Source organism: Sorangium sp. So ce1335, from assembly GCF_051521615.1.
Lineage (GTDB): Bacteria > Myxococcota_A > Polyangia > Polyangiales > Polyangiaceae > Sorangium.
In genome coordinates this window covers 2,129,557-2,360,242 of sequence record NZ_CP150363.1, presented here as the reverse complement: position 1 = coordinate 2,360,242, position 230,686 = coordinate 2,129,557, and the positions used below count along the sequence as shown (strand labels likewise).

Sequence of the window (230,686 nt, the reverse complement as noted above, 5' to 3'; positions counted from 1 at the left end):
CCGCGACCGCCACGCGGACGCCGGTGAACGAGCCGGGCCCCACGTCGCAGCCGAGGGCTCCCAGGGCCGCGGCCGGCACGCCTGCGGCGGCGAGCACCTCGTCGATGGCCCCGAAGATCCGCTCGGCGTGCCCGTGCAGATCGGCGTAGGTCGTCGCCGCGAGCAGGCGCGCGCCTGCGTTCGGCGCCGACGCGAGGTGGGGGGCGGCGTGGTCGGGGGAGGAGGGAGCGCCGCCCGGGGGCGCGGCGGTCCGGGCGGGGACGTCCAGGTCCGGGGCGTCGAGGAGCGCCGCGCTGCCGCGCGGGGTCGAGGTCGAGAGGGCGAGGAGCTTCAAGGCGCGCTCGGGAACGTTGCAGCCGCGGTGCTGTCTGGCAGAACGACGGGCCACGGGCAACGAGCTTCAGCGAAATGAAGGGGCCGCGGCCCTTCCGGGGCCCGAGGGCGGAGGCGAGCGGATGCGCGATCAACGAGCGATGCTGCCGGCGCTCCTCGCCTCGGCGCTCGTCCACCTGGGCGCGTGGGGGGCCGCGGGGATGTCGCGGGGAGACGCCGCCCCGCCTCCCGCCGCGCCGGCGGAGGAGCGCGAGCCCATCGACATCTGGACCGGGACCACGGCCGCGCTGCCAGGCAGCGGCGGCCCCTCGCGCCCGGTCGACGATCGCAGCACGCCGGACGGCGTCCCGACGGCGCGCGCTCCGGCACCTGCCGCCCAGCCGCCAGCGGCCGCGGCCGCGGAGCGTCGCGTGGAGGCCGGCGGCGAGCCGGCGCTGGCAGCCACCGCCGCGCCGCATGCGGCCACCGCCGCGCCGCATGCGGCCACCGCCGCGCCGCACGCGGCCACCGCCGCGCCGCACGCGGCCACCGCCGCGCCGCGCCGCCAGGCGGCGCCTCGGCCCAGCGCGGCGCCTCCGGCCAGAGAAGAACGCGGGGAGCGCGCCGGATCGTCGGACCGCTCCGCCGCCGCGCGGACGAACGCTGGCGCTGGCGAGGGCGCCCAGGGCGACTTCGGGGCGGCCGGCAGCAGCGCGGTGCGCAGCCTCGGGCGCGCCTTCACGAGGGCCATTCCGCCGGCGTGCCAGGCGGATCCGATCTGGGCGACGCTGCCGCTGGGCAGCGCCGGCAAGGCGCGCATCGTGATCGACATCGACGATGCAGGGCACATCGCGTCGTGGCGCCCGGAGGGGGAAGAGCCCATCGCGCGGCACCTCGGCAACCTGGCGAAGCGGACGATCGCGCTGCTCGGGAGCGGGACATTCGCGGTGGCGCGCGGGGCCGTGACGGCGGGGAAGCAGACCCTGGAGGTCAGCGCCGTCGTCCGCGCCGGGGCGGAGGACGGGGAGACGGGCGCACCGGCAGATCTGGCGTGGCGCTTCGAGGGCAGCCGCGGCAAGGCGTCGTTCGCCCAGCCCGGCGGCCGCCTCGTGGAGGTCGTCGTCCAGGTGGTGCGCACGGAAGTAGGGCGAAGCGCGCCGCCCGGCTGAATCCCGGCGCGCCACCTCATCCAGGCGGGCCGTCGTGCCCCCGCACGCGGCGCGGTCGCGGGCCCGGCGCTCCTTGCGGTATCGCCTCGAGGCTCTACGTCCGGCGCGTGGGACGGCTCTGCGCTGCCGCATGGGCGTGTGTCGGGTTCCTCGGGGCCGCACCGCTCGCTGCCTGCGGCGACCGGGCGGCCGCGCTCTCACCGCCTGCAGCGCCGATCCGCGAGGCGAGCGCGCCGTGCTCGATCCTCCGCGCCGACGCGCCGCCCGCGCCGCCGGCCGCGGCATCCACGATGACACCTCCCGCGCTGTTCGACCGGGTGCGGCCCGTGGTGGTGACGGTCGCCACGCTGCGCGCGTCCTCGCTGGCGGACGGGCGCGCGACCCCGAGGTTCCCGTTCGGCGGCGGCGCGCCGCGGGTGGAGCGGGCGATCGGATCAGGGGTCGTGATCGCCGCGGAGGGGCTCGTGCTGACGAGCGATCACGTGGTCGGCGACGCGCTCGAGATCGAGGTGCAGCTCTCGGACGAGCGCGTCTTCAAGGCGAGCGTGATCGGGCGGGATCCGACGCTCGACGTCGCGCTGCTGAAGCTGATCGGGGCCGAGCCGCTGAGCGTCGCGGCGCTCGGATCGAGCGCACAGGTCCAGCCAGGAGACGATGTCATCGTCGTCGGCAACCCGTTCGGCCTCGGGCCGACGGTGACCCGGGGCATCATCAGCGCGACGTCGAGGCCCATGGGCGCGGGGCGGCTCGACGGCTTCCTCCAGACCGACGCCGCCATCAACCCGGGAAACAGCGGCGGACCGCTCTTCAACGCGGCGGGACAGGTGATCGGCATCGCGACGGCGATCCACACCGACGGCCGCGGCATCAGCTTCGCCCTCCCGATCGACGAGGTCGTGGAGATCCTCCCCGAGCTGCGGGCGACGGGCCGCGTGGACCGAGGGCGCATCGGGATCAGCTTCCAGGAGGTGACCTCGCCGCTCGCGCGGGTGCTCCGGCTGCCAGGGCGGATGGGGGCGCTGATCACGGAGGTCGAGCCGGAGAGCCCCGGGTCGCGTCTGGGCTTCAAGCCCGGCGACGTGATCACGTCGCTCGAGGGGCGCCGCGTCGAGCACGCGCGCGAGCTCGCGCGCGCGCTCCGTCGCTCGAAGCCCGGCGACGAGGTGAAGCTCACCTACAAGCGCGGCGGCGCGGACCTACGCGCCACCGTGAAGCTCGAGCGTGCGGCAGGGAGCGAACCTCCGAGGCCGCTCCTGCGGGACGAGCCCGCGGACACGGACGCCCGACAGCCGCTCGGCGTGGCGTCGAGCGACGCGCCGGAAGGAGCGCGGATCGAGTCGGTCACGCCGCAGAGCCCGGCGGCGGGCCACCTCGAGGTGGGCGACGTGGTGCTCGAGCTGAACGGCGTGCCCGTGCGCGGCGGCGCCGATCTGACCGAGCGCCTGCGCGCCGCGGGGCGCGAGGATCTGCTGCTCCGGGTGCGGCGCCACGGGCTGGCCCGGTACGTCGCTGTCCCGGCGCGTTGAGCGAGCGCCGCTCCCGCGCGCTCGGCGCCGCGCGCGGAGCGCGGGCTACATGCCCGCGATGGACGCTGCTACGTTACGCCGCATGGGAGCTTCGGCAGGCGCGACGTGCCCGATTTGCCGCAAGTCGGCGGGGCCCAGGCCCGAGAACCCGGCCTTTCCGTTCTGCTCGCCGCAGTGCAAGCTGGTGGACCTCGGCCGCTGGCTCGAGGGCAGCTACCGGGTGCCTGGCCCACCCGTCTCCTCGTCAGAGGATGCCGAGCCCCTGGAATCGAGGGGACGGGTGGACGGGCTCGACGGGAAACCCCAGGAAGAGGACGAATGATCGCTCGCCCCGCGCTTTGCCTCCTCACGGTCCTCACGGCAGCCACAACGGCATCCATCGCCGCCGCGCAGCAGGGCCAGCCCGCCCCCGGGACGCCGCCCTACGGCGCCGCTCCGCCCCCCGGCGCCGCGCCCGCCCAGCCGAACCCCTACGATCCGTCGATGCAGGCCGGAGGGCTGGCGCCGCCTCCCCCGATGACGCTCGAGCCGGAGCCCGTCCCGCCGGACGGCGGCACGGAGCGGCGCCTCGAGGAAGCGAAGGAAGAGGACTCGGGGCGCGGGCTCGAGCTCGTCTGGTTGAACTTCGAGGGGGGTTACGAGAACGTCGGCCTCCAGACGTTCAACATCGACGAGGACGAGCTCACGGCCGGGTTCATCTCGAGCGCGGCGAACGGCGGGGTCGTCGGGGCCGGGGTCGGCGTCCGGCTCCTCTACTTCACGCTGGGCGCGCGCGGGCGGGTCGGGTTCTTCAAGGACTGGCAGCTCTTCAGCGCGGGCGGCGAGGTCGGCATGCACCTGCCGCTCGGCAGGCTCGATCCGCACGTCGACCTCGGCTTCGGCTACGCGGGCCTCGGCAGCTTCAAGAGCGCGGTGCGCGGCGCGGCCGACGCCATCGCGATCCGCGGCTTCTATGGGAGGATCTCCGGCGGGCTCGATGTGTACCTGTCGCCGGTCTTCTCGATCGGCGCGAACGCGAGCTGGGAGCTCCTGGCGCTGACAAGGCCGGGGCTCACCTCCGCGCAGATCGATCGCATCCGGAGCGAAGCCGCCACCACGCCCCAGCAGGCCAAGGCCGATCTGCTCGCGGCCGAGGGCTCCAGCGTCGGCTCGGCGCTCGCCCTGACCGCGGTCGCCGGGCTCCACTTCTAGCGGCCCCAGAGCGAGCCTCGCCGCCCTGCCCCTCCGCCCATGACCGCCGCCGACGCGCTCATCTGGATCGCCACCATCGCCGCGCCGCTCGGCGGTCTGGCCGCGCTCCTCCTCGGGACGCGGCGGCTCTACGGCAGGCGCCGGTTCGTGGTGGCGACCGCGCTGCTCGGCGCGATCGCGTTCGCGCCAGCGCTGCTGCTCGAGGGCTTCCTCCAGCGCTGGCAAGGGCTCGACAAGGCCGCCGGCACGCTCGACGCCGTCACGCTCATCTACCTCTTCGTGGTCGTGGCGCCGCTGGAGCAGGGGCTCAAGGTGGCGGCGGTCGCGCCGATCGCCAGGCTGCGCGCCGTGGACGAGCCGTTCGATGGGCTCGTCTACGCCGCTGCCGCGGCGCTCGGGTTCGTGTCGGCCCACAACGCCGTGTTCCTGTGGGGGCGGCCCCTGTCGTCGATCGACGTCGTGCGGGCGCTGCTCGCCGTGCCGGCGCACCTCTTCTTCGCCTCCCTCTGGGGGTATGCGCTCGGCCGCGAGCGCAAGCGACCGCTGGGAGGCCGTCGCTTCAACGCGGCGTGGCTCGCCGCGATGCTGCTCAACGGCGCCTACGATTACATCGTCTTCGCGTGTCGCCCGGTCGCGCTCTTCATCGCGGCGCCGATGCTCCTCGGGATCGGCTTCGTGACGTTCCTGGCCGCGCGCGATCTGCTCCGCCGGAGCGCGTCTCCCCACAGCTCGCAGCGAAAGGAGCGCCGCTTCCTCCCCCACCTCGCGCCGCCGTCGCTCGGCACGATGCGCGAGGCGCTGAGGCGCACCGAGCGGCCGCTGATGCTGAGCTGGATCGCCTTCGGCGCGCTCGTCACGGTCGGGGTGATGACCACGACGCTCGCCCTCGGGGTCGCGCTCGGCCACCGCTTCGGCGTCGACTTCGCGGCGGTCGATCGGGGCGACGCCTCGACCGCGGCGGCGGCGCCGCTCCTGCTGCTCGTCGCGGCGGCGATCGCGGCCTTCCCCTTCGCCGGCTACCTCGTCGCCCGGGCCTCCTCGACGGGCAGCGTCCTGGAGCCTGCCGCCTCCGCGGCGCTCGCCATCCTGGGCTCGCTGGTGCTGCTCGGCCTGGCCGCGCCCGTGGCCGTCGTGTTCGCGACCGCGCTCGCCCCCGTCGCCTTCAGCCTCGCGTGCGCGGGGGCCTGGATCGGCACGACGCGCTGAGCGTCGGCACGACGCGCTGAGCGTCGGCACGACGCGCTGAGCGTCGGCACGACGCGCTGAGCGTCGGCACGACGCGCTGAGCGTCCGTCGTTACGCTATCTCCGACGTCACGGCGGGCTCCGCGTACCGTTCGTACCGTTGGTAACGTTACGCGGTCGCCGCCTTCGCGGCGGGCTGGTGCTTCGCGACCTCGTCCTGGAACCTGCGGAGCAGCTCCTGCGCCGCGGGCGAGAGGTTCCGGGGCACCTCGACCTGGACGATCACCTGGAGCGCGCCGCGACCGCGGCCATCGATGCGGGGCGCGCCCTTGCCCTTGACCGAGATCACCTCGCCGGGCTGCACGCCCGCCGGGATCTCGACGTCGACCGCCGTATCGTCCGGCAGGTCGATCTTCACCGTGCTGCCGAGCGCCGCGTCGACGAAGGAGATGGGCACCCGCGTGATGAGGTCGAGGCCGTCGCGCTCGAAGCGCTCGTCCGCGGCCAGATCGACGTCGACGTACAGGTCGCCGGGCGGCGCGCCCTGGGCGCCCGGCATCCCCTGGCCGGGCACCCGCAGCCGCTGGCCTCCGTCGATGCCGGCCGGGAAGTTGACGACGACCTTCCGCGTCTTCTCGACGGCGCCGAACCCCTTGCAGGTGCCGCACGGCGTCTTGATGACCGAGCCCTCACCCGAGCACTCGGGGCAGGTCTGGGTGAACATCACGAAGCCGCGCGAGGTCGAGACCTGACCGGCGCCGCCGCACGTGCCGCACGGCTTGCGCTTGGTCCCCGGCTTCGCGCCCGTGCCGGAGCACTCGTCGCACGCGACGGGCGTGCGAAGGACGACCTCCCGCTTGCAGCCGAGCAGGGCATCGCGCAGCGAAAGCCGCTGCTGAACCCGGATGTCCTGGCCGCGCGCCGGGCCGCGCCGCCGGCGCTGCCCGCCGCCGAAGCCGCCGAAGAACTCGGAGAAGATGTCCTGGAAGTGGGAGAAGATGTCGCTGTCGGCCCCGGCGCCCATCCCCTCCAGACCGGCGTGGCCGAACTGATCGTACCGGCGGCGCTTCTCCTCGTCGGAGAGGACCTGGTACGCCTCGGTGGCCTCCTTGAAGCGAGACTCCGCCGACGCATCACCCGGGTTTCGGTCCGGGTGGTACTTCAACGCAGCCTGACGATAGGCCTTGCGAATGTCGTCAGGCGTCGCGTCTCGCGCGAGGCCAAGAACTTCGTAGAAGTCGCGCTTTTCACTCATGAAAGGTGGACCGCCGCGTCGATCCTGCCCGACAGGGGGCATAGGCGCCGGCTGACCATAAGTCCTCGCCCGCGCCTGTCAACGCGCAATACAGCGTGAACGTCCAGGATGGGCCGTGGCGCGCGAGATCTTCCGTGAAGACCGCGACGCTGCTACTGGCCCCGGCGCTGGAACGCGGGCGTGTCCCAGTCGGAGTCGAGCGGCGGGACGAAGGTCGCGCGATCGCGCGGGCCGCCGCCCGCCGCCTGCACCTGCGGCGCGGGCCGGCGGGTGGTCGGGTACGCGACCTCTTCAGGACGGTGCGGCTGGCGCTGCGTCATGGGAGGAGGAACGCTCGTGGCGGAGCGCGCCGACATCGGGCCGGCCGCGGCGGCGAGCGACGCGCCGATCGAGTGCGCGGTCGCGCGGGGCTGCGCGGCGCTCGCGAGCTGCTGGGGGACCTCGGCGACGAGGTGGTCGAAGCCGGTCGCGATGACCGTGACCTTGATCATCTCGCCCATGTTCTCGTCGATGGTCGCGCCGAAGATGATGTTCGCGTCCTCGTGCGCCTGCTCCTGCACGAGCGTCGCGGCCTCCTCGATCTCGCGCATCCGCATGTCGGGGCCGCCGACGATGTTGATGAGCACGCCCGTCGCCCCCTCGACCGAGATGTCGTCGAGCAGCGGCGAGCTGACGGCCATCTCGGCGGCGAGGCGGGCGCGGCCCTGGCCCTTCGCGCAGCCAGTGCCCATGAGCGCGCGGCCCATGTTGGACATGACCGTCTTCACGTCCGCGAAGTCGACGTTCACGATGCCGTTCTGCGTGATGAGATCGCTGATGCCCTTGATCGCCTGGTAGAGCACCTCGTCCGCCTTGCGGAACGCCTCGACGAACGAGAGGTCCTCGTCGCCCAGCGTGAGGAGCTTCTGGTTCGGGATCGTGATGAGCGTGTCGACGTGCTCCGCGAGCATCGCCAGGCCGAGCTCGGCGCGGCGCGAGCGCTGCTTGCCCTCGAAGAAGAACGGCTTCGTCACGACGCCGACGGTGAGGCAGCCCTCCTCGCGCGCGAGCTGCGCGATGACCGGCGCCGCGCCGGTGCCGGTGCCGCCGCCCATCCCCGCGGTGACGAACACCATGTCCGCGCCCTGGATGCACTCCTTCACGCGGGTCACGTCCTCGAGCGCCGCCTTGCGCCCCTTCTCGGGATCGGCGCCTGCGCCGAGGCCGCGCGTGACGCTCGCCCCGATGTGGAGCTTGGTCGGCGCGAGGCTCGATCCGAGCGCCTGAGCGTCCGTGTTGACGACGATGAACTCCACGCCCTCGAGGCCGAAGTTGATCATCGTGTTGACTGCATTGCCGCCAGAACCGCCACAACCGATGACCTTGATCCGGGCGTCGTACCCGGTGTGTTCGTCGGCAAACTCGATGGAGAAACTCATGAACTCCTCCCGGGGGATGTACAGCTAGCCGCTCGGCCCGGCGCCGACCCCCGCGAAGGTCTGGCGGCACGGAACCCTGATGCGCGAGGACGTCCTCGCTCCGGACGGTGCTCAGAGGGGCGCCTCTTCCCCTGTGAACGCCGATTTTCAAACCCTCTTGACTTCGCCTGCAAGAGGGATCGCCGGTGCGTTCTTCGACCCTCTCAAACCCAGTTCTCTAACAACTTTCTCTTGCTACGTCATGCCTAGAATGCTGCTCGGAGCCAGTTCCAGAACCTCCCGCTCGACCTCTTTTCAATCGGCATTTCTTCGACGACTTCTCGGCGCGACTCGCGCTCGCGGATTTTTTCGCGGCGGCTCTCGCCGCGCCCGGCGTGGCCGACGTCGAGCGCCACCGGCGTGAGCGCGCGCGCCTGCGCGAGCGCGTTGGCGCCGTACTGAACGAGGCCAACGCCGGTCGCGTACTGCGGGCCCGCCACGAGCTGCGTGATGCCGCGCACGCCGACGGGCACGCCGAGGCGCACCGGCATCCCGAGGATCTCCTCGGCGAAATCTGTCATGCCCTCCATGAGGACGCCGCCGCCGGTGAGCACCGCGCCTGCCGAGAGCTGCTCCAGCATCCCGGTGTCCTCGATCCGCTTGCGGATGACCGCGAAGATCTCCTCGACGCGCGGCTCGATGATGTCCGACAGGACGCGGCGCGCCGCCTTGCGCGGCATGTGCCCGCCGACGCCGGGGACCTCGATCTCCTCCTCGTCGCCGACCATGCGGCCGAGGGCGCAGCCGGCGTTGCGCTTCAGGCGCTCGGCCTCGCCCATCGGCGTGCGCAGCCCGGCGGCGATGTCCGCGGTCACGTTGTTGCCGCCCGCCGGGATCACGCTGGCGTGCGCGATGCCGCCGTCGACGTAAAGGAGCAGATCGGTCGTGCCGCCGCCGATGTCGATGATCGCGACGCCGATCTCCTTCTCGTCCTCGGACAGCACCGCCTCGGCGCTGGCGAGCGGCTCGAGCACCACGTCGGCCACGGTGAGGCCGCAGCGCTCCGCGCAGCGGACGACGTTCTGGACGCACGAGGTCGCGGCGGTGATCAGGTTCACCTTCACGCCGAGCCGGACGCCGCTCATGCCGACGGGGTCGCGGATGCCGTCCTGGTTGTCGACCGTGAACTCGCGCGGCAGGACGTGGAGGATCTGGCGGTCGGCGTCGACCGGGATCGCCCGCGCGCCCTCGAGGACGCGCTCGACGTCGACGCGCGTGACCTCGCCGCCCGAGACCGCGGCGACGCCGTCCGACTGCTGGCAGCGGATGTGGCTGCCGGCGACGCCGGCGTAGACGGTGCGGATCTCGACGCCCGCCATCGTCTGCGCGGCCTCGATCGCCTCGGCGATGGATCGGACCGTCCAGTCGATGTTGCTCACCACGCCCTTCCTCAGGCCGCGGCACGGGACGTTGCCTACCCCGAGGATGGTGATCCCATCCGCGTCGATCTCGCCCACGACCGCCGAGACCTTGGTCGTCCCGATGTCCAGGCCGACGACGATCTCAGAAGTCTCCATCCGGCTCTTCATTGCGTGCACCACCTCATGCGGGGACGAGCCCCCTGCGCGTGTCTCGCGGGCACGACGCTGCCATGAGCCAGCGGAGCCGGCCAAGTTTTGCTCGGTGAACGCCGGCGACGGTGACGAGCGCGGCGGCGGTCATTTCATCCTCACCACGACGCGCTCGGGGTGCGCGTCGTTGTCCAGGAAGATCACCGACGCGCTCGCCTTCCGCTGCGCGAGCTCGGTGAGCACACGCGACGCCTGGCCGACCTTGTCGCGGTAAGGCGGCTGCCCGAGGTGGAGCGCGATGCCCTCCTTCCCGATCGTGACGACGACCGAGCTGTCTCGCTCGATGTGGAGCTCCTGGATCGGGTAGCGGCGGGCGATGCCGGCGCGCATCATGTCCTCGACGACGTCGAGCAAGCGCCGGACCGCGATGACGACGCCGGCGCGGTCGCGCGCCACCTGCTCGCCGGTGATGCCCGTGACGATGGGGAGGTCGACCGGGTCGTCCTCGGCGAGCTCCTTGAAGAGCTCGCCGTCGCGGGTCGCGAGGTAGAGATCGCCGCCGATCGCGACGAGGGCCTGCGCCTCGCGCTCGACGACGCTGACGTGGACCGTCGAGGGGAGCTTGCGGGTAACCGTCGCCGTCTCGATCCATGGATCGGTGGCGATCGAGGCGCTGGCGAGCTCGAGATCGAGCGTGAAGATGTTCTTGCCCACCTCGATGCCGCCGGAGCTCGCCACCTGCTCGGCCGAGCGGCGCTGGACGCCGTCGACGAGCACCGTGCGGACGGCGAAGCGCGGGCTCGACACGATGTAGCGGCGCGCGCCCCACGCGACCGCGGTCGAGGCGACGATCACGACGGCGGCGCCGGCGAGGAGCTGCAGCGCGCGGAAATGACGCGACAGCGGGCGCGCGGGGCGCGCCTGCCCGGGCGAGCCGGCCTTCGGCGGGCGCGGGGGGCGCACCGAGACGCTCGTCGCGGGCGGGGCCGGCGACTCGTGCGGCGTCGTCGCGCGGACGCGCTCGTTCCTCGGCGGCGCCGGCGCCGGGGCCACGGGCTCCGGCTTCGCGCCGCGCGCGGGCGCCGCCCGGCCGGGCGGCGGCGCGGAGGGCGACGTCGCGCGGCGGCGGTTCGGCGGCGGCGGGGCGCTGGGACGCTCGGTCATGCGCTGCGCTCCTCGGACGGCAGCCCCTTCGCCTCGAGCCGCGCCTTGAGGTCCCGCACGCACGCGTTCACGTCGCCCGCGCCGAGCGCGATGACAACGTCGCCCGGGCGGACGATCTGCTCGAGGGCCTCCGGGAGGTCGGCCTTGTCCGCGACGAAGCGCGCGTCGTGGTGGCCGTGCTCGCGGATCGACTGGACGAGGCGCTCGGCGGTGACGCCGGGGATCGGCGGCTCCCCCGCGGCGTAGATGTCCGTCACGAGCAGCACATCGGCCTGGTTGAAGGCGCGCGTGAACTCGTCGAAGAGGTCGCGCGTGCGGGTGTGGCGGTGCGGCTGGAAGGCCACGACGACGCGGTGGTCCTCGCCGGGGAACGCGCGCCTCGCCGCGTCGATGGTGGCGCGGATCTCGGCCGGGTGATGGCCGTAGTCGTCGACGAGCGTGATGCCGCCGATCGAGCCCACGATGGTGAAACGGCGCGCGACGCCGCCGAACGTGGCCAGCGCCTGCTTCGTGACGTCGAGCGGCACCTCGAGCTCGTCCGCCACCGCGATCGTGGCGAGGCAGTTCAGGACGTTGTGCGCGCCGGGCATCTTCACCGTGAAGCCGCCGAGCGGCTCGCCCCGGCGGTATGCGTTGAAGCTCGTCTCGAGGCCGCGGAACTGGATGCCGCGCGCGGAGTAGTCCGACTGCGGCGAGACGCCGTACGTCACGTGGCGGCGCGGGATACGCGGGAGCAGGTCCTGGACGTGCGGGTGGTCGAGGCAGAGCACCGCGAGCCCGTAGAACGGGACGCGCGCGGCGAACTCGACGAAGGCGTCCTTGATGCGCTCGTGCGTGCCGTAGTGATCGAGGTGCTCGGGGTCGATGTTGGTGACCACCGCGATCGTCGGCGTGAGCCGCAGGAACGATCCGTCGCTCTCGTCGGCCTCGGCGACGAGCAGATCGCCGGCGCCGAGCCGGGCGTTCGTGCCCAGGGCCGCCATCTTGCCGCCGACGACGACGGTGGGATCGAGCCCGGCGGCCCGCAGGACCGTGGCGACCAGCGAGGTCGTCGTGGTCTTGCCGTGCGAGCCCGCGATCGCGACGCCGTACTTCACGCGCATCAGCTCGGCGAGCATCTCCGCGCGCCCGATCGCCGGGATCCCGAGCGCGCGCGCCTCGGTGAGCTCGGGGTTGTCGGGCCGGATGGCGCTCGAGTAGACGACGACGTCCACGCCGCGGACGTTCTCGGCGCGGTGGCCGATGTCGATGCGGACGCCGAGCGACGTGAGCCGCCGCGTCGTCGAGCTCTCCTTGAGGTCCGAGCCGGAGACCTCGAACTCGAGCGAGCGCAGGATCTCGGCGAGGCCGCTCATCCCGACGCCCCCGACACCGACGAAGTGGACGTGGCGAACGCGACCGCGGAACATCAGCCTGCCTCCTCCCAGCCAAGGGCAGCGCCGGGCGTGGCGGCCCCTCTCCTCGCGGCGCCGCGCGGCGCCTCCTCTGCTGCGCGCTGCGCGCGACCGCCACCGATGGGGAAGCGCAGCGCGCGGTGGCGCGGAGCGCGCGCGAGCTCGAGCAGGTCGGCGGCGACGCGCGCCGCGGCGTCCGGCGTGCCGAAGGCCGCCGCGGCGTCCGCCATGCGGGCGCGGAGCGCGGGGGCGGCCGCGAGCCGGGCGAGCTCGCCCGCGAGGCGCGCCTCGGTGGCGTCGGCCTGCGCGATGGCCACCGCGGCGGAGGCCCGCTCGAGGGACTGCGCGTTCTTCATCTGATGATCGTCGGCCGCGAACGGGTACGGGATCAGGATGGAGGGGCGGCCCACGGCGCAGAGCTCGGCGAGCGTCGACGCGCCCGCGCGGGCGATCACCACGTCGGCCGCGGCGAGCGCCTCCGCGACGTCGTCGATGAACGGCACGACGCGCGCGCGGTCGGAGAGGCCGAGCTCGGCGTAGAGCGATCGCACGGAGGCCTCGCGGTCCCTGCCCGTCTGGTGCACCACCTCGATATCGAGGCCCCGACCGCGGCCCTGCGCGATGGCGCGAGGGACGACGTCGTTCAGCGCGAGCGCGCCCTGGCTGCCGCCGAGCACGAGCAGGCTGAGCCTGCCCTCGCGCGGGGCGTACGGCGCCCGGGCGAACGCGCGCCGGAGCGGGACGCCGAAGAGGCGCACGGTGCTCGGGCGCAGCGCGCGCGCCGCCTCCGGGAAGGCGATGTACGCGCGGTCGACGAGGGGCGAGAGGAGCCGGTTCGAGAGCCCGAGGACGCTGTTCGGCTCCAGGATCGCGACCGGGACGCCGAGCGAGCGCGCCGCGAGCGACACGGGGCCGCCGGCGTAGCCGCCGAGCGAGAGCACCACGCGGGCGTCGAGCCGCTCGACGAGCCGCCGCGCTTCCGGAAGGACGCGGCCCGCGCGGGCAGCGCCGCGCACGAAGCCGGAGAGCCCGCCGCCGCGGAGCGGCAGGACGTGGAGCAGCTCGAGCTCGTCGCCGCGCTCGCCCATCACGCGGACCTCGATGCCGCGCGCGGTGCCGACGTAGACGACGCGCGCTTCTTCGTCGCGCGCAGCGGCGCGGACGGCGTCGCCCACCGCGATCATCGGGAACACATGGCCGCCGGTGCCACCTCCGGCGATCAGCACGGTGATCATGCGCTGCCCTCCTCGGCCGACGCGGCCACCAGGGCCGACGCGCTCGGCGCGTGCGGGACGGGCGACGCGCGCCCCTCGCCCCTCGGATCGGGCGCGATCACGGTCCGCGATCGGCTGATGCTCAGCAGGATGCCGGCGGCCGCGGCGTTCACGAGCAGCGACGAGCCGCCGTAGCTGAGGAACGGCAGCGTGAGGCCCTTCGTGGGGAGGATTGCCATCGCGACCGCGAGGTTCGTCATCGCCTGCACGCCGAAGAGCGTCGCGATGCCGAACGCCATGAAGCTGCCATAGTCGTCCGCGGCCTCGAGGGCGATCTTCACGCCGCGCGAGACCATGACGAGGTACGCCGCGCAGAGGCCCACGATGCCGACGAAGCCGAGCTCCTCGCCCACGATCGCGGAGATGAAGTCGGTGTGCGCCTCCGGCAGGTAGAGCACCTGCAGCCCCCGCCCGAGGCCCAGGCCGAAGACCCCGCCGGAGCCGAAGCTCATGACCGACTGGAACGGCTGGTACGCGAGATCGGCGCGGTTGTTGTCCATGTCGATCCACGCGAGGTAGCGCGCGTAGCGGTAGCCGCTGAAGCGCACGAGCGCGGCGCCGGCGAGCGCCAGCAGCATGGAGAACGCGGCGATGTACGGGACGCGCGCGCCCGCGACGAACAGCAGCGTGAAGGTCAGGAACAGCAGCACGACCGCGCTGCCGAAGTCGGGCTGCTTGAGGCAGAGGAGCATCAGCAGCCCGACCACGATGAGGTGCGGGAGGAAGCCGACCGAGAACGACTTGATGCGATCGGCCTTCTTGGAGAGCGAGTAGGCGAGCCAGAGCACGATGCCGAGCTTCGCCATCTCGGCCGGCTGCACGTGGACCGGGCCGATCGCGATCCACCGGTAGGCGTTGCCCGCCTTGTGGCCGAGGCCCGCCACGCAGGCGACGAGCATCCCGGTCACGGCGATGAGCACCGGGTACGTGAGGGCCTTGAGCCGCCGGTAATCGATGCGGCTCGTGATCCACATGGTCGCGATCGAGAGGACGGCGTAGATGGCCTGGCGCTTGAGGAAGAACTGGGCGTCCTTGTAGCGGACCGTCGCCTCGACCGCGCTCGCGCTGTAGACCATCACCACGCCGAAGCCGATGAGCGCCGTGACGACGGCCGCGAGGAGGGCGTCGACGGGGCCCGAGGGGCTCGATCGCACCTTCCAGAACGCCTCGGCCGCCGCCGCGACGCCGCTCGGCTCGGCCTTTTCCTGCTCCGGGGGACCGATGTGCCGGTTCCTGGGCGCATCGGCGCCCGCGCCGAACGTGCCGCGCCACGACATCACGACGCCACCTCCCCGGCGGAGCCGCCGGTCGATCCCTCAAGCGCGCGGACCGCGCGGACGAAGGCGTCGCCGCGGTCCTTGTAGTCGCGGAACATGTCGAAGCTGGAGCACGCGGGGCTGAGCAGCACCGCGTCGCCCGGCCGCGCGAGCGATCGCGCCGCGAGCACCGCCTCGTCCATCGAGCTCGCCCGCGCGACCGGCAGGACGCCGCTCGCCGCGGCGGCGATGCGATCCGCGGCCTCGCCGAGGACGACGAGCGCGCGCCCCCGGTCGCGCAGCGCGGCGACGAGCGGCGCGTAGTCGCCGAGCTTGTCACGTCCGCCCGCGATGAGGACGGCCTTCTCCTCGCGCAAGCCGGAGAGCGCCGCGACGGAGGCGCCGACGTTGGTCCCCTTGGAGTCGTCGTAGTAGCGCACGCCGTCGACGTCTGCGACGAGCGCCGTCCGGTGCGGGAGCCCCTCGAAGCGCGCGAGCGCCTCCGCGATCGCGCCGGCAGGCGCGCCCATCGCGGCCGCGAGCGCGACGGAGGCGCAGGCGTTCGCGAGGTTGTGCGCCCCCGCGAGCCGGACGCGCGCGAGCGGGTAGCTCGCGCCCGCGACGCGATCGACGATCGCGTCGCCCGCCACGGCCACGTCGGCGCGGGCGTCGCTCGCGCTGAACGTCACGACGCGGGCGCGCCCCCGCGCCGCCTGCCGCGCCACGAGCTCGTCGCCGAGCGGGACGACCGCGACGTCCTCCGGCGTCATGCGCGCGAACGGGTTGCCCTTGGCGTCCGCGTACGCCGCGAAGCTCGGGTAGCGATCGAGGTGATCGTCCGTGATGTTCAGCAGCGCGTGCGCGCGGGCGTGCAGCGTCGGGACGCGCTCCGCCTGGAAGCTCGAGATCTCCAGCACGAGGACGTCCCACGCCTCGCCGACGACCTCGGCGAGCGGCGTCCCGAAGTTGCCGCCGACGAAGGTGCGCAGGCCGGCGCGCTCGAGCATCGCGCCCGTGAGCGCCGTGGTGGTGCTCTTGCCGTTGGTGCCGCCGACGAGCACGATCGGCGCCGACACGAAGCGCGACGCGAGCTCGAGCTCGCCGATCACCTCGCGCCCGGACCGCTCGACGGCCTCGAGCGCGGGGAACGACGGCACGCCCGGCGAGACGACGACGAGGTCGGCGCGCTCGAACAGCGCCGGATCGTGCCCGCCCGGCGCGAGCGCGGCGCCGTCCGCCTCGAGCGCCGCGGCCGCGGCGGAGAACCGCTCGCGCGGGGCGCCGTCGTTCGCGATGACGCGCGCGCCGCGCTCCATCAGGAGGCGCGCGGCCGCGACACCGCTCCGGCCGAGACCGACGACGATCACTGTTCGTCCGCGGACGTCCATCATGCCCTCAGCGCAGCTTCATCGACGCCAGCGAGACCAGCGCCAGGAGGATGGAGATGATCCAGAAGCGAACGATGATCTTGGGCTCCGCCCACCCCTTCTTCTCGTAGTGGTGGTGGATCGGCGCCATCAAGAAGACGCGCTTGCCGGTGAGCTTGAACGAGAGGACCTGCGTGATGACGCTGACCGTCTCGATGAAGAAGATCCCCCCGAGGATGATCGACAGGAGCTCGTTCTTGGTGAAGACGGCGAGCATCCCCAGCCCGCCCCCGAGGGCGAGCGACCCGACGTCCCCCATGAAGACCTGCGCGGGGTACGTGTTGTACCAGAGGAAGCCGATCCCGGCGCCGATGACCGAGCCGCAGTACACCGAGAGCTCCCCGGCGGACGCGATGGCCGGGATGTCGAGGTACGTCGCGAGCGAGAAGTTCGCGATGGACGCGCCGACGATGTACGCGAGGATGAGGTACGTCCCCGCGTTGATGATCACCGGGCCGATCGCGAGGCCGTCGAGGCCGTCGGTGAGGTTCACGGCGTTCGACGTCGCGACGACGACGAAGACGGCGAACGGGACGTAGACGTAGAGCGGCAGCTCGATCGGGTACTTCGAGAACGCGACGAACGGGATCGCGAGCCGCGTCCTGATGTCCGCCCAGTCCGGCGGGAGCTTCGAGGCGATCAGGAACGTGTAACAGACGGCCGCGCCGCCGATGAGCACCTGGCCGATGAGCTTGTAGCGGCCCGGCAGGCCGCCGCTGTTCCGCCGCTTGATCTTGAGGAAGTCGTCCAGGTAGCCGATGACGCCGTAGCCCGCGGTGACCGCCGTCGTCGCGAGGACGAAGGGGTTCCTGAGATCGGCCCACAGCACGGTGGGGAGCAGCAGCGAGAGCAGGATGAGGGCGCCGCCCATCGTCGGCGTGCCCGCCTTGATCTTGTGCGTCTCGGGCCCCTCGGCGCGGACCACCTGCCCGATCTGCTTGCGCCGGAGCTCGCGGATGAACCACGGCGCGAGCAAGAACGTCAGCACCATGGCGGTGATCGTCGCCATGATCGTGCGGAACGGGATGTAACGAAGGACGTTGAGCCAGCTCAGCCAGCCGTAGTGGAACTTGAGCGGGTAGAAGAGCTCGTAGATCACGCCGCACCTCCGTGCGACTGCCGCGCGGCCAGGGATCGGGCGCGGCGGGCGGCGAGCGCGCGGCGCGCCTCGTCGCGGTCGTCGAACGGCAGCGTGACGCCGCCGATGATCTGGTACGGCTCGTGGCCCTTGCCGGCGATGAGGACGAGGTCCCCCGGCTCGGCCTCGAGCACCGCGCGCTCGATCGCGCGCGCCCGATCGAGCTCGACGACGACGCGCGCGCGCCCGGCGGCGAGGCCCGGCAGGATGGCGTCGGCGATCGCGCGCGGGTCCTCGCTCCGCGGGTTGTCGTTGGTCACGAAGGCGACGTCGGCGGCGCGGCCGACCGCCTCGCCCATCTGCGGTCGCTTCAGCGGATCGCGATCGCCGCCGCACCCGAAGACGCAGAGGATGCGCCCCTCGCTCAGAGCGCGGACGCTCGCGAGCACGCGCGCGAGGGCGTCCGGCGTGTGCGCGTAGTCGACGAGCACGATCACGTCGTCCGCGCCCGGCGTGTCGCAGCGCTCCAGGCGACCCGCGACCTGGATCGGCGACGAGAGCGCCGCGGCGGCGTCCTCGACGTCGAACCCGAGCAGGTGCGCCACGGCGAGCGCGGCGAGCAGGTTCGACGCGTTGTGCGCGCCGAGCAGGTGAGAGCGGATGACGACCTCGCCTGCGGGGGTGCGGGCGCGGAGGAAGATGCCGCCCGCCGTGTGCGCGAGCTCCACGGGCGCGATCTCCGCCCTGTCCGGGCTGGCGCCCACCTCCGTCGAGTAGCGCGCGAGCGTCGCCGCGGCCGGGCGCGAGAGCCCGCCCGGCGCGATCATCTCGACGAGCCTTCGCCCGAAGGGATCGTCGACGTTGATGACGGCGGCGCCGGGGCCGAGGTCCACGAACAGGCGCGCCTTCGCCGCCGCGTACGCCTCCATCGTGCCGTGGTAGTCGAGGTGATCCTGCGTGAGGTTCGTGAAGACGGCGATCCGGAAGCGGATCGCGTCCGCGCGCTTCGCCGCGAGCGCGATCGACGACACCTCCATGACGAGGTGCGTCGCGCCGCGATCGACCATCGCCGCGGCGACGCGCGCGAGCTCGTCCGCCTCGGGGCTCGTGTGCGACGCGGGGACGTCGAGGTCGCCGAAGCGGTAGCCGAGCGTCCCGACGATCCCGGTCCGCCCGCCGCACCGGTCGACGCAGGCCTGGACGAGGTGGGCGGTCGTCGTCTTGCCGTTCGTGCCGGTGATGCCGACGACCTCGAGCGTGAACGTCGGGTGCCCGTAGACCACCGCCGCGGCCTGGGCGAGCGCGAGCGGCACGTCGGGCACCTCGACGCGGGCGGCGCCGAGCGTGTCGGCCGCGCTCCCGCGGCCGAGGATGACCGCCCGCGCGCCGCGCGCGACCGCCTCGGGGATGAACCGCTCGCCGTGCGCGCGCGCGCCCGCCCGCGCGACGAAGATGTCCCCCGGCGCCACCTTGCGCGAGTCGAGGTGCACGCCCGTCACGAGCAGGTCCGCGGCCTCCGCCGGCGAGAGCGCGGCGCCCGGGATCTCGCGCAGCACGTCGCCGAGGCGGAGCGCGAGCTCGGTCTCGGCAAAGGCGGCCTCTCTGTGGTCGCGCTCTGTCATGTGGGGGGCTCGAAGATGAGCTTCAGGGGCGATCCTTTGGGCAGCACGGTCCCCGGCGGGGGCTCCTGGCGCGTGAGCCTCCCCGTGCCCTCGACGCTCGGATCGAGCCCGAGCGCCGCGGCGCTCTTCACCGCCTCGCGCTGCGGCAGGCCGGTGAGATCGGGGACGCGCAGCTCCCCCGTCTTCAGCGGCGCGGACGGCGTGACCACCGCGGTCGAGATCGGCGCCACCGCGGCCCGCGCCTCGCTCAGCACCTGGTAGGTGTTCGCCGCGATGTCCTCGCCCGACTGCTCGGCGATCTCCGACAGCTTCATCGGCACGCTCCCGCGCGGGGTAACGCCCAGGTAGCGCAGCGCCATCTCGCCGACCCGCCGGAAGATCGGCGCCGCGACGGAGCCGCCGGCGTACGTGCCGCCCATCGGCTCGTCGAGCACCACCGCGATCACGAGCCGCGGCTTCTCTGCCGGGACGAACCCGACGAACGACGCCACGTAGTGGGTGTCCGTGTACTTGCCCGTCGCGGGATCGATCTTCTGCGCCGTGGCCGTCTTGCCCGCCACGCGGAACCCCGGGATGGCCGCCTCGACGCCGGTCCCGTCCCCCTCGGTCACCGCGACGAGCATCTCCGACATCATCTTGGCGATGTGCGCGGGCACCGCGTCGCGGCGCACCCGCGGGGAGGGCTCCGACAGCGTGACGCCCGTCCCGTCGGTGATCCGCTTGATCAGGATGGGCTCGAGCAGCCGCCCGCGGTTGGCGACCGCCGCCGTGGCCATCGCGAGCTGCAGCGTGGTCACGCTGATCCCCTGGCCGAACGACGCCGCCGCCGTCTCGACCTGGACCCAGGGGCGGCCGCGCGGCCTGAGCACGCCCACCGACTCGCCCGGCAGCGGCACGCCGGTGAGGTCGCCGAAGCCGAACCGGCGGAAGCCCTCGTAGAGCCGCTGCTCGCCGAGCCCGAGCGCGATCTTCGCCGTGCCGATGTTCGACGACTGGCCGAGGATCTGCGGGATCGTCAGCCACTTGTGCACGTGCGTGTCGTGGATCACGACGTTGTCGATCGCCATGTTCCCCTCCTCGCAGTAGATGGTCGCGCTCGGGGAGACGCTCTTCGCCGCGAGCGCGCTCGCGATGGCGAACACCTTCATCGTGGAGCCGGGCTCGAAGCGATCGACGACGCAGCGGTTGCGCCGGGACCCGGGGTCGCTCTGCGAGTAGTCGTTCGGGTTGAACCCCGGCGCGCTCGCCATGGCGAGGATCTCGCCGTTCTCTGGATCGACGACGACGATCGATCCGCCGAGCGCCTCGTACGTCTTCATCGCCGCCTCGAGCTCGCGCTCGGCGGTGAACTGGATGCCCTTGTCGATCGTCAGGTGGACGTTGTGCCCGGCGAGCGCCTGCTCGTCCTCGATCCCCTCGGAGAAGATGAGCCGGCCCGATCGATCGCGCAGCCCGCGCACCTCGGACGCGTTGCCGCGGAGCTCGTGCTCGAGGCTGAGCTCGACCCCCTCCTTGCCCTCGCCGTCCGTCGCGACGAAGCCGAGCAGCGGGCCGGCGAGCTCGCGGTTCGGGTAGAAGCGGCGCCCCTCGCCCTCGATCACGAGCCCGCGCACCGGGTAGCGCTGCCGCCGGTCCGAGAGCGCGCGGATGTTCTCGACCTCCTGCTCGGAGATGCGGCGCTTGAGCCACGCGAAGCGGCGCCGCCGGCCGAGCTTCTCCGCGACGTCCTCGACGGGCAGCGACAGCGCCTGCGCGATGCGCTCGGCGTACTGCTGGATCTGCGTCGGGATGTACTTCTCCTCGATGCCCCGGAGCATCTCGACCGCGTCCACCGAGACGCTGGGCACCTCCACGCTCTCCGCGAGCGGCGCGCCGTTCCGGTCGTAGATGGTGCCGCGCTTCGGCGTGATGTGGAGCCGCCGCTGGCGCTGCCGCTCCGCGAGATCGTACCAGGCGTCGCCGTCCTCGACCTCGATGCGGTACGCGCCGGACACGACGCCGCCGAGGCCGAGCGCCATGAGGCCGCAGAGCAGCCCCATGCGGATGCGGATCCACCGCGCGCGCCGGGGGTCGAGGTTCTTCATTCCCGCTGCCCTCCGCCCGGCGACGCGCTGCCCGCCTCTCCGCTCGCCGGATCGCGCAGGCCCGAGGGCGGCGTGTAGCCCCGCACCGGGATGACCCGCTCGGGCGGCGGCGGCGTCATGCCGAGCAGCGTGCGGGCGACCATCTCCACGCGCTGCGGCGTCTCGTAGCTGGCCGCCTCGAGCGAGAGCACCCGCTTGACCTCGCGCAGCCGCGCCTGCTCGGCGCGCGCCCGCCCCAGCCGGTAGCCGAGATCGACCGTGCGCCCGCGCAGGGCGAGGTGCACGACGAACGCCGCCACCGACGCGGCCACCGCGAGCGTCCAGAGCACGAGGAACGGGCGCTGCGTCACGCGTGCGTCTCCGGGCGGCCGACGCGCCGCGCGGCGCGGAGCTTCGCGCTGCGGGCCCGCGGGTTGCCTTCGATCTCGTCGTCGCCCGCGGTCACCGGCTTCTTCGTGAGCGGCTCCCAGACGTCCGGCTCGCGCAGCGCGCGCTTGACGATGCGGTCCTCGAGCGAGTGGAACGCGATGACGGCGAGCACGCCGCCGGGCGCGATGATCCGCGGCGCGGCCGCGAGCAGCGCCTCGAGCTCGTCGAGCTCTCCGTTCACGGCGATGCGCAGCGCCTGGAACGTGCGCGTCGCCGGATCGACGCCGCCGATGCGCGCCGGCCCCACGGCGCGCACGACGGCGCGCCGCAGGTCGAGCGTCGTCTCGAGCTCGCCGCTCTCGGCCGCCTGCTTGATGCAGCGGGCGACCCTGCGGCTGCGGCGCTCCTCGCCGTAGCGGTAGATGAGGTCCGCGAGCTCCTCGTCGCTGAGCCGCTCGATGAGCTCGAGCGCCGTCTCGCCGCGGCTCGGGTCCATCCGCATGTCGAGCGGCCCCTCGGCGCGGAAGCTCATCCCGCGGGCCGGGTCGTCGAGCTGCATCGAGCTCACGCCGATGTCGGCAACGAGGCCGTCCACGTGCGCGACGCCGAGGGCCGCGAGGTGCCGCTCGATCTCGGAGAACTCGCCGTGAACGTAGGTCACCCGCTCCCCCATCCGGGCGAGCCGGGCGCGCGCGATGGCGAGGGCGCGCTCGTCGCGGTCGATCCCGATGACGCGGGTGCCGGGCGTCTCGAGGATCGTCTCGGCGTGGCCGCCGGCGCCGAGGGTGGCGTCGACGTAGATGCCCTCGCTGACCGGCGAGATCGCGGCGAGCACCTCGCGGGCGAGGACGGTGACGTGCGGCTCGCCGCGCGGGCGGGGCGGCGGAGGGGGAAGGTGCATGGGGACTACATTGACAACGTTCATAGGCGGAACTGCTCCGCGATTGCGGTCTTGAAGCTCTGGAGCTCGACCTCGCTCATCTGCTGAGCGGCCTTCCACCGCTCCTTCGCCCAGAGCTCGATCGTCTGTCCCATCCCCGCCCACAGCACGTCCTTGGTGAGGCTTGCGTGCTCGCGGAGCGACGGCGGGATGAGGATCCGGCCCTGCTTGTCGAGGTCGCACTCGACGGCCGCGGACAGGTAGCGGCGCCGGAACGCGACCACGTTGGAATCAAATTGCGGCAATGCTGCAATTTTGGCCTCCAGCTCCTCCCAGGCCTTCATCGGGTAGGCATGTAGGCAAGGGTCGAAGAGGGCGGGGGTGATGACCATGCGCAGGTCGTTCGCGGCCGCGAGCACGTCGCGAAAGCGCGAAGGGAGGCTCGTGCGCCCCTTCGCGTCGATCGCGTGCTCGAAGTGACCGCGAAACATCGTGCTCATCGACGACCCCAGCTCCGGCTGGCCTGTCCCGCCGAGGGCCTGGTGACGCGTTGCTGCCTAGGCCGCACACCGCGTCGTGACATTCTCTGCCACTTCTTCCCACGAAGCTCCGCCACGCTACGGAGGCAGGCGCCGAGTGTCAACAGATTGGGAGATTTCTGGACCCCAGCGGCCACCCATGTAGGACATTCACCCTCATTAACCTACCAGCAAAAACTGCAACAATTACCGTAAGATGACGATTCGCCGGGGGTCGTGGGAGGAAGTGGGGAGCGGCTCCAAGGTGGTGCGAGGCACGTCTGGCCGAGTCCTGGCAAGGCGGAAATGAAGCAAGACGGATCGCCGCCACGGGCACAGCCTTTCGCGCCCCGGATGGCGGGCAAACCGGACGGACTCAGCGGGTCAAGTCCGGGGGAGGTCCGTGGGGAAGCGGGCGTGGTGGAGCGTGGGGAGGCCCGACGCGGCGGCCTGCACGGGGAGGTCCGGCCAGGGGGCTTGCCGGTGGGGGACAGTGGGGAGACCCGACGCCCCGGCGGCCCGCGCGGGGAGGTCCGGCCCGCGCCATGCCGGTGGGGGACAGTGGGGAGACCCGACGCCCCGGCGGCCCGCGCGGGGAGGTCCGGCCCGGGGGCCTGCCGGTGGGGGAGAGTGGGGAGGCCCGGCGCCCCGACGGTCAGCCGTGGGGGGCCACGTTGGCCTGGACCCACTCCACGATGCTCTTCAGGGTGGTCCCGGGCGTGAAGACGCCCTTCACGCCGGCATTCTGGAGGCGCGCGATGTCCTCGTCCGGGATGATGCCCCCGCCGAACACGACGATGTCCTCGGCGCCGTGCCTGCGGAGGGCTTCGATGACGGCGGGGAAGAGGGTGTTGTGCGCTCCGGACATGATCGACAGCCCCACGGCGTCGACGTCCTCCTGCACCGCGGCGGAGGCGATCATGTCCGGCGTCTGATGTAGGCCCGTGTAGACGACCTCGAAGCCCGCATCGCGGAGGGCCCGGGCGACCACCTTGGCGCCGCGGTCGTGGCCGTCCAGGCCGGGCTTCGCCACGAGGATTCGGACTTTGCGCTCTGCCATGATCGCGTCGATTACCGCCTGACAGGGCAGGCGTAAAGCGCAGCGCCCCGGCGGTGCGGCTCCCCTCCCCTGCGTCCGCTCCACCGGGGACGCGGGGAGCGCGTCCTCACTGGGCGGCGAACACGAACGGGATGTTCACCGGCGTGGGGCCCGACGACGGCGGGAACCGCCAGGACTTGATCCGGGAGGCGATGCAGCTCGACAGGCCAGGGTAATCCTTCTCCGACCCGGCGGCCGAGACCGACTGGACGGCGCCCGAGGCGCCGATGACCACCGAGGCCGAGACGCGGGCGGTGCTGGCCGCGTTGCGGTCGCGCGCATCGAGGGCTGGCATCCAGCAGTGGCGCCGGACGCTGGGCCGGTTCGCCTCGACGACGCCGGAGATCTCCCCCTGAGAGAGCTGACTCAGGCCGGCGCTGCCCTGGTTGCCCGGCCCCGACGAGGGGCCGGGGACGCCGGCGCCGAACCCGGACCGGTCGAACGGCGCAGGGCTCGACGAGGCGACCGGCTTCTCGGGCTGGGGGCGCGGGGTCGCGGCGCCGCCCGGCTTGCCCGGCGAGGCGACCTCGGGCTTGGCCGACGCGGTCTCGGCCGGCGGAGGCGCGTCCGGCTCGACGCTCGGCGGCGGCGGAGGGGCCGCGGTCGGCAGGTCGGCCGGCTGGAGCTGCGGGACGGTCACAACCTGGACCGGCGGCTGCGGCTTGGGAGAGAGGAGGACGTACGCGGAGACGCCGCCGAACGCCGCGGCCATGGCGATGAAGGCGTAGGCGAGCGGGCTCATGCCCGACCGCCGCCTCGGCGCGACCGTCTCCACCAAGCTGCCGGGCGTGGCCACCAGAGGTGCGGGCTCCGCAGGAGCGAGCGCGCCCCCCGGCCCTGTCACCGGCGGCGAGCCGCCCGCACCCAGGCCACCCGCCGCGCCGGAGGGCAGCCCCCCTACCCCCAGACCGGCCACAGGCGCGCGCGCGGACGGCGAGCCGCCAGGCGCCAGGCCGCCCGCGGCCGGGCCGGCGCTGGCCGGGACGGGCGCCGCCAGCTCGGGCTGCGCCGCGGAGGCGATCGGGCCCGCCGGCGAGGTCGAGAACGGATCGGCGAGCACCGCGATCGGCGCTGCGGCGTGGGGCGCCGCGGTGCCCCCCGGGGCGCCCGGCCGCGCCGCCGGAGCGCTCTCCGCCGGCGTGGCCGGCGCGACCCGCCCGGCGGACGTCGCCGGCGATGTCGATGCGGCAGGCGTCCCCGCCGCCGTGAAGGCGGCGACCGAGCCGGCGACCGCCGGGGGCAGGTCGTTCACGCCGGGAGGCTCGGGCTCGCGCGCCGCCGGGCGCGCAGGGGTGGCCCCGGCCAGCGGAGGGACCCTCGCCGACGAGGGGACCCTCGTCGAGGGCGGGACCTGCGCCTGACCGACGGAGAAGCCCGTGCTGCTGGTGCGGCGCGCGGGCGTCGACACGCGCGTCGACTGGGCCTGGGTGACGATCTCGAGCAGCTCCGGGAAGTTCTTGAGCGGCAGCCACTCGTCGAACCCCTCGCGCCAGACGAGCGACTCGCCGTCCACGGCGCCCGCCAGCGCCTTCTCGCGAATGACGGAGAGCCGCACCGGGCCGAGCGGGACGCCGCCGACCCCGACGTACCAGTCCTCGCTGCTCGACGTGGCGCGCACGGTCGGCGCCTTCCCGAGCGGCCGGTCATCGGACAAGGTCCGCTTGAACGCGCCGGCCACCCCGGCCGGCGGCGGCGTGGGCTCCGCTCCCCTCGCGGCGGGCGCGGCAGGGGCAGCAGGCCTCGCGGGCGCCGGCTGGGCGGGGCGTACCTCGAACGGCGCCTGCGGCGCGGTCGCGGCGCGTGAGCTCGACGGCGTCGTCGCGGTCGCCGCGGGCCGCGCGACCGGGGCGGGCACGGCGCGCGGGGCGACCGGTGGTCGAGGCGCGCCCCCGGGGCGCGGGAGGGACTGCGATCCTGGCCGGGGCGGCGACGGCGCGGCGCCCTGGGCCAGCGCCGTCGCCGGCCTCGCGGGGCCGGCGGCCGACGCGCCGGTCCCGACGGCCGGCGCCTCCTCGCTCGAGGGGGCGAGGTGGGCGTCGTCGACCGCCGCGCGCGGCGGCTCGACGGGGAGCGCCTGCGCGACGGAGCTCTCGGTGACGCTCGCGCTGACCTGAATCAGGTGCCCGCATCGCCGGCACTGCATCCGTACCGACTTGCCGGCGACCTTCTCGTCGCCGATCTGGTACTTGGCCTTGCAGTTATCGCAGATGAATTTCATCCAGGAACGCGCCTGCGGGTTGGAATCCGCGCAGTCTACGACAGCTTGACCCCAAACGACATGGGGTAGGCGCGTCAGAGCAACCCGAGCAGGTGCTCCTTGATGGATTGCCGCGTCGGGTCATCGGGCGCGACGCCGAGCGCGCGCTCCCACGTCTCGATCGCTTTGTTGCGGAACCCGGCCTTCTGGTACAGCACGGCTAGGTTTTTCAAGGCCGGGAAGTGCTTGCCGTTGATGTGCAGGGCGGTCTCCAGCTCCTGGATCGCGTCGTAGAGCTGTCCCTGCTTGCCGTAGAGAAGACCGAGGTGGAAGTGCAGCCGGTACGCGAGCGGATCGATCGCGGTGCCCTCGCGCAGGTGCCGCACGGCCTTGTCGAAATCACCCGCGCGGTACGCCGCGATCCCCGCGGCGAGGAGGCGTTCCGCCTCGGCCGAGATCCGGTCCTGATCGCCGCGGATCGAGCGCGCCTGGAGCGCGTTCTCCACGGCGGCGACGACGTCCGCGACGCGGAAGGGCTTCTCGATGTAGGCCTCGACGCCGTAGCTCGACTTGAGGTCCTCGGCGAACCGCCACCCGCGGTACACGGCCGAGATCATGATGATCGGAATGTGGCCGTAGCGCTGCGTGCCCTTCATGCGGCGGGCGATGTCGAAGCCGTGCACCTCCGGCAGCATGGCGTCGAGGATCATCACGTCGGGCGGATGCTCCTTGACCATGCGCAGGGCGAGGAGCCCGCGGTCGGCCTCCTCGACGCGGTACCCGCGCTCCTCGAAGATGCGGCGGAGCAGCTTCCGGATCTCCGGCTCGTCGTCGACGACGAGGATCGTCGTCTGATCGCCCTGCGGCGCCTTGCCTGAGGCGGGGAGCCCTTCGACGACGGACAGATCGCGGTCGGCGGTGCCGAAGTCGGTGTCCGTGAGCTCGTCGGCCGCCGCCGCCCTCCGCATGGCGTCGTCGACGACGAGCGGCGGGCCCGCCGAGGACATGCGCGCCGGCGACGGGGCCGCCGCGGGCGGGCTCGGCTCGTCGGAGAGATCGGCGAACGAGATCTCCGCGTCGTCGCGCGGGCGCTCCGGCGCGGGTCGCGCCGGCGGGGCGGCGCTCGGGGCGGGCGGAGCAGGCGCGGCAGGCGCCTGGGCCACCGTCGACGGAGGCACGGCGGACGGAGGCCGGCGCGCGGGTTGCGCAGCGGCGGGCGCCGGCGCGGGCGGCGCCTCGGTCGCCGACGAGGCGGCGGCGCCGAGCCCGGCCCGCTTCAGCACCTCGGGCGGGCACTTCGCGCCGACGTAGAACGGCTCGCCCTGCTCCTTCATGTCGTAGGCGGCCGCGATCGTCCGCACGAGGGGGCCCGCGAGCGCGATGTACGGGAAGACGCGCTTGCCGGTCACGAACTCGAGCTCGTCGATCACCTTCTTGTCGGCCGGCGCGGCCATGGCAACGAGGATGCGGTCCTCGCGCACGAGCACGGGCAAGAGCTTGTGCTTCGCGGCGATCTCGCGGGGCAGGATCGAGAGGTCGCTCAGCTTGATGCAGACCTGGTTGAGGTCGATGCCAGGAACGCCGCTCTGCTCGGAGAGGGCCTTCAGCGCAGCGACCTCGGAGACGGTGCCGCTCTCGATGAGGTTCGTGGCGAGGGGGACCCCCTTCGCGCGCGCCTCGAGGAGGGCCTGTTCGAGCTGGGGCTGGGTGACCGCCCGTTGCTGCAGGAGGATGCGTCCGAGCGGCTTCTTGTTGGCGTCTTGCGTCATTCCGCGGGCCGAGTCCGAAGGCTAACGGACGAGGAATGCGCGGGCAAGCACGCGCCGTGGCGACGATGTAGGGTCACTCGCTCGCGTCGGGCGCGGCGAGCCACGCGCGGGCGAACGCCGCGTACCGCCCCTCGGCGATGGCCGCGCGCGCCTCGCGCATGAGGCGGCCGTACAGGTGGAGGTTGTGCTCCGTGAACAGGCGCAGCACGAGGATCTCGCCCGCCATGTAGAGGTGCCTCAGGTACGCGCGGCTGTAGCCCCCCGCGCAGGTCGGGCAGGTGCACGTCGGGTCGAGCGGCGACCGGTCGTCCTTGTAGCGCGCCTGCTTGATGACGATCTTCCCGCGCTGCGTGAGCGCCTGCCCGTTGCGGGCGTTCCGGGTGGGGAGCACGCAGTCGAACATGTCGACGCCGGCGCCGATCGCGTGGACGAGGTCGAGCGGCGTGCCCACGCCCATGAGGTAGCGGGGGCGCGCCGGGTCGAGGCGCGGCGCGATCTGCGCGACGACCTCGTGCATCATCGCGATCGGCTCGCCCACGGAGAAGCCGCCCAGGGCGAGCCCGTCGAACGGCATGGCGCCGAGCTCGTCGGCGTGCGCCGTGCGCAGGGCGACCGAGGTGCCGCCCTGCACGATGCCGAAGAGCGCCTGGGTGGGGCGCTTGGCGGCGAGGCAGCGCTTGCCCCAGCGCGTCGTCAGGCGGCACGCCTCCTCGACCTCCGGGAGCGGCGCGCCGCCGGGGGGGCACACGTCGAGCTGCATCGCGATGTCGGCCCCGAGCAGCCCCTGCACCTCCATCGCGACCTCGGGCGTGAGCGCCTTGCGCGCGCCGTCGAGGTGCGACCGGAACACGAAGCCGTCCTCGACGAGCGTGCGCCGCTCGGCGAGCGAGAAGGCCTGGAAGCCCCCGGAGTCCGTGAGCATCGCGTGCGGCCACCGCGAGAACGCGTGCAGGCCGCCGAGCTGCGCGACGAGCTCGGGCCCCGGGCGGAGCCACAGGTGGTACGTGTTGCCGAGGACGATCCTCGCGCCGGTCGCGGCCACCTCGGCGGGGGTCAGCGTCTTCACGCTGCCCTGGGTGCCGACCGGCATGAACGTCGGCGTCGGGACCTCGCCGTGCGGCGTGACGAGCACGCCCGTGCGGGCATGACCGTCCCGCGCGAGCTCGGAGAACGAGAAACCAGGCGTACGGCTCATGGCGCGCTCGCCCCGCGGATCAGCATGGCATCACCGTACGAATAGAATCGGTAGCCGGCGTCGATCGCCGCGCGGTACGCGAGCAGCGTGCGCTCGCGTCCGGCGAAGGCGAACACCAGCGCGAGCAGCGTGGAGCGCGGCAGGTGGAAATTCGTCAGCAGCGCGTCGACGACGCGGAACCGGTAGCCGGGCTGGATCAGGAGGCGCGTCTCCCCGGACTGCGCGCGCACGAGGCCGGCGCGCGCAGGGTCGGCGGCGGTCTCGAGCGCGCGCACCACGGTGGTGCCGACCGCGACGATCGGCGCGCCGCGGTCGCGGGCCCGCGCGACCGCGGCCGCGGTCGCCTCGGGGACCGAGTAGACCTCGGCGTGCATCGGGTGCGCATCGAGGTCGTCGACCGTGACCGGCTGGAACGTGCCGAGCCCGACGTGGAGCGTGACGCTCGCGATCTCGACCCCGTTCGCGCGGAGCCGCTCGACCAGGGCGGGCGAGAGGTGGAGGCCCGCCGTGGGCGCGGCGACGGCGCCCGGGACGCGCGCGAAGATGGTCTGGTACCGCTCCCGGTCCGACGCGTCGTCGCCGCGACCGAGATACGGAGGGAGCGGGATGTGCCCGTACGCGTCGATCGCTGCGGCGACGGACAGCCCTGCGGGCGAGGAGAGCCGCACCGTGAGCACGCCGTCCTCCGCGCGCTCCAGGACCTCGGCGACGAGCGCCCCGTCGCGCTCCAGATCGAGCACGGCGCCCGGGCGGATCGGCTTCGACGCGCGGCCCATCGCCCGCCAGCGCTCGGGGCGCGCCGCGCCCTCGGGCGGAGGGCCGGCGAGGTCGTCCCCGCCGGCCGGCGCCTCGTCCAGCCGGTGCAGCAGGAAGAGCTCCACCTGCCCGCCCGTGCCGCGCTTCTTGCCGAACAGGCGCGCGGGGACGACCCTCGTGTCGTTGACGACGACGAGCGCGCCGCGCTCGATGTACCGGTCGAGCTCGCGGATCGCGGCGTGCGCGACCTCGCCGGCGCCGCGATCGACGAGGAGGAGCCTCGCGCCGTCCCGCTCCTCGGGGGGACGCGACGCGATGAGCGCTTCAGGGAGTTCGTAGTCGAGCAGCTCGCAGCGCACGCCGCGCTACTAGCACGACGCGGGCGTGAGCACGCTCGTCTTGGCGCGCAGGAAACGACAGATCTCGCCCACCTTGTAAGGCTTGGGGACGAAGGCCACGGCGCCGCAGTCGGCGCGCTCGACCTGGCGCGCGGAGAGGTGATACGGGCTGGAAAGCACGACCCGCACCCTCGGGAAGGCCTGCCGGATGTGCCGGGCCAGCTCGAGGCCGTTCAGGTCCGGCATCATCAGGTCGATCATCGCGACGTCGATCGGAGACGAGCCGAGGATGCGCAGCGCGTCCTGGAACGATGCGGCGAACGCGACCTCGAACCCCTCGACGCTCAGCCCAGCCGAAAGAGCGCGACGCTGGGAATTCTCATCGTCCACGATCAGCATGCGGGCCATTAAGCGTCCTCCTGCGGCGTGCGCCGCCATCTATTACGCCTACCTGGTTAGCAATCACCGGGCCAAGTTACCGAATCCTCGGCTTGCGGTTTCCGACGCCGGAGTGAAACAGATGAACACAGTCTACATCAGGCGCCGCATTGCACTAAGGCAAAACCCGACACCCGTCCATTGCAAGGGTGCAATTCATCGTGGGGTAGCTGCCCTGAATTGCGGCTGAGTCAGGTGGTTTGCTCTGTCCGGCCGTGCGTGCCGGATGAACCCGGTCGATGGTTCGTTGCTGAGCCTGGTGGGCAGCAAGGTGCTCGTCCGATGGAGCACCGGACCGCTGAGCATGCTCCTTCGCGCTTGCTGTACCCGGCGGGTACGCGCCGTCGAGGTGGGCTGACGGGCACGCCAGGCTGCCCGGCGGGGACGTCCGCCGGGCGGAGCAGGCTGCCCGGTGAGCGGAGAGCCGGCTCAGCCCGGCGGGTACGTGATCGCCAGGCGGGTCATCTTGCGCCACAGGGTCGTCGCGCTGATCCCGAGCACCTCGGCGGCGCGCTCCCGGCTGCCGTCGCACTCGCGCAGGGCGACCTCGATGGCCTGGCGCTCGGCGCAGTCGACGACATCCGCGAGCAGCCGGCTGCCGCCCTCGGGCGGCCGCTTCGGCTGGACCGCGGCGGGCAGCACGTCGTCGACGCTGATGACGCCGCCGCCCGAGAGGGCCACCGCCTGCTCCACCATGTTCTCGAGCTCGCGGATGTTCCCCGGGAAGTCGTACTGCGTCAGCGCCTCGACGACGCCGTCGCCGGCGCGGGCGCGGCAGGCCATCTTGCGGTTGTACTTCTCCAGGAAGAACTCCCAGAGGATCGGGACGTCCTCGCGCCGCGAGCGCAGCGGCGGGAGCACGAAGCGCGCGACGTTCAGCCGGTAGTAGAGGTCCTGGCGGAAGCGCTTCTCCGCGACCGCGGTCAGGAGCTCCTGGTTCGTCGCGGCGATGATGCGCACGTCGACGCGGATCGGCTTGTTCTCGCCGACCCGGCGGATCTCGTTCTCCTGGATCGCCCGGAGGAGCTTCGCCTGGAAGGTGAGCGGGGTCTCGGCGATCTCGTCGAAGAAGAACGTGCCGCCGTCGGCCTCCTCGAACAGCCCCTTCCGCGCCGAGATCGCGCCCGTGAACGAGCCGCGCGCGTGGCCGAACAGCTCGCTCTCGAGGAGCGTCTCGCTGATCGCGGCGCAGTTCACCGGCACGAACGGGCGGTCCGCGCGCTTGCTGTTGGCGTGGATGGCCTTGGCGACCAGCTCCTTGCCGGTGCCGCTCTCGCCCGTGATGAGCACCGTCGCGTCGGTGGGGGCGACCTTCACGATGCGGCCCAGCACCTCGCGGACCGCCTGCGAGCGGCCGACGATGTTCTCGAACCGGTAGCGCTCCTTGAACTCGCTGGCGAGGAGCTGCACCTCCCCGGTGAGCTTGCGGTTCTGGATCGCGCGCTCCACCTTCACGAGGAGCTCCTGCTCCGAGAACGGCTTCTGGATGTAGTCGAAGGCGCCGAGGCGCATCGCCTCGACCGCGCTCTCGATGGTGCCGTACGCGGTCATCACGATGACCTCGGTGTTCGCGTTCGACTCCTTCACCGCGCGCAGCACGCCGATGCCGTCGAAGCCGCCCATCCGCAGGTCGGTGAGCACGACGTCGTACGCGCCCTTGGCGCCCAGGTCGGCCCCCTGGCTGCCGTCCGCCGCTTCATCGACCTCGTACCCGGCGCCACGCAGCATCATCGCGAGCGTGGTCCGCATGTTCCGCTGGTCATCGACGACAAGAATCTTCGACATGGATTTCCCCCGCCGCCCTCACCCCCGGGTGGAATCCCCCGGGTGGAGTGAGAGCGGCGCGACGATCACGACCGACGCGCGCCGAGCTGGCGCAACACCGCGCGAGCGCGGTCGTCCGCGGCGTCTTGGACATGCGTCCAGCGTATCGTACGTCAACCACAGCCCCCGCCGCCAGGAGGCACGCGGCGCGTGCGGCCGGAGCGAGGGCGAGCCCTACCCTGCCCTACTCGCGGATCTGCTGGGACAGGTAGGCTGTCTCTCCAAGCTTCTCGATCAGCCCGATTTGCGTCTCGAGCCAGTCGATGTGGTCCTCCTCGGACTCGAGGATCCTGGCCAGCAGCTCCTCGGTCGTGCGATCTCCCTTGTCGCGGCAGAGGGCGATCGCCGTGTTGAGCCGCTTGACCGCGTGGTACTCGAGCTCGAGGTCACTCTTGAGCTGCTCCGGCACGGTCTGTCCGATGTGGAGCGTGTCCAGGCGCTGGAGGTTCGGCAGCCCTTCGAGGAAGAGGATGCGATCGATGATCGCGTCGGCGTGCTTCATCTCGTCGATCGACTCGGCGCGGCTGTGCGCGGCGAGGGTGACGAACCCCCAGTTCTCGCACATCTTCGCGTGCAGGAAGTACTGGTTGATCGCGACGAGCTCTCCCGCGAGCACCTCGTTCAACGCGTCGACGATATCTTTCGCACCCTTCATCGCACCCTCTCGCGCTCGTGCCTCTCGTGCTCGCCTCGCCTCTCGGGGGCAAGGGGACGCCGGCTGGAGCGCCGGCGCCCAGGTCAAATGCGCGAGGTCGACGGAGGTGTGCAAGAAATTTCGAAGGAAACGCGCGCCGACACCGGCTGCCTCACCGAGGAAACCGGGGCGATACGGGGCAACCGGCGGAGAATCAGGCCGCGCTGGAGACCGGCGCCATCGTCAGGCGGCGCGGCGGGGGAGCGGCCTCACCATCGCCGACGAGCTTGGCGATGGTCGGCTGGCAGGAGCCGCACCGCGTGCCGGCGCCCGTGCACTCCATCACCTCCGAAACGGAGCAGGCCCCCTCGTTCATCGCTTCGCGAATCTCTCGGTCACAGACGCCCATGCAAAGGCAGACGTACATGCAGACCCCCGGCTACGTTGACGGCTAGGATTGATATTGAACATAGCTTTCAATATCGGCGCGTCAAGCACGAACGTCGTGCGGACGGATCACCAGGCCGCCTCGTGGTCAGGGCCGCGCTCGGATCGAGCGCGCGGGCGGCGGGAGAGCCGGGCCGGAGGCGCGGGCAGCGGGAGAGCCGGGCCGGAGGCGCGGGCGGCGGGAGAGCCGGGCTGGAGGCGTGGGCCGCGGGAGCGTCGGCGGCGTCACATCGTGAGGCCGCCGTCGACGTCGATGCAGCGGCCGTTGAAGTACTCGCACTCGATCACGAAGCGCACGGCCTGCCAGATGTCCTCGGGCACGCCGATGCGGCCGACGGGGATCATCGCGACCAGGGCGTCGCGGGCCTTCTGGTTCATGCCCTGGGTCATGGGCGTCTCGATCATCCCGGGCGCGACGGCGCCGACCCGGATGCCGAACGGCGCGAACTCGAGGGCCCAGGTCTTCGTGTTCGCCGCGAGCGCGCTCTTCGCGGCGGTGTAGTTCGACTGGCCGCGGTTGCCGTGGCGCGCGATGGAGCTGATGTTGACGACGACGCCCTTCTGCTCGGTCTCGACCATCCTGGCGACGACCTCGCGGACCATGAGCGTGGCGCCCGTCAGGTTGACGTCGATGACCGCCTGCCACTGCGCGGCGCTCAGCTTGACGACCGCCCCCGTCTGGCGGTCCTTCTTGACGAGCAGGCCGTCGCGCAGGATGCCGGCGTTGTTCACGAGGCCGTTCAGGCCGCCCATCGCCTCGTGCGCGAAGCGGACGAACGCCTCGACCTCCGCCTCCACCGCCACGTTGAGCGGACGCGCGTGGACCTTCCCGGGGAGCCCCCGGCTGGCCTCGACGAGCGACGCGAGCCCCTCCTCGTTCACGTCGCCGGCGGCGACCTGGCCCCCGAGCTCCGCGAGCCGCAGCGCAACGTGGCGACCCAGCCCCTGGGCGGCGCCTGTGACGACAATCCTCGTGTCCTCGAGTCGCATGATCGCATTCCTCCAGGGATCGCTCCCGACCGCTGTCTCGACGGCGCCGTCTACCACGAGGCAGCGCGGCGGCGGGAGGCGTTGCGGGGCGCGGAGATCCGCGCCGCCGCGGCGAGACGCTTGCGCCGGTGCGCAGCGATGTTATTCAGCGCCCATGAGGTCGATCGCGCTCGCCGTCGCCGTGTGCGCCGGCACCCTGACGCTCGCGCCGGCCTGCAACCGCGCGCCCCCAGTCCCCGAAGCCTCGGATCCGACGGGCAAGGATCTCGTCGTCGGCGCGGTGGTCGCGGCCGCCGAGAAGAACGGAGGGATCCGGCTCTACAAGATCGTCGAGGTGGAGGACCTGCCCCCGCCGTTCGGACGCGACCTGCACATGATCGCCTACGATCCCAAGGTGCAGACCTTCCAGGAAGCCGCGGAGCTCCGCCGCAAGGGGGAGATGGCCGTCGCGAAGGACCACATGACGGTCCGCCTGGTGAACTTCCTGCCGCGCGACCACCGGGTGATCAGCACCGAGCCGGTCAGCGACGAGGAGCGGGCCCCCTACCTCCGCTCGGTCCAGAGCCGGCAGCGCTGACCGCCCCGGGACGTGGGCGCGGGCGGCGCTCTCAGCGCGCCGCGCGGAGCCGCTCGCCCAGCCGCTCGATGGCCTGGCTGTGCAGCCGGCTCGCCCAGCTCTTGCTGATCCCGAGATCCTGCGCGATGTGGTCGAACCGCTCGCCGTCGAAGTAGTGGCGCTCGACGAGGGTGCGCTCGCGCTCGGGGAGATCTCGGACGGCGTCGCGCACGGCCTGCGCGAGCTCGGCGCGCGAGGCAGACTCCTCGGGGGTCTCCGCTGCGTCGGGGACCGCGGCGACGTCGCCGTGAGCCGAGACCAGCCCGAGCGCCATCGCGGCCGCGTGCCCGGCCAGGAGGCCGCTGAGCCGCGCGGCGTAGGCCTCCTGCGTGGCAGGCGCGTCGGCGTCGTCGTCCGCGCCGCGCCCCTCCGCGAACCGCGCTGACGCGGCGAGCGCGCTCGCGCGCGCGGCCGCGGAGCGCCAGCGCGTCTCCCGCCGGATGCCGTCGAAGATCGCCCACCGGATCTTCCGCTTGGCGTACGCCTCGAACGTCGACCGGCTCGGGTCGTACGTCCGCGCCACCTCGATCAGCGCCGGGTGCCCGAGCGCGACGAGGTCCTCGACCGGGATGCGGCGACCCAGGCGGCGCGCGATGCGCTTCGCGACCAGGTGGAGAAGGTGCAGCCCCTCGGCGACCAGCCGGTCTTCCGGAGCGCGCATCGCTATCCCGCCTTGGCGCGCCCCGCGGCGCCGAGCACCCCGAACGCCCGCTCGCCGCTCTCGTCGACCTCGCGCGGGTGCGCTCGCCGGAGCAGGCGGCTCGCCTCCTCGTCGTGCAGCAAGACCTCCGCGAGCTGCTCGCGCATCCACGCGACCTCGTGCGCCGGCAGGCGGCCCACGTAAGGCGCCACGGCGGCGTCGACCTGAGCGGCGATCCAGGGGTCATCGAGGAGCGAGGCGTCCATGGCTGACGGCCATTATATCTGCGCCGGGCGCGCCGTCATCCGGCGCGCATCCGGGCATGCGCCGGGCTGCGGGGGCGTCAGCTGGCCGGCGGCGACCCGTTGAGGCACGCCTCGAACGCCTTCACGGTCCGCGCGTCGAACGCGCACTTGAGCGACCTCGGATCGACGTGCTTGCCGACGTTCTGCTCGCACATCTGCGAGTACTGCTCGCCCAGCTTGGCCGCGACAGCGTCGATCCTCTTCTCGGTCTCGCCGCGCTGCTCCGCCGTGAGCTTGGCGCTCAGCGCCGCGACCTGCTCCGTGCGCGTGAGCACCGTGAGCTGCTTGCCGAGCTCCACGCAGTCGCCGCGCATGAGCGCATAGTCGTCGGGCACGGAGTCGTCGCGCCGCGGCGCCGCGGGCGTCGCCTCGGCGGGCTCCGCTGCCGGCGCCTCGGCGGGAACGGCGGCCTCGGGCGCGGGCTCCGCGCGCGGCGCGGGCTCCTCCACCGGCGCGGGCTCGGGCTGCTCGGCAGGCGGCGGCGGAGCGCCGGCGCACCCGAGCAGCAACATCGATACAGGACCCGTGATCAAGACAAGAGCTCTCCCCATGTGACGAGAATTGATCGGTTGGCGCCGCGCGTCCATGCCGCGCCGGACGCGCTCGGCGCTGTGAAGCCGTGCTGTGAAGCTGTGAAGAGGAGCGAACGTCGCCTGCTCTCCGGCTCGGTGGGCTCGGATTGCCTCGGAGATGCACGGACCGCCTTGGCAGGCTCCGTGCCTCCGTGCAGGGCAAACGGGGGCGGCAGGCCGGGCGTGCCGGCGAAGTCGCCTGTCCGCGCGGAGGCCGGCGCATGCGGTCGCTCTGGATTGTTCTCGTCCTGGTGCTCGGCTCGGCGCTGCTGCTTCAGGTGGTGGCGGCGCTCGATAGCCGCATTCCCTACGCGCGTTTTCGCTCGCTCGCGGAGAGCGGAGAGCTCGCCGAGGTCGAGATCCGGGGCGACGTGTACGTCGGGCGGACGGCGCCCGGCCCGAGCGCGCAGGCGCAGCGGAGCTACCGCACGGGGCGCATCGAGCAGACCGAGAAGGATCTGCTCGCCGGCCTCGACCGGCGCGGGATCCCGTACACGCGCGTCGCGGACGAGCGAGGGCTCTTGCGGCACCTCTGGCTGGTGCTGCCGCTCGCCGGCCTGGTCGCGCTGATCCACCTCGCGTCGCGCCGGACGACGGCGACGGGGAACGTCCCGACCGCCGCGACGACGTTCGGCAAGAACAGGGCGCGGCTCTACGAGGAGCGAGGGTCGACGGCGACGTTCCGCGACGTCGCGGGCAGCGCCGAGGCGAAGGCCGAGCTCGGCGAGGTCGTCGACTTCCTCAAGGCGCCCGAGCGCTACGAGAAGCTCGGCGGCCGGATGCCGAGGGGGGTGCTGCTCGTGGGCCCGCCCGGTACGGGCAAGACGTTGCTCGCGCGGGCGATCGCGGGAGAGGCGAGCGTCCCCTTCTTCAGCGCGTGCGGGTCGGAGTTCGTGGAGATGTTCGTCGGCGTCGGCGCCGCGCGCGTCCGCGATCTCTTCGCCCAGGCGCGCGAGCGGGGGCCGTGCATCGTGTTCATCGACGAGCTCGACGCCGTCGGCAAGGCCCGGGGGCTGGGCGGCTCGGTCGGCGGCCACGACGAGCGCGAGCAGACGCTGAATCAGCTCCTGACCGAGATGGACGGGTTCGACCCGCGCGCCGCCATGATCGTGATCGCCGCGACGAACCGCCCCGAGATCCTCGACCCGGCGCTGCTCAGGGCGGGGCGGTTCGACCGCCGGGTGCACGTCGACAGGCCCGATCTGGCCGAGCGGCGGGAGATCCTCGCGGTGCACGCGTGCAAGGTGGTCCTCGATCAAGACGTGGATCTCGACGCCATGGCGTCGCAGACCGCCGGGCTCGTCGGGGCCGATCTCGCGAACATCGTCAACGAGGCGGCGCTGCTCGCGGCGCGGCGCCGGGCGGGCGCGGTGGGGCAGCGCGACCTGGAGGCCGCGATCGAGCGCGGGATCGCGGGGCTCGAGCGGCGCGGGAGGCGGCTCGGGGCCCGCGAGAAGCGCGTGGTCGCCTACCACGAGGTGGGGCACGCGCTGGCGGCCACGCTGCTGCCCACGCAGGACCCGGTGCACAAGGTGTCCGTCGTGCCGCGCGGGCCGGGGGCGCTCGGGTACACGATGCAGCAGCCGCGCGAGGACCGTTACCTGTGGAGCCGGCAGGAGATCCTCGACCGCCTTGTCGTGCTGCTCGGGGGGCGCGTCGCCGAGGAAGAGGCCGTCGGGGACGTGTCGACCGGCGCGCAGGACGATCTGATGAACGCGACGGAGCTCGCGCGGCGCATGGTGCGCGAGCTCGGGATGGGCCACGGGGTGGGGCTCTCGGCGCTGGATCCGCGCCGGCCGATGTCGTTCCTCGACGAGGCGCGGGGCTCGCCGGCCGGCGGGGGGGCGCGGGAGTGCAGCGACGCGACGGCGCGCGAGGTCGACGCGGAGGTCGCGCGGATCCTCGCGGACGCGGAGGCGCGGGCGCGGGCGATGATCCACGCGCGCCGCGCGACGCTCGAGCGCATCGCCGCCCGGCTGTACGAGGTGGAGACGCTGAGCGGCGACGAGCTCAGGGCGATGATGGCGACCGGCGAGGCGTAGCGCGGGCGGACGCCTGGTCCATGCTCCGCGGGGCCACGCTCCGCAGGGAGCGAGTCAGTCGACGCTCAGCAGGGAGCGGGACAGATCGAAGCCCGCGCCGTCGTGGTGGTAGACCACGCGGAGCACGCGCCCGCGGAGGAGCTCCCGCGGCACCGCCCCCATCGCCCGGCTGTCGAGCGAGGCGGCGCGGTTGTCGCCCATCACGAAGAGGTGGTCCGCCGGCACGACGACCGGACCGAACGCGGCGAGGTCGGGCTCGCCCGCGGCGTGAGCGACCCCGCCGAGGACCTCCACCCGCGTGCCGTCCTCGCGCTGCTCGATCGGCTGCGCCGCGCCGTCGACGTACAGCACGCCTGCCCGGAGCATCACCGTCTGGCCGGGGAGCGCGATCACCCGCTTGACGAGGAGGGTGGGACCGCCGCGCGGATCCGCGAAGAGGACAACGTCGCCGGCGCGGGGCCCGCTGCGCTCGAGCACGTAGCCATCCAGCAGCGGGACGCGGAGCCCGTAGGCGCTCTTGTCGACGAGGATGCGGTCGCCCGGGGCGATCGTCGGCCACATCGAGCCGGTGGGCACATGGTACTGATCCGCGAGCGTCGAGCGGCCCAGCGTGAGGATCGCGAGCACCGCGACGACCTTGAGGAGGCTCCGCGCGAGCGGGGCGACCGTCCGGTAGGCGCGCCGCGCGAACGCGCGCTCGGATCGGGGGATGAAAAGATCAGCCTCGTCGGGCTGGAGGCACGCTGTCGCGACCTCCGCCGCGGGCGGGGGGGAGCCGGGATCGCTCATCGGCGGCGGGGCTAGCATCCGCGCTCGGGACAGGCCAGCTTCGCCGCATGCACCGCTGTACTTCATCGACTGCACCATTCTCCCAGGCCCTGGGCCGCCTCACACTCTGCGGATCGATCTCGCTTCATCCGGTATCGACAGGGGCCGCGATGCACCTCGCCGGCTACCGGGCGCTGGGGATCGATTTTACCTATATCCCGTTTGCGGTGACCGATGTTGAAGGCGCGACGCGCGGGATGCGGGCGCTCGGAATCCGCGGCCTGGGTGTGTCGATGCCCTACAAGCAGGCGGTAATTCCACTGCTCGACGAGATCGACCCCGTGGCCGCGCGGATCGGCGCGGTCAACACGATCGTCAACGACGGAGGGCGCCTCCGGGGCTACAACACGGACTGGATCGGCGCGGTGCGGGCGCTCGAGGAGGTGACGCAGCTCCGGGGCGCGCGGGTGCTGCTGCTCGGCGCCGGCGGCGCGGCGCGCGCTGTCGCGTTCGGGCTCGCGGAGCGGGGCGCGGCCGTCACGGTCGCCAACCGCGACGTCGAGAAGGCGCGACAGCTCGCCGCGGCGGTCGGCGGGACGGCGGTGCCCCTCGACGGCGCGGCGCTCTCGCGCGACCACGGCATCCTCGTGAACGCCACGTCGCGCGGCATGGCCGAGGTCGCCCCGCGGAGCCCCGTCCCCGAGGAGGCGTTGCGGGAAGATCTGCTGGTCATGGACATCGTGTACAAGCCGATGATCACCGAGCTCGTGGAGTCGGCGCGGCGGCGCGGGGCGACCGCCGTCCATGGCGGGAGGATGCTCCTGCACCAGGCGGCGGAGCAGTTCCGGCTGTACACGGGGCGGGAGCCGCCGCTCGACGCCATGGACGAGGCGCTGCGCGCTCAGCTCGGCTGAAGCGCGCCGCCTGCGGGCCGGCGCCGCGCTGTCGAGCCATCCACCGTCGGCCGGACGGCGCGCGGAGATCTCGGCTGTACGCCGCGCGCCGCCGCCTCCGGAGCAATGGCGAACGGCGAGCGCCACGCGTAGGCTTCCGCCGATGATCTCGTTCGAGATACGCGCAGCCGTGACCGGCGACGAGGAGCAGCTCCTCGATGTCGCGCGCCACCTGAACTCGGTGAACCTGCCGAACAACCGTGACGCAATCCACGAGATCGTCGCCGAGAGCCACAGGAGCTTCAGCGGGGCGATCCAGGACCCGCGCCTCCGCCAGTACGTCTTCGTGCTCGTCGACCTGACGAAGGGCGGCAAAGGGAAGATCATCGGGACGTCGATGATCATCGCGCAGCTCGGGCGGCGCGGCGTGCCGTACATCTACTTCGACGTGCTCGACGAGGAGAGGTACTCGGCCACGATCGACAAGCACTTCCATCACACCGTGCTGCGCATCGGCTATTCGTACAACGGCCCCACCGAGATCGGCGGACTCGTGCTCATGCCGGACTACCGGCAAGGGCCCGAGCGGCTCGGCACGATGATCTCCTATGTTCGCTTCCTCTACATGGCGGCGCGCCCCGAGCTCTTCCAGGAAGAGATCCTCGCCGAGCTGATGCCCCCGCTCGAGCCGGACGGGACAAGCCACCTCTGGGAGGCGCTCGGGCGCAAGTTCATCGACATGAGCTATGCCGAGGCAGACCTCCTCTCCAAGAAGAACAAGGAGTTCATCAGGGGCCTCTTCCCGGAGGGGACCATCTACGCCACGCTGCTGCCCGAGGACGCGCAGCGCGTGATCGGAAAGGTGGGCGCGCAGACCCGAGGGGTGGAGAAGCTCCTGCGCCGCATCGGCTTCCGCTACGCCCACAGGGTCGATCCGTTCGACGGAGGGCCGCACTTCACCGCCCGCATGGACGAGATCTCGCTCGTGAGCGATACGCGGCGGGCAAAGGCGGGCCGCCCGTTCGCGCCGGGGCCGTCCGACCCGAAGGGCATCGTCGCGCTCGAGCGCCCCGACGCCCCCTACTTCCGCGCGGTCACCGCGAGCTTCCGCGACGAGGGACCGCGCGGCCTCGCGATCGCCGAGGACGCCTGGGAGCACCTCGGTATCCAGCCGCTCGCGCCGATCTGGGTCCTGCCCATGCCGTGACCTGGGTCGGTACGCCCGCGCGCTGCGCCCCGAACGCGCAGGTCCAGCGGCTCAGGCCGCCTTGCTTTGTTACGATTCTGTTGCTACAGAATTAACAGAAGGTTTCGCAGGGGGTTCGAACGGCGATGGCCCTGGGACTTGACCTCGATTTCAGGCGCTTGCCCGCGCTGGAGCGAAGGGAGCTCCGGGCCGGAGCGGCGAAGCAGGACGAGCGCGGCGCGGAGGGCGCGGGCGCGACGGTGACGGAGGGCGCGGCGAGCGCGGAGCCCGCGCTGTCGGAGCGGGAGCGGCGGATCGCCGCCGCGCTCGCCGAGGCGGCCATGCCGCCCGGGCGCTTCCTCGAGGGCGCGGGCGAGGCGACCGCCGGCCGCCTGGCGGGCTGGCTCCCGTCGATCCCGCCGCACCTCGCGCAGGGGCTGCGCGCGGCGCTGTGGGCCATGGAGCTCGCCCCGGTGGCGACGCGGCTCAGGCCGCTGTCGGCGCTGCCGCTCGAGGAGCGGATCGAGGTGCTCCGCGGCTTCGAGCAGAGCCGCGCGCGGCCGCTGCGCTCGCTGCTCCGGGCGGTGCTCACGCCGCTGCGGTTCCTCCACTACGACCGGCCCGAGATGTTCCAGCACGTCGGCTGCCGCTACGAGCTGCCCACGGTCCGCAACGAGGAGCCCCGCTGGCTCGCCCAGGTGACGAACGGCCGAGAGGTCGAGGAGGACCTGGAGATCGAGTGCGAGGTGGTCGTGGTCGGCACCGGGGCCGGCGGGGCGGCCGCCGCGTACGAGCTCGCGTCGCGGGGGCACGCGGTGCTGCTGCTCGAGGAGGGCGACTACCACCGCCGCGCGAGCTTCACCGGGCGGCCCGCGCGCGCGTACAGGGACATGTACCGCGATCACGGGCTCGACATGGCGCTCGGGAACGTGGGGATCCCGGTGTTCGCCGGGCGCGCCGTCGGGGGGAGCACGGTGATCAACTCCGGCACCTGCTACCGGGCGCCGGAGAGCACCTTCGCCTCGTGGCGCGACGGCATGGGGCTGCCCGCGGAGTTCTCGTCCGAGGGGCTCGCGCCTTACTACGAGCGGGTCGAGCGCATGCTCCAGGTCACCCCGGCCAACCCGCTGCACCTCGGGGCGATCGGGTCGATCGTCCAGCGCGGCGCGGAGCGGCTCGGGCTACGGCACGGGCCGCTCCAGCGGAACGCGCCGGACTGCGACGGCCAGGGGATCTGCTGCTTCGGCTGCCCCACGGGGGCGAAGCGCTCGACCGACGTGAGCTACGTGCCCGAGGCGCTGAAGCGCGGCGCGCAGCTCATCACGGCGGCGCGCGTGAGGACGATCGACGTCGTGGCAGGGCGCGCGCGGGGGGTGACGGCGGTCCTCGGCGGCGACACGCGGGCCGGGACCGCCGGCGGCCGGGCCAGGCAGGGGCGCCGGCGGCCGCGGCTCACGGTGAGGGCGGAGGCCGTCGTCGTGGCGGGGGGCGCGCTCATGACGCCGCTGCTCCTGCGCCGGAGCGGCGCCTGTCTGGCGAGCGGCATGCTCGGGAAGAACCTGTCGATCCACCCGGCCTCGAAGGTGATGGCGCTCTTCGACGACCGGATCGATCAGTGGCGGGGCATCCCGCAGGGCTACCAGATCGACCACTTCGCCGACGAGGGGCTGATGTTCGAGGGGGGCTCGCTCCCGTTCGACGTCGCCGCGCTCGCGATCCCCTGGACGGGGCGCCGCTACACGGAGCTGATGGAGCAGTATCCCTACCTCGCGACGTTCGGGTTCATGATCAAGGACACGAGCCGCGGCGAGGTGAGGCCGGGGATCGGCGGCACGCCGCTCGTGCTCTACACGATGAACCAGGACGACGTCGCGAAGATGCAGCGCGGGATCGAGCTGCTCTGCGAGGTGTTCCTGGCCGCGGGGGCGCGGCGGGTGCTGCCGCTCGTCGCCGGCTGCGACGAGGTGAACGGCCCGGGGGACCTGGAGCGGCTGAGGGCGCGGCCGATCAAGGCGGGGGACCTCGACATCGCCGCGTTCCACCCGCTCGGGACGTGCCGCATCGGGGTGGACCCGCGCTCGTCGTGCCTCGGGCCGGACCACCAGGCGCACGACGTCGCCGGGCTCTACGTGTGCGACGGGAGCGCGATGCCCTCGTCGCTCGGCGTGAACCCGCAGATGACGATCATGGCGATGTCGCTGCGCGCAGCAGAGCTGCTGAGCGAGCGGCTATCCCGCTGAGCCGGCGCGGTACCCGACGGCCGCGGCGCGCTCGCTGCCGATGCGGTCGCTCTCGATCGCCCCGTCGCGCATGGTCACGACGCGCGGCATCGACTCGGCGAAGCTGAGGTTGTGCGTCACCACGACGACCGTGGTGCCGTGTTTGCGGTTCATCTCGAAGAAGAGCTGGTGGATCGAGTCGCTCGTCGCGGTGTCGAGGTTCCCGGTCGGCTCGTCGGCGAGGAGGAGCTTCGGCGACAGGACGAGCGCGCGCGCGAGGGCCACCCGCTGCTGCTCGCCGCCGGACAGCTCGCCCGGCCGGTGCGTGGCGCGCTCGGCGAGGCCGACCTCGGCGAGGAGCGAGCGCGCGAGCGGCTCCATCTCGCGGCGGGTCTTCCCCTGGATGAGGCCCGGCATCATCACGTTCTCGATCGCGTTGAACTCGGGGAGCAGGTGGTGGAACTGGAAGACGAAGCCGATCGTCCTGTTCCGGATCGCCGCCAGCCGCGAGCTCGGGAGGCCGGTGAGCTCGTCGTTGCCGAGGCGGATGCGGCCGCTCGTCGGGAGATCCAGCGTGCCGATGCAGTGGAGGAACGTGCTCTTGCCGGCGCCGGAGGGGCCCACGAACGCCACGACCTCGCCCTGGTTGATGACGATGTCGATGCCGCAGAGCACGTGGAGCTCGCGCCCCATGTGGACGAACGTCTTGCGGAGATTCTCGACGACGACGAGCGGAGTGGACATGGGATTGATTACTCGTAGCGGAGCCCGTCGACCGGAGAGAGCTTCGAGGCGGCGCGGGCCGGGTAGAGGGTGGCGATGGTGCAGATGATCAGCGCCGCCACCGCGACCATCGCATAGTCGGAGCCGTTCACGTTCACGGGCAGCCGGTCGATGTAATAGACGTCCGGATCGAGCCGGACGCCGAACCAGGACAGGCCCGTGCAGCACGCGAGCGCGGTGCCGACGCCGAAGACCGTGCCGATGGCGCCGATGATGACGCCCTCGAGCATGAACACCCGCATCACCGCGCCGTCCGACGCGCCGAGCGCCTTCAGGATCGCGATCTCCTTGCCCTTCTCCGTCACCATGAGGAGCAGCGTGCAGACGATGCAGAAGCTCGCGACGGCGATGGCGATGGACAGGATGATGAACGTCGCGATCTTCTCGAGCTTGAGCGCGCTGAAGAGGTTCCTGTTCATCTCCATCCAGTCGCGGACGCGGAGCGCCGGGGGCGGCTTGCTGCCCTCGGGCAGATCGTCCGCCGACGGGGCGCTCGCGGCGACCGCGGCCTCGACGGCCGGGCGGACCTCCTGCACGCGCTCGGGATCCGGGACCCGGATGTCGATGTGCGTGATCTTGTCCTCGAGGCTGAAGAACTTCTGCGCCTCCTCCATCAGCACGTACGCGTGCGTGACGTCGTACTCGTACATGCCGCTGTAGAAGATCGCCGCGACGCGGAACTTGCGGGAGCGCGGCATCACGCCGGTGGGGCCGAGCTCGCCCATGGGCGAGAGGAGCGTGACCTCGTCCCCGACGAGCACGTGGAGCGACTTCGCGAGCTCGCGGCCGATGATGACGCCCGGGTACACGCGGGTCTGCTGCTTGAGGTAGTCGCGCACGGACGGGTCGACGTCCGTCGGCTGGCGGAAATCAGGGCCCTTGAAGTACGGCTCGCCGCCCGGGCCGCGGCCGATGATCTCCTCGGAGGGCAGGCTCGTCAGCTTCTCGGGATCGCGCAGGTACTCGAACTTGCCGACCTCGATGTTGTTCACGAGGTCGATGACCTGGCTGATCGTGTCGGGGTCGATGCCGCGCACGAGCGCGCCGGCCGTGTTCGAGGCGCTGGAGCCCATGGCCTCGCCCGCGGCGACGGGCGTCGCGGCGCCGCCGCGCGCCGCGAGGGCGACGCGGACCTGCGTGAGCGTGTCCTCCCAGTCGCCGAAGCCGCCGGGGCGGGTCGCGTCGATGACGATGTGCGCGTTGTTCCCAAGGATCTTGCGCTTCAGGTCGGCGCCGAAGCCGCCCATGATGCTCGTGACCGAGCAGAGCGCGCACGAGCTGACCGCCACGCCGGCCATCGAGAGCACCGAGATGACCGTGAGGAAGCCGCTCTTCGTGGCGCGCACGTGCCGGGCGCCCACGTAGGAGACGAAGCTCCGCCGCTCCAGGGCGTCGAGGACGACCGGGAGCAGCGCCGCGAGCGAGATCAGCAGGAAGATGACCCCGGTGCCGAGCGCGCCGAAGCGGATGAGCTCGTGCCGGAGGACGAACGGCGTGGAGCCGCGCGTCACCGGGAGGCGGGCTGCCATCGTCGAGAGGACGCCGAACGAGGCGCCGAGCAGGCCGCCGAACCACCAGAACATCGCGCGCGGCAGGCTCGTCTTCATGCGACGGACGCCGCGGATGACGAGCAGCACGCTCACCACGGCCACCGCGACGAGGAAGGCGATGTAGACGGGCTTAGGTATCGGCGGCACTCGCTTCGGGCCTCAGGAGGGGGAACAGGATGACGTCGCGGATGGACGTCGCGCCGGTGAGGAGCATCGTCAGGCGATCGATCCCCATGCCGAAGCCCGCCGTCGGCGGGAGGCCGTGCTCCAGGGCGCGGACGTAGTCGGCGTCGTAATCCATCGTCTCCTCCTCGCCCCGCGACTTCTTGGCGACCTGCGCGCGGAAGCGCGCGTCCTGGTCCTCGGGGTCGTTGAGCTCGCTGAACGCGTTGCAGAGCTCGCGGCCGTCGATGAAGAGCTCGAAGCGGTCGACGAGCGAGGGATCGCTGTCCTTCTTGCGCGCGAGCGGGGAGACCTCGAAGGGGTAGTCGATGATGAAGACGGGGACGCTCTTGTCGCCCGCCTCGGTGCGGTAGTCCCTCGTGAGGAACGGCTCGACGACGTACTCGTACGCGCAGAAGACGAGCTCGCCGGGCGACTCGCACTTCTTCGCGCCCGCGCGGAAGTTCGCCCAGTCGATCTCGCGCCCGCTCGCCTTCGCGGCCCTCGCCCACTCCTTGATCGGGGCGTCGTCGGCGGCGACGCGCTGCGGGACGTCGGCCGGGAGGCCCGACCTCTCGAGGGCGCGGGCGATCCCCTCCGCCATGGGGACGCGCGCGAAGCGATCGAGCGAGAACGTGCGCTGCGCGGCCCAGGCCGCGTGCTCGGCCGGGAGCCGCTCGGCGAGGCGGGCGTCGACGTGGCGGAGCATCGCCTCGGTCGCGTCCATCAGGGTCTCGTACGTCGCGTACGCCTGATAATACTCGAGCATCGTGAACTCGGGGTTGTGCCGCGTCGACAGCCCCTCGTTCCGGTAACAGCGCGCGATCTCGTAGACGCGCTCGAAGCCGCCGACCACGAGCCGCTTCAGGAAGAGCTCGGGCGCGATGCGCATGAAGAGCTCGAGGTCGAGCGCGTTGTGGTGGGTCTTGAACGGCTTCGCCGCCGCGCCGCCGACGAGCGTGTGCATCGTCGGCGTCTCGACCTCGAGGAAGCCGCGCGCGTCGAGGAACTCGCGGAGCGCGGCGACGATCGCGGTGCGGGCGCGGAAGACCCCCGCGACGTGCGGGTTGGCCACGAGGTCGACGTACCGCATGCGGTAGCGCGACTCGACGTCCTTGAAGCTCGTCTTCGTCGGCAGCGGGCGGTAGGCCTTCGTGAGCAGCCGGAGGCGCCCTGCGCGGATCGAGAGCTCGCCCTTCTGCGTCGCCATCGCGACGCCGTGGGCCTCGACGAAGTCGCCGAGATCGACGTCCTCGAGCCGCTCGAAGTCGGCGAGGCTCCCCTGCTCGCAGTAGAGCTGGAGCTCGCCGGTGCGGTCGCGCAGCCGGACGAAGGTGACGCCGCCGAACGAGCGCACGAACAGGACCCGGCCCGCGACGCGGAACGGGATCGGCTCGACGCGCGCCGGATCGTAGCGGTCCGCGGCCGGCGCGGCGGCACGTTCGGGCGCGGCGCCCTCGGGCCTCGGCTCGGCGGCGGCCCGCGCGCCGTCGAAGCGGGCGCGGACGGCCGCGAGATCGGTGAGCGGCTCGCCCGTCGTGACGTCGTTGGCAAACGGGTTCTCGCCACGCGCGCGGAGGCGCGCCGCCTTCGCCTTGCGGGTGGCGATCAGCGTCTCCTCGGCGCGGGCCGCCTCGGCGGCCTCCTTCAGGAGCCGCTCGGCTTTCCTGTCGTTCGGCTTGTCTTTCTGCTGGCTCACGAGAGGTCGTCCTCCGCGACGGCGCCGCCCTTCCGGAGCGAGCCGCCCGCCGCGGCGAGCAGGTAGGCCTCGATGAAGCGATCGAGATCGCCGTCGAGGACGGCGTCCACGTCGGTGGCCTCGGTGGAGGTGCGGACGTCCTTCACGAGCCGGTAGGGCGCGAGGACGTAGTTCCTGATCTGGCTGCCGAAGTTGATGGCGCTCTTCGCGGCGTTGTAGGCCTGGACCTCGGCCTCGCGCTTCTGGAGCTCCATCTCGTACAGCTTCGCCTTGAGGACCTTCATCGCCATCGCGCGGTTCTGGTGCTGGCTGCGCTCGGCGCGGCACACGATGTTGAGGCCGGTCGGGATGTGCCGCAGGCGAACGGCGGTCTCCACCTTGTTCACGTTCTGCCCGCCCTTGCCGCCGGCGCGCATCGTCGTGATCTCGATGTCCTTCTCGTTCACCTGGATGTTGATCTCGTCGTCGCTGTCCGGGGTGACCTCGACGGCGGCGAACGCGGTCTGGCGCGTGTGATCGGCGTTGAACGGGCTCATCCGCACGAGGCGGTGGACGCCGGCCTCGGAGCGGAGATAGCCGTAGGCGGCGTCGCCGGTCACCGTGAAGGTGACGGCATCGATGCCGGCCTCGTCGCCGTCCTGGTAGTCGATGATCTCCGTCTTGTAGCCCCGGCGCTCGCAGAAGCGCAGGTACATCCGGAGGAGCATGGACGCCCAGTCCTTCGCGTCGGTGCCGCCGGCGCCCGGGTGGATGCTGACGATGGCGTTGCCGCGGTCGGCGGGGCCGGACAGCATGCGATCGAGCTCGGCCTTGCGAAGGCGCGCGGCGATGGCGTCGGCCTGGGCGTCGGCGTCGGCGATGACGCCCTCGTCGCCCTCGGCGGCACCGAGCTCGAGGTACTCCGCGAGATCCTCGATCTCGCGACCGAGCTTCTGCGCCAGATCGAGCTTCACCTCGACCTGGGCGCGCTTGCGGAGGACGGCTTGGGCTTTTTCCTGATCGTTCCAGAACCCCGACGACAGCGTCGTCTGGGTCAGGTCCTGAAGCATCCGTTCAAGCTTGGGGACGTCAAAGATGCCCCCTTAGCGCCTCAAAGCGCCGTTTGATGTCCAGGACTTTCTCGCGGGTCTCGGAGAGCATGGGCGGGGATCTATTCGATCCGGGCGGCGATCGCCAGGAGAGACCGCGGCGCGATCACGGGCCGCGGCGGCCCCCGCCAGGGGCGCCGGCGAGGCGCTCCGCGACGCGGCGCGCGGGGCGGCCGGCCGGGCGCTGTTCGCTCCCGCGCGCGTGCCCGCACGCGGGAGCGCGGCGGTGTGTCGCGGATGACGCGGCACCGCCGATTCCTGGAGCCCCGGCCCCCTCACGGCCGCAGGGCACCGCGAGACGGCGCGCGCTCCGCGCTGCGCGGCACCGGGACAGGGCACCTCACGCAGGCGCCGGCGCAGGGGCCGTTCTCCGGAAAACGCGGCGGACCCCCGGCCAGGGCCGCGACGCTCGCCACGCCCGGAGCGGGCTCCGGACTGCGTCCCTGATGGTCTCGATGGAGATGGCCGGCGGCGACGCCGGGGTGCTCAGCGCGCCGTCGAGGTAGCGGCCCAGGAGCTCGGTCAGGGCGACGGCGGTGATCGCATTGGAGAAGATGCCAGCCACCGGGACGAGGCCGAGGGTGAAATTGGCGAAGAGCCGCACGGCCGCTCCGCCCCAGATGATCTTGCTCACCGGGAGCCACGGGACCTGGAGGAGCGACACCCCCCGGTGCCGCGCCAGCGACACGGAGAGGTGGTAATGAATGGGAACCACGATCAACTCGTCTGCGCCGGGAATGGGCTGCGTGACGAAGCTCGTCACTGCGGCCACGGCAGAACACTTGTTGATCATCCGGCGGCTCTTCGGATCCATCGGCCAACTATACGGCGCGGAGCGAGCGGCCGGGAGCGGGGACGAGCCCGCCGACGCGAGGCGCGACGCCCCGGATCCAGGACAGATCGCGCTTGCCCGGGACGAAGCACGGGAGTCTCCGCGCAGGTCGATGTCGTCCGGGATCTGCCGGCTTTCATGAGAGAAGGACCGCGGGAGAACGCCCGAGGAGCGGTGTTGCGAATCGGCGGCTCGATCCCACGGAGGAGACAGAAAACACCGCTGCTGTCGTCGCGCCCCGTGTCCTGTGCAGGCGGCCTCTCCAGGCCACCCTGGTGGCTACGGATCGAGCCCTTCCCTGCACGCGGCCCTGAGCTCGTCGAGCGCGGCGACGATCGACGCCCGCTCGCTCCGCCATGCAGGCGACGCGTCCTCGGCGTCGCGCCGGCGGAGGTGCTCGCGGGCCTCGTCCCAGAGCGGGCGGGGCGGCTCCTGCGCGGGCACGCGCCGGCGCACGGCGTCCGCGAGGCGGAGCACGCGCTCGACCCGGGACAGCGCCTCGTCGAGCGGCACCTCGCCCGCCTTGCAGCGCCGGAGCAGGCCGCACTCGTAGCTGCTGCACACGGAGAAGCGCGTCTCGTAGACGGTGCACCTGCGGTCGAGGTGGCAGGGGCACGGCAGCCGGAAGGCGTCGTGGTACTGATTGCAGGCGAGCGGCAGGCGCAGCTTCTCGGCGAGCGGGAGCTCGTGCTCCTCGAGCGGCGCGATGTCGAAGAGAAGCCCGGTGCAGCAGAGGCCGCACGCGGTGCAGAGGTCCGAGCCGCTCGGCCGCGCCTCGGGGGCGTCGCTCGCTTGAGGAGAGCTCACCCGCCTCGATTTGCACGCGCAGCCCCCGGCGTCGAGCCGCCAGGGCGGCCGGGCGCGGCGCGGCGCGCCGGTGACCGAGGCGCGCGGCGGCGCGGGGCGCCGCTCAGGGCGCGGCGTCGCCCGCGCCGTCGTCGAGGACGATCTCGCGCAGATGATCGAGCCCGACCGACCCTGAGCCGATCACCTTGGCGTGAAATGCCTTCAGGTCGAAGGCCTCCCCTTGCCGGCGCCGCAGCTCCTCGCGAAGCTCCAGGACGACCCGCTCGCCGACCTTGTAGCAGATCGCCTGCCCGGGCCATCCGAGGTAGCGCGTCGCCTCGCTATGCGCGTGCTCCAGCGTGAGGAAAGCCCGGCGGTGGAGGTACTCGACCGCGCTCTCGTAGCGCCACGGCTCCCCGGCGTGGAGCGGGGCGTGCGCGGGGATCGACAGCCCGAGGTGCATGCCGATGTCGAGCACGACGCGGTAGGCGCGCGTCAGCTTGCCCGTGAGCATCCCGAGCACGTAGTCAGGGCGCTCGAAATAACCGAGCTCGTACATCAGCTGCTCGGCGTAGAGCGCCCACCCCTCCGCGTAACCGGAGTTCGTCACGAGGAAGCGGTGGAGCCGGCTCAGCCGATCATCGAGGTACACCTGGAGCCCGCACTGCAGGTGATGGCCGGGAAAGCCCTCGTGGTACGCGGTGGTGATCTCCTCGTAGAGCGGGAACATCCGCTTCGAGCCCGGCGCATACCAGATGGTGCCGGGCCGCTTGAAGCCGTCGCTCGGGGGCACGTAGTACGCGCCGAGCGCGCCGCCCGGCGGGGCCAGCTTCACGTCGATGTGGCGGATGGGCGCGGGGATGTCGAAGTGGACGCCGTCGAGCTCTGCGAGCGCCTTCCGCTGGCGCTCGGACATGATGCGGAGGAACGCGCCGGCGTCCGGCGCGCAGCGGGCGGGGTCGGTCTCGAGCACCTGGATCACCTCGGGCAGCGACGCCCCAGGGAGGATCTCGGCGGCGAGGCGGGCCATCCGCGCCTCGATGGCGTGCACCTCGGACCACCCCCAGGCGTAGGTCTCGATCGGGTCGATGCTCATGCCGAGGAAGCGGCGCGCGGACCGCAGGTAGCGCTCCTCCCCCACCGCGTCCTCGTCGCGGGCGCTCGGCAGGTACGTCTGCTCCAGGTAGCCGGCGAACGCGCCGAACGCGGCGCGCGCCCGCTCGGCCCCGGCGGCGAGGCGCGCGCGGCCGGCGCCCGTGGCGAGCCCGGACGCCTCGTAGGCGGCCGGCAGCGTGAGGAAGAACGACGCCTCGCCCGCCTGGAAGCGCGCCTGCTCGATGACCGCGCGCACCTGGCGGCGCGCGGCGACCTGCCCCGTCCGGCGCCCCTCCTCGAGCGAAGCGCGGTAGCTCTCGCAGGCCTGCGAGAGGCCTTCGAGGCGCGACACGACGGCCTCCCAGCCGGCGGCGGTCTGGAGGTCCATCAGGTCGAAGACCATCCGGAGGTGCTGGAACGGCGACTCGATGTTGTTGAGGTCGCGCAGGTGCTCGCCGTGGCGGAAATCGTCGAGCCGCTCGTCCAGGTGATCGGCCATCACACGGCGTGCGAGGCGCCCCCACTGCGCCTCCGGACCGCGCGGGGGCGGCAGCGCCCGCAGCCGCTCCTGGAAGGACGCGACCGTGGAGGCCCAGGACGCGGCGCCGCTCGGGCTCCAGTCGTTCCAGGCGCCGTCGTCGCACGGCAGGCCGGCCAGGGTGGCATGGGCAGGGCACTGGGCGGCGAAGGCTTCGACGAATTCGTCGCTGAGGGCGAAGATCGGATCGCGCGCGTCGAGGTTCTGGCTCACCGCGACAGCATATGCGGACGCGCTTCAATTTTCTCCGGCGCGCGAGACGATCCGGCGGGTCTTCGTTACGCTTCGTGGTGGGCGACCGCCCCTGAGCGGCACCCCAGGGAGCGACATGAATCACCGCAGCCTGCCAGGCGAGCTCCATGACGACGACCGGCGCCCCTGCGCCGCTCCTCCCTCGCGCCCCCCGCCCCCGCGACGGCCCGGATGGCCGCGCCTCTCCTGCCTCGTCGCCGCGGCGGCGCTCGCGGCGCTCGGCTGCGGCGCGGGCGCCTCCGGCCAGCCGGCGGCCTCGGCACCGCAGCCCGCCGTGATGACGCCCGCCCAGATCGCGGCGCGCGCCACGCCGGCCGTCGTCACCATCCGCGGCGACGGATCGCTCGGGGCGGGCTTCCTCGTCCGCGAGGACGGCTGGATCGCGACGAATTTCCACGTCATCGCCGGGATGCCGGACCTCAAGGTCGTCCTCTGGGACCAGAGCGAGCACCCGGTGCTCGAGGTGCTCGCGTTCGACGAGGAGCGCGACCTCGCGATCGTCCGGATCCACGCGCCGCGGAAGCTCCCGCTGCTGCCGCTCGGCGACAGCCGCGCGGTCCGCCCGGGCGATCCGGTCGTCGCGATCGGCCATCCGCTCGGCCTCGCCGACACCGTGTCGAACGGCCTCGTGAGCGCCGTCCGCGTCGTCGACCCCGCGCTGACGCTGCTCCAGATCTCCGCGCCGATCGCGCCGGGCTCCTCGGGCGGGCCGCTGTTCAACGAGCGCGGCGAGGTGATCGGCGTCGCAGCGGCGGTCGCGACGCAGGGGCAGAACCTCAACTTCGGCGTCCCCGCGGACTACCTGAAGAAGCTGCTCGTGCGCCCCGATCCCGTCCCGCTCTCGACGTTCGCGGCCGAGACGGCCGAGGAGGAGCAGGCGCTCCCGGCGGTCAAGCGATCGGTGCCGCACCACGCGCTGTCGCTGCTCCGCGGCTGCACGGAGGGCGACCTGCTCGTGCTGGCGCGGACGATGGACGGCGCGATCCAGGTCGGCTCGCCCCTCTACAACGAGGGGGATTTCGCGTCCTGCTATCACATCTACGAGGGCGCCGCGCTCGACATGGAGCGCCGGCTCGGCCGCGCGTGCCGGGGCCCGAAGCGGGCGCTCGCCGAGGGGCGCCGCAAGGCGGCCGGGCTCGACGACAACGCCGCCCAGGCCTGGGCGATGCGCGACGCCTTCGACGGTCTGCTGGATGTGATCCTGCGCAAGGTCCACGGCGACGCGGAGTGAGCCGCGCCGCGGCCGCTCCGGGGCCGGGCGCGGCGCGCCGCGGCCCTCGGAGCGCGGACGGTGGACGTGATCAGTCGACGTGAGCCTGGGCCGGCCGGCCCCCGTCGTGCGCGAGCGCGACGCGCGCCGCGGCGCCGTGGGGCTCCGGCGCGGCGGGCCCCTCGCCGGGCGGAGCAGCGCCGCCCGCCCCGCGAGGATCCCCCTGGTCGTCGCTGCCCCGCATGAAGGGCAGGACCCGCTTCAGCCACGACGAGATGTCGTCGAAGAGCGAGTAGGCGACCGGGGTCGCGAGCAGCGTCAGGAGCAGCGCCATCGTCTGCCCGCCGATGATCACGAACCCGGTCGCGCGGTTCGTCCCCGAGCCCGCGCCGCTCGAGGCGACGAGCGGGATCATGCCGGCCACGAACGCGAGCGTGGTCATCAGGATCGGCCGGAGCCTGTCGCGGTTCGCCTCGAGGATGGCCTGCGCCCGCGGCAGGCCGTGCTCGCGCAGCTTGATGGTGTGGTCGATCTGGAGGATCGAGTTCTTCTTCACGACGCCGAACAGCACGACGATGCCGAGCAGCGAGAAGATGTTGAGCGACTGCCGGAAGATGATGACCGCCAGGAACGCGAACGGCACCGTCAGCGGCAGCGACAGGAGGATGGTGATCGGGTGCAGCCACGACTCGAACTGCGCGGCGAGCACCAGGTACATGAAGACGAGCGAGAGCAGGAGGGCGACGAGGAAGCTCTTCATCATCTTGACGAGCTCCTTCGACGCGCCGACCGGCCCGGCGGAGTAGCCGGACGCGAGGTTCATCTCCGCCACGGCCTTGTCGAGCTCCTGGACGACGGTCTGCTGCGAGTAGCCCGCCTCGAGGTTGGCCATGAGCATGACCTGCCGCTGCCGGTTGTACCGCTCGATGCGCGACGGGCCCGTCCCCTCGGTGAACGTCACCACGTTGTCGAGCGTGACCGCGCCGAGCTTGGTCGAGGGCACCGTGATCTTCGCGAGGCCCTCCTTGTCGGACCGGAAGCTCGGCAGCGCGCGCGCGCGCACCTCGTACTGCTCGCCGCCCTCGTTGTAGGTCGACACCTTGTACCCGCCGACGAGCAGGCGCAGGGTGCTCGCCACGTCGCCGACCTGCACGCCGAGATCGGCGGCCTTCTTGCGGTCGATGATCACCCGGATCTCCGGCTTGCCGACGAGCAGCGACGTGTCCGGATCGACGACGCCCGGGATCGCCTTGAGCCTCTGCAGCAGCACGTCGGAGTACTGCCCGATCTTCTGGAGGTCGGGGCCCTGGACCTGGTAGGCGATCTGGAAGCTCTGGCCGCCCGAGAACGCGGGCACGGGGCCGATGTTCGCGCGGAGCTTCTCCGCGTCGAACTTCGGCTGGAGCTCGCGCCGGGCGCGGTCGATGAGGTCCTGCTGCGACAGGTCGCGCTCGCCCGCGGGCAGGAGCTTCACGTAGATGTTGGCGAGGTTCGGCGTCATCTGCGGGTCGTCGCCGATCGTCGTCAGCGTGTAGCTCACGCCAGGGATCTTCTCGATGTCCGCCGCGATCCGCGTGGCGACGACGCGGGTGCCGTCGAGGCTCACGCCCTCGGGCGCGCGGAGGCTGACCTGGAACTGCGACTCGTCCTCGATCGGGAGGAAGTTGAACTTCGCGATGCCGCCCAGCACCGGGATCGAGACGAGCGCCAGGACCGACGCGAGCACGATCACCCAGCGGTGCGCCATCGACCAGCGGAGGAGCGCCATGTAGCCGCGCTCGATCGGCCCGTAGAAGCGCGACTCCTTGGAGCTGTGGCCGGCGTGCTTGTCCGGCTTCTTCAGCCACCGCGCCGACAGCATCGGCGTGAGGGTGAAGCTCACGATCAGCGAGACAAGGATCGAGAACGCCATCGTGAGGCCGAACGAGTTCAGGAAGCGGCCGACGATGCCGCTCATGAACGCGACCGGGACGAACACCGCGACCAGCGAGAGCGTCGTCGCGAGCACCGCGGGGCCGATCTCCCGCGTGCCCTGGAGCGCAGCCTCCCACGGGCTCACGCCCTTCTCCTCGATCCAGCGGTAGCAGTTCTCGAGGACGACGATCGCGTCGTCGATCACGATGCCGACCGCCAGCGTCAGCGCGAGGAGCGTGATCCCGTTGAGCGTGAAGCCAGCCACCTTCATCAGCGCGAAGGTGGAGATGATGCTCGTGGGGATGGCGATCGCGGAGATCATCGTGCTGCGGGCGTTCGCGAGGAACAGGGCGACGATGATGGCGGCGAGCAGCGCGCCGAGCACGAGGTGCTCCTTCACGGCGTTGACCGAGTTCTTGATGAACTCCGACTGGTCGCGCGCGATGACGATCTCGTAGCCCGCCGGGAGGCGCTTCTCGACCTCGCTGATGCGCGCCTTGAGCCCGTCGATGACCTCCACGGTGTTCGTCCCGCTCTGCTTGCGGATGCTGAGGAGCACGGCGGGGTCGAGGCCGCGGAAGCCCGCCGACTCCGGCTCTGCCATGCCGTCCTGGACCTCCGCGACGTCGCCGAGCCGGACGGAGTAGCCGTCGCGGTTCGCGAGCACGATGTCCGCCATCTGCTCGACCGACTGCACGCGGCCGCGCGTCCGCAGCGTGAGCGCCCTGCCGCCCTGCTCGATGCGGCCGGCCGGGATCTCGACGTTCTGGGTCGCCAGCGCCTGCGCGACGACGCCCCCCGTCAGCGCGTACTTCTCGAGCTTCTCCGGATCGATCCAGATGTTGATCTGGCGGCTCCGGCCGCCGATGACGAGCACCTGGCCGACACCGGGGAGCGACTCCAGCTCGCGCCGCAGCGTCTTGTCGGCGAACTCGGTCACCTCGCGGACGTCCGCCTTCGGGGACGAGACAGCGAGCGTGAGGATCGGGGCGGCGTCCGGATCCAGCTTGCCGACGATCGGCGGCTCGATGCCCTCCGGGAGCTCGGCCAGGATGCTATCGACCTTGTCCCGGACCTCCTGCGCGGCCACGTCGACGTCCTTCTCGAGCTGGAAGGAGATCATGACCTGGCTCAGGCCCTCGACCGAGACAGACCGCAGCTCGTCGATGCCGCTGATGGTGTTGACCGCGGACTCGAGCTTGTCGGAGATCTCCGTCTCCACCTCCTCGGGCGCCGCGCCGGGGAGGACCGTCGTCACGACGATGAACGGGAACTCCACCTTGGGGAACCGGTCCACGCCGAGGCCGAAGTAGGAGAACGCCCCGAGCACCGTGAGCAGCAGGACGATCACCGAGGCGAACACCGGCCTACGGATGCAGATTGCCGCGAGCCATTGCATGGTCGCTACCTTTCCTCAGTAATGAGACGCCGGTGCTCGGCTCACTGCGCCGGAGCGACCTCGATGCCGTCCGCGAGCTGGTCCACCTTGTCGATCGCGACCTCTTCGCCCTCGGTGAGCGGGCCGATGACCTCGACGAGGCCGTCGACCTTGCGGCCCGTCTTGACCAGCCGCTCGGTCACGCGATCGCCCGACCGCACGAACACGCGCGCGCTCGTGCCGGAGGAGCCGATCGCCGCCTCGGGCACGAGGATCGCCGTTTTTGACTCGCCGGTCAGCGCGAGCTGGCCCTGCGCGAAGAGCCCGGGGCGGAGCTTGCCCTCGCTGTTGTCGAACTCGGCCTCGACGGGGAGCGTGCGCGACGACTCCTTGAGGCTCGCGCCGATCCGCTTCACGACGCCCGGGAACCGGACGTTGGGGAAGGCGGCGACCGAGATGCTGACGGGCTTGCCGATCTCGATCTGCGCGATGTCCGCCTCGGGCACGTCGATGCGGAGCCGCAGCGGGTTGTCGCGGACCACGACCGCGACCACGCGGCCCGGGCCCGCGAACTCGCCGACGCTGATCCGCTTCTCGGAGACGGCGCCGTCGAACGGCGCCCGCACCGTCGTGTCGGCGACGGACTTCGAGGCGAGCCCCGCCTGCGCCTGCGCGGACGACAGCGCCGCGACCGTCGCGCGGATGCCGTTGACCGCGGCTTCGTACTGCGCGGCCGCGTTCTGGGCCTGCGTGCGCGCCGCGTCCCAGGTCGACTGGGCGACGGCGCCCTGGTCGTAGAGCTGCTTCACCCGCTCGGCCTCGGCCTTCGCGAGCTCCATGCTCTGCTTCGCGGCGCGGACCTCGGGCACCTGGTCGGGGTCGATCCCCTTCGGCGACGCCCCCTCGGGCAGCGCCAGCTTGGCGCGGGCCTGCGCGACGGCGGCGGAGGCCGCCTGCGACTGGAGCGCGGCGTTGCGCGCGTCGAGCACGACGAGCGGGTCGCCCTTCTTGACCCGCGAGCCAACGTCGACCCCGACGCTCAGCACCAGGCCGGCCACCTGCGTGGCTACCTCGCTCGTCTCGTCGGCGACGAGCGTGCCGCTGATGTCGAGCGTCTGCGCGAGCGGGCGCGCGACGACCTTGCCGAAGCGCACGGCGGGCTTCTCGCGCGGCGCCGCGGTGTCGCGCGCCGGCGACGGCGGCGTGCCCGCGTCGGAGCGGCTGCAGGCGGTCAACGCGGGCGCCGCGAGGGCCGCGAGGAGCGCCGCGAGGAGCGCGGCGCGGGTGTGATTCGAGGCGGCGCTACGAGCGCCGAAGGCCGATCGAGCGACACGGCGCTCGGGTCCGCAAGGAGGATGTGTCATGGGGAGTCCGCCCGGTTTCTTGCCAGCGCCTGCCGGTGCGGTCCAGGAGCAAAGCCGGCGGGCACCACAGTAGGGTCCTGACCCGCCGGTCATCAAGGGGGTGATCCGGGCCTTGTCTACGTCCGCCTCGCACTTCGTGCTCGAGAAAAACGTGCTGCGCGACGATGTCAGGGTTGCACAAGGGCGCGGCCGGCAATGAAATGCAAAGAAACGCAAAGGTGAATGGCCGGTCATCTTCCGGAAAGATGGCGCCGGAAAGGTCGAGAAACGTAGCCGGGGGCCGGCGGACGCATTGCTCGCGCCCGACACGGATTCGACGAGCGCAGCGCTTCGGGCGCGCGATCGGCCGCTGCGACGAGAATACCGTCGTAGAATAATTCAACCCGGGTGGAATCACGGCGCCGGGTAGAGAGGGTCGCGACGAGGCCGCGGGAGGTCCCGGGGTGAGGTGACGCGACGGAGCGCGACTCAGCGCCATGGATCGAAGGCGTCGCGCAGCGCGGGGCCCGAGAGCTCGGCGAGGAACGGGTCGAGCGCGCAGACGGCATCGAGCCAGGCGACGTCGGCGGCCGTCGCCGAGGGTTGCAGGGCGAGGTCCGCGAGCCGGCGGGCGCGGGCCGCGTGGGCGCTGGCGCGCGCCTCTGCATAGGAGACCATCTCGCCCGCGGACATCATGAACGCCCAGTCGCTCGATTGAAGGAGGAGGAGCTCGCGGATCGCCTGCTCCAGCGCGCGGCCGGGCAGGCCTCCGGCGTCGCGGCGATACGAGAGCGCGTGCAGCACGGCGCGCTCGGCGTGGTGGACGTGTCGCCAGAGGCGCGCCGCGCTCGGGCCGGTCCAGTACGCGCCGAACCCGCCCTCGCCCCAGGTCGAGGCGGCAGGCGCGACGACCTCGGCGGGCGGGTGGCGCTCGAGGTAGGCGCCGAGCGCGATCGGGACGGCATGCGCCGAGGCCGCGAGGCCGCGCAGGGCGTGCTCGAGGAACTCGGGGCCCTCCAGCCACCAGTGGCCGAAGAGCTCTGCGTCGTACGGGGCGACGAGGATGGGCGGGGCCGGCGCGCTGCGGACCGACGCGAGCGCGGCCTCGCGGCGGGCCACGAACTCCGCGGCGTGCGCGCGCGCCTGCGCGGACGCGCGGGCCGGGTCGTAGGGCGCCTTGTCGGGGCCGGGCCCGGTCACGCGGTGGAGCTTGAGGCCGGTCATGAGCCGGACGCCGTCGGGGCCGATCTCGCCGTCGAGCTCGCGCTCGGGCAGGTCGAGCCCGACGTCGCGGTAGAACTCGCGGTAGTCGGGGTGGCCCGGGTAGCCGGCGTCGCGCGACCAGACCTCGCGGGCGCTGTCGCGGTCGCGACCGAAGCACGCGACGCCCGCCGGCGAGAGGACGGGGACGGCGGCGCCGGCGGACGCGGGCGGCGCGGCGAGCGCGAGGGCGTGGGCGTCGAGGACGGTGAAGCGGACACCCGCCGCGGCGAGGTCGGCGTCGACGGGCGGCGCGTAGGCGCACTCGGGAAGCCAGAAGCCGCGGGGCTCGGGCGCGCCGGTGAAGGCCGCGAACGCGCGGCGGCCGAGCCGGAGCTGCGCGCGGATCGACGCCGGCGTCGGGAGCAGGCCGGGCAGGTAGGCGTGCGTCGCGGCCGTGGTGAGGAGCTCGATGCGGCCGGCCCGTGCATGGCGGACCAGGGCGCCCGGGACGTCGCCGCCCAGCGCCGCCCAGGCGCTCGCCGCGTCGGCGAGCCGCGCGCGGTAGAACGCGACGGCGGGCGCGAAGCCGCTCCCGGCGAGGCGAGCCTCGACCCGGGCGGCGAGCGCGGTCAGCCGGCGGAGGTGATCCTCGAACCGGCGCAGGAGCAGCGCGTCGCGCAGCATCGCGAGGAGCGGCGGCGAGACGGAGAGGGTCAGCGGGGCGACGACGCGATCGGCGGCGAGGCGATCGAGGACCCCGAGCAGGGGGAGGTAGCACTCCCAGAGCGCCTCGAAGAGCCAGCGCTCCTCCAGCGAGCGGGCGTGCTCGGGGTGGCGCACATACGGCAGGTGGGCGTGGAGGACGAGGGCGACGTGGCCCGGCATGGAGCGCTGGGCGGCTCAGCCTTGCCTGAGCTGCGCCCCGAGGTCCTCGCCGAGGCGCGCCGCCTCGCGCAGGTCGCCGGGCCACGCGGCGCGCCGCTCTCCCCTGCGCAGCCGGGAGCCGTCGGGCTCGGCGAGAAACGCCCGCAGCCAGAGCGCGCCGCCGTCGCGCACCGCGTAGGCGGCCACGGGGGTGCGGCAGCTCCCTTCCACGGCGGCCATCACGGCGCGCTCCGCGGTGACGCAGGTCGTCGTCTCGCGGTCCTCGAGCGCCCCGAGGACGTCGCGCACGCGCCCGTCCTCCGTGCGGCACTCGATGCCGAGCGCCCCCTGGCCGATCGCGGGCAGCGAGACCTCGGGCGACAGCACCTCCGTGGCGCGGTCCGCGATGCCGAGGCGCTTCAGGCCGGCGAGCGCCAGCACCACCGCGTCGAACGCGCCGTCGGTCACCTTGCGCAGCCGGGTGTCGACGTTGCCGCGGACCGGCTCGATCTGGAGGTCCGGACGCGCCTCGCGCAGCGCGACAGCGCGGCGGAGGCTCGACGTCCCGACGCGGGCGCCCGCCGGCAGCTCGGCGAGCGGGGCGCCGCTCCGGGTGACGATCACGTCGCGCGGATCCTCCCGGGCGGGGATGCACGCGAGGCACAGCGCCGGGGCGATCTCGGCGGGGACGTCCTTGATCGAGTGGACCGCGAAGTCGGCGCGCCCGTCGAGCAGCGCCTCCTCGAGCTCCTTGATGAACAGGCCTTTACCGCCGATGTCCTGGAGCGAGCGGTCCTGGGTCCTGTCGCCCGAGGTCACCACCTCGAGCTCGCGGAGGGCGAGGCCAGGCACCGCCGCCTCGAGGGAACGGGCGAAGGCGCGGGACTGGGCGAGGGCGAGCGCCGAGCGGCGCGTGGCGAGGGTGAGCTCCATGTCGGTCACGCTCCTTTTAACCCAGCCGCGCGCACCGCCGCGGCCGGATTCGCGACGGCCAGGACGCCGGCCTCGGCGGGCTGGGGTCGCGCGCTGGGCTGCCGGGCATGGTGGCCGCTTTCCTCCGAGACGTGGGGCCGCGGCCCGTCTGCGGCGTGGGGGCGCGGACCGGCCTGCCGGAGCGCGGCGTCGACGCCGCGGTCGCCGGAGGCGGGCGGCTCGGCCCCGCGGGCGGACAGCGGCGTGCGCCGGTCGTCCGCGTCGTCGCGAAGCTCGCCCTCGGCGAGCGCCCGGGCGGCGCCGCTGTCGACCGGCGCGTCGTCGATGTCGAACAGCTCCCGGAGCGAGTCGACGTGCTCGCCGACCCGCGGATCGGAGGCCATCGCGCGGAGGCGGGTGGTGGGCACGTGGAGCAGCTTGTTCGTGGCGGCGTCGACCATGAGCGCGAGCGCCTGGCGCTCGGCCGGGCCGAGGTGCCGGAGCTTGCCGGAGAGGCTGCGCTCGACCTCGGCCGCGAGGATGGAGCGCGTGCGCGCCCGCAGGCCCACGATCGTGGGCGTCAGGGCGCGCTCGAGCGTCCACGCCTCGAAGGCCTGCGCCTCGTCCACGACGATCGCCTCGGCCCGCGCCGCCTCGGCGGCGCGCCCCTCGACGGACTGCGCCACGATCTGCGAGAGGTCGTCGACGTCGTAGAGGTAGACGTTGTCGAGCTTGTTGACGGCCGGGTCGATGTCGCGCGGGACGGCGATGTCGATGAGGAACAGGCTCCTGCCCTTCCTCGCCTTGCGGGCCCGGCGGACGAGATCGAGCGTGACGACGTAGCTCGGGCTCGAGGTCGACGAGACGACGATGTCGGCCTCGACGACGGCGCGCTCGAGATCGGACCAGGGGCGGGGCTCGCCGCCGACCTCGCGGGCGAGCGCGGCGGCGCGCTCCGGGCTGCGGTTGACGACGACGAGGCGGGCGCCGGCGCGGACGAGGAGCTTCGAGGCGGCCTCGGCCATCTCGCCGGCGCCGATGAGCAGCGCCGTGTGGCCGGCGAGATCGGTGAAGATCTGGCGGGCGAGATCGATGGCGACGCTGGAGACCGAGACCTGGCCGGCGCCGATCGCCGTCTCGGTGCGCACGCGCTTGCCGACCTTGATCGCCCGGTGCGCCGCGCGGCCGAGCCGGGCGCCGAGGGTCTTCGCCCCGCGGGCGATCTCGATGGCCTCCTTCATCTGCCCGAGGATCTGCGGCTCGCCGACGACCATGGAGTCGAGCGAGGCGGCGACGCGGAAGAGGTGGACGACGGCGTCGGGGCCGACCCGGCCGGCGAGGTGGCCGCGGACGGCGTCCCCGCCGATGCCGACGAGGACCGAGACGGCGGCGCGCAGCGCCTCGCTCTCCAGCGAGCGCTCGTCGTCGGGCGCGGACGGCGGGCTCCCGGGGCGGACGAGGCCCGGCGCCGGCTGCCGCGGGGAGGCGTAGACCTCGACGCGGTTGCAGGTGGAGAGCACGAGCGCCTCCGCGATGGCCGGGTGGGCGGTGAGGCGCGCGAGCACCTCGGGGAGCTGGCTCCGCCCGATCGCGAGCCGCTCGCGCACCTCGATGGGCGCGGTCTTGTGGGAGAGGCCGACGAAGATCACCTGCCCCTAGCCTCCGAGCCCCGCGGCGGGGCGGACGAGATAGATGACGAGCACCGCCGCGGCGCAGGCGAGCCCCGCGATGGTGCCGTACGCCGCGCGCCGGCCGCGCCAGCCCGCGGCGGCGCGCAGGAGCAGCACGAGCGCGATGAGGAGCCAGGTGGCGTAGCCGAAGACGACGCGCATCACCTCCTCGGGGTGGCCCATCTCGAGCTGGTGCGCCCAGTAGGTGCCCGTGACGATGCCGAGCGTCAGCAAGGGGAAGCCGGCGATCAGGAAGCGGTGGACGGCGCGGTCGAGGGTGTCGAGCGGCGGGAGGCTGCCGAGGCGCTCGACGTGCCGCTTCTTCTTGAGCCGCTTGTCCTGGACGAGGTAGAGCGCGGCGGCGGCGCCGGCGAGCAGGAAGAGGGCGATGCCGAGCAGGTTCGCCATCACGTGCGCCGCGATGAACAGCGGGCTGAGCTTCGGCTCGGGGTGCGGCTTCCCGAGGAAGAAGGTGCCGAGCAGGAAGGCGAGCCCGAGCGGGCCGATGAGCAGCCCGAGCGCGTCGATGCGGAAGCGGCGGCGGGCGACGAGGTAGACGGCGATCGCGAGGAGGGACGCGACCGAGAGCATGAAGTGAACGGAGTGGACCGGGCAGACGCGCGCGACGAAGCTGGCGAACGTGACGTAGGTGGCGTGCCCGAGGGCGCCGAGGCCGAGCAGCAGGGGCGCGTGCCGCGAGGGAAGCGCGGCCGCGGCGCTCGGCCGCGCGGCGGGGTCGTGGTGGTGCGCCGCCGCGCCGAGCCCCGGGAGATCGGACACGGAGGGGAGCCGCGCGCGGCTGCGGGCGACGTCGAGGAAGAAGAGGGCGCTCGCCGCGCCGTAGAACAGCAGGGCGAGCACAAAGCTGATCCCGGAGAGGACCTCGGGCATGGCCCCCGTTATAGCCTGCCTCACCGGGGAGAGCCCGCCGGCCGCAGAGGCGAGGGCGTACTCTCGTAAGAACGGGCCCGACAGGGCGGAAGAGCCGGGCCGGGCGCCCCGGAGCTTGCACCGGCGGCGCGTCATTCCACCCACGCGGCCGCCGGCAGGGGCCGCCGGAGCGGCGCGACGCGGCGCCGCTACATGTCGCTCGACAGGAACGCGGCGAGGAGCTCCTCGTCGGTGGTCAGGCTGCTGTTGGCCGCGGCCGCCGCCGGCGCCGCCTTGCGGTGCTCGGCGAAGGTGCCAACCGGCGCGCCGATGAAGCCCGGGATCACGTCGTAGGCGTTGTCGCCGATGATCATGGAGCCCTCGAGGATCTCCGCGCCGAGCTCCCGGAGGAACGCGCGCGTCTTGACCCTGCCGAGCACCTCGTGGATGTCCGCCGAGCCGGTCACCTCGCGGAGCACCCGGATGGCCTCGATGATCTTGTAGCGGCGCCCCTCGGTCTTGATCAGAAGCTCGTCGTTGTTCAGATCGACGCGGTCGCTCGCGATCCAGTCGTCGAGCGCGGCCTGCGGAAAGAACACGCGGTTCTTCATCGCGCCCAGTCTACTCAAAAACCGGCCCGAGCGGTGGGGCCGCGACGCCGGCGACGGCGGGCGAGCAGGGAACGGAGGAATCGGGGAACCGTGGCAGGCGCGCGTCAGGCCGCCGGGGGCACCCTGGGCGGAGGCACGGAGTCCCGCGGCAGGCCGCGGAGGCGCGCCGGCAGGTGCCAGAGCGACTCGAAGATCCCGAGCAGCACGTAGAAGCCGAGCAGCCACACGAGCACGAACGCCGGCTGGAGCTGCGTCGAGATCACCGCGCTCGACCCGATCGCGAACGCGACGAAGAGCACCGTCCGCACGTTGAGGCGGAGATCCTTGAACGAGCGGAACCGGATGGTCGAGACCATCAGCAGCGACAGGAGCGTCGTGGTCGCGAGGATCGCCGACGCGTAGCGCTCGCCGCCGATCGCGCCGGCGGCGGCGTGGTTCGCGACGACGATCGAGACAAGGATCCCCGCCGCGCCCGGGATAGGCAGGCCGACGATGTACTTCGAGGGCTTCGTGGGCTTGCCGGCCTCGCCCATCGAGAGGACGTTGAAGCGGGCCAGCCTGACCGCGCCGCACGCCGTGAAGAAGAACGACACGAGCAGCCCCGCGAGGTCGAAGCGGTGCAGCGTCCACTGGTACACGAGGATCGACGGCGCCACGCCGAACGACACGATGTCAGCCAGCGAGTCGATCTGCAGGCCGAAGGCGCTCTGGGTCTTCGTCATCCGCGCGACGCGCCCGTCGAGCGTGTCGAAGAACATCGCGAAGACGATCAGCAGCGCGGCGCGGTAGAAATCGTCCTCCGACTGCGCGGTCGCCGAGCGACGGATCGAGTCGAAGCCGCAGAATATGGACGAGAGCGTGATCAGGTTCGGAAGCAGGAACAGCGTCTTCCTGAGCTCGAACCGCCGTCGCTTCCGGATCATGCCGCCTCCCTTTCAGGCCGGCCAGGCTATCGCCGTGGGGACCACGAACGCAAGCGCCGAGGCGCAGACGGAGGCCGTTAAAAGCTTACCGCGAGATCGGATCCGGGAGCGTTTCATCGCACCATCTGCTGCATTTCATTCGTCACGTCGAACATCGCGTCGAACCGCCCGGCGAGGCGCGCACTGCACCGATCGCCGGGTGTCCCATCCTCGGCTCGACCGCTCACCGGCCCCATCGTCGCCAGCCGCTCAGCGGTCGGGACGCGCGGTGCCAGGCTCGTTCCATACCGCCTCCGGCACCTTGGCGCCCGGGTCGAAGCGGCACGTCATCGGGCGCACCTCGACGGACGCGCCGCTCGCCCCGGACGAGCCCGCCGCGGCCCGGAACAGCCACGAGCGCGCGAGATCGCCCGGGACAATCGCCGACAGAGGAGCTCGGCCGATCGATCGCGCCTCCCAGCCCGCGACACACGGGGCGGCGGGCGTGCCGTGGAGCACCATGGCCGCGGTCAGGAGCACCATCGCCTCGGGCGCGCCGGAGGTGCCGGCCGCGTCGGTGACCAGGACGGGGTGGCGCGTACCCGGGAACAGCGCCTCGCTCCCGAGAAAGAGCGGCGCCTCGTGGCGCGCGGTCGCGGCGCGCTCGGCGGCCGAGCAGGCGCGCGGCGCGTCGCCGAGGTCGAGCGGCGTGGGCAGCGGCTGCGCCGGGCCGAGCGTTCCATCCCCGCGGAAGGACTGGAAGATCGCCCACGCCGTCGCGTGCCGGGGATCGGCGACGAGCGTCGTCACGCCGATCGCTTTGCCGGCGTAGGTCCAGTCGGTGTGCACGATGCGGTCGCGCCCCGGCGGGGGCGCGACCGTCACCGCGTCGATCGCCCACGGGGCGCCGGGGTCCGGCGGGGCCGCCGCGCCGGAGGGCGCCGGGGCGGGGCGGTGCGCGAGCAGCATCGCGGTCACCGGGCCGCTCGACGCCGGCCGGACCATGCCCACGCCGACGGGCTGGCCGTCCGCGAGGACGGCGTCGCCGCGCACGTCGAGGCTGCCGCGGACGCCCGACGCGGGCCAGGTCGGGTACTCGAAGCGCTGGAGCCTGCCGGAGGGCTCGTAGAAGAACGTGAGCGCCGAGTGCGCGCTGCCGGAGTGAGGGCGGAGGAAGAGCCCGTGCAGCGAGACGGACAGGAGCGCGGGGTCGAAGTGGTCCTCGGGCGCCGGCGCGCGGCGCGCGGCCGCGCCGGGCTGGGGGCGCGCTCCCGACGGTGGCTGTCGCGCCGCGTCCGGGACGACCTTCACGTCGCCGAGCTCGAACGGGCCGGCGTCGGGGATCACGCCGCGACCGGAGGTGCCATCCATCCAGTTCTCCCAGGCGATCTCGACGTTGCGCATCGGCGTGCCCGGCTTCGCCGCGCCGCCGGGGAGCCGCACGCGGGCGACGGCGTAGCCCTCCATCTGCGTCGTGACGTTCGTCGCGACCCGCGCTCTCCCGGGCCCCGGCGGCACCGCGGGCAAGAGCGAGCGCGTGACGATGCGCGCCTCGCCGGCGCCCGACTCGGGGAGGATCGCGGAGACGACGTCGACGGCGCCGCTCGGCGCGTGGGTGAGCAGCGACCAGACCGACCGGCCGCGCAGCAGCTCGTCGGCGTCGGGCAGGCCGAGGCCGCTCGAGTCGACGTTGTCGATGCGCGTCCACTTCGACGACGGCAGCGTCTCGCAGACGATGGGCGTGCGCACGGCGGGCTGCGCGCGCGGCCCGAGGTCCGGCGCGCGCGGCGGCGCGCCCTCGGCCTGGCCGCCCCAGCCGACGCGGGTCGCGACGTCGCCGAAGAGGCAGCCGCTCGCGCCGCACGTCGTCGCGACCGGGGTCTGCGCGAGCTCGCGCGAGAGCGCCGGCATCTCCGGGAGCTCCGACCAGCTCACGCCGCCGTCGAGCGACTCCCAGAGCACCGCGACGTCCTCCGCGCCGGCGCGCGGCGCGCGCGAGGCGAGCGCGACGACGCGCCGGCCGAAGCCGGCGAGCGCCGCGCTCTCCGCCGGCGGGGCCGCCACCGTGAGCACCCGGCCGTCCTCGTCGGCGGTGAGGTACGTGAGCGCGCCGCGATCCGAGAGCAGGAGGCCGACGGCGCCGTCGTCCGCGGGGCGCAGCGCGCTCTCCTCGACGATCTCGAGCCCCTCGGACGACGGGCCGTCGCCCTCGGCTTCCTCATCCTCGGCGTCCTCGGCCGGGGGCGCCGGCGCCGCGGCGGTCGCGTCGAGCGAGCGCGGCGCGAACGTCTCGCCGCCGTCGTGCGAGACGAACAGCGCGAGGCGCTCGTCCTTGCCGCGGTAGCCGAGGAAATACGCGGAGCGCCCGTCCGCCGAGAACGCGGGCAGCGCGGCGGGGGCGCTCAGCGTGGGGGCCGCCGCGAGGGCGACCGCCGCGCGGGCGTCGGGCCGGGCGCCGTCGTGCGTCAGGAGCAGCGGCGCTGTCGGCTTGCAGCCGTCGGCGCCGTCGACCGGCTTGCAGGCGCCGGTCAGGAGCGCCGCGCCCTCGGGCGCCACCGCGACGGCGACCTGGTCGATGTCCGACGTCTCCAGCGTGGCCGCGGGCGACCACGTCGCGCCGCCGTCCTCGCTGCGGAGCACCCGCGCGAGGATGCGATCGCCGTCCGGCTCGGAGCACACGGCGACGATCCGTCGACCGTTCGCGCCGTTCGCGCCGAGCTTGATGCTGCCGCATTCGCCCGTGCCCGGGAAGGGCGCCTCCTTGAGCGGGCCCTCGATGGGGCCGGTCGCGAGGCGCCACGGCGCGCCGGCGTCGTCCGGCCGGACCGCCTCCACATAGCGATCGCCTGTCATCGCCGCCCGCCCGAACCACACGGCGGCGGCGGACGGGGCGCGCGGGGCCGAGACGGCGAGCTCGAGGTCGGCCCGCGGGAGCGCCGCCGCGCTGCGCGAGAACGCGGGCGCGCGCCGCGGATCCCAGGTCGCCGACGCGAGGAGGCCCTCGGCGAGGAGCTCGCCGCCGAGGACGCCGACCCGCGAGAGGCCCATGGCCGGCAGCGGCGCGCGCGACCAGGTCGCGCCGCCGTCCTCGCTCGCGAACAGCGCCTCGGGCAGCGCGAGCGCGAGCGCCTTGCCGCCCTCGGCCATCGCGACGCCGAACGCGCGCGGCGGCACGGAGCCACCCTGCCCCGCGGCGCCGTCGAGCGCGACCGGCTTCCAGCCGAGATCCTCGCGCCACCGGAGCACGCCGCCGCCCCGGGTCACCCCGAGCAGCGCGCCGCCGGCGCCCGCGACCTGCGCGAGCGGCTCGGGCGGCGTGAGCGTGCGCGTGAGCTGGCCGAGCGGCGAGGAGGCCTCGTAGATCGCCCCGCTCTCGCCGACGAACATCCACGAGGCCGGCGAGCGCCGCACGATCGCGGTGAGCTCCTCCGGCGCGGGCGAGGCGCTCACCCTGCCCTGGCCGGCGCAACGCGCGGACGGCGAGGCGGCGGGAGCGTCCGCGGGCGCCTCGGGATCGGGCGTCACCGTCCAGCGCTGGCCGCCCGGGGCCACGACGACGCAGCCGGCGCCCGCGGGGGCCCACGCGACCGCGGCGTCGGGCGCCGCGGGGTGGTAGCTCCAGCGCGCCGGCGAGGTGTAGGCGGCGCCCGCGATGTCCGCCGGCGGGACGGCGGGCTCGGCGGGGCGGGGCGGCTGGGCCGGGGCGCCGGAGCAGCCGGCGAGCGCGCACGCCGACGCGAGGGCGACCGGCGCGCGGGTCCGCGACGGCGGCGAGGTCATTCGACCCAGCGGGCCACGAACAGGTTGGTCTCGCCCGGCTTCTCGCCGTGCCGGTTCGAGGCGAAGACGACGTGCTCGCCGGTCGGCGAGAACATCGGGAAGCTGTCGAAGCCCTCGTAGAAGGTGACGCGCTCGACGGGCGGCGCGCCGTCCGCCGACGGGGGCGCCTCGGGGTCGACAAGGTAGATGTCGAAGTTCGGCATGCCGCGCGCGCCCTGCGGGGTGCTGAAATCCGAGGCGAAGACGAGGCGCCGCGAGTCCGGCAGGAAGTAGGGCGCGAAGTTGGCGCGGCCGTTCCTCGTCACCGCGCGCGCGTTCTGCCCGTCGGCGTCCGCGACGAAGATCTCGAGCGCGCTCGGGCGCACGAGCCCCTTGGCGAGCAGCGCGCGGTAGTCGTCGAGCGCGGCGCCGGTCGGACGGCTCGCCCGCCACACGAGCTTTGTACCGTCAGGGGAGAAAAACGCGCCACCGTCGTAACCGGGCGTGTTCGTGATGCGCCGGACGTCGGAGCCGTCGAGCTTCGCCGTGTACAGCTCGAGGTCCCCGTCGCGCGTGCTCGTGAACACCATGCGCGAGCCGTCGAACGCGACGGTGGCCTCGGCGTCGTAGCCCTTGCCCTGGATGAGGGGGCGGAGATCCGAGCCGTCGAGCTTCGCTGTGTAGATGTCGAACTCGTCGAGCGGCCACACGTAACCCTGCGAATGGTCGGGCTTCGGCGGGCACGCCTCGCCGGCGGCGTGGGTGGAGGCGAACAGGACGCGCGCGTCGGCCGGGGCAGCGGGCGCGGGGAAGAGGAAATAGCCGCAGGTCGTCTTGCCCTGGCCGTTCGAGACCCGGCGGACGTCGCCGCTCTCCAGGTCGATGACGTACTGCTGGTCGCACTTGTTGCCGTCGCGGGTCGACTGGAACACGAGCTTCCTGCCGTCGGGCGACCAGTACGCCTCGGCGTTCTCGCCGCCGAACGTGAGCTGCCGGAGGTCGGCGAGGTGCTTCTCGCGCGGATCGGCGGCGACGCTCTTGCCGGCGCGGACGCGGAACGGGAGCCACTCGGGCTTCGCGGTGGTCGTCGCCTCGGGGATCTGACCGAGGGGCTCCTTCGGCCGGGGTTCCGGCGAGGCGCAGGCGGCGAGCAGCAGGCAGGCGAGGGCGGCGGTCGGCCTTCGGTTCATGGCGGCGCGACTCTAGTACGAAAGCGCCGGGACGTCGCGCGCGCAGCTACGGGCGGGAGATCACTGGCGGAAGATCGTCACCGTCGTCGGAATCGTACGGCCACCGCCGCGGCAGTTGGGAAAGATGCCGTCCGACGTCGGCTTGCCGCAGAGGTCATCGCAGTCACCGAGGACGTCGATGATACAGCCCGACGCTTCGACGCCCGTGCCCCCGCAAACGCGGCTGATGAGCGTCGACCCGGGCGACCTGCACGCGAACCGGAGCGGCTCCGGGGCGAAGAGATCGCCGAAATAAGCCCCCTCCCGGTGAGGGAAGCTCTCCTGCTCCGCGGTATCCGCGTCCAGGGCCTTGTTCTTGCCGCGCATCGAGATGGGGAGGCTCTCCCCGAGGTAGTTGACCCTGGCCAGCATGCAGGCCGACACCCATCCCTGGCAGTGGGCGTTGCAGTGCCCATGCGCGCGGCCCCACTCGGGCGCGAGGCCGATGTCCCCGTCGAACACGTGGGTCTCGCCGTCGAGCGACACCTGCACGGACTGACCCGCCGGGAGCGCGCAGCCCGCCACGTAGGTCAAGAACTCGCGCGCCAGGGGATCGCGCAGGGCGCTCATGACATCGCTGCTGCGCGCGATTCCCTCGTTCGTCAGCGGGCCGCCCGTGAACGCCTCGGTCGCGAGCCGGTCTGTCGTGAGCGCGTTGGCCGTCAGCGCATCATGCGTGAACGCGTTCCGCGTGAACAGCTCTCGCGCCGCCGCGTCGACGTGCTCCTCCAGAGGCTCGGCGTCGCCGACACAGGCCGGCAAACAGACGCTGAGCAGGCCCAGGATCGAGATGGCCAGTCCGATACGATTTCGCATAGCCCCCTCAACACGAATGAAACACGCATCAGGAGTTCCCTCAATGCCTTTCAGGCAGTATCTGAAAAATTCCGTATCTGCGATGACGTCGTGAGGACGGCGCAAGAACGGTCGGACAGGCGAGCGCGTGGGGCGCGCGCGGACTCAGGGAGAGCCGCAGGCAGGGAATCCTACGTACGGTGAATCACCGTGTCACGGTGATGCGCTATCGCCGAGCCACCTCGCTGCCAGCGCGAGCGTCTCGCCGTTGTCGAGCGAGGAGAGGAAGTGATCCCGGTAACGAGGATTCGAGATCTGGTCGGCGCGCGCGAGCACGCTGCGCCGCGCCTTGTCGATCGCGGCGAGCGCCTCGGCCTGCCGGCCGCTCGCGAAGAGGGCCTCGGCCCGGACGAGCCGGATCAGCGACTCGCCCTCCTCGACGGCGCCGAGCGACTCCACGAGGGAGAGCGCCTCGCCGGAGAGCGCGAGCGCCTCGTCGGTGCGGCCCTTCCGGAGCAGCACGCGCGCGGAGAGCGCCCACGCCGCGGCGCGCAGCGGCGGCGCGCTCTGCAGGAGCTCCGCCGCGGCGCAGGCCTCGGCCTCGGCGGCGGCGAGATCCCCGCCGAGCAGCGCCGCCCTGGCCAGGTAGGCGCGGGCGACCCCCTCGGCCCTCGGATCGCCAAGCCGCTGGAACGTCGCGATCGCCTCGGCCTCGACCCGCCGCGCCTCGTCGAGATCGCCGCGGGCGATCATCACGTTGCCCAGGTTGCTGCGGGCGTACGCGGCGAGGTCGGTGAGCTCCATCTGCTCCGCCGCGCGCAGCGCCGAGCGGAGGGCGGCCTCGGCCCCCTCGTTGTCGCCGAGCTCCATGGTGATGGCGCCCAGGTTCACCCGCAGCGAGCAGGCGTTGCGCCGGTCGCCGCTCCGCTCGAACACCGCGAGCGCCGCCTCGATGCCCTCGAGGCAGGCGCCGGGATCGCCGGAGGTCATCGCGCGGATGGCGCGCGCCTCGCAAAGCCGGGCGAGCACCTCGACGTCGAGCGGCCGACCCTCCGCCTCGCTGCGCTCGAGCGCCGCGATGATGCCGTCCGCCGCGGCGTAGCGGCCGCCGAAGACGAGCCAGTGGGCCCCCTCGACGAGGCAGATGTCCCTCCCGGTCAGCGCGCCGCCCCGGGGCGACGCGCCGCGCGCGGTCGTCACCCAGGACTCGACGCGGTCGAGGGCCCCTTGCTTGCCGGCGGCCGTGATCACCTGGGTGATCGCGGCGTACCAGGACGGAGAGCCGGGCTCGAACAGCGCGGCCGCCTCGAGCGCGCGCTGCTCGGCAGCCGCGAAATCGCCGCGCCAGACGCGGGCCTCGGCCTCGACGAGGAGCAGGCCGCCCGCCTCGGCGCCGGCGGCGCCGCACGCGAGGCCGCGCCCGGCGTGGCCGATCGCGGCGAGGAGGTCGTTGCCGCGCAGGGCCTGCTCCGCCGCGCGCCTGTACCACGCCGCCGCCCGCCCCGGCTCGGCGCCGCGCTCGAAGTGCTCCGCGAGCTCCGCCGCGTCGCCCTTCCCCTCCCCTTCGAGCCACTCGCCCGCCAGCCGGTGGCCGAGCTGCCGGTCGTAGTCGGTGAGCGCCCCGTACGCCGCCTCCCGCACGAGCCCGTGCCGGAAGCTGTGCTCGGACTCGTCGGCGCCCGCCTCGCTCGGCGGGGCCTGCTCGATCGCCGCGCCAGCGCACGACGGCGGCGCCTCGGGGGCCGCGCCGTCGCCGGCCGCGCGCGCCGGCGACGGCGCGAAGAGGCCGGCGCCGCGCGCGCCGCCCCGGCCGGGCTGGCGCCTCGGGACGATGACCTCGCGCTCGACGAGCTCGGCCAGCCGATCGGCCACCTCGGCGTCCGCGCCGCCGAGCAGCGCGGCGACGCCGCGCGGGCGGAAGCTCTGGCCGAAGACGCTCGCCGCGCGGAGGACGCGCCGCGCGTCGGGGTCGAGCGCCTCGAGCCGCGCCTGCACCATCGCGAGCACCGTCTCCGGCAGCGCGGAGCCCCGGCCCACGGCGACGGCGCGGATCTGCTCCTCCAGGAAGAAGGCGTTGCCGTCGGCGCGCTCGACCAGCGTGGCGACGACCTCATCGGGGACGGCGCTGCCGAGCGCCTGGCGCACGAGCCGCTCGCTCGCGCGGCGCGAGAGCCCCGTGAGCTCGACCTCCTGCACGCCGCGGCCGGCCCACAGCTTGGGGAACATCTCGCGCACCTCGGGCCGGCCGAGCGCCAGCACCATGAACGGCGCGTCGCGCAGGTTGCGGAGGGCGCTGTTGATCATGGCGACCGTGGGCAGGTCGCCCCAGTGCAGGTCCTCGAGGACGAGCAGCACCGGCTGCGCGGCGCACTCGGCGCGCAGGAACTCCTCCCAGACGAGGTGGAGCTGGTCGCCCATGAGCATGGAGCTCCGGCGCGCGGCCCGGAGCGCCTCGCTGGCCTCGTCCGGGAACGGCGCCCCGACGATCTCGCCGAGGAAGGGCGCCATGCGCTCGCCGTCCTCGCCGTGACGGGCGAGGCGCTCGCGGATCCTGCGCTGCACCGCCGCGGCGGGCGCGCCGTCGGCGACGCCGAGCGCGCGCCGGAGCACCTGCGCCAGCAGGCCGAAGGCGGCGCCGGCGCTCATCGGGTCGCCCCGCGCGATCCAGACCTCCATCGGCTCGCCGCGCGCGCGAAGGCGCCGGAGCAGCTCGTTCCGCAGGCGCGACTTGCCCATGCCGGCGGGCGCCGTGACGAGCACCGCGGACGGCGTCTGCTCCTCGATGCACTGGACGAACGTCGCCTCGAGGAGCGACAGCTCGCGGTCGCGGCCGACGCACGGCACGGGCCTGCCGAGCAGGCGCGGCACGGCCTCGAGGTCGTCGCGCTCGCCGCGCAGCAGGTGGCCGGCCGGGTCCGCGCCGACGTCGAACCGCGCGCCGAGCAGGCCGGCCGTGACCTCGTCGATGCGGACGACGCCGGGCCGCGCCGCGTCGCCGGCGAGGAGCGCGGCGGCCTGGTCGATGAGCTTGCCGATGGGCGAGCGGGCGGAGATCTCGGTGCGCCCCGAGACCAGCGCGACGGGCGCGCCGCCGAGCAGCACCTGCATGGCCAGCGCGCAGCGCGCGCCGCGGGCGGCGAGGTCGGTCGGCGCGACGGCGCCGGACAGGACGACGACGGGCGAGCGCGACTCGATGATCTCGAGGCGGCCCTGGTGGCGCTCGGCCAGGGCGCTGAGCGCGCGCACCCGGAGCGCGTCCTCGCCCTCGGACCGGGTCGCGTCGCTGTCCAGCGCGCCGTCACGGGCGACGAGGAGGCAGATCATCCGGCGCTCGCCGGTCGTGAGCTCGGGGGTCGGGCCGCCGAGGGGCAGCGGCACGCGCCGCGAGCCGGGCGCGAGATCGCCGAGGGACGAGAGCTCGGCGGCCACGGCCGCGCCGTCGCGGGGGCGGTCGCGCGGGGCCTTGGCGAGCATGCGGAAGATGAGGTCGTCGACGGCGGCTGGGATCTCGCCGCGGAGCTCCCGGAGCCGCGGGGGCTCCTCGAGGAGGACCTTCACGAGCACGGAGAGGCTGTCGCTGCCGACGAACGGGGGCCGGCCGGTGAGGCAGCGGTAGAGGACGCAGCCGAGGGCGAAGACGTCGGCGCGGGCGTCGATGGCGACCTCGCCGCGCGCCTGCTCGGGGGCCATGTAGCCGGGGGTGCCGAGCATGACGCCGGGCATGGTGAGCTCCTGCCCGGCCCCGGCGACGTGCGCGACGCCGAAGTCGAGGAGGGTGACCTCCTCGACGGAGCCGCCGACGAGCAGGAGGTTGCTCGGCTTGAGGTCGCGGTGGACGATGCCGAGCCGGTGGAGGGCGCCGAGGGTGGACGCGACGCGCACGCCGAGCGCGAGGCTCTCGGGCACGGTGAGCGGCTCGCGGAGGAGGCGCTCGGCGAGGGTCTCGCCGGCGAGCCACTGCATGGCGAGGTAGGGGTCGCCGCCCTCGGTCGTGCCGTGGGCGACGTACCCGACGACCCCGGGGTGACGGAGCGCGGCGAGCGCCTGGGCCTCCCGGAAGAAGCGGTGCGTCTCCTGGGGGCCCCTGCGCTCGAGGACCTTCAGCGCGACGAGCTCCCCGCTGAGCCGGTCGCGCGCGCGGAAGATCTGCGCCATGCCGCCGGCGCTGGCGTGCCCCTCGATCTCGAAGCGGTTGCCGACGACGTCCCCTGCAAGCATCAGCAGCCCCCCTGCGCCGGCCCCGGGCGCCGCGTCGCTCGCCTGTGCAGTGCGTCCGACGAGCCCATCGGAGTGGCCCAGGATAGCCAGAACCCGGAGCTTTCCAGACAGCAAATGTTGTTGTGAGCGGGGCAACCTCGACTGGTTCTGTCGAACGTCTGTCGGAGGAAATACGCGGCGATAGAGTATGTTCACGGTCCTTCCAAAGCGGGATCGCGGGCAAGAAGGGATCGGGGATTGGCCCGGCCGGGACGGCGGATGGCGCCTGCCGAGCTCACCCGCCCGGCGGCCGCGCCGCCCCGATCGCGCCATCGGCCGAGCCCCCGCCCCCGCTCCGCGTGGCCCGCCGCGCACCGTCGATCTACCCTACCCCGGTGCGTTCCCACGTTCTGGCCGGCTGCCTCGCGGTCCTGATCCCCGCGGCCGCGACGCTCGCGCTCCCGCACGCCGAGGCCGCGGATTTCGATCCATCCGGCCGCAACAAGCGGCCGCGGCCCAAGGCCCCCAAGCCCGGCGGGGGCAAGCCGGGCCCCGCCGCCAGGCCGCAGCCAGGACCGCGGCCCCAGCCCGGACCGCGGCCCCAGCCCGCCGCCGAGCCGCAGGCCAAGCCCGACGCGGCCGAGGCCGGCGACGGCAAGCGGAACGGCCCGTCGAACGACGCGCTGATCGCCCGCTACACGGCCATCGTCATGAGCCAGCCGAGCGCGCCGTTCCCGCTCCAGCGCCTCGCCCAGCTCTACCGCGAGCGCGACGGGAACCTGAAGAAGCTCGTCGAGGAGTTCGAGCGCCGCGCGGCGCAGCCCGGCGCCGACGCCTGGGCCTCGAAGGTCGTGCTCGCCGGCATCTACAAGCAGGACGGGCGCCACGACGACGCCATCAAGACGTACGAGGCCGCCATCGCCGACAGGCCCCAGGACCCGGCGGCCATCATGGCGCTCGCCCAGCTCGAGGCCGACCGCGGCGACAAGGCCCGCGCCCGCGCGCACTACGAGAAGGCGCTGCCGCTGCTCAAGGTCCCCGCGGACGTCGAGCAGACCCGGCGCACGCTGCTCGCGCTCTGCCTCGACCTCTCGGACTTCCAGGGGGCCAAGGCGCAGCACGACGCGCTCGTGAAGAACGCGCAGGGCTCGCTCTTCGTGAAGGCGGAGCTCGGGCGCGAGCTCGCCGCGCGCGGGCACCACGCGCGCGCCGAGGCCGAGTTCCGCGAGCTCGTGAGGTCCGCGGCCGGCGACAACCGCGCGCTCGCGCCGGCGCTCCGCGACCTCGGGCAGTCGCTCGCCAGGCAGAAGAAGATGGACGAGGCCATGGCCGTGCTGAAGCGGGCGCTCGCCGTCGCCGGCGGCGCCGCGGGCGTGCGGGCCGAGATCCTGCTCATCATGACCGACGCGTTCCGCGCCGAGGGGAAGCTCGCGGAGCTCATCGCGATCCTCGAGGCCGAGCGGGGGCAGGACTTCCAGCGGCTCGCGACCCTCGGCGCGCTGTACGAGGAGACCGGCGACGTCGAGAAGGCGATCGCGATCTACAGAAAGGCGCTCGCGCTCGACGGGAAGCACATCGACACGCGGCTCCGGCTCGTGCACCTGCTCCAGACCGCCGGCGAGCTCGACACGGCGATCCGCGAGTACGAGCTCCTGATCAAGGCGGCCCCGAGCAACGCGGACTTCGTGTTCGAGCTGTGCGAGACGCTCATCCAGCGGGGCGACCGGCCCAAGGCGCTCGCCCTGCTCACCCAGCTCGAGGGCCGCGTCGCGAACGAGCCCGAGACGCTCGCCGCCGTCGCCGACTTCTACGAGCGCGTCGAGGAGAAGGACCGGGCCCTGCGCGTGCTCCAGCGGCTCGCGGCGACCGGGGGCGGCGACCCGAGCCACCTCGTCGACCTGGGCGACAGGTACTTCCAGGCGGGCGACAAGAAGAAGGCGCTGGAGACCTGGGCGCGCATCAAGCAGGTCGTGCCGAGCCGGGCACGCGCCGCGGCAACGCTCGGCGAGGTGTACCTCGACCACGACATGGTGCCCGAGGCGCTCGCCGCGCTCCGGGAGGCCGCGCAGCTCGAGCCCGCGAACAACCGCTACAAGAAGGCGCTGGCGATCGCGCTGGAGCGCACCGCGAGCTCGCTCGGCAACGCGGGGCCGCGCTACGCCGAGGCGCGCGCGCTCTGGGAGCAGCTCCTCGCCGGCGCGGGCAACGACAAGCTGCTCGCCCGCGAGGCGCGGACGCACATCGTCAGCCTGTGGGCGCTCACGCACGAGCTGCCGAGCCGCGTCGCGCCGCTCGGCGCGCGGTTCAACGCGAGCCCGCCCGATCTGGAGGCGGGGCGGCTGCTCGCGGAGGTCCAGCGCAAGCTGCACCGGCTGCCCGACGCCGAGGCCACGCTGCGCAAGCTCGTCCAGGCGGCGCCGGGCGACGAGGACGCGCTGCTCGCGCTGGAGCGCGTGCTCGTGCTGCAGCAGAACCTGCTCGGCGCCATCGACGTGCTGGGCAAGCTCGTCGAGGTGAACCCGAAGCGCGCCCGCGAGTTCTACCAGCGCATGGCGCAGTACGCCGCGGAGCTCTACCGCGACGACGACGCGATCCGGTACGCCGCGCGGGCGGTCGAGCTGTCGCCCGAGGACGCGAGCGGCCACCAGAAGCTCGGCGACATGTACCGGCGGCGGCAGGACTTCCCGCGCGCCATCGCGGAGTACCGGCAGGCGCTCGCGAAGAACGACCGGCTCTTCCCCGTGTACTTCGACCTGGCCGAGCTGCTGCTCACCGCCGGGCAGGCCGACGAGGCCGACCGGCTCTTCCGGCGGGTGGTGCGGGCGTCGAACGACGAGGAGCTCGTCGCGCGCGCGGCGCGGATGTCGATGCAGGTGAACCTCGGCCGGGGCTCGCTCGAGGTGCTGGAGCGCGAGCTCTTGCCGGTCGCCGTCGGCAACCCGCAGAAGCCGCTCTACCGGCGGCTGCTCGTCGAGCTGTACGGGGCGATGACGTTGCCGCTGATGCAGAAGGTCCGCGCCGAGGGCCGCGAGGCGGGCGCGGCCGCGCGCGCGGAGCTCGCGAAGATCGGCGCGCGGGCGGTGAAGCCGCTGCTCGACGCGCTCGCCGACGAGAAGGAGTCGCAGCAGAAGATCGCGATCGAGGTGCTGGCGTACGTCGAGAACAAGGGCGCCGGGCCGGCGCTCTACAACTTCGCGATCGGGCAGGCGGACAAGGGCCTGCGCGCCCGCGCGATGATCGCGTGCGGCGCGCTGCGCGACCCGGCGATGCTGGAGCGCTACGAGCAGATGCTCGCGCCGAGGGACGCGGCGGCGAGCGTGCTCCCGAACGACGCCGTCGCGGTCGCCGCGACGTGGGGCGTGGCGCGGCTCGCGGCGGGCGGCGGCCGCCCGGCGGCCAGGGCGGAGGCGCTGCTCGCGCGGCTCCTGTCGTCGCCGGCGCCGGAGGTGCGGGCGATCGCCGCGGTCGGCCTCGGGCTGACGCACGACCGGAGGCACGCGGCGGCGCTCTCCGCCGTCGCGAGGGCGCCCGAGGCCGGCTCGATCCCGCGCGCGGCCGCGGTGCGGGCGCTCGGCGAGCTGGGCGGCGGCGGCGAGGGGCCCGCGCTGTTCATGGCGCTCGCCGACTCGAACGAGCCGGAGCTCCGCCGCGCGGCGCTGATCACGCTCGCGCGGCTGGGCGGCGGCGGGCAGAAGGGCGGCGCCGGTCCGGCCGAAGCCGAGGCGCTCGCGTCGGGCGGGGCCGCCCAGGCGATCGCGGCCGGCGCGTTCTCGTCGGACGAGGGGCTGCGCGCGGCCGCGGTGTCGGCGGCGGTCGCGCTCACGCGGCGCGTGTACCCGCGCGCGCGCGAGCCGCTGCCCGTGCCGGACGGGGCGCTGACGGTGAAGGACGTGCTCGCGGGGCTCGATCCGGATCCGTTCGGCCCCGAGGACCGCGCGGCGGCGCTCGTGGCGCTCGGCCCGGCGCTCCAGAAGGCCGCGGTCGCCGCGGTGGCGACGTCGCCGGAGCGGGCGCTCGTCGTGGCGGACGCGATCCTGTCGTCGCGCGGCGCGCGAGGCGTCCCCGGCGGCGACGCGCGCGGCGCGGGCGGGGCCGGAGGCGAGCGCGTCGGCTCCGGCGGCGGCGCGGCGCTCGGGCTCGCGCCGTTCACCGACGGCCGCGCGGAGCTCGCGCCGGAGCTGAGGAGGCAGGTGGAGGCCGCCGTGGAGGGGATCGCGGCGGCCGTCGTCGGCGGGTTCGTCGCGCTCGTGCGGCACCCGGCGATCGAGGTCCGCACGCGCGCGGTGGAGCTGCTCGCGACGCGGCCCGAGCCGGAGGCGCAGGCGGCGGTCGTCGACGCGCTCGGCGATCCGGAGGAGAGCGTGCGGCGGGCGGCGCTGTCGGCGCTCGGCCCGGTCCGGCACGGGCCGACGATCGCGGCGGTCTCGGAGCTCTTGCGGAGCTCGTCGAGCTGGCCGCTGCGCGTGCGCGCGGCCGAGGCGCTGGGCCGGCTCGGCGCGCCGGGCGCGGGCGGCACGGGCGCGGGCGGCGCGCGGCCGAGCCATGTCGTGGAGACGCTCGGCGCGGCCGCGCGCTCCGACGCGTACGCCCTGGTGCGCGAGGCGGCGGCGCGCGCCCTCGTCTCGGCGGATCGCGCGGCGGCGGCGCCGGTGCTCCAGCAGCTCGCGGCGCGCGACCCCGAGCCGCGCGTGCGCCAGACCGCGGCCGAGCTGATGCGGAGCGCCGCGCCTTGAGCAGCGGCGCCCTGCCCGGGCCGCGGCGCGCAGCGCTGCGGCTCGCGCCGCCCTTGCTCGCGCTCGCCGGCGCGATGGCCGCTGGCGGCGCGGCCGGCTGCGACGACGTGAGCCGGTTCTCGACGACCGAGGGCGAGTCGTACTGCGGCGCCATCACGCTGGGCGGCGCGTTCCGCGCCGGCCTGAGCCCGCGGGTGCAGATGCGGCTGACGCTCGACGCGGACGCGCTCGACGGCCCCGAGCCGCCGGGCGCGCTGTGGACCTACGAGGCGCCCGACGCCGGCGCGCCGGAGCGGCGCCTCCTCGACGGCGCGCCGCTCCGGCCGATCGCCGCGCTCGCGCACGATCCGCTGTCGCGGCTGGAGTTCGGGGAGGGCCGGGAGCGCAACGCGATCTACGCTGTCAGCGCGGCGGCTCCGGATGCGGAGCCGCTGCTGGCGATCCTGTCGCTGCGCACGGACGAGTCGGTCGAGGTCCGGCTGCTCCGGCCCGGCGAGGCGCCGCTCCCCTCGGGCGAGGCGCCCGCGGCGGGGCAGCGGCAGGTGTTCGGCAATTTCAGGCTGACGCGGCGGACGGGGACATGCGGGTTCTAGGGATCGAGACATCGTGCGATGAGACGGCGGCGGCGGTGGTGACCGAGGGGGGCGACGTCCTCTCGGACGTCGTGCGCAGCCAGGTGGCGCTGCACGCGCCGTACGGGGGCGTCGTGCCCGAGGTCGCGGCGCGCGATCACGCGCGCGCGGTGGTCCCGGTCGTGCGCGAGGCGCTGTCGCGCGCGGGCGTTTCGGCGGCGGACCTCGACGGCGTGGCGGTGACGTCGCGGCCCGGGCTCGCGGGGGCGCTGCTCGTCGGCCTGCAGGCCGCGAAGGGGCTGGCGTGGGCGGCGGGCAAGCCGCTCGTCGGCGTGGATCACCTCGTGGGGCACCTGCTCGCCGTGTTCCTGCGGCGCGACGGCGCGCCAGCGCCGCCCACGTCGGAAGAGCGGCCGGCGTTCCCGTACGTTGCGCTGCTCGCCTCGGGCGGGCACACGGCGATCTACCGGGTGGACGGGCCTGCGCTCGGCGCGATCCGGGAGCTCGGCGCGACGCGCGACGACGCGGCGGGCGAGGCGTTCGACAAGGTGGCGAAGCTGCTCGGCCTCGGGTATCCGGGCGGCCCGGTCGTCGACCGGCTCGCGGCCGAGGGGGACGCGGCGGCCGCGGCCGAGGCGGTGCCGGCGGTGATGGCGCGCAAGGAGTCGCTGGAGTTCAGCTTCTCGGGCATCAAGAGCGCGGTGGCGCGCCACGTGGCGAAGCGGGGGCGGCCGGAGGGGCAGGCGCTGAACGACCTCTGCGCGGCGTTCCAGGGCGCGGTCGTCGACGCGCTCGTGCAGAAGACGGTGCGGGCGGCGCGGGCCGAGGGGGTCGAGCGGGTGGTGCTGGCGGGCGGCGTCGCGGCGAACCGGGGGCTGCGGGCGAAGATGGCGGCGGCGTGCGCGCGGCGGGGGCTCGCGCTGTTCGTCCCGCCGTTCGCGAGCTGCACCGACAACGGGGCGATGATCGCGTATGCGGGCGCGCTGCGGCTCGCGGCCGGGGAGCGGGACACGCTGGACCTCGCGCCGGAGACGAGGACGGCGCTGCCGCGGGTGACACGGAAGGGCGGCGGCGCGCGGTGAGCGGGAGAGGCCGGTAGCGGCGCGCGCCGGAGAGGCGGCCTGCATCGGAGAGGCGGCGAGTGGCCGCGCGGCGAGGACGCCGACGCGGGGTCTGGTAGCCTGCGAGCTCTGCGGGGAATGCGGGGAGTGCGAGGGGAGGCCGCGTGTGGGGCCGTGCGGGGCGGTGCAGGCACCGCTCGTGCCGAGGATTACCTCGGACTTGTACGCTGCGGCGAGCCGTGGTCTGATGAGATCTCAGGATACAGGCCGGCCCGCGCTGGCCGTTCTTCCGGCCGCCGGGACAGGACAGCTCGGGAGAGGCGCCCGGTGGGGCGCGAGGATTGTGAGCCATGGATCTTGTTCTACCGATCGTGCTCGGGTTGATTGCGGTGGCGTGCGGTGCTGGCGCCGTGTTCCTGCTGTTGCAGACGACGCAGCTCCGGCGGCAGCTCCAGGACGCGAACCAGCACATCGAGGCGCTGCGGCAGGCCAAGAGCCAGCTCGATCAGATGCGGGCGCAGTACGGGCAGCTCCAGCAGGCGCTCGACGTCGCGCGGGGCGAGGACCGGCAGAAGGTCGACTGGCTCGACGCCCAGCAGAAGGAGATCGACTGGTACAAGGCCGAGCTCGAGAGCCGGCCGAAGATCACGCAGAAGCGCTACAAGATCCTGACGCTCGGCATCAAGTGGACCGGCAAGACGTCGCTCACGCTCAAGTGGGCGAATCCGCTGGTCGATCTCGGCACGCTGCAGGGGACGAAGATCGAGCGTTACGAGCGGACGGTCAGCCACGTGCTCACAAAAGAGGTCTTGACGGAGCACGTGTTCGAGATCGGCGACTGGGGCGGCGAGCACATCGTGGACGCGCAGCAGGAGCTCATCATGGAGGAGATCCATGGGCTCTTGATGGTCGTGGATCTGGCCGGCAAGGACGGGCAGAAGCTCGAGCCGGCGCGCATCCAGGAGCAGCTCCGGGAGTTTCAGCCGCAGTCGCTCCAGTTCTTCTTCAGCCCGAAGACGCTTGCGTCGTGCAAGGCCGTCGTGCTGTTCATCAACAAGTCCGATGTTCTGTCCGGGACGCCGGCCGAGGTGGAGAAGGAAGCGCGCGGGTATTACAAGCCGCTCATCGACAGCCTGGAGCGGTACAAGAACCACATCGACATCCGGGTGCTTGTCGGGTCGGCGAGCTACGGGCACAGCACGCACCATCTGTTCTCGCACTTCGTGGAGCGGATCCTCCCGAAGAACGCGTATGACCCGCAGCTCTTGCAGCGGATGAAGGCGGACATGGGGCCGAACCCGGCGCTGGCGCGGACGGCGCAGCTCCCTGCCCCGCAGATCCCTGCCCCGCAGATCCCGCAGCAGGTCAGGCCCAATGTACGGTAGCGAGGGCGCCTCGGGTTATGTGATCCCGCGGTACCGCGCGCCTGCGGACTCCGCGTGGTATCACGTGCTGCACGGGAACATCCCGGGGCATCAGATCGATTTCATGTACTGCCCTGAGGTGCCGCAGGGGCCCCTCACGACGACGCATTTCAGCCACCTGGCGCGGCTGATGAAGTACATCGAGCCTGCGACGGGGGCGACCCACGCGTTCGCGATCGGGAACCTGTCGCGCGACGACACGCAGCACGAGCCGGGGCATGGGGCGGTGGGTCTCATCTTCGGATTCCGGATCGGCGGCGCGGTCGACCACGCCGGCCGCGGGAATCCGCCGTTCGCGCACGGGATCGTCGCCGTGGATCGGGACCTCGGGTATGCGACGTTGCTGGAGGCGTCGGCGACGTTCTACCGGCACGTGATGAACGCGACGGAGGTCAACTCGTCGGCTGGCATGTTCTACCGCGAGTATGTGAGCGCGGTGCGGGACGCGCCGGAGCGGGTGGCGCACGTCCTGGAGCGGTACGTCGAGGAGTACGGGGATCTTCCGTACCTGAGGCGGAGCGGCGCGACGTGGGACTGGGTTGTCGACGACGGGGTGGCGCCGAAGCGGGTGGTGATCGTGCACAAGCACGACGAGCCGTTCGGCGCGATCGCGCACGCGGCGGCGCGGATCGCGACGGTGCTGTACCGGTCGAACATCAAGTGGACGTCGATCACGAGCGGGCGCGAGGCGGACATCCCGGGTGGTGTGTCGGTGCGGTTCGTGCGGGAGCGCGACGTCACGATGGAGGACCGGCACGGGGTGCTGCTCCGGATCGAGGACGTCTCGGAGGACGAGGCGGAGATCGCGCGGGGGATGTTCGGGGCGCGGCCGCAGGGCGAGCAGGAGGAGAAGCCGCAGTTCGGGGGGTGGCGCGAGCGGTTCGCGGCGGCGCAGCAGGCCGGAGGGGCGGCGCTGGGGGCGCCGGCGCACGGCGCGGCGGGCGCGATGCCGGGGGGCGCGCTGCACGAGCGGCGGGCGGGAGGCTCGGTGCCGCCGTCGCAGCGGGGCGTGGGGATCGGGTGGAACGACGCGCACGCGGCCGGAAGGGTCGGTGTGGGCGGCGGGCGTGCGGAGGCGGGGGCCGGCGCGGCGGCGGGGCTGGGGATGGCGGCGGGTGGGCCGGCGTCGGTATCGGCGGCGCAGCAGGTCGGGCCGAAGGGGACGCTGGTCATCGACACGGAGAAGCTGCTGGGGGGCACGGTGCGGTCCGCGGTGCCCGTCGGGGCGGGGCCAGGGGCGCCGGCCATACCGATGCTTCCGGCGCAGGTGGCTGCGGGGCGGAGCGAGCTGGTCGATGAGATCCCGGTCATCGTCGAGAAGCCGACGCCTTCGAGGAAGTGGGTCTGGGCCGTCGTCGGGCTCGGCTGCATGGGTCTGGCGGCGGTGGCGGCGGTTCTGGTGCTGCGGATGGCACCGGCGAAGCCGGGTGTGGCGCCTGTTCCCGATCCCGTGCCGCCCGTGCCTGCGAGCACCGCCGAGGTGGGCACGGCCCCCACGGCCAGCGCCGCGCCTGCGCCGAGCGCGTCGGTCGACGAGAAGCAGCAGGCCGCGCCGGAGGCGCAGCCTGAGCCCAGGCAACAGCCGGAGCCGGGTGACGACGAGCAGCAAGCGACGGAGCCGGGGCGCGGCAGCACGAAGGCGGCTGGTGCCTCGACGACGAAGCGTCCACCGAGGAAGGGCAACACCAGCAAGGCGCCGTCCTCGCGCCAGCCGTCGACAACGTTGCCTGAAGAGGAACTGGAATTCTGATGAGGATGAGAAAGCAGATCCCTCTGCTGGCCACGGCTGGCCTGGCGGTGGCCTTGCTCGCCGAGCCGAGCCACGCCCAGCAGCCGACGTCGAGGACCCCCGCGGCCGAGAGCGAGAACGATGCGTTGACCGACAAGGTGCGGGAGCTCTTCGACGAGGGCGTGAAGGCGGCCAACGCGGGTCGGTGGAGGGACGCGCACGTGTCGTTCCTCGCGGCGTGGCGGCTCAAGGAGCACTACCAGATCGCGTCGAACCTGGGTGTCGCGGAGCTCAAGCTGGGCAAGTACCGCGAGGCAGCGAAGCATCTCGCGTGGTACCTGCAGGAGGCCCCCGCGACGAAGGTGGAGCAGCGGCGGCGCGCCGAGGGGTCGCTGAAGGAAGCGCTGGCGAAGGTCGCGTCGGTGACGGTGGAGGTCGAACCGGCGGGGGCCGAGGTGACGGTCGACGGGGCGCCGGTGGGGAAGGCGCCGCTCAAGCTGCCGGTGTTTCTCGATCCGGGAGAGCATGAGATCGCCGCGAGGCTCGACGGGCATGTGCCGGAGAAGCGCGCGGTGACGGCAAAGGCGGGGGAGACGGCGACCGTGAGCCTGCGGCTCGCGGCGCGGACGGCGGGGCCGGCGGTGCAGATGGGGAACGGGCCGATCGCGCCAGGAACGACCACGCCGCCCAGGGATACGAGCGGGCCGAGCAAGCCGGTGCTGTATACCGGGATGGCGCTGGCGGGTGTGGCGGCGGGGGTCGGGGTGGTGTTCGGGATCGTGTCGATGAACAAGGAGAGCGACGCGGACGCCTTGCACGTAGAGCTGGAGAGAGAAGGTGGCGAGTACGCCTGCGACGCGCTGGAGCGCGCTGACAGGTGCGCCAGACTCCGGGATCTGCGTGTGGACGCGTGGAACTACACGAAGGCCGCGTGGGGCAGCTTCGGCGGCGCCGCGGTGATCGGGGCTGCGACGTTCATTTATTACTGGACGGCTTCGCCACCATCGGATGCAGCGGCGCGCGTTCAGGTGATCCCGCAACTCGCGGACAAGAGCGGTGGCGTCGTGGTCACCGGCACGTGGTAGTCGACAGCACGGCCGACGCCGGCTGTTCCTGGAGCTCGGTTGCTGGAGGCGAAGCGAATGCGAACGATTCAGCGCAGGTGGTGGGCGGGAGGCGTTCTCGTAGCGGTTGGACTGGGAACCCTTTGCCAGGCGGGGGCGTGTGCCTCGCCACCGCCGGACAGCGAGCTGGCGGACCAGGGCGCGAGTTCGGGAACGGATGGTGGTGGAGGACGTCCCGATCCGCGATGTGACGCAGATCCCACGACGAGCGCCGAATCGGTCATCGACGAGTGCGGGGTCTTCGTGAGCGTCAGTGCCGAGCCGGGCGGGGATGGGACCAAGGCGCGGCCGTTCCAGAGCTTCGCCGAGGTGGCCGCGAACAGAACGAAACGGCGGGTGTATGCGTGCGCGGAAGCGTACGAGGAAAGCAGCGGCATCGTCTTCACGGGCGACGTGGAGATCTATGGCGGGTTCACCGAATGCGACGGCGGCTGGAGCTGGACCAAGAAGGACGAGCGAGCAACGCTCACAGTCACAGCTGCGGCGGCGCAGACAGAGACGTCGAGCACCATCGCGCTCACGCTGAACGGCGAAGACAACTGGCTTCAAAACCTCAACGTCATCGCCAATGGCGCCGCCATTCAGGGCAACTCGTCGATCGCGCTGCTGGTGAACGGCGGGAAAGCTAATCTCATCAACTCCGATCTCACAGCAGGCAAGGCTGGTGACGGAGATCCGGGCAGCTCACCCTCAGACGAACAGGCGCCGAACGGCACAGGCGGTAGACCTGGCGAGGCGGCATGTCTTGGAGGAGCGGAGCATGCAGGGCCAGAGGGCCCGGTCACTCAATGTCCGGTTGGCGGCAATTCGACAGGAGGCCGCGGAGGCGCCGGAGGTAAGGCCAGCAAAGATGAGGACGGAGAGCTTGTTCTTGACCCCAGTGGAAGAGGTGGTGACGGTACACCCCCATACTCGGATACTCCAGGAGGTTCGGGAGGGAATGGGCAACCATCTCCGACCGGAGCGTGCCAACCTGGTGGCCAAGGCGTCGACGGCAAGGATGCTGACCCAGTTGTTCGACCGACAGATCGCGACGATCTCGGTAAGATCGACGCGACCGGCTACACGGGAGTGAACGGCGCAAATGGTACACCAGGAAAGCCCGGCCAAGGTGGTGGCGGGGGTGGAGGCGCAATGGGAGGAGTTGGAGCTTGCTCAGACGGCGCCGACCCCTCAACGCCCCTGATTGGCGCCAGCGGCGGAAGCGGCGGAAGCGGCGGTTGCGGGGGAGACCGCGGCGGCGGAGGGCAAGCTGGCGGCTCCAGCATTGCCGTGGTCATCCTGGATGCCGCAATCAGATTCGATAACGTGACGCTTAACGCAGGCGACGCTGGCAAGGGCGGTCAGGGGGGCAACGGCCAGAGAGGCGGAAACGGAGGTCCTAGCGGCGCAGCCGGAGAGAACAAAGGTAGCGCCGATAGCAGCTGCAAGGGTGGAGAAGGCGGCAATGGAAGCGATGGTCGCCCGGGCGACGGTGGCCAAGGCGGGCACTCGCTCGGCATCGCCTTCAAGGGGAGCAGCGCTCTCGTAGGTCCACTCCCCTCCTTCAGCCTGGGCGACCCAGGTGAAGGCGGACAGGGAGGCACCCTCCCCTCCGCCGGCGCGCAGGGAGTTGGTGGGGTTTCCAAGGAATGCTTGAACTTCAACCCTGGCGAGAACGACTGCCCGTCGCCTCGGCAGTGACGAGCATCTGTCTGGTTCTTCGGAAATCCCTCGTCGAGCGAGCCTCCGTGAAACGCCTCGCGCACCTCATTACAACCGCGGTTCACGTCGCCTCCGCTCCGGGAGCACAGCCGCTCGGGCGACACGACTGCTGATGTGACAACACCGACAGCGAGCGCACGAAGATGACGCCTCGACACGCAGAAGGCTCTTGGTCGGACCGAACCGCCCCCGCCGAGATCGCTGCATCCGGGAGACCTCGGAGCGAAGGAACAATGCGATATCGGCACTGGGGCATTGCGTCGTTGCTGCTCGGACTGCTTATCGCGAATCCTGCGATGGCGGAGGAAACGGCACCGACAGCGCAGCCAAAGGCAACCGCTCGTGCGCTCGCTAACGAGGGCAAGGTTCTGTACGACGCGGGACGCTACGAGGACGCCCTCAGGTCCTTCCGCGAAGCGGAGGCGATAGTCCACGCCCCAACGCTCCTGCTCATGATGGCACGCGCACATGACAAACTGGGTCAATTTCTCGAGGCGCGCGCGATTTACAAGCGTGTCATCGAGGAGGACCTCGACACGAACGCTGCCCCAGTATTCGTGCAAGCCCAGGTATACGCCAAAGAAGAGATGGCCTCGCTGGTACCACGTATCCCGGCGCTGAAGGTCGTCGTGCGCGGCGCCGCCGGCAGCGCCGTCGCGCTGACACTCGACGGCGTGAAGATCGAGCCTCTATCATTCGTGGAACGAAACCCTGGCGACCATGTGCTGATCGCGTCGATGGCGGGCCGCCGCTCCGTTACCAGAACGATCCACCTGACCGAAGGGGAGCGAAAGGAGCTCGTGCTCGATACCGCATCGCTTCCCATCGAGCCTGCGCGGAATCCAGCGTACGCCCCCGTGCAAGGCGCGCCGCATCGTGCGGATAGAAAGCAAGCAAACCACGCGCCCGCCCGCACGCTCGCACGACCGAACGATGCTGGCGGCCCGAATAGGGCACTGGTGTACACCGGCATGGCGCTGACGGGTGTGGCGGCGGGCGTGGGGACGGTGTTTGGGATCCTCTCTGCGAAGCACAAGATCGACGCGGACGACCTGCATGACCAGCTGGAGACCAAGGACGGCCCATCTGCGTGCGCAGGGGGGCAGAATGCCGCGGCCTGCGGGACCCTCCTCAGCACACGGAAAGAGGGCTGGAACTACACGAAGATTTCGTGGGGCTTCTTCGGCGGCGCTGCCGTGGCCGGGGCGGCGACGCTCATCTACTATTGGAGGGCATCATCGCCGGCCGAGGCGACAGCCCACACTCGTGTGATTCCGCAGCTCGGCGAAGGAAGCGGCGGCATCGTGATCACGGGCGCGTGGTAGCCCCAACGCAGACGGCTTCGATTGTGCTTGAGCTGGCTGGAGACGAAGGTGATGCGCGAGGGTCAAGGCAGATCGTGGGCGGCTGGGACGCTGGTAGCGCTCGGCCTCGTTGGCATGTGTCACGCACTCGGGTGCGCCACCTATGACCCCGGTGAGCTTGGTGCGGACGAGACCACCACGACCAGCAGCAGCAGCGGAGTCCTGCCGCGATGCGAGAAGTCTCCGGCAGAGGACCCCAGCACGATCACCGAACAGTGTGGGGTGTTCGTGCGCGCGAGCGCGCCCGCCGGGGGAGATGGGACCAGGGCACGACCGTTCAATAGCTTTGCTGAAGTAGCTGCGAGCAACTCGCAGAAAAGCAGAGTGTACGTGTGCTACGAGTCACAAGACGGGGACAACGATAAAGTCACTGAATCCTACAACGAAAGCAGTGGGATAGCCTTCAGTGACGGCGTCGAGATCTATGGCGGGTTCACCGGATGCTACGAAGAGTGGAAACGGTCGACGAACAAGACAACGTTGACCGTTGCAGTTCCGGAGGGGCAGCCAGAGACGCCGGACACCATCGCGCTCAAGTTGAACGGCGGCGTCAACCGGCTTGAAAATCTTGAGATTATCGCCAACGGCCCACTCGTCCACGGCAACTCGTCGATCGCGCTGCTGGTCAACGGAGGGACGGCCGACATCGTCAACAGCGATCTCACGGCGGGCGAGGCGGGAGACGGAGATCCGGGAGGTACCCCCACAGATGAAACGGATCTGAACGGCATCGCTGGGAGCAAGGGCGCTGCGGCATGTGATCCGGGTACATCGCATCCTGGGAAAGACGGCCCGGTCAAGCAATGCCCTGGCGGCGAGAGCTCCGCAGGAGGCAAAGGTGGCGCGGGGTCCACGTCTGGTCCCGCTGGCGGTGGCGGAGACGGCACGCCAGAGTCCGACCGCGGCGGCGCAGGAGGCCAGGGAGCTCAAAGTGCCAGCATGGCATGCACAGACGGCGCGAATGGAAAACCGGGCGAAAACGGGACACCAGGTGACTCGGTCGAAGATCCCGGCCTCGGCACAATCGACGCAACCGGGTATCAAGGGGTGACTGGGGTACAGGGTAAGCCAGGAGCGCCGGGTCAGGGTGGTGGCGGGGGCGGAGGCGCCGTGGGCGGAACCGCAACTTGCCCAGGAGCCGACAGCGCGACGCTCAGTGGCGCGAGCGGCGGGACCGGCGGCGCCGGCGGTTGCGGCGGGCGCGGGGGTGAGGGTGGCAAGCCCGGCGGCTCCAGCATTGCCGTGCTCATCCTGGATGCGGAAGTCACCTTCCGCGACGTGCAGCTTACGGCCGGCAACGCGGGCAACGGCGGCGCAGGCGGCGACGGCGCACTAGGTGGCACAGGAGGAGCGGGCGGGGACCTCGGAGCCGGTGTGCCGCCAACCTTGCGCGCAAGCTGCGCGGGCGGACGCGGCGGCAGTGGCGGCACCGGCGGCCCGGGTGGCGGTGGCTCCGGCGGCCACTCGCTCGGCATTGCCTTCAAGGGCAGCTCTCTCGGAGGCGAAGTCCGCTCCTTCATGCCGGGCAGCGAAGGTCAAGGCGGCCCGGGAGGCAGCATTCCCTCCGCCGGCGCGCAAGGCGCCCCCGGCCGCTCTGGAGCATGCCTGAACTTTGACACCGGCAACGAGCAGGGTTGCCTCAAGTAGCGACCAGCATCCGTGAGGTTCGCCGGCAATTCCCCAGCGGCCAGGCCCCCACGGGTCCACTCGCGCACAGATCCGATCGTTTCTCACGCAGGCTCCGCGATGGCAGCACGATCGACGCCGATCTACCGTCATGAAAGCCGCTCCTGCGGCACAGACGCCGGCAGGGCCACACCGGCAGCGAGCGCGGGCGGCTGGATTGTCGGCGTATCCACGGCCAGGCCGACCGACGAGCCGCAAACCTCGAACTCGTAGCTGCATCTGGCAACTCTTTGCGCGGATCAATGATGCATTGTCGACCTCTCCTGATGGGTGCGTTGTCGCTGGGCGTGCTCGTTGCGATCCCAGCAGCGGCGGAGGAAAAGGAGCCGACCGCGCAGGCGAAAGCAGCCGCCCGCTCGCACGCCGACGAGGGCTGGAACCTCTATAACGCGGGACGGTACGAGGAGGCGATCGAGGCCTTCCGCGAAGCGGAGGCGAAGGTCCACGCCCCCACGTTCCTGCTCATGATGGCGCGCGCGAACGAGAAGCTCGGTCAGATGCTCGAGGCGCGAGCCGTTTACAAGCGCATCGTCGAGGAGAAGCTCGCCGCGAACGCAACGCCAGCGTTCGTCCAAGCCCAGGCCAGCGCCAGAGGGAGCTGGCCTTGCTGACGCCGCGCATCCCGGCGCTGAAGGTCGTCGTGACGGGTGCGCCCAGCAGCGCCAGCAAGCTGACCCTCGACGGCAGCAGCATCGAACCTTCATCGTTCGTTGAACGAAACCCTGGCGACCATGTGCTGATCGCGTCGATGGCGGGCCGCCGCTCCGTTACCATAACGATCCACCTGACCGAAGGGGAACGGGAGGAACTCGTGCTCGATCCCGCATCGCTTCCCACCGAGCGTGCGCCGATGAGAGCAGCGGACGCTGCCGCGCAAAGCGCTCCAGGCAATCACCCGACCGACCGCCCGCTCGCACAACGGAACGACGCTGGCGGACCCAGTAAACCGCTGATGTACACCGGCATAGCGCTGGCGGGTGTGGCGGCGGGGGTCGGGGTGGTGTTCGGGATCGTGTCGCTGAACAAGGAGAGCGACGCGGACGAGATGTACGCGCATCTCAAGAAGAAGGATGGCGAATACTTCTGCGCGGGCGGGAAGAACGCTGCGGACTGCAAAACACTTCTGAGCGATCGTGAGGATGCATGGTTCTACACGAAGGCCGCGTGGGGCAGTTTTGGGGGTGCTGCAGTGCTCGGAGCGGCCACGCTCATCTATTACTGGACAGCTTTACCCCGCGACGAGTCGAAGGCGCACGTTAAAGTGATCCCGCATGTCGCTGCCGGCGGCGGCGGAGTCGTGGTCAGCGGGGTGTGGTAGTCAACGATGCGGCCGGCATCGGCGGCCCCTGAGGTTGCTGGACATGAAACGAATGCGGACACTGCAGGGCAGACGGGTAGCGGCCAGCACTCTCGTGGCGCTTGGTTGCGCGGCCATGTGGCAGATGATGGGATGTGCCCCATCTCCAACAGATGCGAACACGGCTTATCCTAACGAAACCGGAGGTTCGGGGACCGGCGGCACCGGAGGAAACTCCAATGTGGCGTGCGACGAAGACCCCACCACGAATCCCGGGGCAGTCATCGATGATTGCGGAGTCTTCATCAGCACGAGCGCAAGCGAGAACCCGGAGCAGAGGAAGGGCACGAAAGAGTCGCCGTTCAAAACCTTTGCCGAGGCGGCTGCGCGTAGAGGCAACAAGCGGCGGGTGTATGTATGTGCTGACGCAGCGGAGCCAGACACCGCGGCGATATATAAAGAAAGCAGCCGCGTAGACTTCAGCGACGGCGTTGAGATTTATGGCGGGTTCACGGAATGCAACAAAGAGCCCGACAACTGGGTCTGGTCGTCAGACAAACGAGCAACGCTGGTAGTTACAGCCACGACGACTGAATCAGGTAGCCCGAGCACCATCGCGCTCACGCTGAACGGCGGAGCCAACCAGGTCCAAAGCCTCAACGTCATCGCCAATGGCGCCGCGACTCAGGGCAACTCGTCGGTCGCGCTGCTGGTGAACGGAGGGACGGCCGACATCGTCAACACCGATCTCACGGCGGGCGATGCGGGCGACGGCGATCCGGGAGTTACCCCCACGGATGAAACGGATCTGAACGGCATCGCTGGGAGCAAGGGCGATGCGGCATGTGATCCGGGTGCGGCGCATCCTGGGAAAGACGGCCCCGTCAAGCAATGCCCTGGCGGCGAGAGCTCCGCAGGAGGAAAAGGTGGCGCGGGGTCCGCGTCTGGTCCTGCTGGCAGCGGCGGAGACGGCACGCCAGAGTCCGACCGAGGAGGAGCAGGAGGCCAGGGAGCTCAAAGCGCCAGCATGGCGTGCACAGACGGTGCGAACGGAGAACCGGGGAAAGACGGTACACCAGGTGACCCGATCGAAGATCCCGGCCTCGGCACGATCGACGCAACCGGGTATCACGGGGTGACTGGGGTACAGGGTAGGCCAGGCGCGCCTGGTCAGGGTGGTGGCGGCGGCGGAGGCGCTCTGGGCGGAACCGCAACTTGCCCAGGAGCCGACATCGCGGCGTCGCTGGCTGGCGCGAGCGGCGGGACCGGCGGCAGCGGAGGTTGCGGCGGGCGCGGAGGTGAAGGTGGCAAGCCCGGCGGCTCCAGCATCGCGGTGCTCATCCTGAATGCGGAAGCCACCTTCCACGACGTGCAGCTTACGGCCGGCAACGCGGGCGACGGCGGCGCAGGCGGCGACGGCGCACTAGGTGGCACAGGAGGGCTGGGCGGGGACCTCGGAGCCGGTGTGCCGCCGACCTTGCGCACAAGCTGCAGAGGTGGAAGCGGCGGCGATGGCGGCCTGGGCGGCCCAGGTGGCGGCGGCTCCGGCGGCCACTCGCTCGGCATTGTTTTCAAGGGCAACAGCTCTCTCCAAGGTGAAGTCCCCTCCTTCACGCCGGGCAGCGAAGGTCAAGGCGGCCCGGGAGGCAGCATCCCCTCCGCGGGCGCGCAAGGCGCCTCCGGCCGTTCCGGAGCATGCCTGAACTTTGACACCGGCGACGACCAGGGTTGCCTCAAGTAGCGACCAGCATCCGTGAGGTTCGCCGGCGCCCCTCCAGCGACCAGGTCCCCACGGATTCACTGGCGCACAGGTCGGACCGTACTTCATGTTGCACTGGCCTCTCAGGAAACGAGCGCCGACGGAAGACCGCCCAGGGGGCAGGAAGGATGCGGCGCGGCTCGAAGGGAAGCTCCCGACCAGTCCCCGTAGCGACTCGGGCTGGGAGCCCCGGAAGCCTCCGACCGTCCCGGCCCAATTCTCGCTCCCCGCCCTCCATTCTACCCGCCACTCCACCCCCGCCCTCGGATCCGCTACGCTTCCCCCGCCCCTCCGCTCGGCGCCGGCACCGTCCTCATCGGCAAGCATCGCCTCGAGCGCCTGCTCTCGTGCGGCGGCATGGACTCGGCCTGGGACGCGCGCCATCTCCCGCGCGGCACGTCGATCGCCGTCGAGCTCAAGGCCCGGCCCACGCCGAGTCCCCCGCGTTCCGCACCCGCTTCGAGCGCCGGGCGCGCGCCGCAGCCCAGCTCAGGGACCCGCAACGTCGTGCAGGTCGACGTCCGCGCGCTGGTCGCCGACCTCGTGCGCATCGCGGGCGCGCCGAGGTTCCCCGACGCGGGTCCGGTCCCCGCCGCGTCGGGCACGCCCGCGGCCCAACCGGACGTGACGGCGAGCCGCAGCGGCCTGACGGCGAGCCGCAGCGGCCGTCGTGCGGCGCGGCGCGAGGACGAAGCGGCCCCTGCAGGCACGCTGCCGCCGCCCGAGCCGCGCGACGGGACCACAAAAACATTCAGCACCGCCCGAACGAGGTATCTTGCCTCTCCACGGCGGCCGAGGTGCTGCCGTACCCTCCTCCAACCCCCAGCTCCCTGGAGCAACGCCGGATTTTCATGACGACGAAGCGCCCGCTGCTGTGGACCTTGAGTGTAGCGATGGCCCTGCTGGCTCCCGTTGCCGGCGCGCAGCCGGCGGCCCCTCGGGCCGAGGCCCAGGAGACCGACGCGCTGACGGACAGGGCGCGCCAGCTCTTCCAGGATGGGGTGAAGGCGGCCAAGGCGGGGAAGTGGGCCGACGCGCACGCGGCGTTCCTCGCGGCGTGGAGCCTCAAGCCGCACTACCAGATCGCCTCGAACCTGGGCGTGGCCTGCCTCAAGGTGGGCAAGCCCCGCGACGCCGCCGAGTACCTCGCGCGTTACCTCCGCGAGGCCCCCGCGACGAAGGTCAACGAGCGGCAGCTCGCGGAGGCGTCGCTTCAGGAGGCACGCTCGAAGGTCGCGGCCGTCACGGTGCAGGTCGCACCGGAGGGCGCCGAGGTGATCGTGGACGGGGCGACCGTCGGGCGAGCCCCGCTCGCGGATCCCGTGTTCCTCGATCCGGGCCAGCATGAGGTCGGCGCGAAGCTCGACGGGTACACGCCGCAGACGCGTCCGATCGCGGCGACAGCGGGCGGCACGACGACGGTGGTCCTCGATCTGTCGCGAAAGCCGGAGCCCGCCGCGGTGCGTCCCGCCCCCGGCCCGCGCGTGCCGCCCACGCCAGCGGCGTCGGGGGACGGCGGGAGGACGGCGGTCCTCGTCGGAGGTGGGATCGCGGCCGGCGCCGCCGTGATCGCAGGTGTTGCGTTCACGCTTGTCGCCAACGGCAAGGCGAGCGATGCAGAAGAGAAGTACAGAGCGCCCGAACTCGCTGGCGGAGGCGACTCAAGCTGCTGGAAACCCGTCGAGCCCGGCCTGGAGCAGCCGTGCGACAGGCTGAACGAGCTGGTCCACGGCGAGTACCTGTTCAGGAACGTGGCCATGTGGAGCTTCATCGGTGGGGGCGCGGTCGCGCTTGGAACGCTCGGCTACTACTTGCTTGCGAGCCCGCCGAGCGAACCACGGGATCAGGTGCGTGCCTCGCCCTTCGTGACGCCAGGCGGCGGGGGAGTCGTCGTTGGCGGGTCTTTTTGAATCGAGGAACCCATGAACCGAGAGGTCAAGAGGACAATGCGGCTCGCCACCCACGGAGCTTCGGCGCTGGCTGCGGCATCGATCGTCGCTGCAGTGCACGCGACGAGCTGCCTCCGCCCCGATTGCAGCGAGCTGCGTACGTGCGAAGGTGGTGATGCGGGGACCGGCGGCGCTGGAGGAGCGGGGGGCGCTGGGACCGGAGGCGCTGGAGGAACGGGGGGCGCTGGGACCGGAGGCGCTGGAGGAACGGGGGGCGCTGGGACTGCCGGCGCTGGAGGAGAGGGAGGCGCCGGAGGAGGGCCGCAGATCGTGCAATGCGTGCCCAGCGCCGAGGGCTGGACCGCAGACGAGGAATGCGGCGTGTTCGTGTCGGCAGGCCGTGGCACCACCGAGGGCTCAGGGACAAAGGACGCTCCGCTCAGCTCGCTTCAGGACGCCATCGCTACCGCCCAGCAGAACGGGACCGGTCGCGTGTACGCTTGTGCTGGAGAGGGCGAAGGGTTCAACGGAGCGGTCGAGGTACCGGGAGGCATTACCCTCTACGGCGGACTTGACTGCGCCAACGGCTGGACATGGGTCGGCCAGACGCAGAAGACGACCCTCACTGCGGAGAGCGGAACCATCCCGCTGACGATGCGCGGGCTACCGGGCGCCGTGCACATCGAGGACGTGCACGTCATGGCGCAGCCGGGCATGCTGCGGCCTCAAAACCAGGGAGTCTCGTCGATTGCAGCCATTGCGATGAGCACGAGCGTGGAGCTCGTCCGGTGCGTGCTCGAAGCCAGAGATGCAGCGTCAGGACCGGGCGGCACATCTTACCCAAACCCTGCTGCGGACGGCGCGCCGGGGCTGCCGGGAGGTGACGCTTGCTCCAATGACGGGGATCGCGTGGCCGGCGGAAGCGCCGTGATCAATAATTGCGGCACGCCCGCCGACCTGAACGACGATTCGATCGGTGGCGAGGGTGGCGAAGGCCGGATGACCCAAGGGTACAATGGTGAGAGCGGGAGACCTCTCGCCCTCGGTGACAGCGGGAATGGCGGTGTGGGCCGGGTCTCGGGGAGTGATATGCCCTGCACAGCTGGCGGCGCAGGCAGCAACGGTGGCACAGGCACGCCCGGCGCAGACGCCACAGGGATCGGTGTCATCTCCATGACTGGATACACAGGCGCCAGCGGCAGGCCCGCCGGCCATGGGGCGCCGGGGCAAGGTGGCGGCGGCGGTGGTGGCGAGCGAGGCGCATCGGCGACCAATCGCAGCTGTCCAGGCGGGGTCCGAAGCCGTGCCGGCGCAGCTGGCGGCTCCGGCGGGGCCGGCGGCTGCGGCGGCCTCGGCGGTCTGGGCGGCTACTGGGGCGGTGCCAGCATCGCGCTCATCAGCATCGAGGCCGCGCTGTCGTTCGAGGACGTGCTCCTTCAAGCCGGCAACGGCGGCAACGGCGGCGACGGCCGCTACGGCCAGATCGGCGGCATGGGCGGCGCTGGCGGCACCGGCGGGGTAGTTCCGCCCAATTCCAGCGGCATTTCCCCTGCCTGCCAGGGCGGCAGAGGCGGCAACGGCGGCAACGGTGGCAAAGGCGGCGGAGGCCAGGGCGGCCATTCCCTCGGCATTGCGGTCCTCGGCGCCCCACCGCAGCTCGAGGGCGTCACCATCAGCCTCGGCACCGCCGGCCGCGGCGGCGAGGGCATCGACCCCGACCACCGCGGCGCGGATGGCCTCGCGATGGACATGCTCGACTTCGACAACTGAACCGCCTCGCTGCACCTCGCCGCCATGAGCCACCGCCTGCAGCTCCGCCTCTGTCTATCCCTGGCGCTCGCGCTCCCTCTCCCCGCCGTGCCAGCCGCCGCCATCGCCCAACCGGCCGTGCCGACCGATCAGGCCAAGGCCGCGGCCCGAGCTCTCGCCAACAAGGGCCAGGAGCTCTTTGATGCCCGCCGCTACGAGGAGGCGCTCGCGGCTTTCCGCGAGGCCGAGGCCCAGGTCCACGCCCCATCGCTCATGCTCAGGATCGCGCGCTCCTGCGAGCGGCTCGGGCGCCTCATCGAGGCGCGGTCGTGGTATCAGCGCATCGTGGACGAGCCGCTGACGGCCAGCGCCCCGCCGCCGTTCCAGGAGGCGCAGGCCGACGCGAGGGTCGAGCTCGCCGCGCTCGCCCCGCGCATCCCGTCCCTGGAGGTCGCCGTCACGGGCGCGCCGACGTCCGCCGTGGAGCTGACGCTGGACGGCCAACGCATCGACCCGGCGCTGCCCGTGGAGCGCGATCCCGGCGACTACACGCTGGTCGCGGTCGTGGCGGGCCGGACCCCGGTGACGAGGACAATCCAGTTGAAGGAAGGCACGAGAGAGCGCGTCACCCTCGTTCTGGCGCCCCCACCAGCGGCAGCAGCACCGCCCGCGGACCGCTCGGCTGCGCCCTGGGGGAGCGATACGAAGAGGGTCTTGCTCCTCGGCGGTGGGATCACGGCCGGCGCCGCCGCCGCCGCGGGCGTGCTCTTCACGGTGCTGGCCAACAACAGGGCCCGGGATGCAGAGGCTCTCCAGCACGAGCTGACCGCTGGAGGTCAGAACAGGTGCCTGGGCGACGCCAGACCGGATGATTGCATGGAGCAGAGCCATGCCCTGGACGAGAGCGTGCGCTACAGCAATGGGGCGTTCTGGAGCTTCGTGGGTGCCGGGACGATGGGTCTCGGGACGTTGCTCTATGGCGTCCTGGGCAGCTCTTCGGGACACGAGGCCCGCGTACACATGACGCCGGTGGTGGGAGTCAACGGCGTGGGGCTCTCGGTTGTCGGGGCCTTTTGACGACGGTGCCCCCAGGAGCGATGGAGAATGATGGTGCCTCGGACTGCTCGTACGGCCGCACAGCTCGTCCTTGGAACGATGGCCGCCAGCCTCGATCTGGCCGGCTGCGTCCCCTTTTCGCTCCACGACGATTGCGAGCACAAGCCCATGTACTGTGCTGAGAATGAGGGTGGAGAAGGGGGGACGGGAAGCGTGGGCAGCACAGGGGCCGCTGGCGCTGGAGGAACGGGGGGCGCTGCTGGGACAGCCGGCGCTGGAGGAATGGGAGGCGCTGGGACTGCCGGCGCTGGAGGAGGGCCGCTGATCTTGCGATGCGTGCCCAGCGCCGGGGAGGGCTGGACCGCAGACGAGGATTGCGGCGTGTTCGTGTCGGCAGGCCGTGGCACCACCGAGGGCTCAGGGACAAAGGACGCTCCGCTCCGCTCGCTTCAGGACGCCATCGCTGCCGCCCAGCAGAACGGGACCGGTCGCGTGTACGCTTGTGCTGGAGAGGGCGAAGGGTTCAACGAAGCGGTCGAGGTACCGGGAGGCATTACCCTCTACGGCGGACTTGACTGCGCCAACGGCTGGTCATGGGTCGGCGAGACGCAGAAGACGACCCTGACTGCGGAGAGCGGAACCATCCCGCTGACAATGCGCGGGGTACCGGGCGCCGTGCACATCGAGGACGTGCACGTCGTGGCGCAGCCGGGCGTACTGCAAGCCGGAAACACGGGAATCTCGTCGATTGCGGCCATTGCGGTGAGCACGAGCGTGGAGCTCGTCCGGTGCGTGCTCGAAGCCGGAGATGCAGCGGCAGGAGCGGACGGCCCATCTTACACAACCCCTGCTGCGGACGGCGCTCCGGGGGTGCCGGGGGCTGCCGCTTGCTCCAGGAATGACGAGCATCCCGTGGCCGGCGGGAGCGCCGTGCCCAATGATTGCGGCACGCCCGACGATTGGAACGACGATTCGCTCGGTGGTAAGGGTGGCAATGGCTGGACGACCCAAGGGTACGATGGTGAGAGCGGGAGACCTATCGTCCTCGACGACAGCGAGAATGGCGGCGCGGGCCGGGGTTCGGGGAGTAATACTCCCTGCACCAATGGCAGCTCAGGCAGCGACCGCGGCACAGGCTCGTCCGGCGCAGGCGCCACGGGTATCGGCGTCATCTCGATGACTGGATACACAGGCGTCCGCGGCGGGCACGGCGTCCGTGGGGCGCCAGGGCAAGGCGGCGGCGGCGGTGGTGGCGAGCGAGGCGCATCGGTGAACCTTCGCAGCTGTCCAGGCGGGGTCCGGAGCCGCGCCGGCGCAGGTGGCGGCTCCGGTGGCGCCGGCGGCTGCGGCGGCCTCGGCGCTCCAGCTGGTTACTGGGGCGGCGCCAGCATCGCGCTCATCAGCGTCGAGACCGCGCTGTCGTTCGAGGACGTGCTCCTTCAAGCCGGCAACGGCGGCAACGGCGGTGACGGCGGCAACGGGCAGATGGGCGGCATGGGCGGCCCTGGCGGCGTCGGCGGGATAGTTCCGGCCGGGTCCAGCGAACTGTACCCTGGCTGCCAGGGCGGCAGAGGCGGCAACGGTGGCAACGGTGGCAAAGGCGGCGGAGGCCAGGGCGGCCATTCCCTCGGCATTGCCGTCCTCGGAGCCCCACCGCAGCTCGAGGGCGTCACCATCAGCCTCGGCGCCGCCGGCCGCGGCGGCGAAGGCATCGACCCCGACCACCGCGGCGCGGATGGCATCGCGGCGGCCACGCTCGACTTCGACAACTGAACCGCCCCGCTGCACCTCGCCGCCATCGCCGGCCACCATCTTCACCGCGGTCTCTCTTCTCGCGCTCGCGCTCCTGGCCGCGCCGGCCAGCGCCGTCGCCCCCCCCGCCACGCCGGTCGAGCGCGACCGCTGCCAGACCGCGCCGGCCCCGCCCGGCGGTGTTGAGGCCCGCCTTCGGTGCGCCCTCGCGCCCGATGCAACGCTTGCATTCCCGCCTCGGCCGCCCAGCCAGCCATTCTAACGTGAGGAACCGGCAACTCACCCACCCCGGAGCGCATTTCAAGCATTGTTTCCGGCCGCTCAGCCGCCGAGCCGCCCGTTTCAGCGCTTGAAACGGCCAGCTCGGCGCCCGAGCGCCCCGCTGCAACGCTTGCATCAAGCGTTGCAGCGGACCCGCGACGGGACCGTCCGCCATGAATGCCTTGCTGCAGCGCGCGGATGCTCGACGCTCCCCGGCGGCGGCGACACCTCCGTCTCTCGAAGCCCGCGATCCGTCGAGCGCAGTCCGACCTCGATCTTCCACGGTCGCACGTCGGTCCCTGGCAGCCCCACACCGGCTCCTGGATGCCCGGTATCGATTCCTCGCTACCACCGCTCGAGATCCATCACGGCGCTCGGTACGCGGCGTCCCCGCCCCGCGCGGCGGCCACGCCCCGGGCCGCGGGCCCACGCACCGGGCCGCGGGCCCACGCACCGCGATATCGACCTCAGAACCCCCAGTCCGGCTGCTTCTTCGAGCTCCCCTGGGAAGCCCCTGTGCTCGCCGGCGGTGCCCCTCTCCCCGGGGGCGGTGCCGACCGTTGCCTCTCGGCTGCCGTCCGCGGCTCCTCGCGGCGCTGCGCCGCGGTGCTCGGCCCCTCGCTCGGAGCAGGCCGCGCGCCGCTCGTCCCGGGCGCGGCTTCCGCAGCAGGCGGCGCTGGCTCCGGCGAGGCGCTCGCTGCAGCGGTCCCCCCCGGTGCGCTCTGCGCCGCCTCCGGCGCCGGCACGATCACCGCCCCCGCCCCCGTCCCGGTCCCCATCGCAGCCGCGTCCGTGGATGCAGCCGCCTTCGTGACCGCAGCCACCCCCGTCCCGGCCCCCGCCGTCCCGGCCCCCGCCGCCTCGTCGGCCGACGCCGCCGCGCCCGTGTTGGCCTCCGCCGCCACGTTCGCCTCGCCCCCCCGCTCCCGCGGCGCCTCGACCACGCGCCGCAGCAGGACGCCCAGCCCCAGGCCCACCGCGGTGATCCCCACGCCTCCCGCGATGATCCATGCCGCCGTCGCCCCTCGCGAGCGCTGCCGCGACGCTCCTGCCACGTGAACCGCGTCCGTCAGCGTGCCCGGCGAAGGCTCCTGCCCCACGGCCGCAGTCCCCTCCACGCCGCCCGGCACCTGCCCGTACGCCGCCGGATACGCCCCTCCCCCGTACCCACCGGCTGCCGCCACCCCTGCCGCCCCCACCGCTCCCGGCGCCCCCGCCGCCCCCACCGCTCCCGGCGCCCCCGCCGCCCCCATCACGCCCGGCACCCCCGCCGCCGTCCATCCGAACGGGCTCGACCCCCCTCCCCTCGACGACGAGAACACCGCCGTCATCCCGATCGCCCGCCCGAACTCCTCGACCATCTCGCGCACGTTCTGGAACCGGTGCGCCCGGTCGCGCGCCAGCGCCCGCGCGAAGAACGCGTCGATCGCAGGCGGCAGGTCCGGCGCGAGCTGCCTCGCCGACGGGATCGGCTCCACGAGGATCTTCGTCATCACCTGCGCCAGCACGTCGCCAGGGAACGGCAGGTACCCCGTCACCATCCGGAACAGGATCACCCCCATCGCCCAGAGATCGCTGCGCGCGTCGATGTCGCGGTCGGCGCGGAGCTGCTCCGGGCTCATGTAGTGCGGCGACCCCATCACCTCGCCGGTCGTCGACGCCTCCGTCACGAGCTTCGGCACCGTCTCCTTGGCGATCCCGAAGTCGATGAGCTTGAGCAGATCCTCGTCCTCGCCGTCGACGCGCGCCAGGAACAGGTTCGCCGGCTTCAGGTCCCGGTGGACGAGCCCGGCGTCGTGCACGCTCCGCAACGCCTTGCCGGCCTGCACCAGCAGGCGCTGCGTCTCCGGGAGCGACAGCCTGCGCACCCGCTTGAGCCGCGCGCTCAGGTCCTCGCCGCGCAGGAGCTCCATCACGAGGTACGGCACGCCCTGCTCGAAGCCGAAGTCGTGCACCTGCACCACGTGCGGGCTACGGAGGTGCGCCGCCGCGCGCGCCTCGCGCTCGAAACGCGCGCGGAACGCCGGCGCGCTGGCGTAAGCCGTCCCCATGAACTTCACGGCGACGTGCGTTCCGAGCTGCACGTGCTGCGCCACCCACACCGAGCCCATGCCGCCGGCCGAGAGCGGGTGCTCCAGGCGGTACTTGCCGGCGATGATCGCGCCTGAATCAAGCTGCATGGGCCGGGGCGCCTCCTGCGCCGGAGCAGCGTAGCCGATCGCACGCGCGTCGAGCAGGCCGCGCGCGACGTACACCGCGACCGCGAGAGCACGCGTGGACGAGGGCCCGCATCGGAGCGAGCTCGAGGGCGGCGCGGGTCGCGAGGATCGGCGGCAAGGTGGCTGGCCCGCTGGTTCAGTCGAACGGCCGGGTCGGCGCAGAGGGCTTCTTCGCCGGAGCGGACCTCTCGGCCGCCGGCGGCGCCCCGGGAGCCGCAGGCGCCGGCGCGCCGAACAGCTCCTCGTAGATCTCATCCCTCTTCTCTGGCGGCCGCTTCTTCTGCTGAGCCGACGCCACGCCCGAGGCCGGCACGGGCTGACCTGCCGTCCCTTGGGTCGCTGCAGCGCGCGACGGTCGTTCCTGCTGCCCCTCTCCTGCCTTGAGCGCGTCGGCCGTTCCTGGCGCGCGGTCCCCCTTGCCGCCCGCGTCGACGCCCGTAGGCCCTGCTTCCGCGGAGCCCGGGGCATCCTCGCGAGCCCCCGCCGCCGGCTGCTTCGACGGTGCCGCCGCTGCAGGCGCGCCTGTCGCCGCGGCCTGCGTCGCGGCAGGCGGAGCCACCTTCACCGCACCCGTGCCCGCGCTCGGCGCGCGCCCGACGTCCTCCCCAGCAGGAGCGTCCGACGCCCCTTCCCGGCCGACAATCCACGTTGCGGCGACCCCGCCGACGATCAGCCCCGCCACGAGCGTCGCCGCCACGGCCTTGCCCTTTCCATGCCTCCGCCCCGCACTGCCGCCCTCTCGCTCCTTGGCAGCAGGCTGCGCGCCCCCGCGGTCGACGCCGGCGCGCTGGGCCAGGGCCTTCGCCCGCGCCATCTCCGCCGCTTGCTGGTGTGCCGCGGCCGCCTGTCCTCGCATCACCAGCGTCCCGCGAGGCGTCACGACCGGCACGGCCCCTGCCGCGGCCGGCGGGGCGCCCGCCGCAGGGGCCGGGCTACTCCCCTGCACCGTCTGCGCTCCGCCCCGCTGCGGTTGCCCCGTCGGCCTCACCGGCACCGTCGTCGCGAGCTCGTCCGGGGTCGGCGCCCTCCCCTGCTCCCGCTCCGGAACCATCACCGTTTCCTGCTCCGATGCCGTCCTCGACAGCGGCGCAGTGCGCTCTCCCTCTCCCGCACGCGTCGCGGTGCGCGTCGGAGACTCCCTCCATCCCGACTGGGCGTGCGTTGCGGTGCGCGTCTGCGACTCGATCCATCCCGCGCCCGCGTCCGCCGCGAACGCGCTCACCTCCGGCGGGGCCCCCACGCCTTGCGCCCCGAGCGCTCCCGCCGGCAGCATCAGCTCCGACAGCGCCCGCGCCACCTCCTCCGCCGCCGCGAACCGCTCCGCCCGATCCCTGCGCAGGCACCGGTCGACGATCCTCACGAGCCGCTCGTCCACGTGCCGCAGGTAGCGCGACACCTTCGGGATCTCGCCCGACAGGATCTGCGACAGCAGCTGCGGGCCCTCGCCCTGGAACGGCCGCACGCCGGTGAGCATCTCGAACAGCACGACCCCGAGCGCCCACAGATCCGCCCGCGCGTCGACGTCCCCGTCGGCGCGCACCTGCTCCGGGCTCATGTAGAACGGCGACCCGACCGCCGCGTCCATCGTCGACGACACGCCCCGCGCGACAGCGAGGTTCTTCGCAACCCCGAAGTCGAGCACCTTGACCACGACGTCGTCCGCGCCCGGCGGCCGGTGCACGAAGATGTTCGCCGGCTTGAGATCCCGGTGCACGATCTGCACGGCGTGCGCCGCGGCGAGCGCGCCGGCCACGTCGTGCGCGATCCGGGCGGCGAGCGGCGCCTGGAGCCGGCGCCTCGCCTCGAGCAGCTCCGCGACGCTGTCGCCGACCAGGAGCTCCATGATGAGGCACGGCTCGCCGCTGTCGGTGTGGGTCACGTCGATCACGTCGACGATGTTCGGGTGCTGCAGCGCTCCGCACGACTGCGCCTCGCGGAGGAGCCGCTTCCGCAGCGAGGGGTCGGGCCGCGCAATCAGCTTGAGGGCCACCTCGCGCCCGGTGGACTCATTCGTCGCAGCCCAGACGACGCCCATCGCGCCCTGCCCGATCTTGCGGGTCAGGCGGAACTTCCTCGCGAGCAGCATGCCCGGAAAGAGCCTGTACGCCTCGATCGCTTGTGACATGTACCCCCGGGGTCGACCGCCCGCTCTGGCCTACCACTCCGCTTACACGGCCGGAACCACGGAAGCCTCGCCCCCGCACGCCTGGCAGCGCTCAGGGAGCGTACGGGTCCTTCTTCCTCGCCTGGTCCCGCAGGCAGCTCGTCCGCATGAACCCCGTCTTTCCCGCGCACGGATCCGCAGGCGGCCGCCGGGCCGCGGGCTGCTGCGAGGGTCGCGGCGCGGCTGCCGGCTGCGCGGGAGGCTTCACCGCGCCCTGCGCCGCAACGGCGGACCGCACCGGCGCCGCGGCCGGCTGAGGCGCCGGCGCCGGTTGCGGCGAGGGCGGCGGCACCGCGGCCGTCGATACCGCCGGCGCCGCCGGCGGATTCCCCTCCGCCACGGCGGGCGCCGCGCCCGCTGCGCTGTCCGCCGCGCCCGCTGCGCTGTCCGCCGCGCCCGCTGCGCCTTCCGCCCCCGCCGCGCCTGCATCCGCACGCGCATCGACCCCGGGCGGCTCCGGCGCTGCCGCTGCCTCAGGCGCAGCGGTCGCCGGCGGCGGCGCTTCCGGCGGCCTGGCGGCGTTCGCGTTGCTCTCGGTACCGGCGTCCGGCAGCACCTCGGGCACGGCGGCGCCCTCCGTGGGCGCTGGCGAGCGCAACGCAAAGAAGAGCACCACGCCCACCAGGCCAGCCGCACCGGCGGCGAGCGCCGCCAGGACCGGACGAGGAGGCAGGCGATTCCATATCTCCTGTCGCCGCGGCGCCGGCGACTGCACGGCGGTCGCCGTGGGGAGCGGCGTCGGCCGCGCTGCCCACGGCGACGGCTGCCCCGCCCGGCTCGCCTCCGGGCTCGGCGCGAGCGGCGCGGTCGTCGACTTCCCCGGCTCGTCCTGGCTCCACGTCGGCGGCGGCGGCGCGCTCGCGCCGGCTTCCGGGATCTGGATGCCGTCGAAGTCGAGCTTCTGGGTCAGCTCGGCGTTCCACACCGGCTCCGACGCCGCGCTGCCCCTCGGCGACAGCGGCGCCTCCCCCGGGGCGCTGGGCATCCGCGCCGGCTGCGCCCCTCCCAGCACCGCGCCGGCCCTCGGCGACAGCGGCGCCGCCGGCATCTCGCCCGGCAGCGGCGTCGCCGCCCTCATCCCGCCGACGCCCATCGGCGGCAGCAACGCCCCCGCCGGCATCTCGACCGGCAGCGGCGTCCCGCCCCTCACGCTCCCGCCCATCGGCGGCAGCGGCGCCGCCGGCATCTCCCCCGGCAGCGGCGTCGCCGCCCTCATCCCGCCGACGCCCATCGGCGGCAGCGGCGCCGCCGGCATCTCCCCCGGCAGCGGCGTCGCCGCCCTCATCCCGCCGACGCCCATCGGCGGCAGCGGCGCCGCCGGCATCTCCCCCGGCAGCGGCGTCGCCGCCCTCATCCCGCCGACGCCCATCGGCGGCAGCGGCGCCGCCGGCATCTCCCCCGGCAGCGGCGTCGCCGCCCTCATCCCGCCGACGCCCATCGGCGGCAGCGGCGGAGGCAGCGGCGCCCCCACCGGCGCGGCGCCGGGCAACCCTGGCATCTCCCCCGGCGGCATCGGCCCGCCCCCGCTCCCGCCGTTCCCGCCGTTCCCGCCGAGCCCACCGATTCCCCCGGCCCCGACCGCCGCGCCGCCCCGCGCCGCCGCAGCGCCCGCCCCCACGCCCGGCCTCGCGCCCGCGGCCGCGTACCCGTCAAGGAGGTCCGCCAGCTCGGCCGCCGACCCGATCCGCTCGTCCCGGTGGCGCGCCATGCACCGCGCCACGAGCTCGACGAGCCCCGGGTCGATCCGCCGCACGTACCGGGAAACCTTGGGGATTTCCCCGGTCAAGATCCCGGTGAAGACCGCCCTCGCGTCCCCCTGGAACGGGCGCATGCCGGTCAGCATCTCGAACAGCACGACGCCGACCGCCCAGATGTCGGCCCGGTGATCGACGTTCGGCTCGGCCCTCACCTGCTCCGGGCTCATGTAGAGCGGCGACCCGACCGCGCCGCCCGTCGCCGTGCGGACCCCGTCGTTCACGGCGAGGTTCTTCGCGACCCCGAAGTCGAGCACCTTCACCACCGGCTCGTCCACGTCCGGCTCGCGGTGCAGGAAGATGTTCGCCGGCTTCAGATCGCGGTGGACGATGTGCAGCGCGTGCACCGCCGCGAGGCCCCGCGCCACGTCGCGCCCGATCGACGCCGCCACGTCCGCGTCGAGCCGCCGCCGGCGCTGGAGGAGCTCCGCGAGCGTCTCCCCGGTGAGGAGCTGCATCACGAGGAAGGGCTCGCCGAAGTCGGTCTCCCCCATGTCGTACATGTCGATGACGTTGCGGTGCCGCAGCGCCCCGCCGTTCCGCCCCTCCCGCTGCAGCCGCCGCCGGAGCTCGGGATCCGGACGGTGAATCAGCTTCAGCGCCACCTCGCGCGACGTGGACAGGTTGAGCGCCGCCCACACGACGCCCATGGAGCCCTCCCCGAGGCGCCGCACGAGCTTGTACTTCTCGGCGATCACCAGGCCGGGACCGATCTGCGTGAAAGACTTCGACATCGAGCTCAGCAGGGTTGTTCGAGGCGCGGCACGGCGGCGCGCGAGGTCTCGTTACCTATCGCCAACGGAAGGACGCCACCGAAGGTAGCACGCCCGCTGCTGCGCCCCCCCGGGCTCTCCACGTCGGCGCGCAGCAGGAGGTACCCGGCGGCCATGCCGATCCCCACGAGGAGCGCCGCCGCGAGCACCGCCACCGCGATCCACACGAGAGGCGACCGGGCAGGCTCAGGAGCCGAGCGCTTCGGGGGAGGCGGAGGGTGCGGGTCGAGCGGCGCGGTGTCACCGAACGACGCCCGCCTCGGCGCGGGCGCCTGCGCGTTCGGAACCGCCGGAGACGACGCCTGCGCCGCCCGATGATGGACGGCCGCCTGACCCGGGGTGAGCTTGATCGTCCCGTGCTCCCCCAGCAGGGGATTGCTCGACATCGCCCTCCGGTGCGCCTGGCCCGCCGCGCCACCGCCCCCCGGGTGCGCCTGGACCGCCACGCCACCGCCCCCCGGGTGCGCCTGGACCGCCGCGCCACCGCCCCCCGGGTGCGCCTGGACCGCCACGCCACCGCCCCCCGGGTGCGCCTGGCCCGCCGCGCCATGCGCGGGCACCGGCGACGCCCCGCGCGGCGGTGACCCGGGCGTGCTCCCGTGCGCCTGCGGGCCCTGCAGATGGGCCATCGAGGCGGGGAGCGGCGTCGTCGTCGCCGGCGCAGGTCCAGACGCGGCCGCGCCCCACGCCCCTCGCCCGAGAGGCTGCGGCGCCTCGTGCCGCAGATCCGGCGACGACCCGGGCGACGAGGCGACGCGCGGGGGCGCCGACGGCGTGACGAACGACTCGAGCGCCGCCGCGACCTCGGCCGCAGAGCGCGGCCTCCGGTCGCGATCGCGCTGGAGACACTGCGTCACGAGCGCGTCGAGGCCGGGATCGATCTGCCAGACGAACTGCGACACCGTCGGGATGTCGCCCTGCAGCACGTTCCTCAGGAGCTCGTGCGCCTTGCCCTGGATCGGCCGCCTGCTCGTGAGCATCTCGAACATCACGACGCCGAGCGCCCAGAGGTCCGCGCGCGTGTCGATATCGCTCTGCGCCCGCACCTGCTCCGGGCTCATGTACGCAGGCGAGCCGATGAGGATGCCTGTCGCGGTGCGCATCTGCTGAGGACCGGTGAGGAACTTGCTCACGCCGAAGTCGAGTATCTTGACGACGTAATTGCTCTCGCCAGGCTCGGTGTGGAGAAAGATGTTGGACGGCTTCAGATCCCTGTGGATGATGCCGCGCTCGTGCGCGACGGAGAGGCCGCGCGCGATGTCCCGGGCGATCCGCGAGGCCTCGGGGACCTCCAGCTTGCGCTTGCGCTTGAGCAACGACGAGAGCGTCTCGCCCGAGAGCAGCGGCATGACAAGGAACGGATAGCCGTTCTCGGTCTCGTCGGCATCGTAGATATCGACGATGTTCCGGTGGCTCACGGCGCCGCAGGCGCGCGCCTCCCGCAGGAGCCGGGCGCGGAGCTCCGGGTCAGGGCGCACGAGCAGCTTGAGCGCCACCTCGCGCGACGTGGCCTCGTTGTGCGCCGCCCAGACGACGCCCATCGCCCCCTCGCCGATCCGGCGCAGAAGGCGGTATTTGCCGCAAACGAGCGCACCTGGCGGCGGCGCGGCAGGAGGCGAGGGAGACTGCATGGGGTGAGCTCGCTTGAGGACGGCTGCAGTGGCAGATCGAGGGCGCTTGGGGAGAATTGTCGCAGGTGAGGGAGCGCACCGTCAAGTAAAGGCTCGGTGGGCCCGGCCCGCGGAAAGGGTGGGTGTGAAGCCAGGGACGAGACGGCGACGCTGGGCCCGCGATCGTGGCGCACGACACGTGCGGCCCGGTCGAACCGGCGAGAGATCAACCTACTTCTTGAGCTTCGCCTCGCACTGTTTGCGCTCAAGGAACCTCAGATGAGCGCACGAGGCCGTTGCCGGCGGCTTCGCCGGCTGTGATGCCCTGATCGGCTTCGCGCTGCTCGCCGTCCCCGACGTCACAACCGCGCCGCCGCTCGGCCCTGCGCTCTTCACCGGAGCGGCGCTCGGCGCCACACCGGCGCCGCCGCTCGGCGCCGCACCCGCACCGTCGCTCGGCGCCACACCCGCGCCGTCGCTCGGCGCTGCGCCCGCGCTGCCGCTCGGCGCTGCGCTGGGCACCGGAACGGCGCTCGGCGCCGGCGGCACCTCGGGCGACGCGGACGCCGGCGGCGCATCCTCGCGTCGCGCCGGAGGCTCCTCGTTCGGCGGGGGCGATCCGCCGCGCTCCGGCGCGGCCCCGGTGTCGCCGCCGGCGCTGCTCACCGGCGGCGCCACGTTGCCAGGCTCCTCCGGCGAGGCGTGCGACGGACCGCCCGACCTCATCGCGATGAGCATCCCGACGAGGATCAGCGACACGGCGGCAGCCGCGATCGCCAGCGTCGCGGCCGTCTTCCTGCGCCTCGGATCGCCGCCGTGCGGGGCGGCGTCCTGGATGTCCTGCGCCCTGTGCGCTCCGGTCTGATGGACCGACGGATGGTTCGAGATGAGAGGCGTCGTCGACGAGCTCCCCGGATGCAACGACGCGCTCTCCGCCATGCCCGCGCCCGTCGCCGTGGTCGCGCCCGGCCGCGAGTCCGAGACGCCGGCGCCCGCCTCCGCCCCGAGCTTCACCGTCGACTCCGCGATCGCGCCCGACGGCGCGACGTGACCTCCAGCGCCTGGCGCGAGGTGACCTCCAGCGCCCGGCGCGACGGCGGGGCCGCCGGCGCCCGCCGCCGGCATTCGCTCCGGGATCGACGGCGCGGACATGCGGATCGTGCTGCCCCACCCGCGCTCCGGGCTCACCCCCGGCGCCGGCTGCGCCGCGCCCGCCTGCGCCGGCCCGGGGTGCGCCAGCCCGGGATGCGCCAGCCCGGGCGCTGCAGCTCCAACCGCCGAAGGCAGCGGCGTCATCAGCGCAGCCGCGCCAGGTCCCGCCGCCGGATGCTGCCCCGACCCCATGCGCTGCCTCGCGGCCACGGCCGCCTCTGCGCCCCCGCGCGTGATCGGCAAGGTCGGCATGTCGTCGTCCCACGGGGCTCGCCCCGCAGACGCCGGCGCCACGATCTGCGCCGAGCTCCCCGGGCGCTGCGGTGCCGCCTGGACCGCACCGGCGTGCCCCGCGCCCGCTTGCGCCGCGGCCACCTGCCCCGCGCTCAGCGACGGCAGCCCGCCCGCGCCCGGCAGCTCCTGGACCGGCACCGGCGCGCGCGGCCCTCCGCCGAGCAGCGCCAGCGGCAGCGCGCCCGCGCTCACCGAGATCGGATCCGCGATCGACGCCGGCGTCGCGAGGCTCGCGCCCGCGCTCACCGAGCCGGGCTGCGACCCCGGGCCGCCGGCGGCCGGCGACGGCTGCTGCCCATCGCCCGTCTGCCGCAGCGCCGCGTCGACGCCCACGCCGCGCCCCGCATAACGATCGAGCAGCGCCGCGACCTCCGCCGCCGAGCCGATCCGCTCCGATCGCTCGCGCCGCATGCAGCGGGCGATCAGATCGACGAGCCCCTGATCCACCCGCCGCAGGTACCGGGACACGGTGGGGATCTCGCCCGTCAGGATCCCCATGAACACCGACTGCGCGTCCCCCTGGAACGGGCGCATGCCGGTCAGCATCTCGAACAGCACGACGCCGAGCGCCCAGATGTCCGCCCGGTGATCGACGTTCGGCTCGGCCCGCACCTGCTCCGGGCTCATGTAGAGCGGCGACCCGACCGCGCCGCCCTGCACCGTGTGAAGGCCGTCGTTGACCGAGAGGTTCTTCGCGACGCCGAAGTCGAGCACCTTCACCACCGGCTCGTCCACGTCCGGCTCGCGGTGCAGGAAGATATTCGCCGGCTTCAGGTCGCGGTGAATGACGTGCATCGCGTGCGCCGCCGCGAGGCCCCGCGCCACGTCGCGCCCGATCGACGCCGCCACGGCCGGGTCGAGCTTGCGCCGCCGCGCGAGCAGCTCGGCCACCGTCTCGCCCGTGAGGAGCTGCATCACGAGGAACGGCTCGCCGGCCTCCGTCTCCCCCATGTCGTAGATGTCGATGACGTTCCGGTGCCGCAGCGCCCCGCAGTTGCGCGCCTCGCGCTGCAGCCGCAGCCGGAACTCGGCCTCGGGGCGGTGAATCAGCTTCAGCGCCACCTCGCGCGCGGTCGCCACGTTCACCGCCGACCAGACGACGCCCATGGCCCCCTCGCCGATCTGGCGCACGAGCCGGTACTTCCTGTCGATCAGCACGCCGGCTGAGAGCAGCGTCGGACTCTTCGGCGATGACATCAGAGACTTCCCGGGAGCGCTGCGCGCCTCGCCCTCGCCGAGCGCGCCTGGACGGGCGCGGTGCTCAGCGCCGCTCGGATCGCAGGGCCGCGCCCGCCGTGCATCCACCGCCCTGCGCCCGCCCCCTGCGACCCCTCCTGCGCGCGCTCCCGCGCGACGTCACATCCAAAGCCCAGGTCCAAGGGACGCGCCTCCAGTGAGATCCATCCTACAGCAGTTCGGACCGGCGGGATACGTTCTCTGCAACGAAAGACCGACGAGCAAAGACGGACCAGGAAAGCGGGAGAAGCCCGATCCGCGCCCGCCAGGGGCGCACCCACGATCGCGCCCGCGCTCCTGCCACTGCCGCCACACTGGCCACACTGGCCACACCGGCCGAGCGACCGGGCGAATCGATCGAGGACGAAAGCGAGGCGCACATGGGCGACACAACCGTCATGAAGGTCTCCTCCGGCCGCTCGCCGAGAGGGCAGATGGGACAGAAGTACCTGGCCTCCGGAATCCAGGTCTCGATGCGACTCTGGGAGCGCGAGCCGCCCGGCGAGGAGAAACAGGCGACCACACGCGCTTACGAGACGGTGGGGTTCGTGATCGAGGGGCGAGCCGAGCTGCACATCGAGGGGCAGATGGTGCGCCTCGAGCCAGGCGACTCCTGGACGGTGCCCAAAGGCGCATCGCACTCTTACAAGATCATCGAACCGTTCACCGCGGTCGAGGCGACAAGCCCGCCGGCCAGCGTCCACGGGCGCGACGAGACCTGACGGCGCTCCCTGGCGATTCCCGATAGCGGCGGGGTTCATCGCGCTCCCTCGACAGACGAGCTCGCCTCGGCGCGGCCGCCGGGCGACTCGACTCAGAGCGCGGTGCCGCCGCCGGTCGCGGGCTTCTCCTTGTCCTGCGCGGCCCTGGGGCGCCCCGCCGGGTTCTTCTCGTCCGCAGCGCCGGTCGTCGGCTTCTTCTCGCCCCCAGCGGCCTTCTTCTCCTCCGCTGCCGCGCCGGCCCGCTCGCCCGAGCCCGCCGCCGCACCGGCGCCGCCGGGCTTCTCCCCCGCGCCCGCCTCGGCCTTCGCCCCCTCGGCCTTCGCCGGCTTCGTCTCGCCTGCCCCCGCCTCGGCCTTCGCCTCGGCCTTCGACGCCTCGGCCTTCGACGGCTTCGTCTCGCCTGCGCCCCCCTCGGCCTTCGCCGGCTTCGTCTCGCCTGCCCCCGCCTCGGCCTTCGACGCCTCGGCTTTCGCCGGCTTCGTCTCGCCTGCCCCCGCCTCGGCTTTCGCCGGCTTCGTCTCGCCTGCGCCCGCCTCGGCCTTCGCCGGCTTCGTCTCGCCCGCGCCCGCCTCGGCCTTCGCCGGCTTCGTCTCGCCTGCGCCCGCCCCGGCCTTCGCCAGCTTCGTCTCGCCCGCGCCCGCCTCGGCCTTCGATGCCTCGGCCTTCGCCGGCTTCGCCTCGCCAGCGCCCGCCTCGGCCTTCGCCGGCTTCGCCTCGCCTGCGCCCGCCTCGGCCTTCGCCGGCTTCGTCTCGCCAGCGCTCGCCTCGGCCTTCGCCGGCTTCGTCTCGCCCGCGCCCGCCTCGGCCTTCGCCGGCTTCGTCTCGCCCGCGCGCGCTGCGGCCCCGGACATCGCCGCCGCCGGCTTCGCCGGCTCGGCGGCCGTCGCCGCCTTCACCTGCACGGCGGCGGCCGCCTTGTCGCCGTCGTCCACCGCGCCCGCGACCTCGGCCGACGCGACGCGGACCTCGTCTTCGCGCGGCTCCACCGGCGGCGGATCGCCCGGATGCGACGTCGGCACGTACACGACCAGCCGGTCGCCAGGCATCAGCACGCTCCGCCGCGAGCGCTGGTTGATCCGCTCCAGGCTGCCAACGCTCAGACCGTAGCGGGTCGCGAGCTTGCTGAACGTGTCGCCCTCGCGCACAGCGATCTCGATGCGCTTGCGGCCCTTCAGCCCCTCGAAGTGCGCGAAGAACTCCTCCGAGCCGACCTCCATCACCCGCGCGTCGGCCTCGTCGAGCAGGAAGACCCCGTCGTGGCGCTGCGACTTCGGCACGAAGAGCTGGAGCGTCATGCCCTCGTGGAGCGACGCCCCGGGCGCGAGCGTGTTCCAGCGGCAGATCTCGTCCGGCGTGACCGACATCATCGCCGCGAGATCCCGGAGCGTGTCGCCCGCGACCACCCGGTAGAACACGCGCCGGCGACGCTCGTACGAGAAGCGCTGCGCCGGGACCACGACGACCGGCTTCGCCTCCGAGGACAGCGGCGCGCCGTTCGCGAGCAGGTGCTCCGCCGCCGCCGCGCCGACGCCCTCCGCCGCCGGGACGAACAGCAGCGTCCCGGGCCGCACCGGCTCGCCGGACCGCAGGCCGTTCAGCGACTGCAGCGCCCACCGCGTCGTGCCCCGGAACATCGCGATGTCGTCGAGCGACTCGCCCCAGCGCACGAGGTACCGCTCCAGCTTCGGCTCGCGCTCGAGCAGCTTCGGCATCGTCTTCGCCGCGCGCGCCCCGGCGCCCGCCGGCACCCGGATCTCCCAGCGCGCCTGCTCCTTCGCGTCCATCGGCAAGGGCGGCGTGCGCTTCGCCACGAGCTGCGGGTTCAGCGCCTCGATCTCCGGCGCCGCCGCCCCCACCGCGGCCGCCACCGACTGCAGCGACACCCCGGAGCCGAGCGAGATCTTGTCGAACGTCACCGCCGGATCGAGCTCGATCTCGTCGCAGCCGAACACCTTCGGGTTGCGCGCCACGATCGCGATCGCGACGATCTTCGGCACGTAGAGCGCCGTCTCGAGCGGCATCCCCGCCTCGAGCCGCGACAGCTCCCAGAAGTCGTTCGTGTTGTACTTCCGGATCGACGCGAGCAGCCCGCCGTAGCCCATGTTGTAGGCCGCGAACGCGAGCTCCCAGCCGCCGAAGCGCTTGCGCAGATCCGAGAGGTACCGCGCCGCCGCGAGCGTGGAGCGCTCCGGATCGAGGCGCTCGTCGACCCACCGGTCGACCGTGAGGCCGTAGATGCGCGCGCCCTCGGGCATGAACTGCCAGAGGCCCGCGGCGCCGGCCGGCGAGTGGATCGTCGGATCGAAGCCGCTCTCGACGAGCGACAGCCAGAGCAGGTCCTCCGGGAGCCCCTGCTCGCGCAGGACGCGGCGGATCGCCGCGCCGTAGCGGCCGCTCTTCTTCATCCAGATGGCCACGGCGGAGCGGCCGCGCGGGTCGTCCTTGTAGTACTCGAGGTAGCGAACGACCCGGCCGTCCCAGCGCACCGGGATGTCGGGCAGCTCGAGCTGCCGCAGCCAGGAGATGTCGCGCGCCTCCTCGACCTGCACCGGCGCGACGGGCAGGCCCGAGGGCGGCAGGCCGGAGGCCTCGAGGCGCGGCTCGCCCGCGCCGAGCACGAGCGTGCCGTCGACAGGCCACGCCGGGCCGGCGGTCGGCGCGGCGCCGGGGAAGAGCGCCTTGTCGATCTCGCGCATCGTGCGGAGCTCGGGCGACTCGGCGACGCTCGCCCCCGCCGGCGCCGCGCTGCCCGTGATGATCCGCCGCGCCGCCTCGTCAGGCGCGCCGGGCTCCCCCGGCTTGCGCGTGATCTTCGTCGCGCCCTTCTTGCCCGGCTTCGACCGCGCCGCGGGCTTCGCCGGCGCCTTGGCGGCCACGCGCTTCGCGCCGCCCTTGCCGCTCGACGCCCCCGCGGCGCGCGCCGCCGGCCTGGCCGGCGCAGGCTTCTCCGCCTTGCCGTCGGCCGCCCCGTCCTTCTTCGCCTCGACCTTCGCCGGCTCGGCCGCGGCCTTGTCGGGCGCGGCGAGGCCGTCGAACGCGACGCCCAGGAGGGCGGCCATCCAGCCAAGACAGACAAGCCTGCGTGCGGCGCATCGGATCCGCATGTCAGGGACCGACCTGTCTCACGATGCGCCCGGGGGGTCAACTTTGGCAGCCAGCCGGGAACCGTTGCAGTGCCAACGGTTCAGGGGGCTGGAGCACACAGGAACGGCGTGTGTGATGAAGGAAGAGATTTGAACCACAGAGGCACAGAGGGCACAGAGGGAAGAGAGAGCAGAGAGAAAGAGAGCGTGGAGGGCTCCGATCGCAAGGCGGGCTCCGATCGGAGAGGGGCAGAAATCTCTCTTCCCTCTGTGCCCTCTGTGCCCTCTGTGGTTTTCTTCTCTCGGGGCTGCCGGAGGAACCGCCGCGTCCGCTACGAGAGCAGCGCGATGAAGTCGCCGATCGCCGTGAAGGGCAGGCTCTCGTTCACGACCCCCGCCCGCACCGCGGCGCCGGGCATGCCGTACACCACCGCGGAGTCCTCGCTCTCGGCCACCACCGTGCCGCCGGCCGCGCGGATCGCGCGCGCGCCGTTCACGCCGTCGTCGCCCATCCCCGTCAGGATGATGCCCACCGCGCGGCTGCCGCCCACCTGCGCCACGCTCCGGAACAGGCGGTCCGCGCTCGGCACGTAACGATCGCCGGGCGCAGGCGCGCCCACCCGGATCCGGATGTCGCCGCTCAGGCCGACGCCGCTCCCCGGCGTCACGGCGATCTCCATGCACATGCGGCCCGGGCACACGTAGGCCTTGCGCGCCACCACCTGGTCGCCGTTCTGCGCCTCCACCACGCGGAGCCCGCCCTTGCGATCGAGCCGCTCCGCGAACGTGCGCGTGAACTTGTCCGGCATGTGCTGCGCGATGAGGATCGCGCCGGGGAAGCGATCCGGGATCCGGTTGAAGATCTCCAGGAGCGCCGTGGGCCCGCCCGTCGACGAGCCGACCGCCACGAGGTGGCGCAGCGAGACGCCGAGCCGCGAGGGCTCCTGCCCCGCGCGCTGAGCCGTGGGCTGCGACGCGCGCGCCGGCGCCGCGGCCGCGGGCATCGGCGACCGCGGGCGGAGGTAGCGCACGAGCAGGACCTTCTGGATGATCTCCCGCCGGATCTGCGCGTCCGCCGTGAACTGCCGGTCCGGCTTCGCCACGAAGTCGACGGCGCCCAGCTCGAGCGCCTTGAAGACGTTCTCCTTGTGGCTGTAGCTCGAGACGATGATCACCGGCGTGGGCTGCCGCGCCATCAGGATGCGCAGGAACGTGAAGCCGTCCATGCGCGGCATCTCGAGGTCCAGCGTGATCGCGTCCGGCCGGAGCTGCGCGGCCTGGCGGAGCGCGTCGTCGCCGTCACCGGCCTTGCCCACGACCTCGATCTCGTCGCTTCCGCTCAAGATCTCGGCGATGTTGCGCCGGTTGTACGCGGAGTCGTCCACGACGAGCACGCGCAGGGGAGCGAATGTCATGAGCGCAAAACCTTCCGCCGGAGGTTCATTCTAGCCCACCCGGAGCGCCATGGGACCACCGGTCGCCCGTACCGCATCGACTTCCTCTGCGCCTCATCCGCCCTCCTCCCCGCTCCCCCCCCGCTCCGGCGAGCCCTGCGTGAGCCCGAGGCGCAGCGTGGCCGCGGGCTTGCGGTACACGAGATCCTCCCGCAAGTGCACGATCTCGAACGCGGTCGTGACGTTCAGCAGCGACTCGGAGTGGCCGAGCAGGAGGAACCCGCCCGGCGAGAGGCGCTCGTAGAAGATGTCGATCACCCGGCGCCGCGACTCCTCGTCCAGGTAGATGAGGACGTTGCGGCAGAAGATGACGTCCACGCGCCCGACCACCGCCGCGCGCGACGAGTCGAGCAGGTTCAGGTGCCCGAACTGGCAGAGCGACCGCAGCTCGTCCACGACGTGGAACCCGTCCGGCCGCTCCGTGAAGTAGCGCCGCTTGAGCTCGGGAGGCGTCACGCGGAACGACGAGGCGCCGTACACCCCCTTGCGCGCGGCCACCACGCAGCGGCGCGAGATGTCGCTGCCGAAGACGCGGACCTCGCGGCGATCGGTGGCGCCCGCCTCCCGCGCGGCGATCGCGATGGAGTAGACCTCCTCGCCCGTGGAACAGCCGGCGCTCCAGATCGACAGCCGGCCCTTGGCGCCGCCGGCCTTCACGATCATCGGCACGATCTCGGTCATCAGCGCGCGGAGCTGGTAGTCCTCGCGGAAGAAGTACGTCTCGTTGACCGTGATCAGCTCGAGCGCCTCGTCGAGCTCGGCGCGCCCGCGGCTGTGGAAGCGCAGGTACTCGTGGTACTGCGCGAACGACGCGAGGCCGAGCACGACGACCCGCTCGCGGAGCCGGCGCTCCATGGACGTCCGCGCCTCGGGCCCGAACTGGAGCCCGCAGTGCTTGTTGAACAGGTCCCGCAGCCTCTGGAACTCGTCGGGCAAGAGGCGGATCTCGTCGTCCCGCCGCCGGTTCACGGCACCTTCCCCGACGGCGGCCCGCCGGACATCCCCGGAGTGGACACAGCGCCCTCGCCGATCTCGATCGAGACGGGCGCGCTCAGCCGATCCCCCGCCTCGGCCCACGGGGGATCCGAGCGGAACGGGGCGCCGCCCTGCGCGGCGGCCGCGACGAGCTCGGGCTCGCCCGAGGCGCGCACGAGCCCGAGCAGCTCGCGGGCGCGGGCGCGCTCGTCGCCGGCGGGCCCCGCGTCCGAGAGCGACGCGTACAGGCGGCCCAGCGCGCGCGCCGCCGCGAGCCGGACCTCCCGCTCCTCGTCGGCCAAGGAGAGGCTCAGCACGTCGAGCGCGGAGGCGCCCGCCGCCGCGGCCACCGCCGTCACCGCCGCGCGCCGCGCGCGCACGTCGCCGGCCGACGCGACGCTCCTCAGGAACGCGAGCTCCTCCGGCTCCGCCGAGCCGAGCGCCTCGATCACGATCGCGGCCGCGAGGTGCGTCCGCTCCGCCTGCATGAGCTGCCGGGCGAGCGCGCGCGCCGCCTCGGGGTAGCGCTCCGTGAGCCCCGCGAGCGCGCACTCCGCCGCGCGCGCGACCGGCAGCGAGATCGCGCGCGTCTGCGACACGGCGAGCTCGAAATCGTCCGCGGTCCCGATCTTCGCCAGGCCGTAGAGCGCGCTCGTCGCCACGAGCGTCGAGGGGCTCTTCACCGACCGCCGCACCGCGCCGAGCAGCTCGCCCAGCGACGCGTCGGGCGCGTCGTCGCGCGGCCGCGCCGGATCGACCTCGCGCCCGCGCTGCTCCGCGATCGCGACCGCGCCGTCGATGAGCGCGGCCGTCGCGTCGTCGAGGCCCTCCCAGAGATCCGGGTCGGGATCGACGTGGCGCTCGAGGTAGGAGAGCACCGCGGGCATCGCGTCCTCGCCGAGCAGGCCGAGCGCGCGCTGCGCGGTCTCGACGAGCGCCGGCTCGATCATCGCCTGCACGGCGGCGTCGGCCGCGCCCGGCGCGCGCGCCATCGCCGCGAGCACGAGCGCCTGCGCGCGCCCGCTCACCGGATCGGCGCCGAGGCCGCGCCACGACGGGGGCTCTACGCCGCCGCCGGGGCCCTGCGCGGCGGCGGCCTGCACGAGGCGGGTGCCCACCTCGATCGGGGCCGCCCGGAGCGCCGTCACGACGTGCGACGCGAGCGGCCCGTCGGCGAGCCGCGCGAGCGCGCGCACGAGCTGCGCGAACGCGCCGCCGCGCGCCGTCGCGAGCGCCCCGCAGAGCGCGCGGGGCGCCTCCGGGCTCTCCGCGAGCGCCGCGGCGACGAGCGCCGCCGAGCGGAGGATCGGGTCCCCGATGAGCGGCGACAGCACGCGCCACGGCACCGGCGCCTCGAGGGCGTTGAGGCCGTTCAGCGCGGTCAACCGCACGAAGCGGTCCCGGTCGGCGAGCCGCTCGTAGAGGATGTCCGTCACCCGCTCGCGCGCGATGAGCCCCATCCCGGAGATCGCCTCGATCGCGCTCTGGCGCAGGTTGTCGTCCTTCTCCGCGAGCGTCGCGTAGAGCGCGTCGAGCGCCGCCGGGTCGCGCGTGCGGCCGAGCGCGTCGACGACGAGCTTTCGCTCGTCGCCCGCGAGCTCGGCGAGCGCGCCGACGAGCGCCGGCGTGGCGTCGCTGCCGCAGTAGCCGAGCACCTCGATCGCCGCGTTCCGGAGGCCCACGTCGTCGCTGGTCCGCAGCGCGTCGAGGAGCGCGCCGACGAGGAGCTGCGAGGCGGGCGGGCGGTCGCCCTCGGCGCCGCGCTCGGCCGCGGCCGGGCGGTCGCCCTCGGCGCCGCGCTGCGCCGCGGCCGGGCGCTCGCCTTCGGCGGGCGGCGAGGCCTGGATCAGCCGGTGACAGGCGTAGGTCGCCTCCTTGCGGACGCGCCAGTCGGGATCGCCGAGCGCGCGCAGGAGCAGCGGCAGCGCCTCGACGACGTCCGCCCGGCCGAGCCGCGCGGCCGCCTGGCGGCGCTCCTCGGCGTCGTCCGCGGCGAGCGCGGTGGCGATGGCCGAGATCGGCATCGGCGTGCTGCGCACGCTGGGCGAGATGGACTCGGGCTCGGTCGGCCAGGCGCCCGCGTCGCTCACGCGCGGGCCGCTGTACGGACCGAGATCATCGAACGCGCGGCTCACGGGGCCTCCAGGAGCGCGCCCGACGCGGCGAGCGCGAGCGCGAGCTCGATGAAGCGCCCGACGTCGAGCACGAAGATCATCCGCTCCTCGTGCGTCGTGACGCCGACGATGCCGCGCAGGTCGCTGCTGCCGCCGACCGGCGGCGTCGGCCGGTAGTCGCCGCTCGTCCCGAAGACCTCCGTCACGGCGTCGACGACCAGCCCCACGGTGTGCGTGCCGACGTCGACGAGGATCCACTTGGTGCTGCGGCTCGGCTCGACCGGGGGGAGCCCGAAGCGCACGCGGAGCTCGATGACGGGCACCACCTCGCCGCGGTGGTTCGCGACGCCGGCGACCTCGGGCGGCGTGTGCGGCAGCGTGGTCACCGACAGCGGGTTCACGATCTCTCGCACCCGCGTGATGTCGATCGCGTAGTGCACGTCGCCGACCACAAAGCCGACGAGGCTCTTCTGCGGGTCGGGACGGCTGCGCTCTCCAGTCAACGGCATCTGAGCCTCCGAGCGCCCGGGCTCCTCGAGCCGCCGGGCGCGGACGAATCGTCCTTAGGACGCGAGTATGGCCTGCAGGTCGAGCAGGATGATGACGCGCGGCTGCGCCTCGCCCTGGGCGCCGTCCGACGCGGTCGCTCCGTGCATGGGCCGGGCGATGCCGGCGATGTAGCCCGCGACGTCGCCGCCGAGCGCCGTCGCGGCGTGCTCGATCTCCGAGTCGGCGAGCCGGTAGACCTGCTGGACCTCGTCGACGAACAGGCCGAGCGTCTCGCCGTTCGCCGCGTCGACGAGCAGGATGCGCGCGCGGCGCTGCGGCGCGCCCTCGTGCAGCCGCATCCGCCGCCGCAGATCGATGACGGTCACGAGCTGCCCGCGGACGCTGACGATGCCCATCGTCGAGTCGGGCGCGCGCGGCACCGGCGTGAGCGGGGGCGGCTTCAGGATCTCGCGCACGAGCGAGACGGGCGCGGCGTAGGTGTCGCCCGCGAGCGTGAACGCCAGGTACTCGGTGCGCGGGCCGGTCGCCTGGGCGCGCGGGTTCCGCTTCGAGACGGGGATGCGGGCTTGCCTTCGGGAGAGGTTAGCCATGGGTGCTCCGCGGGTCGTTGCGCTGCCGGTCGCCGCCGTGGAGGATCTCCTCGATGAGCGCGGGGGCGTCGAGGACGAGCGCGATGCGCTGGTCGCCGAGCTCGGTGGCGCCGGAGAAGCCGCGCACCGACGAGAGCGACGGGCCGAGCGCCTTGATCACGACGTCCTGCTGGCCGATGAGCGTGCTCACGACGAGCCCCAGCCTGCGCGCGCCGACCGACGCGACGACGATGTACTTGCGCTTGTTCCCGCCCTGCAATCCGAGCGTCCCGCGGCCGTCCCCGCCGCGCCGCCCGCCCACCGCGGGCCGCGCCGCCGAGCCGCCGCGCGCGCCGCCGAGCAGCCCGGCGATGCGCGCGCTGAGCTCCTCCTCCTCGTTCAGGCCGAAGAGCCGCGCCAGGTAGCAGAGCTGGAGCGTGCTGTTGCGCAGCGTGATCATCTCGCGGCCGTCGATCTGGCGCACGGTGGACTCGTCGAGCGCGACCGCCTCCTGCACGTTGGTCAGCGGGATGGCGAAGAGCCGGTCGGCGACGCGGACGATGAGCGCGCTGATGATCGCCAGCGTGATCGGCAGCGTCACCGTCATCTTGGTGCCGATGCCGGGCTCGCTGTGCACGTCGATGACGCCGCCGAGCTTGCTGATGTTCGTCTTCACGACGTCCATCCCGACGCCCCGCCCCGAGAGCTCGCTCACGTCGGTCTTCGTCGAGATGCCCGGCTGGAAGATGAGGTTCAGGACCTCGCGGTAGCTCGTCGTGCGCGCGTCCTCCGGGGTCATGACGCCGCGGCGCAGGGCGGCGTCGAGGAGCTTGTCGACGTCGATGCCCTTGCCGTCGTCCTCGATCTCGATGACGACGTGGTTGCCCTTCTGGAACGCGTTCAGCGCGATCGTGCCGACCGCGGGCTTGCCCACCGCCTCGCGCTGGCTCTTCGACTCGATGCCGTGGTCGATGGCGTTCCGCATCATGTGCATGAGCGGATCGCTGAGCTCCTCGACGATGAGCTTGTCGACCTCGGTCTCCGCGCCCGTGATGACCAGGTTCACGAGCTTGTCGGCGTCGCGGCTGATCTGGCGGACGACGCGGGCGAGCTTGTCGAAGACCTGCCCGAGCGGGACCATCCGGACCTCGAGGATGCCCGCCTGCATGGCGGCGAGGTGCCGGTCGAAGGTGCGCTGGAGCCGGTGCAGGTCGAGGCTCAGCTCGCGCTCGGTGGGCGCCGCGCGGAGCCGCTCGACGAGGCGGCCGAGCGCCGATCGGACGAGGGCGAGCTCGCCGACGATGTTCATCAGCCGGTCGAGCTTGTGGATGTCGACGCGCACCGTCTGCGCGACGGAGCGGATGGAGCTGAGCTCCCCCTTGCGGCCGCCGCGCGCGCTCGACGGCGGGCTCGCGGCCATCGAGCCGGTGAGGTCGACCGCGCGCGACACGCCCGTGGGCGCGCCGCCGCGGAGCGCGGCCGACATCGACGGCATGCCCGGCGGCGCGACGCGGCCGTGCCCGTTGTTGTTGCGCCGCGGGATCTCCTCGACCGCGGCGCCGGCCTGGTGCAGCGCGCGCTGGAGCTCGTCGAGCGGCGAGCGCGACGCCATGAGGATGTCGAGCTCGATCGAGTCCTGGTCCGCGCCGGCGCCGGTCGGCAGGTAGGTGATGATCTCGCCGTACGGCTTCGCGGTGATCTTCAGGTCGTCGAGCGCCTGGTCGATCGTGGCGAGGTGGAACTGCACGCGCAGGCGGAACAGCGTCATCCCGCTCGCGATGTTCGTGCGCAGCCGGTGCTCCTCGTACTCGGTGAGCACGGAGAGCAGCCCCGGATCGAGATCGTAGTTGTCGTCCGGGAGGCCGGCGGCGCTCGGGCCGGCGTCCTGGTGGAGCTGGCGCAGGAGGTCGTCGACCTCGGGCATCGGCGCGTCGCGCCCGTCCTTCTCGTTCTGGAGGATGCGCCCGTAGAGCTCGACGCTGCGGAACAGGAGGTCGAGGACCGACGCGCTGATCTCGATGCGGCCGAGGCGCAGGTTGTCGAGCAGCTCCTCGAGCTCGTGCGACAGGGTGGCCATCCGGGTCGCGCCGAAGAGCCCGGCGAGCCCCTTCAGGGTGTGGACGGCGCGGAAGACGTCGTTGATGACGTCGGGGTCGACCTTGTTGGTCCGCACCGCCTCGTCGAGCGCGAGGAGGTCGCGCCCGAGCCCCTCGACGATCTCCTGCGCTTCCGAGAAGAACTCCTCGCGCGCGCGATCGCCGCTGTCGACCATCAGCCGCCGCCTCCCTCGTCGGAGCCGGGCTGCTTCGTGCGGGTCACCGGCTCCGGGGCGCGCTCGGGCGGCGGGGAGCGGTCGTCGCCGGCGAGGCCCGCGGGCGGCGCGTCGCCGGCGAGATCCGCCGCGTCGGTGTCGGCCGCGCGGGCGCGCCCGTCGAGGCAGGCGACGACGGCGTCGCGCAGCGCCTCGGGCGTGAACGGCTTCGGCAGGAAGAGGTCCGCGCCGAGGCGGAGCCCGCGCTGGATGTCGCGCTCGGCCGCCTGCGTCGAGATGATGAGGATGCCGACGCGCCGGTAGCGGTCGCTCTGCCGGACGAAGCGGATGAGCTCGAGCCCGTTGATGTCGGGCATGTTGATGTCGGTGATCACGAGGTCGAACGCGCCGCGCGGCAGGAGCCGGAGCGCGTCGAAGCCGTTCATCGCCTCCACGATGTCGACGTCGCCCGAGAGCCCGAGGACGCAGTCCTCGAGCGTCGAGCGCACGTACGCTCGCATTGCCGGCGAGTCCTCGACGATCAGGATGCGTGCCATGCGGCGACAGGGTAACGGAAATCCGCGGGGTAGGACCAACTCGCTGAGCAACCCGCTGACCGAGGGCGCCCGGCGCGCTCCTCGGAGGCGCGGCGGCCTATGTACGGCGGTCTCCTTCCCGGTGTAAACCGGCGCGGTGGCCTTCCGGCGCGAGCCGGCGCGAGCCGGCGCGGGCGCCGGGAGCGCGAGGCGCCGGCCAGCCGCGCCCGTCCGGCGCCCCCGCCGGGCCGGGTGCCTGCGCGCAGCGAATTGACACGGCGGCGCCCTATGCGCGCTAATCCCCGCCGTGAAAATTCTCCTTTGTTCTCCAGCGTTCCGGATCCTGCTCGCCGCCCTGTTCGCTCTCTCGAGCGTGGCCTGCGGCGGCGGACTGCGGGTGACCCGGATCAACTCCGCCCAGAAGAAGCCGAACAATGTCTGGGTGTTCTTCAGCGTCGACGCCGGCGAAGACGAGCCGGTCGGGGGCCTGACGGCCGACGACTTCGAGATCTACGAGGACGGCGACCTCGTCTCGAAGTTCGAGAGCAAGCAGACCATCCAGAACCCCGAGGTCGCGGCGGTCATGTACACGATGCTGCTCGTCGACATGAGCGGCAGCATCACCGAGTCGGGCCAGGCCGACGCGCTCGTCGACGCCGCGCAGTCGTTCAGCGACCGGGTCGGCAAGAGCCAGAAGGTCGGCGTCTACGCGTTCGATGGCGAGGCAAAGATCCACTCCGTCGTCCCGTTCACCGAGGCGCAGGGCTCGGTGCAGGGCGGGCTCGAGGGGCTCCGGACCTACAAGCCGCGCGACACGTCGACGAACCTGCACGGCGGCGTCGTCGAGGGCATCCGCGAGCTGAAGAAGCAGCTCGACAGGGACCGGCGTCCGCTCAAGTTCGGCTCGCTCGTCGTCTTCTCCGACGGCACGGATCGCGCGAACCGCGTGAGCCGGGAGGACATGCTCAAGGAGCTCGACAAGGAAGACTACGCGAACTACCAGATCTTCGTCGTCGGCGTCGGCGCCGAGATCGAGAAGGCGCGGCTCGACGAGATCGGGCGCGACGGGACCGAGCTCGCGGCGGACCAGGCCAGGGTCAAGGAGTCGTTCGACAAGATCGCCGCGAGGATCGAGGCGCACATGAAGCGCTTCTACCTGTTCTCGTACTGCACGCCGGCGCGCGCGGGGGAGCACGAGGTGGAGATCAAGGCGATCCGGAAGGATCCGTCGGCCTCGGGGTCGGTCTCGTGGAAGTTCAACGCCGACGGGTTCGGGCCGCCGCCGGAGTGCGATCCCAACACGCCGCCGTCGTTCGATCTGAAGGCGACGACGCCCGTCGACGCAGACGGCGGCGGCAGCGGCGGCGGCAAGGCGAGCTTCAAGGCGAACGCCAACGTCAAGGTCGAGGCGAAGTGACGGGCGCCGGGCTCACGCCCGTGAGCCCGGCGGCGGCGCCTGCGGCGCGGCGCGCGCGGCGTGCGCCGTCCGCCAGACGGTCGCGCCGAGGATGACGGCGCCGCCAACGATCGACCAGAGCCCGGGGCGCTCCCCGACGAAGAGCAGCGCCCAGACCGGGTTGCGCACCGGCTCCACGAGCACCAACAGCGAGGCCTCGACGGCCGGCGTGTGGCGCACGCCGCGGCTGAACAGCACGTAGGACAGGCCGATCTGCACCGCGCGGGGGAGCTGCCCCGCCGAGAGCTGGTCCAGGTAGAAGAGCCTGAGGCCCACGATGAAGACGGGCGCGGCGAGCTTCTCGCTGGCGGTCCAGTCCTGTCCTGGCCTGCGAGCCTGGGCTGCCCGTCAGCGCGGCGGCTCGGGGATGAACTCGGCGCCCAGCCGGAAGATAAGGAAATCCTTGATCACGTTGCTGCTGCCGCCGGGCCACAGGAACGGGCTGCCGGTGTCGCGGCTCGGGTTCCACTCGTACCACATCCACCGGGCCCCCTCGTCGATGCCGCAGACGATCGGGAACTCGTTGCCGGGCTGCGGGACTTCACGGGCGGTGTCGTTCGCCTCGCCGAACACGACATGGCCGCGCTCGGACACCTCCGTCGCCACCCAGCCGGCGCTCGTCGTCTGCGGATCCAGGTCTCCGCTGTTGCAGCGCGCGATGTGCTGGTTGATGGTCTCCAGCGTCGGCCCGCGCGAGCCGAGATCGTAGTCCTCGCCCGTCGCGCAGACCTCCCACGCGCCGTTGCCGGTGAAGACGGGCTCGGCGCCCTCGCGGAAGAACTGGCCGATCACGCCCTGCGTCGTGAGCATGTCGGCGTAGGTGACGATGTAAAGGTAATGCCCGGCATCCGCGGACCGGGCGGGCACCGTGTACGACTCGGGACCATGGCCGACAGGACACGAGAAGATCTCGTCGGCGAGGAGGTTCTCGATGCCGCCGAAGTAATTCAGGAGCTTGTCGCCGGTCCCATAGCCGAAGCCATACGCGTTGTCGGCGGTGATGATGACGCTCACGTCGGTCAAGAGCCCGCTCCCCCCGCCGACGCCGGCGATCTCGCCGGGACCGCTCCCGTCATCGCCGCCCGCGCCCCCGCCGCCGGAGCCGGCCTGAGGGCCGCCGGGATCGTCGGTGCCAACGTCGGAACACCCGGAGCCATGAAGCACGACGGCAAGAGCCAGAGCAGGGACGAGGCGGAGGTGCATTGCACGAGGATCGGCGAAGTCGCGGCGTGCGTAAAGCCCTACCGGGGCGGCCGTTCGAACCATCCCGGCGTCGCGCGCGCTCGCCGCGCTGGCCCCGGAAAGCGAGCGCCGGTCAGGGCACGATCTCCCGGATGCTGCCCTTCTTGTACAGGAGCCCATCGGGGCCTACCCCGTCGCTCCGGAAGTAGACGCTGATGTTCGGTTGGCCGGTCTCCGACCCCGGTCGGGTCGGCTCCCGCGTGAGCCTCATCGCGGGATCGATGCCTGGCGCGCAGGGCTCGCCCCCCACGCCAAAGTCGGTCCCCCTGTCGACGTGCTCGTGGATCTTCACCCAGGCGCCGCCGTTCGCGCCGTCGGTCTCGTCGATCCAGAGCTCCTGCTTCACATCGCCGTTCGGCAGGTCGTAGACGAGCTGCTTGTACCCGATCCAGACCTGCTCCGGCATGCCGCCTTCCCAGTACGTCTTTCCGAGGATGGCCACCGAGGCGGGGTGGCTCGTCTCCTTCTCGAAATCGATCTTGCCGTCGTACCGCATGCGGGCGGCGATCCCGCGCGTGTCGCACCTGTTGACATCCTCGTCGCCGATCGTGCCGTGGTTTGTGCGCGCCATGGCGACGAGGCCTCCATAAGGCGTCCCGTCGTCGGCGGCGCGAAGGAAATACATGGTCACCTCGACATCGCCCCACGGGTCGACGAGCGCGGGATCGTGCACGTACATCCGCGGAACGTCGCCGCTGATCTCGAGGATACCCTGGCCGTCGGTGTCGTAGGACGCATCGCCGTGGTCGGCGTCGAACCAGGCGTCGGCCGGGTCGATCCCCGTGAACGTGCGCGCGACGCCGTTGTCCCAGGTCGAGAACCACGCCTTGCCGGATGGCAGCGTGGGCCGCAGCATCGCGATCCCGAACCGGTCGACCGCGGCCGCCTCCCCGCCCCCGGCGCCGGTCGAGCTCGACGCCTCGGCATTCCCCGACGCGCTCGAGGCAGACGCTCCCTTGCAGGCTCCGCCGTCGAGGCCGCTGCCGCCGGAGCCGCCGCTTCCGATGCCGCCGCCGAGCCCGCCTGTCCCGGACTGGCTCCCCGCCGCGGGAGCGACGTCATCTCCGCAGCCGGCGCTGCTCGCGCCGATGACAACCGCCGTGCTCATCATCGCGTTCATCAAGAAAGTCCGCACTCCTCCGGAGTAACACACCACGTTCGAGGCGAGCGAGCCTGAACGAGCCACCTCATCAGACGGCTGGGCGGCGAAGCGACACGGCGGCGATGACGCGATGAAGCGAGATGAAGCGAGATGAGGCGAACGATACGAGCCGCCCCTTGCCCTGCTTTTCGCTTCGCAGCGGCCGCGCGGGGCTTGCCAGAAGGGGCCGAGTCCCCAAGGTTGTCCCGGTTCATGGAGCTCAAGCGAAAGCTCGCGATCCTCGCCGACGCCGCGAAGTACGACGCCTCCTGCGCGAGCAGCGGCTCCCGCCGCCCCGCCCTGCCGCAGGGGATCGGCAGCACCGAGGGCATGGGCATCTGCCACAGCTACACGCCGGACGGCCGCTGCGTCTCCCTGCTCAAGATCCTGCTGACGAACGTCTGTATCTACGATTGCCAGTACTGCGTGAACCGCCTGTCCAGCGACGTGGAGCGGGCCAGGTTCTCGCCCGGGGAGGTGGTCGCGCTCACGCTCGATTTCTACCGGCGGAACTACATCGAGGGGCTGTTCCTGAGCTCGGGAGTCCTCAAGAGCCCCGACTACACGATGGAGCAGCTCGTGGCGGTCGCCCGGTCGCTCCGCGAGGAGCACCGGTTCGGCGGCTACATCCACCTGAAGGCGGCGCCCGGCGTCTCGCCCGAGCTCCTCGACGCGGCGGGGCGGTACGCCGATCGGCTCAGCGTCAACGTCGAGCTGCCCACGCAGCGGGATCTCGCGGCGCTCGCGCCCGAGAAGACGATGCCGGCGATCGAGGCCGCCATGACGGAGATCCACGCGCGGATCGTCGAGGCGAAGGGCGACCCCAGCCCGCGCCGGCCCGCTTTCGCGCCCGCGGGGCACAGCACGCAGATGATCGTGGGCGCGACGCCCACGAGCGATCAGGAGATCCTCGCCACCGCCTCGCGGCTGTACACAGCGCACGGGCTGCGGCGCGTCTACTACTCCGCGTTCAGCCCGATCCCGCACGCGGACGCCCGGCTCCCGGCCGAGTCGCCGCCGCTCTCGCGCGAGCACCGGCTGTACGAGGCGGACTGGCTGATCCGGTTCTACGGCTTCACCGCGGGCGAGCTCCTCAGCGCGGCCTCGCCGAACCTGGATCTCACGATGGATCCGAAGCTCGCCTGGGCCCTCGCGCACCGCGAGTTCTTCCCTGTCGACGTGAACGTCGCGCCCCGGGAGGCGCTCCTGCGCGTGCCCGGGCTCGGGGTGCGGACGGTCCAGCGCGTGCTCGCGATGCGCCGCCACCGGGCGGTCCGCATGGCCGATCTCGCGCGGCTCCGCGTCCCGGTCGCCCGCGCGGCGCCGTTCCTCGTCACGGCCGACGAGCACCGCGCCGCGGCGCGGGATCTCGACCGCGCCGGGCTCGCGCAGCGGGTCCGCCCGCCGGCGCAGCTCGGCCTGTTCGAGGCGCGCGAGGTCGCGCGCTCCGGGGAGCTGTGATCCGGGCGCCCATCCCGCCGACGTTCGACGCCTTCCGCGACGCCGCCCGCGCCCTCCTCGCCCGCGGCGCGCTCCCCGAGGACGTCCTCTGGGAGGACGTCGCTGTGGAGGGCCAGGGCGTGCTCTTCGGCGCCGGCAGCGCGGCGCCGGCCGCGCCGGACGACGCGCCGCGCCCGCGCGTCCCCGCCGCCTTCATGCGCCTCGCGACCGCCGTCGCCTGCCACCGCGACGCGGCGCGCTTCTCCCTGCTCTACCGGGCGCTGTTTCGCCTGACGCACGGCGAGCCCTACCTGCTCGAGGTCGCCGCCGATCCCGACGTGGCGAGGCTGCGCGCCCTGGAGCAGGCGGTGCAGCGCGACGTCCACAAGATGCACGCGTTCGTTCGCTTCCGGCGGGTCGAGGACGAGGGCGGCGGCGAGCGCTACGTCGCGTGGTACCGCCCCGACCACCGCATCGTGCGCCTTGGCGCGCCGTTCTTCGAGCGGCGCTTCCCGTCGATGGCGTGGTCGATCCTGACGCCGGACGAGTCCGCGCACTGGGACGGCGCCGAGCTCCGCTACGGACCCGGGCTGCCGCGCGACGCGGCGCCGCGCGAGGACGAGCTGGAGGATCTGTTCCGCACCTATTACAGGGCCATCTACAACCCCGCGCGGGTGAACCTCCGGGCGATGCGCGCGGAGATGCCGGCGAAGCACTGGAGCACCCTGCCCGAGCTGTCGGTCATGAGCGAGCTCGTGCGGGACGCGGCGTCGCGCGTCGACGCGATGCAGGCGAGCCGCAGCGGGGCGGCGAGCGCGTCGGAGGCCTACGTGCCCGGCTCGCGCGCGCTCCCGGTGCTCCGCGAGGCGGCGGCGTCGTGCCAGGCGTGCGCGCTGTGCGAGCGGGCGACGCAGACGGTCTTCGGCGAGGGTCCGGCGGGCGCGCCGCTGATGCTCGTCGGCGAGCAGCCCGGGGACGAGGAGGACCTCTGCGGGCGTCCGTTCGTCGGGCCTGCGGGGCGCGTGCTCGACGAGGCGCTCGCCGGAGCGGGCCTGTCGCGGGGCGGCATCTACGTGACGAACGCGGTGAAGCACTTCAAGTGGGAGCCGCGCGGCGAGCGCCGGCTTCACGCGAGGCCCCTCGGCCCGGAGATCCAGGCCTGTCGCGCCTGGCTCCAGGCGGAGGTCGAGGCGGTGCGGCCGCGCGTGATCGTGTGCCTCGGCGCGACGGCGGCGCGCTCGTTCCTCGGCGGTCGGTTCAGCGTCACGCAGAGCCGCGGGCAGGTCTTCAAGACGCCGTGGGCGGAGTCGTGGATGGCGACGTACCACCCGGCGGCGCTCCTGCGCATGCCCGACGAGGCGGCGCGCGCCGCAGCGCGGGCGCATTTCCAGGCAGATCTCGCGATGGCGGCGCGCTTGCTCGCGGACGAGGAGCAGAGAAGCCGATAGGCGCGCTGCGGGCTGGTGGCGGGCGGGACCTGGCGGCGCGCCAGCGGGTTGTCTTGCCAGGGTGCAGACCGCGTGCAGGCCCCCCACCTCCGTCGATGTCCCGTCCAGCATCATGGCAAAGCCCATCACGCTGACGTGGCTCACGGGCTCGCCCCCCGGCTGACGCGACGAACGGCGTCGTCACGTCCTCCCAGGCGGCGCCCAGCGCGCGCGCCCGCTCGATCACCTGCGCCACGCCCGGGAACACCGTGTCCATGAGCGCCATGAGCTGCGGGCAGAGGCCCGGCTCCGACCAGGATCGGCGCGATGCCGTCATGTCTTGGCCCCTTCCATCCATCTCCACAGCGCGGCTCCATGAATCGAGGCAGCTCGACACCTCGTGGAAGACAAGAGAGATTGAACCACAGAGGCACAGAGGGCACAGAGGACAGAAAGAGAGAATGGATAAACAGCGGATCGACAAACCGAGATCGGCCTTCTCTCCCTCTCTCCCCTCTGTGCCCTCTGTGCCCTCTGTGCCCTCTGTGGTTCAATTCTTCTCTTCTACATCTCACCCCCTCACCGCTCCAGCAGGATTGCGCCCCCGGCGTCCCCGCCCCATGAGCTCAGCAACGCATCGCCCCGCGAGGCGCTGCGCCAACGTGGGGGGAGAACCATGAAGAACACGCTCGTCGCGCTGGTCCTCGGCGCGCTCTCGCTGTCCACCGTGATGTCCAGCAGCGCCCCGGCGCAGGCCCAGCACCGGGATCGGGAGCCTCGGGGCTCCTACCGCAGGACGTGCACGGACATCCGGACGGAACGAGGCACGCTGTACGCGAGGTGCAAGGACCGGAGGGGGAATTACCGCATCACGCGCATGATCGATTACCGGCGCTGCCCGGGAGACATCGAGAACGACAACGGCCGGCTCCGCTGCTCCGGCCGCCACTGACGCGCGCCGCGGCCGTGCAGGGCGCCCTCCGCGAGGAGGACGCCCTCAGCGGCGCGGGAGCGGGGCCCCCGCCGGGATCCGCCCTTCCTCCACGGCCACCACGTACGGCGGCAGCCGGCCCGCCCGCACCGCGCGGACGTCGGCGCGCATCGTCGCCGCGTCGGGGTAGCGCTCGGCCTTGTGGAACGCCAGGGCGCGGTCCACGACGTCGCACACCTCGGAGGGCGCCGCCGGCGCGCACGCCGCGAGCGACGGCGCCCGCTCCGTGGCCGCCGCGATGAGCAGGCGCGCGTCGGCGACCTCACCGTGGATCGCGCGGCCGGAGAGCAGCCGGAACATCGTGGCGCCCAGCCCGAACACGTCGGTCCGGCCGTCGATCTCGCGCACGTTCCCCGTCGCCTGCTCGGGCGCCATGTACTCGCTCGTGCCGAGCGCCACCCCGGTCTTCGTCGCCGTCTTCTCCGGCAGCTCCCCCATGCCGAACGGCAGCGGATCGAGCACGCGCGCGATGCCGAAGTCGAGCACCTTGACCCGCCCGTCGTACCCGATGTGCAGGTTCTCGGGCTTGATGTCCCGGTGGACGACGCCGTGCGCGTGCGCCACGACGAGCACGTCGAGCACCCGCTCGGCCAGCGCCAGCACCTCGCCTGCCGGCAGCGTGCCCACCCGGGCCATCCGGTCGAAGACCGTCTCGCCCTCGAGCACCTCCATGGCCAGGTACGCGGCGCCGTCGTCCGCGACCCCCGACTCCAGCACGAGCGGCAGCCCCTCGCAGAGCGGGCCCACAGCGGCCAGGGCGCTGCCGATCGGCCCCTCGCGCAGGAACCGCTTCCGGAGCTCCTCGATCTGGCTGAGCGACGGGTGAAGGACCTTCACCGCCGCCACCTGCCCGTCGGCGCGCCGGCCGAGGAACACGCTCGCCATCCCGCCGCCCCCGAGCACGCGCTCCACCGTCCAGCTGCCGATCCGCGTGCCGACGCGCTGCGCTGCGAGCTCTTCGTCATCCATCGAGGACGCGGAGGGTACCATCGCACCTGTCCGGGATGATCAGGAAAGGCCACTTCCGCAGAGTTCCGGGAGCATCGCCTCGGCAGGGCGGGAGCTCCGCGCGGTGAGGAAGACCGACATGCCGAGCCAGACCTTGGCGGACGGCCCGCGTCCAGCGTACGCCCGCCGCCCTACCCCGGTGAGATCCCCCGTGCTAAACAGCATGCGCAATGAAGCCAGTGCTCGAGGTAGCGAAGGAGCTCGCGCAGGCACACCGCGAGGAAGACCCAGCGACGACCGCGATCTACCTGTCGGAGGCGCCGGGCGAGATCCGCCTGATCGAGGTGTCTGGCTCCGTCGGGTCCGCAGGCCCGAAGGAAGTCTTGCCGTTCCGGTTTGCCGAGCGCCCAGATCAAGGAATCGACTATCCGTCCGTGGTGATTCTGCTCAGTCCTCAAGAGTGGGAGGCAGTTCATCGCGGAGAGCTCTCGCTGCCGCGAGGTTGGGACAAGGACGCCCTCACAAGGATCGTGTAGCTCTCCATGGCCACGATCCGGGACTGGGCAGATGGATACCTCGCCCAGGCAAGGGCCGACCTGAAAGGCGCGCTGGCCATCGGAGCGGCTTCGCCGTCCACGTTCGCCATGCTGCTCCAGATGGTCTTCGAGAAAATCGCGAAGGCCGCGCTGCTTCGATCCGGCGCAGTGACGCTCGATTGGGCGAGGGGGTCTCACGGGGCCGCCTCACGAATGCTCCTCGCGTTGCGACAACAGCGAAGGCTCCTGGAACCGCTTGGCGGCACGAAAGTCTGGGAGGACGTGCTATGGGTCGTGGGCACGCTCGAGCAGGCACATCCACAAATCGCCCCTCCCGAGGGTCCGCAGCTCGAATATCCGTGGGAGGACGCCCGCGCCGAGATCCGTTGGCCGGCTCGCGATCTTCAAATTGCTGCGGCTCTCGGCGACCCGCGAAAGAACCTCTCCACCCGAGTGCTCCGCTTCGCGATGCTGCTCAGCGACAGGTTCGACGACGTGTTTCCCTGACCCCGCGAACGTGCAGGAACGACGGCATCGCCGAGCATCACACGACCTCGCCACGCCTACGTGCCCCAGCGGCGGCGCTCGTCCTCCTCGTCGGCCGCGTGCTGCTCATGGCTTTGCGTCAGCAATTCGACGAGCCGCTCAGCGAAAGCACGGACGAGCGGATCGGGGTCAGTGAGCCACGCGCGCGCGCGTTCGCGCTGCTCGGCGTCGTGCTCGGCCAGGCTCGCGACCGCCCCGTCGGTGCTGTGGACACGGGCGATGATCTCCTCCGCGACCGAGCTCCGCGGCCCGAACCGCTGCACAAGGGCGCGCCAGATGGGATCGAGGTCGGGCACGCTGGGGCGCACGATGGCGGCCGCCGTGCGACCACGGCGCGCGTCGTGCCCCACCCACGCGAGGACGTCCTCGGCCGGCCAGGCGAACGAGGAGCGATGATGAAACATGAACGCCATCCGCAGGCGCCCCGCCGCGAGGTCGCGCCGGTCCAGGGCCGCCGCGACGGCCCCCCACGCCGCTCGGGCGTCGCGCGCGGCGGCCGCATGCAACGCCGCCCACGCGTGTTCCTTGGCGCCGGGAGGCTGCGACAGCGCCACGAGCGCGAGCTCCGCGACGCGCGCCGCCTCCGCCTGCTCGATGAGGAGCCGCGCCCCCAGCTCCCAGGAATGGCCGGTCATGCCGTGTACGCGATGCGGCGCCAGGCGTTCGAGCGCCCGGAGCAAGAGCGCTCGCAGGGGCGCCGCGCGCTCGGGTCGGTCCTCGATGCGATCGACAAGGACCTTCAGCGCCGCCGCCGCGTGCTCGATCCACGCACCGCCGAGTAGCGCCCCCGCGAAGGCCTCGAAGACCGCGTCGCTCACCGGGTGTAGCCAGCGGCCGCTGCGGCCTAGCTCCAGGATGCAGGCCTCGTCAAGGAGGCCGCCCTGCACCGCCGACTGGATCCAGGCGATGCACTCGTCGGTCGCGCCGAGCTCGACGACAGCCAGCGCGAGCACGGACGCCTCACCGTCCCCGGGCCCCCGACCGCGGCTCTTCCTGGCACACGCGAGCCGCTGCGCCCCCTGCCGTCCCCCCTCCGTGACGGACCCGATCCGTCGCGCACCCCCGGCCGTCGCCCCTCCGTGACGGACCCGATCCGTCGCGCACCCCCGGCCGCCGCCCCTCGCAACGGTTCCGCTCCGTCGCGCCCCCCCTCCGCCACCCCCCTCGCGACGGTTCCGCTCCGTCGCGCACCCCCTCCGCCACCCCCCTCGCGACGGTTCCGCTCCGTCGCGCACCCCCTCCGCCACCCCCCTCGCAACGGTTCCGCTCCGTCGCGCCCCCCCTCCGCCACCCCCCTCGCGACGGTTCCGCTCCGTCGCGCACCCCTCCGCCACCCCCCTCGCAACGGTTCCGCTCCGTCGCGCACCCCGCCGGGGGCCGGGCGTCCTGGCCCCCCTACCCCTTCTGGGGCTTCCACGGATCGTCCTGATAGAAGTAGTTCGGCTTCAGGATCTTGTTCTCCATGTTGGTGTGGAACACCGCCATGGTCGACGCCGACATCGGCGGGACGATCCACGTCCAGTCCGCGTAGACCGGGCGCCCGCACGCCCGCTCCTGCTGCTCGAACTTCTTGAAGTACTCCGACAGCGCGTGGTGATCGAGCATCCGCACCTTGGCCTGACGGAACGAGTGCAGCACAGCGACGTTCAGCTCGACGAGCGCCGCGTCCTGCCACAGCGTGTCGCTGCGCGACCGGTCGAGCCCCAGGCGATCCGCGATGAGCGGCAGCTGGTCGTACCGCGTCGTGTCGCTCAGGTTGCGCGCGCCGATCTCGGTCCCCATGTAGAAGCCGTTGAACGGCGCCGCCGTGTACTGCACCCCGCCCACGTCGAACGCCATGCTGGAGACCGCCGGCAGCGCGTGCCACTTCAGCCCGAGCTCGGCGAACCACGCGTGGCGCGGGTGCACGATCGGCACCTCGAGCACCCGCTCCCGCGGCAGCTCGAACCACCGCGGCCGGCCGTCGCCGATCTGGACGATGAGCGGCAGCAGGTCGAACCGCGTCCGCTCCCCGCCAGGCCAGCCGAGCGCCAGCGCCTGCTCCGTCAGCTCCACGTTCGCCGGATCGCCGAGGACGCCCCCGTCCGGCAGCCGGTAGCCCGCGTACCGCACGAGCTGCCCGTTCCAGATGCGGATCCGCGGCTCCCCCGGCCGGAACACCGTCATCATCGCCCGGATGTCGCCCCCGTTCGTCGCCAGGTCGAGGTGCTCGACCAACGCCCCGAAGATCTCCTCCTCCGTCTTCAGGTGACGCATGTCGCGCACCTGCAGCGTCGACCAGAAGAAGCGCCCGATGCACCGCGAGCTGTTCCGCCACGCGAGCCGGGCCCCGTAGGCCAGCTCGTCGGGCAGGTGCTCGTACGTCCCGTGCTTCTCGAGGCTCGCCTGCACCTCCTTCCAGCGCTCCTCCGCGGCCGAGGGCACCCCGAGCTCCGCGTAGCACTGGCGCAGGAACGCCTCGGCCTCCGTCGGGACCGCCTCCTTCGCCGTGGGCGTCAGGTGGAACGACGCGTGCTCGACCGGGCAGACCCCGCCCGCCGCCGGGACGGCGCCGGCCCGCCGGATCTGCATCGGCCGGATCGCGCCCGCCGCGTCGACGTTCGACGTGAACAGCTCCCGCTGGATCGCGTCCTCCGGCCAGCCCGCCGCGCGCAGGTGCTCGTGCGCGTCGCGCATGAACCCCTCGGGCCCGCACACGAGCGCCCGCGACCCCGGCCGGTACGGGTACAGCTCGGCCACGTCCCCCCGCGACAGCCGCCCCTCTGCCCGCGTCGCTCGCAGGCGGAACGCGACGCCGGGCGCGCGGTCGGCGATCGCGCGCAGCTCCTCCTCGAAGTAGACGAAGTCCGCCGCGCGCGACGCCGACCAGTCCAGCAAGAAGCCCCCGAGGTCCGGGCGCGCCGCCCGCCCGTCGAGCGCCCGCAGCATCGCCATCGCCGGCGTGACGCCGATCCCGCCCGCGAGGAACACGACCCGGTCCACCGGCGGCCCCGGAAGCACGAAGCTGCCCCGCGGCGCCGAGGCGCGGAGCAGCGACGCCGCCGCGCGCTCGCACAGCCACCGCGAGAACACCCCGAGCTCCTCGCGCTTCACCGTGATCTCGTACTCCCCGCCCGCGACCGCCGGCGCCGAGAGCGTGTACGCCCGCGCCACCCAGCGCCGATCGAGGTAGCCCTGCACGAGCACGTGCTGCCCGGGCACGGACGCCTCCGGCGCGCCGCCGACCGGCGCGAGCTTGATCTGGAAGATGCCAGGAGCGAGCTCCTGCGCCCCCTTCACCTCGGCCTGCACGAGGCTCGACCCGCCGAACATCTCCTCGATCGCGGGGACGCACCCGCCGCAGATCTGGCCCGCCCGCGTCCGCTCCGACAGCGCCGCGCGGCTGTCGCACCCGGCCTCGATGAGGCTCGCGATCTGCCCGCGCTTGACCCCGGCGCAGTTGCACACGACCTCCTCCGGCTCGAACAGCGCCGCGGGCTGGTCGAGCTTCAGCTCGCCGAGCTCCCGGAAGGTCGCGAGCTGCCAGCCGGGCAGCGGCGCCCGCGCCATGAGCAGCCGCATCGCGGACGGCAGCCCCTGCCACGCGCCCTCGACGTGGAGCCCCGCGAGCTGTCCGTCCGCGACGAGCAGCGCGCGGCGCTTGTCGCGGTCGCCGCACACGACCCACCGCAGGCTCGCGGGCGCCGCGTCGAGCCACCGCGCCGAGACGCCCGTCCCGTCGAGCGCGCGGAAGAGCGCCAGGAGCCGGCCGCTGCTGTCCACCACCTTCGAGATCACCGCCGCCTTGCCGGCCAGCGCGCCCATCACGGCGCTGTCCTCGACGGGCCCCTCGCGCAGCGAGAGGAGCCCTTGCCCGGGGAGGAGGTGGACGTTGACGTAGTCGAGCGCGCGCCGCTCGGCCCACGCGTCGACGCTCGCCGGCGGGAGCTCGAGCCACGCGTCGTCCGCGCCGCCGTCCCCGGCAACGCCGGCGGGGATCCCTTCCCGCGCCAGGCCGGTCCAGCCCTCGATCAGCGCCTCGGCCGCCGCCTTCCGCAGGCCCGCCCGGACCAGCGCCGCCACCGCCGCCTCGGCCGGCGCGTCCACGTACCGGATCTCGAAGCTGTCCTCGCGGAGGAGCTGCTGGACGAGGTTGTCGAGCCGCCCCCGCAACCCGGCGGTGAACTCCTCGAAATCGAGCGTCCCGTCCCCTGTCGTGTCCGCGGTGTGGAGCAGCGCCCTCGCCTCGTCGGCAGGAACGCCGAGGCCGGTCAGGTAGGGAAGGAGCTCGTCCTCGCTGAGCGCGCGGTTGTCGTCGCGATCGATCTCCTCGAACCGCCGCCAGGCGAAGCGCTCGCTCGCGAGGCCGCCCCGGACGGCGCGGGACAGCGCGGCCGCCACCTGCGCGCCGGTGCACGGCGCGGGGCCGCAGACGATGGGCGGGGCGAGGCCGGGCTGCTCGAGCGCGCGCAGCGCGATGCGCGCCACGTCGGCCGGCGCCACCCACGGCAGCGCGCCGTCGCCGAGCGGCAGCGGCAGCGTGCGACGGAGCCGGATGTCGTCGCGCCACAGGTCGAGCGCGCCGAGCAGCGGCCCGTGAGAGACGATGGTCAACCGGTGACCGGCAGCGCGGAGAAATGCCTCAGCGTCGCGAATCTGTCGCCCCACGCTCGTCGTAGCAGGAAGGTACGGCGCCACCCAGAGGAGGTGTGACGCGCCGCTCTCGCGGGCCGACGCGAGGAAGGTCCGCGCCGCCACGAGAGGGTACGCGAGATCCGCGGTGCTCAACACGAGCGCGATGACCGGCTCCGCGGGCTCGAACGGCAGGGCCTGGAGGAACGAAGCGAGCTCGTTGGTCGGCTCGGAGCAGACGATCTTGAGGAAGCTCATGGGTCTCGGCGGTGGCGGCCGCGGAAGAGCAGCGGATCTCCCGCGCGCCGTTCGATGGGTCGAGGAAAGGATCGAGGAAACGAGGCGCGCGGACGCGCGGATCGCTCCCTCCAGGATACGTGGCGCCGCCCCGCGGGCCGAGATTCCGGATGCAAGCGCAGACGTCGCACACCGTCGCGTCAAGTCGCGGAAACGGCGCGCGGCGTCAGGAGCTCCCGCATTTTGCGTGGAGGTTATCCGTCCGCGCGTAACAAACTGCCTCATGGGGCACTTTGGCGCGCGGGTCAGCTTTCTCACCTTGTCGGGAGATTTCGCCCAGGTACCGACCCTTGCCCCGGCCCGATCCGGATAGCCATCGACCACCGGCGGGGATCGCCGGCGCTTGCCCGGGTGTTCCGGAGGGCGATCTCCGCTGGATTCACGGGAAAGTCCGCTGAAGGGGGCGGGACGGACCCACCTGCCCACGACGATCGCGCGCGCTCGAGCTCCGCGCTGCGTGCTCCGGGGCGGTCGGGCGAAGTGTACGACTGCGAACCGGACATACGGGCACGATCCTTGAATTCGCTCGCTCAGCGCAGCCATGAACACCCTTACTTCCGAGCGGCCCCTGGCGATGTTGAGCAAGCAGACGCGGTCGTCGTCCGCGTGCCCTCCCGCGGTGTCGACCGCGCGTCGCGCCGTCCTCGAGGGCGTGACGATGAAGCCCGCGAACGTCGCCGAGGCGCTCGTCGCCCTGGAGACGGTGGCCGCGCGGCTGCGCGAGAGGAACGACCCCCGGGCGGTGTTCCCGGACGTGTACGCCGTGATCACGCGCCGCGTGAAGGAGGCGGTGATCGACGGCAACGATCGCAGGTTCCTCGAGCCCGCGTGGATCTCGCGGCTCGCCGGGATCTTCTGCGAGTACTACCTGAAGGCGCTCGAGGCCTCGCTGGACGAGCGCACCACGGGCGTCGACGCGTGGGACGTCGCGTTCCAGTGCAACGGCGCGCGCGGGACGGCGGCGGCGGTGCACGCCCTCCTCGGCATCAACGCGCACATCAACTACGACCTGGCCCTCGGCCTCTACCGGAACATCGTCCAGCACGGGGCGGAGCAGGACGCCCGCCTTCTCGCCCGGTACCGCCACGACCACGACCTTGTGAATGAAATTCTCGCGGCGGCGATGCCGGAAATCTTCGCGATCCTGAGCGATCGCTACGGCTGCCCGCTCGCCCGGATCGCGACCTTCACGAGGGACGTGCAGCGCACCGTCTCCAGCGTCGTGCTCTACATGCTGAAGATGTGGCGCGACAGGGTCTGGGACGACCTGCTCTCCCTGCTCGCGCAGAAGCGCGACGCGGACCGGCGCGCCGTGGTCGCGCGCATGAACCAGCACGCCGGCAAGGTCGCGCGCACCTTCGCGGCGGGCAACGGGGCGCTGCGCGTGGGCGTCCGGAGCGCTGTGGGCTTCCGCAGCGCGGCCCTCACGCTGGCGATGGCTGCCTGAGGCGGGCCATCCCGGCGAGCTGCCCGCAGGCGCCGCCCACGTCGCGCCCGCGCGGCCGACGCACGAGCGTCGTCACGCCGAGGCCGGAAAGCCGCGCGACGAAGGCGTCGAGCCGCTCCGCGGACGGCGGGCGGAGGGCCGGGTCCGGGCCGGGGTTGCACGGAATGACGTTCACGCGGCAGCGGAGCCCGGCGACGTACGCCGCGAGCAGGTCCGCGTCCTCCGGGGCGTCGTTGTAGCCGTCGAAGAGCACGTACTCGAACAGCACGCGGCGTCCCTGCGGCAGCGACCGCGCGAGCGCCTCCTTCAGCGCGGCCATCGGGAAGCGGGCGTTCACCGGCATGATCGCCTGCCTCCGCGCGTCGTCCGGGGCGTTGAGGCTGACGGCGAGCTCCGCGCGCGCCTCGCGGAAGAACGCCTCGATCTTGTCCGCCACGCCGACGGTGCTCACCGTCACGTGCGACGGCGCGAACCGGAACGCCCGCGGGTCGGTGAGCAGCCGGATGGCCTTGAGCACCTCGCCGAGGTTGTCGAACGGCTCCCCCATGCCCATGAAGACGAGGTTCCGGAGCGGCGCGCCGCCGCGCTCGGCCGCGATCGCCCGCGCGATGCGGACCTGGTCGACGATCTCGCCGGCGGCGAGCTGGCGCGCGAGCCCGAGCCGCCCCGTCTCGCAGAAGGCGCACGCGCGGGCGCAGCCGACCTGGCTCGAGACGCAGAGCGTCGTACGGGCCGGCCCCGGGATGAGCACCGACTCGATCAGCGCGCCGTCGCGCGCGCGAAGGACGAGCCGGAGCGTGTCGTCCGCCGAGGGCGCCCGCTCGGCGACCTCGAGCGACAGGCCGGGATCGAGCGCGAGGAGCGCCTCGTGCGCCCACGCCCCGACGCCCAGGGCGGCGAGCGCGCGCGCGTCCCACGCCGGGTCGGGCGCGCCCGGCTCTGCCCCGAACGCGTGGCGCACGACCTTGCCGGCGACGGCGCGCGCCGCCGAGGCCGTGCCGCCGGCCTTGCGGAGGAGCTCGGCGAGCGCCGCCGCGTCGTTGTCGGCGAGCCGCGCGCGCCAACGTGGGACGCCGGCGCTCCTGCGGATCAGCGGGCGGGCGGCGACCTGCGCCGGCGCCGGCGGGTCGCCGGCCCCGGCGGCCGGCGCGATCTCCTCGGGGATTTCCGGAACGCGCATGCGCACCAGCTAGCACGCCCCGCGCGGCGCCGCGCGGTCCGGCGACCGTCCGTCAACGTCCATCCCCGTCGATTGCCGTCAATCCCCCTCCATGTCGTCGCGTGTCTGTCAACGACAAGCCGCGATCCCGGGTCAGGACCGGCCCGGCATGGACGAAACCTGCGCGTCGTCTGGGGTCATCGGGTGACCAAGCTGTGGACAACGCTGTGGACTGTCAAACCCCGCTCAGGCGCGTGATTTTTGGGTTGCAGACCGGTGCCGGAGGAGGGAGTTTAGCCCCCGGAAGTTCTGCGGCGCGTCGGGCCGCGGAGTGCCCGAGATCGCAGGACATCGGTACTATCGGTGTGGACGGCGCGTCCATGCCCGGGCTGGCGCTGGCCGGTGCCGGGGCTTGGCGAGCTGCCGCCCCCGCGAGCGAACGAGGACCCGGGCAGCTCCTTGAGAGCGGCAGGAAATTCGTGCGGGCTTTCCACAAGCTGGGCACAACCTGTGGATTACTCGCTCGTCCTGCGCCCGCCACGGGCGTCGCTCGTGTGAGCGGCACGCCGGGTTTCCGTGTTTTTGTGGCGCTCGTGGCCACACCGGTGGGCTACGTTGCGGGCCGATGTCCGGACGCAACGGCCCCGTCCTCCGCGTGCCGCGCGCGCTCCTCGCGCTCGCCGCGGCCGGCCTCGCCGGGGGGTTGACCGCGGGCGCTGCGGCCGCGCAGGCGCAGCCCCGGGACGCCCAGGCCGAGGCGGCCCTGAACGAGGCGATGGGGACCGACTACCTCGAGACCCGGTTCGATGACGCGGAGCGCCGGCTCCGGGCTGCCATCGACGCCTGCGGCGCGTCGGGCTGCTCGCCGGCGGTCAAGGCAAGGCTGCACGTCGCGCTCGGGACGGTGCTCGCCCAGGGCAAGAAGGAGCTGGGGGACGCGCGCGACGCGTTCGCGGACGCCCTCCGCGTCGATCCGGCGGCCAAGGTGGACCCGCGCCTCGCGACCCCGGAGGTCTCGTTCGCGTTCGAGCAGGCGCGCGCCGCGACAGGCATCGGGGCGTCTCCAATGTCCGGCGCGCCCGGCGCGTCCGGCACGTCCGTTGCGCAGTTGCGGATGGATCCGCCGCCCGAGCAGCGCGTCCACACGCCCGTCCCGCTGTATGTCGAGGTTTCGGCCGATCTGCTGCCCAGCGTGAAGCAGGTGACCGCCTGGTACCAGCCGCCCGGCGAGGACGAGTACCGCCCGCTCATCCTGAAGAGGCTGCGGGGTCAGGGGTTCGGCATCAACGTGCCGTGCGCCGCGCTCGCGCGGGAGGGGACGCTCCGCTACCACCTCGCCGCCGTCGACGAGGACGGCGCGATCCTCGCGAGCGCGGGCGCGCGCGACGCCCCGCTGACCACGCAGATCAAGCCGAAGATCACCTCGGCGCCGCCGCACTGGCCCGGCCACGCGCCCCCCGCGACGTGCGCGGCGCCCGAGGAGGAGCGGCCGCGGCAGTGCCTCGACGACCGGCAGTGCAGCCGGGGGCTCGCCTGCGTCGGCGGCGCGTGCGTCGCGCGCCCTGCGTCGGGCGCCGCGCCGGATGTCCGCAAGAACTGGGTCGCGCTCACCTTCTCCCCCGACGTCGCGCTGTTCTCCGGCCGCGACGTGTGCGCGGTCGCGTCGCAGGCGAGCGACAACTACGTCTGCCTGCGGGGCGACGGGACCCGGTACGACGGTACGCCGACGCCGGGGGTCGCGAACGACGTCAACCTCGGCTTCGCGCTCGCGACGCTGCGGGTGGCGCTCGCCTACGACCGGCTCGTGCTCGACAACCTGACGGTCGGCGGCCGCGTCGGGTTCGCCGCGGGCGGCACGACGGGCGGCGGCGCCTCGTTCCTGCCGCTCCACCTCGAGGCGCGCGCGCAGTACTTCCTGACGGCGCGGCCCTTCGAGCAGCTGGGCGCGCGCCCGTTCGTGCTCGCCGCGGCCGGCGTCGCGCAGGTCGACGCCGAGGTGGACGTGCAGGTCCTCGAGGACGCGGCCGCGTGCGGGGCGGACCCTCTCGACAGGGCGAGCCCGTGCACGAGGCCGGGCCGGAGCGGCCGCGTTGAGCCCCGGCAGCAGACGCTCGCCGCGACCCGGCAGGCGGGCCAGGGGTTCGCGTCGGTCGGCGTTGGCGTCGCCTACGCGCCGGTCGAGGCCGTGTCGCTCAACCTCGCGCTCCGCGCGGGGCTCACCTTTCCCGCCGTCACCGCCGTCCTCTCTCCCGAGGTCGGCCTCTCCCTGGGGTTCTGAATGGCCGATCCGTCGGATCTACGCCGCGGCGCGACGCCGCCCGGCGCGCTGCGCAACCCGAAGATCGACGCGGCGATCGCGCGCGCCGTCGAGCTCGGCGATCCTGGCGAGCTACTCGCGCTGCTCGATCGAAGCTCCGGGCTGCCGGCCCGGCGCGGCGGCGGGCGTGCGCCCGGCCCGGACCTCGGCCCGAACGCGCCCCTGCCGCGCGTGAACCTGGACCTCGCCCGGGCGGTCGGCGCGGCGATCGCCGATCGCGGCGCGGCGGCGGAGCGCCTCGTGCGGGCGCTCTGCGCGAGCGTCGAGGAGTACGCGCTCATCGTGGCCGCGCAGGCGCTCGCGGCGTTCGCGACGCGCGAGGCGCAGGCGGAGCGCGCGGGGGCCGCCGGGGGCGCGGGCAGCGCGGCGGGCGCCGGGGGCCGGCAGCGCGGGCGCGGGGCGCGTGGCGGCCGGGGCGGGATCGAGCCGCTGGCGGAGCTCGAGCAGCTCGCCGAGGATCCGCGGCGCCTCGTGCGCGACGGCGTCGTGGCGGCGCTCCGCGCGGTGATCGCGGCGCGGGGCGACGCGGCGGTCGGCGATCTCGCGTCGTGGACCGACGGCTACCTGCAGGCCCATGTCGCGCTCGAGGCGCTGGCGGAGCGCACGCTGCTCGCCGGGCTGTCGGCGGGCGCGGAGGTCGTCGCGCGGCTCGAGGAGGCGTTCGCGCTCTCGGATCGCTCGCCGCGCGCCGACGAGCGGCTCCAGGGGCTGCGCCTGCTCCGGCAGGGAATGCCCGCGCAGATCGCGGCGTTCGCTGGCCGCTTCCCCGAGGTCGTGCGCTGGATCGAGGAGAAGGCGCAGGCGGAGCGCCCCGAGTCGCGCGACGTCGTGGCGCAGGCCGTCGCGGCGCTCCGGAAGGGGTCGTTCTCCGAGGCGGAGACCGACCGCCTCGCCGCCGCGCTCGCCGCCAGCGCCCCGCCGGCGCGCGACGCGGCGCGCATCGTCCAGGGGACGCGCAAGCGGAGCAAGGGGCGGCGGTAGAGGGGGTGGCCACATGCGACGACTCCAGAGAGTCGTCGAGAAGCGCTCAGGGCCTTCAGCTCAGATCCCGAGCCGGTGAACCTCGCGGCGAGCGTCCGTCAGGGAAGGTACATGAGCTTCTTCGCCACTGGCGGGGGGCGTCCAGGCGTCGATCGCGCGCTGCGGTGAGTACTCGCCGTGCTCGATCTTGCGCGCCACGGCGCGCCCGCCCTCGTCGTCCTCCTTGTAGCGCGTCTGTTCGTCTATCGGGCGATGCCCGCACAGCCACGCGATCCACGTCTCGACGTGCCAGGTGGGGACGACGACGGCCACGGGATCGGAGGGGGCGATCGGCTCCTGCTTCGACTCCTTGAGCTTCTGCGCGAGCTGCTGCCGGCGCCGCGCAACGCCGTGCTCATCGCCGTCGACAACGACGAGCAACCCGACATTCGCGTCGTGGCTCTCTGCTCTCCACTGCCTCACCGCGTCGGTGTAGCGCTCGAGCACATACTGCGCTGCGGACCCGCGCGCCCTGGGTGAGGCGTCTATCTTGCGCTGCCTCGGTCCGATCCCCCAGCGGTCGGCGAGGCGCTCGACGAACCGTTGCTGCAGCGCGTCCTCACAGAGGACGTGGAGCCTACGACGCTTCCTCATGCTCGTCCTCGTACGCCCATGGTCGTGAGAGCCACTCGGAGACACGAACGCCGCCGGCCGTCTCGAGCGTCACCTCCTCGATGCGCGCCGGTCCTCCGCTCGGCCGCGAGAATCGGACGGTCCGAGATGGAGCCATGTAGTCGATGACCGCGGGATGATGGGAGCACACCAGGGCCTGGCCATCGTGCTTGTCGAGCGCGGCCGACATCGCGGCGAGCCAGGGCTGCATCTCGTGAGGCGCGAGGCCGGTCTCGGGCTCGTCGAGGAACGCCAGCGTGGCGTGGTCGATCGCGCCGAGGAGAAAACCGTAGAGCAGGACCAGCGAACGCTGACCGTCGGAGAGCTCCCCTGCGGAGAGCTTGTAGTCCGCTCCCTCGGCCCGGAAGGTCAACATCAGCTCGCGCACCTCGCTGCTGATACGCTCGAATGCCACGCTCTGCAAGCCCGGCAGCGTCGGGCGCAGCGCCTCGAGCAGCGCATTGCCGAGCCCGGGTCTCTCGACGAGAACACCGCGGAACCATGACGAGAAATTCCTGCCATCGCGATCGAGCCAGGGCGCTTCGCCCGCCGTGGTCGGCTCGATCCGTCGTGGGGAGGGCGCGAGGAGCCAGACCTTCGCGAGCGCCTCACGGAAGGCGATCGTGCGCTTGTTGTCGCCGCGTGGCTCCATGTCCGGAAGGAAGGAGCGCTTGCGTCCAAAAGGGAACGTCGTGTGCGGCGCTCCGCCCGGGCTGTCTCCGTAGAGGCGCACGTCGCCATCGTTCGCCTCGTAGAGCGGTTTGCCGTCGGCGGTCAGCTGCTCGCGACGTATCGACGCCAGCTGTCGAGCGACATCGTGCGCGATCTCGATCTCGTAATGATACTTTTCCGCGTCGAGCTCCATGTCGATCGCGAATCGCTGCACGGGGTCGCCGCGTAACCAGCGAGTGAGCGAGCGCGTGGGGAATGCGGTCGCTGCCTCGGCGCTCCGGACGATCACGTCCTGCAGACCGGCGAGCGCCTCCCACAGGCTCGTCTTCCCCGACCCGTTGCTTCCGACGATCAGGAGCCTTCGTGGAAGCTCGATCGTGAAATCCACGAAGCAGTTGTAGTTGTGGATGAGGACGCTGGTGAGCATGAGCCTGCCGCGCGCACAACGTATCACGGCGGTGAGGCTCGGTCCTCCCTCGGCGTTCCAGGCGCCTGCCCTCGGCTCAGGCGGCCTGCTGCGACCCCTCCGGCGCCCCGGCGCCCCCCGGCTGCTCCGCGGCCGCCTCGGCGAACAGGAACTGCAGCGCTCCCGGGGCGCGCCGGCGCCAGGCGTCCTCGCTGTGGGTCCCCGCCTCGTCCGGGCAGAAGAGCAGGTTGGCCTCGCCGTAGCCCCGCCCGCGCAGGTGCTCGACGAGCCGCGCGGCGTCGCGCAGCACCGAGCCGTCGTCCTCCTGGGCGCCCGCGTCGACGTACAGCCGCGAGCTCGCCGGGGCGGGCTGCGCCTCAAGGAAGTCGAAGATCCTGCGCTCCGCGAACCAGAGCGACGGCGACATGCACAGCGCCGCCCCGAGCACGTCGGGGCGGCGGAAATGGGCGTAGAGCGCCGCGAGGCCCCCCATCGACGAGCCGCCGATCGCCGTGCCGGCCGCGTCGCGCCGCACCGCGAAGCGGTCCCGCACCGCCGGCACGATCTCCGACGTGATCCAGCTGAGGAAGTCGTCGAGCCGCCCCTCGCTGCCGTCGCCCGGGAACGGCGACAGCTCGGTCAGCCGCTCGCTGCCGTGATCGATCCCCACGAGGACCGGCGCCACGAGGCCCCGATCCGCGAGATCGCGCACGGCCTCGTGGAGGTGCCAGCCGCCGCTGTAGGAGGGGTCGTCGTGGAAGACGTTCTGCCCATCGAAGAGGAACAGCACGGGCGACGGCCCGGCGTTCGCGCCCTCGCTGGGCAGGTAGACGCGCACGTTGCGCTCCCCCTGGAAGCCGGGGATCCGATACGGCCCGAGGAGATAGATGATGTGTTCGGCCATGTCCTTACTTCGAAGCTCCCCGTGATCGCCGCGCGCGCCGCGAGGACACCGCCGGTCCCCAGGAAGGCGGGGAGCCCTGGATCTGCTTCCGACTCCCGCCTTCCTGGGTGCGACCTTCCGGATCGACGTGGGGTACCTGCTCCCCATGCCGATCGGACAGCGTGAGGCGCGCCCGGTGAGCGACGCGCGAGGCGCCCGTCGACGGCCGTGTCCTGCCGGCCTTCGCGATTCTTCGCTTCTGTGGGTGGTTGAGCTTCTACTGCCCCGGGATGTAGCAATCGCCGGGCCGCGCCGAGGCTGCTGCGCTCCGCCGCGCCGCGCGGCGCCCGCCGGGTGGGCTGGCCCCCGGAGCGCGCCGCGCCGCTGGTGCAGAACGCCTCACGCGTGGCAGGCTGCTCCGAGCAGGTGCGCTGCCGCTCAGTTGCAGCTCGCCTCGGCCTTGCCGCCGAACACCGTGGTCCAGTACGACCCGTACGTCCCGCCCCCGGTCGCCCGCCCGATGCCGATCACCTTGAAGCTCGATCCGAGCATGTTCTTGTTGTGGCCGTCCGAGTTCTTCCACTGATCGAACGTCCCCTGCGCCCCCGAGTTGCCGGCCGCGATGTTCTCGGCCATGGCGGTCCCCCCGCAGCCGAGCTCGTAACAGGCGTTGCACATGCGGGTCCAGGGCGTCCGGCCATCCTGGCTCGAGTGAGAGAAGTAATTGTTGTCGCGCATGTCCTCGCTGTGCCCCTGGGCCGCGCGGTTCATCGAGGTGCAGGCCGAGAGCGCCCCGAGGCCCTTCTCGGCGCGGTACTGGTTGATGAGGCGGAGGAACGCCTGCTCCTCCGTGTCGAGCGACGTCGTGCTGGGCCCGGCGCCCTCGCACGTCTGGCAAGCACCGCAGTCGCTCGCGCAGCTCGAGCAGTCCTCGCCCGCGCCGCAGACGCCATTGCCACAGACCTCGGCGCCCGTCGAGCCGCCCTCACCCGTGGAGCCGCCACCGCTGCTCGTCGAGCCGCCCTCGCCCGTCGAGCCGCCCTCGCCCGTCGAGCCGCCCTCACCCGTGGAGCCGCCACCGCTGCTCGTCGAGCTGCCCTGGCCGCTGCCCGGCGCAGGGGCGCACACGGCCTGGACGTAGAGCCGCTTCGTCGTCCCCCTGCACGGGTCGCCGAAGGTCGCGTTGTTCGCCGGCACGGTGCAGCTCTGCTTGCCGACACACGCGCGATCCACGACGGTCTTCGACGTCGACGCGTTGCACGAGCTGGTCCGGAAGCCGCCGCAGACCCCGCGCGGCCGGCCGTAGCTCGCGAACTCGATGGCCGCGATCACCTCCCCCGCCGGGCAGGAGAGCGCGACGTCCGAGCCCTCGGCGGCGGTGTCGCAGACCGCCCCCTCCACGGGCTCGGCGTTCTGATCAGACAGCTCCTCGTCCGCGCCGGTCGAGCCAAGACAGCCCACGGCAGAGACACCAGCGATGAAGGCGAGGACAAGCGTCCGATGCAAAGCACTCATTTGCAAGCTCCTTGTTCTGTGAGCCTGTCCGGGCCCGGCTCCACCGGCGTCGCGGCTCGCGCCGACAGACACGCCGGGGCGCCAGCGCCTCGACAGGCAACTCCAGTACAGCGTGATCCAGGGGGCTCTACAGCGTCCTGCGCGTCCCGGCGCAACGCAACGCCTCCCTCGAGTTCGCTCTCGACACGGTGTCACCTGAACTCCGCCATGTCCAGAGGCGAAACAAGCGAGCAAGCGTGATTTACAGCTCCATCGTTAAACCTTTCCAGGAGCCGTGGAATCGCTCTTCACCGTACTCGATGAGAGAGGATTTGTTCAACCGAGCTCGGGTCACAGCAGTGTGCCAGTGGGACACCTCATCTCCCTTGGAGCGCAGGGTGGGAGTCCGTGCTCCGAGAGGAGACCGCGTCGCCGCGTCGCCGCGTCACATGGCGTTGCGAGCCCCCTGACATCCCGGCGCGGCTCCCCGCTTCGTCGCGGGCTCGCGGCGGGCTCGCGGCGGGCTCGCGCGCCGCCCGCTCAGCGCCCTCGCCCGCTGCCGTCCACGGCAGAGCCTGCCCCCGCGCCCCGCTCCGCTCCGCTCGCGACGGCTCTCCAGGAGGGGAAACGCAGGGCCGCACCCGCGCTGGCGGCTGTGCTATGACCGCACTCCCATGCGCCTCAAGGACCGCGTTGTCTTCATCACCGGAGCTTCCCGCGGCATCGGACGGGCCGTCGCCCTCGCCTGCGCGCGCGAAGGTGCGGATATCGTCGTCGCCGCCAAGACGGAGGTCGCCGAGAACCCGCGCCTCCCGGGCACGATCCACGACGTCGCCCGCGAGGTCGAGGCGCTCGGCCGCCGCGCCCTGCCGCTCAAGCTCGATGTGCGCGACGACGAGGCCTGCCGCGCCTCCGTCGCCGCCGCCGTCGAGCGGCTCGGGCGCGTCGACGCGCTCGTCAACAACGCGGGCGCGCTCTGGTGGGCCGATGTCGTCGACACGCCCATGAAGAAGTTCGACCTCATCATGGGCATCAACGTGCGCGCGTCGTTCGCCCTCTCGCAGGCCGTGCTCCCCCACATGATCGCGCAGAAATACGGCCACATCATCATGATGTCGCCCCCCGTCGACGCCTCGTCCTGCGCCCACCACGGGGCCTATGCGGTCTCGAAATTCGGCATGACGATGATCGCCCACGCCATCGCCGAGGAGTACGCCGAGCACAACGTCACGGCCCACGCGCTCTGGCCCGCCACGGCGATCGAGAGCTACGCGACGATGAACTTCGGCCTCGGCGGCCCGGAGCTCTGGCGCAAGGCGGACATCCTCGCCGACGCGACCGTGGCGCTGCTCTCGCGCGAGCCGTCGGCCCGGCCCGGCAAGGCGTGGATCGACGAGGCGCTGCTCCGCGAGGAGGGCGTCACCGACTTCTCCAGGTACCAGTGCGTGCCCGGCGTCGAGCCGCCGCACTTCCCCTTCTCCGCCATCCCCAAGGCGACGAGCACCAAGAAATGAAGGAAACGAGGCGCGCACCGTGAGCCGCGACGACGACGACGACAAGCGCCCCGGCGCCGGCGGCGGCATCGATCCCGGGCGAGAGATCGCCGCGGTCTTCGACGACCTCGAGACGCTGCTGAAGAACGGCGACGTCATCTCCGCGCTCACCTCGCGCGGGATCAACGCCAGCATCGCGCTGCTCGCCGCCCACGCGCTCCGCGCCTACCTCGCGGACCGCAAGGCCGACGCGGCCGAGGACTTCGCGACCGTCGCCGAGGAGATCCGCGGCCGGCTCGCCGTGAGCGCCGAGGGGTCGGTGACGGACGCGGGATCGCAGGGGGAGCCGTCACGCTCGAACGGGAGGCGCTGAATGAGCACGAGCTTCGAAGCAGAACAGAGATCCCACGCGGCCGACGGCGCGCGCCCGACGCCGCCCTGGGCGCCGGCCGCGGCCATCTCCGGCGCCGACTACTCGGCCGTCGAGCTCGCGCAGGGCGACGACCGCGTGTTCCTTCTCGAGCAGCGCGAGCTGCCCGAGCGCGAGCGCTACCTGACCGCGACCGACGCCGCCGGCGTCGCCGAGGCGATCCGCTCGATGGTGATCCGCGGCGCCCCGGCGATCGGCATCGCCGCCGCGTACGGCATGGCGCTCGCCGCGCGCGCCGCCCGCGACGAGGGCGGCTCCGGCTACGTCGCCGCCATGCGCGCCGCGGGGGAGCTCCTCGCCTCGGCGCGGCCGACGGCCGTGAACCTCGGGTGGGCGGTGCGGCGCACCGTCGCCGCGGCCCTCGAGCACGCCGGGCGCCGCGGCGACGAGCGCGCGCGGGAGATCGCCGCGCTCGCGCGCGAGATCCACCAGGAGGACGTCGCCGCCTGCCACCAGATGGCCCGCGCCGGCGCCGCGCGCCTGCCCGAGTCGGGCACGGTGCTCACCCACTGCAACGCCGGGGCCCTGGCGACCGGCGGCTACGGCACGGCGCTCGGCGTCATCCGCGCCGCCATCGCCGAGGGCAAGGCGCTGCGCGTGCTCGCGTGCGAGACCCGCCCCTACCTCCAGGGCGCCCGCCTCACGGCCTGGGAGCTCCAGCGCGACGGCATCCCCGTCGAGGTGATCTCCGACTCGATGGCCGCGTGGTTCATGCAGAAGGGCGAGATCGGGGCCGTCGTCGTCGGGGCCGACCGCATCGCGCGCAACGGCGACGTCGCGAACAAGATCGGGACGTACGGCCTCGCCTGCCTCGCGCGCCACCACGGCGTGCCCTTCTACGTGGCCGCCCCGTGGAGCACGATCGACCTCGCGACCGACACCGGCGCGTCGATCCCGATCGAGGAGCGCAGCCGCGACGAGCTCGCGGTCGTCGGCGGCCGCCGCGTCATCCCGCCCGGGGTGCCCGTCCGCCACCCGGCCTTCGACGTCACCCCCGCCGAGCTCGTGACCGCGATCTTCACCGAGCGCGGCAAGCTCACGTCGCGCGAGATCAGCCGCTCCGCGCCGCCGGCCGCCTGAAACCACAATACCGGAAGCGGCCGAGGGTGGAGGGGGAGCGCGGGGGCTCGCCGGAGGGGCTGGAGCGCAGGCGAGCCACCTCCGGGGCTCGCCGGAGCGCAAGCCCCGGAGGCGAGCCCCCCGCGCTCCCCCTCCACCCTCGGCCGCGCCTCCCCCTCGCGCTCCCCCGGCGCATGGGCTAAGGACAGCCCTGATGGCGCAGTTCTCGCCCAAGCCCGAGTGGCTCAAGGTCCGCGCTCCCGGCGGTGACACCTACCACCACCTCAAGGAGACGTTCCGCAAGCTCGATCTCCACACGGTCTGCGAGGAGGCGCGCTGCCCGAACGTCGGCGAGTGCTGGCGCGAGGGGACCGCGACCGTGATGCTCCTCGGCGACGTGTGCACGCGCGGCTGCCGCTTCTGCGCGGTCACGACCGGCGACCCGCGCGGCGCCGTCGACGTGCGCGAGCCGGAGCACGTGGCCCGCGCGATCGCGCGGCTGTCGCTCCAGTACGTCGTGATGACGATGGTCAACCGCGACGACCTGCTCGACGGCGGCGCCGACCACGTCGCCCGCACGGTGAGCCGCCTGCACGCGCTCCGCCCCGACCTGCTCATCGAGACGCTCGTCGGCGATTTCCAGGGGCACATGAGCGGCGTCGACACGGTCGTCGACGCGGGGCCCGACGTCTTCGCCCACAACATCGAGGTCGTCCGCCGCATCACGCGCGTCATCCGCGACGTCCGCTCGAGCTACGACCAGTCGCTCGCCGTGCTGCGGCGCGCGAAGGAGCGCCAGCGGCGCCTCGCCGCGGACGCCGCCGAGCGCGGCGCGCCGGCGCCGCGGCGGCTCACCAAGAGCTCGATCATGGTCGGCATCGGCGAGACCGACGACGAGGTCCTGGAGGCGCTCCGCGACCTGCGCGAGGCCGGCGTGGACATCGTGACGATCGGCCAGTACCTGCGCCCCTCGTCGAAGCACGCGCCCGTGCAGCGCTTCGTCGAGCCCGGGACGTTCGCCGCGTACGAGCGGGCGGCGCTCGAGATGGGCTTCCTCTACGCGGCCAGCGCGCCGCTCGTGCGGTCGAGCTACAAGGCCGCCGAGGTCTTCGTCCGCAGCCTCGTCGACCGCGGCGGCGCCGCGCTGCCCGCCGACGCATCGCCCGCCGCGCCGGCGGCCGACGGCGCCGCCGATGCGGCGCAGATCGAGGCGCTCCTCGAGGAGCGCCTCGCCGTGGCGCGGCGCGAGGCCGCCCGCGTCACCGCGGAGCTCGACCCGGACGAGCCCCGCCCGCCCGGCGCCCCGTCAGCGTCCGCCGACTCCGCGCGCCTCGTCCCCGCGGCATCCCTCGTCCGCCGCTAGTACCTCGGGCCAGAAATCCTGCCAGGGCAGCCCAGCGCGCGGCGAGCGATTCCAGCGCCAGGGCGCCCGCGGCGCGAGGGCACAACCCCCCAAATTTCTTCGCTTTTTTGCGCCTTTGCGCCTTTGCGTTGAAATCTCTCCCCCGGATCCCAGGCCAGCCTCCTGGCGCGCCGGACCAGCGCCGGGCCCGCCCGCTGCGGAGACGACCCCAGTCCGGGGTGCGAGGGCGGGAGGACAGGGAGCTGAACGAATTCGCCGCGCCTGGTGCTGCGAACGGGGGGGCGCAGCACCAAGCGCCTTGACGCTCCCCGGCGATTGGCCGAGCGTGGCCCGAAGGAGGGTCCGACACCACGATGTCCGCTCCCATCGACAGGCGCCCCGGCGGCGGCGCTCCGCTCGCCCCGCGGCCCGGCTCGGAGACGCCCCGCGCGCGCGTGGCGTCGATCCTCGCCCAGGCGGCGAAGGCGTACAGCGCGCGCCCGCCGATCGAGGACATCACGATGCCCACCGGCTTCGATCCCGCGGCCGTGGCGCTCTTCGAGACGATCATCGAGGCCTCGTTCCTCGTCGCGAACGCCGACGGCCAGTTCGACGAGGCGGAGCGCAAGCGCTTCCAGGCCATCGTCGTGGACGCCTGCCAGAACCTCGTCCACGAGAAGCAGATCGAGGCGCTCATCGCCGACCTGTGCGAGATGCTCGCCGAGGATGGGATGGAGAAGCGGGTCAGCATGGTCGCCCGCACGCTCGGTCGGACCGAGCACCAGCGCGAGGTGCTCCGCGTGGCGGCGTACATGGCGCACGCGTCGAGCGGCGTGAGCGCGCCGGAGCGCGGCGTGCTCGAGCAGCTCGCGCGCGGCTTCAGGCTCGACGCGGCCGCCGTCGACGAGGCGATCGCGCAGGCGGCCGGGCACGTGGGCGTCTAGCCGGGACATCCGCGCCGCGACGTGCGGCGCGCGACGAACGTCGCGGGAGATCGCGCGCGCGCTCGCCGCGGCGAGTCAAACCGAAGGCGCGATCGATGCGACGAGTCAACGTCGCGCGCACAGCGAATGAGCGACCGCAGCGTCTCGGCACTGGTCTCGGGCAGCGCCTTTGATTAGTGTCCCGCGAGCCGATGAGCACCGCGACGTACTCCACCGACCGCCCGCCGAACGTCTCAGGGGCAAGCCTGGAGCCGCAGGCTGCCGTCGCCCGGCACCCGCTCGACACGTGTGCCGACGACGTGATCAAGGTCCTGCGCGACGACGGCTCGCTCGACCCTGCGCACGATCCCAAGCTCGACCCGTCGGAGGTCGTCACCCTCTACAAGACCATGGTCCGCGTGCGCCACCTCGACGAGCGCCTCGTCGCGCTGCAGCGGCAGGGGCGCATCGGGTTCCACATCGGCTCGCTCGGCGAGGAGGCGGCGGTCCTCGGCAGCGTCGCCGCGACGCGGCCGCAGGACTGGGTGTTCCCCTGCTACCGCGAGTTCGGCGCCGCGCTCTGGCGGGGGCTGCCGCTCCAGCGGTACATCGACAACATGTTCGGCAACGCGAACGACACGGTGAAGGGCCGGCAGATGCCGGACCACTACACCTACCGCGCCGGGCACTTCGGCTCGGTGAGCTCGCCGATCGGCACGCAGATCACGCAGGCCGTGGGCTTCGCGTGGGCCGCGAAGCTGAAGCGCGACGAGCTCGCGACGCTCGTCTACTTCGGCGACGGCGCGACGAGCTCGTCGGACTTCCACAACGGGCTCAACTTCGCGGGCGTGTTCAAGGTCCCGGTCGTCTTCTTCTGCCGCAACAACGGCTGGGCGATCAGCGTGCCGACCGAGCGCCAGACGTCGAGCAGCACGTTCGCGTGCAAGGGGGTCGCGTACGGCGTCCCCGGGGTGCGGGTCGACGGCAACGACCTGTTCGCCGTGGTGAAGGTGACGCGCGAGGCGATCGCGCGCGCCGCGGCCGGCGAGGGCCCGACGCTGATCGAGGCGATGACGTACCGCCTGTCCGGCCACTCGACGAGCGACGACCCGAAGGCGTACCGCCCCGACGCGTGGCTCGAGCCGTGGCGGCGGCTCGACCCGATCGCGCGGCTGCGGCGGCACCTGGAGCGCACCCAGGGCTGGACCGAGGCGCAGGATCGCGAGATCGAGGCGGCGGTCGACGCGGAGATCAAGGCCTGCATCGCCGTCTCGGAGAAGGTGCCGCCGCCGTCGCTCGACTCGATGTTCGAGGACGTCTACGCCGAGCCGCCGTGGCACCTCGTCGAGCAGCGGGAGCAGCTCAAGGCGGGCCCGAGGCCCAAGGGCCACGGCGGCCACTAGGACGCGCGGGCGCGGCGTGGACGACGGCGCGGTCGGCGGGGCGGCTCGCCTTCCGGCGCCGGGCGCGGCCGGGGTGGCGCCGCCGCCCGCGATCGACGGGGTCCCCAGGGGAGCGGGGTCGCCCGTGAGGTAGCACTCCCACCTTCTGGCCGAGAGACGGAGACGAAGAGCATGCCTCAGATGAACATGGTCCAGGCGATCAACGACGCGCTACGCCACGAGATGCGGCGGGACGCGCGGGTCGTCGTGCTCGGCGAGGATGTCGGCAAGGTCGGCGGCGTGTTCCGCGTGACCCAGGGCCTGTTCGACGAGTTCGGGGACGACCGGGTGATCGACACGCCGCTCTCCGAGGGCGGGATCGTCGGCACGGCGATCGGCATGGCGCTCTACGGGCTCGTGCCGGTCCCGGAGATCCAGTTCGCGGACTTCATCTACCCCGCGTACGACCAGATCGTGTCCGAGCTGGCGAAGTACCGGTACCGCTCGGGGGGCGAGTACCCGTCGAAGCTCGTCATCCGCACGCCGGTGGGCGGCGGCATCCGCGGCGGGCACTACCACTCGCAGTCGCCGGAGGCGCAGTTCATCCACGTGGCGGGCCTGAAGGTCGTGTGCCCGTCGAACCCGGCGGACGCGAAGGGGCTCCTCCTCTCGTCGATCCGGGATCCCGACCCGGTGCTGTTCTTCGAGCCGAAGCGCATCTACCGCGCGGCGAAGGGCGACGTCCCCGAGGGCGACTACACCGTCCCGCTCGGCAAGGCGAAGGTGGTGCGGCCGGGCTGGCACGTGACGCTCGTCGTCTGGGGCGCGATGCTCTACGAGGCGCTCGACGCGGCGAACCAGGCGGCCGCGCAGGGCGTCGAGTGCGAGGTGATCGACCTGCGCACGCTGTGGCCGCTCGACATCGACACCGTGATCGAGTCGGTGAAGCGGACGGGCCGGTTCATCGTCGTGCACGAGGCGCCGAAGACCTGCGGCTTCGGGGCCGAGATCGTCTCGCTGGTGAACGAGAAGGCGTTCCTGCACCTGGAGGCGCCGCCGCTGCGGGTGACGGGCTTCGACACCCCCTTCCCGTACACGCTCGAGAACGAGTACCTCCCGCTGTCGCATCGTATCCTTCCGGCGATCCTGGAGACGGCGAGGTACTGACGCATGGGCAAGTACGAGTTCAGGCTTCCGGACATCGGCGAGGGCGTCACGGAGGGGGAGATCGTGACATGGCTGGTCTCTCCGGGCGACATGGTCGCCGAGGACCAGCCGATGGTCGAGGTGATGACCGACAAGGCGACGGTGACGATCACGTCGCCGCGCGCGGGTCGGATCCTGGAGACGCGCGGCAAGGTGGGCGGGATCGTCCCGGTGCACTCGGTGCTCGTCGTGTACGACCTCGACGACAGGGCCGCCGCGCCGTCGCCCGCGTCGGGGGCGGGGCCTGCCGCGCCGTCGCCCGCGTCGGGGGCGGGGATGCGGCAGTCTGCGGCGAAGACGGGCCCGGCGGAGCCCGTGAAGGCGGAGCCCGCGGCGACGGCGGTCGGCGACATCCGGGAGGACCTGCCGGGGATGAACCTCGTGGCGCCGGCGCCGGCCGCGTGGATGAACGGCAGCAAGGGCGCGGTCGCGGCGGCTTACTTCAACGAGAAGCCGCTCGCGACGCCGGCGACGCGCAAGCTGGCGCGCGATCTCGGGGTCGACCTGCGGCGCGTGCCGCCGACCGGCCCGGGCGGCCGCGTGACGAAGGACGACGTGCGGGCGCTCGAGGCGCCCGAGGTGGAGCCCGAGACGACCCCGCTGCTGTCCGCGGCGGCGGCCCGGCGGGCGGCGGCGGCCGCGGGCGCGGGCGGCGCGGGCGCGGCGGCCGGGGGCGCGCGGGGCGCGGGCGGCGCAGGCGCGGCGAGCGCCGAAGCGCGCGCGGCGGACGCGGGGGCTGCGGTCGAGCGCGCGAGGGCTGCGGTCGAGCGCGGGGCCGCGGCGGCGCCCGAGCTGCTGGATGAGGACCGCGGGCGCGGGGCGGCGCGGCCGGGCCGCGGGATCGCCATCCCCTCGGCGCCGGGCGACGAGCGCGTCCCGCTGCGCGGCGTGCGCAAGCGGATCTTCGAGGCGATGTCGCGGTCGAAGCACACGGCGGCGCACTTCACCTTCGTCGAGGAGTGCGACGTCTCGGCGCTGAAGGAGCGCCGCGCGCGCCTCAGGCCGCTGGCCGAGAAGGCGGGCGTCAAGCTGACCTTCCTGCCCTTCTTCGTGAAGGCCGTCGTCGCCGCGCTCAAGAGGCACCCGACGCTGAACAGCGCCTTCGACGAGGCCGCGCAGGAGATCGTCGTCCGGAAGAGCTACCATATCGGCATCGCGTCCGCGACAGAGGCCGGGCTGATCGTGCCTGTCGTGCGCGACGCGGATCGCCGGAGCGTGCTGGACATCGCGAAGGAGATCGCGCGGCTCAGCGAGGACACGAAGGCGGGGCGGGTGAAGCCGGAGGATCTCGGCGGCTCGACGTTCACGATCACGTCGCTCGGCCAGCAAGGTGGGCTGTTCGCGACGCCGATCCTGAACTTCCCCGAGGTGGCGATCCTCGGGATTCACCAGATGAAGCAGAAGCCGGTGGTGCGCGACGGGCAGATCGTCATCGGCGAGGTGATGCTGGTGTCGCTGTCGTTCGACCACCGGATCATCGATGGCCACGTCGGGGCGGCGTTCGCCTACGAGGTCATCGGGTATCTGGAGGATCCGGATCGGCTGTTCCTGGAGATGAGCTGAGCGAGCACGATCCGCGGGAGAGCGACAAACGGGTTGAACCCGCCTGAAACGAGCAGAGCTTCGAACCGCCAAGGCGCCAAGGACGCCAAGATATCGTCCTCTTCTCGGCGTCCTCGGCGTCGTCGGCGGTTCATTTCTCGCTCGATCGACGTGATCGTTGACCAGGGGGAGGCTGGCGGGGGGCAGCCTCGGCGCCTCCTGCGCAGCCTCGGCGCCCTCCTGTGCAGCCTCCGCGCCCCTCCTGCGCAGCCATGGCGCCCCTCCTGCGCGGCCCCGGCGCCCCTCCTGCGCAGCCTCGGTGCCGTCCTGCGCGGCCCCCGCGCCCCTCCTGCGCAGCCTCGGCGCCCCTCCTGCGCAGCCTCGGCGACCTCCTGCGGCGGCCCCGTCGCCTCTCCTGCGCAGCCTCGGCGCCCCTCCTGCGCAGCCCCGGCGCCGTCCTGCGCAGCCTCGGCGCCCCTCCTGCGCAGCCCACTGCGTGTCCTATGCCACAATTTCCTGGCTCCTGCGCAGCCCCGGCGCCCTCCTGCGCGCCCATTTATGTGTCCTATACAACAAACGATCGAGGCCTGCGCATCCCGCCACCCCTCCTGCGCCGCCCCCGCGCCCTCCTCTGCGGCCCCGGTACACTCCTGCGCATGCCAGGAGGTGGGCTACGCAACACTTCCCCCCTCCTGCGCACGCCTCGGAGCTACGCGACACGCTGTGGCACCGGAGCAGCCCGCGCGAGGTCGCCCGAGATGCCACGGGGCTTCGCGCAGCGCTCCTCCTCCGCCGCGATGCGCCTCGCGAGCGCTTCCTGCGCGTCGTGGAGCGCCCTCGTGCGCCATCTATAGACCGTGCTGAGGGGTGTCGCCCGCGTCTCGGCGATGTCTCTCATCGAGATCTCATGGAGGTCGTGCTGGACAAGCACCGAGCGCAGCTCGAACGGCAAGCCCAGGACGAGTGACCTCAGCAGGCGCCGCCGCTCCGCCGCGAGCAGGAGCTCAAGGGCCGTCGCGCCGTCGCCGGCCTCGCACAGCGCTGCGGGATCCGTGATGACCTCGCGCCGCCGAGACGCCTTCGCGTGATAGCGCGCAGCCAGGTTGACCGCGATGCCGTTGAGCCAGCGCGCCACGGGGCCGCGCGAAGGGTCATAGCTGCCGAACCGCGTGAGCGCCGAGAGGAGGACGTCCTGGCTCAGGTCGTGACGATCCCGCTCGGGCACACGGAGCTTCGCGAGCCACCGGGACACGCGCCGAGCCGTCTCCGCCTGAAATAGCTGGTCGAACGCGTGCGCCCGATCGCAGCCCGCCGCCGGCTTCGCCGCGTCATGCCGAGATCCCTGCCGAGCTGCCGTGCGCGCCGGGACGCGCGGCGCGCCGGATGCCTTCGGACCAGCCGTCCTCGCGTGTCGCGCCACAGGGGCCGACCCCTCCGCGAGGACGCGTGTTCCGACGTGATGAATGATCGCCCCGCGCGGGGGCTGCGCCAGGAGCTCCATGGCTCGCCTCCAGGTGAAACGTGAATGCTCCGCGCGACCCCGCGTCCGCGCGCCGATACGACACCTCCTGAGCGGGCGTCACACGCCGGGCGACGACCGCTCAGGAGCGCTCGATCTCCGAGGGCGCGACCGCGCACAACGGTGGTCCAGCGCCGCCATCGTCACGAAGGCCGCCTCGTGCTCGGGGCGGCCAGCTGCGCGGCGCTTACCGGAGCTGGTCCAGAAGCGCCTCGCGTTCACCCGCCAGGCGGCCGCACGGGAATCTCCGTGCGTGCTCCTCCAGCAGGCGCCGCGCCTCGACGAGCGACACGACGTCACCGGCCTCCACGGCTGTCCGCGCGCGGGCGACCAGATCCCGCTCGCGGGCGCCGATCGCCGGGGGCTGCGCCGCGGGGCGGCCTGCCGGCAGCGCGCGGACGGCAGGGGCCTTCACCGCCCTATCCAGCGCAGGAGTGGCCGTCACCGCCTCATCCAGCGCCGGAGTGGCCGTCACCGCCCTATCCAGCGCCGGAGTGGCCGTCACCGCCTCATCCAGCGCCGGTGAGGCCGTCACCGGCATGCCCAGCGCACGACGCGCGCGCGCCGGCGCGGCGGGGCTCTGCGCGGCCTGCGCGATCGCCGTCCCGCTCGCCCTCCGGGAGACCAGCGTGGCCATCGAGGTGCGGAGCGGCTCGACGGGATCCATCGGGCGCGTGGCCAGCGCGCCGAGCGCCGCCGCACAGGCGATGGCGAAGCCCGGCGCCGTCCAGCGCGCGGGACCACCTCGCCGAAAGGAGCGCCGCTCCAGGAGGAGCCAGGGTGCGAACAGCACGGAACGCAACCGGCGTCCGCCGCGGCCTCGTTGCCTCGCTTCCCAGCGGGCCGCCGCCTCCTCGAACTCTTCCCACGCCCGGCGCAGACGGCTCCTCGCGGTCTCGAACGGGATCTCCAGCTCCCGCGCGACGTCGGCGATCGACCGCTCCAGGAGCTCGCACGCGATGAATATCCCGCGGCCCCGCTCGCCGATCTGATCGATGAGCTGTTGCACCAATGCCGCCTCCTGGCGCGCGATGGCGTGCTCCTCGGGGCTCCGGCGCTCATCGCAGAGCGCCGCCTCGTCGAGGCCGGTGAGCGCCTCCTCGCGCCTGCGCGCCGCCCGCCTGTGATCGCGGGCCGTGTTCAGGACGACGCTGTCGCGAAAGGCGCCCGGGTTCGTGGCCGCTCGGGCCTGCTCTCGCTTCTCCCACAGCCGCACCATCGCGTCCTGCATGACGTCGTCGAGGTCCTGCGCGGGCACCCCGACGTAGCTGGCGAGCGATCTCACGCGGGCGGGTAGAAGGCAGGTCGGCGTTGCTCGATCCACGATCCACCAGACGATCCGGGCCCGGCCCGACGGGTCAAAAATCGACCGAGCCGCCGCAAGAAGCCGGGCGAGCGGCTCACGAGGTCACGGTGGGCAATCCCGGAGAGAGGAGCAGGAGCTCGGCGAGGCCTCCGCCGCAGCAGTGCCCGTCAGCCCGATGAGGATCGTCACCGGGCCCCAGCAGCCATCGCGCGCGCGGCTCTCATTCCCTCCCCCTCCCCTCCAGAGCGAAGCCACATATTCCGCCAGCACCGCGAAAGTTCTCATTCATTCGGTGGCTGGATATCGATTCCGCCCCTTCGTAAGCCCGCCGGTGCATGAGATGCGTACACGGGGAGGCACGGCGATCGCGGGGCACGGCGCGTTGACATGGGCTTGCTCGCAGGCGTATTGAGGACGGCGTGCGCCGTGTGCCCCGCGCCTTGTTGCCGTGCGTCTTTCTTGGCGTGATCGCGGCGATGGAAGGGGCGGCGAGCGCGCGGGATCCCCACGGGATCGCGGGGACGCGAGAGACATCGACCGTGGAGGAGCTGCTGCGCCCCGCTCGGCAGGCGCGCGACGCGGGACGGTGGGTCGAGGCCGAGGCGGCATACGAGGCGGCCCTCGAGAAGGCTGAGACGGCGTGGACGACCGACGCGGAACGCGCCGAGATCGCCGCGGAGCTCGGCCTGTGCGAGCTCGCGCTGGGCAGGCACCGCGAGGCGGCGGACCACCTGGCGCAGGCGTTGAAGCACCGTGACGGGCTCCGCCGCGCGCTCCGGGAACGGGCGGAAGACGGCCTGCTCCAGGCGGAGCGCCGCGTGGTGACGGTCTACGTGGGCGTCAATCCGCCCGACGCCGAGGTGTCCGTCGATGGCAAAGCGCTGGGGCGCCGGGCGCCGACCTACGAGCTGTTCCTCGAGCCCGGGCACCACACCGTGCGGGCCGAGCTCGATGGCCACGCCGAGGCGGTGAGCGCGTTCGAGGGGAAGGCCGGCCAGCAGCACTCGGTGGCGCTGAAGCTGCCCCGCGCGCCGGAGCGCGGGACACGGGCGCCGGAGGCGGCCGGCGCCGGCGCGGCGCGGCCTGAGGCGCCGTCTCTCCCTTCTCCGGCGCGGCCGGCGCTCCCACTGGCGGAGCTGCGGATCGGGGGCGCGGCGCTGGCGACGGCCGCGGTGGCAGCCGGCACGGTGTTCCTGCTGCGGGCCGATGTGATCGACGACAACCTCGGCGAGCGCGAGATGGTGCTCCGCGGGAAAGGTTGGACGCCGACGACGTGCTGGTGGCCGGACGCGCCCTCGACCTGCACGGAGATCCTCAACGACCTGGCCGAGCGGGACCTGTTCGCCACGCTCGGCAACGTGGCGCTGGCGACGGGGGCGGTCTTCGGGGTCGCGACGGCGGCGTCGTTCCTCGCGGAGGGGTGGATCCTCGACGAGACGCCGGTCCGCGGCGGCGTGCAGGTGGTGCCGAGCGCGACGGGAACGCAGGCCGGGCTCGTCCTTCAGGGCGTGTGGTGAGGCAAGGAGCGGCGATGGGGATGCGCGGGGGGCGAGGTCGAGCAAGGCTGCGTTCGGTCGCGCTCATCGTGCTCGGCTGCGGGAGCGCCGCGGGGGGCGCCGGCTGTTCCTATGCCGAGGACTGCGCGAGGTCGTTCACGTGCCATCCGCTCCCCGGCGAGGAGCCGCCGGTACTGCCGGCGTCGCCGTGCGACGGCGACCCAGCGACGAGCCCGGCGAAGGACGGGTGCGGGGTGTTCGTGGCGCGGCACGGGGACGACGCGAGCGGCGGGACGAGGCACGCGCCCGTCGGGACGCTGCGGCGCGCGGTGGAGAAGGCGTCGGAGCCCGGGGGGACGCGGCGGGTGTACGCGTGCGCGGAGGACTTCGAGGAGGCGGTCACGCTGCCGTCGGGGGTCGCGCTCTGGGGCGGCCGGGACTGCGGCGCGGAGGCGTGGACCTGGGGCGGTGAGGAGAGCTTCACCGGGATCGCGCCCGAGCCGGGGCGGGTGCCGCTCACGGTGGAGGCGCGCCAGGAGAGCAGGACGTCGCTCGTGTTCGGCGTGCGACTCGTGGCGGCGGACGCGGTCCGGCCGAGCGGGTCGTCCATCGGGATGATCGTGCGCGAGGGCGCGGCGGTGGAGGTGGTGTCGAGCGAGATCCTGGCGGGGAACGGCGCGGATGGGGCGGATGGGGAGAGCGCGCCCCAGGACACGCCCTGGCGGGCGCCAGATGGGGCGCCTGGCCATCCAGGCTCGCATGGATGCTTGGCGGACTGGACCGAGGGCGCTCCGCCGGCGAGGACCGTGTGCGAGGACGGCACGACGTCCATCGGCGGCACGGGCGGCGATGGCGAGGTCGCTGCGGGCGGCGACGGCGCGGAAGGGGCACCGGCACCGGGGCCTGGCGCAATGAATAAAGGAGAAGCGGGAAACGGGGGGGCGATGGCCTGTACGCCGGGCAAGAAGGGCGGCGCTGGGGAGAGCGGCGCGAACGGGGTTGGAGCCGGGAAGGGCGTGGACGACCGGCTCAAGTACGGAAGCATCAGCGCGCACGGCTGGCAGGGCTTCTCGGGACAGAACGGCCAGAACGGGGCGATCGGCCAGGGAGGCGGCGGCGGGGGCGGCGTTGGATCGAACGGGCAGTGCCGCGCCGTGGATCCGCAAGCTGGACCGTCCGGCGGCTCGGGCGGGGGCGGCGGCTGCGGGGGACGTGGCGGTCAAGGCGGCGGCTACGGGGGCGGTAGCTTCGGGATCATCGCCCTGCACGCTCACGTCATGGCGGACAAGACCGACATCATCACCGGTGACGGCGGTCGCGGCGGCAATGGAGGGAAGGGGCAAGAGGGGGGCCGGGGCAGACCGGGCGGCCCCGCGGGAGGGATCTTCCCCGTCGGTACCAGCTACTTTGCATGTGGAGGGGGGCCCGGCGGCGATGGAGGCAAAGGCGGCTATGGCGGCGGCGGGCTCGGGGGCGTTTCCGTCAGCGTCGCGTTCGTGGACAGCAGCGTTCAACTCACGGAGAGCGCCGACTGGGATTGGGGAGCCCCTGGTGTCGGGGGCGTCGGAGGCGATCCGGGCGACGATAACGCCAAAGGAGAAGACGGCCAGACCGCCGTTCTTTGGAAGTTCCCCGAGCTGATTGTCCCGCCCCAATGACGCCGCTCGCGCGGGAATGATCAGGGAGAGAGGACCATGAAGTTCAAAGCCGCTGCAACGATCGTGCTGCTGTCCTCCCCGGCCGTCCTGGGGTGCGGGACGGAGGCGTTCGCCCCACCGTGCGCGGAGGGGGGCGCCTGCGACCCAGAGCCCGCGGCCGCGCCCTCGGAGGAGGAGTGTCTCGAGGGGCTCGCCGCGCTGCGCGTGCAGGCCGGGTGCGGGGTGTTCGCGAGCCGGTCGTTCGGAGACGACAGCAATCCCGGCACGATGGAGAAGCCGGTGGAGACGCTCGCCCGTGCGGTGGCGCTCGCGCCGCGTGCTCGCGGGCGGGTGTTCGCCTGCACCGACTCTTACGCCGACGGCCTCACGTTGCGCTCCGGCATCGATCTGTGGGGCGGGTTCGCTTGCTGGTCGAGATGGCGACACTACACGGAAGGGATCACCAACCAGCCGGCGGTCCTCTATTCATCAGACGAGGGGGGTCCCCCGATCACCGTGGTGGCAGCGCAGGACGACGGCGAGTGGGCCACCGACGGCGTATCGACGATCGTGGACATGCAACTGCAGCACAAGCGCAGATTGCAGCCGGATCGCGATTCCATCGCGATGAGGCTCGAGCCGGGCGCGGTCGTGGAGGTGCATCGGAGCGTGATCCAGGCGGACAGGGGCGGCGGAGGCAAGCACGGCGAGGATGCGGTCTACGTTGATCCGCAGCCAGCGTACGGGGAGATCGGAGCGATCGGCAGGGACGCTTGCTCGGCAGCGACCGTGGCCGGCGCGCCCGCCGTGACAACCGTGTGCGGCGACATGGTGTCGACGGGCGGCAAAGGGGGCGACGGGACCCCGGAGCGCGGTGGCGATGCCGAGGACGGCAAGCCGCTGCCGGCCCCGAACACCACGGGCGCAGGCCTGGGCGGCGCGGGCGCGAAGGACGGCGTCCGGTGCGAGCACGGCCGCGATGGGGAAAACGGGGCGCCGGGCGCGCCGGGTGCAGCCGGCCAGGGTGGACGCCTCACCGAAGCCGGGTGGGAAGGCGTGCCCGGCCGTCAGGGCGGCACGGGAGCGCCCGGCCAGGGGGGCGGCGGCGGCGGCGGCGCGCCGGGCGGCCGGAGCGGCTGCGGCAACGCGGCGCTGGGCGGCGCGTCGGGCGGCTCGGGCGGCGGCGGCGGCTGCGGCGGCAGCGGTGGCCGCGGCGGCAGCGCGGGCGGCGCGAGCATCGGGATCTTCGCCCATCCGGGGAGCAAGGTGACCCTGCGGGAAACGCGCATCATCACGGGCCCGGGCGGCGCCGGAGGTCGAGGGGGCCGAGGCCAGCTCGGCGGGCAGGGCGTGCAAGGAGGCCCGCCGGGGCGGCAGGGGGAAATGGGGGGCCAATATGCCTGCCGAGGAGGCTACGGCGGCTGGGGCGGCAAGGGTGGCTACGGCGGCGGCGGCTCCGGGGGACCGTCGATCGGGATCGCGTATGCCGACGACGAGCAGCTCGCGCTGGATGGCGTGACGTTCGAGATCGGCGAAGGGGGCCTGGGCGGCATCGCCGATGTCGAGGAGGACGAGACGCGCGACCAGGCGAACCGAGGCAGCAACGGCTTCGCTGCCGAGACGATGCGCTTCGCGCCGTAGGGTCTGCGCCCGGGATTGCCGCCCGCGACCGCTCCCGCTGTCGAGTCGCCCCGCTCGACGTAAGCGAGGTCGTCTTGCGCAATGACCAGATGACGAGCGACGCTGGCGCAGACCAAGCGCCCGACTATGACTTCGTGCATACCTTATGGATCGATCCGAACCAGATACTTCTTGAGCACCCATCCAACCTGTTCCTCCCCGCGAAGATGATCGAAATATCTAACCTGAACCCTTTTTCCAGTTTGCCCGATGACTTCCACCACGGTGCCGGGGTAGAGCGTGTGAAGATGGGGGGAGGATCTAGCGCTGTTGCGCTGCCGAAGAATCACAGCCCGCCGAACAACATACCAAGCCCTGACTCGAATCACGTTGCCTTTATCGACTGCCGCGGCACGAAGCTCAGCTTCTTGCTCGTGCAGCTCGACAAGCCTGGCGAGCGCACGCTGGACGGTAGCCGCTCTCTCGTCCGCCAATTGCTGATCCTTGGCGGCTTCAGCCTCCTGCCGTTTGGCCCTCAGCTCGGTTAATGTGCTGAATCCAGTCGCCGACACTCCGAAGATCGCAGCAACCAAGAGGCTAACGAACGCAATGACCGTTGGAAGGTCCCAGCGCGGCGCCCTCGGCGACGACGAGCTTGATGCGAGTTTAGCGACAACGCGCTCGACAACCTCGGCGACGAGCTTCTCGACATCCGCAGTGGGATGAGAATCGTCAACCGCGGTACGTAGCTCGGCAATAGCAGCCATCAGAGGTGACTGGTCTTTTAGCGTCTGAACGCGCGCCGCGTCTTGATCCACCATCTCGAGAGTCGCGAGGGCGGACAAAGCCTCGGTGGCGATTTGCACGTGGCGCGGGAATGCAGCGGCAACCGCGGTAGCCGCGGTGCCGAGCAAGCCTGAATTCACACGGCCGATGGCACTCGCTAGCTTATCGAGTGATACGCCGGGCGAGAGCTGGGCCGTTAATTGAACTGCGCCGAGTTCTGCGAGTCGGGCCATCTTGCGCTGCATGGCCATGAGGCCGCCCGGGTCCGCGAGCCGGGCCATCTTGCGCTGCATGGCCGCGAAGCCGCCATGACCCGCGCGCTGCGCCATCTTACGCTGCATGGCCATGAGGCCGCCCGGGTCTGTGAGCCGGGCCATCTTGCGCTGCATGGCCACGAAGCCGCCATGACCCGCGCGCTGCGCCATCTTACGCTGCATGGCCACGAAGCCGCCCGGGTCTGTGAGCCGGGCCATCTTGCGCTGCATGGCCACGAAGCCGCCATGACCCGCGCGCTGCGCCATCTTACGCTGCATGGCCACGAAGCCGCCCGGGTCTGTGAGCCGGGCCATCTTGCGCTGCATGGCCACGAAGCCGCCATGACCCGCGCGCTGCGCCATCTTACGCTGCATGGCCACGAAGCCGCCCGGATCCGCGATCTCAGCTAGTCTACGCTGTATCGCCATCAAATTATCTAGAGGTTCGTCGTCCTTCGACATTTGAATTTCCGTCTTATGTCATGATGTGGATGAAGAAGCCCACCTACAAAGTCACGGACGGCCAGACGCGTCCAGTGGGAAATGATTCGCAGGCCTCGGTGGCAGCCGCAGTCCCTCGTCACTACCCGGTTTTGATCCGCTCGAAGGCAAGGGGTATACTCTTCGGTGCATTCTGGGCGCGCACGGCGGTGAGGTGACCACGGAGCGGGGGGACCAGGCGGAACGGCAGCCTCGTGATTCGCTCCTTCCTGCCCTCGAGGCCGAGCGAGGCGCGGGCGCATGTTGCCACGGCCCGTAGCCTTGCTCCATCGGACCCCGCGCCCCTCCGCGGCCTCGCCGCCGTCGAGCGGTACCCTGATCGCGACGATCGCGTCGTCGAGTTCCTGACCCAGGCGCTCGAGTTGGCCCCGGAGGACGTCGCGACGCACGTCGCCCTCGGCGATGTGCACCTCGCGCTCGTCCGCGTCGACGACGCCGCGCGCTGGGCTCGCGCCTCGCTGGAGGCCGAGCCCGAGCACACTGACGCGCTCGTCCTCTCCCCTCCGAAGGCGGCCAGGCCCTGGTCCACGTGCTCGACCAGGTGCTCCCGCGACGGCCACGACGTCGCCTTGGCCCACGAACGCGGCGAGGCGAGCGCGCCGGCGATGTTCACCGCGCCCGCGACCGCCTGGGCCAGCCGGGCCGCCTTCTCCGATGCATCGCTGTAGCTCCGCGGCGGGCCCGCGGCCTCCGCTTCGGGCGGCGGCTCCGCCTCGTCCGTGTCGCGCTCGATCGCCCGGACCTGGTAGCCGTCGTCGTTCTCCCAGCCGCCGCCAGGCTCCCGTACGCCGAGGGAGAGCACGAATCGCCGGGTCGCCTCGTGGACCGCCTGCGGGATCTCCTCGCCTTCTCTCCAGGTGAGGACCGCCTCCCGGAGCTCGCGCGCTCGCTCACGGGGCCGCTCGAGCGGGAAGTACGCGATGTAGTCATCGGCCGCCTGAAGGACTTCCGAGCGCGTCGGTCGTCTCACGAGGGTCGACAGCCTGCGAGCCGAGGTCATCTCACGCAACAGGTAGAAGGCGTCGTGGCGTTCAGCTCGAGCCCATCAGCGATCGGCGCCCCCGCTCTCGGCGTCATCTCGGGCGCGCTCCAGGTCTTCCGTCTCGGCGACGACTCCGACGCGTTCGCACGCTGCACGCACGGTCGCCTCATCCAGCAGCCCGGAGCGGTAGCAGCGCAGCAAGAACCGGTAAGCCGAGGCGCGGACTCTTCCTCGGGCAGCGTCCATCTGCTCCGACGGGATTCTGGTAGGCGCTGGTGGCGTCTGTGGGCCGAGCTCGCAGCGCCCTCCGCAGATCGGGCAGTACCCCGAGACCTTTGTTCCATGCGCCTTGACCCACCCGACCTGGGCGTCGCGGAGGCGACGAAACCGCTGCGGGTACTCGTCGATCGTGCGCAGGGCGTGGGCAGCCTCGTCCAGCCAGAAGTCCAGGTTGGCGACCTGTCCGGCGAGCTGGTGGACGTTCGAGTGCGCGAACCGTTCGAGCTGGTCCGCAAGCAGCTCAGCTCTGTCAACGCTGTACACCATCCAGAACCTCTCGATGCCCCGCCATCGAAGACCTGTTGCCCAGGAAGGATGAGCCGATGAAACCGCGCACCGGAGGCCGAGCGAGGCGCGGGAGCATGTTGCCACGGTCCGTGGCCTCGATCCATCGGACGCCGCGCATCTCCGCGGCCTCGCCGCCGTCCGCGGTACCCTGATCGCGACGATCGCGCCGTCGAGCTCCTGACCCAGGCGCTCGAGCTGGCCCTCCGCGGAGCTGGGAACACCTCCACCTGCTGGGCCGCCCTTACCGTTCAGCTCATAGCTTTTGAGCGCCTTGCACTTTCCCGAGTCCGCGATCGAAGGTTCCAAGCGGAACGTGGCCCGCTGCGCGTGCGACTTCGAGGATCAGACAATCGGAGAAGCCCAGGCCGGGATGCTCGCGGAACTGCGCGACAGCCGCCCTTACCACGTCGGCGTCCTGAACCACCATGCAGTTGTGGTCCAGCAGCATCTCTACTCCGTTCCCGATCTGCTCCGGTTCGACGCCGTACACGGAGTCCAGGACCCAAACGGCTTCCATGAGCACGAGATGGGAGATCCATGCACCTGTTTGCACGAAGGTCTCGGCAGCGGCGAGCTGTTTTGCGTCGTCGCGTGCCAGCAAGCGAACGAGGACATTCGTGTCAACGGCGCGCATGGCGGGCCCTCATGCGCTGCCTGATGCCTTCCTTGAGATCGTCAAGACTTCGCGGCTGGGGTTCCCGCGAGAACAGCGCCCGGTGAAGATCCTCGAAGCTGTGCCGACCAACGCGCCGCACGGTGATTCGATCACCCTCGGCATCCCATTCCAAGATCGATCCCGGCACCAGTTCGAGGCGCTTGCGCACCTCGGCGGGAACCGAGATCTGCCCCTGAGCCGTGACCCTCGATTGCGCGAGCTTCATGCCGGCACAGTACCATGGTAATGAACCGCGAGCAAGGACGGCCGTTCTGCCAGCGCCGCCGAGGCGGGCGCCATGCGTCGCGGGACGCCGGTCATGCGATCCAGCAGAGCGCTCACCTCGCTCGGCGTGAGCACCGCGTCCGAGCGCCATCCTCGTCCTCCTCGCCGCGGTTGTCACCCCAGGACCGAGATGGCCGGGCCGCGGCGTGGCGGAGCACCGCGGCCCGGCTCCTGACCGATCTCGAGGACGAGCCAGCCCGCAGGCCGATGAGCCTGCGGGCTGTTCAGACCGACAGCCTCACCAGACGCAGCTGTTGCCCGAGATGCGCTGGCCCGACTCGCAGCACTGGATGATGGTCGAGCCCGTGTCCCGCTGGGTGCAGGCGTGCGAGCCGACGATGCCAGTTCGCAGCCTCATGGGGCCACCTGACGGCGTTTTTCGCAGGGTCATGGGGCCACCCCAATCGCAGGAGGATGGGGCCACCCGCGCGGGGGCGTGACCCGGTTTTCGCAGGGTCATGGGGCCAGCTTCCGAGGTTTTTCGCAGCCTCATGGGGCCAGCTCGGGACGCCGCGGTCGGGATCTGAGACGGGCTCCTTCCGACGACGGCGCGGGTCGCCGTCGGAAGGAGGCCGATGCCCTACCGAGAGCTGATCATGGTTGACATCAAGGAAATGCTCCGCCGTCGTGCGGCGGGGCAGAGCGCGCGTCATGTGGCGCGCGAGACGGGGTTCGATCGCAAGACGGTCGGCAGGTACTTCGAGGCCGCAGCGACCCTGCCACTGCCACGCGACCGCGAGCCGACGGACGAGGAGGTTCACGCGATCGCCCAGCGCGTGCAGGCGCGCCCGGTGCCTGATGCGAGCGATGAGTGGAGGCAGGTCGACGCGCATCGAGCACGTATCGAGGCCTGGCTAGCCCAATCTCGCCCGCTGAAGCTGCGGAAGATCCACACGCTGCTCACGCGCGACTACGGCGTCACCGCGAGCTACGACACGCTCTGGCGTTTCGCCAGGGAGGAGCTCGCGTGGCGCAAGAAGATGCCGACGGTTCGCGTCGCGGACACCGAGCCCGGCGAGGTCGCGCAGATCGACTTCGGCCTGATGGGTAAGCTGTTCGACCCAGCGACACAGCGGGTTCGTAACCTGTGGGTGCTCGTGGTGACGCTCGCGTACAGCCGCTACCAGTTCGTGTGGCCGTCGTTCGAGCAGACCACCGCGGCGGTGTGCGCAGGCCTGGATGCGGCGTGGAGGTTCTTCGGCGCGATGGCGCGCGTGATCCTCCCGGACAACACGAAGGCCATCGTGCTTCGCGCTGACGAGCTCGCGCCCGTGCTCGTGCCGGCGTTCCTCGACTACACGCAGACGCGCGGGCTGTTCGTGGATGCCGCGCGAGTCAGGTCGCCAAAAGACAAGGCGCGTGTCGAGAATCAGGTCGCGTACGTGCGCGAGAGCTGGTTCGACGGCGAGTCGTTCACCAGCCTCGACGAGGCGCGCGCGTCCGCTGAGCGGTGGTGTCGCGACGTCGCCGGTGCGCGTGTCCACGGCACGACGCGCGAAGTGCCGCGCGAGGTGTTCGAGACGCGCGAGAGGAGCGCCATGAAGCCGGCGCCGACAGCGCCGTTCGACGTACCGCACTGGACTGACGCGAAGGTGCACCCCGACCATCACGTGCAGGTCCTCCGGTCGCTCTACAGCGTGCCGACGCGCTACGTCGGCAGCACGGTGCGCGTTCGCGCCGACAGCGTGTCCGTGAGGATCTACGCCGGCACGCAGCTCGTGAAGGTGCACGCGCGCGTTGCGCCGGGCAAGCGCTCCACCGACCCGAGCGACTACCCCGTGGGCAAGGACATCGCGGCCGAGCGCGATGTGGCTTCGCTCATCGCGAGCGCGAAGAAGTGCGGCGTGCACGTCGGCATCTACGCCGAGCGGCTGCTCGATGTGCCGCTACCGTGGACGCGCATGCGGCTCGTCTATGCGCTGCTGCGGCTGTGCAACAAGTTCGGCAACGGGCGCGTCGAGGCGATCTGCCAGAGCGCGCTCGCGTTCGATGTCGTCGACGTGCAGCGCGTGACGCGCATGCTCGAGACGGCGAAGACGCCCGCGTCACCGCCCACGGATGAGCGCAAGGTCGTTGCGCTCCCCACGCCGCGGTTCGCGCGCAGCACCGAGCACTTCGCGACACGCACGCTGGCGGCTGCCGCGACGAAGGAGGAGGCGTGATGAGCTCGAGCGAAGTCGACCCCGCGCTCGTCACGGCGCTCAAGCGCCTGCGCCTCGGCCGCATCGCAGCGACGTTGCGTGAGCGGCTGCTGCTGGCCGAGAAGCAGTCGATGGGGCACGAGGAGATGTTGCTCATGCTGCTCACCGACGAGATCGCGCGCCGCGAGGCGAGCGCGACGGAGAGCCGCGTACGCGACGCCGGGCTCGATCCCAACATGCGCCTGGAGCTCTGGGACAAGACCGCGAAGGTCAGCTTCGACAAGCGTCTGCTCGGTGGGTTCACGAGCCTGCGCTTCCTCGAAGAGCACAAGCACATCGTCATCCTCGGCTCGGTCGGCGTGGGCAAGACCTTCCTCGCGAACGCGCTCGGACACCTCGCGTGCCAGCACGGCTACAGCGTGCGTTTCCTGCGCGCCGACGCGATGCTGCGCAGGCTGCGCCAGAGCAGGCTCGACAACTCACGCGACGCCGAGATGGTCGCGCTCACGACCGTCGACCTGCTCATCCTCGACGACTTCGCGCTCGAGGCGATGAGCAAGGAAGAGAGCCGCGACGTCTACCAGCTCTTCCTCGAGCGCACGGGTCACGCGTCGATGATCGTCACGAGCAATCGCGACACGGCCGAGTGGCTCGCGATGTTCGACGACGTGCTGCTCGCGCAGAGCGCCGTCGATCGGTTCAAGAACGCGGCGTTCGACTTCATCGTCGAGGGCGAGTCGTACAGGCCACGGCTCAAGCCGAAGCTCGACGAGAGCAACACGGCCGCGCCGGTTCCCGCGCGCAGCAAGCCGCCCAGCCATCCACGCAGCAAACGGCGATGACCGCTGCCGCCCCGGCGAGGACGTCGATCCCGGGGCCGCGCCGCTGACCCCCTCGCTCCACTCGGCGCGCCTCGCCCACCCTCGTCAACGTGACCGTGAGGGGCGCCGGGGGCGGGGTGGACGTTCCTGCTGCTGAGCGTCGCGATCCCTGCGCCGGAGCTCTCAGGGGGCCCGGGTGGCCCCATGACCCTGCGAAAAGAGAGACGTCGCCGGTCGCTGCGCGCCCGGCTCCGGGGACCTCGACACGCTTCGCGGTCTCGGGCATGGTCGAGGCCGATCACGTCGTCTCCCCCTGGCCCCATGACCCTGCGACGGGGTGGCCCCATGACCCTGCGACGTGGCACCGACGAGGCTGCCGGCCGAGCACTGGAGCCCCCAGCCGCACTTCGGGACACACGTGTTGTTGACGATCCCGTACCCCGAGGGGCAGCAGTGGACCCGCGGGCCCGACGAGTACTGCTCGCAGTACGTCGCGCCGCTCGCGAACCCCCACTGGCACACGAGCCCGCTGCCGCACACCGACAGCTCGTCCGCGGCCTCCCCCGTCGGCTCCTCCCCGACCTCGGCGCCCACCCCCTCGTCCGCGATCGGCTCGTCCGCGGGCGGCGCGATGCAGCCCATCGAGGCCGCGAGGACTCCGGAGATCGCCAGCAACCCTGCAGTCATCATCTTGCGCATGAGATACCTCTCTTTTCGGGGAGCGCGCCTGCGCTCCCGGAGCTCACAGCGATACGCCAACGCGGCCAGCGGGCTTCACGCCCGCTCCGCGCCGCGACGCGAGGAGCGGAGAGCAACGCGCGGGCCAGATCGAGATGTCGAGAGATGCCGCGGAGCGCGGGGCGCGCCGGAGCGACTCGGCAAGAGTTGCGCAGCTCTCCTCGAGAGGAACGCCATCGTTGCCCTGGCCAGGCAAACGTTGCTGAGCGCGGCGCTGGACGGGGACCGCGGCAGCGACGGAGCAGGACGGGATGCCGGGCCCGCTCCGCGGGATCCTCGGCTCCGGCGGCGCAGCGCCCGCCGTGTCGACGCCCGCCGCCCGCGCCGGTGATGCGCCGTCGGGGTCCCGACAAGCCCTGGGCCCCGGCCCCCTCGGTCGGGCCCCCAGGAGATGGTCGCGGCGCGGCACCTCGCTGCTCCCGGGCGGAAGAGCGCTCGAGACAGGCGGCATGCTGCGGTAGAAATCGCGTGAGCTCCGACCGATGGCGGCGGTTCGCCCACGCCCCGCGAAGAGCGTCCGTTCGATCCGTGCGAAGGATGATCGAAACCCGCAAACGCGGGCATTCAGTGGGCGTTCCGAGGGGCAGCCGGGCGTTTGCGTCGAGGCTGAGAAAATACGACCATGGCAAAGCGCGTGAGCCGAAGAATCTTCCTCCGGGGGCTTGGCGGAGCGTGCGTCGCGGCGCCGTTCCTCGGCTCGATCGCCGACCGCGCCGCGAAGGCGCAGCCGGCCACGCCGCCGAGGCGGCTCATCGTGATGTACACGCACTATGGCTGCATCACGACGCGGTTCTTCCCGAAGAAGTCGCACGGCCCGCTCACCGCCGCGGACCTCGAGCCAACGACGCTCAAGCACCTGGCGCCTCACGTCGACAAGCTCCTCATGCCCCGCGGCATCCGCGCGATGAACGAGTGGACGACGACGATGGCGCGCGGGCAGGGGAACGATCGCCACACGCAGGTGAACGGGTCGTTCTTCACGTGCCACCCGGTCACTCCCAACAGCGACGATCCGTTCAGCTTCGACCAGGCGACGAAGTTCAACGCCAAGCCGACCGGTCCCTCGCTGGACCACGTCATCGCACGACAGCTCAGCCCGGACGGCGAGCCCCTGTTCATGCGCGTGGGGAACTTCAGCGACAGCGGCCACTCGGCGATCTCGTTCTCGGCGCCCGTGACCCCGTATCGGGGTCTGGGCGCGCCGGCGGAGATCCTGGCCAAGCTCACGGGCCTGTTCACGGGCCCCCTGCCCTCCCCGGACACGTACAAGGCCATCCGCGGCAAGAGCATCATCGACCTCGTGCGCGACGATCTCGACACGCTCGCGCGCTTCGACATGAGCCAGTCGGACAGGCACAAGCTGGAGGCCTGGAAGGCGATTCTCCACGAGACCGTGACCACCGTCGCTTCCGGGCAGTGCACAGCGTCCCTCGCCGCGGCGCTCGGTGCGACGCAAGAAAACGTCGACCTGGCGAGCGCGTCCTCGTTCGGCGAAGACGTGCTGACGCGGCGGATCTCGGACAATCTTGACGGGGCGGACCTCTATTCGAACTTCGCCGTGCTCGCGGCGGCGTGCAACGCGACCCCCGTCATCTTCCTGAAGTACCCCGCGAACTACGCTTTTCGGGGGCTCGGCATGACGATGGAGAGCGCCAGTCTCTCGTATCGCGTGGGCAGCGCGGCCATGCAGGGCACCTGCGTCCCGGGTGTGATCGACATGCTCCTCACGATCGACGACTTCTACGCGAGGAAGCTCGCCCACCTCGTCGAGCAGCTCGACCGCATCGACGAGGGCGACGGGACGCTCCTCGACAACAGCGCTGTCGTCTGGTTCCAGGACGCGTCGGACGGCTGCGCCCGCAACCTGAACAACCTGCCGATCGTCCAGGTCGGCAGCGCCGGCGGCTATTTCAAGACCGGCTGGGCCGTCAACGTCGAGGACGGCTCGCCCGATCTCACGACGGGCAACAGCGAGATCCTCTGTGCCGACGGCGCTCCGACCGAGGTCGACGGGACCACCCAGGCCACGGGGACCGATCCGTCGCTCGCCAACGCGCCGATCAACAAGTACTTCTGCAACTTGATGAACGCCCTCGGCGTCACGGCAGGCAGCGACGGTTTCCCGGCGCCGGGCGGCTCGGGGCCGGTGACCCACTTCGGCAAGTACGACCGGACAGAGGACTTCATCGGTGGCGGGATCAATCCCACCACCATCCACGATCCAGGCGAGTTCGGCGCCCTCAGGGCGAACGCCTGAGCGGCCGCGCTCTGGATAACGGAGGGTCGATGATGCCGGTGTGGAGCAGGCGGGTTTTCTATTGGGCGCCGATCGCGGCGGCAGGGCTTGTCGCAGCAGGAGGCCCACTGGCTTGCGGCAGGGTGAGCCCTGAGGCTCCAGGCGTCGCGGGCGACAGTGGAGGGGGAGGCTCCTCCGAGGTCGACGGTCCGGGGGACGCCGGGGCGACAGGAGGTGCTGGAGGACGTGGCGCGGGCGGAACCACGGGCAACGGCTCCGGCGGCACGGGTGGCCTGCTCGACGCGACGGGGGCGGGCGAGGGCGGCCCGTCGGGCGGCTCGGGTGGCATGGACGCGGGCGGCTCGGGCGGCGGGGGGGTCCCGGGCGGGACCGGCGGGAGCGCGGGGGCGCCCACGGAGCTGGACTGCGCCGCGGCGCAGCCCAGCGCGAGCTCGCTCGACTTGAAGCACCAGATCGACGTCGACGACCTGCCGCTCATCTCCGAGGTCCAGGGGGACCTGATGATCAGCGAAGGGGTGAACCAGCTGCGACGCCTCGGCTGTCTACGGCACGTCGCGGGCGCGGTCAGCATCCGGTACACGCGTGGCCTCGCCACGCTCGAGGGGCTCGAGCGGCTCGAGTCCATCGCGGCGGGCCTGGCGATCGAGAACAACGATGTGCTCGCGAGCGTGACGGGGCTTCAAGGCCTGAAGACCGTGGGCGGCGCGTTGATCATCGATTCGAACCTCCGCCTCGTTGACCTGGGCGGGCTCGAGAACCTGACGACGGTGCGCGCTGGCGGCGTCCGGATCGAGAACAGCCCCGCCCTGGTGAGCCTCGCCGGGCTGCGCAGCCTGACCGCCACGGGCGCGGTGACGCTCAAGTCCAACCCGGCCCTCGAGAGCTTGCGGGGCCTCGAAGGCCTGACCCAGCTCGCCAACCTCCTCGTCACCGGCAACGCGAAGCTCGAGAGCTTCGAGGGGCTCGCGGCGCTCGAGACGATCCACCAGGATCTCACCATCGGGAACAACCCCGTGCTCGCTTCCCTCGATGGGCTCTCTGCGCTCCGGGTGATCGACCAGTACCTCATCATCTCGAACAACCCGGAGCTCACCCGCATCGATGCGCTTTCCTCGCTCGAGCGGATCCACCAGGGTCTCGAGATCACGACGAACCCGAAGCTCCCCACCTGTGAAGCGGAAGAGCTCCGTGAGCGGACCGGCGCTCCGCACGCGATCCTGATAGACAACGACGACGCGGCGACGTGCCCCTGACGCCGGGGCTGCCCCTCCATGTTGGATCCGGGGCTCGACCGGCAGACGTGAGCATCGAGAGGGCATTCCGAGCAGCAGCCGCGCATTTGCGTGTCAGGGGGACGAGCGCAAGGGGTCGGATCCGACAGCAGGCTGACGCCGAAGGGCTCCTGTGGCGCAGCGCCAGGGACCCGCTGGCGCACCGAGCCAGGGGGCCGACACGCCGCTAACCGCCTCGCTGCCGGTGGTAGTGAGCGGCCACCTTCATCCGGTTGCCGCAAAGCTCCATGCTGCACCAGCGCCGGGCGTGATTCCTCGATGTGTCGTGGAAATAGAGGACACAGTCCGGATTCCCGCAGCGCTTCACGAGCCCCGGATCCACATCGCAAAGAAGCCCCGCAGCCGCATCGGCGATGGGGCGGAGGAGCTGCGCCGGCTCGTCGATCCGCACGCGACCCCGGCGCACGAACCCGGCGCGCGCTCGCACGACCTCCGTGTACCCCACGTCGAGGCGCAGGGCCCGGTTGAGCACGTCGAGCGCGTCCTGGCCCGCGGCGCCGCGCTCGCGCGGCCCCTCGATCAGCGCGCGCAGCGCCGCCCGGAACTGGTGCGCCTGCTCCACGGCGCTCACCCCCTCGCTCGACCCATCCCAGCGGTCGAGGACGCCCGCAGCCGTCGCGCCGTCGAGGAAGCCCGCCTCCTCGGACCAGCCGACAAGGCTGCGCAGATCCGGGAGCAGATCCGCCTGGACGCCGCGCTGCACCGGCTCGGTGTTGAGGAAATCGAGCGCCCGGTGATTGCCGACCCAGAGAAAACGCGACGTGCCGCTAACCATCGATCACCCACTTGACCGGTTAGCACGTCGGCCATATAACCGTCAAAAGTTATAAACGGAGGTTAGCATGGGAAGCGAGGAGGACGTGGGCGTGGGGTCCGGGCGATCGGCGGCGCGAGCTCGGGAGGTCGATCCGGCGAGATGCGCGGGCATGTCGGCCGCAAGGAACGCGGCCGGTCCCACGGAGGCCGGGGCTGGACGGCGCTCCGGGCTCGCGCGGCTCGGCCGGGCCGTGGGCTGGCTTGCCTCCGCCGGGCTCGTCGCCGGGCTCGCGGGTTGCGCCGGTCCGTCGCTCGCGCCGGGCCGCGACGCCGCCGCGCCGGCGGACGCGTCGGCAGGAGACCGGACCCGAGCGGCGGCGCCCGAGGCGGTCTGGCCGGAGAAGACGTATCATCGCACCATCGAGGTGGGAGGCCGCAGGATCTTCTACCGCGAAGCCGGACGCCGCGACCGCCCCGTGCTGCTCCTGCTCCACGGCTTCCCGTCGTCGTCTCACGAATACCGGGAGCTGATCCCTCTCCTCTCGGGCCGATATCGCGTCGTGGCGCCGGACTACCTGGGATCGGGCTACAGCGATCGTCCTTCGCCCTCCGAGGTCACGTATACGTTCGACCTCCTCGCGGAGCACATCACCGGGTTCACCGAGGCGCTCGGGCTCGCGCGGTACGTGATCTACATGCACGACTTCGGCGGGCCGGTCGGCTTCCGTGTCGCTCTCGCCCACCCCGAGCGGCTGCGCGGGCTCGTCGTGCAGAACGCCAACGCGTACGTCGAAGGCCTGCCGGAGACGCTGCGGGCGGGCATCCGGCACGCCCACGAGGACCGGTCCCCCGAGAGCGCCGCTGCCGTCGCCCAGCTCGTCAGCGCCGAGGGGGTCAAGCAGGAGCAATACCTCCGGCACGTGCCGGTGGCGCACCGCGAGCGTGTGAGCCCCGATGCCTGGCCCCACGACCTCGCGTTCCTGGCCACCTCGGAGGATCGCGCGATCCAGGTCCAGCTCCTGCAGGATTACCAGACGAACGTCGATCGCTATCCCTCATGGCAGGCGTTCCTGCGCACCCGGAAGCCGCCGACCCTCATCGTGTGGGGGCGCAACGACGCGGACTTCATCAGCGCCGGCGCGAAGGCGTATCTCCGCGATCTCCCCGACGCAGAGCTCCACTTGCTCGACGCGGGGCACTTCGCCGTGGAGGAGCAGCCGGTCGAGATCGCCCAGCACATCACGCGCTTCATGGAGCGGCTCCCTCGCTGAACCCGGCGGCCCGCGCCGCCGAGAGCTACCGGGCCTCGTTCCGTTCCCCGCTCCGCGCGACGGCGGCTCGACCTGCGGTGATCAGCGCCCGACCTGGCAGCCGGGGCCGGTCACCTCGGGCATGGGCTCTCCCGAGGCCAGCGCCTCGAAGCGCGCGAGCAACGAGGGCCACCCGCCCTCGAAGCGGGCGCGCAGCGCGGCGGCGTCCCTCGGCACCCGCTCCCAGCCGCGGTGCTCGAGCTCGACGCGCGTGTGCGCGCCGAGCGCGAGGAACAGGACCTCGACCTCCTGCGCCTCGCTCGCCTCTCGCCCGGGGTGCCAGGTGATCACGAGCCGGTCGGGCGGCTCCCAGACGAGCACCGTCCCCCAGGGGGTCTCGCTGCCGTCGCTCCCGCGCTCGTAAACGCGGCCGCCGACGCGCTCCTCGATCGCGCACGAGACCGCGGGGCTCGCGCCGGCCGAGCGCGCCGCGAGGGGCCACCACGACGAGATGCGCCGCGCGAAGAGCTCGAACGCGGCGGCCGGATCGAGCGGGACGATCACCGAGCGACGGATGGGCGGGAGCGCGCTCACAGCCCGCCTGCCCCGTGGACCGCGGCGCGCCCCCGCGCGCCTCGCGCCGGCGAGCCGGGCGACCTTGCCGTGAGTCCTGACATTCAGTGCCTCTTCTTTCGCTCGGCCTCCTGGACGGCCGCGGCCTGGAACGCGCCGAGGACGTCGTCCCAGAAGCCCTCGATGTACGAGCGCAGCGCGGTGAGCCCCCCGAGATCGATGCCGTAGAAGTTCTGGCGCCCGTTCTTGTGGCAGCGCAGGAGCCCGGCCTCCTGCAGCACCCGCAGGTGCTGTGAGACCGCAGGGCGGCTCACGCTCACCGTCTTCGCGATGTCCCCCACCGAGAGCGGGCGCCCGCGCACCCGCTCGAGGATCTGCCGGCGCGTCGGATCGGCGAGCGCCGCGAGCACCTGGCCTACCGGGTCCACACCGTAAGCATGCGCAAACGCCTCCTCCCCGGCAAGCAGAAACAGCTTGACCAGCGGACCGGATTGCGTAAGTTTTGACTTACCATTCAGAGTGGCTCGTCGACGTTCGTGCGCCGCCTTGTCGGTGACGTCGAGGCCGCTCCCCTTGTCTGAGGAGCTCGACATGAAAGCCCTTGTCGTCCACGGAACGCCCGGATCGTCGTACACCTGGAGCACGGAGATCGCGCTCGTCGAGAAGAAGGTCCCTTACGAGCTCGCCGCCGTCGCCTTCGGGGCTCACCGGGTGTCGCCGCACCTGGAAAGGCACCCATTCGCCAAGGTCCCGGTGATCGAGCACGACGGCTTCACGCTCTACGAGACGCAGGCCATCCTCCGGTATGTCGATCAGGTGTTTCCGGGCGAGCCGCTCCAGCCGAGCGATCCGCGCGAGGCCGCGCGCATGAACCAGATCCTCGGCATCGTCGACGCGTACTTCTGGCGGGCGGTCGGCCCTGGCATCCTGTATAACCGCCTGTTCCCCGAGTCGTTGCGCGGCGGCCCGCCCGACGAGCAGGCCGTGCAGGCCGCCATCCCCGTGGCGCGGACGAGCCTCGCGCAATTCGACAGGTTCCTCGGCGACCGCGCGTTCCTCGCGAGCGAGCGGTTCACGCTGGCCGACATCCTGGTCGTGCCGCTCGTCCACTACCTGCTCCTCACGCCCGAGGCGGCGCTCCTCGAGCCGCACCCGCGCCTCCGCGCGTGGCACGAGCGGCTCATGTCGCGCGAGAGCGTGCGCAACACGGACAAGAAGCCGTTTCGAGCGGGCTGACGGCCGAGACCGCGCCGCCTACGATCCTCACGCCGAGGAGCACGCGCTCGGCCGCCCGGCACCATCCCAGCTCGCGCGGGGGCGCCGCGCGACGTGACCGCGCGGAGGGGCCTCCTTTCGTCGCGTGCCTCGCGCCGGCGGTCGAGGCGGGCGCGCACAAGGTGGTTGGCGAGGCACCTCGATGTCGGACGGCGGTCGCGGTGTAGGTCTCTCGCGCTCCGATCGAGATCGCGAGAGGCGCTCCCCGCGATGACCCCTTGTGCCAGCGTCTCTGATTCTGGCACGCTCCTCCTTGTCTCCTCGCGGCGGTGTCCTCGCCGGCGATACGCCCGCTCGCGCGGTGGCGCGCGGCGCGTCCGCCGGGCTCCGCGCGATCGGGGAGCGGGGGTGGGGCATGCGAACGAGCGTGATTGTCGAGATCGAGAGAGCGATCCGCCGTGCCGCCGTGCTGCTCGGGGTCGCCGCGCTCGGCGCGTGCAGCGCGGAGACACCGCCTTACGACGACCTGCCGCTGCGCGATGCCCTGAGCGCCGCGCCGGAGGTCCTCGCGGCCTTGCCCGAGGAAGCCCTCCACGATCTGGCCGTGCGGCTGGAGGAGGCGCACGGCGCGGCGGGAGGAGAGACGGCCATCGCCGGCGCGGAGATCGCGAGCGTCCCGGCGCTCGTCCGCAGCGCGGACGCGGCGCGGGAGGAGCGGGGGGAGGACGCTGTCGTCCTCGGGGCGCTCGAGCCTTCGGCGGAGGGGTTCGTGCTCCGCGCCGTCGCGTCCGGCGCGTCCAGCGCGTCTGTTGCGCCGGAGCGCGGGCCCGAGGGGCCGCTCGATCGGCCGGTCCTCTCGGGCGAGCCGGCGTCGCCGGAGACCGCGCGGCTCGAGGAAGCGGCGCTCGACGGCCGCGCCGGCGTCATCCTCGCGGACCTCGCGCGGCGCGCGGAGGCGCACGACATCATCCGCGTCACCGGGCTGCCCGCGGGCGTCGTCGCCCTGGATCGTACGGTGTACGTCAATGCGGCGTGGCTCGTCGCGCTGGGCGCCCTCGCGCCGCCGGACGCGCCCGCGCGCCCCGTCCTCGCGGGCGAGGTCGTCGCGATCCCCGCGGGGCCCCGGATCCAGCCGACCTCGGTGGACGCCAACCCGTACCACCTCCCCGGGTCGATCGCCGAGTGCGCCGCCGGCGTGCGGGACGTGTGCACCTGCGCGGTGACCGGGCCTTGCGAGCACGAGCGCACCGACCCGGCGTTCGCGGATGCCCAGGCGGAGTGCGCGTGGGTGAACGCCGGCGCGCCGAACGCCGAGGCGCTCTGCGTGCTCGCGCTGATGAGCATCGAGGGGGTGAAGGAGTGCGTCCACGCCGCGGGCAGCGGCGCGTGCGCCGCGCTGCCGATCGCGGGTCGCGACGGCGCGCTCGCGTTCGCCGCCGATGCGGGCTGCATGGCCGTGCTCGACCGCTGCCTCCAGTACGGCAGCCCGACCGGCCCCGTTGTCGTCCCGAGCGGCGCGTCGGGCGGCACGGCGGACACGAGCGGCTGCGGCGGCGGCTGCAAGGGCTGCAACGAGGACGTCGCGGGCTGCAACGAGAACTGCCGCGACTGCAACCAGAACTGCCGCGACTGCAACCAGAACTGCCGTGATTGCGACGAGAGCTGCAAGGACGGCGATCCGTCGGCGGGCACCGGGTCGGGCGCGAGCTGCAAGGTGAGCGCCGGCCGGCGCGATCCGGGAGGGGGCGGCGCGCCGTTGCCGCTCGGCGCCGCGTTCTGGTGGGCCGTGCCCGCGGGCTACATGCTGCTGCGCATCCGGAGGCGGGCGTGAGCCGCGCCGTGATGCTCTGGCTGGAGCGCCACGGCTTGCCGCCGTGGCTCTCGCCGACGTACGCGGTGATGGTCGCCGTCGCGGGGCTGCTCGGCGCGGCGGCGTTCTTCTGGCTCGTGCGCCGGGACCGGGCCGACGTCGCCGTCGAGGGCCGCGCGCTGCTCGCGGGCTATGTCGCGGCGCTGCTGGGCGGCCACGTCTTCGAGGCGCTGCGCGCCGCGCCCGAGGCGCTCGCGCGGGGCTCGTGGGGTCCGATGCTCCACGCCGGCCGCGCCGCCTACGGCGGGCTCATCGCGGGCGTCGTCGTCGCGGTCCTTGTGCTGCTCCGCCGCGGCGCGGCCGTGCGCCCGTTCCTCGACCGGCTCGTGCCCGGGCTCGGGATCACCTACGCGAGCGTGCGCGCCGGGTGCTTCCTCGCCGGGTGCGACTACGGCCGTGTCACGGCGGGCGCGCTGGGCGTGCGGTTCCCAGCGGGCAGCCCCGCGGCGGACGATCACGCCGCGGCCGGCTGGGTGCCCCTCGGCGCGCCGAGCTTGCCCGTTCACGCCACGCAGCTCTACGAGGCGGCGCTCGGGGCGCTGGCGAGCGCGGTCGCCGCCCTCTGGCTCGTCCGCGGGCACCGTGACGGCCGCGCGTTCGGGACCTGGCTCGCGCTCTACGCCGCGGGGCGGTTCCTCATCGAGCTGCTCCGCGGCGACGCCGGGCGCGGCGTGTACGGCGGGCTCAGCACCGGCCAGCTCGTCTCGCTGGCGCTCCTGTTCGGGCTCGGGGCGGCCGCGCTGCGCGCTCGCCGCGGGCGCCGCGCTGCGGCCGCGGCGCCCGCGCTTGTGGCGCTCGCGTCCCTGAGCCTCTCCGCGGGCGACGCCGCTGCCCAGGCGGCGCCGCGGGCAGCGCCCACGGCGGCTCCGTCGGCGGCGGCGAGCTCGGCGCCTGCTGCGGCGCGGCCGCCGGCCTCCGTGCCCTCCCCGCCCCCGCCGCCGGCGGGAGGATACCCGGCGCCCTCTCCGTACCCGCCTCCGGCCGGCGGGTACCCCGCGCCTTACCCCTACCCGCCGCCCCCGGCCGGCGGGTACCCCCCGCCTTACCCCTACCCGCCGCCCCCGGCCGGCGGGTATCCCGCGCCTTACCCCTACCCGCCGCCCCCGGCCGGCGGGTATCCCGCGCCTTACCCCTACCCGCCGCCCCCGGCCGGCGGGTACCCCCCGCCTTACCCCTCCCCGCCGCCGTCCGCGCCCTACCCTCCCCCGCCGTCGTCCGCCGCGCAGCAGCCGCCGGCGGCCGCAGCGCAGCCGTCCGGGCGCACGCCGGATGCGGCGCCGGAGCCGGAGCCCGCGGCAGCAAAGCCCGCAGCGCCCGGCGCGACCCCCCAGGCCGAGGCCAACGCGCGCCGGATGGCCCTCTCGCTCGGGTTCTCCGGTTACTTCGTCCCGGGTCGTTTTGCGGTCGAGGACGGGGTGTCGCTGGACCTCGGCGCCGTGGCGCGTGTTCCCGTGAGCGACACGCGCCGCGTCGAGATCGGCGTCGAGCTCCGGGGCCTCTTTGCTCCCGACGCCGATCAGCTCGCGATCGGCGTGCCGCTCCGCCTCGTGATGGCGGTCGGCCCGCACGTCGAGATGTCGGTCGGGATCACGCCCGGCTACCACCGCATCTTCTTCGAGTCCCCCTATTTCGAGGGTGTCGGCGCCTTCGGCGCCCGCCTCGCGTGGGGGATCCAGTTCCCGATCGGCGCGCACCTGTTCGTCGGGCTCTCTCCCGCGAGCTTCCTCGTGCTCGGCTCGGGCGACGTGGATACGCTGGTCGCGTACGAGCCCGGGCTCTGGGTCGGCGCTGGGCTATTGTGATGGCCGTCGCTGGCCCTTCCGGGAGCACCTCCGCGACGAGCTCCCTCTCTCGGCGGGCTCGCCGCCGAGGGCGTCCAGCGCAACAGACGGGTTGAACCCGCCCGAAACGAGCAGAATTTCGAACCGCCAAGGCGCCGAGGGCGCCAAGATATCATCTCTTCTTGGCGTCCTTGGCGCCTTGGCGGTTCATTTCTCGCTCGATCAACGCGATCGTGTTCTAGGCCCGATCGACCCGCGTCGCGATGATCAGCCCTGAAGACCAGCAGAGCTTTGTCACCACGAGGCGTTCGTGCCGCTCGAGGGTGGCGATCAGCGCTGCCACCTTGGGAGCGTGGCCGTCCGGCCAGTTCGGCTGAGGGAGCAGATCGTCGATGATGTAGAGCCCGCCGGGCCTGAGCAGGTTCAGCGCTTCTTCGAGGGCGTAGAACTTGCCCGGCCATGTGTCGGCGAAGATGAAGTCGAACCGCTGCTCTTGGACCGAGCGCAAGAAGGCCTCGCCATCCAGGGTCTCGAGCGTGAGGCGGCGGTCGCCCCCGAGGTGCTGCTGCGCGATGGCCTGGACCTTCTCGTCGCTCTCCACGGAGACGAGGGTGGAGTGGGCGTCCATCCCGTCGAGGATCCAGCACGTCGAGATCCCTGTGCCGGTGCCGAGCTCGAGGAAGGCGCCCGACTTGGCGGCGGCGAGCGTGCGCAGGATCGACCCTGTCTGTCGGTCGCTGGCCATGTTGAAGCCGATCTCGGCGCTGGCCCGCTCGATCTGCTCGAGCGCTGCGGGCGGGTTCAACTGCTCCAGATCCTTCATGAGAGGCTCCTTCGTGCGAACAAGCGGGCGCCACCCTACAACATGATCTTGCCCGTCGCGGAGGATTTCGGGCCAGTTCCTCTCCTCGCTGCCGGGGCGCGAGAGCGACAAGCAAGTCCGGCGCTCGAGGTGCGGTCATGGCCATCCTTCACGCCCATCGCCCCCGTCTCCAACCTCATCATCCCCCCTCACAACAAAGAGCCAGCGGGGGAGGGAGCGCGTCGCGGGGGGGCTGGCGGGGCAGGCCCCCACAAACCCGAGCGCCGGCCCGCAGCGCAGCGTGTCGCCCCCCGATCACGCCCCCCCGTTCACGAGGCAATAGCCACCAAAAGGCGCGAGTTTGTGGGACCGCCCCGCCAGCCCCCCCGCGACGCGCTCCCTCCCCCGCTGGCTCCGCCGCCCCCGGCTGGGCGCCTACGCCACCGCGACCTCGTCGAACCTCTCCGCGACCGCGTGCCGCCCCCCCGAGTCCCGCGTCGTCCCCGGCCGTACGATCTGCACCGTGCGCATCCCCGCCTCCGCCGCCGCGTCGAGCTCCGCGACAACGTCCGACAGGAACACCACCTCTCCCGGAACCGCCCCGAGCGCCTCCGCGATCCTCCGGTACGCCCCCGCCTCTCGCTTCGGCCCCGTGGTCGTGTCGAAGAACCCCGTGAACAGCCCCGTCAGATCCCCCGCCGTCGTGTGCCGGAACAACAGCTCCTGCGCCTCGACCGATCCGGAGCTGAACACGGCGAGCGTGACCCCGAGGTCGCGCCACCGCCGCAGCGCCGGCGCCACGTCAGGATACACGTGGCTCCGCAGCCCCCCCGACTCGTACGCGCTGCGCCAGATCTTCCCCTGCAGCGCCTTCAGCGTCGTCTCCTTGCGATCCTCGTCGATCCACCCCAGCAGCGCCGCCGCGAGCTCGCCGTCGCTCACGGCGTCCTCGCGCGCGCCCCGCTCGCGCGCGACCGCCGCCCGCGCCGCCTCGACCTCGGGGGAGCCGGCGTGCGCGGACACGTACCCGGCCAGGTCCCGCCGCGCCACGGAGAACAGCGTCTCGTGGACGAACCGCACGTCGGTCGTCGTCCCCTCGACGTCGACGAGCACCGCGCGCGCAGGGCTCGGGGCCACGCTCACGCCTCGAGGCGCGGGAAGCGCGACGCGATGTCCGACCCGGTGTGCTCGGCGACCCACCCCCTCGGGTCGGAGAACCACCGGATGCAGGTGAACGACGGCGACGGCCCCATGTCGAACCAGTGCCGCGTCCCGGCCGGAACGCTGATGAGGTCGCCCTTCTCGACGAGGAACGAGAGCACGCGATCCCCCTGGTGGATGCAGAACATCCCTCGCCCCTCGACGAAGAGGCGCGCCTCGTCCTCGGTATGGATGTGCTCGTCGAGAAACTTCCGCCGGAGCTCCGCGTGGTTCGGGGTGTCCGGCGAGACCGAGATCACGTCGGCCGTGACGAACCCGCACGCGTCCGACAGCCGCTTCACCGGGCCGGCGTACGCCTCGAGCACCTCGGCCGGCGGCGTGCCCGGGTGCAGCGGGCGCTCGGCGGACCAGCGCTCGAAGCGGATCTGCGACGCGGCGGCGACGCGGGCGATGTCCTCGAGCGTCGTGTACTCCTCGGCCTTCGTCGGATCGCTGTCCCGGTAGACCCGCAGCAAGCTCATGAGATGCTCCTTTCCAGCAGCGCGCAGTCGAGCATGAACTCGAGCGCCTCGATATGGCGGCTCGCCTCGGTCGGGTCCGCTCCCCACGTGTAGAGCCCGTGCCCGGCGATGAGATACCCGGGCACCGGCGGGTGCGCCGACATGAACGCCTCGACGGCGCCGGCGAGCTTGCGGATGTCCTGCGTGTTGGCGAAGACGGGGAGGAGCACCGTGTCGTCGTGCGTCGTCGCCCCGGAGAGCGCCTTCGCCACCTCGTAGCCCGCGAGGGTCACGTACCCCTCGTTCGCGCACCGGCGCGACAGCACCGTCGCCGCCCGCGAGTGGGTGTGCGCGACCGCGCCGATGCCGCGCGAGCGCCGGTAGAGCTGGCAGTGCAGCGCCGTCTCGGCCGACGGCCGGGCCGCGGACGGCCCCGTCAGGCGGCCTTCCAGGTTGACGATCACGATGTCCGCCAGACCGAGCGCTCCCTTGGACTTGCCGGACGCGGTGATCGCGAGCGTGTCGTCTCCGAGCCGGGCGGAAAAGTTGCCGCTCGTGGCCGGGGTCCAGCCGCGATCGCTGCACCAGCGGGACAGCTCGATGAGCTCGGTGGCGACCGAGGAGAACGAGGCAAACGACGTCCGGCGCGCGCTCACGGGGCGAGACGATACCAAAGGCACCCCGGCCGATCAACGCGCCTGCCCGGCCGCTCGAGCCGCGGAGTCCACGGAGTCCACGGACTGCCTCGCTCTGTCCGCGCCGCCGCCCGCGCGCCTCACGGCGCCGGCAGGCGCTCGGCCTCGCGCCGTCCAGCGCGGTCCGTCGCGCCGCGGAGCAGGCCGGCCCAGAACCCGAGCCCGTGCGCCGCGTGCAGCGTGGGGAAGATGCCGCAGAGCAGCGGGAAATCGCGCGGAGCGCCGCGAAGCGCGAGCCGGAGCGACGCCGCGGCCACGAGCGCGGCATAGGCGAGCGCCGCGAGCGCGAGGACCGGGCGGACGGCCGGCAGGAGCGCCGACGCGAGCGCGAGCAGCGCGAACGCCGTCACCATGAAGAACGGCAGCATCGGCCGGAGCGACAGCAGCCTCCCGCGGCAGCGCAGCGTGCGGGCGCGCCCCATGCCGTACGCGAAATACTGCCGCGCGAGCGCAGCGAAGGACGAGCGCGGGTAGTAGTACGCGACGATCTCGCGGGACAGGTAGACGGCGCCGCCGGCATCGATGATGCGCTGGTTCAGCTCGGCGTCCTCGTTGGTGACGGCGTCCGGGTCGTAGAGGCCGGCGATCTCGAACGCCTCGCGGCGGAACGCGCCGTTGAAGACGGACTCGACGAACCCTTCGCGCGACGGGTCCCTGTAGGCCGAGCCCCCCACGCCGAGGGGGCTGGAGAGCGCCGCGCAGAGCGCCCGCTGAAAGCCGTTCCTGTGGCGCGGCCGCGCCGCGCCGCCCGCGTTGAGCGCGCCCGTCCTCCGGAGCGCCGCGACCGACGCGGCGACGTAGTCGTCTGCATAGTCGGCGTGCGCGTCCATCCGGACGATCACGTCGCCTCGCGATCGGCGAATGCCGATGTTCATGGCCGCGGCCTGGATCCGGGCCGGGTTGTGGAGGAGCGCCACCCGCGGGTCCTCCGCCGCGATGCGCTCGACGATCTCCCGCGTCCTGTCGAGCGAGCCGCCATCGACGACGAAGATCTCGAGCCGATCCGGCGGATAGCGCTGTCGGAGGGCGCTGCGGAGGACGTCCTCGATGTAGCGCTCCTCGTTGTAACAGGGAATGACAATGGTGCACCGCGGCCGCTCGGCGAGCGGGCGCAGCGTGAGACGCCCGCCCTGGGGCGCGCTCGCGGCTGGATTCATGGACTCCCCCTCTGCGACTCCCGCGGGCCGAACAGGTCCGCCGGCTGCTGCGGTAGAGGCGGATACAAGCGCCGGGCCAGGCGATCGCGCGGGGGTCGCCCGGAGCATGCTGCGCTGTGCCGCGAGACAGGGGCCGTTCCGGCGCGCTCCGTTGGGCCCCACGCGCACATGGCGGCGCTGCGGCCGCGCGTCCTCTGCCGCTCCCGGCCCGGCGGCGCCAGAGACTCGCGAGCGGCTTGTCGAGGGCCAGCCGGGAACGTACGACCGCTCCGCTGGAGCCCCGCGCGCCGAGGTCGCAGGGCGACAGGTCCAGGCCCGCCGAACACCGCTGCCCTACGACGCCCACGACCTCCGCGGCGAGGGCGACATCCTGAACCCCTGCCGCGTACAGCGTACGCGCCGCACGCCAGCCGACGGAGAGCAAGAAATTCGCGAAATTGGTGTTTACAGCAACATCCTTCAGATGTTATCTGGACCACAAACGCACAGACCGTGCCTCTGCGACCTGACGCGTTGAAGCAACAGCGTTCATTCAAGGGAAGACATGATGAAGAAGACGACCTTGTTCACCGCCGCGTTCGCCCTGGCATTCGGAATGGCCGCGGCCTCTGAAGGCCTGGCATGGACGAAGATTCGACGCTACTCGGCCTTCAATTGCTACGGGTCGGCGCCCGCTGCCGATGCCAACGATGGCAAGGGGCTGATGGACCTCGCCAACGGCGGCAAGATCTATTGCCCTCATGCGTCGTCGGAGCTTTTCCCGCTGGACGAGGTCGAGGGCGTCCAGGTCAGCATCAACAACTACGTCACATCCAGCCCGAGCAACACCGTGGGATATGTCAAGGCGTGCGTGAGCTGGTCCTACACCGAGAGCGGAGTGTCGTCATTCGGCGCCGACTGCAGCGATGAGAAAGAATTCTCTTACGGGACTGCTGGCGGGCAGACTGTCGCATTGCAGGAGGACAGCTATCTCGATCGACCCGGCGAGCTGCAAACGTGGAGCTCTCGTCCTTTCGGCTATGCTTACCTCGTGATCAACAGTGGTTACACCTCCGGCACCGGCTATCACAGCACGGTCACTGGGTACAAGGTCTTCGACTGACGGCAGCGCGATGAGGGCCTGAGGCCGCTTCGCGAGCGCAAGCGTCGCCATCTGCATCCTGGCCTTGTGCTGTGAGATCACGTGTCCAGGCAGCGAGCGCTGCCAGCGACAGGGGCACCGGCGTCCTCACGAAAGACCGGCACGCACCAATCACGAAGAACCTGATCGTCACGGCGCGGAGAACGCCAGAGGGCGGGAGTAAGGACGACGCCTCGGGCCCTTCCTCTTCAACCCGGTGTCTCCGCGCCGTGATGCCCTCCTGCGATAGACGGGCCACGCGCAGCCCGTGCCGGCCCGGTGCGCTCGCCGATGTCGGCGGCGAGGCCGCGACACGGAGCGCGTCAGCGCGGCTTCGATGATGTGCCGCGGAGGCCGTCGTGGCGCGGTCGCACAAGGCCGCAGGTGTTCGAGCGCGCCGCGACGGACGGAGGACAGGGACGGGCCGGCGCCGCGAAGGGCCGGCGAGGCGCGCAGCGCTCGGCCCGTGGCGGGCCAGCGCAGGCGATCAGCAGGCCGGGCTCATCGACAATGAGAGAACACGACGGAGGCGGAGACGGCGCCGGTCGCCCCCTCCGGCACCTTCACATTGGCCTGTGTGGCGCACTTGATGGAGTGGCTCGAGTGCGCGATCTCCTGGACGTGCCTGACGGCGTCGTGCGGGCTGGAAGATTCAATCTGAGCCAAGCACTGGTGGTCCTTGCACTCCACGGAGTCCACCTTGAATCCGACCCGCTCCGACAGCGCGTGTAGATCCGATGTCAGCGCCGTGGTGGCGCGCGGCGCCCACGTGCTGTCCGGCGGCATGGCCTTGAAGGCCTCGATCGACTGGTCAAACTGCTCGACCGCCCTGGCCTGCAGCACCTCGTCGCTCTCACGCTGTCTTTCTCGTCGCCCGGGATCGGGCTCGGGCTCACCCTCGCCGGAGGGCAGCTCCTCTTCCGCGGCTTGCGCCTTCTCGAGCGCCCGCTCGACGAGGGCCAGCCGGTTGTTGACCCGAGCGAGCTCCGCCCTGGACTCCCTGGGCGGAGCGACCTCGCCCGTCGCCCGGGGGACACCGGCGGGCTCCGAGCTCGGAGGCTGAAAGCGAGCGAACAGCAGCGCGGCAGTGAGACCCGCTCCCGCCCCCAGCAGCGCCACGAAGAATGTGCCCACGCGTGACATCCCTGCTCTACTCTCCTCGCCCGAAACAGGCGCACAACAGGCGCGATCTCGTCGAATCGCGCGCACAGACCGCCTGCACCCCCCGCCTACACGACGCTCGGATGCCGTCGTCAAGAAGCAGCTCTCTGGCGGCACACCCGTCGTGATCGAGGGGAAGCTCCACGACCGGAGCGATGTACAAGTCAGCTCCTCCGCTCGGTAACAGCGAAGACCGCGCACGTCAATCAGAAGTTTGCCCCATTACATTGACCTGGCTTCACGCCCGGAGAGGTTCGACGAAGCCGCGGCCGGAACAGCCGCTCACGCCGCCCCCTCACCGCCCCCGGCGCACCACCCGGGCGATCTTGCGAGATAGCACGTCCGGGGCGACCGGATAGCGCGCCACGTCGGCCGCGCCCGCCGCGACGAGCGCGTTCATCCGCTCCGACGAGAGCCCCGCCGCGCACACGACCGCGCGCACCCCGGGCGCCGCGCGGCCGAGCGCCTCGAGCAGCGCGCACGCGGCGTCCACGTCCGCGCCGGCGTCGATCACCGCCACGCCGAGCCCCGACCCGGCCAGCGCCGCGGTATCCGGCACCTCGGCGAGGTGGATCCGCTGCGCGTCGAGCCCGATCTCGCACTCCTCGCTCAGCCCCTGCCCCGCAGGCGCGATCCGCAAGAGCGCCACCGTCTGCTCCGGCACAGGCTCGTGCCGCGCCGTCTCGCTGTCCACCCACGCCGGCGCGCGCTCGCCCCGCCCCCCGCCCTGCCCGCGGACCGGCACCTCCCCCTTGCGCCCAGGCAGCCGCCGCGACTCGGCCTCCCGCGACATCGCCTCGTCGAGCCGCGACCGCGCCGCCGCCGCGCTCTCCGGCCGCCGCTCCGGAAGCTTCGCGAGCAGGTCCAGCCGGAGCCGCTCCAGGAGCGGCGGGACCGGCGGCGCCCCGGGCGGCCGCACGAGCGGCGGCGGGATCGAGAACATGTGCATCGCCATGAGCTCGACCGCCGGCAGCCCCGAGAACGGCGGCTTTCCTTGCAGCAACACCGTAAGAATACAGCCACACGCGTACAGATCGGAGCTCGGGCCCACGGCGAGCGAGCGGCACTGCTCCGGGCTCATGTACTCCGGGGTGCCCGCGACCATGTCCTGCGACGTGAGCGTCGGCCCGGCGTCGAGCGGGTCGTCGAGGTGCGCGAGGCCGAAGTCGACGACCTTGGCGACGCGCCGCCCGTCCTGCTCCACGAGCAGCACGTTCTCCGGCTTGAGGTCGCGGTGCACGATGCCGCACGCGTGCGCGGCGCCCACGCCGTCGAGGATGTCCGCGAAGATCTCCGCCACCTCGGCGAGGTCGGGGAGCTCGCGCGACGCCCGGAGCCGCGCGGCGAGCGACTGGCCCCGGAGCAGCTCCATCACGAGGTAGATCAGCCCGTCGCCGTCGTCCTCGTCGCCGCCGAGGTCGAGCACCTTGACCACGTTCCGGTGCACGAGCCGCGACGCGGCGCGCGCCTCGCGGAGGAACCTCCGCCGGCTCTCCGGGTACGACGCGATGTGCGGGTGCATCGTCTTCACCGCGACCGGGACGCCGAGGAGCACGTGCTCCGCCTCGTAGACCTCGCCCATGCCGCCCGCGCCGAGCAGCCGCACGAGGTTGTACTTGCCGCCGAGCACCCGCCCGACGCCCGCCCGCCGGGACGCGCCCTCGTCGGGCTCGTCGGACGGGAGCGTCTCCGCGGGCGAGGCGCCGCCGGCGGGCGAACGCTCGGGCGCCCGGGCCAGCACGGTCCCCGGCGGGCGCGCGGGCGCGCCGCCCTTGAGCACGGTGCGGTCGGGATCTCCGTCCCCGTCCGGATCGCCCGGCGGCCGGCGCGCGTCGTCGCCCGCGCTCACGGCGGCGCCTCGCGGAAGCCGACAGCGATCTGCGCCGTCACCGGGCCCTCGTCCGCCGCGCGCCACGGGCTCACCCGCACCGACAGCGCCCCGAACAGCGCGCCGCCCGCCTCCGCCCCCGCCGACAGCGCGCCGAGCACGTCGTCGGCGCCGCGGTCGCGGTGGACGAGGTGCAGGTCCAGCGCGCCGTGCAGCCGGAGCCACGGCGCCGCGTCGGCCGTGCCGCCCGCCACGAGAAAGCCCTGCGCCGACGGCGCGGCCGGCCCGCCGCTGCCCGCGCTGCCCGCCCCGCCCGCGGAGCCGCCGTCCCCCGCCGAGCCGCCGTCCCCCGCCGCGTCGCCCTCGCCTTCCCCCACGCGGACGCGGGCGCCGGCGTTGACCACCCACGTGAGCCGGCCCGCCGCGCCGCCGAGCGCGACCCCGGGCTCGACGCGGACCGGCGGGGCCGCGTCGGCCAGCGGCACGCCGAGGCGCAGCGTGGGGCCGAGCTCGAACGCCGAGCGCCCCAGGCGCACGGCGCGGAAGCGCGCGCCGAGCCAGCCGGCGCTGCCCGCCGCCTCGCCGTCGCCGGCCGGGTTCGAGCGGAGCGCGACGTCGAACCCCAGCGGTCCGAGCGCGCCGCTCGCGCGCACCTGCCCCGCGGCGACCCAGCCGCCCCCGGCGCGCGACGCGGCCGCGCCCGCGGCCACGACGGCGGGCGGCGTCGGCCCGAGCCAGAGCACGTCCGCCACCCCGGACACCGGCAGCAGCGGGAGGTACGCGCCCAGCACGGGCGCGGACGGCGGCCGCGCCGGCGCCGGCGCCCCCGGCGCGGCCGGCAGGGCCGGCAGCTCGACCTCGCGCGTGCCGATCACCCGGCCGCGGCCGTCGGCGACGTCGAGCCGGACGCGCAGCGGCTCGCCGGGGCGCGCCGCCTCCCCGGGCAGCGGGATCCGCGCGGTCAGCCCGCCGTCGCCGCCGGCGAGCGCGGCCGAGCGCACCCCGCCCGGCAGGTGGGCGTGGATCCGCGGCGCCACCCGCCTCGCGACGTCGATCCCCTCGACCCCCTCGAGCGCGACCCGCGCCTCGAGCGCCCCCCCGTCCGCCGCGCGCGAGGCCTCGATCGCCGCGCCGACCGTCGTGTACCGGACCGGGAGCGACGTCACCGCGTCCGGCAGGCGCTCCGCCGCGGCGCCGCCGCGCTCGCGCAGCCGGAGCTCGCGCGGGGCGCGCTGGAGCAGATCGATGCGCTCGGGGACCGGGCCGAACGGCCCCCCGTCGATCGCCAGCTCGAGCGCAGGCGACGGCGTGAGCTCCACGATCCCGTACGGGTTCGCGGTGATCTCCCCCGCCGACGGGGCGACGCCCCCGGACGCCCGCGCGGCCACGAGGTGGAACCGGCGCACCGCGCCGACCCCCAGGTACTCCTCGCGGTCGATGACCCGGACCCGGAGGAAATAGGCGCCCGCCGGCATCTTCTCCGCGCGGAAGGACACGATGTCCGGCTTCACCTCCTCGCGGGCGACGAGGTCGTGAAACTCCGGGTCGCGCGCGACCTCGACCCGGTAGCCGGCGGCCTGCGGCGCCGGCTTCCACGACGCCGACAGCACGCCGAGCCCCGCCGGGGCGAGCGCGATCGACGCGACGTCCGCGGACGCCCGCTCCGCCCACTCGGGCGCCGGCGGCAGCGGGCGCGGGCGCGCGGGCGGCGACCTGCCAACGAACCGGGTGCCATGGTCCTTCGGGACCACGACCGAGAGGCCGCCCGAGCTCACGCTCGCCTTGCCGTCGAACACGGCGACGGTCGTCCGCTCCCCGCGCCGCTGCACAACGGTGTCGCGCGACGACGCGCTCACCCGGCCGCCCCCGCTCGCGACGACATCGACCGTCTGGCCACGCAGGGCGGCGAGCGCCGCCTTCACCTCGCCGTCTTCCAGCTCGACGGCAGCAGGGGGCGTCCTCGACACCCGCGTCAGGCTCGCCGTACCGTGGATGACGACGAGCGTATTCGGCGCGAGCAGCACCCGAGTCCGATCCACAAACTCGATATCTGCGCGCCCCTCGTCCAGCGTGTTGACGCTCGAGTTCGCGAGCAGGGGCATCCCCGGCGTCGCGGGCGACCAGGCGCCCCCGGCCGGTCGAGCGCGCACGTCCGGGCGCATCGACCGGATCTTCGCGTCCGGGATCGACGTCACCTCCGCGGGGAGGACGAGCGTGGTCCCCTCGGCGAGCGTCGCGCCCGGGCCGCACGCGACGCGGTTATACCGCTGGATCAGCCCAACATGGCTGGACGAGCCGTAGAGGACCTTCGCGATGTCATCGCACGTCTCTCCCCGCTGCACGCCCCACTGGATGACCGCCTCTGGATATCCGGGCGTCGGCTCTCTGGCGCTCGCCGCGCCGACGTATCCAACGTGGCTGGCGCAGCCGAGGAGCACCGCGATAGCGACGGACAGGCCATTTGACGATGCCACGCCCGCGGCACGCTACCGGATCGAGATCGGCGTTGCAAGGGACCAGGCAATGGGATACGAGCAGACCGATGGCGTATTGGTCGGCGCGCGTCATCGCGCCCCTCCTGGCCTCCCCGCTGCTCGTCGCGGCCTCGTTTTCCATGCCGGCCGCGGCGCAGGAGGCCACCGCGCTCGACAGGCTCGCTCCCGCGCCCGCGGGCGACGGGCTCTCCACGGTTCCATCTGCCGGCGTATCGGGCGATCTCCGGCCGGCGGTCGGACTTCTGTTCTCGTATTCTCATCAACCGCTCAGCGTGCGCGGGACCGTGCGTGGAACAGAGCCTCCCGGCGCGGCAACGTGGGTGGACCGCCAGGCGATCCTCCACGCGCTCGCGAGCGTCGAGCTCGCGCGCCGGGTCAAGCTCGACCTCGACGCGCCCTTCGTGCTGGACCAGGGCGGCGCGTCGCCCTCGATCGGGGACATCCGCGTCCCGTCGCCCGCGGCCGGCGTCGCGCTCGCGGATCTCCAGGTGGGCGGGCGGGTGACGCTGCTGCCGCAAGAGGGGCTCCGGCCGGCGGCGGCGCTCGGGCTCTCGGTCTGGTTGCCGACCGGCGACGAGGCGGCGTTCGCCGGCGCGGGCGCGGTGCGCTACGCGCCGCGGGTGATCGTGGGGGCGGAGCACGCGGGCTTCCGCTGGGCGGCCTCGGCGGGGGGCCGGTTCCAGCCGGCCTCGGGGGACAGCCTGACCGCCAGCGAGGCGTTCTTCGCCGCGGGCGTGGGTGTCCGCAAGGGCCCCTTGCAGCTCGGGTCGGAGCTCTCGGTGTGGGCCGCCGCCGGCGGCGCGCGGGCGATCGAGGTGCCGGGCCGCGCGGGCGCGGCGATCGAGGTCCCCGGCCGCGCGGGCGCGGAGCTCCTGCTCACGGCGCGCTGGTCGCTCGGCCCGCTCACGCTCGACGCGGGCGCCGGCCCCGGCTTCGGGAAGCTGCCCGGCACGCCGAAGGCGCGCTTCTTCGCGGCGCTCGGGGTCGCCGCGGACGTCCTGCCGGCGCCCGCTGCCGCGCCCGCGGCTGCTGCTGCGGCCGCGCCGGCGGGGGCGGGCGGCGACCGCGGCGGCGCGGCGCGGGTCGCAGCGCCGGTCGCCGACCTCGACGGGGACTCGGTCCCCGATGCGGAGGACGCCTGTCCGCGGGTCATCGGCGAGGCGCGCCCGCCGGCGGCAGCGCCGGGGGCGCGGCCGGCGTTCCGGCGCGGCTGCCCGCCGGACAGGGACGACGACGGCATCCACGACGTCGACGATCGCTGCCCGGACGTGCCGGGGGTGAGCAGCGCGGCCGCCGACGACGAGGGACCCGCGAATGCGGGGTCCCGACCTGCGTCGAAACACGGCTGCCCCGCGGACACGGACGGCGACGGGATCCCCAACGCCGCAGACGCTTGCCCCTACGAGCGCGGCAAGCCGAGCGAGGATCGCGCGACGCACGGCTGCCCCTTCGCGGTGCGCATCGAGGGCTCGCAGATCGTCATCCTTCAGCAGGTCCAGTTCCCGACCGGCAGGGCCGAGATCGAGCCGGAGAGCTTCGAGCTCCTGTCCGAGGTCGCGGCGGTCCTGGAGGAGCACCCCGAGATCGCCCGGGTCGCGGTCGACGGCCACACCGACAACCAGGGCGCGGACCAGGCGAACCTGAGGCTCTCGCAGCGCCGCGCGCTCGCCGTTGTCGCGTGGCTGACGGCGCAAGGCATCGACGCCCGCCGCCTCGAGGCGCGCGGCTTCGGCGCGCGCCGCCCGATCGCCGACAACCGCACGCGCGAGGGCCGGGCGAGGAACCGCCGGGTGGAGTTCCAGATCCGCAAGCGCACCGACGAGGGCGCGGCCGGCTGGAAGGACGGGCCGCTCGAGTGACCCGAGCAACCCGAGTGACCCGGTGAGCGGCCCTCACCCCGTCGAGGCGCGCGCCGAGGGCGCGGCGTGAGGGCGCCCTCGCTCAGGGCGAAGGCGATCGCGCTCTTCACGGCGATCGCGCTCGTGCCCGTGGCCGCCGCCGTTGCGCTCCTCGCCGACGTGAACCGGCGCGCCGTGCGCACGTCGGAGGAGGGGCTCCAGGCGGCGGTCCTCTCGGAGGTGGTCTCGGCCTCGATCCAGCGCGTGAGGGACGTCGAGAGCGACGCTGTCGCGGCGGCCGCGATCTTCGGCCACGCGGCGGGCGGCGCGATCCGGGACGAGGATGCGGTCGCGTCGGTGCGCGCCCTTGTCGCGACGCGCGCGCTCATCGACGCGGTGCGGCTGGAGGTGCCCGACGCGGGGATCAGCACCGTGATCCGCAAGGCGTCGAGCGGCGCGGACGTGCCCGCCGCGCCGCTGGAGCTGCGCCGGATCGCCGACGAGCGCGGCGTCGGCTTCGGCGTGGTCGGCCCGGCCAGAGGCCTCCTCGTGGCCCGCGTCCGGCCGCCGGGCGAGGCCGCCGGCGCCGCGGGCGCAGCCGACGCGGCGGCCGCCGGCGCCGCCGGCGCCGCGGGCGCAGCCGACGCGGCGGCCGCCGGCGCCGCGCCTCCACCGTCCCCGGGCGGGCCGGCCGGCTATGTCGTCGCGCCGGTCGGGCTCGACGCCCTCGAGCGCGACCTCGCGGCGACCGCCGGGCGCCGCTTCGGCGGCCGCGACGTGCGCATGCTCATCGCGGGCCACGATCGCCGGGTGATCGCGGCGTTCGGTGTGCCGGGCGCCGCGCCGGGCAGCGACGTCTCCGGCCTGCCGCTCTGGGGCAAGCTCCCCCGGGACGCGGTCTGGACCGACAGGATCAGCGTGCTCGCCCCGCACGACGAGGGCGGCCAGCGGATGATCGGCGCCATCGAGACGCTGCCCGACCTCGGCTGGGCGGTCGCCATCTGGCGCCCCGAGCCGGTCGCCTTCGCGGCGCTCGACGAGATGCGGCGCCGCGGCGTCGCCGTCGGCGCGGGCGCGCTGCTCCTCGCGCTCGTCCTCGCGGTCTTCACCGCCCGGCACGTGACGCGCCCGATCCTTCACCTCGTCGCGCAGGCGCGGCTCATCGGCGCCCGGCGCTGGCGCGAGCTCGCGCTCGGCGGCGCGCAGCCCGCCCGGCGCGACGAGATCGGCGAGCTCACCACCTCGCTCCGCCGCATGGCCGAGGACCTCGAGCAGGGCGAGGCCGACATCGCCCGCGAGGCGAAGCTCCGCGGCGACCTCGGCCGCTTCATGGACAGGGCCGTCGTCGACGCGATCGTCCGCGGCGAGCACCCGCTCGCGCTCGGCGGCAAGCGGGCGGCCGTGTCGGTGCTCTTCGCCGACGTCGTCGGCTTCACGCCGCTCGCCGAGGCGCGCGACGCCGAGCGCATGGTCGCCCTCCTGAACGAGCTCTTCTCGATGCTCACCGAGATCGTGTTCCGGCACGGGGGCACCGTCGACAAGTTCATCGGCGACTGCGTGATGGCCGTGTGGGGCGCCCCGCTCCCGCAGGCCGATCACGCGCGCCGCGCGCTCGCGGCCGCCGAGGACATGATGCGCTTCCTCGAGACGGCGAACGAGGAGTGGCGCGAGCGCTACGACATCGAGATCCGCCTGGGCGTCGGCGTGAACTCCGGAGAGGCGATCGTCGGCAACATCGGCTCCGACAAGCGGATGGAGTACACGGTGATCGGCGACGTGGTGAACGTCGCCTCGCGGCTCGAGGCGCTCGCGGCGCCGAACCAGGTGCTCGTCTCCGAGGCGACGAAGCTCCTCGCCGGCGACGCCTTCCCCCTGCGCGCGCTCGGCGAGCGCAACCTCACGGGGCGCAAGACGACGACGGCCGTCTACACGCTCGATCCGGACTGACGGGGTGGGGCCGCGCCCGCCGCGCTCCCGGCGGGGCGCGCCGGCTGGCGGGCGGAGAGGGGTGGTCCGCGCGAGGCCGGGAGACGCCGCGCCGGCCGGCGCGGGCGAGGAGGGTCAGTCGTGCACGGCGTTCATGATGCCGTCGAAGAACTCGGTGCAGCCGATGGCGTCGAGCATCCGGTTCCAGTGGAGCGCGTCGAACGGCTTCGGCAGGCCGTGGTTCGTCAGCAGGATGCCGATGATCTCGCGGTCCGGCTCGACCCACATGAACGTGCCCGCGCCGCCCGCCTTGCCGTAGGAGCGCCGCGACAGGCGCATGCCGCCGGTCGAGAAGCGCCGCGTCCACATCTCCCAGCCGAGGCCCTTCGGGGCCAGGAGGAGGTTCTCGATGGGCGAGAGGTCGGTCTCCTCCTCCGTCACCTGGGGTGTGTTGTTCCTCTTCATGCGGCGGACCAGGTCGGGCCGCAGGACCTCGGCGCGACCGTAGGCGCCGCCGTTCAGGATCATCTGGCAGAAGACGGCGATGTCCATCGCCGTCGAGAAGACGCCGTCGCACCCGGTGACGCCGCCCAGCGCCCAGTCCTGCTCGTCCTGCACCTCGCCCCGGACCACGTAGCCCCGGACGTCGGAGTACGCCGTCGCCGCGACCCGCTCGTGGAGCGCCGGGGGCGGGCAGTACATCGTGTCGTTCATGCGGAGGGGCCCCCAGATGCGTGTGCCCGCGACGGTATCGAGGTCTTGCCCCGCGGCGGCCTCGATCATGCGGCCGAGGAGGCGGTACGTGAGGTCGCTGTACAGCACCGACGTCCCCGGCGCGTACTCGAGCGGCGTCTCGGCCATGAGGCGCCAGACCGTCTCATCGTCCTCGACGTTCGGGAACGGGTTGTCTATCGGCAGGCCGGCCGAGTACCGGAGCATGTCGTAGACGGTGACGGCCCCCTTGCCGTTCGCGGCGAACTCCGGCAGGTACCTGGCGACCGGTGCGTCCAGCGCGATCACGCCCTCCTGGACGAGCGCGAGCGCCGAAGCCGCCGTCGACAGCACCTTGGTCATCGACTGCAGGTCGAAGATCGTGTCGAGCGTGACCGGCTCGTCAGCGCCGGCGACCTTGGTGCCGAACGCCCGGTGCCCGACGACGACCCCATGGCGCGCGACGAGCGCCGTGGCGCCGGGGAAGAGTCCATCGCTCACCCGGCGCTCGATCCGCGCGAAGACGTCCTCCAGCCGATCGGAGCTCATGCTCACGTCCTCGGGCCGGCCCGCGGTGAGCGTTGTGCAGGACACGCCCCTCCAGGCATCCGAGCTGCCGAGCGCCGGGGCCGTGGCGGCCACCACGGCGAACTGGGTCATCCCTTGCAAGAACTGCCTGCGGTCGAACGCTCGTCGTTCATCGGTCATGGCTCTTCCCAACCTTGCTTTCATCAAGAACAAAGGATTCCACGGCGTCGCCCCGGCAGGGCCGGAGGACTGTCCAGCGTGGGCGTCTGTCGCGATGAATGGCAACATATACGCCAGCGCTACATGTTTCCCCTCCCATGCGCTGCGTCGCCAACAACACCCGCTGTTGCGCTGCCTTTTCGGCCGAGAGGCCGGGCGCGCCGCGTCCAGTTGAGTTGGCACGACGGGAATCGACGCGCAATGGATTGCGGGATGACGCAAGTGGATGTGCGCTCGTCTCGACATCCTGGACGACCGCGGACGGGCGTGGACGAATGCGCAGCACGATTCCGACCGCGCTCCCTGGCGAGGAGGCGCTCGGATTCGAGCGTCGCTCCGCTGGCGCTCCCGCGCCGTCCGGCGGCGCGCCCGTGCGGCTGGATCGACGCGGACGGCACCTCTCGAGGTGCGCCCCACGATGTCAGGCGGGCAGCGCGAGACGAGGCTTGCACCCGAGCTGGCTCGAGGGCCGCCCCACGATCTGCCCGCCCCCCGCCTGCCGCGCTCCTTCGCCGACGCCGGTCTGTCTCCTGCCAAACAGCTCTCATGGCTGCGTGGATCGACTGGAGAGCAGCGTCACGTATTTGCTGCCACAGCACGATATCGACGGAGCTGCGCCTCGCGCCGCCGCCGCGCGCCGCGCTACTCTCGGCCCCTTTTGTCCGTTGGCGAGGGCGAATGACCCTCTCGCCCCCTGGCGAGGGCGAATGACCCTCTCGCCCCCTGGCGAGGGCGAATGACCCTCTCGCCCCCTGGCGAGGGCGAATGACCCTCTCGCCCCCTGGCGAGGGCGAATGACCCTCTCGCCCCCTCGCGAGGGCGGGTGACCCTCTCGCCCCCTCGCGAGGGCGGGTGACCCTCTCGCCCCCTCGCGAGGGCGGGTGACCCTCTCGACCCCTGGCGAGGGCGGGTGACCCTCTCGCCCCCTCGCGAGGGCGGGTGACCCGTCCGCGCCGAGCAAGCGGCTCCCCGGGCCAGCGGTGCGCCAGGACCGAGCGCACGAGCGACCGCCGGTGCTCCGCTGCCGGACCTGCATGCTGGAGCGTGCACCAACGTGCCTCAGGACGTCCCTGCATGCTGGAGCATGCACCAACGTGCCTCAGGATGTCCCTGCATGCTGGAGCATGCACCAACGTGCCTCAGGGTGTCCCTGCATGCTGGAGCATGCACCTGCATGCTCGAGGTTGCAGCAGACTCCCGCGATACCCGTGCTGCCCCGCGACACCGACCGATCCAGGCGGATGAGCTCGCCAGCGGATCACGGCCCATACGGCATGAACGTGACCACCACGGGCCTACGGCGTCGCCGCGCCGCGGGCGTCGATCACGCGGGAAAACCTGCATCACGCAGGGACATCGACCGGATGAGCCCGCCGGGAGCAGGACGGGCAGTTCCGTGAAACGACCGCCGTTCACTGAAGTAGCTTAAACGACCGCCGTTCACTGAAATCGCATGACGCGACGCGCGGGCCTCTTGCCGGCAAAACCTTTCATGTTATCATGCCTATCAAGACAGACAATCACCAATCGCACTACGTCGAGAGCTCATCGACCTCGCGTAGCCTATTGTCTCAGTGTGGCAGCATGGTGGGGCACGTTTGTCGCCCGGTCCACGCGGAACGACAGTAGAAGCGACAGTGAAACTGAACTTCTTCGCGAATTGCCACCATCGATGTCGACTCTGCGCTTGGCATCATCCGTGAATAAGCATCGATGCGAAGACGAGACGGTCTTCGACAGAGCGCGTGAGCGCCGGACCAACACCTGACATAAATAAGCATCGAGGCTGGCGCGTACGAATCTACGCATGGCGCGCCGCGCGGGAGGGCTTCTTCAGTGGAGCTCGCTCGATGCAACATCGCTGTTCGAACCGGCGCGAGAGCGTCGGATGGCGACCCAAGGTCGAGATCGATCGAGACGGACGCGTGCATCGGACGACCCGAGCCGCCCGAGCACACGATCGGTTGGATGGATTGGTGATTGGCTGTTGACCGGCGTTCTGCGCTCGAAGCAAACAAAAACGGACTGAAACCACCCAATCTCGAGGAAACAAAGAAAATGAAGTCGCTCAAGTCTCGCGTTCTCTCTGGCGTTGGCGCTGCTCTCGTTGCCCTCAGCCTGTCGGCCCCCGCGATGGCGACGTACGACGCGCCGGCCAGCAACGACGTCGATATCGTCAACGTGCCCATCCTGTCCAACCTGATCAACGTCCTCGTGGGCAAGGTGACGGCGCTCGTGGGTATCGGCGTCGTCGATGACGTCAAGATCGTGGATGTCGCTGACGTCCTCAACAACTCCGAGATCGGGATCTTGAACAACGCGCTGAACAACCTGCTCGTGAACCTTCAGATCCTCAACATCCAGAACGTGCTGAAGGACGTCGACGTCGCCAACGGGCTCGAGGTCGGCGACATCCTCAGCGACAACGATGTCGACGTGAGCGATGTCGTCGACGTCAAGATCTTCGACGTCGACGGCGTGAAGAAGCTGCTCGTGTTCTACAAGAAGTAGGGCTGACCGCGCGACCCCGCGCGGAGCGCCGGCAGCAGAGAGAACCAAGCCCGGGGGGTCGGCCGCCTCCCGGGCTTTGCTCGGTCAAGGTGACCGACAGCCCGGTCATCTTGACCGGCCAGCGCGGCGCGCCGCCTCTCCCGAGAGCCGCGAAACCCGGGCGATCGCCGCATGGCCTCCGGGGTGCTCTCGCACGCCCCCGTGGTCCGCTCGCCCGCGGCAGCCCCTGTCGGGCTGCCCGGCCGACGGGCCCGGGAGGCAACTGCGATGCATCACCGGATGGACGTGCTCTCGCCCGCGTTTCGCGCGAACCCGTACCCCCATTACGCCGAGCTCCGGCGCGAGGCCCCGGTCTGCCAGGTCGAGCCCGGCGGGATGTGGGCCGTGAGCCGGTACGAGGACGTGCTCTTCGTGCTGAAGAGCCCCGAGATCTTCTCCTCGCACGGCTTCAAGGCGGCGTGGCAGCCGCCCTGGGTGGGCTACAACCCGCTCGCCAACTCGATGCTCGCCCTGGACCCGCCGGCGCACACGCGCCTGCGCGGGCTCATCCACCGCGCGTTCGGGGCGCGCACCGTGGCCCGGCTCGCGCCGCGCGTCCGCGCCGTCGCCGAGGAGCTCGCGCGGGGCCTCGAGGGAGAGGTCGACTTCATCGACGCGCTCGCCATGCCGCTGCCGGCCTTCGTGATCGGCGAGGTGCTCGGGCTCGACCACGGGCTGCGCGCGCACTTCAAGCGCTGGGCCGACGACATCCTGTCGGTCACCCCCGGGCCGGAGCCGCCCGCGCACGCCGGGCGCATCCGGACCACGATCGCGGAGCTGACGGGCTACCTGAAGGACGTCGTCGCGGCGCGGCGCCGCGCGCCAGCGGACGACACCGTGAGCGATCTGATCCGCGCCGAGCTCGACGGACAGGCGCTCACGGACACCGAGATCGTCGACTTCCTCGTCCTCCTCCTGCTGGGCGGGCTGGAGACGACCACCCACCTCCTCGGCAATGCGCTCCTGTTCCTCGCCGACCACCCGGACATGCTGCGACGCCTGCGCGAGGCGCCCGACCTCGCGCCGCTCTTCCTCGAGGAGCTGCTCCGGTACGACGGCCCGAGCCAGTCCGTCCCCCGGCTGACGACCCGCGACGTCTCCCTCGGCGGCGCGGCGGTGCCCGCCGGGGCGCTCGTGCTCGCGCTCGTGGCGTCGGCCAACCGCGACGAGCGGCAGTACCCGGATCCGGACCGGTTCGACCTGCACCGCGGCTCCCACGGAGGGCTCCAGTTCGGACACGGCATCCACTTCTGCGTCGGCGCGGCGCTGGCCCGCATGGAGGCGCGCGCGGCGCTCGAGGCGCTCGTCGCGCGCTTCCCCCGCGTCGAGCGCTGCCCCGGGGAGATCGCTTATAACCGCACGCTCACCGTGCGCGGCCCGGTCGCCTTGCCGCTGCGGTTCATCGCGGGCTGATGACCGGCGTCAACCGCTCTCCAGCGAGCTCGGCTTGACAGGAGGGTTGCGCGCGCTATCCTCGTCCCACCGGTCAGGAACAGGATCCGTCATTCCACCGACCGCCGAGTCATGACGGGCCGCGCACGCGCCAGGCGACGATAGACCCGAGAAGGTCCCTGAGCTCTCAGAGCTCGGGATGATGAGGTCGCGCCATGCGAAAGACGGAAATCGACGCCCTGGTGCGCGCGCACCGGGGCCGCGCCCGTCCCGTCGCGTTCTTTCATGTGCTTCGCCAGCCGGCGCTCGAGCCGGACGATCATGCCTTCCTGTCCGAGCACATCGAGGAGCTCGGGACATCCGATCTCCTGCGCTGGAGGGCGCGCTGCGAGCGCGGCTTCAGCGGGCCGGTGATCCAGCAGCTCGCGCGGCTCGCGATCCGGGATCCAGCGCACTTCCAGCACGAGGTCCTGAGCGTGCCGCGCCTCGAGCTCGACGAGGAGGAGTGGATAGAGCTCGCGGATCTGGTGCGCGGGAAGGTCCCGGAGGCGATCTACGAGCGCGTGCTCGCGCGCTGCCGGCGCGAGCCTGTGCGATGGGAATCCGGGTTCGTGCTCTCGCCGGGGGCCTACCGGGGGCCGGCGCCGCTGCTCGACGGGGACGAGCTCGACGGGCTGGACGCCGAGCGCCCGGCGCTGCGCGACATGCCGATCGCGAAGATCCTGGCGGCGAGGCGGGCGGGGGTGCTGTCGCTCGACGACGGCGCGCTGGCCGCGCTGGCGCTGGAGCGCGCGCGCGGGTCGGACGAGGACTGGAGCGCCGATATCCGCCGCTTCCCCGCGGCGCTGCGGGACGCGATCCTCGAGAAGGCGCGGCGGACGCCGAGGGCGGGAGAGCGGGCCAACCTGCTCGTCTGGCTCGAGGCGCACGGCGTGGCCAGGGCGACGTTGATGGACATCGCGCTCGGGTCGATCCGTGCGGGGGGCGACGCGTATGCCGTGCTCTCGTGGCTCGCGCGCCAGCTCACGACGCGGGCGGCGTGGGACAAGCACGGCCTGGAGACGCTCTCTGCGCTGATGTCGCGGCGCGCCTTCTCCGAGATAGGCGAGCTCGTGACGCTCGCGTGGAGCGAGGCCGGCCAGGGCGGCAAGGAGGTCTCGCGCGGCTTCCTGGAGGCGATCCAGGTCGCCTTCGCGCAGGTTTTGCTCGGGATGGCGCGGGAGGCGCTCGCGGCGGGCCGCCAGGCGGGCGCGATGGCGGCGCTGTCGGCGCTCGCGTGCCTCGACCCGCCCTCGCGGGTGAGCCGCGCCGTCCATGAGCTCCGGCGCGTCCCGGGCGCGAGCCCGGATGTCGCGGAGCTGATCGCGGTGAACGAGCGGCTGGTGAGGCACAGCGACGCGCGCGACGCCTCGCTCGAGGGGTTCGTGGCCGCCCTTCACGCGATCGCCGACGCGTCCTGCTGATCGCGGGCGGCGCGGGGCCGCGCCCCGCGTCGGCGCAGCTCGCCGCCCGCCGCGCATGACGCGCCGCTGGCGGGCGATCGCCTCTCCCGTCGAGGGCGGGAGACAGCGATCGCCGTCGAGTTCATGGCGGGGACGGCCTTGCCGCCCTCGATTTCACGGAGGGAACGGCTTTGCCGCCCTCGATTTCACGGAGGGAACGGCTTTGCCGCCCTCGATTTCACGGAGGGAACGGCTTTGCCGCCCTCGATGGCCGGGGACGGCTTTGCCGCCTCGATGACCGAGGACGGCTTTGCCGCCTCGATTTCGCTGCGGGGACGGCCTTGCCGCCCTCGATGACCGGGGACGGCCTTGCCGCCCTCGATGGCCGGGGACGGCCTTGCCGCCCTCGATGGCCGGGGACGGCCTTGCCGCCCTCGATGGCCGGGGACCGCGTTGCCGACCTCGATGGCGGGGCCGGCTCTGCCGCCCCTCGACTCCGGATTCTGGAGGGGTACGCCGATGGCGTTCATCAACTATGCGAGCCGGGAGATCTACTGCAAGATCGTCTATTACGGCCCAGGGCTCTGCGGAAAGACGACGAACCTTCAGTACGTGTACGACCGCACCGTGCCGAGCGCCAAGGGGCGGCTCATCTCGCTCAAGACCGAGAGCGATCGCACCCTGTTCTTCGACTTCCTTCCGCTCGATCTCGGAGGGCTCTCCGGCTTCCGGACGCGCCTCCAGCTCTACACCGTGCCGGGCCAGATCTTCTACAAGGCGAGCCGCAAGCTGATCCTGAGAGGGCTGGACGGCGTCGTGTTCGTCGCGGACTCGCAGCGCGCGCGGCTCGACGCGAACCTGGAGTCGATGGCCGACCTCTGGGACAACCTCGCCGAGGAGGGCCGCTCGCCAGGGCGGCTGCCGCTCGTGATCCAGTACAACAAGCGAGATCTCGACGGGATCGTCGATGTGGAGGAGCTCCGCGGTCTCCTCAACCCGACCGGAGCGCCCGAGTTCGAGGCCGCGGCGTCGAGCGGCCGCGGGGTGTTCGACACGCTGCGCGCGATCGCGAAGCTCGCCCTCAAGGAGATGGAGCGCGGGCACCGCTGGAGCGCGAGAGCCAAGGACTGAGCCCCGAGCGCCGAGACCTGCCGTCCCCGGGCGCGCTCGCCGCGCCCGGGTGCGCGCGCTCGATCACCTCGATCGCGGAGACACGGTACCATGTAGCCAGCGGCGGCAAGGCGTCGAGACGGCCGCCGCTCGGCCGCGATTTCTCTTGACGTATTCTCTCGTAGCTGAAAACGTGGCTTGGATCGTGGGGGGACCGTCTCGACAGCAAAGCGTCTGATCCCGTCGATCCCGGACCGGCGCGCTCCTCCGGGCCCCGAGGGATGCGCGCCCGGTCGTCCCGGCGCCACCGACCGATCCCATCAGGAGACTGTCAGATGAAATCCGAAACCGCACTTCGCAACGGAAGCCTCGCCATCGCGATGACGTGGTTCTCCCTCTTCGCGACCGGGTGCTTCGCGCTGAACGCCGCCGCTGGCGCCGCCGACGCCAAGGAGCGTGAGGAGCGTGAGGCCGCCCAGAAGGCGAAGAAGGAAGCGCCCCCCATCCCGCCGCCCGGGAAGCTCCACGACGAGGCGCTCGCGAAGCAGCTCGAGGACAAGATGACGGAAAAAGGGGCGCTCGTCGCCGCCAAGGTGATCTTCACCGATGACGATTGGCGCATCGAGCGCAACGAGAACACCGGGATCGTGACCGGCCGCGTGGCGAACGCCACCGTCGTCTACAAGCAGAAAGACGGCAAGTGCATCCAGGATCCGTCGCTGCTCCGCCAGGAGTTCGTCGGCAACGAGTTCGTCGGTCCCGGCCAGTGGGCCTTGCTGGTGAACGAGAAGTACGACATCCCCTGCGACAAGGCGGGTCTCTAGTCGAGATCGACAAACGGGTTGAACCCGCCTGAACGAGCAGAGCTTCGAACCGCCAAGACGCCAAGAAATATTAATAATTTCGGGCTCTTGGCGTCCTTGGCGCCTTGGCGGTTCATTGCTCGCTCGCTCGACGTGATCGGCGTTCTGGCCTCGGGCCGGTCACGACGCTCGTCAGCCGGCGCGTGGCGTGTACGGATGCCGCGCCGGCGCTGGTGGAGCAGAGGGGTCGCCTCATGGAGGAGGTGCGCCAGGCCGCGCTGCTCGCGGCGAGGCGCTGCAGCACCGGGACCACTGCACATTTGTCCCCATGCTGTGGACATTCTGTGGATATCTGGCCACCCCCCCGCAGATCCAGCACCCACATCGGAGCTGCCCTTCTCGGATCCCCGTGATGGCCCCCCATCCCCGGAACCGCCGCGGCAGCAGCACCCATGTCGGTGAGCGAGCACGGTCGCCCGTTTGCGCCAGCTCTGCAAGGGCGATCGAGCGATCGCGGTGACGCGAGCGCCATGGAGAGCCGCTGTCACAGAGCCCGGCCGGTCCAGCGCGCGTTCTCGTGCGCTGCAAAATCTCCGAGCTGCAAAAAAGCGCAGGTCTTTCGAGGACGTGGTGATTGATTCCGGGCGGCTCGGGCATCCTGGAGGTCATTGACGGTCCATCGGTCGCCGGCCTCGGCGGCCGATGGACCGCTGTTCCGGAGACCTCGGATTTTTCGCGGATCGCCCCGTGCACCGCGCGCTTAGAAAGGATGTTTCCATGCGAGCTTGCTTGTCGGCCGCAACGGCCACCGCCCTCGTGCTCCTCGGAGCGTGCGTCCTGGAAGATGCTCACGACCCAGAAGGAGAGCTCGAGCAACAAGAAGCCTGGGATCAGCCTGTGACGGGCGACGGGCTGACCGCCACGCTGACGACGACGTCGGACTGGGGGACCGGGTACTGCGCCGACGTGAAGATCGCGAACACGGGGACGGCGGCGACGACGACGTGGCGGGTGGTCATCGACATGAACGGCTCCTCCCTGGGGAACGCGTGGAACACCACGGCGACAAGGAGCGGGGCGCAGGTCATCGCGACGCCCGCCGACCACAACCCGGCCGTGGCGCCTGGTGGCTCGACGACGTTCGGGTTCTGCGCCGCGGCGAGCGGCCCCTCACAGCGCGCTGCGCTCGCCAGCGTGACGGCCGGCGGATCGGGCAGCAGCAGCGCCAGCAGCAGCACCAGCTCCAGCAGCTCGAGCAGCACCAGCTCCAGCAGCAGCAGCGGCACGGGCGGCGCGAGCAGCAGCAGTAGCGCCAGCAGCTCCAGCAGCTCCAGCAGCAGCGGCAGCGGCAGCGGCGGCGCGGGCGGCAGCGGCGGCAGCGGCGGCGCGGGCGGCAGCGGCGGCAGCGGCGCGGGCGGCAGCGGCGGCGCGGGCGGCAGCGGCGGCGCCGCCCCGAGCGGCCATCTCCAGATGGAAGACCTCGACCGCGGGGTGGTCGCCGTCAAGGTGTCGGGCGGCGTCTACGTCGGGTGGAGGATGTTCGGTTACGAGTACGATCCCACGAATCCCGGCGCGATCTCGTACGACGTGTACCGCAACGGGACGCGCGTCGCGAACGTCACGAACAGCACCAATTACCTCGACGCGGCCGGCACGACCTCCTCCACCTACACGGTCAAGGCCGTCGTGGGCGGCGTCGCCCAGGCGGCCTCGCCCGCCGCCGCGACGTGGAGCCAGAACTACCTGCGCATCCCCATCTCGGCGCCCGCAGCCGGAACGACGCCAGCGAACTGCAGCAACGCGGGCGAGAGGTACACGTATGAGGCCAACGACGCCAGCGCCGGAGACCTGGACGGCGACGGACAGTACGAGATCGTCCTCAAGTGGGATCCCTCGAACGCCAAGGACAACTCCCAGTCCGGCTGCACCGGGCCCGTGGTCCTCGACGCCTACGAGCTCGACGGGCGGCGGCTCTGGCGCATCGACCTCGGGAAGAACATCCGGGCCGGTGCGCATTACACGCAGTTCGTCGTCTACGACTTCGACGGCGACGGGCGCGCGGAGGTCGCGGTGAAGACCGCCCCCGGCACGCGGGACGGGACGGGCGCATTCCTGAGCCGGGGGCCCGCCGCCAGCGACAACGACGCCACAGACCACAGGAACGCCTCGGGGTACGTGCTCGCCGGGCCCGAGTACCTGACCGTGTTCGGGGGGGGCAACGGCGCGGAGCTCGCCACCGTCAACTTCGAGGTGGGCCGAGGGAACGTGTCCTCGTGGGGAGACAATTACGGCAACCGCGTCGATCGATTCCTCGCGAGCGCGGGGTTCGTGAGCGACCTCGGGACAGGCCAGGACTCGAGCGGCAGGCCGGCGATCCTGATGGCCCGCGGCTACTACACGCGCGCCACCATCACCGCCTGGCGCTTCCGCGACGGCAGCCTCACCAGGATCTGGACGGCCGACAGCAACGCGAACACGGCGTACACGGGCCAGGGCGCCCACTCCATGGCCGTGGCCGACGTCGACGGCGACGGCGCCCAGGAGGTGATCTACGGGGCCTCCACGATCGACAGCAACGGCACCCGGAAGTGCTCGACGAGCTTCGGGCACGGCGACGCGCTGCACGTGAGCGACTTGGTCCCCTCGCGTCCAGGGCTCGAGGTGTTCATGCCCCACGAGGACGGCAGCAAGCCGACCCACGACATCCACGACGCGAACACCTGCGCCGTCCTCTGGAAAGGGCCCGTCACCGGGGCCGACACCGGGCGCGGCGTGGCGGCCGACGTGCTCGCGAGCAACCCGGGCGCCGAGATGTGGACCAACTCCACGGGAGGGCTCCTGTCCGCCACCACCGGAGCGAGCGTCGGGTCGCAGCCCGCGTCGGCCAATTTCCTGATCTGGTGGGACGCGGACGAGCTGCGCGAGCTGCAGGACAAGACGTCGATCACGAAATACGGCGGCGGCTCGCTGCTGAGCTGCAGCCAGTGCGCCTCGAACAACGGGACGAAGTCGACGCCGGCGCTCACGGCCGACCTGCTCGGCGACTGGCGGGAGGAGATCGTGTGGCGCGAGTCCGACAACTCGGCGCTGCGGCTCTACACGACGACCAGCGTGACGACGCGGCGGATCTACACGCTCATGCACGATCCCCAGTACCGCATGCAGATCACCTCGGAGCAGACCGCCTACAACCAGCCGCCTCACCCGAGCTTCCACATCGGCGACAGGATGGCGGCGCCCCCGAGGCCGGACATCCACGTGCGGTGACGGAGGCAGCGCAGGCGGGCAGGTCGCCCCGCGCGAGGCCGCGGCGCGGCCCGCCCGCCTCGCGCGGGGGAGCGCCCCCCGCGGGCGCGCTCACCTCCGGTACCGCGCGAGCAGCAGGCCGGCGTCCGCGGTGCCGTCGGCCACGAAGCCGGCCATGGCGCGGGCGCCGGTCTCCTGGAAATGGGTGCCGTCGACAGAGCCGTCCGCCCGGACGAGGAAGAAGTCCTCGCCCGCCGCGACGCAGCCGATCGAGCGCAGGTGGGCGAGCGTCTTCTCGTTGAGATCGATGACCGGCACGTCCAGCGCGCCGCCGAGCTCCCGCATCGCCTGAGAGTGCGCGGCCAGGCCGTTGCCGAACTCGTGGCTGTCCCCGGTACAGGAGCGCCGCGGGGGCGGGGTGACGAGCACCGGGAGGGCGCCGCGCGCCTGAGCGCCCTCGATGTACTGCGTGAGGTACGATTTGAAGTCGGTCGCAGGGTCCAGGTAGTAAGGGATCGTCGCGCCGGCGTGCTCGTACGTCGCGTTCCTGTTGCTGTCGTTGGTGCCGAACTGCACGAGCAGGTAATCCCCGCGCTGGATGTCGTCGAGGAGGTCGGTCAGGCGCCCCTCGTCGATGAACCGGCGCGCGGTCCGGCCGCCGATGGCCCGGTTCTCGATGTGCACCCGCGCGTCGAAGAACTCTCCAAGAAACTGACCCCAGCCCGCCTGGTGAATGGGGCTGTTCACGTAGGTCTGCACGGTCGAGTCGCCGGCGATGTACACCGTGACGTCGGGCAGGTCGGCGCTCCCGCCGCCGTCCCCGCCGCCAGCGGCGCTCATCGGTCCTCCGGCCGCGCCGCCGCCGGCGCCGCCCTCGCCAGCGCCGCCCGCGCCCGCTTCCTCCGCGCCGCCCGCGCCGCCCGCGCCGCCCGCGCCCCCTTCCTCCGCGCCGCCCGCGCCCGTGACGCTGGCGGCGGTGCTCGCGCCGCCCGCACCACCGCTGTTGCTGCCGGCGCCCGCCGGTGCGCCGCCGCCGTCGCCCGCCGCACCGGCCGCGCCGTCGTCGGCGCTGCACGCGGCCACGACGACCGCCGCGAGCAGCGCACGCAAGGGGACTGAACATCTGCCAGACAGAAGGGAAGTCGTGCGAAGCATGGATCTCTCCTCTCCCCGATCAGGGATGCACATTTGCGATGGGGGTAAAAACGGCGACGGGACCGGCCTGCGCCGGCGGCTCCGTGCGGACGAGCGTCAGATCTCAAACCCGAGGAGCACGCCGGGCCGGAATCGGTAGCGCGCGAGGACAGTCTCGGTCCCCTGCTCGAGCGAGAGGTCGTAGCGGACGCGCGCGGGGTCGAGCTCGGCGAAGAGCTCGGCGAACATCCAGAGGTCCCGGCCGAGCGGGAGCCTTGCGGCGAGGCCGGCCGCGAGCACGAACGCCGTCGAGGCGCTCGCCGCGGCAGGGACGAAGCCGGGGGCGCCGGCGCTGCCCGGCCGGGGCGTCGCGTCCACGCGGTCGAGGCCCGCGCCGAGCCGCGCGCCGAGCTCGAGCGGCGTCGCGCCCGGGGCGAGGGTGTAGAGCCAGGAGGCGTCCGCGCGGAGCGTGATCGTGCGGAGATCAAGGCCGATCCGCGGCTCCTCGTAGCTGCGCTCGAACTGGTACTGGAAGCGCGCGTCCAGGGCGAGCCGGTGGCGCCCCCAGCCCCGGCCGAGCCCGACGCGCACGCCGGGGCCGTGCGTCAGGCCGACCTCGGCCGAGTGGGCCGCGACGCCGTAGAAGGCCCCGAGCTCCAGCGCGCGGCGCGGCGCCGCGTCGCCGGCGGAGGTCGCGTCGCCCGCGGGAGCCGCGTCGCCCGCGGGAGCCGCGTCGCCCGCGGGCGGCTCGGGGGGCGCCGCCTGGCGGAGGATGAGCGCGCGCGCCTGCTCCCGGTCGAGCGAGGCGCGCGTGTGCTCGCGCAGCGACCGGAGCGAGAGCTCCACGACCTGCGCCACGGACTCGCGATCGAGCTCGTCGAAGCGGCCCGAGAGCTCGATCGAGCGCACGAGAAAGCGATCGGCCACGGGATCGGTGAAGTAGAGGGCCGCGCGGCGCGGATCGCTCAGGTCGATCCAGCACGAGAGGGCGACGCCGGAGACGGCGCGCGTCGCGAAGAGCGCCGCAGGGTCGAAGCGCGGCGCGATCCGGAAGCGGAGGGTGAAGGCCGATAGCGCCTGGGATTCGAGCGCCGTCCGGAGCGCGCCGAGGTCGCCCTCGGCGCCGGTGAGCACGACCTCGACGACAGGAGCGCCGGACGACGCGGGCGACGCCGCCGCAGGGACGCCGCCGGGCAACGCCGCCGCAGGGACGCCGCCGGGCGACGCCGCCGCAGGGACGCCGCCGGGCGACGCCGCAGGGACGGCGCCGGGCGACGCCGCAGGGACGGCGCCGGGCGACGCCGCCGCACGGGCCGCGCCGGCGCCGTCGGCCCGCGCGCGCGGCGCCGAGAGCGCGACCGCCGCGGCGAGGCCGAGCCAGAGGGGCGCGCGCGTCGCGATCACCCGCCCAGCTCGGCGAGGCGGCGGCGCGCGTGCTCGGCGTACGGCGAGCTCGGGTGCTCGCGGAGCAGGCGCCGCCAGGTCTGCGCCTCGTCGCCGGAGCGACCGAGCGCCCGCAAGGCGCGCCCGCGGCCGTAGAGCGCCTCGACGGCCAGCGGGCGCGCGCCGGCCACGCCGAGGTACCGGTCGAACTGCGCGAGCGCCGCGCCGGGCGAGCCGCTGTTGAGGAGGAGCCCCCCCAGCGACACGAGCGAGAGCGTGGCCTCGGGCGACCCAGCGAAGCGCCTCTGGAGCGCGCGGTAGAGCGCGATGGCGCGCTGGGCGCTGCCGGCGCGCCGCGCGTCGTTGGCCTCCCGGAAGAGCTGCTCCGCTGTCGAGGCGGCGGGGGTCGAGGGGGCCGCGGGGGTGGGCGCGGTCGCGCCCGGCGCGCGCGGGGTATCGTGCGGCAGCGGCGCGGGGGCCGCGAGCTCCGGCAGCGCCGCCCCGGCGGTCGCGGGCGCGCCATCCGACGAGGGCGGCGCGGCCTCGGCGCGGGGCGGCGCGGCCGCGGGTGACGCGGGCGAGCGCGGGCGCGACACCACCGCGCGCAGCGCAGGCGCGACCGGGCGGGCGCTCGGGCCCGGCGCCGGGCGCCGATCCACGAGCGCCGTGGCCGCGGCGGCCGCGCCGCAGAGGAGGACCGCGGCCGCGGCGTAGAACCAGATGCCCCGCCTCCAGACGGCCGCGCGCTGCCCGGCGACGCCGCTCCTCGGCGGCGCGACATCATCGCCGCGCCGAACGTCGTTGTCGGGCCGCACCGGCGCGCTCTCCGGCCACCCCGGCGCGCCCTCGCGCAGCACCGGCGCGCTCACGCGCCACCCGGGCGCGTCCGCGCGCAGCACGTCGTTGGGCGCCCCGCCGGCGGCAGCCCGATCGATCGCGACCCGCGCGATGCGCGCGAGGAGCTCCGCGTCGCCGGGCTCCGCCGCGCCGACGGCGTCGAAATCCTGCGCGAGCTCCCAGGTCATCCGGCACGATGCGCACGCGCCAAGGTGGGCGTCGAAGGCGAGCCGGTCCGGCTCCGTGGCGACGCCGCGGCGCACCCGCGTGAGGAGCTCGCTCCGGCAGTCGACGTTCATGCTTCCCTCCCCCGGAAGAGCTCGGCCAGCTTCGCGTTGTTGGCGAGCGCGCGCCGCAGCGCCTCCTTGCCGAGCCGGAGCCGGCTCCAGACGGTGTTCGGAGAGACGCGGGCGAGCGCCGCGATCTCGTCGACCGTGTGGCCGAGCACGAAGTGGAGGGCGAGCGCCTCGGCGGTCGGCTCCGGCATCCGGTCGAGCACCTCGAGCACCATCTCGCGCCGCCGGGTCGAGACCGCCTCGGCGAACGGCGACGGGCCGCTCTCGTCCGCGGCCGCCTCGACCGGCGCGTCCGGCTCGTCGTAGCGCGCGCGCACGCGCAAGCGTCGGCGCGCGCCGAGCGCGGTCATCAGGGCGATGCGGTTCGCGAAGTGCACGACGGTGCACTCCGCGCGGAACGTCGGCAGCGCCTGGAGCAACGCGAGCACCGCCTCCTGCGTGACGTCCTCGACGTCGGGGTGGTGCGGGCCGAGCACCTTCCTCACCGTCCGCAGCATGGCCCCACCGAGCTCGGTGATGAGGGTGCGGATGGCCGCAGGGTCGCGCGCCGCCGCGGCCCGAGAGAGCCCGAGCAGCTCGTCCGCCCTCGGAGACGCTCCCTCCGTCGGCAGCGGGAGGTCGGTGGCGGGCTTTCGCACGTCAACGACGATGCACGAGGGCATGAGTCCTGGTCAAGGCGCACATCGGAGGATCTCCTCGACAGAGGCCGCGCCGGCCCGCTCAGACCGCGTCGACGCGGTCTGAGCGGGCCGAGCGCTGGAGCGCCGCTCACGGCCACCTGCGGAGCGCAGGAGACACCTCGACCTGCGCGAGCGCGGACGGCCGCGCGCCGCGGCGGCGGTCATTCCCCGGAAGGGACCGGGATCTCGACGCTGGTACCAACAGGCACACCGAAGTCAGGAGTTCCATCGCTGTTCCGGGTAAACCGCTGTGCCCGCGTGGCGCGCATGTCACGGCCCTCCGGATCTCGGCCAGCCGTCGCTGTCCCACGCCAGCTCGGAGATCCGCAGCGTGGGCTCGCCGTTCCTCTCGACGTTGTACGCGTGATAGATGTTGTAGGCCCGGTCCTTGGAGAACAGCACGGCGTTGTGCCCGGGCCCCTTCCAGCGGGAATCCCCCTGGACGAGGAGCGTGCCGCCGCCGGCCGTCATCGCCTTGCCCTCGCGGTCGACGTACGGGCCGGTGATGCTCGTCGAGCGGCCGACGACCATCTTGTACGTGCTGTCGACGCCGCGGCAGCAGGAGTCGAACGAGACGAACAGATAATAGAAGCCGCAGCGCCGGACGATGAAGGGCGCCTCGAGCGCCCCGCGCGCGTCGGGGCGCGACGCGAGGGCGTGGAGCTCGGTGTCCGCCCGCTCGCCCGACGCGGTGAGCTTCACCATCTTGAGCCCGCTCCAGAAGCTCCCGAAGGCGAGCCATGGAGTCCCCTCCTCGTCGATCGCGACGTTGGGATCGATGGCGTTCCATTCGTCGCGCGTCGCGCCGGTGTTCGAGCAGATGGCGGGACCGCGGTCCGTCCAGGGCTCGGCCGCGTCGAGCGACGCCTTTGTCGCGTGCCCGATGCACGACCTGTTGCTGCCGAACGTGGAGGCGGAATAGTAAAGATGATAGGCGCCGCCGAAGCGGGAGATGTCGGGCGCCCACAGGTCTTCCACGCCCGGCACCTGCTCCGCGAGCCAGGCGGGCCGCGCGTCGAACACCCGACCGGCAGCCTGCCAGTTGAGGAGGTCCGAGGAGGTCTTCATCGGGAGCCGGTCGCCCGTCTGGAAGAGGTAATAGCGGTCGCCGGCCTGGATGACGGCGGGGTCGTGGGTCACGAGGTCCCCGGACAGCCGCAGCGCCCCGGGCGGGCTCGATGGATCGAAGACCGCCTCTGCGCACCGGTCGTCGCTCCCGCCGCCGCCACTTCCGCCTCCGCCACTCCCGCCTCCGCCGGTCTCTCCGCCGCCGCTCCCCCCGACGCCGCTTCCGCCGGCGCCGCCGGTCCCTCCCTCGCCGCCGGTGCCCGCCGTGCCGGTCGTCGCCGCGGCGCTGCTTCCGGCGCCGCCGGTGCCCGCGGTGGAGGACGCGCTCGTGCTGGCGGCACCGGTCGTGCCGCCGCCCTGCCCCCCCGCGTCGGGGCCCGCTCCTGGCGTCCCCTCGCCGCAACCCGTGAGCGACGCGACGGCGCCGATCAGGAGGCCCCATGTACGCGCAGACCCACACCGTCGCCACGACCGGCAAAGCAAAGGATGCATCGAACCTCCTGGAGCTCTCTTGGTCCCGCTTTCCCACGTGGACCGGAGCGCCCGCGATCAATCACGGGTCGCTCGAATTTCGCGAGAATTCGGAGCGTTCGCGCCCAGCGAGACTTTTACATCAGCACAGGATACCGCAGCCCCACGCGTCGTGAGCTTCCGGGAGGTGTGTCTTGCCGCCGCCTCGTCCGGCGCCGCGAGCGGGATCGACGTCGCTCTCCGCGCCGCGCGAGATCCGGAGTCCGATCAAGGCGCGGCGCGGCGGGCCTCGTAGAGGTCGGCGACGCTGGTCCGCGTCGATGCGAAATACAGGACGGTGCCGTCCGGTGAGAGGTGCGGGTCGGTGTCGCGCTCCTCGGGGAGGTTCACCGGCTCCTCGAGCGGCGCTGCCTCCTCGAACGCCGCTTCGGCGCTTGCCCGCCATGCCCAGAACAGGTCTCCCCCTCCCGCGCGGCTCGATCGGAACAGGATCTGCTTGCCGTCGTCGAACAGGAACGGGCCGCCCTCGTCGCCCGGGCCGTCCAGCCCGGCGACCGGCACGAGCGCGCTCCAGTCGTCCTCCGGGCGGTCGCGCGACGCGATCGCGAGGTACGTCTCCGCGTCCGCGGGCGTGACGCCGGTCACGACGTGGAGCCCTGGGGGATCGACGTGAGGGCCCATCACCGTGGCGCCCTCGACGGCGAGGGCGTCCACGTGCGCTGGCGTTCCCCACGGGTCGTCCCGGCCGGCGCGCTCGGCCAGCCAGATGCCCTCCGGCTCGCGCCTGCTGTAGAACCAGATCCTGAGCCCGTCCTCGGAGACGGAGGGGGTGTCCTCGATCTCGGCGCTGTTGAGCTCCCCCACGGCCTGCGGCGCGTCCCAGGGCGAATCCGCCGCCGCCCGCCGCGACCTCCAGAGGTCGCGATCCCCGTCGCGATCGGACATGAAGTAGATCTCGAGGAGATCGCCCGTGAGCGTCGGGTCCTCTTCCCTTGCATCGGAGTTGAGCTCCGTCACCGCCCTCGCCGTATCGAACACCGGCCGCTCCGGCGCGCTCGCCGTCCCGTCCGGCCCGGGCGCGAACACGCCGATCACGAAGCGTTGATCCTCGCACCCCGCTCCGAGCGCGAGCCAGGCGCCCCACGCCGCCGCGCTCGCGTGGCGCCGCCATCCCATCCGCCCCCTCCGTCCCCGCGCACACCCCATCCAGGTCATGCGGCGCAAGGTAGTCCGGGCTCCCCCCCGCTGCCCGCGCCTCACCCGATGCCGGCCTCGCTCGGCGGCGCGACCGTCTTGTCGTCCGCCGTCTGGAGGGGCACACGCGGAAACCACAGCGCCGAGATGAACCCGATCACGCCCATCGCCGCGATGATCCAGAACACCGTGGTGAGCCCCGACGTGAGCGCCTCGCCGAGGTGCTGCACGACCGACGGATCGAGCCCCCGCGCCCCCTCCGCCGTCAGGAGCCGGCTCGCCGCGTCCGCCGGGATCGACGGGTCCTTCGCGAGCTGCGCCGTCAGGACCCCGCCCATGATGCCCACCGCCACGACGCCGCCGAGCAGCCGGGAGAACATCGTGCTCGCGGTCGCGATCCCGCGCTGATCCCACGCGACGCTGCTCTGCACCGCGATGAGCAGCGCGACGTTGGAGAGCCCCATGCCCACGCCGAACACGAGGGTCGTCGCGCGCAGCAGGAGCGGCGTCTCGTGCGCCCCGCCGATCGCGAGCGCGAGCCCCGCCAGCGCCGTGAAGCCGAGGCCCACCCAGATGAGCGGGCGGAACCCGACCCGCGGGATGAGCCGCCCGCCGATCGCGCTCGCCACCGGCCAGCCGATCAGCATCGGGGCGATGGCGCTCCCGGCGTCGGTGGGCGAGCCGCGGAGCACGCCCTGCACGAAGAGCGGCACGAAGGTGATGGTGCCCATCATCGCGCCGCCGAGGATGGCGCCGGCCACGTTGGAGATGAGCATCACCGGCCGCCGGAAGAGCGGCAGCGGGATCATCGGCTCGGGCGCGCGGCGCTCGACCGCGAAGAACGCCGCGAACAGCGCGGCCGACGCGATCGCGGCGACGAGCGTCGTCGCCCCGCCCAGCCTTCCTGTGGCGAGCAGCAGCGCGACGACGCCGGCGGACAGGAGCGCCGCGCCGAGGAAATCGAGCTCGTGGCGCCGCCTGTCGATGCGCTCGTGGAACGCGGTCGCGACGAGCGCCATGGACGCGAGGCCGAACGGGATGTTGATGTAGAAGACCCAGCGCCACGAGAAATAGTGCACGATGAGCCCGCCCACCATCGGGCCGATGATGCCGAACAGCCCCCACGCCGCGCCGAAGACGCCCTGGATCCGCGCGCGCTCGTTCAGATCGAAGATGTCGCCCGAGATGGTCATCGCCATCGGCTGCATGGCCCCGGCGCCGGCCCCCTGGAGCGCACGGAAGGCGATGAGCTGCGGCATCGACCGCGCGGCGCCGCTCGCGATCGAGCCGATCAGGAAGACGGCGATGCCGAACAGGATCACCGGCTTGCGGCCGTAGATGTCCGACAGCTTGCCGCAGATGGGGACGAGCACCGACGAGGTGAGCAGGTAGGCGGTGGTGACCCAGGCGTACTGTTGAATGCCGCCGAGATCGCCGATCACGGTGGGCATCGCGGTGGCGACCACGGTCGACTCGAGGGCGGCCATGGCGAGGGACAGGATGAGGCCGACGACGGTGAGGCCGCGGTGGGTCTTGCGTTCTGAGGCCATGCAGGTGGTGGGGATGTGGTGCGGAGCAGCCGGGGCGGCAACTGGGGCGGCGCGGCGGCGCGCGCAAGATAGCGCGAGAACGAATCCGGGTAGCCCTCAAGCAAAATCGGTAAACTGTCGCACGCCGGTGCCGGCACGGAGCGCGCGATGGAGTCGTTGGCGAGGCGCATTCGAGAGCTTGCAGACGCCCTGTCCTGGTTCGTGCGGGCGCGCGAGCTGCGCCTGCTCCACGTGCGGACAAGCCCCGACCTCCGCGCCACGGCGCTCCGGCTCGCGGCGTCGCAGGAGCTCCACCCCGAGAACCGGAGCCCCTTCGTCGTGCTGGAGGACGCGTGCACCGCGGCGAGCGACGGGTGGCCCGAGCGGCTCGAGCGTCTGCGCGCCCAGCACGAGGCGCGCAGGGCCCGCATGGCGCAGGAGGGGGAGCCGCTGCCCGAGCTGCCCGAGCGGCCGGCGATCGCCGAGCCGCTCGCCGCGTTCGGCGCGCAGCTCGCGCAGCTCCTGAAGGCCCGCGCCGACTGGCACGAGGGGCTCGTCGTCGTGCTGGCCCCGACGCGCGTCGAGCGCCCGGGCGCGCTCTGCGAGGCGCTGCGCGCGCTGCTCGACGCGAGGGGCCTCGGCGCCGTGCGCTGGATCCTGATCGACCCCGAGCCGGCGGCGCTCGAGCCCGTCGCCGACGAGCTCGGGGAGCGGGCGACGCGGCTCGCGTTCCTCGTCGACGAGGCGGAGGCGCAGCGCGACCTCGCGCGCATGCTCGACGCGGCCGAGGCGGCGCCGCCGGACGTCGTCGGCCCGGCGCGGGTCGGCGCGGCGTGGCCCCGCGGCGTGTCGCCGCCGCTGCGGCCGGGCCACCCGCCGGCGGATCCCGGGAGCATCGACGCCCTGCTCGAGCGCGAGGGCGTCTCGCTGCCGCTCGCGGGCGCCCGGGGGGGCGAGCTCGCGCACCTGGTCCTGCGCGGCGCGCAGGCGATGCGCCGCGGGCAGCCCGTCGAGGCGGTGCAGCAGCAGGCGCGGGCGCGGGACCTCTGCGCCCAGGCGGGGATGGCGCGCGAGGCGACGATGATGGAGCTCGTCCTCGGCGGCTACCTCGTCGCCGCGGGGGACGCCGGGCGCGCGGCGCGGACCTACGACGCCGCGCGCGAGCGGGCCGAGCGCGGCGGCCTGCCGGATCTCGGGGTGCAGGCGCAGCTCGCGCTGGGCGCGCTGCACGTGCGCGCGGGCGAGCACGCGGACGCGGCGGCGGCGTACGCGCGCGGCGCGGCGCTGGCCCGGCAGTCCGGCTCGGCGATCTTGACGATCGAGGCGCTGCGCCTCGCGGGCCAGGCGCAGCTCGATCTGGGCAACGCCGACGAGGCGGCGCGGATCTGGGGCGCGGCGCTCGAGGCGGCCGACGCGGCCGACCCGGCGGAGGTGAGGGCGTCGAGCGCCGCGGAGGTGGCGCGCGCGCTCGCGGCGCTCCTCAGGAAGCGCGGGACCAAGGACGCGGCGGCGCGGCTCGAGGAGCGCAGCCGCGCGCTGGAATAGAGGGCGGAGGGACGGTCATGCTCGCCAGCACGTGGCTCGACATCGTCATCGGCATCGATCTCCACTTCGAGCTCGTCCCGCCGCCGATGCTCCCGGTGCCGTTCCCGCACCCGTTCGTCGGGCTCGTCCTTGACCCGATCGGGCTCGCCGCGGGGCTGGCGATCTCGAACGCGATCGGCATGGCGACCGGCGGCTCGTTCAAGGGGCCCGTGCTGATCAACCTGATGCCGGCGAACACGACCGGCACGGAGGCGAAGAACTTCTTCCTGCTGCCGCACTTCATCATCCCGCCGGGGGCGATGTGGGCCCCGATGTTCCGGGTGCCGAAGCCGGCGATCATCCCGGGCAAGGCGCCGTCGCTGGAGCTGCCGATCCCGCCGCCCGGGGACGCGGTGATGATCACGGGCTCGAAGACCGTCCACGCGATGGGCGCGAACCTGTGCCGGCTCGGCGACATCGCCCTGAGCTGCAGCGATCCGATCCGGCTCCCCACGTCGGTGGTCCTGACCATCCCGAAGGGGCTGCCGGTGCTCGTGGGCGGGCCGCCGGCCGTCGACTGGATGGCCGCCGGGTTCGGGCTCATCAAGTGCAAGTGGATCGCGAGCCGGCTCCATCGGCTGGTGAACCGGATCAAGAACGCGCGCCTCCGGAACCTGCTGCACAAGGGGGTCTGCTTCTTCACGGGGCACCCGGTGGACGTCGCGACAGGCCGGGTGATGACCGAGTCGACGGACTTCGAGCTCCCCGGCCCGCTGCCGCTCGTCTTCGAGCGGACGTACGTGTCGAGCTGGGCGCACCGGGACTCGCCGCTCGGCCACGGCTGGAGCCACCCGCTGGACCAGGCCGTGTGGATCGAGCCCGGCTGCGTCGTGTACCGCGCGGAGGACGGCCGGGAGATCGAGTTCGACACCTTCGACATGCCCGATCACGCGATGAGGCCGGGCGAGGAGGTGTTCGATCCGCTCAACCGCCTGACGCTGCGCAGCCTGGGCCGGTTTCGCTGGGAGATCGAGGCGGCGGACGGCGTCGTGCACGAGCTCGAGCCGATCCCGGGCGACAGGGACAGGACGCTCGCCCGCCTCGTGCGGAAGCGCACGCGGAACGGGCACGAGATCACGCTGCACTACGACGACCGCGCCCAGCTGTCGTGGGTGCGCGACGCGGGCGGCAGGATCGCGCGCTTCGAGCACGACGAGGCCGGGCGGCTGTCGCTGGTGTCGCTGCCGCACCCGACGCAACCTGGCTGGGTGCCGCACACGCGGTATGTGTACTCCGGCGAAGGGGATCTGGTGGAGGTGATCGATCCGCTGGGGCACGCGACGCGGTACGCGTACGAGGGCCACCTCCTCGTGCGGGAGACGGACCGGACCGGGCTGTCGTTCTACTTCGGCTACGACGGCAACGGGCCGGGCGCGTACTGCATCCGGACGTGGGGGGACGGCGGGATCTACGATCACGAGATCGACTACGACAAGGTCGGGCGGGTGACGTACGTCACGAACTCGCTCGACGCGACGACCACGTACGAGATGAACGTGGCCTATGCGGTCGTGAAGGTGATCGACGCGTGCGGCGGCGAGACGCGGTTCGAGTACGACGACAACCTGTGGATGACGGCGGAGGTCGATCCGCTGGGGAACGCGACGCGGTACGAGTACGACGCGCGGGGGAATCGCGTGAGGACGTCCCTCCCCGGAGGGGCGACGATCCGTGTCGACCACGACAAGAACAACCTGCCTGTCCGAGCCGTGGATCCTTGTGACGGTGAATGGCGCTGGGACTACGACGAGCGCGGGCAGCTCCAGCGACGCGTCGATCCGCTCGGGCAACAAACGCTGTTCGAGTACCGCGACGGGCTGCTCGCGGCGGTCACGGATCCCGCCGGCGCTCGAGCGTCGTTCTCCTACGACGACGCGAAGAACCTCCGCCGCGTGAGGTCGGCGGACAGCACCGAGGAGGGGTACGAGCACGACAGGCGCGGGCGCGTCGTCCTGCGCAAGGACCCGCGCGGCAACGTCCAGCGACGACACCACGATGCGTGCGCGCGGCTGGTCACGGTCGAGGAGCCCGACGGGAACGTGCGCAGGCTGGGCCGCGATCCCGAAGGGTACCTCGTCGAGGCGCAGGACCACCACCACCGCATCACGCTGCGCTACAGCGGGTATCACAAGCTTTCCGAGCGCGACGAGGCCGGGGCGGTCCTACGGCTCCGGTATGACACGGAGGGCCAGCTCGTCGAGCTGGAGAACGAGGCGGGCGAGGTCCATCGATTGCAATACGACCCCTGCGGTCGCCTCCGCGAGGAGCGCGGGTTCGATGGACGGACGCATCGATACGAACGGGACCGGGCGGGGAACCTGATCAAGGCCGTGAAGCCCAGCGGAGCCTGCACGCAGTTCGCCTACGATCCGTCCGGGCGCCTCACGAAGATACAGCGCTCGGATGGGAGCGAGGAGCGATTCTCGTACCGCGAGGACGGCGAGCTCGTGGAGGCGACCAGCGGCGCGATGGCCGTGCGAATCGAGCGCGATCGCCTGGGCCGCGTGATCCGCGAGCAGCAGGGCGCGCACTGGGTCGAATCCCGCTATGACGCGCGCGGCGCGCGCGTGGGGCTCGCATCGTCGCTCGGGGCCAGCATGACGATCGAGCGCGACAGGATAGGCGACGCGGTGCAGCTCACGACCGGGGGCGAGGGCCGCTCGTGGCACGTCGCTCTCGGCCGCGACGCCGCCGGGTCGGTGGTGGAGCGTCGGTTCGCAGGCGGCGTGGCGGCGCGCTGGCAGCGCGATCGACTGGGCCGCCCCGTGACGCGAACGCTGGCGCGCGGGAGCGACGAGCAGGCCCGCGAGGAGCTCCGATGGGAGCCCGGCGACCGACTGGCCGCCGTGGTGGATGCAGGGCTCGGTCCCATCGTCTTCGAGCGCGACGCCCGCGGCCGGCTCGCCTCGGCGCGCCACGCCAACGGGCGCCTGGAGCACCGCGCGCCGGACGCGACAGGCAACCTGTTCCGCGACGCGAGCCGAGCGGATCGGACCTACGGTCCCGGCGGCGAGATCCGGCGAGCCCATGGCGCGCAGTACATCCATGATGACGACGGCCATCTGATAGAGAAGGTTCGTCCCGGCGGCGCGCGATGGAAGTATGCCTGGAACGCCGCCGGACAGCTCCGCGAGGTGACGCTGCCGGACGGACGAACGGTGACCTTCTCCTACGACGCGCTGGGCCGGCGCGTGAAGAACCGCTCTGGCGACATGGAGACCACGTGGGTATGGGACGGCCAGGTGCCGCTGCACGAGCACCGATCCGGCGAGGCGCCGATCACGTGGGTGTTCGAGCCAGAGAGCTTCGCGCCCCTCGGGAAGATCCAGGGCGAAGCGCGGTACGGGATCATCACCGACCCCCTCGGCGCGCCGAGCGTGATGTTCGACGAGGCAGGGGAAGTCGCGTGGAATCTGCGGCTCGACGTGTACGGGGCGCCCGAGGACGAGGTCGCCGGCGCCATGTGCCCGTGGCGCTGGCCAGGGCAGTACGAAGACCCCGAGACAGGGCTTTACTACAACCGGTTTCGCTACTACGACCCCGAGCTCGGTCGCTACATCAGCCCCGATCCGATCGGGCTCGAGGGCGGGCTCAATACGTATGCTTACGTGCCCGATCCGACGATCGCGAGCGACCCGCTCGGGCTGACCATCGTATGGCATTACACCAGCGCACAGGGCTTTCAGGCCATCCAGTCGAGGGCGCAGGGCGCGTGGTATTTCAAGGCCTCGCAGCCGCCGGGCGGTCGGCCGTTCGGGGTTTACTTCACCAGCCTGTTTTCACCCGACATGACAGCCGAACACCATCGGATGGGTATTCCCACGGAGAAGCGGACCCACTTCTTCGCCGTCGAGGTCGCGGACGACAAGATCGATGATCTCTTCAAGCCGCTGCCGGGCGGACGTGGACTGTCGGGGGTCTCGATCTACGTACCGAACGACATCGAGGTCATGAGAATCCTGCAGAACGACTGGTACAACAGGAGAAACAGGAGCACCCGCACCGTGCGTCAAGCAGGGTGCGGCAGGGTGTAGAGGCAGAGGTCCTGGGCATGGGCTGCGGATACGATCACGATTACCTGTTACCCCGCGGCGCGCTCCCGCGCTTCCTCGTGGAGATGGCGAGCGTCTGGCCTGCGTGGATCGCGGAGGTCGAGGGAGGCAGGATCCTGCGGCGAGACGAGCTGGAGGGCGAGCTGCCGGCTGCGGCGGAGAGCGGCTTCGTCCTGCACCGGGACGGGTCGATGCGCGCGCGCTTCCACGCCGAGGGCGGCTTCGTCGACGAGGACGGCTCGTCGCCCCTCAGCGTGTGGATCTTGGGCTGGGATGAGGCGTGGGCCCATGCCGACATCGTCGTCGATCAGCAGCCGCCGTCCCGCTTCCTCGAACGCGTCTGGGATTGCCTCGCGCTGGCGATCGCCGCCGTGTCGGTGCGGGTAGAGCGCAGCGGGACGACCATCCGCCATGTCAACGCGATGGATCCGGCGTGGGCGCGCGCAAGCTGGCCGGAGATCCTGAAGCTCTCGCCCGCCTTTCACGAGCAGCTCACGACGATGCCGGCGCCCGCGTCCGTCCTCCCCCTGCCGGGCGACGCGAACAGCACGTGCGTCATCGAGCTCGACGCGGGCGGGCACATCGGCCCCGACCTGGTCGCGTATCTCGAGCGCTCCGTGGTGCGTCTCCTCGGCGAGTGGCACCGGATCGTCTACTCGACGGACGGGGACCAGCGCTACACCATGCCGCCTGGCGACCTTCGGGTCGAAGACGGGCACGTCCAGGTGGTCGCGAACGGGCGCCCGATGACCTGGAGCCCGCGCGACGTCCCGGCGCTGTTCAAGAAGAACGCGCGCGCGCGCTGAACAGGCCGCTGCGTTCGAGCACGGGGAACGCCGCGCGAAGGCGCGCGACGCGCGTCTCGCGGACGCTCAATTGAGCTTCACCAGCCCCCCCACCACGTCCACCGTCCCCCCGCTCACCCCCACCGAGCCGCCGGCGACCTTCACGTTGCCGCCGGTGATGGTGATGTCGCCGCCGGTGATCGTCACCGGACCGCTCGTGACGACGAGCTCGCCGGCCTCCATCTTGATCGACCCGGAGCCGACGAGCGTCATGAGCGCGGTCTCGATCCTGGCCATCACGGCCGCGCTCACGTTGAGGTTCGTCGACTGGAGCGTCTGCAGCACCGTGATGAGCGTCTGGATCGGCGCCTCGAGCTTCTGCAGCGTGGCCGACGTCATCTCCTGCGGCCCGGTCACCGTCGTCTTCTGGGCGCCGCCGACGTTGATCGTCTCGTTGCTCGTGACCGTCAGGTCGTGCGTCGCCTGGAGCGTCGTCGTCTGCGGGCTCGTGACGGTCACCGTCTGCGCCCCCGTCACGGTGAGCGTGTCGTCGGCGGTGACGTCCACCTTGCGGCTGCCGGTGATCGTCTCGGTCTGATCCGCCACGACCGTCAGCGTCTGGTTCGCGCCCACCGTCACCGTCTGGTTCGCGCCCACCGTCACCGTCTGGTCGACGCCCACCGTCACCGCCTGGTTCGCGCCGATCGTCGACGCCTGGTTCGCGCCCACCGTCACCGCCTGGTTCGCGCCCACCGTCACCGTCTCGTTGGCCCCGATGAGCTCCGCGTTGTTCGACCCGACCATCGTCGTCCGGTTCGAGCCCGTCGTCTCGTTGCGGTTGACGCCCACCGCCGAGGCGCTGTTGTTCGCGACCTGCTCGCGCCGGTCGTTGCCGACCTCGTTGTTCCAGTCCTTCGGCGTGTGCAGGAGGATCTGCTGGCTACCCGCCGTGTCGTCGAAGCGCAGCTCGTTGTGGCTGCCGCCGCCCGGGCTGGTCATCGTCTTGAAGGTGCTCACCGTCGGCGCGCCGCCCGGCGGCCGGTTCTGCCCGTTGTAGACACGGCCCACCACGATCGGCCGGTCCGGGTCGCCCTCCTCGAAGTCGACGATCACCTCGACCCCCACGCGCGGGTGGAACACGGCGCCCTCCCCGACCCCGGCGAACACCTGGTTCACGCGCACCCAGCAGGAGGTCGGCTCCTTCGCGTGCCGCGCCGCGTCCTTGTCCCAGTGGAACTTGATCCGCACGCACCCGATCTCCGCGCCGGGCGGGCCGCCCACGTGGATCTCCGCGCCCTGCGCCCCAGGCTCCGCGGTGACGAACGCCGTCTGCGTCCCCTGCACCCGCGGCTTCGGCGTGACACGCGCCGGCCGGAACCGCGATTCGGCCGCGCGTCCGTCGTTGCCGCGGCGCGCGCACTCGAACCGCGCCGAGAACGGCACCCCCTCCTGCGCGAAACGCGCGCCGCCGGCCCCGGGCGGCAGCACGCCCTGCTGCTCGCCGCGCACCTCCAGCCGCGTGACCAGGTACTCGCCCTCGTAGCGCGACGTCGGGTGCTCCAGCGCGAAGATCGTCCCGGCGCCGAGCAGCCGCACGGCGCCCTCGCCGACGGCGTACCGCGCCTCCACGGCCAGCCGATCGAGCTTCGCCTGCGCGAGCGGCCTCCCCTGGTCGGGCGCGTCCGGGTAGCGGCCCGGGTACTCGTGGTCGACGAGGTCCTCCCCCGCAGGCTGGCCCGGCGCGGCCACCGCCATGTCCAGCGCGGGCTTCTTCCAGTTGTAGTCGAGCAGCGACACCTTCTTCGGCCGCATGCGCGCGCCAAGCTTCATCGTCGCGACGTCCCGCCCGCGCAGCCCCGGGCCGATCGGGGCGAACGGGGCGAGGCGCGCCCGGCCGCCGTCCGCGTCGGCGAGCACGAGCAGGCACACGCCGTCGCCGTGCTCGAAGTGGTAGCCGATCCCCTCCTCCTCGAGCAGGCGCGACACGAACGCGAGATCGCTCTCGTTGTACTGCACGCAGTAGGGCCGCGCGGCCACGTCGTCGATGCGCGTCGGGTCGGCAACCCGCCAGGCGTAGGCCTCCCTGGCCGGCGTGAAGGCGCCCTCGCTGCCATCGTCGGGCTCGACCGTGGCGCCGTCGTCGCGGCGGACCGCGGGGTCGCCCTGCAGCACCGCGTCGACGATCTGCCGCGTCGTCTTCTCGAGGAAGATCCGGCACCTCGTGCGGTGCATCGAGCGCGCGAGCGGCGGCGACAGCACGACGCGGTAGAGCATGCCGTACGCGACGGGGCCGAGCTCCTCGGCCTCGGTGATGATCCCGTGCACGACGCGGTAGGCCGGCTCGGAGAGCGTGGCCAGGCGCAGCGTCGCCCGGGCCTCGATGAGCTCCTCCGGGTCCACTTCGGGCGCCGGCGCGCGGGCGAGCAGCACGATCTCGTAGCGGTACAGGCCGGAGATGGCCTCGCTGCCCCGGAGCTCGACGACGAGCAGGTGCCGCCACGGCCCGGCCTCCGCCGAGGCGCCCTCCCACGCCAGTGAGAAATCGATGTCGCTCACGCCGCTGCCCCTCCGGTGGTGGAGGAGCCCACGATATCCCGGCGCCGCGGCCGCGTCGCCTACGCCCGGAGCCCCAGCGCCCGCTGCATCGCGGGTGTAATTTTCTGCCTCACCTTCCCGTAGCGCGCCCACGGGTCGGCCTTCAGCGAGGCAAGGCGCTCGGGCAGGTTCCGGATCGTGAACTGGTCCGGGCGCACCTCCTGCCCGAGCTCGTCCCAGGAGAGCGGCGCCGACACCGGCGCGCCGGGCCGCGCGCGCGTCGAGTACGCGGCCACCGACGTCGCGCCCCGCGTGTTGCGCAGGTAGTCGATGAAGATCTTCCCCTTCCGCTGCGCCTTCGACACCGCGATCGTGTACCCCTTCGGGTCGCGCCGCGCGATGTCGCCCGCCAGCGCCTTCGTGAACGCAAGGCACTCGTCCCACCCGCTCACCGGCGCGAGCGGCACCACGATGTGGAACCCCTTGCCCCCCGTCGTCTTCACGAAGCTCTCGAGGCCGAGCTCGTCGAGCCGCTCCCTGAGCAGCAGCGCCGCCGCGATCACGCGCTCGAGCGACACCGAGGGATCCGGGTCGAGATCGAACACCACACGATCGGGCAGCTCGAGCTTCGATACCGTCGAGTTCCACGTGTGGATCTCGAGGATCCCCATCTGCGCGAGCGACACGAGCGCCTCGGCCGAGTCCGCCACGAGGTACTCGCCCGCCTTCGTCTTCTCCTGGATCGTCACGCGGCGGAGCGCCGACGACCCCGACGCCTTCGCGTGCTTCGTATAGACGCACGCGCGTTCCGCGCCCTCGGGGCAGCGCACGAGCGTGAGCGGCCGGTCCTTCACGTGCGGCACCATCCGCCCGGCGATCGACTCGTAATAGAGCGCGAGCTCCCGCTTGGTGATCCCCTGCTCCGGATACAGCACCTTGTCCGGGTGCGACAGGCGCACGCCCAGCACCGAGGCGCCCTCGCCGTCCCCCGCCGCGGCTGCGCGCGCCTTCGCCCCCTTGCCTGGCGCGGCGCGCTCGCCCGCGCCCCGCGCCACCTTCGTCTTCGCCTTCTCGCCCGCGCCCCGCGCCGCCTTCGTCTTCGCCGCCGGCTTCTCCGGCGCCCGCGCGTCACCGCACGACGCGACGACCCAGCCCGGGCCTCGGCCGGGCACATAGGGCGCGTCGATCCGCTTCGACACGATCCCCTTCAGCGCCAGCTGACACCCCTTCTGGAGGACCTCCTCCCACGAGCCCTCGACGTGGTCCGCGTAGCGCAGCGGCCCCGCGCCGGCGGCGCCGAGCAGCCGCCGTAAGGCCTGCTTCCTCGCCGCGAGCGGCGACTCCATGAGATCGCGGCCCTCCAGGTACATGAGGTCGAAGACGAAGTAGACGACCTCGCCGTCCCGCGGAGCTGCCTTTGCGCTGGACGGCGGCGGGGCCGTCGTGCCGTCGCGCCGGAGCACCGCCACCTCGCCGTCGAGCAGCGCGCTCTCCAGCCCGAGCCCCGCGATCGCCGCGGCGATGGGCTCGAACCGCCCCTCGACGCCCTTCCCCCGCTCGTCCACGAGCCGGACGCGCCCGTCCTCGACCCGGGCCATGATCCGGAAGCCGTCGACCTGGATCTCGTGCAGCCACCCCGCGCCGTCCGGCGCGCCGCTCGCCTCGCCCTTCGCCTTGCGCGCCGGCAGGCGCTTCGGCACCTGCGGGCGCACCTTCTCCGGCATCGCCGCGACGCGCGCGCCCTCCACCCGCGCCGCAGCGCGCGCCGGGCCGGCCTCGCCCCGCGCGCGCCGCCCGGGTGCGGTCCCGGACGGCGCCTTCTTGCCCGCGCCCTTCTCCCCCGCGTCCTTCTCCGCGCGGTTCGAGTGCCACACCCGGTCCTTCGCCGCGGCGATCTCGTCGAGCTGCCTCCCGGTCGCCACGCTCTCCGGACGGGCGTCGACGACGCTGTACTCCTTCGCGGGGCGCGCCTCCGCGTCGTTCTCCTTGATGAGGAGCCAGCTCCTCCCCTCGTCGTCGTCGTACCGCCCCCGGGTCCTCACCAGCGTGAAGCCGCCCCGGAGCTTCTCGCCGCGCAGGAGGAACTTCAGCTTTCCGGCGTGATACCCCTTGTGCGGATTCTCGAGCGGGACCCACGTGCCCCGGTCCCACAGGAGCACTGTCCCGCCCCCGTACTGCCCTCTCGGGATGATCCCCTCGAAATCTCCGTACTCGAGCGGGTGATCCTCCGTATGCATCGCCAGCCGCTTCACCTCGGGGTCGAGGCTCGGCCCCTTGGGTATCGACCAGCTCTTGAGGACGCCCTCGAGCTCG

General features: G+C 72.6%; 170 protein-coding genes (2 of these 170 running past the window's edge). 70 read left to right on the top strand and 100 right to left on the bottom strand.

The window, feature by feature from the left end; all coding sequences use genetic code 11:
* Nucleotides 1-334 carry the start of a tRNA (adenosine(37)-N6)-threonylcarbamoyltransferase complex dimerization subunit type 1 TsaB gene (gene tsaB / locus WMF24_RS08755; protein ID WP_437735919.1) on the bottom strand. Its footprint begins 503 nt before the window's first position, so only the first 334 of its 837 coding nucleotides appear in the window; it begins with the start codon at nt 332-334; its stop codon lies off the left edge, out of view.
* Nucleotides 335-455: 121 nt separating this feature from the next.
* Here tsaB and WMF24_RS08750 point away from each other — a divergent pair, with 121 nt between their 5' ends.
* From WMF24_RS08750 to WMF24_RS08730, 5 genes are all read left to right on the top strand, one after another.
* Nucleotides 456-1,481: a hypothetical protein gene (locus tag WMF24_RS08750; RefSeq protein WP_437735918.1), complete on the top strand. Its 1,026-nt coding sequence runs from the start codon at nt 456-458 to the stop codon at nt 1,479-1,481.
* Between the two features lie 290 nt (nt 1,482-1,771).
* Nucleotides 1,772-3,007 carry a trypsin-like peptidase domain-containing protein gene (locus tag WMF24_RS08745; RefSeq protein WP_437735917.1) on the top strand — a complete coding sequence of 412 codons (1,236 nt, stop codon included), beginning with the start codon at nt 1,772-1,774 and terminating at the stop codon, nt 3,005-3,007.
* A gap of 82 nt (nt 3,008-3,089) precedes the next feature.
* Nucleotides 3,090-3,329: a DNA gyrase inhibitor YacG gene (locus WMF24_RS08740; RefSeq protein WP_437735916.1), complete on the top strand. Its 240-nt coding sequence runs from the start codon at nt 3,090-3,092 to the stop codon at nt 3,327-3,329.
* Nucleotides 3,326-4,198: a hypothetical protein gene (locus WMF24_RS08735; protein WP_437735915.1), complete on the top strand. Its 873-nt coding sequence runs from the start codon at nt 3,326-3,328 to the stop codon at nt 4,196-4,198. Before WMF24_RS08740 ends, WMF24_RS08735 begins: the two co-directional genes overlap by 4 nt.
* A 39-nt stretch (nt 4,199-4,237) precedes the next feature.
* Nucleotides 4,238-5,404, top strand: coding sequence for a PrsW family intramembrane metalloprotease (locus tag WMF24_RS08730; RefSeq protein ID WP_437735914.1), 1,167 nt, complete (start codon nt 4,238-4,240; stop codon nt 5,402-5,404).
* A 147-nt stretch (nt 5,405-5,551) separates the two neighbouring features.
* Here the strand turns inward: WMF24_RS08730 and dnaJ are convergent, their stop codons facing one another.
* The 24 genes from dnaJ to WMF24_RS08610 all read right to left on the bottom strand — a co-directional run bounded on the left by dnaJ (nt 5,552) and on the right by WMF24_RS08610 (nt 34,358).
* Entirely contained in the window at nt 5,552-6,637 is a 1,086-nt protein-coding gene (gene dnaJ, locus WMF24_RS08725) for a molecular chaperone DnaJ (protein WP_437735913.1), read from the bottom strand.
* Nucleotides 6,638-6,789: 152 nt separating this feature from the next.
* Complete coding sequence (ftsZ, locus tag WMF24_RS08720; protein WP_437735912.1) at nt 6,790-8,055, bottom strand: cell division protein FtsZ; 1,266 nt, start codon at nt 8,053-8,055, stop codon at nt 6,790-6,792.
* Between the two features lie 245 nt (nt 8,056-8,300).
* On the bottom strand, nt 8,301-9,611 hold the full coding sequence (gene ftsA, locus WMF24_RS08715; RefSeq protein ID WP_437735911.1) for a cell division protein FtsA: 1,311 nt from the start codon (nt 9,609-9,611) through the stop codon (nt 8,301-8,303).
* A gap of 141 nt (nt 9,612-9,752) precedes the next feature.
* Nucleotides 9,753-10,769, bottom strand: a complete 1,017-nt coding sequence (locus WMF24_RS08710) for a cell division protein FtsQ/DivIB (protein WP_437735910.1) — start codon at nt 10,767-10,769, stop codon at nt 9,753-9,755.
* Nucleotides 10,766-12,178 carry a UDP-N-acetylmuramate--L-alanine ligase gene (gene murC, locus WMF24_RS08705; protein ID WP_437735909.1) on the bottom strand — a complete coding sequence of 471 codons (1,413 nt, stop codon included), beginning with the start codon at nt 12,176-12,178 and terminating at the stop codon, nt 10,766-10,768. The genes WMF24_RS08710 and murC overlap by 4 nt, the downstream gene beginning before the upstream one ends.
* Complete coding sequence (murG, locus tag WMF24_RS08700) at nt 12,178-13,398, bottom strand: undecaprenyldiphospho-muramoylpentapeptide beta-N-acetylglucosaminyltransferase (RefSeq protein WP_437735908.1); 1,221 nt, start codon at nt 13,396-13,398, stop codon at nt 12,178-12,180. The genes murC and murG overlap by 1 nt, the downstream gene beginning before the upstream one ends.
* Nucleotides 13,395-14,714, bottom strand: a complete 1,320-nt coding sequence (ftsW, locus tag WMF24_RS08695) for a putative lipid II flippase FtsW (protein ID WP_437738779.1) — start codon at nt 14,712-14,714, stop codon at nt 13,395-13,397. The genes murG and ftsW overlap by 4 nt, the downstream gene beginning before the upstream one ends.
* Nucleotides 14,714-16,060, bottom strand: coding sequence for a UDP-N-acetylmuramoyl-L-alanine--D-glutamate ligase (gene murD / locus WMF24_RS08690; RefSeq protein WP_437735907.1), 1,347 nt, complete (start codon nt 16,058-16,060; stop codon nt 14,714-14,716). The genes ftsW and murD overlap by 1 nt, the downstream gene beginning before the upstream one ends.
* A 28-nt stretch (nt 16,061-16,088) precedes the next feature.
* Nucleotides 16,089-17,219, bottom strand: a complete 1,131-nt coding sequence (mraY, locus tag WMF24_RS08685) for a phospho-N-acetylmuramoyl-pentapeptide-transferase (RefSeq protein ID WP_437735906.1) — start codon at nt 17,217-17,219, stop codon at nt 16,089-16,091.
* A complete protein-coding gene (locus tag WMF24_RS08680; RefSeq protein ID WP_437735905.1) occupies nt 17,216-18,820 on the bottom strand; it encodes a UDP-N-acetylmuramoyl-L-alanyl-D-glutamate--2,6-diaminopimelate ligase in 1,605 nt (534 codons plus the stop codon). The genes mraY and WMF24_RS08680 overlap by 4 nt, the downstream gene beginning before the upstream one ends.
* Entirely contained in the window at nt 18,817-20,904 is a 2,088-nt protein-coding gene (locus tag WMF24_RS08675) for a penicillin-binding protein (RefSeq protein ID WP_437735904.1), read from the bottom strand. The genes WMF24_RS08680 and WMF24_RS08675 overlap by 4 nt, the downstream gene beginning before the upstream one ends.
* Nucleotides 20,901-21,254 (bottom strand): hypothetical protein, encoded by a 354-nt coding sequence (locus WMF24_RS08670; protein ID WP_437735903.1) that lies wholly within the window; start codon nt 21,252-21,254, stop codon nt 20,901-20,903. Before WMF24_RS08670 ends, WMF24_RS08675 begins: the two co-directional genes overlap by 4 nt.
* Nucleotides 21,251-22,174 carry a 16S rRNA (cytosine(1402)-N(4))-methyltransferase RsmH gene (rsmH, locus tag WMF24_RS08665; RefSeq protein ID WP_437735902.1) on the bottom strand — a complete coding sequence of 308 codons (924 nt, stop codon included), beginning with the start codon at nt 22,172-22,174 and terminating at the stop codon, nt 21,251-21,253. Before rsmH ends, WMF24_RS08670 begins: the two co-directional genes overlap by 4 nt.
* Nucleotides 22,175-22,194: 20 nt before the next feature.
* Nucleotides 22,195-22,653, bottom strand: coding sequence for a division/cell wall cluster transcriptional repressor MraZ (gene mraZ / locus WMF24_RS08660; RefSeq protein WP_020734074.1), 459 nt, complete (start codon nt 22,651-22,653; stop codon nt 22,195-22,197).
* 673 nt (nt 22,654-23,326) lie between these two features.
* Nucleotides 23,327-23,731 carry a cobalamin B12-binding domain-containing protein gene (locus WMF24_RS08655; RefSeq protein ID WP_437735901.1) on the bottom strand — a complete coding sequence of 135 codons (405 nt, stop codon included), beginning with the start codon at nt 23,729-23,731 and terminating at the stop codon, nt 23,327-23,329.
* Nucleotides 23,732-23,837: 106 nt separating this feature from the next.
* Nucleotides 23,838-25,988, bottom strand: a complete 2,151-nt coding sequence (locus tag WMF24_RS08650; protein WP_437735900.1) for a GYF domain-containing protein — start codon at nt 25,986-25,988, stop codon at nt 23,838-23,840.
* A gap of 74 nt (nt 25,989-26,062) precedes the next feature.
* On the bottom strand, nt 26,063-27,736 hold the full coding sequence (locus WMF24_RS08645; protein WP_437735899.1) for a response regulator: 1,674 nt from the start codon (nt 27,734-27,736) through the stop codon (nt 26,063-26,065).
* 73 nt (nt 27,737-27,809) lie between these two features.
* Nucleotides 27,810-28,931: a tRNA guanosine(34) transglycosylase Tgt gene (gene tgt, locus WMF24_RS08640; protein WP_437735898.1), complete on the bottom strand. Its 1,122-nt coding sequence runs from the start codon at nt 28,929-28,931 to the stop codon at nt 27,810-27,812.
* A complete protein-coding gene (gene queA, locus WMF24_RS08635; protein WP_437735897.1) occupies nt 28,928-30,046 on the bottom strand; it encodes a tRNA preQ1(34) S-adenosylmethionine ribosyltransferase-isomerase QueA in 1,119 nt (372 codons plus the stop codon). The genes tgt and queA overlap by 4 nt, the downstream gene beginning before the upstream one ends.
* 9 nt (nt 30,047-30,055) lie before the next feature.
* The gene (locus WMF24_RS08630; RefSeq protein ID WP_437735896.1) at nt 30,056-30,463 is read right to left on the bottom strand and encodes a response regulator; all 408 of its coding nucleotides are present in this window, start codon (nt 30,461-30,463) and stop codon (nt 30,056-30,058) included.
* 429 nt (nt 30,464-30,892) lie between these two features.
* Nucleotides 30,893-32,248: a sigma-54-dependent transcriptional regulator gene (locus WMF24_RS08625; RefSeq protein ID WP_437735895.1), complete on the bottom strand. Its 1,356-nt coding sequence runs from the start codon at nt 32,246-32,248 to the stop codon at nt 30,893-30,895.
* Between the two features lie 223 nt (nt 32,249-32,471).
* On the bottom strand, nt 32,472-32,942 hold the full coding sequence (gene bfr / locus WMF24_RS08620) for a bacterioferritin (RefSeq protein ID WP_437735894.1): 471 nt from the start codon (nt 32,940-32,942) through the stop codon (nt 32,472-32,474).
* A 193-nt stretch (nt 32,943-33,135) separates the two neighbouring features.
* Nucleotides 33,136-33,348, bottom strand: coding sequence for a (2Fe-2S)-binding protein (locus WMF24_RS08615; RefSeq protein ID WP_437735893.1), 213 nt, complete (start codon nt 33,346-33,348; stop codon nt 33,136-33,138).
* A gap of 245 nt (nt 33,349-33,593) precedes the next feature.
* Nucleotides 33,594-34,358 (bottom strand): SDR family oxidoreductase, encoded by a 765-nt coding sequence (locus tag WMF24_RS08610; RefSeq protein WP_437735892.1) that lies wholly within the window; start codon nt 34,356-34,358, stop codon nt 33,594-33,596.
* A gap of 154 nt (nt 34,359-34,512) precedes the next feature.
* Here WMF24_RS08610 and WMF24_RS08605 point away from each other — a divergent pair, with 154 nt between their 5' ends.
* The gene (locus tag WMF24_RS08605) at nt 34,513-34,935 is read left to right on the top strand and encodes a hypothetical protein (RefSeq protein ID WP_437735891.1); all 423 of its coding nucleotides are present in this window, start codon (nt 34,513-34,515) and stop codon (nt 34,933-34,935) included.
* 31 nt (nt 34,936-34,966) lie between these two features.
* Here the strand turns inward: WMF24_RS08605 and WMF24_RS08600 are convergent, their stop codons facing one another.
* From WMF24_RS08600 to WMF24_RS08590, 3 genes are all read right to left on the bottom strand, one after another.
* Nucleotides 34,967-35,635, bottom strand: a complete 669-nt coding sequence (locus WMF24_RS08600) for a sigma-70 family RNA polymerase sigma factor (RefSeq protein ID WP_437735890.1) — start codon at nt 35,633-35,635, stop codon at nt 34,967-34,969.
* A 2-nt stretch (nt 35,636-35,637) separates the two neighbouring features.
* The gene (locus WMF24_RS08595; RefSeq protein ID WP_437735889.1) at nt 35,638-35,880 is read right to left on the bottom strand and encodes a hypothetical protein; all 243 of its coding nucleotides are present in this window, start codon (nt 35,878-35,880) and stop codon (nt 35,638-35,640) included.
* A 77-nt stretch (nt 35,881-35,957) separates the two neighbouring features.
* On the bottom strand, nt 35,958-36,452 hold the full coding sequence (locus WMF24_RS08590) for a hypothetical protein (protein WP_437735888.1): 495 nt from the start codon (nt 36,450-36,452) through the stop codon (nt 35,958-35,960).
* 260 nt (nt 36,453-36,712) lie between these two features.
* Here WMF24_RS08590 and ftsH point away from each other — a divergent pair, with 260 nt between their 5' ends.
* On the top strand, nt 36,713-38,533 hold the full coding sequence (gene ftsH / locus WMF24_RS08585; RefSeq protein WP_437735887.1) for an ATP-dependent zinc metalloprotease FtsH: 1,821 nt from the start codon (nt 36,713-36,715) through the stop codon (nt 38,531-38,533).
* 54 nt (nt 38,534-38,587) lie between these two features.
* Here the strand turns inward: ftsH and lepB are convergent, their stop codons facing one another.
* Nucleotides 38,588-39,322 (bottom strand): signal peptidase I, encoded by a 735-nt coding sequence (lepB, locus tag WMF24_RS08580; RefSeq protein ID WP_437735886.1) that lies wholly within the window; start codon nt 39,320-39,322, stop codon nt 38,588-38,590.
* Between the two features lie 47 nt (nt 39,323-39,369).
* Here lepB and WMF24_RS08575 point away from each other — a divergent pair, with 47 nt between their 5' ends.
* The 3 genes from WMF24_RS08575 (at nt 39,370) to WMF24_RS08565 (ending at nt 43,620) form a co-directional block, all read left to right on the top strand.
* Entirely contained in the window at nt 39,370-40,215 is an 846-nt protein-coding gene (locus WMF24_RS08575; protein ID WP_437735885.1) for a shikimate dehydrogenase, read from the top strand.
* Between the two features lie 142 nt (nt 40,216-40,357).
* Nucleotides 40,358-41,401 (top strand): arginine N-succinyltransferase, encoded by a 1,044-nt coding sequence (locus WMF24_RS08570; protein ID WP_437735884.1) that lies wholly within the window; start codon nt 40,358-40,360, stop codon nt 41,399-41,401.
* A 125-nt stretch (nt 41,402-41,526) separates the two neighbouring features.
* Nucleotides 41,527-43,620, top strand: coding sequence for an FAD-dependent oxidoreductase (locus tag WMF24_RS08565; RefSeq protein WP_437735883.1), 2,094 nt, complete (start codon nt 41,527-41,529; stop codon nt 43,618-43,620).
* On the opposite strand, the gene WMF24_RS08560 is transcribed toward WMF24_RS08565, so the two are convergent.
* From WMF24_RS08560 to WMF24_RS08530, 7 genes are all read right to left on the bottom strand, one after another.
* Nucleotides 43,609-44,343 (bottom strand): ABC transporter ATP-binding protein, encoded by a 735-nt coding sequence (locus WMF24_RS08560; protein WP_437735882.1) that lies wholly within the window; start codon nt 44,341-44,343, stop codon nt 43,609-43,611. The two genes, WMF24_RS08565 and WMF24_RS08560, sit on opposite strands and share 12 nt — an antisense overlap.
* A gap of 8 nt (nt 44,344-44,351) precedes the next feature.
* On the bottom strand, nt 44,352-46,079 hold the full coding sequence (locus tag WMF24_RS08555) for an FtsX-like permease family protein (protein ID WP_437735881.1): 1,728 nt from the start codon (nt 46,077-46,079) through the stop codon (nt 44,352-44,354).
* A complete protein-coding gene (lysS, locus tag WMF24_RS08550) occupies nt 46,063-47,793 on the bottom strand; it encodes a lysine--tRNA ligase (protein WP_437735880.1) in 1,731 nt (576 codons plus the stop codon). The genes WMF24_RS08555 and lysS overlap by 17 nt, the downstream gene beginning before the upstream one ends.
* Nucleotides 47,790-48,933 (bottom strand): peptide chain release factor 2 gene (gene prfB, locus WMF24_RS08545; RefSeq protein WP_437735879.1). Its coding sequence is split into 2 segments (ribosomal slippage): nt 47,790-48,863 and nt 48,865-48,933, totalling 1,143 coding nucleotides; the frame shifts between segments, so codons are not numbered across the junction. Before prfB ends, lysS begins: the two co-directional genes overlap by 4 nt.
* A 288-nt stretch (nt 48,934-49,221) precedes the next feature.
* Complete coding sequence (locus WMF24_RS08540; protein WP_437735878.1) at nt 49,222-49,695, bottom strand: hypothetical protein; 474 nt, start codon at nt 49,693-49,695, stop codon at nt 49,222-49,224.
* 297 nt (nt 49,696-49,992) lie between these two features.
* On the bottom strand, nt 49,993-50,520 hold the full coding sequence (locus WMF24_RS08535) for a hypothetical protein (RefSeq protein ID WP_437735877.1): 528 nt from the start codon (nt 50,518-50,520) through the stop codon (nt 49,993-49,995).
* A gap of 103 nt (nt 50,521-50,623) precedes the next feature.
* On the bottom strand, nt 50,624-52,345 hold the full coding sequence (locus WMF24_RS08530; RefSeq protein WP_437735876.1) for a DUF885 domain-containing protein: 1,722 nt from the start codon (nt 52,343-52,345) through the stop codon (nt 50,624-50,626).
* A gap of 115 nt (nt 52,346-52,460) precedes the next feature.
* Here WMF24_RS08530 and WMF24_RS08525 point away from each other — a divergent pair, with 115 nt between their 5' ends.
* A complete protein-coding gene (locus tag WMF24_RS08525) occupies nt 52,461-53,615 on the top strand; it encodes a S1C family serine protease (RefSeq protein ID WP_437735875.1) in 1,155 nt (384 codons plus the stop codon).
* A gap of 70 nt (nt 53,616-53,685) precedes the next feature.
* Here WMF24_RS08525 and WMF24_RS08520 read toward each other — a convergent pair whose 3' ends face one another.
* The 12 genes from WMF24_RS08520 to WMF24_RS08465 all read right to left on the bottom strand — a co-directional run bounded on the left by WMF24_RS08520 (nt 53,686) and on the right by WMF24_RS08465 (nt 75,262).
* Entirely contained in the window at nt 53,686-56,907 is a 3,222-nt protein-coding gene (locus WMF24_RS08520) for an efflux RND transporter permease subunit (RefSeq protein ID WP_437735874.1), read from the bottom strand.
* Nucleotides 56,908-56,948: 41 nt separating this feature from the next.
* A complete protein-coding gene (locus WMF24_RS08515; protein WP_437735873.1) occupies nt 56,949-58,250 on the bottom strand; it encodes an efflux RND transporter periplasmic adaptor subunit in 1,302 nt (433 codons plus the stop codon).
* 468 nt (nt 58,251-58,718) lie between these two features.
* On the bottom strand, nt 58,719-60,317 hold the full coding sequence (locus WMF24_RS08510) for a glycoside hydrolase family 57 protein (protein ID WP_437735872.1): 1,599 nt from the start codon (nt 60,315-60,317) through the stop codon (nt 58,719-58,721).
* 15 nt (nt 60,318-60,332) lie between these two features.
* Nucleotides 60,333-61,238 carry a hydroxymethylbilane synthase gene (hemC, locus tag WMF24_RS08505; RefSeq protein WP_437735871.1) on the bottom strand — a complete coding sequence of 302 codons (906 nt, stop codon included), beginning with the start codon at nt 61,236-61,238 and terminating at the stop codon, nt 60,333-60,335.
* On the bottom strand, nt 61,235-62,857 hold the full coding sequence (hemA, locus tag WMF24_RS08500) for a glutamyl-tRNA reductase (RefSeq protein ID WP_437735870.1): 1,623 nt from the start codon (nt 62,855-62,857) through the stop codon (nt 61,235-61,237). Before hemA ends, hemC begins: the two co-directional genes overlap by 4 nt.
* A 6-nt stretch (nt 62,858-62,863) precedes the next feature.
* On the bottom strand, nt 62,864-63,769 hold the full coding sequence (gene ccsA, locus WMF24_RS08495) for a cytochrome c biogenesis protein CcsA (protein WP_437735869.1): 906 nt from the start codon (nt 63,767-63,769) through the stop codon (nt 62,864-62,866).
* A 188-nt stretch (nt 63,770-63,957) separates the two neighbouring features.
* On the bottom strand, nt 63,958-64,359 hold the full coding sequence (locus tag WMF24_RS08490; protein ID WP_437735868.1) for a hypothetical protein: 402 nt from the start codon (nt 64,357-64,359) through the stop codon (nt 63,958-63,960).
* 104 nt (nt 64,360-64,463) lie between these two features.
* Entirely contained in the window at nt 64,464-65,282 is an 819-nt protein-coding gene (pssA, locus tag WMF24_RS08485) for a CDP-diacylglycerol--serine O-phosphatidyltransferase (protein ID WP_437735867.1), read from the bottom strand.
* 249 nt (nt 65,283-65,531) lie between these two features.
* Entirely contained in the window at nt 65,532-69,041 is a 3,510-nt protein-coding gene (locus WMF24_RS08480; protein WP_437735866.1) for a hypothetical protein, read from the bottom strand.
* The gene (locus tag WMF24_RS08475) at nt 69,038-70,210 is read right to left on the bottom strand and encodes a hypothetical protein (protein WP_437735865.1); all 1,173 of its coding nucleotides are present in this window, start codon (nt 70,208-70,210) and stop codon (nt 69,038-69,040) included. Before WMF24_RS08475 ends, WMF24_RS08480 begins: the two co-directional genes overlap by 4 nt.
* Before the next feature lie 60 nt (nt 70,211-70,270).
* The gene (locus WMF24_RS08470) at nt 70,271-71,065 is read right to left on the bottom strand and encodes a hypothetical protein (RefSeq protein WP_437735864.1); all 795 of its coding nucleotides are present in this window, start codon (nt 71,063-71,065) and stop codon (nt 70,271-70,273) included.
* A gap of 192 nt (nt 71,066-71,257) precedes the next feature.
* The gene (locus tag WMF24_RS08465) at nt 71,258-75,262 is read right to left on the bottom strand and encodes a protein kinase domain-containing protein (protein WP_437735863.1); all 4,005 of its coding nucleotides are present in this window, start codon (nt 75,260-75,262) and stop codon (nt 71,258-71,260) included.
* Between the two features lie 374 nt (nt 75,263-75,636).
* Here WMF24_RS08465 and WMF24_RS08460 point away from each other — a divergent pair, with 374 nt between their 5' ends.
* From WMF24_RS08460 to WMF24_RS08380, 17 genes are all read left to right on the top strand, one after another.
* Nucleotides 75,637-79,974, top strand: coding sequence for a tetratricopeptide repeat protein (locus WMF24_RS08460; RefSeq protein ID WP_437735862.1), 4,338 nt, complete (start codon nt 75,637-75,639; stop codon nt 79,972-79,974).
* Nucleotides 79,971-80,567 (top strand): hypothetical protein, encoded by a 597-nt coding sequence (locus WMF24_RS08455; protein ID WP_437735861.1) that lies wholly within the window; start codon nt 79,971-79,973, stop codon nt 80,565-80,567. The genes WMF24_RS08460 and WMF24_RS08455 overlap by 4 nt, the downstream gene beginning before the upstream one ends.
* Complete coding sequence (gene tsaD, locus WMF24_RS08450; RefSeq protein ID WP_437735860.1) at nt 80,555-81,628, top strand: tRNA (adenosine(37)-N6)-threonylcarbamoyltransferase complex transferase subunit TsaD; 1,074 nt, start codon at nt 80,555-80,557, stop codon at nt 81,626-81,628. The genes WMF24_RS08455 and tsaD overlap by 13 nt, the downstream gene beginning before the upstream one ends.
* Before the next feature lie 329 nt (nt 81,629-81,957).
* Entirely contained in the window at nt 81,958-82,992 is a 1,035-nt protein-coding gene (locus WMF24_RS08445; RefSeq protein WP_437735859.1) for a hypothetical protein, read from the top strand.
* On the top strand, nt 82,982-84,781 hold the full coding sequence (locus WMF24_RS08440) for a hypothetical protein (RefSeq protein WP_437735858.1): 1,800 nt from the start codon (nt 82,982-82,984) through the stop codon (nt 84,779-84,781). The genes WMF24_RS08445 and WMF24_RS08440 overlap by 11 nt, the downstream gene beginning before the upstream one ends.
* On the top strand, nt 84,781-85,845 hold the full coding sequence (locus tag WMF24_RS08435; protein ID WP_437735857.1) for a PEGA domain-containing protein: 1,065 nt from the start codon (nt 84,781-84,783) through the stop codon (nt 85,843-85,845). Before WMF24_RS08440 ends, WMF24_RS08435 begins: the two co-directional genes overlap by 1 nt.
* Nucleotides 85,846-86,644: 799 nt before the next feature.
* Nucleotides 86,645-86,959 carry a hypothetical protein gene (locus WMF24_RS08430; RefSeq protein WP_437735856.1) on the top strand — a complete coding sequence of 105 codons (315 nt, stop codon included), beginning with the start codon at nt 86,645-86,647 and terminating at the stop codon, nt 86,957-86,959.
* 862 nt (nt 86,960-87,821) lie between these two features.
* On the top strand, nt 87,822-88,913 hold the full coding sequence (locus tag WMF24_RS08425) for a tetratricopeptide repeat protein (RefSeq protein WP_437735855.1): 1,092 nt from the start codon (nt 87,822-87,824) through the stop codon (nt 88,911-88,913).
* Nucleotides 88,914-88,940: 27 nt separating this feature from the next.
* Nucleotides 88,941-90,599, top strand: a complete 1,659-nt coding sequence (locus WMF24_RS08420) for a hypothetical protein (RefSeq protein ID WP_437735854.1) — start codon at nt 88,941-88,943, stop codon at nt 90,597-90,599.
* 314 nt (nt 90,600-90,913) lie between these two features.
* Nucleotides 90,914-91,249, top strand: a complete 336-nt coding sequence (locus WMF24_RS08415) for a tetratricopeptide repeat protein (protein ID WP_437735853.1) — start codon at nt 90,914-90,916, stop codon at nt 91,247-91,249.
* Nucleotides 91,243-91,956, top strand: a complete 714-nt coding sequence (locus WMF24_RS08410; RefSeq protein WP_437735852.1) for a hypothetical protein — start codon at nt 91,243-91,245, stop codon at nt 91,954-91,956. Before WMF24_RS08415 ends, WMF24_RS08410 begins: the two co-directional genes overlap by 7 nt.
* Nucleotides 91,957-91,999: 43 nt before the next feature.
* Nucleotides 92,000-93,676, top strand: coding sequence for a hypothetical protein (locus WMF24_RS08405; protein WP_437735851.1), 1,677 nt, complete (start codon nt 92,000-92,002; stop codon nt 93,674-93,676).
* Between the two features lie 911 nt (nt 93,677-94,587).
* The gene (locus tag WMF24_RS08400; RefSeq protein ID WP_437735850.1) at nt 94,588-95,604 is read left to right on the top strand and encodes a PEGA domain-containing protein; all 1,017 of its coding nucleotides are present in this window, start codon (nt 94,588-94,590) and stop codon (nt 95,602-95,604) included.
* A gap of 309 nt (nt 95,605-95,913) precedes the next feature.
* Nucleotides 95,914-97,353, top strand: coding sequence for a PGRS family protein (locus tag WMF24_RS08395; protein ID WP_437735849.1), 1,440 nt, complete (start codon nt 95,914-95,916; stop codon nt 97,351-97,353).
* Nucleotides 97,354-97,377: 24 nt separating this feature from the next.
* Nucleotides 97,378-98,409, top strand: coding sequence for a tetratricopeptide repeat protein (locus WMF24_RS08390; protein WP_437735848.1), 1,032 nt, complete (start codon nt 97,378-97,380; stop codon nt 98,407-98,409).
* A 163-nt stretch (nt 98,410-98,572) separates the two neighbouring features.
* On the top strand, nt 98,573-98,713 hold the full coding sequence (locus WMF24_RS08385; protein ID WP_437735847.1) for a hypothetical protein: 141 nt from the start codon (nt 98,573-98,575) through the stop codon (nt 98,711-98,713).
* Between the two features lie 56 nt (nt 98,714-98,769).
* Nucleotides 98,770-100,161 (top strand): PGRS family protein, encoded by a 1,392-nt coding sequence (locus WMF24_RS08380; RefSeq protein WP_437735846.1) that lies wholly within the window; start codon nt 98,770-98,772, stop codon nt 100,159-100,161.
* Nucleotides 100,162-100,868: 707 nt separating this feature from the next.
* On the opposite strand, the gene WMF24_RS08375 is transcribed toward WMF24_RS08380, so the two are convergent.
* The 5 genes from WMF24_RS08375 to WMF24_RS08355 all read right to left on the bottom strand — a co-directional run bounded on the left by WMF24_RS08375 (nt 100,869) and on the right by WMF24_RS08355 (nt 111,564).
* Nucleotides 100,869-102,581 (bottom strand): serine/threonine-protein kinase, encoded by a 1,713-nt coding sequence (locus WMF24_RS08375; protein WP_437735845.1) that lies wholly within the window; start codon nt 102,579-102,581, stop codon nt 100,869-100,871.
* 175 nt (nt 102,582-102,756) lie between these two features.
* Nucleotides 102,757-104,745, bottom strand: coding sequence for a serine/threonine-protein kinase (locus WMF24_RS08370; RefSeq protein ID WP_437735844.1), 1,989 nt, complete (start codon nt 104,743-104,745; stop codon nt 102,757-102,759).
* A gap of 91 nt (nt 104,746-104,836) precedes the next feature.
* Nucleotides 104,837-107,272 carry a protein kinase domain-containing protein gene (locus WMF24_RS08365; RefSeq protein WP_437735843.1) on the bottom strand — a complete coding sequence of 812 codons (2,436 nt, stop codon included), beginning with the start codon at nt 107,270-107,272 and terminating at the stop codon, nt 104,837-104,839.
* A 5-nt stretch (nt 107,273-107,277) separates the two neighbouring features.
* Nucleotides 107,278-108,942 (bottom strand): protein kinase domain-containing protein, encoded by a 1,665-nt coding sequence (locus WMF24_RS08360; RefSeq protein WP_437735842.1) that lies wholly within the window; start codon nt 108,940-108,942, stop codon nt 107,278-107,280.
* Nucleotides 108,943-109,152: 210 nt separating this feature from the next.
* The gene (locus WMF24_RS08355) at nt 109,153-111,564 is read right to left on the bottom strand and encodes a protein kinase domain-containing protein (protein ID WP_437735841.1); all 2,412 of its coding nucleotides are present in this window, start codon (nt 111,562-111,564) and stop codon (nt 109,153-109,155) included.
* Nucleotides 111,565-111,983: 419 nt separating this feature from the next.
* On the opposite strand from WMF24_RS08355, the gene WMF24_RS08350 reads away from it, so the two are divergent.
* On the top strand, nt 111,984-112,325 hold the full coding sequence (locus tag WMF24_RS08350; protein WP_437735840.1) for a cupin domain-containing protein: 342 nt from the start codon (nt 111,984-111,986) through the stop codon (nt 112,323-112,325).
* Nucleotides 112,326-112,417: 92 nt separating this feature from the next.
* Here the strand turns inward: WMF24_RS08350 and WMF24_RS08345 are convergent, their stop codons facing one another.
* The 8 genes from WMF24_RS08345 to WMF24_RS08310 all read right to left on the bottom strand — a co-directional run bounded on the left by WMF24_RS08345 (nt 112,418) and on the right by WMF24_RS08310 (nt 123,838).
* Nucleotides 112,418-115,384 (bottom strand): LysM peptidoglycan-binding domain-containing protein, encoded by a 2,967-nt coding sequence (locus WMF24_RS08345; protein WP_437735839.1) that lies wholly within the window; start codon nt 115,382-115,384, stop codon nt 112,418-112,420.
* A 356-nt stretch (nt 115,385-115,740) separates the two neighbouring features.
* Entirely contained in the window at nt 115,741-116,823 is a 1,083-nt protein-coding gene (gene cheB, locus WMF24_RS08340) for a chemotaxis-specific protein-glutamate methyltransferase CheB (RefSeq protein ID WP_437735838.1), read from the bottom strand.
* A 93-nt stretch (nt 116,824-116,916) separates the two neighbouring features.
* On the bottom strand, nt 116,917-117,831 hold the full coding sequence (locus WMF24_RS08335) for a CheR family methyltransferase (RefSeq protein WP_437735837.1): 915 nt from the start codon (nt 117,829-117,831) through the stop codon (nt 116,917-116,919).
* Entirely contained in the window at nt 117,828-119,972 is a 2,145-nt protein-coding gene (locus WMF24_RS08330) for a HEAT repeat domain-containing protein (protein WP_437735836.1), read from the bottom strand. The genes WMF24_RS08335 and WMF24_RS08330 overlap by 4 nt, the downstream gene beginning before the upstream one ends.
* Complete coding sequence (locus tag WMF24_RS08325) at nt 119,969-120,460, bottom strand: chemotaxis protein CheW (protein ID WP_061618813.1); 492 nt, start codon at nt 120,458-120,460, stop codon at nt 119,969-119,971. The genes WMF24_RS08330 and WMF24_RS08325 overlap by 4 nt, the downstream gene beginning before the upstream one ends.
* A gap of 54 nt (nt 120,461-120,514) precedes the next feature.
* Nucleotides 120,515-121,051, bottom strand: coding sequence for a chemotaxis protein CheW (locus WMF24_RS08320; protein ID WP_437735835.1), 537 nt, complete (start codon nt 121,049-121,051; stop codon nt 120,515-120,517).
* On the bottom strand, nt 121,044-123,302 hold the full coding sequence (locus tag WMF24_RS08315) for a chemotaxis protein CheA (RefSeq protein WP_437735834.1): 2,259 nt from the start codon (nt 123,300-123,302) through the stop codon (nt 121,044-121,046). Before WMF24_RS08315 ends, WMF24_RS08320 begins: the two co-directional genes overlap by 8 nt.
* Nucleotides 123,302-123,838, bottom strand: coding sequence for a response regulator (locus tag WMF24_RS08310; protein WP_437735833.1), 537 nt, complete (start codon nt 123,836-123,838; stop codon nt 123,302-123,304). The genes WMF24_RS08315 and WMF24_RS08310 overlap by 1 nt, the downstream gene beginning before the upstream one ends.
* 286 nt (nt 123,839-124,124) lie before the next feature.
* On the opposite strand from WMF24_RS08310, the gene WMF24_RS08305 reads away from it, so the two are divergent.
* Nucleotides 124,125-125,234 (top strand): VWA domain-containing protein, encoded by a 1,110-nt coding sequence (locus WMF24_RS08305; RefSeq protein ID WP_437735832.1) that lies wholly within the window; start codon nt 124,125-124,127, stop codon nt 125,232-125,234.
* A 12-nt stretch (nt 125,235-125,246) separates the two neighbouring features.
* On the opposite strand, the gene WMF24_RS08300 is transcribed toward WMF24_RS08305, so the two are convergent.
* From WMF24_RS08300 to WMF24_RS08290, 3 genes are all read right to left on the bottom strand, one after another.
* Nucleotides 125,247-125,549 (bottom strand): EamA family transporter, encoded by a 303-nt coding sequence (locus tag WMF24_RS08300; protein WP_437735831.1) that lies wholly within the window; start codon nt 125,547-125,549, stop codon nt 125,247-125,249.
* Between the two features lie 72 nt (nt 125,550-125,621).
* Nucleotides 125,622-126,437 (bottom strand): hypothetical protein, encoded by an 816-nt coding sequence (locus tag WMF24_RS08295; protein WP_437735830.1) that lies wholly within the window; start codon nt 126,435-126,437, stop codon nt 125,622-125,624.
* Between the two features lie 151 nt (nt 126,438-126,588).
* Entirely contained in the window at nt 126,589-127,650 is a 1,062-nt protein-coding gene (locus WMF24_RS08290; protein WP_437735829.1) for a hypothetical protein, read from the bottom strand.
* A gap of 219 nt (nt 127,651-127,869) precedes the next feature.
* On the opposite strand from WMF24_RS08290, the gene WMF24_RS08285 reads away from it, so the two are divergent.
* The 3 genes from WMF24_RS08285 to WMF24_RS08275 all read left to right on the top strand — a co-directional run bounded on the left by WMF24_RS08285 (nt 127,870) and on the right by WMF24_RS08275 (nt 131,475).
* On the top strand, nt 127,870-129,117 hold the full coding sequence (locus tag WMF24_RS08285) for a putative DNA modification/repair radical SAM protein (protein WP_437735828.1): 1,248 nt from the start codon (nt 127,870-127,872) through the stop codon (nt 129,115-129,117).
* Complete coding sequence (locus WMF24_RS08280) at nt 129,114-130,544, top strand: UdgX family uracil-DNA binding protein (RefSeq protein WP_437735827.1); 1,431 nt, start codon at nt 129,114-129,116, stop codon at nt 130,542-130,544. The genes WMF24_RS08285 and WMF24_RS08280 overlap by 4 nt, the downstream gene beginning before the upstream one ends.
* 655 nt (nt 130,545-131,199) lie before the next feature.
* The gene (locus WMF24_RS08275) at nt 131,200-131,475 is read left to right on the top strand and encodes a CVNH domain-containing protein (protein WP_437735826.1); all 276 of its coding nucleotides are present in this window, start codon (nt 131,200-131,202) and stop codon (nt 131,473-131,475) included.
* 45 nt (nt 131,476-131,520) lie between these two features.
* On the opposite strand, the gene WMF24_RS08270 is transcribed toward WMF24_RS08275, so the two are convergent.
* On the bottom strand, nt 131,521-132,483 hold the full coding sequence (locus WMF24_RS08270) for a serine/threonine-protein kinase (RefSeq protein ID WP_437735825.1): 963 nt from the start codon (nt 132,481-132,483) through the stop codon (nt 131,521-131,523).
* Between the two features lie 209 nt (nt 132,484-132,692).
* Between WMF24_RS08270 and WMF24_RS08265 the strand changes: the two genes are divergently transcribed.
* Together WMF24_RS08265 and WMF24_RS08260 are read left to right on the top strand one after the other, a co-directional pair.
* A complete protein-coding gene (locus WMF24_RS08265; protein WP_437735824.1) occupies nt 132,693-132,998 on the top strand; it encodes a hypothetical protein in 306 nt (101 codons plus the stop codon).
* Nucleotides 132,999-133,004: 6 nt separating this feature from the next.
* Nucleotides 133,005-133,505, top strand: a complete 501-nt coding sequence (locus tag WMF24_RS08260) for a hypothetical protein (protein WP_437735823.1) — start codon at nt 133,005-133,007, stop codon at nt 133,503-133,505.
* Between the two features lie 56 nt (nt 133,506-133,561).
* On the opposite strand, the gene WMF24_RS08255 is transcribed toward WMF24_RS08260, so the two are convergent.
* Both WMF24_RS08255 and WMF24_RS08250 read right to left on the bottom strand, forming a co-directional pair.
* Entirely contained in the window at nt 133,562-134,497 is a 936-nt protein-coding gene (locus tag WMF24_RS08255; protein ID WP_437735822.1) for a hypothetical protein, read from the bottom strand.
* 442 nt (nt 134,498-134,939) lie between these two features.
* A complete protein-coding gene (locus WMF24_RS08250) occupies nt 134,940-138,413 on the bottom strand; it encodes a nitric oxide synthase oxygenase (RefSeq protein WP_437735821.1) in 3,474 nt (1,157 codons plus the stop codon).
* A gap of 580 nt (nt 138,414-138,993) precedes the next feature.
* On the opposite strand from WMF24_RS08250, the gene WMF24_RS08245 reads away from it, so the two are divergent.
* Nucleotides 138,994-139,899, top strand: coding sequence for a DUF5995 family protein (locus tag WMF24_RS08245; RefSeq protein WP_437735820.1), 906 nt, complete (start codon nt 138,994-138,996; stop codon nt 139,897-139,899).
* Here the strand turns inward: WMF24_RS08245 and rlmN are convergent.
* A complete protein-coding gene (gene rlmN, locus WMF24_RS08240) occupies nt 139,877-141,079 on the bottom strand; it encodes a 23S rRNA (adenine(2503)-C(2))-methyltransferase RlmN (RefSeq protein WP_437735819.1) in 1,203 nt (400 codons plus the stop codon). The genes WMF24_RS08245 and rlmN overlap by 23 nt on opposite strands.
* 604 nt (nt 141,080-141,683) lie before the next feature.
* Between rlmN and WMF24_RS08235 the strand changes: the two genes are divergently transcribed.
* Nucleotides 141,684-143,336 (top strand): hypothetical protein, encoded by a 1,653-nt coding sequence (locus WMF24_RS08235; RefSeq protein WP_437735818.1) that lies wholly within the window; start codon nt 141,684-141,686, stop codon nt 143,334-143,336.
* Nucleotides 143,337-144,356 carry a hypothetical protein gene (locus tag WMF24_RS08230; RefSeq protein ID WP_437735817.1) on the top strand — a complete coding sequence of 340 codons (1,020 nt, stop codon included), beginning with the start codon at nt 143,337-143,339 and terminating at the stop codon, nt 144,354-144,356.
* 60 nt (nt 144,357-144,416) lie between these two features.
* Here WMF24_RS08230 and WMF24_RS08225 read toward each other — a convergent pair whose 3' ends face one another.
* The 4 genes from WMF24_RS08225 to WMF24_RS08210 form a co-directional block, all read right to left on the bottom strand.
* Nucleotides 144,417-144,989, bottom strand: a complete 573-nt coding sequence (locus tag WMF24_RS08225) for a hypothetical protein (RefSeq protein WP_437735816.1) — start codon at nt 144,987-144,989, stop codon at nt 144,417-144,419.
* The gene (locus tag WMF24_RS08220; protein WP_437735815.1) at nt 144,973-146,106 is read right to left on the bottom strand and encodes an AAA family ATPase; all 1,134 of its coding nucleotides are present in this window, start codon (nt 146,104-146,106) and stop codon (nt 144,973-144,975) included. The genes WMF24_RS08225 and WMF24_RS08220 overlap by 17 nt, the downstream gene beginning before the upstream one ends.
* 76 nt (nt 146,107-146,182) lie before the next feature.
* Complete coding sequence (locus WMF24_RS08215; protein WP_437735814.1) at nt 146,183-146,989, bottom strand: alpha/beta hydrolase; 807 nt, start codon at nt 146,987-146,989, stop codon at nt 146,183-146,185.
* A 417-nt stretch (nt 146,990-147,406) separates the two neighbouring features.
* Entirely contained in the window at nt 147,407-148,483 is a 1,077-nt protein-coding gene (locus tag WMF24_RS08210) for a CAP domain-containing protein (RefSeq protein WP_437735813.1), read from the bottom strand.
* 653 nt (nt 148,484-149,136) lie between these two features.
* Between WMF24_RS08210 and WMF24_RS08205 the strand changes: the two genes are divergently transcribed.
* The 8 genes from WMF24_RS08205 to WMF24_RS08170 all read left to right on the top strand — a co-directional run bounded on the left by WMF24_RS08205 (nt 149,137) and on the right by WMF24_RS08170 (nt 157,860).
* Nucleotides 149,137-149,976 (top strand): SDR family oxidoreductase, encoded by an 840-nt coding sequence (locus WMF24_RS08205; protein WP_437735812.1) that lies wholly within the window; start codon nt 149,137-149,139, stop codon nt 149,974-149,976.
* A 19-nt stretch (nt 149,977-149,995) separates the two neighbouring features.
* Nucleotides 149,996-150,328, top strand: a complete 333-nt coding sequence (locus WMF24_RS08200; RefSeq protein ID WP_437735811.1) for a hypothetical protein — start codon at nt 149,996-149,998, stop codon at nt 150,326-150,328.
* Nucleotides 150,329-151,465: an S-methyl-5-thioribose-1-phosphate isomerase gene (gene mtnA, locus WMF24_RS08195; RefSeq protein ID WP_437735810.1), complete on the top strand. Its 1,137-nt coding sequence runs from the start codon at nt 150,329-150,331 to the stop codon at nt 151,463-151,465.
* A 193-nt stretch (nt 151,466-151,658) separates the two neighbouring features.
* Nucleotides 151,659-152,807: a lipoyl synthase gene (lipA, locus tag WMF24_RS08190; RefSeq protein WP_437735809.1), complete on the top strand. Its 1,149-nt coding sequence runs from the start codon at nt 151,659-151,661 to the stop codon at nt 152,805-152,807.
* A gap of 353 nt (nt 152,808-153,160) precedes the next feature.
* Nucleotides 153,161-153,730, top strand: a complete 570-nt coding sequence (locus tag WMF24_RS08185) for a tellurite resistance TerB family protein (protein ID WP_437735808.1) — start codon at nt 153,161-153,163, stop codon at nt 153,728-153,730.
* Between the two features lie 191 nt (nt 153,731-153,921).
* A complete protein-coding gene (locus WMF24_RS08180; RefSeq protein WP_437735807.1) occupies nt 153,922-155,112 on the top strand; it encodes a thiamine pyrophosphate-dependent dehydrogenase E1 component subunit alpha in 1,191 nt (396 codons plus the stop codon).
* Between the two features lie 171 nt (nt 155,113-155,283).
* Nucleotides 155,284-156,258 carry an alpha-ketoacid dehydrogenase subunit beta gene (locus tag WMF24_RS08175; RefSeq protein WP_437735806.1) on the top strand — a complete coding sequence of 325 codons (975 nt, stop codon included), beginning with the start codon at nt 155,284-155,286 and terminating at the stop codon, nt 156,256-156,258.
* Between the two features lie 3 nt (nt 156,259-156,261).
* On the top strand, nt 156,262-157,860 hold the full coding sequence (locus tag WMF24_RS08170; protein WP_437735805.1) for a dihydrolipoamide acetyltransferase family protein: 1,599 nt from the start codon (nt 156,262-156,264) through the stop codon (nt 157,858-157,860).
* 688 nt (nt 157,861-158,548) lie between these two features.
* Here WMF24_RS08170 and WMF24_RS08165 read toward each other — a convergent pair.
* A complete protein-coding gene (locus WMF24_RS08165) occupies nt 158,549-159,340 on the bottom strand; it encodes an RNA polymerase sigma factor (RefSeq protein WP_437735804.1) in 792 nt (263 codons plus the stop codon).
* Between the two features lie 205 nt (nt 159,341-159,545).
* On the bottom strand, nt 159,546-160,643 hold the full coding sequence (locus tag WMF24_RS08160) for an RNA polymerase sigma factor (RefSeq protein WP_437735803.1): 1,098 nt from the start codon (nt 160,641-160,643) through the stop codon (nt 159,546-159,548).
* A gap of 440 nt (nt 160,644-161,083) precedes the next feature.
* Here WMF24_RS08160 and WMF24_RS08155 point away from each other — a divergent pair, with 440 nt between their 5' ends.
* The 3 genes from WMF24_RS08155 to WMF24_RS08145 are packed head-to-tail and all read left to right on the top strand — an operon-like array spanning nt 161,084 to nt 165,438.
* Nucleotides 161,084-162,181: a PEGA domain-containing protein gene (locus tag WMF24_RS08155; RefSeq protein WP_437735802.1), complete on the top strand. Its 1,098-nt coding sequence runs from the start codon at nt 161,084-161,086 to the stop codon at nt 162,179-162,181.
* Nucleotides 162,182-162,195: 14 nt separating this feature from the next.
* On the top strand, nt 162,196-163,818 hold the full coding sequence (locus WMF24_RS08150) for a hypothetical protein (protein WP_437735801.1): 1,623 nt from the start codon (nt 162,196-162,198) through the stop codon (nt 163,816-163,818).
* 36 nt (nt 163,819-163,854) lie between these two features.
* On the top strand, nt 163,855-165,438 hold the full coding sequence (locus WMF24_RS08145; protein ID WP_437735800.1) for a hypothetical protein: 1,584 nt from the start codon (nt 163,855-163,857) through the stop codon (nt 165,436-165,438).
* 143 nt (nt 165,439-165,581) lie between these two features.
* Here the strand turns inward: WMF24_RS08145 and WMF24_RS08140 are convergent, their stop codons facing one another.
* On the bottom strand, nt 165,582-166,919 hold the full coding sequence (locus tag WMF24_RS08140) for a hypothetical protein (RefSeq protein ID WP_437735799.1): 1,338 nt from the start codon (nt 166,917-166,919) through the stop codon (nt 165,582-165,584).
* A gap of 233 nt (nt 166,920-167,152) precedes the next feature.
* Between WMF24_RS08140 and WMF24_RS08135 the strand changes: the two genes are divergently transcribed.
* Nucleotides 167,153-167,626, top strand: a complete 474-nt coding sequence (locus WMF24_RS08135; RefSeq protein ID WP_437735798.1) for a hypothetical protein — start codon at nt 167,153-167,155, stop codon at nt 167,624-167,626.
* A gap of 377 nt (nt 167,627-168,003) precedes the next feature.
* On the opposite strand, the gene WMF24_RS08130 is transcribed toward WMF24_RS08135, so the two are convergent.
* The 3 genes from WMF24_RS08130 to WMF24_RS08120 form a co-directional block, all read right to left on the bottom strand.
* Nucleotides 168,004-168,486 (bottom strand): hypothetical protein, encoded by a 483-nt coding sequence (locus WMF24_RS08130; RefSeq protein WP_437735797.1) that lies wholly within the window; start codon nt 168,484-168,486, stop codon nt 168,004-168,006.
* Between the two features lie 274 nt (nt 168,487-168,760).
* Nucleotides 168,761-169,141: a PIN domain-containing protein gene (locus WMF24_RS08125; RefSeq protein WP_437735796.1), complete on the bottom strand. Its 381-nt coding sequence runs from the start codon at nt 169,139-169,141 to the stop codon at nt 168,761-168,763.
* A complete protein-coding gene (locus WMF24_RS08120) occupies nt 169,128-169,388 on the bottom strand; it encodes an AbrB/MazE/SpoVT family DNA-binding domain-containing protein (RefSeq protein WP_437735795.1) in 261 nt (86 codons plus the stop codon). The genes WMF24_RS08125 and WMF24_RS08120 overlap by 14 nt, the downstream gene beginning before the upstream one ends.
* 655 nt (nt 169,389-170,043) lie before the next feature.
* Here WMF24_RS08120 and istA point away from each other — a divergent pair.
* Nucleotides 170,044-171,609, top strand: a complete 1,566-nt coding sequence (istA, locus tag WMF24_RS08115; RefSeq protein WP_437730881.1) for an IS21 family transposase — start codon at nt 170,044-170,046, stop codon at nt 171,607-171,609.
* Nucleotides 171,609-172,430 carry an ATP-binding protein gene (locus WMF24_RS08110; protein WP_437730880.1) on the top strand — a complete coding sequence of 274 codons (822 nt, stop codon included), beginning with the start codon at nt 171,609-171,611 and terminating at the stop codon, nt 172,428-172,430. The genes istA and WMF24_RS08110 overlap by 1 nt, the downstream gene beginning before the upstream one ends.
* Nucleotides 172,431-172,592: 162 nt before the next feature.
* Here WMF24_RS08110 and WMF24_RS08105 read toward each other — a convergent pair whose 3' ends face one another.
* Complete coding sequence (locus WMF24_RS08105) at nt 172,593-173,108, bottom strand: hypothetical protein (protein WP_437735794.1); 516 nt, start codon at nt 173,106-173,108, stop codon at nt 172,593-172,595.
* 673 nt (nt 173,109-173,781) lie between these two features.
* Here WMF24_RS08105 and WMF24_RS08100 point away from each other — a divergent pair.
* Both WMF24_RS08100 and WMF24_RS08095 read left to right on the top strand, forming a co-directional pair.
* The gene (locus tag WMF24_RS08100) at nt 173,782-175,404 is read left to right on the top strand and encodes a DUF1552 domain-containing protein (RefSeq protein ID WP_437735793.1); all 1,623 of its coding nucleotides are present in this window, start codon (nt 173,782-173,784) and stop codon (nt 175,402-175,404) included.
* 122 nt (nt 175,405-175,526) lie between these two features.
* Nucleotides 175,527-176,657: a hypothetical protein gene (locus tag WMF24_RS08095; protein ID WP_437735792.1), complete on the top strand. Its 1,131-nt coding sequence runs from the start codon at nt 175,527-175,529 to the stop codon at nt 176,655-176,657.
* 205 nt (nt 176,658-176,862) lie between these two features.
* Here WMF24_RS08095 and WMF24_RS08090 read toward each other — a convergent pair whose 3' ends face one another.
* On the bottom strand, nt 176,863-177,471 hold the full coding sequence (locus WMF24_RS08090; protein ID WP_437735791.1) for a CGNR zinc finger domain-containing protein: 609 nt from the start codon (nt 177,469-177,471) through the stop codon (nt 176,863-176,865).
* Between the two features lie 151 nt (nt 177,472-177,622).
* Between WMF24_RS08090 and WMF24_RS08085 the strand changes: the two genes are divergently transcribed.
* Nucleotides 177,623-178,723, top strand: coding sequence for an alpha/beta fold hydrolase (locus WMF24_RS08085; protein ID WP_437735790.1), 1,101 nt, complete (start codon nt 177,623-177,625; stop codon nt 178,721-178,723).
* 81 nt (nt 178,724-178,804) lie between these two features.
* Here the strand turns inward: WMF24_RS08085 and WMF24_RS08080 are convergent, their stop codons facing one another.
* Complete coding sequence (locus WMF24_RS08080; protein WP_437735789.1) at nt 178,805-179,266, bottom strand: SRPBCC domain-containing protein; 462 nt, start codon at nt 179,264-179,266, stop codon at nt 178,805-178,807.
* Nucleotides 179,267-179,379: 113 nt separating this feature from the next.
* Complete coding sequence (locus tag WMF24_RS08075) at nt 179,380-179,703, bottom strand: ArsR/SmtB family transcription factor (RefSeq protein WP_437735788.1); 324 nt, start codon at nt 179,701-179,703, stop codon at nt 179,380-179,382.
* Between the two features lie 163 nt (nt 179,704-179,866).
* On the opposite strand from WMF24_RS08075, the gene WMF24_RS08070 reads away from it, so the two are divergent.
* The 3 genes from WMF24_RS08070 to WMF24_RS08060 all read left to right on the top strand — a co-directional run bounded on the left by WMF24_RS08070 (nt 179,867) and on the right by WMF24_RS08060 (nt 184,162).
* Entirely contained in the window at nt 179,867-180,511 is a 645-nt protein-coding gene (locus WMF24_RS08070; protein WP_437735787.1) for a glutathione S-transferase family protein, read from the top strand.
* Between the two features lie 406 nt (nt 180,512-180,917).
* Complete coding sequence (locus WMF24_RS08065; protein WP_437735786.1) at nt 180,918-182,321, top strand: hypothetical protein; 1,404 nt, start codon at nt 180,918-180,920, stop codon at nt 182,319-182,321.
* The gene (locus WMF24_RS08060) at nt 182,318-184,162 is read left to right on the top strand and encodes a prolipoprotein diacylglyceryl transferase (RefSeq protein ID WP_437735785.1); all 1,845 of its coding nucleotides are present in this window, start codon (nt 182,318-182,320) and stop codon (nt 184,160-184,162) included. The genes WMF24_RS08065 and WMF24_RS08060 overlap by 4 nt, the downstream gene beginning before the upstream one ends.
* 217 nt (nt 184,163-184,379) lie before the next feature.
* Here the strand turns inward: WMF24_RS08060 and WMF24_RS08055 are convergent, their stop codons facing one another.
* The 5 genes from WMF24_RS08055 to WMF24_RS08035 form a co-directional block, all read right to left on the bottom strand.
* Nucleotides 184,380-184,964: an O-methyltransferase gene (locus WMF24_RS08055; protein ID WP_437735784.1), complete on the bottom strand. Its 585-nt coding sequence runs from the start codon at nt 184,962-184,964 to the stop codon at nt 184,380-184,382.
* Between the two features lie 414 nt (nt 184,965-185,378).
* A complete protein-coding gene (mtnC, locus tag WMF24_RS08050) occupies nt 185,379-186,080 on the bottom strand; it encodes an acireductone synthase (RefSeq protein ID WP_437735783.1) in 702 nt (233 codons plus the stop codon).
* 2 nt (nt 186,081-186,082) lie between these two features.
* Nucleotides 186,083-186,625 carry a 1,2-dihydroxy-3-keto-5-methylthiopentene dioxygenase gene (locus WMF24_RS08045; protein WP_437735782.1) on the bottom strand — a complete coding sequence of 181 codons (543 nt, stop codon included), beginning with the start codon at nt 186,623-186,625 and terminating at the stop codon, nt 186,083-186,085.
* Nucleotides 186,622-187,260 (bottom strand): methylthioribulose 1-phosphate dehydratase, encoded by a 639-nt coding sequence (locus WMF24_RS08040; RefSeq protein WP_437735781.1) that lies wholly within the window; start codon nt 187,258-187,260, stop codon nt 186,622-186,624. Before WMF24_RS08040 ends, WMF24_RS08045 begins: the two co-directional genes overlap by 4 nt.
* Nucleotides 187,261-187,379: 119 nt before the next feature.
* A complete protein-coding gene (locus WMF24_RS08035) occupies nt 187,380-188,456 on the bottom strand; it encodes a glycosyltransferase family 2 protein (protein WP_437735780.1) in 1,077 nt (358 codons plus the stop codon).
* A 544-nt stretch (nt 188,457-189,000) separates the two neighbouring features.
* Between WMF24_RS08035 and WMF24_RS08030 the strand changes: the two genes are divergently transcribed.
* Nucleotides 189,001-189,558: a hypothetical protein gene (locus WMF24_RS08030; protein WP_437735779.1), complete on the top strand. Its 558-nt coding sequence runs from the start codon at nt 189,001-189,003 to the stop codon at nt 189,556-189,558.
* 519 nt (nt 189,559-190,077) lie between these two features.
* Here the strand turns inward: WMF24_RS08030 and WMF24_RS08025 are convergent.
* The 3 genes from WMF24_RS08025 to WMF24_RS08015 form a co-directional block, all read right to left on the bottom strand.
* Entirely contained in the window at nt 190,078-190,710 is a 633-nt protein-coding gene (locus WMF24_RS08025; RefSeq protein WP_437735778.1) for a hypothetical protein, read from the bottom strand.
* A 322-nt stretch (nt 190,711-191,032) separates the two neighbouring features.
* Nucleotides 191,033-192,586, bottom strand: coding sequence for a serine/threonine-protein kinase (locus WMF24_RS08020; RefSeq protein ID WP_437735777.1), 1,554 nt, complete (start codon nt 192,584-192,586; stop codon nt 191,033-191,035).
* Nucleotides 192,583-195,039: a FecR domain-containing protein gene (locus WMF24_RS08015; RefSeq protein WP_437735776.1), complete on the bottom strand. Its 2,457-nt coding sequence runs from the start codon at nt 195,037-195,039 to the stop codon at nt 192,583-192,585. Before WMF24_RS08015 ends, WMF24_RS08020 begins: the two co-directional genes overlap by 4 nt.
* Nucleotides 195,040-195,107: 68 nt before the next feature.
* Between WMF24_RS08015 and WMF24_RS08010 the strand changes: the two genes are divergently transcribed.
* Entirely contained in the window at nt 195,108-196,919 is a 1,812-nt protein-coding gene (locus WMF24_RS08010) for an OmpA family protein (RefSeq protein ID WP_437735775.1), read from the top strand.
* 66 nt (nt 196,920-196,985) lie between these two features.
* Nucleotides 196,986-198,845 (top strand): adenylate/guanylate cyclase domain-containing protein, encoded by a 1,860-nt coding sequence (locus tag WMF24_RS08005; protein ID WP_437735774.1) that lies wholly within the window; start codon nt 196,986-196,988, stop codon nt 198,843-198,845.
* Nucleotides 198,846-198,959: 114 nt separating this feature from the next.
* On the opposite strand, the gene WMF24_RS08000 is transcribed toward WMF24_RS08005, so the two are convergent.
* A complete protein-coding gene (locus WMF24_RS08000) occupies nt 198,960-200,243 on the bottom strand; it encodes a serine hydrolase domain-containing protein (protein ID WP_437735773.1) in 1,284 nt (427 codons plus the stop codon).
* A 2,172-nt stretch (nt 200,244-202,415) separates the two neighbouring features.
* Here WMF24_RS08000 and WMF24_RS07995 point away from each other — a divergent pair.
* From WMF24_RS07995 to WMF24_RS07970, 6 genes are all read left to right on the top strand, one after another.
* Nucleotides 202,416-202,793 (top strand): hypothetical protein, encoded by a 378-nt coding sequence (locus tag WMF24_RS07995; protein WP_437735772.1) that lies wholly within the window; start codon nt 202,416-202,418, stop codon nt 202,791-202,793.
* A gap of 267 nt (nt 202,794-203,060) precedes the next feature.
* Entirely contained in the window at nt 203,061-204,245 is a 1,185-nt protein-coding gene (locus WMF24_RS07990) for a cytochrome P450 (RefSeq protein ID WP_437735771.1), read from the top strand.
* Nucleotides 204,246-204,439: 194 nt separating this feature from the next.
* Nucleotides 204,440-205,687, top strand: a complete 1,248-nt coding sequence (locus WMF24_RS07985) for a hypothetical protein (RefSeq protein WP_437735770.1) — start codon at nt 204,440-204,442, stop codon at nt 205,685-205,687.
* 498 nt (nt 205,688-206,185) lie between these two features.
* The gene (locus tag WMF24_RS07980; RefSeq protein WP_437735769.1) at nt 206,186-206,797 is read left to right on the top strand and encodes a GTP-binding protein; all 612 of its coding nucleotides are present in this window, start codon (nt 206,186-206,188) and stop codon (nt 206,795-206,797) included.
* 314 nt (nt 206,798-207,111) lie between these two features.
* Complete coding sequence (locus WMF24_RS07975; protein ID WP_437735768.1) at nt 207,112-207,600, top strand: hypothetical protein; 489 nt, start codon at nt 207,112-207,114, stop codon at nt 207,598-207,600.
* Between the two features lie 876 nt (nt 207,601-208,476).
* Nucleotides 208,477-210,846: a cellulose binding domain-containing protein gene (locus WMF24_RS07970; RefSeq protein ID WP_437738778.1), complete on the top strand. Its 2,370-nt coding sequence runs from the start codon at nt 208,477-208,479 to the stop codon at nt 210,844-210,846.
* Nucleotides 210,847-210,936: 90 nt separating this feature from the next.
* Here the strand turns inward: WMF24_RS07970 and WMF24_RS07965 are convergent, their stop codons facing one another.
* The 7 genes from WMF24_RS07965 to WMF24_RS07935 all read right to left on the bottom strand — a co-directional run bounded on the left by WMF24_RS07965 (nt 210,937) and on the right by WMF24_RS07935 (nt 219,438).
* Nucleotides 210,937-211,935: a rhamnogalacturonan acetylesterase gene (locus WMF24_RS07965; protein WP_437735767.1), complete on the bottom strand. Its 999-nt coding sequence runs from the start codon at nt 211,933-211,935 to the stop codon at nt 210,937-210,939.
* 141 nt (nt 211,936-212,076) lie between these two features.
* Complete coding sequence (locus tag WMF24_RS07960) at nt 212,077-213,363, bottom strand: hypothetical protein (RefSeq protein WP_437735766.1); 1,287 nt, start codon at nt 213,361-213,363, stop codon at nt 212,077-212,079.
* Nucleotides 213,360-214,478: a tetratricopeptide repeat protein gene (locus WMF24_RS07955; protein WP_437735765.1), complete on the bottom strand. Its 1,119-nt coding sequence runs from the start codon at nt 214,476-214,478 to the stop codon at nt 213,360-213,362. Before WMF24_RS07955 ends, WMF24_RS07960 begins: the two co-directional genes overlap by 4 nt.
* Nucleotides 214,475-215,113: an RNA polymerase sigma factor gene (locus WMF24_RS07950; protein ID WP_437735764.1), complete on the bottom strand. Its 639-nt coding sequence runs from the start codon at nt 215,111-215,113 to the stop codon at nt 214,475-214,477. The genes WMF24_RS07955 and WMF24_RS07950 overlap by 4 nt, the downstream gene beginning before the upstream one ends.
* A gap of 312 nt (nt 215,114-215,425) precedes the next feature.
* Entirely contained in the window at nt 215,426-216,715 is a 1,290-nt protein-coding gene (locus WMF24_RS07945) for an arabinan endo-1,5-alpha-L-arabinosidase (protein WP_437735763.1), read from the bottom strand.
* Nucleotides 216,716-216,961: 246 nt separating this feature from the next.
* The gene (locus tag WMF24_RS07940; RefSeq protein WP_437735762.1) at nt 216,962-217,870 is read right to left on the bottom strand and encodes a hypothetical protein; all 909 of its coding nucleotides are present in this window, start codon (nt 217,868-217,870) and stop codon (nt 216,962-216,964) included.
* An 80-nt stretch (nt 217,871-217,950) separates the two neighbouring features.
* Nucleotides 217,951-219,438 carry an MDR family MFS transporter gene (locus WMF24_RS07935; protein WP_437735761.1) on the bottom strand — a complete coding sequence of 496 codons (1,488 nt, stop codon included), beginning with the start codon at nt 219,436-219,438 and terminating at the stop codon, nt 217,951-217,953.
* A 147-nt stretch (nt 219,439-219,585) separates the two neighbouring features.
* Here WMF24_RS07935 and WMF24_RS07930 point away from each other — a divergent pair, with 147 nt between their 5' ends.
* From WMF24_RS07930 to WMF24_RS07920, 3 genes are read left to right on the top strand one after another with little or no spacing between them, the layout of a single operon-like run.
* Nucleotides 219,586-220,962 (top strand): hypothetical protein, encoded by a 1,377-nt coding sequence (locus WMF24_RS07930; RefSeq protein WP_437735760.1) that lies wholly within the window; start codon nt 219,586-219,588, stop codon nt 220,960-220,962.
* 17 nt (nt 220,963-220,979) lie between these two features.
* Nucleotides 220,980-225,035, top strand: a complete 4,056-nt coding sequence (locus tag WMF24_RS07925; protein WP_437735759.1) for a DUF6531 domain-containing protein — start codon at nt 220,980-220,982, stop codon at nt 225,033-225,035.
* A gap of 17 nt (nt 225,036-225,052) precedes the next feature.
* Nucleotides 225,053-225,859 carry a hypothetical protein gene (locus tag WMF24_RS07920; protein WP_437735758.1) on the top strand — a complete coding sequence of 269 codons (807 nt, stop codon included), beginning with the start codon at nt 225,053-225,055 and terminating at the stop codon, nt 225,857-225,859.
* Nucleotides 225,860-225,925: 66 nt separating this feature from the next.
* Here the strand turns inward: WMF24_RS07920 and WMF24_RS07915 are convergent, their stop codons facing one another.
* On the bottom strand, nt 225,926-228,394 hold the full coding sequence (locus WMF24_RS07915; RefSeq protein WP_437735757.1) for a type VI secretion system Vgr family protein: 2,469 nt from the start codon (nt 228,392-228,394) through the stop codon (nt 225,926-225,928).
* Nucleotides 228,395-228,453: 59 nt separating this feature from the next.
* Nucleotides 228,454-230,686, bottom strand: partial view of a non-homologous end-joining DNA ligase gene (gene ligD, locus WMF24_RS07910; RefSeq protein WP_437735756.1) — the 3' portion only. Its footprint extends 152 nt past the window's final position; 2,233 of the gene's 2,385 nt are visible here — the last part of the coding sequence; its start codon lies off the right edge, out of view — the gene reads right to left on this strand; its stop codon occupies nt 228,454-228,456.

Excerpts from the sequence above, each read along its gene's own strand:
- WMF24_RS08260 (WP_437735823.1), top strand. The coding sequence starts at position 133,005 with ATGGCCACGATCCGGGACTGGGCAGATGGATACCTCGCCCAGGCAAGG.
- WMF24_RS08650 (WP_437735900.1), bottom strand. The coding sequence starts at position 25,988 with ATGAAATTCATCTGCGATAACTGCAAGGCCAAGTACCAGATCGGCGAC.
- WMF24_RS07920 (WP_437735758.1), top strand. The coding sequence starts at position 225,053 with ATGGGCTGCGGATACGATCACGATTACCTGTTACCCCGCGGCGCGCTC.
- WMF24_RS08355 (WP_437735841.1), bottom strand. The coding sequence starts at position 111,564 with ATGTCATCGCCGAAGAGTCCGACGCTGCTCTCAGCCGGCGTGCTGATC.
- rlmN (WP_437735819.1), bottom strand. The coding sequence starts at position 141,079 with ATGCGCGTTCCGGAAATCCCCGAGGAGATCGCGCCGGCCGCCGGGGCC.
- WMF24_RS08010 (WP_437735775.1), top strand. The coding sequence starts at position 195,108 with ATGGCGTATTGGTCGGCGCGCGTCATCGCGCCCCTCCTGGCCTCCCCG.
- cheB (WP_437735838.1), bottom strand. The coding sequence starts at position 116,823 with ATGACATTCGCTCCCCTGCGCGTGCTCGTCGTGGACGACTCCGCGTAC.
- tgt (WP_437735898.1), bottom strand. The coding sequence starts at position 28,931 with ATGAGCCGTACGCCTGGTTTCTCGTTCTCCGAGCTCGCGCGGGACGGT.
- WMF24_RS08285 (WP_437735828.1), top strand. The coding sequence starts at position 127,870 with ATGGAGCTCAAGCGAAAGCTCGCGATCCTCGCCGACGCCGCGAAGTAC.
- WMF24_RS08750 (WP_437735918.1), top strand. The coding sequence starts at position 456 with ATGCGCGATCAACGAGCGATGCTGCCGGCGCTCCTCGCCTCGGCGCTC.
- WMF24_RS08085 (WP_437735790.1), top strand. The coding sequence starts at position 177,623 with ATGTCGGCCGCAAGGAACGCGGCCGGTCCCACGGAGGCCGGGGCTGGA.
- ftsW (WP_437738779.1), bottom strand. The coding sequence starts at position 14,714 with ATGTCGTGGCGCGGCACGTTCGGCGCGGGCGCCGATGCGCCCAGGAAC.
- WMF24_RS08120 (WP_437735795.1), bottom strand. The coding sequence starts at position 169,388 with ATGAAGCTCGCGCAATCGAGGGTCACGGCTCAGGGGCAGATCTCGGTT.
- WMF24_RS08480 (WP_437735866.1), bottom strand. The coding sequence starts at position 69,041 with ATGACCTCGCCGCCGTCGCGGACCCGCGCGCCGGTCGCCCTCGCGTCG.
- bfr (WP_437735894.1), bottom strand. The coding sequence starts at position 32,942 with ATGAAGGGTGCGAAAGATATCGTCGACGCGTTGAACGAGGTGCTCGCG.
- WMF24_RS08540 (WP_437735878.1), bottom strand. The coding sequence starts at position 49,695 with ATGGATCCGAAGAGCCGCCGGATGATCAACAAGTGTTCTGCCGTGGCC.
- WMF24_RS08560 (WP_437735882.1), bottom strand. The coding sequence starts at position 44,343 with ATGTCCACTCCGCTCGTCGTCGTCGAGAATCTCCGCAAGACGTTCGTC.
- WMF24_RS07935 (WP_437735761.1), bottom strand. The coding sequence starts at position 219,438 with ATGGCCTCAGAACGCAAGACCCACCGCGGCCTCACCGTCGTCGGCCTC.
- WMF24_RS08385 (WP_437735847.1), top strand. The coding sequence starts at position 98,573 with ATGAGGGTGGAGAAGGGGGGACGGGAAGCGTGGGCAGCACAGGGGCCG.
- WMF24_RS08125 (WP_437735796.1), bottom strand. The coding sequence starts at position 169,141 with ATGCGCGCCGTTGACACGAATGTCCTCGTTCGCTTGCTGGCACGCGAC.
- WMF24_RS08210 (WP_437735813.1), bottom strand. The coding sequence starts at position 148,483 with ATGAGTGCTTTGCATCGGACGCTTGTCCTCGCCTTCATCGCTGGTGTC.
- WMF24_RS08615 (WP_437735893.1), bottom strand. The coding sequence starts at position 33,348 with ATGTACGTCTGCCTTTGCATGGGCGTCTGTGACCGAGAGATTCGCGAA.
- ftsZ (WP_437735912.1), bottom strand. The coding sequence starts at position 8,055 with ATGAGTTTCTCCATCGAGTTTGCCGACGAACACACCGGGTACGACGCC.
- WMF24_RS08320 (WP_437735835.1), bottom strand. The coding sequence starts at position 121,051 with ATGGCTAACCTCTCCCGAAGGCAAGCCCGCATCCCCGTCTCGAAGCGG.
- WMF24_RS08315 (WP_437735834.1), bottom strand. The coding sequence starts at position 123,302 with ATGGTCGACAGCGGCGATCGCGCGCGCGAGGAGTTCTTCTCGGAAGCG.
- WMF24_RS08610 (WP_437735892.1), bottom strand. The coding sequence starts at position 34,358 with ATGCGACTCGAGGACACGAGGATTGTCGTCACAGGCGCCGCCCAGGGG.
- WMF24_RS08605 (WP_437735891.1), top strand. The coding sequence starts at position 34,513 with ATGAGGTCGATCGCGCTCGCCGTCGCCGTGTGCGCCGGCACCCTGACG.
- WMF24_RS08740 (WP_437735916.1), top strand. The coding sequence starts at position 3,090 with ATGGGAGCTTCGGCAGGCGCGACGTGCCCGATTTGCCGCAAGTCGGCG.
- WMF24_RS08430 (WP_437735856.1), top strand. The coding sequence starts at position 86,645 with ATGCAGGGCCAGAGGGCCCGGTCACTCAATGTCCGGTTGGCGGCAATT.
- WMF24_RS07925 (WP_437735759.1), top strand. The coding sequence starts at position 220,980 with ATGCTCGCCAGCACGTGGCTCGACATCGTCATCGGCATCGATCTCCAC.
- WMF24_RS08390 (WP_437735848.1), top strand. The coding sequence starts at position 97,378 with ATGAGCCACCGCCTGCAGCTCCGCCTCTGTCTATCCCTGGCGCTCGCG.
- WMF24_RS08515 (WP_437735873.1), bottom strand. The coding sequence starts at position 58,250 with ATGACACATCCTCCTTGCGGACCCGAGCGCCGTGTCGCTCGATCGGCC.
- WMF24_RS08265 (WP_437735824.1), top strand. The coding sequence starts at position 132,693 with ATGAAGCCAGTGCTCGAGGTAGCGAAGGAGCTCGCGCAGGCACACCGC.
- murC (WP_437735909.1), bottom strand. The coding sequence starts at position 12,178 with ATGTTCCGCGGTCGCGTTCGCCACGTCCACTTCGTCGGTGTCGGGGGC.
- WMF24_RS08655 (WP_437735901.1), bottom strand. The coding sequence starts at position 23,731 with ATGGCAGAGCGCAAAGTCCGAATCCTCGTGGCGAAGCCCGGCCTGGAC.
- WMF24_RS08565 (WP_437735883.1), top strand. The coding sequence starts at position 41,527 with ATGGCCCTGGGACTTGACCTCGATTTCAGGCGCTTGCCCGCGCTGGAG.
- lepB (WP_437735886.1), bottom strand. The coding sequence starts at position 39,322 with ATGAGCGATCCCGGCTCCCCCCCGCCCGCGGCGGAGGTCGCGACAGCG.
- WMF24_RS08105 (WP_437735794.1), bottom strand. The coding sequence starts at position 173,108 with ATGCGCAAGATGATGACTGCAGGGTTGCTGGCGATCTCCGGAGTCCTC.
- WMF24_RS08045 (WP_437735782.1), bottom strand. The coding sequence starts at position 186,625 with ATGAGCTTGCTGCGGGTCTACCGGGACAGCGATCCGACGAAGGCCGAG.
- WMF24_RS08405 (WP_437735851.1), top strand. The coding sequence starts at position 92,000 with ATGAAACGAATGCGGACACTGCAGGGCAGACGGGTAGCGGCCAGCACT.
- WMF24_RS08680 (WP_437735905.1), bottom strand. The coding sequence starts at position 18,820 with ATGACAGAGCGCGACCACAGAGAGGCCGCCTTTGCCGAGACCGAGCTC.
- WMF24_RS08170 (WP_437735805.1), top strand. The coding sequence starts at position 156,262 with ATGGGCAAGTACGAGTTCAGGCTTCCGGACATCGGCGAGGGCGTCACG.
- murG (WP_437735908.1), bottom strand. The coding sequence starts at position 13,398 with ATGATCACCGTGCTGATCGCCGGAGGTGGCACCGGCGGCCATGTGTTC.
- WMF24_RS08735 (WP_437735915.1), top strand. The coding sequence starts at position 3,326 with ATGATCGCTCGCCCCGCGCTTTGCCTCCTCACGGTCCTCACGGCAGCC.
- WMF24_RS07945 (WP_437735763.1), bottom strand. The coding sequence starts at position 216,715 with ATGCATCCTTTGCTTTGCCGGTCGTGGCGACGGTGTGGGTCTGCGCGT.
- WMF24_RS07940 (WP_437735762.1), bottom strand. The coding sequence starts at position 217,870 with ATGGGATGGCGGCGCCACGCGAGCGCGGCGGCGTGGGGCGCCTGGCTC.
- WMF24_RS08710 (WP_437735910.1), bottom strand. The coding sequence starts at position 10,769 with ATGACCGAGCGTCCCAGCGCCCCGCCGCCGCCGAACCGCCGCCGCGCG.
- WMF24_RS08325 (WP_061618813.1), bottom strand. The coding sequence starts at position 120,460 with ATGCCGTTGACTGGAGAGCGCAGCCGTCCCGACCCGCAGAAGAGCCTC.
- WMF24_RS08570 (WP_437735884.1), top strand. The coding sequence starts at position 40,358 with ATGATCTCGTTCGAGATACGCGCAGCCGTGACCGGCGACGAGGAGCAG.
- WMF24_RS08035 (WP_437735780.1), bottom strand. The coding sequence starts at position 188,456 with ATGAATCCAGCCGCGAGCGCGCCCCAGGGCGGGCGTCTCACGCTGCGC.
- WMF24_RS08205 (WP_437735812.1), top strand. The coding sequence starts at position 149,137 with ATGCGCCTCAAGGACCGCGTTGTCTTCATCACCGGAGCTTCCCGCGGC.
- WMF24_RS08490 (WP_437735868.1), bottom strand. The coding sequence starts at position 64,359 with ATGAAGAACCGCGTGTTCTTTCCGCAGGCCGCGCTCGACGACTGGATC.
- WMF24_RS08575 (WP_437735885.1), top strand. The coding sequence starts at position 39,370 with ATGCACCGCTGTACTTCATCGACTGCACCATTCTCCCAGGCCCTGGGC.
- WMF24_RS08470 (WP_437735864.1), bottom strand. The coding sequence starts at position 71,065 with ATGCGAAATCGTATCGGACTGGCCATCTCGATCCTGGGCCTGCTCAGC.
- WMF24_RS08130 (WP_437735797.1), bottom strand. The coding sequence starts at position 168,486 with ATGGTGTACAGCGTTGACAGAGCTGAGCTGCTTGCGGACCAGCTCGAA.
- WMF24_RS08625 (WP_437735895.1), bottom strand. The coding sequence starts at position 32,248 with ATGTCGAAGATTCTTGTCGTCGATGACCAGCGGAACATGCGGACCACG.
- WMF24_RS08145 (WP_437735800.1), top strand. The coding sequence starts at position 163,855 with ATGAAGTTCAAAGCCGCTGCAACGATCGTGCTGCTGTCCTCCCCGGCC.
- dnaJ (WP_437735913.1), bottom strand. The coding sequence starts at position 6,637 with ATGAGTGAAAAGCGCGACTTCTACGAAGTTCTTGGCCTCGCGCGAGAC.
- WMF24_RS08245 (WP_437735820.1), top strand. The coding sequence starts at position 138,994 with ATGAACACCCTTACTTCCGAGCGGCCCCTGGCGATGTTGAGCAAGCAG.
- WMF24_RS08090 (WP_437735791.1), bottom strand. The coding sequence starts at position 177,471 with ATGGTTAGCGGCACGTCGCGTTTTCTCTGGGTCGGCAATCACCGGGCG.
- WMF24_RS08345 (WP_437735839.1), bottom strand. The coding sequence starts at position 115,384 with ATGGCCGCCCTCCTGGGCGTCGCGTTCGACGGCCTCGCCGCGCCCGAC.
- WMF24_RS08350 (WP_437735840.1), top strand. The coding sequence starts at position 111,984 with ATGGGCGACACAACCGTCATGAAGGTCTCCTCCGGCCGCTCGCCGAGA.
- WMF24_RS08435 (WP_437735857.1), top strand. The coding sequence starts at position 84,781 with ATGAGGATGAGAAAGCAGATCCCTCTGCTGGCCACGGCTGGCCTGGCG.
- WMF24_RS08225 (WP_437735816.1), bottom strand. The coding sequence starts at position 144,989 with ATGAGGAAGCGTCGTAGGCTCCACGTCCTCTGTGAGGACGCGCTGCAG.
- WMF24_RS08360 (WP_437735842.1), bottom strand. The coding sequence starts at position 108,942 with ATGCAGTCTCCCTCGCCTCCTGCCGCGCCGCCGCCAGGTGCGCTCGTT.
- WMF24_RS08000 (WP_437735773.1), bottom strand. The coding sequence starts at position 200,243 with ATGACCGATGAACGACGAGCGTTCGACCGCAGGCAGTTCTTGCAAGGG.
- ftsA (WP_437735911.1), bottom strand. The coding sequence starts at position 9,611 with ATGGAGACTTCTGAGATCGTCGTCGGCCTGGACATCGGGACGACCAAG.
- WMF24_RS08465 (WP_437735863.1), bottom strand. The coding sequence starts at position 75,262 with ATGCTTGCAGGGGACGTCGTCGGCAACCGCTTCGAGATCGAGGGGCAC.
- WMF24_RS08520 (WP_437735874.1), bottom strand. The coding sequence starts at position 56,907 with ATGCAATGGCTCGCGGCAATCTGCATCCGTAGGCCGGTGTTCGCCTCG.
- mtnA (WP_437735810.1), top strand. The coding sequence starts at position 150,329 with ATGAGCACGAGCTTCGAAGCAGAACAGAGATCCCACGCGGCCGACGGC.
- WMF24_RS08150 (WP_437735801.1), top strand. The coding sequence starts at position 162,196 with ATGGGGATGCGCGGGGGGCGAGGTCGAGCAAGGCTGCGTTCGGTCGCG.
- WMF24_RS08165 (WP_437735804.1), bottom strand. The coding sequence starts at position 159,340 with ATGGAGCTCCTGGCGCAGCCCCCGCGCGGGGCGATCATTCATCACGTC.
- WMF24_RS08375 (WP_437735845.1), bottom strand. The coding sequence starts at position 102,581 with ATGCAGCTTGATTCAGGCGCGATCATCGCCGGCAAGTACCGCCTGGAG.
- WMF24_RS08675 (WP_437735904.1), bottom strand. The coding sequence starts at position 20,904 with ATGAAGAACCTCGACCCCCGGCGCGCGCGGTGGATCCGCATCCGCATG.
- WMF24_RS07995 (WP_437735772.1), top strand. The coding sequence starts at position 202,416 with ATGGCGACGTACGACGCGCCGGCCAGCAACGACGTCGATATCGTCAAC.
- WMF24_RS08230 (WP_437735817.1), top strand. The coding sequence starts at position 143,337 with ATGGCCGATCCGTCGGATCTACGCCGCGGCGCGACGCCGCCCGGCGCG.
- WMF24_RS08310 (WP_437735833.1), bottom strand. The coding sequence starts at position 123,838 with ATGGCACGCATCCTGATCGTCGAGGACTCGCCGGCAATGCGAGCGTAC.
- WMF24_RS07990 (WP_437735771.1), top strand. The coding sequence starts at position 203,061 with ATGCATCACCGGATGGACGTGCTCTCGCCCGCGTTTCGCGCGAACCCG.
- WMF24_RS08140 (WP_437735799.1), bottom strand. The coding sequence starts at position 166,919 with ATGTCGAAGGACGACGAACCTCTAGATAATTTGATGGCGATACAGCGT.
- WMF24_RS07975 (WP_437735768.1), top strand. The coding sequence starts at position 207,112 with ATGAAATCCGAAACCGCACTTCGCAACGGAAGCCTCGCCATCGCGATG.
- rsmH (WP_437735902.1), bottom strand. The coding sequence starts at position 22,174 with ATGCACCTTCCCCCTCCGCCGCCCCGCCCGCGCGGCGAGCCGCACGTC.
- ccsA (WP_437735869.1), bottom strand. The coding sequence starts at position 63,769 with ATGCCCGAGGTCCTCTCCGGGATCAGCTTTGTGCTCGCCCTGCTGTTC.
- WMF24_RS08595 (WP_437735889.1), bottom strand. The coding sequence starts at position 35,880 with ATGGACGCCTCGCTCCTCGATGACCCCTGGATCGCCGCTCAGGTCGAC.
- WMF24_RS08445 (WP_437735859.1), top strand. The coding sequence starts at position 81,958 with ATGGATCTTGTTCTACCGATCGTGCTCGGGTTGATTGCGGTGGCGTGC.
- istA (WP_437730881.1), top strand. The coding sequence starts at position 170,044 with ATGGTTGACATCAAGGAAATGCTCCGCCGTCGTGCGGCGGGGCAGAGC.
- WMF24_RS08630 (WP_437735896.1), bottom strand. The coding sequence starts at position 30,463 with ATGGCGGCGCACGCCGCAGGAGGACGCTTAATGGCCCGCATGCTGATC.
- WMF24_RS07930 (WP_437735760.1), top strand. The coding sequence starts at position 219,586 with ATGGAGTCGTTGGCGAGGCGCATTCGAGAGCTTGCAGACGCCCTGTCC.
- WMF24_RS08510 (WP_437735872.1), bottom strand. The coding sequence starts at position 60,317 with ATGCCGGGCCACGTCGCCCTCGTCCTCCACGCCCACCTGCCGTATGTG.
- WMF24_RS08400 (WP_437735850.1), top strand. The coding sequence starts at position 94,588 with ATGGCCCTGCTGGCTCCCGTTGCCGGCGCGCAGCCGGCGGCCCCTCGG.
- WMF24_RS08185 (WP_437735808.1), top strand. The coding sequence starts at position 153,161 with ATGTCCGCTCCCATCGACAGGCGCCCCGGCGGCGGCGCTCCGCTCGCC.
- WMF24_RS08730 (WP_437735914.1), top strand. The coding sequence starts at position 4,238 with ATGACCGCCGCCGACGCGCTCATCTGGATCGCCACCATCGCCGCGCCG.
- lipA (WP_437735809.1), top strand. The coding sequence starts at position 151,659 with ATGGCGCAGTTCTCGCCCAAGCCCGAGTGGCTCAAGGTCCGCGCTCCC.
- WMF24_RS07980 (WP_437735769.1), top strand. The coding sequence starts at position 206,186 with ATGGCGTTCATCAACTATGCGAGCCGGGAGATCTACTGCAAGATCGTC.
- WMF24_RS08235 (WP_437735818.1), top strand. The coding sequence starts at position 141,684 with ATGTCCGGACGCAACGGCCCCGTCCTCCGCGTGCCGCGCGCGCTCCTC.
- tsaD (WP_437735860.1), top strand. The coding sequence starts at position 80,555 with ATGCGGGTTCTAGGGATCGAGACATCGTGCGATGAGACGGCGGCGGCG.
- WMF24_RS08220 (WP_437735815.1), bottom strand. The coding sequence starts at position 146,106 with ATGCTCACCAGCGTCCTCATCCACAACTACAACTGCTTCGTGGATTTC.
- mraZ (WP_020734074.1), bottom strand. The coding sequence starts at position 22,653 with ATGAGCACGATGTTTCGCGGTCACTTCGAGCACGCGATCGACGCGAAG.
- WMF24_RS08275 (WP_437735826.1), top strand. The coding sequence starts at position 131,200 with ATGAAGAACACGCTCGTCGCGCTGGTCCTCGGCGCGCTCTCGCTGTCC.
- WMF24_RS08525 (WP_437735875.1), top strand. The coding sequence starts at position 52,461 with ATGAATCACCGCAGCCTGCCAGGCGAGCTCCATGACGACGACCGGCGC.
- WMF24_RS08175 (WP_437735806.1), top strand. The coding sequence starts at position 155,284 with ATGCCTCAGATGAACATGGTCCAGGCGATCAACGACGCGCTACGCCAC.
- WMF24_RS07985 (WP_437735770.1), top strand. The coding sequence starts at position 204,440 with ATGCGAAAGACGGAAATCGACGCCCTGGTGCGCGCGCACCGGGGCCGC.
- WMF24_RS08425 (WP_437735855.1), top strand. The coding sequence starts at position 87,822 with ATGCGATATCGGCACTGGGGCATTGCGTCGTTGCTGCTCGGACTGCTT.
- WMF24_RS07955 (WP_437735765.1), bottom strand. The coding sequence starts at position 214,478 with ATGAACGTCGACTGCCGGAGCGAGCTCCTCACGCGGGTGCGCCGCGGC.
- pssA (WP_437735867.1), bottom strand. The coding sequence starts at position 65,282 with ATGATCCGGAAGCGACGGCGGTTCGAGCTCAGGAAGACGCTGTTCCTG.
- WMF24_RS08270 (WP_437735825.1), bottom strand. The coding sequence starts at position 132,483 with ATGGATGACGAAGAGCTCGCAGCGCAGCGCGTCGGCACGCGGATCGGC.
- WMF24_RS08180 (WP_437735807.1), top strand. The coding sequence starts at position 153,922 with ATGAGCACCGCGACGTACTCCACCGACCGCCCGCCGAACGTCTCAGGG.
- WMF24_RS08110 (WP_437730880.1), top strand. The coding sequence starts at position 171,609 with ATGAGCTCGAGCGAAGTCGACCCCGCGCTCGTCACGGCGCTCAAGCGC.
- WMF24_RS08055 (WP_437735784.1), bottom strand. The coding sequence starts at position 184,964 with ATGAAGGATCTGGAGCAGTTGAACCCGCCCGCAGCGCTCGAGCAGATC.
- ftsH (WP_437735887.1), top strand. The coding sequence starts at position 36,713 with ATGCGGTCGCTCTGGATTGTTCTCGTCCTGGTGCTCGGCTCGGCGCTG.
- WMF24_RS08645 (WP_437735899.1), bottom strand. The coding sequence starts at position 27,736 with ATGACGCAAGACGCCAACAAGAAGCCGCTCGGACGCATCCTCCTGCAG.
- WMF24_RS08745 (WP_437735917.1), top strand. The coding sequence starts at position 1,772 with ATGACACCTCCCGCGCTGTTCGACCGGGTGCGGCCCGTGGTGGTGACG.
- WMF24_RS08370 (WP_437735844.1), bottom strand. The coding sequence starts at position 104,745 with ATGTCACAAGCGATCGAGGCGTACAGGCTCTTTCCGGGCATGCTGCTC.
- WMF24_RS08215 (WP_437735814.1), bottom strand. The coding sequence starts at position 146,989 with ATGGCCGAACACATCATCTATCTCCTCGGGCCGTATCGGATCCCCGGC.
- WMF24_RS08440 (WP_437735858.1), top strand. The coding sequence starts at position 82,982 with ATGTACGGTAGCGAGGGCGCCTCGGGTTATGTGATCCCGCGGTACCGC.
- WMF24_RS08070 (WP_437735787.1), top strand. The coding sequence starts at position 179,867 with ATGAAAGCCCTTGTCGTCCACGGAACGCCCGGATCGTCGTACACCTGG.
- WMF24_RS08250 (WP_437735821.1), bottom strand. The coding sequence starts at position 138,413 with ATGAGCTTCCTCAAGATCGTCTGCTCCGAGCCGACCAACGAGCTCGCT.
- WMF24_RS08365 (WP_437735843.1), bottom strand. The coding sequence starts at position 107,272 with ATGTCGAAGTCTTTCACGCAGATCGGTCCCGGCCTGGTGATCGCCGAG.
- WMF24_RS08600 (WP_437735890.1), bottom strand. The coding sequence starts at position 35,635 with ATGCGCGCTCCGGAAGACCGGCTGGTCGCCGAGGGGCTGCACCTTCTC.
- WMF24_RS08030 (WP_437735779.1), top strand. The coding sequence starts at position 189,001 with ATGATGAAGAAGACGACCTTGTTCACCGCCGCGTTCGCCCTGGCATTC.
- WMF24_RS08475 (WP_437735865.1), bottom strand. The coding sequence starts at position 70,210 with ATGAACCGAAGGCCGACCGCCGCCCTCGCCTGCCTGCTGCTCGCCGCC.